This window comes from Desulfatiglans anilini DSM 4660, assembly GCF_000422285.1.
Taxonomy (GTDB): domain Bacteria; phylum Desulfobacterota; class DSM-4660; order Desulfatiglandales; family Desulfatiglandaceae; genus Desulfatiglans; species Desulfatiglans anilini.
Genome location: NZ_AULM01000001.1, coordinates 57,672 through 288,357 on the forward strand (window position 1 = coordinate 57,672; position 230,686 = coordinate 288,357).

The 230,686-nt window shown below is 60.6% G+C and carries 200 protein-coding genes, 1 tRNA gene and 1 pseudogene (2 of these 202 only partly in view); 123 read left to right on the plus strand and 79 right to left on the minus strand.

Annotated features, from left to right (window positions below; all coding sequences use genetic code 11):
- A protein-coding gene (locus H567_RS0100240) for a ParB/RepB/Spo0J family partition protein (protein ID WP_028319842.1) crosses the window boundary here: on the plus strand, positions 1-371 show its end. 466 nt of this gene lie to the left of the window's left edge; the window shows 371 of its 837 coding nt (coding positions 467-837); the start codon falls outside the window, past its left edge; it ends in the stop codon at positions 369-371.
- On the opposite strand, the gene plsY is transcribed toward H567_RS0100240, so the two are convergent.
- Complete coding sequence (gene plsY, locus H567_RS0100245) at positions 354-971, minus strand: glycerol-3-phosphate 1-O-acyltransferase PlsY (protein ID WP_028319843.1); 618 nt, start codon at positions 969-971, stop codon at positions 354-356. The two genes, H567_RS0100240 and plsY, sit on opposite strands and share 18 nt — an antisense overlap.
- Positions 972-1,148: 177 nt before the next feature.
- Here plsY and H567_RS0100250 point away from each other — a divergent pair, with 177 nt between their 5' ends.
- Positions 1,149-1,565, plus strand: coding sequence for a DUF3842 family protein (locus H567_RS0100250; protein WP_028319844.1), 417 nt, complete (start codon positions 1,149-1,151; stop codon positions 1,563-1,565).
- Positions 1,558-1,749, plus strand: a complete 192-nt coding sequence (locus H567_RS0100255) for a CooT family nickel-binding protein (RefSeq protein WP_028319845.1) — start codon at positions 1,558-1,560, stop codon at positions 1,747-1,749. The genes H567_RS0100250 and H567_RS0100255 overlap by 8 nt, the downstream gene beginning before the upstream one ends.
- A 114-nt stretch (positions 1,750-1,863) precedes the next feature.
- Here H567_RS0100255 and H567_RS0100260 read toward each other — a convergent pair whose 3' ends face one another.
- The 5 genes from H567_RS0100260 to H567_RS0100280 all read right to left on the minus strand — a co-directional run bounded on the left by H567_RS0100260 (position 1,864) and on the right by H567_RS0100280 (position 8,540).
- A complete protein-coding gene (locus H567_RS0100260; RefSeq protein ID WP_028319846.1) occupies positions 1,864-2,712 on the minus strand; it encodes a glycosyltransferase family 2 protein in 849 nt (282 codons plus the stop codon).
- Positions 2,709-4,445 carry a 4-hydroxy-3-methylbut-2-enyl diphosphate reductase gene (gene ispH / locus H567_RS0100265; protein ID WP_028319847.1) on the minus strand — a complete coding sequence of 579 codons (1,737 nt, stop codon included), beginning with the start codon at positions 4,443-4,445 and terminating at the stop codon, positions 2,709-2,711. Before ispH ends, H567_RS0100260 begins: the two co-directional genes overlap by 4 nt.
- Complete coding sequence (gene dusB, locus H567_RS0100270) at positions 4,442-5,431, minus strand: tRNA dihydrouridine synthase DusB (RefSeq protein ID WP_353743092.1); 990 nt, start codon at positions 5,429-5,431, stop codon at positions 4,442-4,444. Before dusB ends, ispH begins: the two co-directional genes overlap by 4 nt.
- Positions 5,432-5,513: 82 nt before the next feature.
- Positions 5,514-6,482: a dipeptidase gene (locus H567_RS22235; RefSeq protein ID WP_051184334.1), complete on the minus strand. Its 969-nt coding sequence runs from the start codon at positions 6,480-6,482 to the stop codon at positions 5,514-5,516.
- Positions 6,483-6,641: 159 nt separating this feature from the next.
- Positions 6,642-8,540, minus strand: a complete 1,899-nt coding sequence (locus H567_RS0100280; RefSeq protein ID WP_028319849.1) for an ASKHA domain-containing protein — start codon at positions 8,538-8,540, stop codon at positions 6,642-6,644.
- A gap of 396 nt (positions 8,541-8,936) precedes the next feature.
- On the opposite strand from H567_RS0100280, the gene H567_RS0100285 reads away from it, so the two are divergent.
- Positions 8,937-10,214, plus strand: coding sequence for an MFS transporter (locus H567_RS0100285; protein ID WP_028319850.1), 1,278 nt, complete (start codon positions 8,937-8,939; stop codon positions 10,212-10,214).
- Positions 10,215-10,264: 50 nt separating this feature from the next.
- Here H567_RS0100285 and H567_RS0100290 read toward each other — a convergent pair whose 3' ends face one another.
- Positions 10,265-13,183, minus strand: a complete 2,919-nt coding sequence (locus H567_RS0100290) for an insulinase family protein (protein WP_028319851.1) — start codon at positions 13,181-13,183, stop codon at positions 10,265-10,267.
- A gap of 425 nt (positions 13,184-13,608) precedes the next feature.
- On the opposite strand from H567_RS0100290, the gene H567_RS0100295 reads away from it, so the two are divergent.
- A complete protein-coding gene (locus tag H567_RS0100295; protein WP_028319852.1) occupies positions 13,609-14,784 on the plus strand; it encodes a homocysteine biosynthesis protein in 1,176 nt (391 codons plus the stop codon).
- 48 nt (positions 14,785-14,832) lie between these two features.
- Positions 14,833-16,149 carry an ATP-dependent 6-phosphofructokinase gene (locus H567_RS0100300; RefSeq protein ID WP_051184335.1) on the plus strand — a complete coding sequence of 439 codons (1,317 nt, stop codon included), beginning with the start codon at positions 14,833-14,835 and terminating at the stop codon, positions 16,147-16,149.
- A gap of 20 nt (positions 16,150-16,169) precedes the next feature.
- Here the strand turns inward: H567_RS0100300 and H567_RS22240 are convergent, their stop codons facing one another.
- Positions 16,170-16,919: a WbqC family protein gene (locus tag H567_RS22240; RefSeq protein ID WP_153305996.1), complete on the minus strand. Its 750-nt coding sequence runs from the start codon at positions 16,917-16,919 to the stop codon at positions 16,170-16,172.
- Between the two features lie 56 nt (positions 16,920-16,975).
- Positions 16,976-17,578 (minus strand): DUF3786 domain-containing protein, encoded by a 603-nt coding sequence (locus H567_RS0100310; protein WP_028319854.1) that lies wholly within the window; start codon positions 17,576-17,578, stop codon positions 16,976-16,978.
- A 295-nt stretch (positions 17,579-17,873) separates the two neighbouring features.
- Here H567_RS0100310 and H567_RS0100315 point away from each other — a divergent pair, with 295 nt between their 5' ends.
- On the plus strand, positions 17,874-19,295 hold the full coding sequence (locus H567_RS0100315) for a putative porin (RefSeq protein WP_161626533.1): 1,422 nt from the start codon (positions 17,874-17,876) through the stop codon (positions 19,293-19,295).
- A gap of 191 nt (positions 19,296-19,486) precedes the next feature.
- On the opposite strand, the gene asnS is transcribed toward H567_RS0100315, so the two are convergent.
- The 3 genes from asnS to H567_RS0100330 all read right to left on the minus strand — a co-directional run bounded on the left by asnS (position 19,487) and on the right by H567_RS0100330 (position 22,961).
- Complete coding sequence (gene asnS, locus H567_RS0100320; RefSeq protein ID WP_051184338.1) at positions 19,487-20,878, minus strand: asparagine--tRNA ligase; 1,392 nt, start codon at positions 20,876-20,878, stop codon at positions 19,487-19,489.
- Positions 20,879-20,982: 104 nt separating this feature from the next.
- Positions 20,983-22,065, minus strand: coding sequence for a 3-phosphoserine/phosphohydroxythreonine transaminase (gene serC / locus H567_RS0100325; protein ID WP_028319857.1), 1,083 nt, complete (start codon positions 22,063-22,065; stop codon positions 20,983-20,985).
- Between the two features lie 131 nt (positions 22,066-22,196).
- Positions 22,197-22,961 (minus strand): ATP-binding protein, encoded by a 765-nt coding sequence (locus tag H567_RS0100330; RefSeq protein WP_028319858.1) that lies wholly within the window; start codon positions 22,959-22,961, stop codon positions 22,197-22,199.
- Between the two features lie 427 nt (positions 22,962-23,388).
- On the opposite strand from H567_RS0100330, the gene H567_RS0100335 reads away from it, so the two are divergent.
- From H567_RS0100335 to gltA, 3 genes are all read left to right on the plus strand, one after another.
- A complete protein-coding gene (locus H567_RS0100335) occupies positions 23,389-24,213 on the plus strand; it encodes a nitroreductase family protein (protein ID WP_028319859.1) in 825 nt (274 codons plus the stop codon).
- A gap of 249 nt (positions 24,214-24,462) precedes the next feature.
- Positions 24,463-25,299 carry a sulfide/dihydroorotate dehydrogenase-like FAD/NAD-binding protein gene (locus H567_RS0100340; RefSeq protein WP_028319860.1) on the plus strand — a complete coding sequence of 279 codons (837 nt, stop codon included), beginning with the start codon at positions 24,463-24,465 and terminating at the stop codon, positions 25,297-25,299.
- A gap of 63 nt (positions 25,300-25,362) precedes the next feature.
- Positions 25,363-26,778 (plus strand): NADPH-dependent glutamate synthase, encoded by a 1,416-nt coding sequence (gene gltA, locus H567_RS0100345; RefSeq protein ID WP_315861772.1) that lies wholly within the window; start codon positions 25,363-25,365, stop codon positions 26,776-26,778.
- Between the two features lie 310 nt (positions 26,779-27,088).
- Here the strand turns inward: gltA and H567_RS0100350 are convergent, their stop codons facing one another.
- Together H567_RS0100350 and H567_RS0100355 are read right to left on the minus strand one after the other, a co-directional pair.
- Positions 27,089-27,430, minus strand: a complete 342-nt coding sequence (locus H567_RS0100350) for a hypothetical protein (protein WP_028319862.1) — start codon at positions 27,428-27,430, stop codon at positions 27,089-27,091.
- Between the two features lie 302 nt (positions 27,431-27,732).
- Positions 27,733-28,311 (minus strand): annotated as a pseudogene (locus H567_RS0100355) (IMP cyclohydrolase); the annotation flags it as partial.
- 388 nt (positions 28,312-28,699) lie between these two features.
- Between H567_RS0100355 and H567_RS0100360 the strand changes: the two are divergent.
- Together H567_RS0100360 and H567_RS29750 are read left to right on the plus strand one after the other, a co-directional pair.
- Entirely contained in the window at positions 28,700-29,164 is a 465-nt protein-coding gene (locus H567_RS0100360; protein ID WP_028319864.1) for a flavodoxin family protein, read from the plus strand.
- A gap of 26 nt (positions 29,165-29,190) precedes the next feature.
- Positions 29,191-29,313: a hypothetical protein gene (locus H567_RS29750; RefSeq protein ID WP_279614958.1), complete on the plus strand. Its 123-nt coding sequence runs from the start codon at positions 29,191-29,193 to the stop codon at positions 29,311-29,313.
- A 197-nt stretch (positions 29,314-29,510) separates the two neighbouring features.
- On the opposite strand, the gene H567_RS0100370 is transcribed toward H567_RS29750, so the two are convergent.
- The 8 genes from H567_RS0100370 to H567_RS0100405 all read right to left on the minus strand — a co-directional run bounded on the left by H567_RS0100370 (position 29,511) and on the right by H567_RS0100405 (position 35,217).
- Positions 29,511-29,939 (minus strand): DUF1178 family protein, encoded by a 429-nt coding sequence (locus tag H567_RS0100370; protein WP_028319865.1) that lies wholly within the window; start codon positions 29,937-29,939, stop codon positions 29,511-29,513.
- A 10-nt stretch (positions 29,940-29,949) separates the two neighbouring features.
- Positions 29,950-30,654: a helix-turn-helix domain-containing protein gene (locus H567_RS22250; RefSeq protein WP_161626534.1), complete on the minus strand. Its 705-nt coding sequence runs from the start codon at positions 30,652-30,654 to the stop codon at positions 29,950-29,952.
- 44 nt (positions 30,655-30,698) lie between these two features.
- Positions 30,699-31,253 carry a 2-oxoacid:ferredoxin oxidoreductase subunit gamma family protein gene (locus tag H567_RS0100380; protein WP_028319866.1) on the minus strand — a complete coding sequence of 185 codons (555 nt, stop codon included), beginning with the start codon at positions 31,251-31,253 and terminating at the stop codon, positions 30,699-30,701.
- Complete coding sequence (locus H567_RS28935) at positions 31,253-31,993, minus strand: thiamine pyrophosphate-dependent enzyme (RefSeq protein WP_028319867.1); 741 nt, start codon at positions 31,991-31,993, stop codon at positions 31,253-31,255. The genes H567_RS0100380 and H567_RS28935 overlap by 1 nt, the downstream gene beginning before the upstream one ends.
- Positions 31,994-33,052, minus strand: a complete 1,059-nt coding sequence (locus H567_RS28940) for a 3-methyl-2-oxobutanoate dehydrogenase subunit VorB (protein ID WP_035252932.1) — start codon at positions 33,050-33,052, stop codon at positions 31,994-31,996.
- A 469-nt stretch (positions 33,053-33,521) separates the two neighbouring features.
- Positions 33,522-33,725 (minus strand): 4Fe-4S binding protein, encoded by a 204-nt coding sequence (locus tag H567_RS22255; RefSeq protein WP_035252933.1) that lies wholly within the window; start codon positions 33,723-33,725, stop codon positions 33,522-33,524.
- A 91-nt stretch (positions 33,726-33,816) separates the two neighbouring features.
- A complete protein-coding gene (locus H567_RS0100400) occupies positions 33,817-34,023 on the minus strand; it encodes a dodecin family protein (protein ID WP_028319870.1) in 207 nt (68 codons plus the stop codon).
- Positions 34,024-34,065: 42 nt separating this feature from the next.
- The gene (locus H567_RS0100405) at positions 34,066-35,217 is read right to left on the minus strand and encodes an aminotransferase class IV (protein WP_084516686.1); all 1,152 of its coding nucleotides are present in this window, start codon (positions 35,215-35,217) and stop codon (positions 34,066-34,068) included.
- A 195-nt stretch (positions 35,218-35,412) separates the two neighbouring features.
- Here H567_RS0100405 and H567_RS0100410 point away from each other — a divergent pair, with 195 nt between their 5' ends.
- Complete coding sequence (locus H567_RS0100410) at positions 35,413-36,066, plus strand: LOG family protein (RefSeq protein WP_028319872.1); 654 nt, start codon at positions 35,413-35,415, stop codon at positions 36,064-36,066.
- Complete coding sequence (gene rsmG, locus H567_RS26790) at positions 36,059-36,754, plus strand: 16S rRNA (guanine(527)-N(7))-methyltransferase RsmG (RefSeq protein WP_208598299.1); 696 nt, start codon at positions 36,059-36,061, stop codon at positions 36,752-36,754. Before H567_RS0100410 ends, rsmG begins: the two co-directional genes overlap by 8 nt.
- A gap of 111 nt (positions 36,755-36,865) precedes the next feature.
- Here rsmG and H567_RS0100420 read toward each other — a convergent pair whose 3' ends face one another.
- The 3 genes from H567_RS0100420 to H567_RS22265 form a co-directional block, all read right to left on the minus strand.
- Positions 36,866-37,489, minus strand: a complete 624-nt coding sequence (locus H567_RS0100420) for a TetR/AcrR family transcriptional regulator (protein ID WP_028319873.1) — start codon at positions 37,487-37,489, stop codon at positions 36,866-36,868.
- 252 nt (positions 37,490-37,741) lie between these two features.
- Positions 37,742-37,954 (minus strand): dodecin family protein, encoded by a 213-nt coding sequence (locus H567_RS0100425; protein ID WP_028319874.1) that lies wholly within the window; start codon positions 37,952-37,954, stop codon positions 37,742-37,744.
- A 510-nt stretch (positions 37,955-38,464) separates the two neighbouring features.
- Positions 38,465-38,920 carry a Mut7-C RNAse domain-containing protein gene (locus H567_RS22265; protein WP_051184342.1) on the minus strand — a complete coding sequence of 152 codons (456 nt, stop codon included), beginning with the start codon at positions 38,918-38,920 and terminating at the stop codon, positions 38,465-38,467.
- A gap of 536 nt (positions 38,921-39,456) precedes the next feature.
- On the opposite strand from H567_RS22265, the gene murA reads away from it, so the two are divergent.
- From murA to radA, 3 genes are all read left to right on the plus strand, one after another.
- Positions 39,457-40,713, plus strand: a complete 1,257-nt coding sequence (murA, locus tag H567_RS0100435) for a UDP-N-acetylglucosamine 1-carboxyvinyltransferase (RefSeq protein WP_028319875.1) — start codon at positions 39,457-39,459, stop codon at positions 40,711-40,713.
- 4 nt (positions 40,714-40,717) lie between these two features.
- Positions 40,718-43,183: a DNA internalization-related competence protein ComEC/Rec2 gene (locus H567_RS0100440; RefSeq protein WP_028319876.1), complete on the plus strand. Its 2,466-nt coding sequence runs from the start codon at positions 40,718-40,720 to the stop codon at positions 43,181-43,183.
- Between the two features lie 225 nt (positions 43,184-43,408).
- On the plus strand, positions 43,409-44,776 hold the full coding sequence (radA, locus tag H567_RS0100445) for a DNA repair protein RadA (protein ID WP_028319877.1): 1,368 nt from the start codon (positions 43,409-43,411) through the stop codon (positions 44,774-44,776).
- A gap of 201 nt (positions 44,777-44,977) precedes the next feature.
- On the opposite strand, the gene H567_RS0100450 is transcribed toward radA, so the two are convergent.
- The gene (locus tag H567_RS0100450) at positions 44,978-45,754 is read right to left on the minus strand and encodes a DUF6125 family protein (protein WP_028319878.1); all 777 of its coding nucleotides are present in this window, start codon (positions 45,752-45,754) and stop codon (positions 44,978-44,980) included.
- A 339-nt stretch (positions 45,755-46,093) separates the two neighbouring features.
- Between H567_RS0100450 and smc the strand changes: the two genes are divergently transcribed.
- Together smc and ftsY are read left to right on the plus strand one after the other, a co-directional pair.
- Positions 46,094-49,666, plus strand: coding sequence for a chromosome segregation protein SMC (smc, locus tag H567_RS0100460; RefSeq protein ID WP_028319879.1), 3,573 nt, complete (start codon positions 46,094-46,096; stop codon positions 49,664-49,666).
- 357 nt (positions 49,667-50,023) lie between these two features.
- Positions 50,024-51,043, plus strand: coding sequence for a signal recognition particle-docking protein FtsY (ftsY, locus tag H567_RS0100465; protein WP_028319880.1), 1,020 nt, complete (start codon positions 50,024-50,026; stop codon positions 51,041-51,043).
- A 148-nt stretch (positions 51,044-51,191) separates the two neighbouring features.
- Here ftsY and H567_RS0100470 read toward each other — a convergent pair whose 3' ends face one another.
- Both H567_RS0100470 and H567_RS0100475 read right to left on the minus strand, forming a co-directional pair.
- The gene (locus H567_RS0100470; protein WP_028319881.1) at positions 51,192-52,061 is read right to left on the minus strand and encodes a radical SAM protein; all 870 of its coding nucleotides are present in this window, start codon (positions 52,059-52,061) and stop codon (positions 51,192-51,194) included.
- A gap of 316 nt (positions 52,062-52,377) precedes the next feature.
- A complete protein-coding gene (locus H567_RS0100475; protein WP_028319882.1) occupies positions 52,378-52,797 on the minus strand; it encodes a hypothetical protein in 420 nt (139 codons plus the stop codon).
- Between the two features lie 285 nt (positions 52,798-53,082).
- On the opposite strand from H567_RS0100475, the gene H567_RS0100485 reads away from it, so the two are divergent.
- Both H567_RS0100485 and H567_RS0100490 read left to right on the plus strand, forming a co-directional pair.
- Positions 53,083-53,676, plus strand: coding sequence for a cyclase family protein (locus tag H567_RS0100485; RefSeq protein ID WP_028319883.1), 594 nt, complete (start codon positions 53,083-53,085; stop codon positions 53,674-53,676).
- Positions 53,677-53,947: 271 nt separating this feature from the next.
- The gene (locus tag H567_RS0100490) at positions 53,948-54,235 is read left to right on the plus strand and encodes a DUF3467 domain-containing protein (protein ID WP_028319884.1); all 288 of its coding nucleotides are present in this window, start codon (positions 53,948-53,950) and stop codon (positions 54,233-54,235) included.
- Between the two features lie 77 nt (positions 54,236-54,312).
- On the opposite strand, the gene H567_RS0100495 is transcribed toward H567_RS0100490, so the two are convergent.
- Positions 54,313-54,627: a hypothetical protein gene (locus tag H567_RS0100495; protein WP_028319885.1), complete on the minus strand. Its 315-nt coding sequence runs from the start codon at positions 54,625-54,627 to the stop codon at positions 54,313-54,315.
- A gap of 112 nt (positions 54,628-54,739) precedes the next feature.
- On the minus strand, positions 54,740-56,062 hold the full coding sequence (locus tag H567_RS0100500) for a PAS domain-containing protein (RefSeq protein WP_028319886.1): 1,323 nt from the start codon (positions 56,060-56,062) through the stop codon (positions 54,740-54,742).
- Between the two features lie 795 nt (positions 56,063-56,857).
- Here H567_RS0100500 and H567_RS22270 point away from each other — a divergent pair.
- On the plus strand, positions 56,858-58,225 hold the full coding sequence (locus H567_RS22270) for a pyridoxal phosphate-dependent aminotransferase (protein WP_051184344.1): 1,368 nt from the start codon (positions 56,858-56,860) through the stop codon (positions 58,223-58,225).
- Between the two features lie 213 nt (positions 58,226-58,438).
- Here H567_RS22270 and H567_RS0100515 read toward each other — a convergent pair whose 3' ends face one another.
- The 10 genes from H567_RS0100515 to H567_RS0100575 all read right to left on the minus strand — a co-directional run bounded on the left by H567_RS0100515 (position 58,439) and on the right by H567_RS0100575 (position 70,413).
- On the minus strand, positions 58,439-59,644 hold the full coding sequence (locus H567_RS0100515; protein WP_028319887.1) for an MFS transporter: 1,206 nt from the start codon (positions 59,642-59,644) through the stop codon (positions 58,439-58,441).
- Between the two features lie 634 nt (positions 59,645-60,278).
- Entirely contained in the window at positions 60,279-61,046 is a 768-nt protein-coding gene (locus H567_RS0100525) for a tetratricopeptide repeat protein (RefSeq protein WP_028319889.1), read from the minus strand.
- Positions 61,043-62,803, minus strand: coding sequence for a BatD family protein (locus H567_RS0100530; protein ID WP_035252934.1), 1,761 nt, complete (start codon positions 62,801-62,803; stop codon positions 61,043-61,045). Before H567_RS0100530 ends, H567_RS0100525 begins: the two co-directional genes overlap by 4 nt.
- 2 nt (positions 62,804-62,805) lie before the next feature.
- Complete coding sequence (locus tag H567_RS26795) at positions 62,806-63,831, minus strand: tetratricopeptide repeat protein (RefSeq protein WP_051184345.1); 1,026 nt, start codon at positions 63,829-63,831, stop codon at positions 62,806-62,808.
- On the minus strand, positions 63,831-64,826 hold the full coding sequence (locus H567_RS0100545; protein WP_028319892.1) for a VWA domain-containing protein: 996 nt from the start codon (positions 64,824-64,826) through the stop codon (positions 63,831-63,833). Before H567_RS0100545 ends, H567_RS26795 begins: the two co-directional genes overlap by 1 nt.
- Entirely contained in the window at positions 64,823-65,818 is a 996-nt protein-coding gene (locus H567_RS0100550; RefSeq protein WP_028319893.1) for a vWA domain-containing protein, read from the minus strand. The genes H567_RS0100545 and H567_RS0100550 overlap by 4 nt, the downstream gene beginning before the upstream one ends.
- The gene (locus tag H567_RS0100555) at positions 65,815-66,807 is read right to left on the minus strand and encodes a hypothetical protein (RefSeq protein WP_028319894.1); all 993 of its coding nucleotides are present in this window, start codon (positions 66,805-66,807) and stop codon (positions 65,815-65,817) included. Before H567_RS0100555 ends, H567_RS0100550 begins: the two co-directional genes overlap by 4 nt.
- Entirely contained in the window at positions 66,804-67,679 is an 876-nt protein-coding gene (locus H567_RS0100560; protein ID WP_028319895.1) for a DUF58 domain-containing protein, read from the minus strand. The genes H567_RS0100555 and H567_RS0100560 overlap by 4 nt, the downstream gene beginning before the upstream one ends.
- 1 nt (position 67,680) lies before the next feature.
- Positions 67,681-68,664, minus strand: coding sequence for an AAA family ATPase (locus tag H567_RS0100565; RefSeq protein WP_035252940.1), 984 nt, complete (start codon positions 68,662-68,664; stop codon positions 67,681-67,683).
- A gap of 645 nt (positions 68,665-69,309) precedes the next feature.
- Positions 69,310-70,413 carry a M55 family metallopeptidase gene (locus tag H567_RS0100575; RefSeq protein ID WP_028319897.1) on the minus strand — a complete coding sequence of 368 codons (1,104 nt, stop codon included), beginning with the start codon at positions 70,411-70,413 and terminating at the stop codon, positions 69,310-69,312.
- A 426-nt stretch (positions 70,414-70,839) separates the two neighbouring features.
- Between H567_RS0100575 and H567_RS0100585 the strand changes: the two genes are divergently transcribed.
- Complete coding sequence (locus H567_RS0100585; protein ID WP_035252944.1) at positions 70,840-71,232, plus strand: NFACT RNA binding domain-containing protein; 393 nt, start codon at positions 70,840-70,842, stop codon at positions 71,230-71,232.
- A gap of 161 nt (positions 71,233-71,393) precedes the next feature.
- On the opposite strand, the gene H567_RS0100590 is transcribed toward H567_RS0100585, so the two are convergent.
- Entirely contained in the window at positions 71,394-71,861 is a 468-nt protein-coding gene (locus H567_RS0100590) for a PaaI family thioesterase (protein ID WP_028319899.1), read from the minus strand.
- A 692-nt stretch (positions 71,862-72,553) separates the two neighbouring features.
- Here H567_RS0100590 and H567_RS0100595 point away from each other — a divergent pair.
- Both H567_RS0100595 and H567_RS0100600 read left to right on the plus strand, forming a co-directional pair.
- A complete protein-coding gene (locus tag H567_RS0100595; RefSeq protein ID WP_028319900.1) occupies positions 72,554-74,575 on the plus strand; it encodes a B12-binding domain-containing radical SAM protein in 2,022 nt (673 codons plus the stop codon).
- A gap of 500 nt (positions 74,576-75,075) precedes the next feature.
- Positions 75,076-76,026: a class I SAM-dependent methyltransferase gene (locus H567_RS0100600; RefSeq protein ID WP_028319901.1), complete on the plus strand. Its 951-nt coding sequence runs from the start codon at positions 75,076-75,078 to the stop codon at positions 76,024-76,026.
- 81 nt (positions 76,027-76,107) lie between these two features.
- Here the strand turns inward: H567_RS0100600 and H567_RS0100605 are convergent, their stop codons facing one another.
- The gene (locus H567_RS0100605) at positions 76,108-77,433 is read right to left on the minus strand and encodes a BPG-independent phosphoglycerate mutase family protein (protein WP_028319902.1); all 1,326 of its coding nucleotides are present in this window, start codon (positions 77,431-77,433) and stop codon (positions 76,108-76,110) included.
- A 461-nt stretch (positions 77,434-77,894) separates the two neighbouring features.
- Here H567_RS0100605 and H567_RS0100615 point away from each other — a divergent pair, with 461 nt between their 5' ends.
- From H567_RS0100615 to H567_RS0100625, 3 genes are read left to right on the plus strand one after another with little or no spacing between them, the layout of a single operon-like run.
- Positions 77,895-79,034 (plus strand): glycoside hydrolase 5 family protein, encoded by a 1,140-nt coding sequence (locus H567_RS0100615; RefSeq protein ID WP_028319904.1) that lies wholly within the window; start codon positions 77,895-77,897, stop codon positions 79,032-79,034.
- A complete protein-coding gene (locus H567_RS22285; RefSeq protein WP_035252952.1) occupies positions 79,006-79,680 on the plus strand; it encodes an ABC transporter ATP-binding protein in 675 nt (224 codons plus the stop codon). The genes H567_RS0100615 and H567_RS22285 overlap by 29 nt, the downstream gene beginning before the upstream one ends.
- Positions 79,677-80,471: an ABC transporter permease gene (locus H567_RS0100625; protein ID WP_028319905.1), complete on the plus strand. Its 795-nt coding sequence runs from the start codon at positions 79,677-79,679 to the stop codon at positions 80,469-80,471. Before H567_RS22285 ends, H567_RS0100625 begins: the two co-directional genes overlap by 4 nt.
- A 260-nt stretch (positions 80,472-80,731) precedes the next feature.
- On the opposite strand, the gene H567_RS0100630 is transcribed toward H567_RS0100625, so the two are convergent.
- The 13 genes from H567_RS0100630 to H567_RS22310 all read right to left on the minus strand — a co-directional run bounded on the left by H567_RS0100630 (position 80,732) and on the right by H567_RS22310 (position 91,845).
- Positions 80,732-81,562: a 2-amino-3,7-dideoxy-D-threo-hept-6-ulosonate synthase gene (locus H567_RS0100630; protein ID WP_028319906.1), complete on the minus strand. Its 831-nt coding sequence runs from the start codon at positions 81,560-81,562 to the stop codon at positions 80,732-80,734.
- Between the two features lie 441 nt (positions 81,563-82,003).
- Complete coding sequence (aroA, locus tag H567_RS0100635; RefSeq protein WP_028319907.1) at positions 82,004-83,269, minus strand: 3-phosphoshikimate 1-carboxyvinyltransferase; 1,266 nt, start codon at positions 83,267-83,269, stop codon at positions 82,004-82,006.
- Positions 83,266-84,081: a shikimate dehydrogenase gene (locus H567_RS0100640; RefSeq protein ID WP_028319908.1), complete on the minus strand. Its 816-nt coding sequence runs from the start codon at positions 84,079-84,081 to the stop codon at positions 83,266-83,268. Before H567_RS0100640 ends, aroA begins: the two co-directional genes overlap by 4 nt.
- Complete coding sequence (gene aroD, locus H567_RS26800; protein ID WP_051184346.1) at positions 84,072-84,746, minus strand: type I 3-dehydroquinate dehydratase; 675 nt, start codon at positions 84,744-84,746, stop codon at positions 84,072-84,074. Before aroD ends, H567_RS0100640 begins: the two co-directional genes overlap by 10 nt.
- A 252-nt stretch (positions 84,747-84,998) precedes the next feature.
- A complete protein-coding gene (locus tag H567_RS0100650; protein ID WP_028319909.1) occupies positions 84,999-85,994 on the minus strand; it encodes a 3-dehydroquinate synthase II in 996 nt (331 codons plus the stop codon).
- On the minus strand, positions 85,991-86,797 hold the full coding sequence (locus H567_RS22295) for a prephenate dehydrogenase/arogenate dehydrogenase family protein (protein ID WP_051184347.1): 807 nt from the start codon (positions 86,795-86,797) through the stop codon (positions 85,991-85,993). The genes H567_RS0100650 and H567_RS22295 overlap by 4 nt, the downstream gene beginning before the upstream one ends.
- Positions 86,788-87,888, minus strand: a complete 1,101-nt coding sequence (pheA, locus tag H567_RS0100660; RefSeq protein ID WP_051184348.1) for a prephenate dehydratase — start codon at positions 87,886-87,888, stop codon at positions 86,788-86,790. The genes H567_RS22295 and pheA overlap by 10 nt, the downstream gene beginning before the upstream one ends.
- Positions 87,851-88,705 carry a 2-amino-3,7-dideoxy-D-threo-hept-6-ulosonate synthase gene (locus H567_RS22300; protein WP_084516694.1) on the minus strand — a complete coding sequence of 285 codons (855 nt, stop codon included), beginning with the start codon at positions 88,703-88,705 and terminating at the stop codon, positions 87,851-87,853. Before H567_RS22300 ends, pheA begins: the two co-directional genes overlap by 38 nt.
- A 155-nt stretch (positions 88,706-88,860) precedes the next feature.
- A complete protein-coding gene (locus H567_RS0100670) occupies positions 88,861-89,418 on the minus strand; it encodes a hypothetical protein (RefSeq protein WP_028319911.1) in 558 nt (185 codons plus the stop codon).
- A complete protein-coding gene (locus H567_RS0100675) occupies positions 89,415-89,852 on the minus strand; it encodes a response regulator (protein WP_153305997.1) in 438 nt (145 codons plus the stop codon). Before H567_RS0100675 ends, H567_RS0100670 begins: the two co-directional genes overlap by 4 nt.
- 123 nt (positions 89,853-89,975) lie before the next feature.
- Positions 89,976-90,158 (minus strand): hypothetical protein, encoded by a 183-nt coding sequence (locus H567_RS22305; RefSeq protein WP_035252958.1) that lies wholly within the window; start codon positions 90,156-90,158, stop codon positions 89,976-89,978.
- 3 nt (positions 90,159-90,161) lie between these two features.
- The gene (aroC, locus tag H567_RS0100685) at positions 90,162-91,262 is read right to left on the minus strand and encodes a chorismate synthase (protein ID WP_028319913.1); all 1,101 of its coding nucleotides are present in this window, start codon (positions 91,260-91,262) and stop codon (positions 90,162-90,164) included.
- Entirely contained in the window at positions 91,252-91,845 is a 594-nt protein-coding gene (locus H567_RS22310) for a shikimate kinase (RefSeq protein ID WP_051184350.1), read from the minus strand. The genes aroC and H567_RS22310 overlap by 11 nt, the downstream gene beginning before the upstream one ends.
- A 640-nt stretch (positions 91,846-92,485) precedes the next feature.
- On the opposite strand from H567_RS22310, the gene H567_RS0100695 reads away from it, so the two are divergent.
- From H567_RS0100695 to trpA, 7 genes are read left to right on the plus strand one after another with little or no spacing between them, the layout of a single operon-like run.
- Positions 92,486-94,003 (plus strand): anthranilate synthase component I family protein, encoded by a 1,518-nt coding sequence (locus H567_RS0100695; protein ID WP_028319914.1) that lies wholly within the window; start codon positions 92,486-92,488, stop codon positions 94,001-94,003.
- Positions 93,984-94,568 carry an anthranilate synthase component II gene (locus H567_RS0100700; protein WP_028319915.1) on the plus strand — a complete coding sequence of 195 codons (585 nt, stop codon included), beginning with the start codon at positions 93,984-93,986 and terminating at the stop codon, positions 94,566-94,568. Before H567_RS0100695 ends, H567_RS0100700 begins: the two co-directional genes overlap by 20 nt.
- On the plus strand, positions 94,561-95,640 hold the full coding sequence (trpD, locus tag H567_RS0100705) for an anthranilate phosphoribosyltransferase (RefSeq protein ID WP_028319916.1): 1,080 nt from the start codon (positions 94,561-94,563) through the stop codon (positions 95,638-95,640). Before H567_RS0100700 ends, trpD begins: the two co-directional genes overlap by 8 nt.
- Before the next feature lie 4 nt (positions 95,641-95,644).
- The gene (gene trpC / locus H567_RS0100710) at positions 95,645-96,454 is read left to right on the plus strand and encodes an indole-3-glycerol phosphate synthase TrpC (RefSeq protein WP_028319917.1); all 810 of its coding nucleotides are present in this window, start codon (positions 95,645-95,647) and stop codon (positions 96,452-96,454) included.
- Positions 96,439-97,080: a phosphoribosylanthranilate isomerase gene (locus tag H567_RS0100715; protein ID WP_028319918.1), complete on the plus strand. Its 642-nt coding sequence runs from the start codon at positions 96,439-96,441 to the stop codon at positions 97,078-97,080. The genes trpC and H567_RS0100715 overlap by 16 nt, the downstream gene beginning before the upstream one ends.
- Positions 97,077-98,300 (plus strand): tryptophan synthase subunit beta, encoded by a 1,224-nt coding sequence (gene trpB, locus H567_RS0100720; protein WP_028319919.1) that lies wholly within the window; start codon positions 97,077-97,079, stop codon positions 98,298-98,300. Before H567_RS0100715 ends, trpB begins: the two co-directional genes overlap by 4 nt.
- Positions 98,293-99,054 carry a tryptophan synthase subunit alpha gene (gene trpA, locus H567_RS0100725; RefSeq protein ID WP_028319920.1) on the plus strand — a complete coding sequence of 254 codons (762 nt, stop codon included), beginning with the start codon at positions 98,293-98,295 and terminating at the stop codon, positions 99,052-99,054. The genes trpB and trpA overlap by 8 nt, the downstream gene beginning before the upstream one ends.
- A 27-nt stretch (positions 99,055-99,081) precedes the next feature.
- Here the strand turns inward: trpA and ald are convergent, their stop codons facing one another.
- Together ald and H567_RS0100735 are read right to left on the minus strand one after the other, a co-directional pair.
- A complete protein-coding gene (gene ald, locus H567_RS0100730) occupies positions 99,082-100,191 on the minus strand; it encodes an alanine dehydrogenase (RefSeq protein WP_028319921.1) in 1,110 nt (369 codons plus the stop codon).
- A 150-nt stretch (positions 100,192-100,341) separates the two neighbouring features.
- Positions 100,342-101,166: an alpha/beta fold hydrolase gene (locus H567_RS0100735; protein WP_028319922.1), complete on the minus strand. Its 825-nt coding sequence runs from the start codon at positions 101,164-101,166 to the stop codon at positions 100,342-100,344.
- A gap of 594 nt (positions 101,167-101,760) precedes the next feature.
- Between H567_RS0100735 and H567_RS0100745 the strand changes: the two genes are divergently transcribed.
- From H567_RS0100745 to H567_RS22330, 16 genes are all read left to right on the plus strand, one after another.
- Entirely contained in the window at positions 101,761-102,180 is a 420-nt protein-coding gene (locus tag H567_RS0100745; RefSeq protein ID WP_028319924.1) for a hypothetical protein, read from the plus strand.
- A gap of 48 nt (positions 102,181-102,228) precedes the next feature.
- Positions 102,229-103,335: an endolytic transglycosylase MltG gene (gene mltG, locus H567_RS22320; RefSeq protein WP_051184351.1), complete on the plus strand. Its 1,107-nt coding sequence runs from the start codon at positions 102,229-102,231 to the stop codon at positions 103,333-103,335.
- Between the two features lie 179 nt (positions 103,336-103,514).
- Positions 103,515-104,705, plus strand: a complete 1,191-nt coding sequence (locus H567_RS0100755) for a CaiB/BaiF CoA transferase family protein (RefSeq protein ID WP_028319925.1) — start codon at positions 103,515-103,517, stop codon at positions 104,703-104,705.
- 81 nt (positions 104,706-104,786) lie between these two features.
- The gene (locus tag H567_RS0100760) at positions 104,787-105,578 is read left to right on the plus strand and encodes an electron transfer flavoprotein subunit beta/FixA family protein (RefSeq protein ID WP_028319926.1); all 792 of its coding nucleotides are present in this window, start codon (positions 104,787-104,789) and stop codon (positions 105,576-105,578) included.
- Positions 105,579-105,627: 49 nt separating this feature from the next.
- On the plus strand, positions 105,628-106,818 hold the full coding sequence (locus H567_RS0100765) for an electron transfer flavoprotein subunit alpha (RefSeq protein ID WP_028319927.1): 1,191 nt from the start codon (positions 105,628-105,630) through the stop codon (positions 106,816-106,818).
- Between the two features lie 151 nt (positions 106,819-106,969).
- Entirely contained in the window at positions 106,970-108,103 is a 1,134-nt protein-coding gene (locus H567_RS0100770; RefSeq protein WP_028319928.1) for an acyl-CoA dehydrogenase family protein, read from the plus strand.
- 28 nt (positions 108,104-108,131) lie between these two features.
- Positions 108,132-108,872, plus strand: a complete 741-nt coding sequence (locus tag H567_RS22325; RefSeq protein ID WP_084516696.1) for a GntR family transcriptional regulator — start codon at positions 108,132-108,134, stop codon at positions 108,870-108,872.
- Positions 108,873-109,077: 205 nt separating this feature from the next.
- Positions 109,078-109,476 carry a cobalamin B12-binding domain-containing protein gene (locus H567_RS0100780; RefSeq protein ID WP_028319929.1) on the plus strand — a complete coding sequence of 133 codons (399 nt, stop codon included), beginning with the start codon at positions 109,078-109,080 and terminating at the stop codon, positions 109,474-109,476.
- Between the two features lie 272 nt (positions 109,477-109,748).
- Positions 109,749-111,377 carry an acyl-CoA mutase large subunit family protein gene (locus H567_RS0100790; protein ID WP_028319930.1) on the plus strand — a complete coding sequence of 543 codons (1,629 nt, stop codon included), beginning with the start codon at positions 109,749-109,751 and terminating at the stop codon, positions 111,375-111,377.
- 332 nt (positions 111,378-111,709) lie between these two features.
- Positions 111,710-112,732 (plus strand): TRAP transporter substrate-binding protein, encoded by a 1,023-nt coding sequence (locus tag H567_RS0100800; RefSeq protein WP_028319931.1) that lies wholly within the window; start codon positions 111,710-111,712, stop codon positions 112,730-112,732.
- 183 nt (positions 112,733-112,915) lie between these two features.
- The gene (locus H567_RS0100805; protein ID WP_028319932.1) at positions 112,916-113,407 is read left to right on the plus strand and encodes a TRAP transporter small permease; all 492 of its coding nucleotides are present in this window, start codon (positions 112,916-112,918) and stop codon (positions 113,405-113,407) included.
- Positions 113,404-114,708 carry a TRAP transporter large permease gene (locus H567_RS0100810; protein ID WP_028319933.1) on the plus strand — a complete coding sequence of 435 codons (1,305 nt, stop codon included), beginning with the start codon at positions 113,404-113,406 and terminating at the stop codon, positions 114,706-114,708. Before H567_RS0100805 ends, H567_RS0100810 begins: the two co-directional genes overlap by 4 nt.
- A 202-nt stretch (positions 114,709-114,910) precedes the next feature.
- Positions 114,911-116,203, plus strand: coding sequence for a phenylacetate--CoA ligase family protein (locus tag H567_RS0100815; RefSeq protein WP_051184352.1), 1,293 nt, complete (start codon positions 114,911-114,913; stop codon positions 116,201-116,203).
- Between the two features lie 233 nt (positions 116,204-116,436).
- Positions 116,437-117,300, plus strand: coding sequence for an FAD binding domain-containing protein (locus tag H567_RS0100825; RefSeq protein ID WP_028319936.1), 864 nt, complete (start codon positions 116,437-116,439; stop codon positions 117,298-117,300).
- 144 nt (positions 117,301-117,444) lie between these two features.
- Complete coding sequence (locus H567_RS0100830; RefSeq protein WP_167330925.1) at positions 117,445-117,921, plus strand: (2Fe-2S)-binding protein; 477 nt, start codon at positions 117,445-117,447, stop codon at positions 117,919-117,921.
- 89 nt (positions 117,922-118,010) lie between these two features.
- The gene (locus tag H567_RS22330) at positions 118,011-120,410 is read left to right on the plus strand and encodes a xanthine dehydrogenase family protein molybdopterin-binding subunit (protein ID WP_035252965.1); all 2,400 of its coding nucleotides are present in this window, start codon (positions 118,011-118,013) and stop codon (positions 120,408-120,410) included.
- Between the two features lie 195 nt (positions 120,411-120,605).
- Here the strand turns inward: H567_RS22330 and H567_RS0100840 are convergent, their stop codons facing one another.
- Positions 120,606-122,630: a 3-hydroxyacyl-CoA dehydrogenase/enoyl-CoA hydratase family protein gene (locus H567_RS0100840; RefSeq protein ID WP_028319938.1), complete on the minus strand. Its 2,025-nt coding sequence runs from the start codon at positions 122,628-122,630 to the stop codon at positions 120,606-120,608.
- Between the two features lie 233 nt (positions 122,631-122,863).
- On the opposite strand from H567_RS0100840, the gene H567_RS0100845 reads away from it, so the two are divergent.
- Positions 122,864-124,954, plus strand: coding sequence for a hydantoinase/oxoprolinase family protein (locus tag H567_RS0100845; RefSeq protein WP_028319939.1), 2,091 nt, complete (start codon positions 122,864-122,866; stop codon positions 124,952-124,954).
- Between the two features lie 2 nt (positions 124,955-124,956).
- Entirely contained in the window at positions 124,957-126,696 is a 1,740-nt protein-coding gene (locus tag H567_RS0100850; protein ID WP_028319940.1) for a hydantoinase B/oxoprolinase family protein, read from the plus strand.
- An 83-nt stretch (positions 126,697-126,779) separates the two neighbouring features.
- On the opposite strand, the gene H567_RS0100855 is transcribed toward H567_RS0100850, so the two are convergent.
- Positions 126,780-127,238 carry a MarR family winged helix-turn-helix transcriptional regulator gene (locus H567_RS0100855; protein WP_028319941.1) on the minus strand — a complete coding sequence of 153 codons (459 nt, stop codon included), beginning with the start codon at positions 127,236-127,238 and terminating at the stop codon, positions 126,780-126,782.
- A 693-nt stretch (positions 127,239-127,931) separates the two neighbouring features.
- On the opposite strand from H567_RS0100855, the gene H567_RS0100860 reads away from it, so the two are divergent.
- The 12 genes from H567_RS0100860 (at position 127,932) to H567_RS0100920 (ending at position 143,264) form a co-directional block, all read left to right on the plus strand.
- The gene (locus H567_RS0100860; RefSeq protein WP_028319942.1) at positions 127,932-129,389 is read left to right on the plus strand and encodes an FAD-binding oxidoreductase; all 1,458 of its coding nucleotides are present in this window, start codon (positions 127,932-127,934) and stop codon (positions 129,387-129,389) included.
- Positions 129,390-129,402: 13 nt separating this feature from the next.
- Positions 129,403-130,731, plus strand: a complete 1,329-nt coding sequence (locus tag H567_RS0100865) for a (Fe-S)-binding protein (protein WP_028319943.1) — start codon at positions 129,403-129,405, stop codon at positions 130,729-130,731.
- 184 nt (positions 130,732-130,915) lie between these two features.
- On the plus strand, positions 130,916-132,538 hold the full coding sequence (locus tag H567_RS0100870) for an FAD-binding oxidoreductase (protein WP_028319944.1): 1,623 nt from the start codon (positions 130,916-130,918) through the stop codon (positions 132,536-132,538).
- A gap of 344 nt (positions 132,539-132,882) precedes the next feature.
- The gene (locus H567_RS0100875; protein ID WP_028319945.1) at positions 132,883-133,908 is read left to right on the plus strand and encodes a TRAP transporter substrate-binding protein; all 1,026 of its coding nucleotides are present in this window, start codon (positions 132,883-132,885) and stop codon (positions 133,906-133,908) included.
- 178 nt (positions 133,909-134,086) lie between these two features.
- Positions 134,087-134,578 (plus strand): TRAP transporter small permease, encoded by a 492-nt coding sequence (locus H567_RS0100880; protein ID WP_028319946.1) that lies wholly within the window; start codon positions 134,087-134,089, stop codon positions 134,576-134,578.
- Between the two features lie 3 nt (positions 134,579-134,581).
- On the plus strand, positions 134,582-135,865 hold the full coding sequence (locus tag H567_RS0100885) for a TRAP transporter large permease (RefSeq protein ID WP_028319947.1): 1,284 nt from the start codon (positions 134,582-134,584) through the stop codon (positions 135,863-135,865).
- 395 nt (positions 135,866-136,260) lie between these two features.
- Positions 136,261-136,752 carry a response regulator gene (locus tag H567_RS0100890; RefSeq protein WP_028319948.1) on the plus strand — a complete coding sequence of 164 codons (492 nt, stop codon included), beginning with the start codon at positions 136,261-136,263 and terminating at the stop codon, positions 136,750-136,752.
- A 113-nt stretch (positions 136,753-136,865) separates the two neighbouring features.
- On the plus strand, positions 136,866-138,422 hold the full coding sequence (locus H567_RS0100895; RefSeq protein WP_028319949.1) for a long-chain-fatty-acid--CoA ligase: 1,557 nt from the start codon (positions 136,866-136,868) through the stop codon (positions 138,420-138,422).
- Between the two features lie 48 nt (positions 138,423-138,470).
- Positions 138,471-138,968, plus strand: a complete 498-nt coding sequence (locus tag H567_RS0100900) for a (2Fe-2S)-binding protein (RefSeq protein WP_028319950.1) — start codon at positions 138,471-138,473, stop codon at positions 138,966-138,968.
- A complete protein-coding gene (locus tag H567_RS0100905; RefSeq protein WP_028319951.1) occupies positions 138,965-139,840 on the plus strand; it encodes an FAD binding domain-containing protein in 876 nt (291 codons plus the stop codon). The genes H567_RS0100900 and H567_RS0100905 overlap by 4 nt, the downstream gene beginning before the upstream one ends.
- A 23-nt stretch (positions 139,841-139,863) precedes the next feature.
- Positions 139,864-142,134: a xanthine dehydrogenase family protein molybdopterin-binding subunit gene (locus tag H567_RS0100910; protein WP_028319952.1), complete on the plus strand. Its 2,271-nt coding sequence runs from the start codon at positions 139,864-139,866 to the stop codon at positions 142,132-142,134.
- Between the two features lie 356 nt (positions 142,135-142,490).
- Positions 142,491-143,264, plus strand: a complete 774-nt coding sequence (locus tag H567_RS0100920) for a DUF262 domain-containing protein (protein WP_028319953.1) — start codon at positions 142,491-142,493, stop codon at positions 143,262-143,264.
- Positions 143,265-143,295: 31 nt separating this feature from the next.
- On the opposite strand, the gene H567_RS0100925 is transcribed toward H567_RS0100920, so the two are convergent.
- The 4 genes from H567_RS0100925 to H567_RS0100940 form a co-directional block, all read right to left on the minus strand.
- Positions 143,296-144,252, minus strand: coding sequence for an MBL fold metallo-hydrolase (locus tag H567_RS0100925; protein ID WP_028319954.1), 957 nt, complete (start codon positions 144,250-144,252; stop codon positions 143,296-143,298).
- A 14-nt stretch (positions 144,253-144,266) separates the two neighbouring features.
- Positions 144,267-145,697 carry a dephospho-CoA kinase gene (coaE, locus tag H567_RS26805; protein WP_028319955.1) on the minus strand — a complete coding sequence of 477 codons (1,431 nt, stop codon included), beginning with the start codon at positions 145,695-145,697 and terminating at the stop codon, positions 144,267-144,269.
- 12 nt (positions 145,698-145,709) lie between these two features.
- Positions 145,710-146,894, minus strand: a complete 1,185-nt coding sequence (locus H567_RS0100935; RefSeq protein ID WP_028319956.1) for a PHP-associated domain-containing protein — start codon at positions 146,892-146,894, stop codon at positions 145,710-145,712.
- Between the two features lie 64 nt (positions 146,895-146,958).
- Complete coding sequence (locus H567_RS0100940; protein ID WP_028319957.1) at positions 146,959-147,480, minus strand: hypothetical protein; 522 nt, start codon at positions 147,478-147,480, stop codon at positions 146,959-146,961.
- 216 nt (positions 147,481-147,696) lie between these two features.
- Between H567_RS0100940 and H567_RS0100945 the strand changes: the two genes are divergently transcribed.
- From H567_RS0100945 to prmC, 29 genes are all read left to right on the plus strand, one after another.
- The gene (locus H567_RS0100945) at positions 147,697-148,095 is read left to right on the plus strand and encodes a response regulator (RefSeq protein ID WP_244155397.1); all 399 of its coding nucleotides are present in this window, start codon (positions 147,697-147,699) and stop codon (positions 148,093-148,095) included.
- Positions 148,096-148,110: 15 nt separating this feature from the next.
- Positions 148,111-148,863 (plus strand): DVU0298 family protein, encoded by a 753-nt coding sequence (locus H567_RS22340; protein ID WP_051184353.1) that lies wholly within the window; start codon positions 148,111-148,113, stop codon positions 148,861-148,863.
- Between the two features lie 15 nt (positions 148,864-148,878).
- Complete coding sequence (locus H567_RS22345; RefSeq protein ID WP_051184354.1) at positions 148,879-149,496, plus strand: poly-gamma-glutamate hydrolase family protein; 618 nt, start codon at positions 148,879-148,881, stop codon at positions 149,494-149,496.
- 138 nt (positions 149,497-149,634) lie between these two features.
- Positions 149,635-150,591 (plus strand): ABC transporter ATP-binding protein, encoded by a 957-nt coding sequence (locus H567_RS0100960; protein WP_028319959.1) that lies wholly within the window; start codon positions 149,635-149,637, stop codon positions 150,589-150,591.
- A complete protein-coding gene (locus H567_RS0100965; protein ID WP_035252978.1) occupies positions 150,588-151,334 on the plus strand; it encodes an ABC transporter permease subunit in 747 nt (248 codons plus the stop codon). Before H567_RS0100960 ends, H567_RS0100965 begins: the two co-directional genes overlap by 4 nt.
- Positions 151,335-151,589: 255 nt before the next feature.
- Positions 151,590-153,146 carry a GldG family protein gene (locus H567_RS0100970; RefSeq protein ID WP_028319961.1) on the plus strand — a complete coding sequence of 519 codons (1,557 nt, stop codon included), beginning with the start codon at positions 151,590-151,592 and terminating at the stop codon, positions 153,144-153,146.
- 65 nt (positions 153,147-153,211) lie between these two features.
- A protein-coding gene (locus H567_RS27665; protein ID WP_435051117.1) for an IS5 family transposase occupies positions 153,212-154,049 on the plus strand; the annotation gives its coding sequence in 2 pieces (ribosomal slippage) (positions 153,212-153,616 and positions 153,618-154,049; 837 coding nt in all).
- Positions 154,050-154,143: 94 nt separating this feature from the next.
- Positions 154,144-154,404 (plus strand): hypothetical protein, encoded by a 261-nt coding sequence (locus H567_RS0100985; RefSeq protein WP_028319964.1) that lies wholly within the window; start codon positions 154,144-154,146, stop codon positions 154,402-154,404.
- Positions 154,401-155,561, plus strand: a complete 1,161-nt coding sequence (locus tag H567_RS0100990; RefSeq protein WP_028319965.1) for a DUF4340 domain-containing protein — start codon at positions 154,401-154,403, stop codon at positions 155,559-155,561. Before H567_RS0100985 ends, H567_RS0100990 begins: the two co-directional genes overlap by 4 nt.
- Complete coding sequence (larE, locus tag H567_RS0100995) at positions 155,515-156,354, plus strand: ATP-dependent sacrificial sulfur transferase LarE (RefSeq protein WP_084516701.1); 840 nt, start codon at positions 155,515-155,517, stop codon at positions 156,352-156,354. Before H567_RS0100990 ends, larE begins: the two co-directional genes overlap by 47 nt.
- A gap of 243 nt (positions 156,355-156,597) precedes the next feature.
- On the plus strand, positions 156,598-158,367 hold the full coding sequence (locus H567_RS22350) for a YcaO-like family protein (protein WP_051184355.1): 1,770 nt from the start codon (positions 156,598-156,600) through the stop codon (positions 158,365-158,367).
- Between the two features lie 121 nt (positions 158,368-158,488).
- Positions 158,489-159,595 carry an inositol-3-phosphate synthase gene (locus H567_RS0101005; RefSeq protein WP_028319967.1) on the plus strand — a complete coding sequence of 369 codons (1,107 nt, stop codon included), beginning with the start codon at positions 158,489-158,491 and terminating at the stop codon, positions 159,593-159,595.
- A gap of 102 nt (positions 159,596-159,697) precedes the next feature.
- Positions 159,698-161,389 (plus strand): FG-GAP-like repeat-containing protein, encoded by a 1,692-nt coding sequence (locus H567_RS0101010; RefSeq protein ID WP_028319968.1) that lies wholly within the window; start codon positions 159,698-159,700, stop codon positions 161,387-161,389.
- Positions 161,390-161,604: 215 nt separating this feature from the next.
- A complete protein-coding gene (locus tag H567_RS0101015) occupies positions 161,605-162,948 on the plus strand; it encodes a hypothetical protein (protein ID WP_028319969.1) in 1,344 nt (447 codons plus the stop codon).
- Between the two features lie 53 nt (positions 162,949-163,001).
- Positions 163,002-166,049 carry a fused MFS/spermidine synthase gene (locus H567_RS0101020; RefSeq protein ID WP_028319970.1) on the plus strand — a complete coding sequence of 1,016 codons (3,048 nt, stop codon included), beginning with the start codon at positions 163,002-163,004 and terminating at the stop codon, positions 166,047-166,049.
- A gap of 140 nt (positions 166,050-166,189) precedes the next feature.
- On the plus strand, positions 166,190-167,770 hold the full coding sequence (gene serA, locus H567_RS0101025; protein ID WP_028319971.1) for a phosphoglycerate dehydrogenase: 1,581 nt from the start codon (positions 166,190-166,192) through the stop codon (positions 167,768-167,770).
- Between the two features lie 23 nt (positions 167,771-167,793).
- Positions 167,794-168,213 (plus strand): DUF1844 domain-containing protein, encoded by a 420-nt coding sequence (locus tag H567_RS22355; protein ID WP_028319972.1) that lies wholly within the window; start codon positions 167,794-167,796, stop codon positions 168,211-168,213.
- 91 nt (positions 168,214-168,304) lie between these two features.
- Positions 168,305-169,204, plus strand: coding sequence for a 4-(cytidine 5'-diphospho)-2-C-methyl-D-erythritol kinase (gene ispE, locus H567_RS0101035; RefSeq protein WP_208598301.1), 900 nt, complete (start codon positions 168,305-168,307; stop codon positions 169,202-169,204).
- A 9-nt stretch (positions 169,205-169,213) separates the two neighbouring features.
- Positions 169,214-169,288, plus strand: a tRNA-Gln gene (locus H567_RS0101040).
- A 27-nt stretch (positions 169,289-169,315) separates the two neighbouring features.
- A complete protein-coding gene (locus H567_RS0101045; RefSeq protein WP_244155398.1) occupies positions 169,316-170,245 on the plus strand; it encodes a ribose-phosphate pyrophosphokinase in 930 nt (309 codons plus the stop codon).
- Between the two features lie 74 nt (positions 170,246-170,319).
- Complete coding sequence (locus H567_RS0101050; RefSeq protein WP_028319975.1) at positions 170,320-170,964, plus strand: 50S ribosomal protein L25; 645 nt, start codon at positions 170,320-170,322, stop codon at positions 170,962-170,964.
- Between the two features lie 7 nt (positions 170,965-170,971).
- Positions 170,972-171,595 (plus strand): aminoacyl-tRNA hydrolase, encoded by a 624-nt coding sequence (gene pth, locus H567_RS22360; protein ID WP_051184357.1) that lies wholly within the window; start codon positions 170,972-170,974, stop codon positions 171,593-171,595.
- A complete protein-coding gene (locus H567_RS0101060) occupies positions 171,595-173,649 on the plus strand; it encodes a sodium-translocating pyrophosphatase (protein WP_028319976.1) in 2,055 nt (684 codons plus the stop codon). Before pth ends, H567_RS0101060 begins: the two co-directional genes overlap by 1 nt.
- Before the next feature lie 185 nt (positions 173,650-173,834).
- Positions 173,835-174,314 carry a CarD family transcriptional regulator gene (locus H567_RS0101065; protein WP_028319977.1) on the plus strand — a complete coding sequence of 160 codons (480 nt, stop codon included), beginning with the start codon at positions 173,835-173,837 and terminating at the stop codon, positions 174,312-174,314.
- An 18-nt stretch (positions 174,315-174,332) separates the two neighbouring features.
- Complete coding sequence (locus tag H567_RS0101070) at positions 174,333-175,316, plus strand: RluA family pseudouridine synthase (protein ID WP_028319978.1); 984 nt, start codon at positions 174,333-174,335, stop codon at positions 175,314-175,316.
- Between the two features lie 389 nt (positions 175,317-175,705).
- Entirely contained in the window at positions 175,706-176,953 is a 1,248-nt protein-coding gene (rho, locus tag H567_RS0101075; RefSeq protein ID WP_028319979.1) for a transcription termination factor Rho, read from the plus strand.
- Between the two features lie 17 nt (positions 176,954-176,970).
- Positions 176,971-177,189: a 50S ribosomal protein L31 gene (rpmE, locus tag H567_RS0101080; protein ID WP_028319980.1), complete on the plus strand. Its 219-nt coding sequence runs from the start codon at positions 176,971-176,973 to the stop codon at positions 177,187-177,189.
- Positions 177,190-177,813: 624 nt separating this feature from the next.
- Positions 177,814-178,887 carry a peptide chain release factor 1 gene (gene prfA / locus H567_RS0101090; RefSeq protein WP_028319981.1) on the plus strand — a complete coding sequence of 358 codons (1,074 nt, stop codon included), beginning with the start codon at positions 177,814-177,816 and terminating at the stop codon, positions 178,885-178,887.
- A 13-nt stretch (positions 178,888-178,900) separates the two neighbouring features.
- Positions 178,901-179,785, plus strand: a complete 885-nt coding sequence (gene prmC, locus H567_RS0101095) for a peptide chain release factor N(5)-glutamine methyltransferase (protein ID WP_028319982.1) — start codon at positions 178,901-178,903, stop codon at positions 179,783-179,785.
- Positions 179,786-179,962: 177 nt separating this feature from the next.
- On the opposite strand, the gene H567_RS0101100 is transcribed toward prmC, so the two are convergent.
- Both H567_RS0101100 and H567_RS0101105 read right to left on the minus strand, forming a co-directional pair.
- Positions 179,963-182,413 (minus strand): heavy metal translocating P-type ATPase, encoded by a 2,451-nt coding sequence (locus tag H567_RS0101100; RefSeq protein WP_028319983.1) that lies wholly within the window; start codon positions 182,411-182,413, stop codon positions 179,963-179,965.
- A 9-nt stretch (positions 182,414-182,422) separates the two neighbouring features.
- Entirely contained in the window at positions 182,423-182,629 is a 207-nt protein-coding gene (locus H567_RS0101105; protein ID WP_028319984.1) for a heavy-metal-associated domain-containing protein, read from the minus strand.
- Between the two features lie 738 nt (positions 182,630-183,367).
- On the opposite strand from H567_RS0101105, the gene H567_RS0101110 reads away from it, so the two are divergent.
- On the plus strand, positions 183,368-183,838 hold the full coding sequence (locus H567_RS0101110) for a universal stress protein (protein WP_028319985.1): 471 nt from the start codon (positions 183,368-183,370) through the stop codon (positions 183,836-183,838).
- A gap of 213 nt (positions 183,839-184,051) precedes the next feature.
- On the opposite strand, the gene H567_RS0101115 is transcribed toward H567_RS0101110, so the two are convergent.
- From H567_RS0101115 to H567_RS0101135, 3 genes are all read right to left on the minus strand, one after another.
- Positions 184,052-184,522, minus strand: a complete 471-nt coding sequence (locus H567_RS0101115) for a Spy/CpxP family protein refolding chaperone (RefSeq protein WP_028319986.1) — start codon at positions 184,520-184,522, stop codon at positions 184,052-184,054.
- 614 nt (positions 184,523-185,136) lie between these two features.
- The gene (locus tag H567_RS22365) at positions 185,137-185,589 is read right to left on the minus strand and encodes a hypothetical protein (RefSeq protein ID WP_051184359.1); all 453 of its coding nucleotides are present in this window, start codon (positions 185,587-185,589) and stop codon (positions 185,137-185,139) included.
- Between the two features lie 369 nt (positions 185,590-185,958).
- Positions 185,959-186,318: a hypothetical protein gene (locus H567_RS0101135; RefSeq protein WP_028319988.1), complete on the minus strand. Its 360-nt coding sequence runs from the start codon at positions 186,316-186,318 to the stop codon at positions 185,959-185,961.
- Positions 186,319-186,696: 378 nt separating this feature from the next.
- On the opposite strand from H567_RS0101135, the gene trmB reads away from it, so the two are divergent.
- The 3 genes from trmB (at position 186,697) to H567_RS28315 (ending at position 188,661) form a co-directional block, all read left to right on the plus strand.
- Positions 186,697-187,611 (plus strand): tRNA (guanine(46)-N(7))-methyltransferase TrmB, encoded by a 915-nt coding sequence (gene trmB / locus H567_RS26810; protein ID WP_051184360.1) that lies wholly within the window; start codon positions 186,697-186,699, stop codon positions 187,609-187,611.
- Positions 187,612-187,808: 197 nt separating this feature from the next.
- The gene (locus tag H567_RS0101145) at positions 187,809-188,396 is read left to right on the plus strand and encodes a rhodanese-like domain-containing protein (protein WP_028319989.1); all 588 of its coding nucleotides are present in this window, start codon (positions 187,809-187,811) and stop codon (positions 188,394-188,396) included.
- Between the two features lie 115 nt (positions 188,397-188,511).
- On the plus strand, positions 188,512-188,661 hold the full coding sequence (locus H567_RS28315) for a hypothetical protein (protein WP_153306000.1): 150 nt from the start codon (positions 188,512-188,514) through the stop codon (positions 188,659-188,661).
- Positions 188,662-189,205: 544 nt separating this feature from the next.
- Here the strand turns inward: H567_RS28315 and H567_RS27670 are convergent.
- Complete coding sequence (locus H567_RS27670; RefSeq protein ID WP_244155399.1) at positions 189,206-190,123, minus strand: MauE/DoxX family redox-associated membrane protein; 918 nt, start codon at positions 190,121-190,123, stop codon at positions 189,206-189,208.
- Between the two features lie 58 nt (positions 190,124-190,181).
- Positions 190,182-190,565, minus strand: coding sequence for an ArsR/SmtB family transcription factor (locus H567_RS22390; protein WP_051184361.1), 384 nt, complete (start codon positions 190,563-190,565; stop codon positions 190,182-190,184).
- 541 nt (positions 190,566-191,106) lie between these two features.
- On the opposite strand from H567_RS22390, the gene H567_RS0101175 reads away from it, so the two are divergent.
- From H567_RS0101175 to H567_RS0101230, 11 genes are all read left to right on the plus strand, one after another.
- Positions 191,107-192,273 (plus strand): thiolase C-terminal domain-containing protein, encoded by a 1,167-nt coding sequence (locus H567_RS0101175; protein ID WP_028319991.1) that lies wholly within the window; start codon positions 191,107-191,109, stop codon positions 192,271-192,273.
- Positions 192,274-192,278: 5 nt separating this feature from the next.
- Entirely contained in the window at positions 192,279-192,716 is a 438-nt protein-coding gene (locus tag H567_RS0101180) for a Zn-ribbon domain-containing OB-fold protein (RefSeq protein ID WP_028319992.1), read from the plus strand.
- Positions 192,717-192,776: 60 nt separating this feature from the next.
- Complete coding sequence (gene prmA / locus H567_RS22395; protein ID WP_051184362.1) at positions 192,777-193,676, plus strand: 50S ribosomal protein L11 methyltransferase; 900 nt, start codon at positions 192,777-192,779, stop codon at positions 193,674-193,676.
- Positions 193,677-193,713: 37 nt separating this feature from the next.
- Positions 193,714-194,529 (plus strand): RsmE family RNA methyltransferase, encoded by an 816-nt coding sequence (locus H567_RS22400; protein ID WP_051184363.1) that lies wholly within the window; start codon positions 193,714-193,716, stop codon positions 194,527-194,529.
- A gap of 31 nt (positions 194,530-194,560) precedes the next feature.
- On the plus strand, positions 194,561-195,310 hold the full coding sequence (locus H567_RS0101200; protein ID WP_051184364.1) for a DUF2760 domain-containing protein: 750 nt from the start codon (positions 194,561-194,563) through the stop codon (positions 195,308-195,310).
- A gap of 111 nt (positions 195,311-195,421) precedes the next feature.
- A complete protein-coding gene (locus tag H567_RS0101205; protein ID WP_028319994.1) occupies positions 195,422-197,248 on the plus strand; it encodes an Hsp70 family protein in 1,827 nt (608 codons plus the stop codon).
- Positions 197,238-200,030, plus strand: coding sequence for an Hsp70 family protein (locus tag H567_RS0101210; RefSeq protein WP_028319995.1), 2,793 nt, complete (start codon positions 197,238-197,240; stop codon positions 200,028-200,030). The genes H567_RS0101205 and H567_RS0101210 overlap by 11 nt, the downstream gene beginning before the upstream one ends.
- Before the next feature lie 51 nt (positions 200,031-200,081).
- Complete coding sequence (locus H567_RS0101215) at positions 200,082-201,371, plus strand: citrate synthase (protein WP_028319996.1); 1,290 nt, start codon at positions 200,082-200,084, stop codon at positions 201,369-201,371.
- Between the two features lie 26 nt (positions 201,372-201,397).
- Complete coding sequence (locus H567_RS26815) at positions 201,398-201,841, plus strand: Hsp20/alpha crystallin family protein (protein WP_051184365.1); 444 nt, start codon at positions 201,398-201,400, stop codon at positions 201,839-201,841.
- A 52-nt stretch (positions 201,842-201,893) separates the two neighbouring features.
- The gene (lon, locus tag H567_RS0101225) at positions 201,894-204,290 is read left to right on the plus strand and encodes an endopeptidase La (protein WP_244155400.1); all 2,397 of its coding nucleotides are present in this window, start codon (positions 201,894-201,896) and stop codon (positions 204,288-204,290) included.
- Positions 204,287-204,577, plus strand: a complete 291-nt coding sequence (locus H567_RS0101230; RefSeq protein ID WP_028319998.1) for a hypothetical protein — start codon at positions 204,287-204,289, stop codon at positions 204,575-204,577. Before lon ends, H567_RS0101230 begins: the two co-directional genes overlap by 4 nt.
- 95 nt (positions 204,578-204,672) lie before the next feature.
- Here the strand turns inward: H567_RS0101230 and H567_RS0101235 are convergent, their stop codons facing one another.
- The 3 genes from H567_RS0101235 to H567_RS0101245 all read right to left on the minus strand — a co-directional run bounded on the left by H567_RS0101235 (position 204,673) and on the right by H567_RS0101245 (position 208,050).
- Positions 204,673-205,416 (minus strand): fumarate reductase iron-sulfur subunit, encoded by a 744-nt coding sequence (locus tag H567_RS0101235; protein WP_028319999.1) that lies wholly within the window; start codon positions 205,414-205,416, stop codon positions 204,673-204,675.
- 4 nt (positions 205,417-205,420) lie between these two features.
- On the minus strand, positions 205,421-207,259 hold the full coding sequence (locus H567_RS0101240) for a fumarate reductase flavoprotein subunit (RefSeq protein ID WP_028320000.1): 1,839 nt from the start codon (positions 207,257-207,259) through the stop codon (positions 205,421-205,423).
- A gap of 140 nt (positions 207,260-207,399) precedes the next feature.
- Entirely contained in the window at positions 207,400-208,050 is a 651-nt protein-coding gene (locus H567_RS0101245) for a succinate dehydrogenase/fumarate reductase transmembrane subunit (protein WP_028320001.1), read from the minus strand.
- Between the two features lie 577 nt (positions 208,051-208,627).
- Between H567_RS0101245 and H567_RS22410 the strand changes: the two genes are divergently transcribed.
- From H567_RS22410 to H567_RS0101295, 7 genes are all read left to right on the plus strand, one after another.
- Positions 208,628-209,167 carry an RsbRD N-terminal domain-containing protein gene (locus tag H567_RS22410; protein ID WP_161626535.1) on the plus strand — a complete coding sequence of 180 codons (540 nt, stop codon included), beginning with the start codon at positions 208,628-208,630 and terminating at the stop codon, positions 209,165-209,167.
- Between the two features lie 48 nt (positions 209,168-209,215).
- The gene (dsrM, locus tag H567_RS0101265; RefSeq protein WP_028320003.1) at positions 209,216-210,250 is read left to right on the plus strand and encodes a sulfate reduction electron transfer complex DsrMKJOP subunit DsrM; all 1,035 of its coding nucleotides are present in this window, start codon (positions 209,216-209,218) and stop codon (positions 210,248-210,250) included.
- A 29-nt stretch (positions 210,251-210,279) separates the two neighbouring features.
- Complete coding sequence (dsrK, locus tag H567_RS0101270; RefSeq protein ID WP_028320004.1) at positions 210,280-211,908, plus strand: sulfate reduction electron transfer complex DsrMKJOP subunit DsrK; 1,629 nt, start codon at positions 210,280-210,282, stop codon at positions 211,906-211,908.
- On the plus strand, positions 211,901-212,287 hold the full coding sequence (gene dsrJ, locus H567_RS0101275) for a sulfate reduction electron transfer complex DsrMKJOP subunit DsrJ (RefSeq protein WP_028320005.1): 387 nt from the start codon (positions 211,901-211,903) through the stop codon (positions 212,285-212,287). Before dsrK ends, dsrJ begins: the two co-directional genes overlap by 8 nt.
- A complete protein-coding gene (gene dsrO, locus H567_RS0101280; protein WP_028320006.1) occupies positions 212,284-213,099 on the plus strand; it encodes a sulfate reduction electron transfer complex DsrMKJOP subunit DsrO in 816 nt (271 codons plus the stop codon). Before dsrJ ends, dsrO begins: the two co-directional genes overlap by 4 nt.
- Before the next feature lie 7 nt (positions 213,100-213,106).
- Positions 213,107-214,264 (plus strand): sulfate reduction electron transfer complex DsrMKJOP subunit DsrP, encoded by a 1,158-nt coding sequence (dsrP, locus tag H567_RS0101285; RefSeq protein WP_028320007.1) that lies wholly within the window; start codon positions 213,107-213,109, stop codon positions 214,262-214,264.
- Positions 214,265-214,587: 323 nt separating this feature from the next.
- Positions 214,588-214,776: a ferredoxin gene (locus H567_RS0101295; protein WP_028320009.1), complete on the plus strand. Its 189-nt coding sequence runs from the start codon at positions 214,588-214,590 to the stop codon at positions 214,774-214,776.
- 255 nt (positions 214,777-215,031) lie between these two features.
- On the opposite strand, the gene H567_RS22415 is transcribed toward H567_RS0101295, so the two are convergent.
- The 5 genes from H567_RS22415 to H567_RS0101330 all read right to left on the minus strand — a co-directional run bounded on the left by H567_RS22415 (position 215,032) and on the right by H567_RS0101330 (position 219,855).
- Positions 215,032-215,439, minus strand: a complete 408-nt coding sequence (locus tag H567_RS22415) for a cytochrome c3 family protein (protein ID WP_051184367.1) — start codon at positions 215,437-215,439, stop codon at positions 215,032-215,034.
- 368 nt (positions 215,440-215,807) lie between these two features.
- Complete coding sequence (locus tag H567_RS0101310) at positions 215,808-216,044, minus strand: HypC/HybG/HupF family hydrogenase formation chaperone (protein ID WP_315861775.1); 237 nt, start codon at positions 216,042-216,044, stop codon at positions 215,808-215,810.
- A complete protein-coding gene (locus H567_RS0101315; RefSeq protein WP_028320011.1) occupies positions 216,041-216,538 on the minus strand; it encodes a HyaD/HybD family hydrogenase maturation endopeptidase in 498 nt (165 codons plus the stop codon). The genes H567_RS0101310 and H567_RS0101315 overlap by 4 nt, the downstream gene beginning before the upstream one ends.
- A 246-nt stretch (positions 216,539-216,784) precedes the next feature.
- Positions 216,785-218,425 carry a nickel-dependent hydrogenase large subunit gene (locus H567_RS0101320; RefSeq protein WP_028320012.1) on the minus strand — a complete coding sequence of 547 codons (1,641 nt, stop codon included), beginning with the start codon at positions 218,423-218,425 and terminating at the stop codon, positions 216,785-216,787.
- A gap of 482 nt (positions 218,426-218,907) precedes the next feature.
- Positions 218,908-219,855: a hydrogenase small subunit gene (locus H567_RS0101330; RefSeq protein ID WP_028320014.1), complete on the minus strand. Its 948-nt coding sequence runs from the start codon at positions 219,853-219,855 to the stop codon at positions 218,908-218,910.
- Between the two features lie 956 nt (positions 219,856-220,811).
- Between H567_RS0101330 and H567_RS22420 the strand changes: the two genes are divergently transcribed.
- The 7 genes from H567_RS22420 to H567_RS0101370 all read left to right on the plus strand — a co-directional run bounded on the left by H567_RS22420 (position 220,812) and on the right by H567_RS0101370 (position 230,163).
- A complete protein-coding gene (locus H567_RS22420; protein WP_051184368.1) occupies positions 220,812-222,071 on the plus strand; it encodes an ABC transporter substrate-binding protein in 1,260 nt (419 codons plus the stop codon).
- Positions 222,068-224,086 (plus strand): ATP-binding protein, encoded by a 2,019-nt coding sequence (locus H567_RS0101345; protein ID WP_208598304.1) that lies wholly within the window; start codon positions 222,068-222,070, stop codon positions 224,084-224,086. Before H567_RS22420 ends, H567_RS0101345 begins: the two co-directional genes overlap by 4 nt.
- A 10-nt stretch (positions 224,087-224,096) precedes the next feature.
- On the plus strand, positions 224,097-224,228 hold the full coding sequence (locus H567_RS29755) for a hypothetical protein (RefSeq protein ID WP_279614959.1): 132 nt from the start codon (positions 224,097-224,099) through the stop codon (positions 224,226-224,228).
- Entirely contained in the window at positions 224,228-227,212 is a 2,985-nt protein-coding gene (locus H567_RS0101355; protein ID WP_051184369.1) for an MMPL family transporter, read from the plus strand. Before H567_RS29755 ends, H567_RS0101355 begins: the two co-directional genes overlap by 1 nt.
- A 4-nt stretch (positions 227,213-227,216) precedes the next feature.
- Entirely contained in the window at positions 227,217-227,957 is a 741-nt protein-coding gene (locus H567_RS0101360; RefSeq protein ID WP_028320018.1) for a response regulator, read from the plus strand.
- Positions 227,958-228,115: 158 nt separating this feature from the next.
- Positions 228,116-228,922, plus strand: coding sequence for a glycosyltransferase family 2 protein (locus tag H567_RS22425; protein WP_051184370.1), 807 nt, complete (start codon positions 228,116-228,118; stop codon positions 228,920-228,922).
- A gap of 80 nt (positions 228,923-229,002) precedes the next feature.
- Complete coding sequence (locus H567_RS0101370) at positions 229,003-230,163, plus strand: glycosyltransferase family 4 protein (protein WP_153306002.1); 1,161 nt, start codon at positions 229,003-229,005, stop codon at positions 230,161-230,163.
- On the opposite strand, the gene H567_RS0101375 is transcribed toward H567_RS0101370, so the two are convergent.
- Positions 230,096-230,686, minus strand: the 3' end of a protein-coding gene (locus H567_RS0101375; protein ID WP_028320020.1) for a glycosyltransferase family 39 protein. The gene runs 1,038 nt beyond the window's last position; the window shows 591 of its 1,629 coding nt (coding positions 1,039-1,629); its start codon lies off the right edge, out of view; its stop codon occupies positions 230,096-230,098. The genes H567_RS0101370 and H567_RS0101375 overlap by 68 nt on opposite strands.

A 230,686-nucleotide genomic window follows, 5' to 3' on the forward strand; every position in this document is an offset into this window, starting at 1 on the left:
CCTCGATCACGAACCTGCTGCGGCTTCTCAACCTGCCGCAGTCCATTCAGAGGAACGTCATCGATGGCTCACTTTCGATGGGGCATGCCCGGGTCCTGGCCGGGATCAAAGACCCCGCACGCCAGCTTGCGCTGAGAGATCGGGTGATCCAGAAGGGTCTTTCCGTCCGGCAGCTCGAAGACATGGCGAAGACGGGAAAGAAGCGCCCGGCCTTGGGCATTCGCGATCCTTACCTGAGTGCCTTGTCGGAGGATCTGAGGCGCTCCCTCGGAACGCAGGTCGAGATCAGAAGGCGGGGGAAAAAGGGGCGGATCGTGATCCATTTCCACTCCGATGAGGAACTCGACCGTTTGCTACAGCAGTTCGCCTGAGATCTTTTGCCCCCATTTCGGCTCACGGCCGCGGATCAGCCTCAGGATGTTCTGGCGATGTCGAAAGAAGATCAAAGCCGCGCCAATGACGGCTCCGAGCACGACCGAGAGGTGAAAATCCTGCAGATGGAGGGTGATAGGTACGGAAGCGGCGGCAGCCAGAGAGCCGAGCGAGATGTATCTCCATTTCAGGACCAGAACCACGAAGATTCCGAGGCCTGTCAAGCAGGCAACCGGAGAGAGGGCCAGAAAGACCCCAAGGGCGGTTGCTACGCCTTTACCCCCGGCGAACCGTTGAAATACGGAAAACTGATGCCCCAGAAGGGCTGCCAGGCCAACGGTGATGCCGGCATACACCGCCGCGTCCCCCGAAACCAGCCGCTGTGCCGCGGCCACGGGAAGAAACCCTTTGAGCATATCGAGGACAAGCGTCAAGAGCCCCCATCCAATTCCCAATTGACGGGCGACGTTGGTTGCGCCGATGTTCCCGCTGCCTGCATTCCGCACATCGATATGGCCGGCGAAGTAACCGACTAGACGGCCGAATGGAATGGAACCGAGAAGAAAAGCGCCGATACCGAGGAACAACAGGGTGCCCATGAATTCTGATCCCCTCCGAGGTTGAAGGGCGGGTTCGGGTGTTTGCCGCAGTACAGACGGAAAAAACCGCATTCAGATCAAGCCTTCCCCCTTGTAAATCACGCCAGATTGTAATACAGGGTAACTCAGGTTATTGTCAATGCGTCCCACGCCATTTTCCTCAGGAAAGGTTGCGCCATGAAGATCATGGTCATCGATGGGCAAGGAGGCGGAATCGGTGCCGCCATCATCAAGGGCATACGGGAGAATTTGGGGGATGCGCTGGAGATTCTCGCCCTGGGCACCAATTCGATCGCTACATCCAGAATGATGAAAGCGGGTGCCAATCGGGGAGGAACGGGCGAAAACGCGATTGTCTCAAGCAGCCGAAAGGCCGACATCATTGCAGGACCGCTGGGCATTCTGATTACAGACGCCATGATGGGTGAGGTGACTGCCGCCATTGCGGCGGCTGTCGGTTCATGCAGCGCCAGAAAGATACTGATTCCTTTGACCCAGGAACCCGTCAAGGTGGTGGGCGTATCCGGAGATCCTCTCCCTCATCTGGTCCTGAAGGTCGTGGAGATGATACGGGAGGTGCAGTCAGATGTGTGAATCCAAGGCATACCTGTTCGAATCAGGCCGGGAGAACCTGGTGCTCGAAAGCGTCGATTTGTTGGAAGAGAAGCCGGAGGGGGTGCGGATCGTCAATCTCTTTGGCGAGGAGCGCCTCCTGAAGGCGCGTGTCAAGACCCTTTCGCTCGTCGATCACAAGATCATTCTCGAGCCCCTTTCATGACGCGTTGAATGAAGCAGCTGCAGGCCCGGGCCTGCGCAAGACCGGGCGTTTCGTGCGCGGGGAGGCGCTGGGTCCGCGCCGCCGATAGACAGGTATGGGGCTACGGGCAGCCCCCTATCGGGCAATGCCCGCTGCATCGGCCATAGCCTTTGGCAGGTTCAAATAGAAGATCCCCTCGACCCGCTTTCCGCGGCGGAGGCATCCGTTCCCGTAGATCGTGCATTTTCTGGCCATTTCCGTCCATGCCTCCGCCTTCCGGCCGGGGTCGAGGACCCCGCTTCGCAGGATCTTGGCAAGGGCCACGATGCGGAAGCGGTCCATGCCGCGAAAGCGGGCGGAGAGCTGGTCGGGATGGCCGCCGTAACGCACGGTCAACTTCTGCGGTATGAAATGAACCGGCCAGCGAGCACTGATCCGGAGCCAGAGATCATAGTCCTCGCAGGCCGGCAATCCTTCATCGAAAAATCCCACCTGTTCGAACAATGTCCGTTTTACCATAACAGCAGATGGACTTACCAGGCAGCGCTCGAGGGAAGGCTTGAAGATATCCCCGTCCGGCTTCAAATGCTTTTTTTTCGGATTGACGCGGCGTCCGTTTCTGATCCAGATCTCATCCGTCTGGCTGATGAGCTCAGAAGGTCTTTGCAGCATGAAGGCCGCTTGGACGGCCAGTTTTTGCGGGAGCCAGCAGTCATCGGAATCGAGGAATGCGATGTAGGATCCTCTGGCATACCGGATGCCCGTGTTGCGTGCCGCTGAAACGCCGCGGTTCCGATGGTGGGTGAGGAGCGTCAGGCGATGCCTGAAAGACGCGAGAAGTTTCGGGGTTTCGTCCGATGAGCCGTCGTCCACAACGAGCAGTTCAACGGGGTGATCGGTTTTCTGGCCGAGCACCGATGCAACAGCCCGCTCCAGGACCGCCGCCCGGTTGTAGGTAGGGATGATGACACTCAGGACCATCATCGGAAGAGATAGGCGCAGAAGGCGATGATCCCGGCAAGAAAGAAGTTGCTTTCGACCAGGGCCTCCATGATCAGAGCCGAGCGGATCCAGCGTTTTTCGAAAGCTGCGAGGCACAAAATCATTCCGCCGACGGGGATCAGCATCCAGAAGGCGAAGGCACCCGCCCAGCCAGCGATGGCACTGACCACAAGAAAAACACCCAGAAAGCCGAGCACGACCCGCAGCAGGAGGGTCGCCTGCTTTTGACCGATGGTCAGGGGCAGGGTTTCCTTCCCGACGATCAGGTCTCCCTGCAGATGAAGCAGATCGAAGAGCCCGGACCTGCCGTAGCTCAGCAGCAGGACGAAGACCATGGACACTGCAACCGCCGAGTATGGGCCCGGATCGGTCGAAAAAAGCGGCAGGATGTTGATCACTGCCACCCGTGCGAAGGCGTCGGCTAGGCTGCGCGAACCGGGGATATCCTTGATCCGGAAATAGGTCCGCCTGCTCCGAAGCCGGTCGGGAAAGATCGGTAGGCTGTAGATGAGGCCGATGACGATAAACGCCGCCAGGGCCAGAAACGTCGGGAGGCCCCGTGTGAGGGCCAGCAGGAGCGCGGCGGCAGCGGCGGCGACCCCGCTGCCGAGGAGCACCCCTCGGTGTGTGGTCAAAAACTCGGCCCCCTCTGGATCGTTGTAGACGCCGGCGCCCTTGTCGACGATGCGATTCAGTCCGTGCACGGCATAGAGATACAGCATGGCGATGAATGGGAAAACGATCTCCGGGGGTGGACCCGCCAGGAAACCTGCCGCGTAGGCGAAGCAAAACGCCCCGCCGGCAACGAGGCCGCTGGCGAGGACGAGGGATTCGAAGACCTTGCGGCACCCATTCAGGAGGCTGGACTCGCCTTGCCCGCGCACCCTCTCGATGGTCCGCACGACATTCTGTATCATCCAGTTAGGGGTTGAAGCGCCTGCGGTGACGCCGATGCAGCTCATCGGTTCGAGCGCCTTGAGATCGAGGTCTTTTTCGGTTTCCACATGAAAGGTCTTCAGGCCTGATTCACGGGCCACCTCGGCTAGCCGCTGGGTGTTCCCGCTGTGATACCCCCCGACGACGACCATGGCATCCACCTGGTCTTTGAAGGAGCGCACCTCCTTCTGGCGGAGGTGGGTCGCGTTGCAGATCGTGTCGAAGACGAGCAGATTCGGAAACCTCGCTTTCAGGGCGGCCACCACATCACCGAAAACCGCGTCGTTCTGAGTGGTCTGCGCGACGACGAAAGGTTTTTGGAGGTCGGGAAGCTCGGCAACCTGGGAGGCCACCTGGATGACCCAAGGAGGCGTGACGCTGTAGCCCATCAAGCCGATGACTTCGGCGTGGTCCGAATCACCGACGATGATGCATTCATGCCCCTTGCGGGTATGCAGGCGTATAAGACTTTGAACCCGCGCCACCTTCGGGCAGGTGGCGTCCAGGATCTCCATCCCGGTCTCTTTGAGCCTTGCCCTTTCTGCGGGCGGGATCCCGTGGGCCCGGATGACGATCCGTCCGCCGCTGAGACCCTCGAGATCTTTTAAAACGGTGACGGACTTGGTTTTCAAGAGATCGAGAACCTGGGTGTTGTGGATCAGGGGTCCGTAGGTGTAAAGCGGCCGGTCGTCCTTCTGATTGGCTGCGGTCAGGACGAGCTCCATGGCGCGCCTGACGCCCATGCAGAAACCCGCTGTTCTCGCAAGCTTGACCTTCAATGCGCCGCTCCTGCCGCCGTCAGCTTGTCCAGGAAGAGGTCCAGGGCGTCCATCAGGCTCGAGGTATCCGTGATGGAGGTGATGGCGCCCCGGAAGCGGCTGCTGAACGGCAGGCTTTTTGTATACCAGAGAAGCAGCCCCCGCATGCGGCGGGCCGCGCGGGTGCCCCCTTCAAGTTTGCTGAGGAGTTCAAAGTGCGTCAAAATCGCCTCCCGGCGCTCATCGAGGCCCGGAGCGGTCGCGGCGAGCCCGGCGCCGAGTGCGCGCACCTGTCCGAAAATCCATGGGTTTCCAATGGCCGCGCGTCCGATCATGACCCCATCGCAGCCGGTTTTTTCCATCATGGCGATGGCGTGAATCGGCTCCGTGATGTCTCCGTTGCCGATGACCGGGATGTGAAGGCGGGCCTTGACTTCTCCGATGACATCCCAATCCGCATTCCCGCAAAAGCCTTGCGAAACCGATCGACCGTGCACCGTCACGGCGTCGACGCCGCATCCCTCGGCGATGCGGGCAAGGTCGAGCACCTCACGGGAGCGGTGCGACCAACCTGTACGCATCTTCACCGTGAGCGGCACCGGGCAGCACCGCCGAACACGCGCAAGAATCCGTTCGAAGAGCGCAGGTTCCTTCAACAGCGCTCCCCCCGCTCCGGTTTTGACGACCTTCCGGACCGGGCAGCCGGCGTTGATATCCAGGACGGCCGCTCCTGACCCGACCGCGATCCGGGCGGCTTCTTCCATAACGGCAGGGTCGGCCCCGAAGATCTGAACGGCCAAAGGAGCTTCTTCATCGAGGGTTCTCATGTAGGAGAAGGTCTTTTTCTGCCCCTGGATCAGCCCATGGGCGCTTACCATCTCTGAAGTCACCATCGCCGCGCCGTGGCGCCGGGCGAGGATACGGAAGGCGAGGTCGCTGATGCCGGCGAGGGGGGCCATGACAACGCAAGACTCAAGCAAAAGGGACCCGAGTCGGAACCCTTTCACGATGCCTGTCCGCTGCAGTCCCTGTGCCTGCTGCAAATGGGTTTGTAGCACTGGCGTCATATTCGTTTAACCAAGATGTCCTTCAGGCGCAGGCCTCTGGCCGGGTGAGGAGTTCCCGCAGGAAACGCACCCAATTTCCGCCCATGATCTGTTCAACCTCCGTGGCAGTGTAGCCATGGGAGGCCATTATCCGGGCCAGGCGCTCCAAGTGCCCGATATGTTCCATTCCTTGACAGAAATTGTCGAAACCAAAAAAATCGGATCCCAGGGCGACTCCGTCGGGCCCGAAGGTCTGCACCAGCAGGTCCACATGCCTGAAGATGTCTTCCAATCCACAGGGTCGTGAAGCGGTGAGCATTTCCGGGTTGAAGGTCACGCCGACCACACCGCCCCGGATCATGATCTCCCGGGCCTGGTCCAGGTCGAGATTTCTTCTGAGAGGGCAGAGGTCCCTGATGCCGGTATGGGAGTCGACCAACGGTCCATCGAAAGACCCGACGAGCTCCCAGAAGCAACGCGGATGCAAATGCGCGACATCTACGGCGAGGCCCAGGCGTTTGATCTCGTCGAGAACCCCGTGTCCGACACCCGTCAACCCCGAAGCGGTTTCGATGCCGTTTCCCTGGGCCAGGCGGTTCGATCCGGCATGCGTCAATCCGACCAGAAGCACGCCATTGTACCGGAGACGAGTCAGGCGGGCCGGATCATCGGCAAGGGCGTCCGCGTTTTCCAGAATAAGAAACGTTCCCAGCACGCCTTCGGCCGTTTGCAGGGCCTCGAGATCTTTGCGGGCTTTGAGGATGCTTAATCCCTGCAGCCTTTCGAGCGTCAAGGCGAGGAGATGGTCCAGATGCACCCCGGCTGAGCCTGGGCCGTTGAATGCATCCTCGCAATAAAGCGCGGTGCCGAAGAGGCGGACACCCCCTTCGGCGGCCCGCTGGACTGTGAAAGGGCCTTCGGAGAGACAGGCGAACGGAAGGCCGCAGCCTTCCCGCATCATGTAATAGGGCCAGTCAGTGTGGCCGTCGACCCGGAGGCCTTTTTGAATCAAGAATCAGACCCTCCCTGCGCCGTCCCGAGGTGACGGATATGACCAGTCGTCTTAAATGAAGAAAATTCTTCGTTTCGGGATGGGTGACCGGTCCGGCAGAGGACAGGTATTCCGTAAGGAAACGAAGGAAAGGTTGATGATCCGTCCACGGCGGTGATTTCAATAGTCGACACTCGGAAAAAGCCTCCGGTCCGTGTGCGGCAGAAAGAGAGAGGCAATGTACTCGTCCATGAACGGCTGATAGTTCGAAAGCTCGATATTGGTCATGGACCGGGAGATGGTCATGGATTTTTCCATCGCGGCTTCGGACAACAAACACATCCGGGCGCCGGTCAGGGAGCTGTTTCCGATGAACTGGATCTTCTCCCGGTCGATATCCGGCAGGAGACCGATCGCGACCGCCTTGGGGATGTTCAAGAAGCTCCCGAACCCCCCTGCGACGTAGAGGCTCTCGAGCTGGTCGAAGGGCATCCCGATATAGTCCATGAGCGCCTTGATCGCGGCGAAGACCGCGCCTTTCGATTTCATCAGATTGTCGATGTCCGATTCGGTGATCACGAGGATGTCCCCGGTCTCGGTTTCATCCCGCTCGGCGATGGTGTACTGCGGGATGTCGTCGACGAATGTCAGCCGTGGGTCGGACAGCTTCCGATGAAACTTCCCATCCGGGGTGATAATCCGGTTCTTCACCAGCTCGTAGATGATGTCGATCAACCCCGAGCCGCAGATTCCGCGGGGGGCGAAGTTTCCGATCGTTTGATATTGAACCGCGCCATTTAGTATCTGGACCTTTTCGATGGCGCCTTTGGTGGCGCGCATGCCGCAACGGGTGCCGCCCCCCTCGAAGGCGGGGCCGGCCGATGCCGAGCAGCAAACCAGCCAATCTTTGTTCCCGATGGCGATCTCTCCGTTGGTTCCGATGTCGATCAAACCGCGGACCGCCTCGCTCTCCGCTATGCCGGAGGCCAGCACACCTGCGACGATATCCCCGCCGACGTAGGAAGCCACACTCGGAATGGTCTCGAGGATGGCGTTTTCATGGGTGTTGAGGCCGACCTCCCGGGCCGAGATCTGAGGATAGATATAGGCCGTGGGGACGTAGGGTTCCAGCCGGATGGAGCAGGGGCTCAGTCCGAGCAGAAAGTGGCTCATTGTCGTGTTTCCAGCGGCGACGATGGCCCGGATGGCTTCGGGCGCGATCCCGTTGCGGCTGGTCAGGTTGCGGATCAACTGGTTGATATTGCGGATGACGGCGGCGTGCAGGGGATCCAGCCCGCCTTTTCCGCAGGCGAAGATCATGCGCGAGATCACGTCCTCGCCGTAGGATGCCTGCATGTTGTGGGTGCCGTCCACATCGAGGACCTGCTGCTTGCCGAGATCGAGCAACTGTGCGACCACAGTGGTGGTGCCGACATCCACCGCCAGGCCGTAGCAGGGCTCCATGCTGGTATCTCCGTGCTCGATGTCGATGATGCGGTAGCGTTCGATCTCCCGCGCCAGGCTCACGGTCACCTTCCAGTCATTCTGACGCAGTTTTTCAGACAATTTTCGGAGACACGGAAGCGTGATTTCGTATTGATGCCAGCCGAGGATCTTGCGTATCCCGCGGAAAAGCCGTTCGACATCGGCCATGTTGTCTTCCAGGGTGGGCTCCGGAAGCTCCACGTAGACCTTGCGGACCAACGGCCCCGAAGGCTGCTCTTCGGATGCCGCAGCGCCCGTGGCAGAAGACCGGTCGCTTTCTCCGGTCATGATCTGCGCACCCTCGATCCGGGATTCGGGAGGGATCAGCACGTCGAGGTCATCGTGCACTTTCGTCTGACAGGCGAGGGTGTACCCCTTGGCGAGTTCTTCCTCTGAAAAAAAGGCCCTGCTTTGATCATCCCTATCGATCTTGCCGCCGGTGATCTGGACGCGGCATTGCCCGCAGACCCCCTCACCGCCGCACAGATTGTTGATAAAGACCCCGGCGTCCTGCGCCGCTTTCGCGATCAGCGTACCTTCTTCCACCTTGATGGAGATATTGTCGGGCTGAAATGTTATGGTAAAGTCAGTCATGATCTATGACCCCCTTATGTTGTCGGTATGACCCGGATGCATGATGGCAGGCTTTGGGAAATTCATCTCCCCATATGGGTCAAAATAAGATATAGTTATGCGGTATACAGCATTTACCTGGTATTAGAAAGGGGTTTTTGCTGCAACGGTTCCAAGGTGATCCTGTGCGTCGATCCTCCGTCGAGAACCACTCCCCTGGAGAAAAACTGCAGCTGAGGCAGGTGCTTCTGGATGGACACCCATCTCGAGCGATATTATGCCAGTAAACGGTTCAGTGAAGCAACCCGCATCCGCAAGATAAGCCGGCCCTGGGCTTGAAGCCGTTGATTCCGGACGTTTCGTACCCGGGTAGGACTCGTATCGTAAACCCCAAATCGTTTCCAAGGAGGAGATGGGATGGTGTCGGACGCATTGGGAAGGGCTCTGAGGTACCGTTGGTTGATCTTCTGGATTCTGGCATTCGGCTATGTACTGGTCTATTTTCATCGGCTCTGCCCGGCTGTCGTGGCAGTGGACATGATGCGCGACCTGAATGCCGGCGGAGCCCTGACAGGACTTCTGGGCGCCGCCTATTTCTATCCCTATGCACTGATGCAGCTGCCTGCGGGGCTCCTTTCCGATTCATGGGGACCGCGAAACACGATTACGCTTTTTTTCCTGGTCGCCATCGCAGGCTCGTTCATCCTGGGTTTCGCTCCCTCTGTCTTTCTTGCGATTATAGGGCGCACACTGGTCGGGCTCGGCATAGCCATGCTGTTCGTCCCGACCATGAAAGTGCTGGCCGAATGGTTCGAGACGAAGGAATTCGCCACAATGACCGGGATCCTGATGGCGATGGGAGGGTTGGGCTCCCTGATCGCGGCCGCCCCTCTGGCCTGGGTCAGCAACCTCATCGGTTGGCGGATGTCCTTTGTGGCCGTCGGTGTCCTGACTCTCATTTTGGCGGTTCTGGTCTGGTTCTTCGTCCGCGACAAGCCGCAGGACATGGGCTTCGAGCCTCCGATGGGGGCCCCGAAAGTGAAACCGGAGGCGATCGGTCTGATGCAGGGGGTCGCGAAGGTCGTCAAGGAACCCTTTTTCTGGCCGGTGGCGGTCTGGTTCTTTTTCGATTGCGCGGTCTTTTTTTCCTTCGGCGGGCTCTGGGGCGGGCCGTACCTCATTCAGGTCTATGGGATGAGCAAGGGAGAGGCCGGCCGCATCCTCTCGATGCTCGCCATCGGCATGATCTTGGGCAGTCCACTGTTGAGCTACGCATCCAATCGGGTCTTCAAGGGCCGCAAGCCGGTGCTCATCCTGTCGAGCACCATCCTGGTGGCACTGACCGCCGTGCTCGCCTTCGCCACCGCCTCGATCCCGACTGTCGGCCTTTATGCCGTCTGCCTCGGGCTCGGCGTTTTTTCGAGCGCCGTCGTGGTGATCGGTTTCATCACGACAAAAGAGCTTTTTCCTGTCCAGATGGCCGGAACGGCTACAGGCCTGGTGAATCTGTTTCCCTTTGCCGGCGGAGCGGTGTTTCAGCCGCTCCTTGGATACGTCCTCGAAAAAGGGGGCCAGGGGGTAGGAGGGGCTTTCACCCTTGCCGCCTACCGTCAGGCATTCCTGGTGCTTTTTGTCTGCGGCGTGATCGCCTTTTTGGCAAGCCTGTTCACCAGGGAAACCTTGGCGCGGCAGTGATCCGGCAAAAAAGCGCTGCGCCCACGAGCGACCGCCTCCTGCGCGCGGGTTTAGAGGATCTGGACGATATCGAGGTTCGGGGGGAGTTCGGAACGGACCTTGTCGACGGCCTCCCGAGCCCCCAGGACCTTGATGTAAGCCGAGTCCCGAAGAGCCTCCAGGATGTCACCGAATTCCCGGAAGTGCCGCTGCTCGGTCCCCAGGATTTCCTCCCGCATCTGTTGACGCGACGCGTCGGTATCTCCGGTCAGAGTCCGGAGCAGAGATACGAATCCCTTCGCGTCGGGGAGCAGATGGCTGTCCAGCTCCCCGATGGTCCCGATGATCGCCTTCTCGCGTTCGTCATCGGCAAGCGCTCTGTTTTTCAGGAAATCGGCACTTGCGTCGAAGGCCTTCAGCGTCGGGACGATATTCGGGTCCCTGTAGGACACAAAGGTCAGCGCGCCTGAAAAGCGCTCGAGGCTGCAAAACGCCCCATACGCACCCCCGAGGACCCTCACCTGGTTCCAGAGCCAGGCATTGCGCAGGTAGCGGGCGATGACCAGCGCGGAGCCGTGGAAGCGGTAGCCTGTTTGGAACAGATCCGTGCCCTTGCCGACGTAGTTGACCTGAGAGGGCACGGTCATTCCTTCAGCCGACGGAAGGCGTTCCCAGTTCCATGGGGCTTCCTCCACCGCCCTGTCGGGGATGTCCGCCGTCAATGCTCCGAGAGAGGCCTTCGCCTGCTCCAGCAACCCTTCCTCGGCCGTCAGATTGAGCTGAAGCAGCCGGCGGCTGATCAGCGTCTGCCGGATTCTTTCCAGTTGTACGAGGACCTTCGGCCAGTCAGTCTGGACATCGCGCGCCAGGGCACGCAGAAACAGGATATATCCGATGCCGCCCATGCTTTCAGCCGCTCGATGAGCCTCGCTGAAATGGGCCTTGAGGCGCAGGGCGACCGCCTGGTGGCCTGCGGGGATCAGGTGATGCTCGGCCCGGGCCTTTTCCTCTAAGGTCATCTGACGGAACCGTTCCTGGTTTTCGAGCGCCGGTTCCAACAGGATGTCTTTGAGGATGGCGACGAGTTCCGGGATCTGGTGCGGAAGGGCCTTGGCGCGCAGAAAGAGGCGGGCTGCAGCCTCCCGGCGGTCTTTCTTCGCGGAGAGGAAGCGCTCCGGCCGGATGCCCCCGGTCCGTGCGCTGATCCGGCGTGAGAGGGCGGCGAAGTCTTCCTTGCTGGTTCCCATTTCAAGCAGCGCACGGCTGAAAAGCGGGACCAAAGGAAGCGAATCGGGCGGTAGCGCGTGAAGGTCGAAACCGAGATCGAGGTAAATGATGCCGTTCGTAGGCAGTTCGTGGCAGAGCAACGGGACGCCGTCGAGGTCCTGGGATGTGGCGGGGATGAGCTTGTTCTGCGTATCGAGGTCCTGGAGGCGCAGCCGGGGAATGGCGGCCAGATGCTCTGGAGGGTCCGGCCGGGTCTGCTCGGTCTTGAGGCTCTTCGATTGGTCGGCCAGTTCCTGAAGTTGGCGTTGATCCAGTCCTTGCTGAAACCGTTCGAGCTCGGCTGCTTCGGCTTTTTCCCTTCGCTCTCCCAGCTCCGGGTCGGGTTTGAGGGTCAAGGTCACCCGGTGCGGATTGTCGATAAAATGCTCGGTGAGCAGGTCCTCGAAATAACCCTTTTCTCCCTTGGCCAGCGATTTGACGGTCTCCAAAGGCTCCTCGAAGGCCAGAAGCGAGAAGGGATCCCCGTCATACAGCCAGGTGGTCAGGGACCGCAGCATGAGCAGCAGGCCGCGGGGATAGTGGCCGCTGTTGTTTTCACGGAGACGGAATTCGATCGTATTGAGGGCCGCTTCCGTCATCGACGGGTCGATCCCTCCTCGGGCCAAACTCTTCAATGTGTCCAGCACCAGGGCTTCCAGACGGCTGGTGTGATCCGGGTCGATTCCCTTCAGGCCTGTCGCGAAATAGATCTGGCGGAGTTCGGTTCCAAGGCCCTCCCCCGCAAGGTCTTCGCCGAGAGACGATTCGATCAAAGCCCTTCGCAGCGGGGACCCGGGCATCCCGAGCAAAATGTACTCGAGGATGTGCAGGGCGAAGTTAAGCTCTTTTTGGGTGGTTTCACCGAGAAGCCAATTGATCGTTACCATGCCTTTGGAGGCGGAGTCCGGCTCCTTTCCCGCCACGATCGGGCGGACGACCTGCCTCGGCCCTGAAAAGGGCTGTTGCAGCGGGATGGCCGACTCGACCGGAAGACGGTCGAAGTCTTCCAGGTACCCTTGCAGCACGGGCATCATCTCTTCGGGGGCCATGTCTCCGTAAACGAAGATGCGGGCGTTGGAAGGATGGTAATAACGGTGGTGAAAGGCCAGAAAATGCTCGTAGGTCAGGCGGGGAATCACCCGCGGGTCCCCGCCGGCATCGAAGGCGTAAGGGTTGCCGGGGAAGAGTTCCTGCAGGGTGTAGGTTCCCAGCAGATTGTCCGGAGAGCTGTAGGCGCCCTTCATCTCGTTGAAGACAACACCCTTGAACTGCAGGGGTGCACCCGGTTCCTCGAGCTCGAAATGCCAACCTTCCTGCTTGAGAGTCGTTTCGGTGAGCCTCGGATGGAGTACGGCATCGAGGTAGACATCGATCAAGTTGAGAAAATCCTGCCGATTCTGGCTGGCAACGGGGTAGCAGGTCCTGTCGGGATAGGTGAAGGCGTTTAGAAAGGTCTGCAGGGAACCCTTCAGGAGTTCCACGAATGGCTCTTTCAGCGGATACTTCCGAGAGCCGCAGAGGACCGAATGCTCCAGGATGTGGGGCAGGCCTGTGCTGTCGGCAGGGGGGGTGCGGAAGGTGATGCCGAAGACCTTGTTCTCGTCCTCGTTCAGGAGGTAGAGAAGCTTGGCTCCGGTCCGGGTATGTTCATACATCCGCCCATGGGTTTTAATCTCGTGGATATCACGTTCATGGATGAGTTCGAAGCCGTATTCAGGGGACATGAGAACCTCCGGAAATGATGTCGGCGCCCGTCGAAGGCCGATGCGCGCCCACATACAGAATGCTCGGACCGGAGGTCCCGCGTCAAGAGAAACATCCTGCGCATCGACCTGGATACAACTTTTGCTTGAACGGACAAAAGATACCTCCTATGATACCGGCTTCACCAGTTTGAGCGGTGTCCATCCGGAGACGGGCGTTGGGCGCCTTGGCGTTTTGAGACCTGAGCGGCCGGTTTCGGCTTTCGCTCCCTCCAGTCTCGGGTCGCTTCCCTGTGGGATTGGTGCGGCTCGGCGCCACGGCCGGGGCGGCCCCGTGCAAGCAGGCGGCGGTTCGGCCGAAGCGCAAGGATAGGGTTTGTCCGTTCGGCGTCTGGGTGAGTGAAGAGTCTTATTTCCGGGACGGAGACCAGGGGAGGTTGACGGGTATGGCGGCCAAAGGGTTTACGAGAAGCATTCAGGAGATCAACGAAAAGATCAGGAAAGGCCAGGTTGTCGTCGTCACGGCCGACGAGATGACCGAGATTGTGAAAAGCGAAGGGGTGCAGAAGGCAGCGCGTGAAGTGGACGTGGTGACGACCGGGACCTTTTCGACCATGTGTTCTTCAGGCGCCCTGATCAATTTCGGCCATACCAAGCCGGCCACCAAGGCATCGCAGGTTTGGCTGAACGACGTGCCGGCCTATGCAGGACTGGCGGCGGTCGACATCTTCATCGGGGCCACGGAGCCGGTCCGGGACGACCCGCTGAACCGTGTGCATCCAGGGCAATTCAAGTACGGGGGCGGTCATGTGATCCAGGACCTCATCGCGGGCAGGAAGGTGAACCTGGTTGTAACGGCCTATGGGACCGACTGCTATCCCAATCGGGAGGTCAAAAAACGGGTGAGCCTGGAGGATTTGCCTTATGCCGTTCTGCTGAACCCGAGAAACGCCTATCAGAACTACAACTGCGCCGTCAATCTGAGCGGAAAGACCATTTACACCTACATGGGGGTCCTCAAGCCCAACGCCGGCAATGCAAACTACGCCACGGCGGGACAGCTGAGCCCCCTCTTCAACGACCCTCTGTACCAGACGATGGGGCTGGGGACGCGCATTTTTCTGGGCGGGGCCCAGGGCTATATCGTCGGGCCGGGAACCCAGCACAATCCGAACGCGAAGAGGCATTCGAACGGAACCCCCTTGACCCCTGCAGGGACCTTGATGGTCATGGGAGACATGAAGGCGATGAATCCCCGCTGGATGGTCGGGGTGAGCATCCTCGGCTATGGATGCTCGCTGGCGGTCGGACTGGGCGTTCCCATCCCGATCCTGAACGAGGAGATCGCACGGCACTGCGGCGTTTCGGATGACGATATTTTCACCCAGATCATCGATTATGGGGTCGATTACCCGAAAGGCGAATCGAAGAGCCTCGGGCAGGTCAGCTACGCCGAGTTGAAGAGCGGCTCCATCCGTTTCAACGGCATCGATATCCACACGGTTCCGCTATCGTCCTATATCCGCGCGCGCGAAGTGGCTCAGAGCCTGAAGGGTTGGATCGAGAGCGGCGAGTTCCTGCTCACGGAGCCGGTGACCGGCCTGCCCGGTCCTTCTCTTTGACGAAGGGCGGCACGGGCCCGTTTCGAACGAGCAGAACAGGTCCCGAAGATGACAACGAAAGACAAGGCGACGGTGGAAGTCCCGGATAGCCTGGATCTGGGCATAGAAACGCTCGGACCCTGCCGCATCCCCTCTCCTATGAAGGAGATCCAGTTCGTACAAGACAACGAACGGATCCTGTTTCATTCCAACCTGAAGGCGTACGACTGCCGCTCCGGCATGCTGAACGATCCCCCCTGTTTTGAAATGGCGGGACCGCGCCGGGAGATCTATTTCGATCCTTCGAAACTCAAGTGCGGCATCGTGACCTGCGGCGGCATTTGCCCAGGACTGAACGACGTCATCCGCGCTACGGTCCTGAGCCTGTCCCATCACTACGGTGTGCAGGGTGTCTTCGGCTTCCGCTACGGTTTCGAAGGCCTGATCCCTCGATACCGCCACACACCGATGGAGTTGACGCCGCGAACGGTCGCCGAGATCCAGCAGAGCGGCGGCACGATCCTCGGGACCTCGCGCGGGCCGCAAGACATCTCCGAGATGGTGGACACGCTTGAGCGGATGAACATCGGAATCCTCTTCACCATCGGCGGGGACGGCACCCTCAGGGCGGCGAGGGGCTTTTCGGAAGAGATCGCCCGCCGTCGTCTGAAGATCAGCATCGTCGCTATCCCGAAGACCATCGACAATGACATTGCCTATGTGGACCAATCCTTCGGCTTCGAGACCGCTGTCGCCGAATCGCGACGCGCCATCTACGCGGCCCATGTCGAGGCGCTCGGCGCCCGGAACGGGATCGGTTTGGTCCGCCTGATGGGCCGGGATGCCGGGTTCATCGCCGCCAACGCGACCCTCGCGAACAGTGAGGTGAACTTTTGCCTGGTTCCGGAAGCGCCGTTCAGTCTGGACGCTTTTCTGAAGGCGTTGCAAGAGCGCCTGATCCGGCGGCAGCACGCCGTTATCGTGGTTGCGGAAGGCGCGGGACAGGACCTTGTGGGTGGGACCGGTGAGAGGGATGCCTCCGGCAACCGGCGGCTCGGCGATGTCGGTCTTTTCCTCAAGGAAAAGATCCTTGCCTATTTTGCGGGAGCAGGGATGGAAGTCACCCTGAAATACATCGATCCAAGCTACACCATCCGGAGCACGCCCGCCAATGCGCATGACTCCGTCTTCTGCCTGCTCTTGGGGCACAATGCCGTCCACGCCGGCATGACGGGCCGCACCAACATGGTCGTCGGCTACTGGAACGGGGAATATACCCACGTGCCCATCCCTCTGGCCGTTTCCCGGACCAAACAGATCGATCCCAGGGGTCGCTTCTGGAGCAGCGTGCTCGAATCGACCGGCCAGCGCATCGGAAGGGTGTGACGTGATCCTTCTCCCTGCGGTTATGCGTTTCCAGACGGCTGTAAGCCCGTGCGAGCCGATTGCCGGCCGGCGCGCCCGCCTCCGGCGGGCATTCGGATGATCCGCGCCGCTGCAGGTCCGCAGTTGAAAAGCAAATCAAGGACGGAGAGGTTGGACAGGAAAGGCCCCCAGAGCTGCGGGTACACGGGAGGCCTGATGCGGATCGGCGCCAGTCCGATGCCTGCTTCCTCGAAGAGCGAACGATCGAGATATTTGAGAGCGCCTTTCTGGGCAAGGAAGGTGGTGGCGCCCAGGGCCTGGGCAACGGCTACCGAAAGATGCGGTTCTACGGCATCGATGTTCAGCTCCGAGAGCAGGGGCATGCGGGTGTCGATTCCCAGGCATTGCGCAAGATAGCGTAGCAGTTCGAGATTCATGTCCAAAAGGAATTCATGGTTTTTTCCGTATAATCTCTCCAGAAACGCTTTGTGCTCCTCGAAATAAGGCGCCCGGCCGTAAGCCGCCCGCAAAGTGGTCAGGTGTTTGCGGCGCCACCGCCCCTCGTTGCACAGACGCACCTCGCGGATCTTCTGCAGACCCAGCCCCTTTTTCCACACCGGCACCGAGAGCCAGACCACGCCCTGATCGTTCTTGAAGCGGTTGCGCGTGAGCCAGGTGCTTCGCTGCGGGAATTGAACGTCATCCATGAATACCATGACGTCGGAACGGACGGCCTTGGCGAAGAAGGCCGCGTGAGGGGCGAAGTAGGGTTGGACTGTCGAGACGATCATGGCCTGATCCACGTTTCTAGATGGTTTTCTCCTGATGTTTCGATGCGTTATCGATTTCACGCCCGCAGGAGGTCCAGGATTCCCCTCGATGTGTATTCCGCCACATCCGCCAACCCGTCCAGCGGCATGAAATCTGTCGCGTTGGATGAAAAAAGACAGGTGGCAGACGCCGGGAAGTCCTCGTCCTGGAGGTAAAAGATATAGCCGAGCAAGATCTTGGGCAGCGGCTGCAGCAGGAAGGCGAAATCGCCTCCCGTTCCCGTGCAGGTCTCTCCGTGGAAACGGGCGGTGATTTCCGCTTGACGTTTTTGGATGGCGGAAACAAAAGGCAAAAGGATCATTTCGGTGTGGGTCCGGAAGGCCTGCTGATAAGGCATGCTGCCCGGAAGATCCTTGAAGGCGCGCAGCGGGTGGATCGATGGCGCCCCATTTGTGGCGTGGAGCGCGTAAAGGGAGATGAGGAGATCCCTGGGGTCTTCAGGTTCCCGTCCGCCGAGGGTGATGCCCTGCCGCGTCACCCGGCAGGGTTCCCCGAACGCCTCGAAAGAAAGCGACCCGTCGTTTTCCATCCGTGCAGCCATAGAGGCGGCAAGATCCGCAGCCGGCCGCAGGAACGCCTGTTTCAGGTTTTCTCGCATCATCGATTTATAAGAACTCATCGGACACGCTCCCGTTTTACACCCTGTAAAAAAGGTCAACATCAGCAGTGCAGTCGCGGCCTGTCCCCTGCCTCCTCTATACACCGCTTTCGATTTGGATTCAAACCCCTTAGACCTCTTTTCATCCCCGGCACAGAGATGGCACCTCCTTTGCTTTGGAGGAAAAGGTTGACAAAAGGGTCTTCGTCCGTTTTAGGTGTGCGGAACATTTGACAGGGCGAGCCCGCGTGGCCGCGTTTCCGCAGGGGAACCCTTTCATGGGGACGGAAAAAATGCAAGAGGGAGGATGGTATCGATGGCAAGACGATGGAGTTGTTTCGTGGTATGGACCGCGCTGATCTTCGTCGGATGGATGGGGACGCATGCGGGCGCGGCCGGTGAGGTGGGCCAGGAGGAGCTGCTCGAGCGCCTCGACGCCTTGACCAAGTTGATAGAACAGCAGCAGCAGGAAATCGAGCGGCTGCGGCGGGAGGTCGAAAATCAGCGCGGGGCGATTACGCGCGTCGAAGAGACGCAGACCCGGGTCGAAGAGACCCGCAAGGCGGAGGTTCAAGAGGCCGTGGCGACCGAGGTCGACAAGCAGGAGAGCAGCTGGAAAGACTCTATCCCGCGATGGATCAGGACCATGAAGGTTTCCGGGGATCTGCGTCTCCGCTACGAAGGCATCTACGGCCGGGGCGAGACCCAACCGGACGGCTCCGTGAAGGATCTGCCGAATCGCGACCGGTTTCGACTGAGGGCGCGCCTGTTTTTCGATGGGGATATCACCGAAGAGGTTTCCACGCACTTCATGATCTGCACCAACCAGGACGCAAACCGGGAGGCGACGACGACCAATCAGAGTTTCACCGACGACTTCAACGACAAGGGGATCTACCTTCATCGAGCCTACGCCACTTACGAGCCCAAATGGCTGCCGGGCCTCGAGCTGACAGGCGGAAAATTCAAGAACACCTTTCTGCACACCGACATCATGTGGGACCCGGATGTGAACCCGGAGGGATTCTATGAACGTTATCGGTATGCGGGCCTCAAGCATTTCACCCCGTTCGTTCAGTTCGGGCAGATGGTGGTGAACGAGGTCAAGAACGAGAGCGACGACGCGATGCTCTACATCTACCAGGCCGGCTATGTGTGGGAGGCGGGCGCCGTGAAATGGACCATGGCGGGCAGCTATTACGACTGGTCCAACCTCCAGAATTCCAAATACCTGCACACCGCGGATTATGCGGGCGGCGGCGGTAATACCTTCGTGCTGGACGACAAGGGAATGCTCCAGTATGCCTATGACTTCAACCTGTGGGAGGCCTATACGACCGTCGATTTCACGGTGAAATCCCTGCCGGTTCAGCTCCTGGGGGACTACATCGTCAATGTGGCCGACCGGGTTCCCAGTGATGAGGATTCCGCCTACTATGCGGGTTTCCAGGTGGGCAAGGCCAAGAAGAAGGGAGAGTGGGCGGTCACTTACAAATATGCGCGGATCGAGCGGAACGCGCTGATAGGCTCCATGAACGATCAGGATTTTTATGGGGCGAACCGAAAAGGGCACAAGGTCAAAGTGATGTTCCGCCCCTTGAATCATGTCCGCTTCGATATGGCGTATTTTTACACCGACCCGGTCAAGGACTGGGACCCGAGCGACATCACGTTCAACAAGAACAAGGAGCGTATGCACGAAGACAGAGTGCAGGTGGACTTGATCTTCGACTTCTAGCGGGTTTCCGACCGGAAAGGGTCTTTCTGCCCAATCTCTGCGTCAATCTGCGCGGTTGCTCGTGCGGCGCACGATTCGTGCGCCTTCGCGCAAGTGCTTGATTTCCGTGATCCTGGCCAAGCCGGGACCCGCCCGGTGGCGCTGGGGCTAGGCGTCCCGAGGCTCAGGTGGCGGGGCGGGCCGGCCATGACTCAGAAGTTGAGGTTTCCCGGAGTCCTCGGGAAGGGGATGACGTCGCGGATGTTGCCCATCCCGGTGATGAACTGGACCAGCCTCTCCAGACCGAGACCGAAGCCGGCGTGGGGGGTGCTGCCGAAGCGGCGCAGATCCAGGTACCACCAGTAGTCATCGACGTGGAGACCGCTCTCTTCGATTCGCTGAAGGAGGGTATCGTAGTCGTCCTCGCGCTGACTGCCGCCGATGATCTCGCCGATCTTGGGAACGAGGACATCCATGGCCCGGACGGTTTTTCCGTCCGGGTTCAGTTTCATGTAGAACGGTTTGATCGTTTTCGGATAATCGGTGAGGATGACCGGTTTCTTGAAGGTTTTCTCGCAAAGGTAGCGCTCGTGTTCCGATTGGAGGTCCGTCCCCCACGCGACGGGAAATTCAAATTCCTCACCGCTCTTCGACAGGATCTCGATCGCCTCGGTGTAGGACAGCCGCTCGAAATCCTGGGTGGCGAGGGTTTCGAGGGTGCCGATGACGCTCTGATCGATGAAGCGGTTGAAAAACTCGAGATCGCCCCGGCAATGATCCAAAACGTGGCGAAAGAGATACTGGAGGAACTCGACGGCAAGGTCCATGTCGCCTTCGAGTTCACAAAAGGCCATCTCGGGCTCGACCATCCAGAATTCGGCCAGGTGGCGGGAGGTGTTCGAGTTTTCCGCGCGAAAGGTGGGGCCGAAGGTGTAGACGTCTCCCAGGGCCAGGGCATAGATCTCCGCTTCCAGTTGGCCGGATACCGTCAGGTTGGCAGGCTGACCGAAAAAGTCCTCCGAAAAATCCACCCGGCCCTCCTCGATGGGGACGGCGCCGAGGTCGAAGGTGGTGATGTGAAAAAGATCACCGGCCCCTTCGCAGTCGCTGCCGGTGATGATGGGGGTGTGGACATACAGGAAGCCCCGCTCCTGAAAAAAGGTGTGGATGGCGTGGCTGACGGCGTTGCGGACCCGCGCCACGGCCCCGAAGGTGTTGGTACGCGGCCGCAGGTGGGCGATGGTTCGCAGGAATTCGAAGGAATGGCGCTTTTTCTGCAGGGGATAGTGTTCCGGGTCGGCCCAGCCGAAGACGCGCAGGGCCTCGACCTTCAGTTCGACCCGCTGCCCTTTCCCCGGAGAGGCCTGGAGCAGACCCTCGACTTCGAGAGAGCAGCCGGGCTGGAGCCTCAGCACCGTGCCTTCGTAATCGGCCGTCTGCGCATCGGCGATGAGCTGGAGATTTTCCATGCAGGATCCGTCATTGAGCTCGATGAACGAGAAACCGCCCTTCGAATCCCTCCTGGTCCGGACCCATCCGCAAACCTTATAGCGGGCCCCGGTCGTTCCGCCGGACAATATGTCTTTGATCCGTGTCCTTGCCAATGGTTCCCCCTGAGTGCAGCGTGTTCGGTCCATATCACTCCCGGCGGGAAGGGCCTTTCAGCGGCGTCCCTTCCCGTACCGGAGGTCGAAGCAGGTGCGAACGGCTATGCCTTGCGCTCGAATTCCCGCATGAATTCCACCAGGGCCTTGACGGCATCCAGACCGGTGGCATTGTAAATGGAGGCGCGGCAGCCGCCAACGGAGCGGTGCCCCTTGAGCCCTCCCAGGCCGGCCGTCTGCGCATCGGCGATGAAGCGCTTTTCGAGCTCTTCGCTGGGCAGGCGGAACGTGACGTTCATGAGGGAACGGCTGTCCTTGTCGGCCGTGCCGCGGTAGAAATCGGACCGATCGAGCAGATCGTAGATCGTCTTACCCTTTTCACGGTTGAGGAGTTCCATGTTGGCAAGCCCCCCGACGGTGTCTTCCAGCCATTTGAGAACGAGGTCGATGACATAGATCACGACGCAGGCCGGCGTGTTGTACATGGAGTTCTTCTCCGTGAACGTCGTGTATTTCAGCATCGCCGGGAGATCGGCGGGGACGCGCTCGAGCATGTCTTTGCGGATGATCGCCAGCGCCGTCCCGGCCGGGCCGATATTCTTCTGGGCGCCGGCATAGATGAGGCCGAACGGTTGGGGGTCGAACGGACGGCTCATGAAATCCGAAGACATGTCGCATACGAGGGGTACGGTGCGAGGGTTCGGGAATTGCGCCCACTGCGTCCCTTTGATGGTGTTGTTGGAGGTGAAATGCAGGTAGGCGGCTCCCTCGTCTATGTCGAAGGCCTTCGGGATGTAGCAGAAATCTCTGTCCTCCGAAGAGGCGATCACATGGACCTGTTTCTTCAGCGTCTTGGCTTCCTTGATGGCCTTGGTGGACCAGGTCCCGGTGTTGATGTAGTCGACCGGCTGGCCGTCCACGGCCAGGTTCATGGGGATCATGCAGAACTGAAGGCTCGCGCCCCCCTGGATGAAAACGACCTCGAAATCATCCCCGAGATTGAGAAGCCGCCTTGTTCTCGCCACGGCGTCGTTGATGACCTCGTCGAACCACTTGCTGCGGTGGCTGACCTCCAGGATCGACATGCCTGATCCTTTGAAGTCCAACAGTTCCTGCTGCATTTCCTCGAGGACCGGCAGGGGAAGGGCCGCCGGGCCGGCGTTGAAATTGTGGATGCGTTTCGTCATGATTTTTCTCCTTGTAAAAGAATATGGTCCATCCGGAAATGGTCTTTTCTTCACCCTTCACCGATCCGAATCGGTTCCGCGCACCTTTCTCGAGGGCCCCTGCCTTTACCGGCAGGGGCCCCGGGATCCACTCAGTTCTTCTGCAGCTTTTTCAGCATGTCCTTGACGAGGGTCATGGTTTCGCTGTCCTTTTCGTAAGGCGGTCTTCCTTCGAGATCCGCCTCGATGATTCCTTTTCCGTAAGGGATGAAGCCAAGAAAGTCGAAATCGGGCATCTGCGTCAGCAGGAATTCCCGATCCTCGGGGGAGCGGATCTTGTTGCCGACGAAGCTCAGTTTCTTGATCCCGACATCCGCTGCAAGGGCGCGTATCTGGTGGGCCGTTTCGATGCTGCGCCGGCCCGGCTCAACGACGACGATCAGCCGGTCGACCGACATGGCGGTACCCCGTCCCAGGTGCTCCAGGCCAGCCTCCATGTCGAGAACGACGGCCTCGTCGCGCGAGAGAACGATGTGGCGCACCAGGTTCTTCAAGAGCGTGCTCTCTGGGCAGATGCAGCCCGCGCCGCCCTTTTTGACCCCGCCCATGACCATGACCTTGACCCCGTCGACCTCTACGGAGAGCCTTTCCGGAAGGTCGTCCACTTTGGGGTTCAGCTTGAAAAAGGAGCCCATCGTGCCGACCTTGGCCTCGGTCCGCTCTTCGATCAATTCTTTCATGTTGGATATGGGGACGATGTCTTCGCTGTTCTTGACACCCAGCGCCTGGGCGAGGTTCGCGTCCGGGTCTGCATCGATGGCCAGGACCCGTTTGCCTTGATCGGCGAGGGCACGGATCAGAAACGCGGCGAATGTGGTTTTTCCCACCCCGCCTTTTCCACTGACGGCCAGTTTCATGGTTGCCTCCTTGGGCTGTTTTTACGTCCAGACGGGCAAGGTCGGATCGACCCCCGCATGCTTCGCGCCTCGTGTTGACACGGGCCTTGGCTGCGGGCCGAACCGGGGGTCCTGCTCGACAGATGCCGTCAAGCCTTTCTTTCCGCCGGTTCGATGCAGGGGCCACAGGGTCGGCGGCGCCTGAGTGAGCGTCTCTGGACAGTTACCGAATAAATTACCAGAATAAGAGATAAGCTTAGAGAATTTCAAGCATAAAATAGCCGTCGTTTCCTTGACACCTGGGCGCGCTTGCCGTATGGTTGCGCCGGGTTCGGAGAAGTTGGACGCACCGCCGGGGAAGTGGCTCGTGAGCTCCCGGCCTCGGCCGGCCCACCATGACGGAACGGATTTCTGCGAGACGCAAGCCAACAGGTAGGAGCAAATCCGTATGACCCTTTTTTCAGTGGATTCTCAGACGTGCAGGAGGGACGGCAGCTGTGCTGCGGTATGCCCTATGAAGATCATCCATTTCGCGGAGGACGGTTCCCCGCCTTGGCTGGGGCCGGATGCCGAAGAGCTCTGCATCGCCTGCGGGCATTGCGTCGCGGTCTGCCCCCATGGGGCCCTTTCCCATCGAAAGGTGCCCCCGGATGTCTGTCCGCCAATGGGGAAGGACTGGCCGCTTTCTCGGAATGCCGTCTCGGCCCTTCTGCGGGGTCGACGTTCCATCCGGGTCTTCAGGGAGCGCCCGGTCGAGCCAGGGCTGGTCGAGGAACTGATCGCGCTTGCAGCGCATGCCCCGTCCGCACACAATATGCAGCCCGTCAGGTGGCTGGTGGTTTCCGGGCAGGAACGGATCCAGCCGATTGCAGGCTTGGTCGTCGCTTGGATGAGGTCATTGATCGCGGCCGCATCGCCCCTGGCTGAAACGTTCCATATGGCGCGGACCGTTTTGCAGTGGGAATCCGGCAAGGATCCGATCGCCCGGCAAGCCCCCTGCCTGGTGGTGGCGCATGCGGCGAAGGACGCGCGGCTTGCGGCCACCGCCTGCACCATCGCACTGACCTATCTCGAACTGGCAGCCCCTTCCCACGGGCTCGGGGCGTGTTGGGCCGGTTACATCAATACGGCCGCCAACCTATCGCCGCCGCTGTTGCAGGCGCTCGATCTGCCGGAGGAACACCTTTCCTACGGGGTCATGATGCTCGGGTATCCCAAATACACGTACCATAGGATCCCGAAGCGCAAAGCCCCCTCGATCATCTGGCGCTGAATAAGAGAAGGCGGGCATTCATCTCTGGCTTGCAGGGTGCGCCCGTGTCAACAGATCACGGCCAGGAAGACCTGCAGGCGTCGATTCCGGCTCCGCGGGCGTGAGGCGGCATGTGCGGGCGCTTTGCGGAGAATTTTTTCAGCGCAAGACGGAGGGTCGCCGCTTGTGAATGTTTTCTTTTGACAGGTCAGGGGCAGTATGCTAAACCGCATTCGGTGAATTTCACTCTAAATTCTATGGAGGTGCAAGATGTTCGAAATCTTGAAACGGCAGGAAATGGCCGGCGGGACAGTCGTTCTGAACGAGATCAGTGCGCCCGCGATCGCCAGGAAGGCCAAGCCGGGACAATTTGTCATTCTGAAGGCCAATGAGACCGGAGAGCGTATCCCTCTGACCATGGCCGATACGGACCCGAAAAAGGGCACCATCACGATCATTTATCAGGTGGTGGGCAAATCCACCACGCTGTTCAAGTCGCTGCAGGTGGGCGAGCGTTTTCAGGATGTCATCGGGCCGCTCGGGCAAGCGACCCATCTCGAAAAACTCGGGACGGTGGTGTGCGTGGGCGGTGGAACCGGCGTGGCCGTCCTGCACCCCATTACACGCGGATTGAAGGAAATAGGCAACCGTGTCATCGCGATCATCGGCGCGCGCACGAAAGACCTGCTGATCCTGGAAGACAAGATGAAGGCGGCTTCGAACGAGCTGCACGTGTGTACGGATGACGGCAGCTACGGCCATCATGGGTTTGTGACGGATGTCCTGAAGGAGATCCTCGAAAAGGAAGACGTCAAGATGGTGGTCGGTATCGGCCCGGTTCCCATGATGAAGTTCGTCTGCAAGGTGACGGAGCAGTACAAGGTCAAGACCCTCGTCAGTCTGAACGCCATTATGGTCGACGGCACGGGGATGTGCGGCTGCTGCCGGGTGACCATCGGGGGCGAGACCCGATTCGCTTGTGTCGACGGTCCTGAGTTCGACGGCCACAAGGTCGATTTCGACGAGTTGTCGCAGCGCCTGAATGCCTACAAGGAAGACGAGGCTGTGGCGATGCAGCAGTATGCCTGCAAGTGCCAGGCGGGTTGAAAAGCCTCTCCGGTGAACGACGAAGCGTAAGTCCCTGATAGGGTTTCAGATAGAATGGAGGATATGATGGCGGAAACGACGGAAAAGAAGGAAAAAGTGCCCAGACAGCCCATGCCGGAGCAGTCCGCAGAGGTGAGGCGGAGGAACTTCGAAGAGGTTCCGAGAGGATACACGGCGGAGATGGCGATGAAGGAGGCCGAGCGATGCCTGCAGTGCAAGAATCCGGCCTGCATGAACGGCTGTCCCGTGTCGATCGAGATCCCGGCCTTCATCAAACATGTCAAGGAGGGCGATTTTACCAAAGCCGTCCGTAAGATCTGGGAGCGGAACGCCCTGCCGGCGGTCTGCGGCCGGGTGTGCCCCCAGGAGATCCAGTGCGAAGGCCTGTGCATCCTCGGGAAAAAAGGCGAGCCTGTGGCGATCGGCAACCTGGAGCGCTTCGTGGCCGATTGGGAAAGGGCGAACGGAAAGGGCGACCTGCCGCCCAAGGCCGAGCCGACCGGGAAGCGTGTGGCTGTCGTAGGGTCCGGACCTTCAGGTCTGACCGTCGCCGGCGACCTGATCCTGAAGGGCCACGACGTGACGATCTTCGAGGCCTTCCACAAACCGGGCGGCGTGCTTGTCTACGGGATCCCCGAATTCCGGCTCCCCAAAGAGATCGTGTACTCGGAAGTCAATTTTCTCGAGCGGCTCGGCGCAAAGCTGCAGTGCAACTCGGTAGTCGGGCGTACGGTCTCCGTTGACGAACTGTTCGAAGAGGGGTTCGATGCCGTCTATATCGGGGTCGGGGCAGGGCTGCCGAGTTTCCTCAACATCCCGGGCGAAAACCTGATCGGCATCTATTCGGCCAACGAGTACCTCACACGGGCCAACCTGATGAAGGCCTATCTCTTCCCCGAGTACGATACACCGATCGTGCGCGGGAAGGATGTGGCCGTGCTGGGCGCCGGTAACGTGGCTATGGACTCGGCCAGAACGGCGATGCGGCTCGGGGCGGACCGGGTGAGGATCGTATACCGGCGTTCACGGGACGAGATGCCTGCCAGAAAGGCCGAGATCCATCATGCCGAGGAGGAAGGGATCGAATTCCACCTGCTGACGGCGCCGACGCGCTTTATCGGGGATGAAAACGGACGCGTCAAGGCCATGGAATGCCTCAAGATGGAACTGGGTGAACCGGATGCCTCGGGCCGCCGCCGCCCGGTGCCGGTCGAGGGCTCCAAGTTCACCCTGGACTGCGACCTGGCGGTCATTTCGGTCGGAGCCGGTGCGAACCCGCTGCTGACGCGGAGCACGGAAGGACTGCAACTGACGAAGTGGGGCTACATCATCGCTGATCCCGAAACGGGAAAGACGACCAAGAAGGGCGTGTGGGCCGGAGGCGATATCGTCACCGGGCAGGCCACCGTTATCCTGGCGATGGGCGCCGGGCGTATGGCCTCCGATTCGATCCACAAATATCTGACCTGGGGCTGGTAGCGCACCTCTTCATCCGGGGATGGCGCTGCACTGTTTTATCGGCATGCGGGGGGGTGCGGCCGGGCATGGCTCTTCCAATCCACTCCCGAGGCCGGTCCGCAGGCTTTGCAGGGGTGGTGTCCGGTCTGCGGATGACGGGGAAAAGAGCCCTCCGGAGTTGAAAATGCGCGTGTGCAGAGGATCGTTCTGCACAGACAAAACTCATCGGCTTGAGCCCACTGAGATCGGCGAGCTGGCGGGGTACCGCAGCACATCCGGTGTCCCGCCGGCTTCCGTTTTGTGAAGAGCTGCGGTGTGGGGACCCTGCGAGTTACAGCTGGCTTTCGAGATCTTCAAAGGCGTCTTCCAGTTGATAGAGTAGTCGATCGAGTGCATCCAACTCCCGCTGGAGGAGCGTTTCCCGGGCCTTATTGCGCAGGTCGAGCATAACGGGGAGAAGACGTTTCAGGGCAGGCTTCATCTGCTCCGGGACATGCGGGTCCCGCGCAAGCATCTCCAGGCGGTCGACCAGAGCGTAGAAAGACGGCTCGGCTTCGAGGACCTCACCGTAGCCGGCAAGCCTCAGAAAATCTGCGATGCGGGGAAAATCTGAAGCGAAGCCGGCCTCATAAACCGGTTGGATACGGATCTCGATCTGCATGAATCGGCTCATGGCGAACCCCTTGTCTCTGCGTCAGGGGCCTCGGGGGGGTTGGAACGACCCCGAGACTTGGGTAAAAAAACACGGTTGAGCCTGTCTTGAACATGTTTTTCTGTGACCTTCAATGCATCTATGCCTGTTGGCCGAAAGAGGCAGGGCTGGACGGGTCCGGGAGTTGCCAAACCTTCCAGGCGGTCTACTGCGAAAAAAAGGGGAGGCATGTCCACAAGAACATGCCCTGCCGGGAAAAGACTCCACGCGCTGCAAGCCCCGGCTCCGATGATCGCGCCAATCCCCTATAACGCGACGCCGCTCAGATATTGCGAGATCGCGCCGTCATAGCGGTGGGTCAGCGCGAAAACCTTTTTGGCCAGTTCAAAACGTGTTTTCAGGGTGGTCTCTCCACCCGACGACGCCATTTCATCCAGGACCCGGGGGTAATCCGCTGGATCGACGATCACCGTGACATCCCGGAAATTTTTCGCTGCAGAGCGCAGCATGGCCGGTCCGCCGATGTCGATATTTTCTATGGCCTGCTCCAAGGTGACTTGAGGGTCGGCGACCGTTTTTTCGAACTGGTAAAGATTGACCACGAGCATGTCGATGGTCTGAATGCCGTGGCGCGACATCATGTCCCTGTGTTCGTGGTTGTCTCTCAACCCGAGCAGTCCGCCGTGGACCTTGGGATGCAGGGTCTTGACCCTTCCGTCCAGCATTTCCGGAAATCCGGTGTACTGCGAGATGTCGGTGACGGTGAGGCCCCCGTCCCGCAGGGTTCGGGCTGTTCCGCCGGTGGACAGGATCTGGACCCCGAAAGGGGCTAGAGCCGATGCAAAATGGACGATACCGGTTTTGTCTGTCACGCTGATGATGGCACGCTCGATCTTAGCCATGGTCTGCCTCCTGATGTGGATATGATCCAGGCGCGGTGAGGATCTTCAATGGCTGCTGCGGCGTGAGGGGTATCCGCCGTTTCGGCCGGCCGGTTCGAAGCGCAGCCGTAGAGGGCCGCCCTGGAAAGGCGCGGGTTCTTGTTGAAATAAGCCCGCCCTCGATGATCGTTTCGCCTCGGGGCCTGGGGCGCATCCAGGGCGAGCACCCTGTATAATCCAAAACGGGATTTTTGGCAACCGCCTGATCGGTTCAGTGCCGGCGAAGAAAAGGGGCCTCCGCTTCCAGGCGAAGAGACGGAGGCGATGCCCCGCAAGGAACGGTGACCGTGGGCTGCTCTGGAGACCGGGCGTGGGCGATCCGCGGGCGGGTGCAAGGGGGAGCGTCTTTATGGCCTGTTCAATCCTGGTGGTTTATCACTCCCAGGGAGGCAACACGCGCAAGATGGCGGAAGCCGTTGCGGCTGGTGCAGGAGAGGTGGAGGGTGTCCGCGTGGTTCTGAAAGAGGCCTTCCAGGCTACGCTTGCGGATCTGGTTGACTGCGACGGACTGGTCCTCGGCTCGCCCGAGTATTTCGGGTACATGGCGGGGGCGGTCAAAGATTTCTTTGATCGAACCTACGAATCCGCCAGAGTCGAAAGAAAGGTTTTCAAGAAACCCTATGCGGTCTTTGTCAGCGCCGGGAACGACGGGCGAGGCGCTCTTGCGGCGATCGAGCGGATCTGCATCGGTTATCCACTCAAGAAGGTCTGTGAGGCGGTCATCGCCCGCGGAGAATTGACGGAACAGAACCTGGCGCAGTGCCGCGAGTTGGGGCAAACGGTGGCGGCCGGCTGTGATGCAGGCATCTACTAGCCAGTTTCCACCCGGAAATGGTCTTTTTGGCCAATCTCGTCGTCAATCTGCCCGTTTGTTTGTGCGGCGAATTACAATTCGACTCAGCGCAACCGATTGATTTTATTGGTATTGACGAGCAAAGGGCTGCTGCGAAGCGTTGGGGCTGAGCACCTGCAGGGTGTGAAGAAAAAATCCTCATTCCCGGATGGAAACTGGGTTCTACCGAGAAACCATTTCCGGATGGCTGCTAGCCAGCCTGCAGCCATTCAGGTTCCAGGCGATCAGGGCGCGCCGAGAAGAAACCGGTTCCGATGGCATTCATCGGGGTCGAACCTGGTCTCAAAGGCCCGCTGCATGAAGAAAATCAATTGGTCTTCTTGTCTTCGGGGAATCTGGGGACAGGGAATTTGAAGAATTCGACGCCCTCCTCTTTGAGCATCTTTTCCTCTTCGTCCGTAGCTGAACCGCGGATGTTCCTTTTTTCCGAAACGCCATAGTGAATCTTGAGGGCCTCTCCGGCAAACTGCGTCCCTACGTCGTCAAAGGTAGCGTGAATGGATCGCAAGACCGCCATGGCGAGTGCATGGTAGTCGACCGGTTGGGATGCATCGTGGGAGGGTGCGGGAGAGGCCTTCTTGATGGACACAGGAGACATGATTCTTCGGATGTTGGAATCCTCGCAATACGGGCAGGTGATCAAACGCCTGGCGTTCTGATCTTCGAAGGCCTCGATGCTGTCGAACCAGCCTTCGAAGACATGGTCTCTAGAGCACTTGAGATCGAAAGCGATCACAGCGGCCGCCTCAGCGTTCTGTGTAGAGAACGGCGAGAATCTTCGCCGGTTTGTCACCGTGACACTTCACCAGGTGGGGAACGGTCGAATCATAGTAGATGGCATCGCCGGTTTCGAGCACGTATCGTTCGTCCTCCAAGTAAACCGCCATGGCGCCTTCAAGGACGTAGATGAATTCCTGACCGTCGTGGCTCGAACGTTCCTCTTCGGTCTCGGCGGGTGCCAGCACTACGATGAAGGGCTCCATGTGGCGGTCGACCTTGTGCGGGGCGAGCGAGATGTATTCATACCCGTACCGTTTGCCCTTGGTGGAATCGTAGCGGGACACGATCTTCCGGTCCTGATGGTGCACGATGGTAAAAGGGCGGTTTTCCTGGCCGGATATGAAATAGCCCATCTTCATTTCGAGGGCCTTGGCCAGCTTGATCACCGTGCCCAGGGGCGGGGCTACGGCACCGTCTTCAATGGAGGCAAGCAGACCCACGTCCAGATCGGTTCGCCTGGAGACATCCTCGAGCGTGAGCCCCCGCTTCTGCCTTACGGCGCGCACGCGCTGACCGACGTCGACTTCGTAGTCCGCACCTTCACCAGGCTCGCCGGGGATGCTGTCCATGAAATCCTTTTCCTGGCTTTGCCTGGCGAACTGCTCGTTGATATCGCTCAGAAAGTCCTGGTAGGTATCCCGTGCCTCATCGCGGTTCCGATCCTCGTCCATAACGCCGACCTTCCTTTCCTTGTGGTTGGGGGAAGAGGGCTTCATTACGGATGCCCATTGTCTGCAGCGAAACGGGCGCCCAGCTCCAAGGCCTTGCTATTCGACTCTATCATGCTGTGGTAACGCCGGTCAAGCGCACCATAAAGGGCCTTCTTGAGCGAGCGGACCCGGACGACGCCAGTGCGGCGAACAGCCGCGCCAAGCACGACCATGTTGGCCAGCCGTTCGTTCCCGAGCTGCAGGGCCAGCTCGCGGCTGGGGACCATAAGGCAATCCACCCCCCGGAACTGCGCCGCTTCTTCAGGGATCAGAGAGGCATTGACGACCAGCGTTCCGCCTTTGCGAACACGGGGTCCGAATTTGTCAAGGGAAGGACGGTTCATGACAATGGCTGAAACCGGCCGCTGGATGATGGGCGAACCGATTTCCTGGTCGGAGACGACGACGGTGCAGTTGGCTGTCCCTCCACGCATCTCGACGCCGTAGACCGGCATGTAGGTCACCCTCTTCTTTTCACCCATCGCGGCATAGGCTAGGATGTTGCCCATGAGCAGAACGCCCTGGCCCCCGAAACCCGCTATGATCGTGTCAAAATACATTAGGCGTCACCCCCCTTGAAGATGCCCAGCGGGAAATAGGGGATCATCTCTTCCTTGACCCGCTTGTTGGCGCGCTCCGGCGACATTTTCCAGTTCGTCGGACAGGCGGAAAGGATCTCCACGAAACCGAACCCCTCGCCGGTGGTCTGAACCTCAAAGGCGCGCTGCATGTACTTGCGGGTCTTCACGAGGTTCTTAGGGGTGTCGACCGCCCCGCGGGCGACAAAGGTCGTGCCGGTCAGTCCGCCCAAAAGTTCCGCCATCCGGATGGGGAAACCGTTTACGGCTGGATCTCTTCCAAACGGTGTCGTCGTGGTTTCCTGACCGGGCATCGTCGTCGGGGCCATTTGGCCGCCGGTCATTCCGAAGACCGTATTGTTGACGAAGATGACCGTGATGCGGTCTCCGCGGTTGGCGGCGTGGATGATTTCGGCGGTCCCGATGGCTGCGAGATCCCCGTCCCCCTGATAGGTGAAGACGAAGCGGTCGGGCCGGGCCCGCTTGACACCGGTCGCGACTGCTGCTGCGCGTCCGTGCGGGGCCTCGAGCACATCGACATCCAGATAATCATAAAGAAACACCGAGCAGCCGACGGAGGCCACCGCGATGGACGTTTCCTGCAAGGCATACCGATCGATGCATTCGGCCGTCAGGCGGTGGATGATGCCATGGTGACAGCCCGGGCAGAAGTGGAACGGCACGTCAATGAGGCTTTGGGGTCTTGAAAAAACCTGCTCCATTTATGCGATCCTCTTTTTGTAGACTTTGGCGATTTCATGAAAGATTTCGTCCGGCGACGGGATGGAGCCGGGCGGTCTGCCATAGAAATCCACCTGGTTCTTCTTGTGTCCGACGGCCAGTTTGACGTCTTCGACCATTTGGCCCGTACTCAGTTCCACCGCCATGAAATTTCTGATCTTCCGGGAGATCTTTTCCAGCGCAGCATAGGGAAAGGGGTAAAGGGTGATCGGTCGCAGGAGGCCGATCAGCATGCCTTTTTCACGGGCCATACCCACAGCGCTCTTCACGATGCGTGCCAGTGAGCCGAATGCGACGACGAGCAGCTTCGCATCATCCAAATTCTGGGTTTCAAAGCGGATCTCGCGCTTCATCTGCTGATACTTGCGGTAAAGGAACCAGTTGTGGTCCGTGAGTTCGCCTTCCGAGAGGTAGAGGGATTTGAGGATCCGGCGGGGCCGCCCGGAGGCGCCCGTAAGAATCCAATCCTTTTCGGGGGGGGTTCCTCTGTATGGGCGTGTTTTCAAGGGTTCTTTGATCTGCCCCAGCAATGCGTCGCCCAGGATTAGAACCGGATTCCGGTATTTGTCGGCGAGGTCGAAGGCCCGCATCGTGAGGTCATAGGCCTCCTGGACGGATGAGGGGGCCAGAACGATCGTCCGGTAGTCCCCGTGCCCGCCGCCCCTGGTGGCCTGAAAATAGTCGCCCTGCGATGGCGAGATCCCCCCGAGGCCGGGTCCACTGCGGCTCATGTTGACAATGACACCCGGTATCTGGCTGCCGCACAGGTAAGAAATCCCCTCCTGCTTCAGGGAAATGCCCGGGCTCGAAGAGGAGGTCATGGCCCGTGCTCCGGTGGCGCTTGCGCCCAGGAGCATGTTGATGGACGCTATCTCGCTTTCGGCCTGTATGAAAGTGCCCCCGACGGCCGGCAGATGCTTGGACATATACTCCGGGATGTCGTTCTGGGGAGTGATGGGATAGCCGAAATAAAAACGGCATCCGGCTTCGATGGCGCCCATGGCGATGGCTTCGTTGCCTTTTACGAACAAAGTCTCCAAACCGTTTTTCTCCTCAATGCCATCGCTTCCACAAAGGGAAGGGAGCGATGGGAATCTCGAACTGCTTCATCTTCCGCCTGAAGACGACGGTTTTTGCCCCTGCGCCAATGATCGAGGGCTGTGCAATGCTCTCGGGCTCGAGGTTGTCCTGTTTTGTCTTCAGGCCTCGTTTGGTGGTGCGGATAGTTCCACTGGCCTCCAGGGAGGGCAACGTTCCCTATCGATAGTTCTTCACCGGTGTCTGCCGCCTGAATCTTCAGGATTTCCCGAGCAGGGTTGGCATGGCAAGCCGCGCAGCGGGGCGAATAGGTACCCCGTTCTCGAAGATGACAACCCCTTAAGATTCAATCCATGTTCCCGAGGTGTACCGGCTGCCTGAGATGCTTCGCAGAACACGGGTTTCCGACGTCTGAAAACCGATTCAGCGCCGGACAGGGGACACCATTCTAAGCGTTTTTACGAGGGGATATCATTTGTACACCGTGATCACCACATCGGGGCACATCTCAGCGCACAGTTTACAACCGGTGCATGCCTCCATATCGCTGATGTGAGCGGTGGGATAACCCGACAGATTGATGGAGGAGCTGATACTGAGGAGCCCTTTGGGACAGGCCAGTACGCAGAGTCCACACCCCTTGCAGCGTTCTTCTCTAAATTTGATCAAGGCCATGATTCAGCATGTCTTTCTACGCAGTTTCCGAGCCTTCTTTTCCGGATCGGGGACAGTCGGTTCGACAGGGTTGGTTCCGGATCTAAACCTATTACGTTTCGAGGACGAAAATGACCTCCAGGCGCACGCGGAACTCTTTGATTTGTCCTTCTTCTACGGAGACACGCTGCTCGATGACACGCAACCCGGTGATTCCCCGCAGAGTGCGGTTCGCCCTTTCGAAACCGACCCGGATGGCTTCATCGAAACTGTGGGGTGACGCTGCGATAATCTCCGTTACCCTTGCAACACGTTCCATGTCTACCTCTCCTGTTTCCAAATCGAATCCTCTTCGTAGCTTTTATTGGGCGTCTTCCCAGATGACGGGCGTGAGCAGCCGTTCGTTGTTCCGCATATCCTGTCGAAGAAGTCTATGCAATCGGGCATAGCCTGGACCGGGGGTGCCGTCTCCGATGGTGCGGCCGTCGAAGCGAACAACCGGCAGGATGTCGAGAGACGTTCCCGTGAGGAAAACCTCCCGGGCCTGATAGGCCTCCTCGGGGGGTATTTCGCCGAAGACGGCGTCTTTGAGGTGTCCCTCCTGCACCAGCTGCCGGGCCAGCTCGAAAACCCGCTGCTCGGTGATGCCCGAAAGCGTCGTGTCCAGTCCGGGGAATTTCAGAATGCCCTCTGCCGTGACGATACCGAGGTTTTCCGTCGAACCCTCGGCAAGAAATCCCTTTTCATCCAACCCGACGGAATACCCGCAGCCCGCCTCGACCGCCTCCATCTTCATCAGAACATTGGGCAGATAGTCACAGGATTTGATGGTGGCAAAAAACGATTTTTTGATGGGGATGCGGCTTGTAATGATGGAAATGCCCTCCCGGTAGTGGGCTTCTGGCAGGCCTTTGAACCGGATCACGTTGACGTACAACTGGCTTTCAGGACAATCGAACGGGTTGGCGGTGAAACTTCCCGGACCACGCGACACCATTAGGCGGATCAGGCAGTCCCTTTGGCCGCCTTTCCGTACGAGAAACCGGATCAGATCTCTAATATCGGCATAGACTTCGGGCGGGGAGAGGGAAATGGCGCGGGCCGAACGGTTCAGCCGCTTGAGATGCTCCTCCATCTGGTAGATCTTGCCGTCGACGCAGCGCATGACGTCGAAGACCCCGTCGCCCCGGTGGACAAGGTGGTCGTCGACAGGGATCAACATCAGGTCGGGATCCGTCGTGAATCCTCCCCACTGGGTCGAGTACATCGTCAGGTAATTATGCTGCCAGGGTTTTTCCCGGGCGCTGATACGGTCGAAAAAATCGGTTCTGGTGATCTCTGGAAGTTTCATCATCGATGACGGGAAGACCCCATGATCCACGGTGTACAGATCCCTGCCACCGGAGCGTTGAATAAGGTTCGATGCCTGCCACTCGAAAGGCCGATAAGGAAACGGTTTGATGCGTATCAACCGTGACAAGTGCTTGACACCATTATAACCAAAAACTACCATACTAGCCGATCCGGTCAGAAAGCTAAACAATTAAATTCTAAAAATCAATCAATTTTTGTGTTCCTGTCTTGAAAGGAAGCTGGAGCGTGCGGGTCGGCCCCCGGGACCCGGTTGTGGAAAGCCGGAGGTGCCGCTGATCGTCCACGGTTGAGCCGGGGCCCCGAAGCTCGACCATGCCAGAAAGGAAGCCTTCCCATGAGTGAAAGACAATTCTTGGTGGATGATATCACCATCAAGGACACATGGCGCATGTTCAACATCATTGCCGAATTTGTCGACGGCTTCGATGTCCTGCCGGACGTGCATCCGGCGGTCACCATCTTCGGCTCCGCGCGCGCCAAACCCCAGAGCCAGGCTTATAAGATGACCGTCAAGACCTCCCGGCTGCTGGTTGAAAACGGGTTCAACGTCATCTCCGGCGGAGGCCCGGGGATCATGGAGGCGGCCAACAAGGGCGCGGCCGATGCGGGTGGCAAATCCGTCGGCCTGCACATCGAACTCCCGAACGAGCAGCAGGCGAACCCTTATTCGAATATCAGATTGAATTTCAAATACTTCTTCATTCGTAAGGTTATGTTCGTCAAATACGCCGTCGCTTACATTATCATGCCGGGAGGTTTCGGGACCCTCGACGAACTTTTCGAGGCCCTGACGCTGATCCAGACGGAACGGATCCGTTCCTTCCCCGTGATCATGATCGGCTCGAAATTCTGGGGAGGTCTGGTGGACTGGATCAGAGACACCATGCTCAAGGGGAAGACCATTTCGCCCTCAGACCTCGACATTTTCCGGGTCGTGGACACGCCCGAGGAGGCCGTGGGGATCATCAAAAGGCGTGTCATTGTCTGAGCTGACCTCCGAAGAGAGACGAATGGTCACGGAGTGGGCCGAGGGCCTGCGCTGTCCCCTGGGCGATCGGGCCCTTGGCCTGTTGGGGGCCTATCTCGCCGAGCTTTGGGAGTGGAATCGACGGATGAATCTGACCGGCCTGCGCTCCCGCGAGGAAGTGGTCCGTGAATTGCTCCTGGATTCCCTGATGGCCGGATCGATTCTCCCCGCAGGAGGAAGCCTGCTCGATATCGGTTCGGGTGCGGGATTTCCGGCTATTCCCATCAAGATCTGTCAGCCGGCCGTGATGGTCCATCTGCTGGAAGCCAATGCGCGGCGGGTCTCGTTTCTGCGGCATGTCATCCGGGTGATGCGGCTCGAGGGGATCGAAGTGTTCAGGGGCAGGGCAGGGGAAGACTGGTCAAAACGCAGCGCCGGCGGCTACTCGTGCGTTACGGCACGGGCTGTAGCGCCTCCCCCGCAGGCTTTGCGGCTGGGGGCACCCTATCTCGCTCCCAGCGGCCGAATGCTGCTTTTTGCAGGAGAAGACCTGACGGCTGTGGTGAACAGCATTGATCCGCAATTGCAAATCTTTTCAATCCGTTTGGAGCAGGTGCTTCCGTACCGGCTGCCTCGAAAACCGACGCTTCGCCACCTCCTGGTCTTGGCGAAACGCGACGCCGACGACCCTGTAAGAGAAGGCCATTAGATTTCAACCTGGCGCACACCACCCGTTGCTTCACCGCGCAGAGGCCAGCCGCCCGGCGCTTTCGGGGGTGCAGCGTTTGGTCTTCCGGATAGGCTCTGGGTGAAAAAGGCCTCAGTGCGACGATTCCAGTGCATGGAAAACCGTTGCAACCTGGTTGTCGATGTACTGATCGAGGGTCAAGCGGTTTTTGAAATGCCAGTGTTTCAAAACCCACATGTGGGCCATGATGATGATGTTGTAGGCCATCAAATCAACGTCGACCTTTCTGAAAAGGCCTTGTTCTATGCCATCCTCCAGAATGCCCGCGAAAATCCGGCTGATATCCACCTCCATTTGCATGATGCGCGTTTTCGATGCCCGATCCAGTGAGGCGGATTTCTGGTAAAAAAGAAGCACTTTTTCCTTTTCGCGGTCCAGAATTCGATGGTAAATGACCAAGGCAATCGCCAGCTTTTCTTCCGGGTCCTGGATGTCTTCAAGCTCGCGGGTCAAATTTTCACGGAAGGCTCCGAGCAGGTCTTCCATGATGAGGCGCATGATCTCCGACTTGTTTTTGACGTAATGGTAGGTGACAGGCAGGCTTACTCCGGCCGCCTCGGAGATTTCCTGTATCGATGTGGAAGCGAACCCTTTCCTGGCATAAAGATTTGCCGCCGTGTCGACAATCTGACGACGCACTTTGTCTGATGAAGCAATTTGATCGAGGACCGTCAGCTTTTTAAATGTTCTATACATGGAAGCTCTCTCATGAAGGGTGAAATGGATCGGCAAACAGGTGATGCGGAGATTTCCCCATGTCGAACCAGGTCTGCCCGGTTCCGGTCCAGAAACGAGTTGTCCAGCCTTTTTCTCCGGTCGGAGAGGGAGGAGCCCTCTGCGGTGACGGATAAGATCACCCCTTCGGCCGATCGCTTCGATTTTGACCAGGTCATCGTTTCTGGACTGAACCGCGCCGGTATTCCATATGCATTCTCAAACAGAAGCCGCCTAATCCTTGGTGTACTTGAAGGAAACGTTCAGTCTTGCCCGATAGGATGTGATTTTTCCGTTTTCCACCGTAACGTCCAGTCTGGTTATTTCAGCGACCCGAAGATCCCGCAGTGATGTACCGGCGGTGTCAATCGCGGTCTTGGCCGCTTCTTCCCAGGACACATCACTCGTCCCCACCAATTGGATGATCTTGTAAGTGCTTCCAGCCATTTCGTTTCTCCTTTCCTCTGATGTGAAGGTTAGCGCCGATCAGAAGACCTTGGAAAGAGACCACCTCCTTTCCCATTGAGGATGGTTCCAATGCGGGCTCGGCCTGGTGCACCGGCCGCGCAGACGAAACAACGGCAAAAAGAACCGTATTCAGTTTAGCACAAAAACCGCTCTTTTCAAGGGAATCTTTCCGCCGGGACCCTTGTGTCCGGAGGAATCATGCCGCTCGCAGCCACCGGGAAACCATCGAAATCCAGTTCAGGCTCCACACCGGTAAAGAAGGGTTTTTCTTCACACGCTGCGCGTGCGCAGTTCCACCCCTTCGCGGCGGGTCCCGGTTTCTTCACACCTTTCGGGTGCTCAGTCCCACTCCTTCGGGGCGGGTTCCGGCTTGTCCCCTATCAAGGAAAGCGAGCGTTTGTGCGTAAGCGCCAGATGAGCCGTCGCACAAGCAGATCTGCCCGTTGGCGTCGAAAGGGGAAAAAAGATCATGGCAGGATGGAGTCCGGCTCAGCCGGCGGGAAATCCCCAGTCCGCAAGTTGCGCCAGCATCCGTTCCCGGTGGGTTCCCGGCCAGAAACAGCGGCGGCAGACGGGGCAAAAGCGGATGGCCCCATGGTGAATCGCCTGGACATAGTCGGGCACCGTTTCTGAGAGATTGTCCGGAGCGGGTTCCAGAGGGGCGTTGCACCGGATGCACCGGCTGAGCCACTGGGATGACGGGGGATCGATTCCGAGGCTTTCACGCAGCTCCATCAGCTGGGGTCCGGTACGTTCGGCCCGGATGAGCACGGCCCCGGGATGAGAGGCGACGCGTGCCTGCTGCCTCGAGAGCAGGATCCGATCGTCCATGGGGAAGTCGGCGGGAAATCCAGGGCCGTAGCTTCTTTGATAGATCGTATCGAAACCGAGCACCCTCAGCCACTTGGCCAGGCTGCCGAGCATACAGTCGGCGACGAATCTCATCTCTCACCTCCACGTCAGTCTATCTTTGTTGACCGGGAAAAACAATTGTTATAAACCGTAGATCGGCCGCACCTGGTCGAGGAAGTGACCCGGGCGGGCCGGCTGGTTGGGGGTGTAGGAGTTCGCCCCCGACGGGCAGGAGGACTTGGGCAAGAAGAGGACATGAACGGGGTCCGGAATAGCGGAGAGTCCGAGCTTCAGACGCTCGGGTGCAGACCGTCCGGAGACCCTGCTGAAAGGCCAGGCGCCTGGCTCTGGGCCGAAGGCTGCTCTCCAAGACCCGGGCGGGGGTGGAAGGCCGCGTGCGGGTCGGTTTGAGGCGCCAAGCGGCTGTGATGAACTTTCCATCCGGGAATGGTCTTTATTAGCCAATCTCGGCGTCAATCTGCACGTTTGCTTGTGAGGCGACCTGCAGGTCGCCTCAGCGCAAACGCTTAATTTCCTTGATATTGGCTAAAAATCCTCATTCCCGGATTGGAAACTGAGTCCCACCGCGAAATCATTTCCGGATGGATACGAACTATGAGGAAACCAAAATGGAAAAGATGGTAATAGAAGGCGGCCGCCCCCTCCGAGGGGCGGTTTCCGTGAGTGGAGCGAAAAACGCCGCCCTTCCGATTATGGCGGGCTGTCTTCTGGGGGGTGGGCGGCATGTGCTGCGAAATGTCCCCCGGCTGCGGGATATTTCCACGATCGTCAGGATCATGGAGCAGTTGGGGGTGCGCTTCGATGAGGGCGAGGATTTCCTGGGGGTGGACGCCTCGGATTTGAGCGGCTATGAGGCCCCCTACGACCTGGTCAGGACGATGCGCGCCTCGATCCTGCTGCTCGGCCCGCTTCTGGCCAGGCAGGGAAAGGCAAGGATTTCTCTGCCCGGAGGCTGCGCGATCGGAGCCCGGCCGGTCAATCTGCATCTGCGGGCGCTGGTGGCCATGGGTGCGGATATGCATCTCGATCAAGGATATATCCACGCCACGGCCGGCCGGCTGAAAGGGGCCGATATCTTTTTCGACATCCCCACCGTGACCGGCACCGAAAACATCATGATGGCTGCTGTACTGGCGGAAGGCCGGACGGTCCTGCGGAATGCCGCCAACGAGCCCGAGGTGAAAGATTTGGCGGATCTGCTGCGTGCGATGGGGGCGCAGATCGAGGGCGACGGCGGGGACATCATCACGATCGAAGGGGTCGAGAGCCTGAAGGGCGTCGAGCATACCATCATTCCGGACCGGATCGAGACCGGGACCTTCATGATTGCCGCGGCGATGACGGGAGGGGATGTGTCGATCAGCGGCTGCCGGCCGGAACACGTGGGCGCCCTGATGGAGAAGCTCAAGTCCGCGGGGGTCGGCGTGGAGGTCGTGCCGGGTTGCATCCGCGTACAGGGCTCCGAAGAGATCCGCGGGGTGGATATCAAGACCATGCCTTTCCCGGGTTTTCCGACGGATCTGCAGGCGCAGTTCATGGCTCTGATGTGCGTCGCCCGCGGGTCGAGCCTCATTCGCGAGACGATTTTCGAAAACCGGTTTATCCATGTGAGCGAGCTCAAGCGGATGGGCGCCGACATCGAAATCAACGGCAACCAGGCGCTGGTCAGAGGGAGGGAGCGTCTTTCAGCGGCCCCGGTCATGGCAACCGACCTGCGTGCGAGCGCCTGCCTGGTGCTGGCGGGCCTGGCCGCCGAGGGCGGCCGGACCGAGGTCAGCCGGATCTATCACCTCGACCGGGGCTACGAGGCGCTGGATGTGAAGTTTCAGGGCCTCGGCGCTGCGATCTGGCGCGAGAAAGAATGAAACAATGCACCGGCCGCTTGTTCCCGTTCTTTGTGCATGGGTGGCCGGGATTCTGCTGGGGCACCGGTTCCACTTCGCCGGGGGTTATTTTGTCGCGGCCCTGGGCGCCGCCGCAGCTGTTTTCGTGCTTTTGACCCTTCTTTTCCCCAGGGGCCGCCGTGTGATGTTTCTGCTCCCTGGAATCGTAGCGGCTGCGGCCCTCGTCGAGAGCATCCACCATCCTTTGCCGATCCTCGATGTCCTGGCTCCCCAGGAGCCGCAGCTCGGGCTGGTGGGGACGGTTCTGAATCCTGTCCGTGCCGAAAATGGGCGCGGGCGATTCGCGCTGGCCGTAGAGCGAGTGATCATCGGTCGGACCGCTCTGAGCGCCGACGAGAAGGTTCTCGTCTCTGTTTACGGCAAGGGGGTTCCCCTGCGCGCAGGAGAACGCGTTCAGTTGCCAGCACGGCTTCGCGTTTTCCGCAATTTTGCGAATCCCGGCGCCTATGACTACGAAGGCCAAATGGCCTGCCAAGGGTTCAGCTGCCGGGCGGTGGTTTCGGACGGCCGTCTGGTGGTGCCTCTTGGGTATGGGGAACGGCTCCCTGTCAAAGCGTTTTTCGAAGAAGGACGCGAGCGTTTTCGGGGGCTCTTGATCGAACGGCTCGATGAGCGGAGGGCGGCGTTTTCTCAGGCGATTCTGCTGGGGGATCGGAGCGCTGTCGATCAAACAACGCAGGACCGTTTCAATGTCAGCGGCCTGGCGCACATCCTCGCCGTCTCCGGGCTGCACATGGGTTTGCTGGCTGGGTTGACCTTTTTCGGCTTGCGCCGTTTGCTGCTTTATTCCCCGCATCTGGCGCTGTGCGTGCCGGTGGGTGTCCCGGCTGCATCGGTCACGGCTCTCACCGTCCTGGTCTACCTCGGGATGGCCGGGTTTCAGGTGTCGGCCCAACGGGCCGTCCTCATGGTCTTGATTTTCCTGGGGGCCGGGCTCTGGGGCCGATCGCGGGACAGGTGGTCCACCCTGGCGTTGGCTGCGCTGTTGATCCTCGCGGTGGACCCCCAAGCCATCTTTTCCATCTCCTTTCAACTCTCTTTCGGGGCGGTCGCGGGTCTGCTGTGGTTCATGCCCGTTTTCACGGACAGGCTGGGTCTCAACGCGCCTCGAAAGGGTTCGGAAGGGCGGGGTTCGCGACGCGTATTCGGATATTTTGCCGGGCTCGCGGCGGTTTCTTTGTGCGCCACCCTCTTCCTGCTGCCTTTGACGGTTTATTACTTCCACCGCTTCCCGTTGGTGGTGGTTCCCGCCAATCTCTCGGCTGTTCCCATCTTGGGGTGCTGGGTATTGCCGCTGGGGTTGTTCGGCGCCTTTTTACTCCCGTTTTCGGAGGAGGCGGCCGGGGTTCTGGTCGAAATGTCCGGCTGGGGCCAGTCCGTTGTCCTGTGGCTCGTCCGTTTCTGGGCGGATCTGCCCTGGGCAGGCGTGTGGCTGCCTACTCCGAACGGCTTCGAGATCGCCCTTTTTTACCTGGGACTGCTCTCGCTTTACTTTTTTCGACGAAGTCTCTGGGCGAAGCGGCTGGCGATGTCGGTCGCCTTGCTGGTCCTGTTCGATTCCGTCTATTGGGTCAAACGGGTCTACCTCAACGAGGATATGCGCGTTACCTTTCTGGATGTGGGGCAGGGCAACGCGGCCCTGGTCGAATTTCCCGGGGGAAAGAAAATGCTTGTCGACGGGGGCGGTTTCAGCGGGGGAACCTTCGATGTCGGGCGTATGGTGGTGGCGCCCTTCTTGTGGCAGGCGAAGATTCGACAATTGGATTACCTGGTCCTGAGCCACCCGGAGGCGGATCACATGGGGGGCCTCCCCTTTATCGCGGCATCATTCTCACCGTCGGAATTCTGGTACAACGGGGATACCGCAGACAATGACCTCTACCGGCGCCTCGCGCTGACCCTCGAGGAGGAGCGCATCTTCCCGCGGCTGCCGCCCGCCGGACCGGACGCGACGATGATCAACGGGGTGAGGGTTGAGGTCCTGCAGCCCGGAAAGGACGGGATGGAGCCGGAAGCGGAGGGACTTGGTTTCAACAATCGTTCTCTGGTCTTGAAATTGTCCTATCAGGGCTTCGCCTTTCTGTTTCCGGGAGACATCGAAAGACCGGCTGAAGCGCTGCTGGCCAACCGCTGCGGGGAGGCCCTCAAGAGCGATGTCCTGCTCTCCCCGCACCATGGAAGCGCCACCTCGAGCTCCGATGTTTTTCTCGCTCGGGTGCGCCCGCGGATATGTGTCATTTCGTGCGGGGCCGGCGGTGATTTTCCCGACGCACGCACCCTTGCGGGTTACTCTGCCAGAGGCTGCGAGGTGTTTCGAACCGATTGCGACGGGGCCGTGGTCTGCACCGTTCGGGAGGGGAGGCTGTCGATGCGCACCTATAACGGGAGAAAGTTGGAGTTGAGAGGGGCTCCCGGGGAGGGCCTGCTGTAAGAAAACCCTTGTTGGGTGATGGAGGCGGCCCCGCGCTGGATGTTCATTTCAAGGTGAGCAAAAGAGGGTTGTGGCGCGGTCCAGGACGGGCCGGTCGGGTTTCGGAAAGCTGAAAACCTCTCGGGAAGGCCCTTTCTTTGCCGTCGATCCGGCCCCGGCCGCCCCCACTCGACGCCGTCGGCGGAAAGGGGCAGGTGCGAACCATTTCAGGGTGGATGTTGCTTTATGGGATCAGGAAAAACGAGGCATCTGTTTGTCTGTGGGAGCTGCGGCTACCAGGCGCCCAAGTGGCTCGGGCGGTGTCCGGATTGCGGATCCTGGAACAGCTTCATGGAGGAAACCGAGGTCCAAGCCGAGGGCCGTCGGGGCGGGCGCCGTTCGTCCATCGGGCGGCCGGAGCCGATCACATCCATATCCCTCGAGAGCGAAATGCGCTACGTTGCGGGGATCCCGGAGTTCGACCGGACGCTCGGAGGAGGGGTGGTGCCGGGTTCGGTGACCCTGATCGGCGGCGAGCCCGGGATCGGCAAGTCGACGCTGATCCTGCAGATTCTTGCAAAGCTGACGGAGGGCGGGAGGTCCGCCCTCTATTTTTCAGGGGAGGAATCGGCCCAGCAGATCGGGCTGAGGGCCGAGCGTATCGGGATCCGGGCCGATCGGCTTTTCGTCTTGACCGGGACGTGCATAGACGAACTGCTGAAGCAGGTGGGGGAGCTGAAACCCTCGCTTCTCGCCGTCGATTCGATCCAGACCGTTTATTCACAGGACATGGGGGCGGCGCCCGGGAGCGTCGGGCAGGTGCGGGAGGCGGCCCTGCGGCTGATGGACCTGGCGAAGGGGTCGGGCATCCCGGTCTTCCTGATCGGGCACGTCACAAAAGAAGGGGCCATCGCCGGGCCTAAGGTCCTGGAGCACCTTGTGGACACGGTCCTCTATTTCGAAGGGGACCGCGGGCATCTTTACCGTATCCTGCGGGCCGTGAAGAACCGTTACGGACCCTGCAACGAGATCGGCGTCTTCGAGATGAAGGACGCCGGCCTTTGCGAAGTGGGAAACCCGTCGCGCATCTTTTTGGAGGAGCGGCCGGAAAACACCTCCGGCTCCGTTGTGTTCCCGTGTCTGGAGGGCACGCGTCCGCTGCTGGTCGAGATTCAGGCGCTCGTGGGGCCGAGTTCGTTCGGGACGGCGCGGCGGACGGCCTCGGGAATGGATCAGCACCGCATCGCGCTGCTCGTGGCGGTCCTCGAAAAGCGTCTGGGAATGCAGCTGGCGGAGCAGGATATCTTCGTCAACATCGCCGGCGGCCTGCGGGTCGATGAGCCGGCGGCCGATCTTGGACTCGTTTCCGCCTTGATGTCCAGTTTTCTGGACCGGCCGGTGCCGCAGGACTGGGTGTTTTTCGGGGAGGTGGGCCTCGCCGGAGAGGTGCGCGGCGTCAATCACCCCGATCTGCGCATCCGTGAAGCACGGAAGCTCGGTTTCAGCCGCTGCTGCCTGTCCCGCAGCCGTCTCGAGGGGCTTCAGGCGGTGGAAGGCATGCAGTTGACCGGCGTAAGGTCGATCCAGGAACTCTTCGATGTACTGTTCGGGTAGGTCGGGGCGGTCGGCCTTCTCCGCCCCCTTCCCTAAGGGATTCCGCTGACGAAGACGGACTTGCGACCGGAGTGGAAGACGGGCCCGCAGGCTTGGTGGAGGAGCGCGGGAGAAGCCCCTGTGTTGTGCCTCGAAAGGCCCCGGGTTTCCATCCGGGTTGCCGCGTGCGGTCTTCACGCTCCGCCCGGACGCCCTGACAGGCTACGGATGGCCAGCCGCGCGGGACTCGCCTGGCGCTTTCAGGCGGAAGCGCCAGGCGCAATACCACTCCTCGGGATGGGGGCCCGGCGGACAGCCGATGCACTCGGTCTCGATGCGGGGATCGATGGCTTCCGCGAAATAGGTGTATTCGACCAGACCGACCGAGGTGCACGGGTAGTCGTCCAGCCCTTTGCGTTTGCGTGCCGACTGGACGCGGCAGTCATTCATCTGGAAGACGAAGCTTTCCGCCCCTTCGTCGATGATGGTCTGCACGTTCACGCGGGCGTAAGTGCGAAAACGCAAGGCTGTTTTCAATCCTTCGAGGCCCGGTCGCTCGGGCAGGTGGAGCAGCCTGCGGATGGACCAGGCCTCGAAGGGCGAGTACCGCGTCCAGCAGGAATCGTTGCAGCGCTTGGCATCGTTCATGCCATGGGCGAATTCGACGGCCTGGAACCAGATGCCGTCATTGGCAAGCCAGTTCTTGGAGACCTCGTCCGCCGCCTCGAGCAGCTCTTCCCGGGAGCGTTCCAGGAGGGGCTTGGGTATGCCCTCGACCAGCTCGAAGTTGAACAGTTTGGCCATCCGCTTCATTTGCACTGCGTAGGTTTCCTGGTAGGCCGTTCCCAGGACACCGAGGGCCTTGGGCATGCCCATCTGGTGCTCCACTTCCCTGAGCCAGAGCGTGTGGTGCACCGCGATGCGGTGGAAGATGTCCAGCACGAACCGGGCCAGGTCTTCCTTGCCCATATCTTCGGGTCTCGTGATGTCCTCTGCCATGGTCTCGTCTCCTGGTGTAAATGGAATCGGCCGCTCCGGCCGCCTTCTCGATGCAGAGCGCCGGCTGGTCTCGTGGCGGGTGGAACCGGTGAAGCGGTGGTGTTTCATGTGAAACATCACCGCTTCATAGCATGAATCCGCGCTCTTTGGCAAATCGATTCATTCAGCGAATAGGGTATCGAAATACAACATATTGACTTTTATGGGGCCATCTGCCACAGGATATAGTATTTCTTCTTTACAAAAGGCCTCAGATAGGCTATAAAATCCGAGCGATAGCCTTTTTCTGCCGATGTGTTGCTCCGTCTGAAGGAAGGATCGGCCTTACAGGAGGCGCACATGCGTATCAACAAGCTCTCCATCCGCGGGTTCAAATCCTTTATGGACCGGGTCGACATCGCTTTCCCGAAGGGGATCAGCGGGGTGGTGGGGCCGAACGGCTGCGGAAAGAGCAACATCATAGACGCCATCCGCTGGTGCATGGGGGAGCAGAGCCCCAAACAGCTGCGGGGCCTGCGCATGGAGGACGTGATTTTCAACGGCGCCGGGGATTACAAGGCCTTCGGGATGGCCGAGGTGTCCCTGCTCTTCGATAACGAGGACGGCGCGGTGACCCATCCCGCCTTCCGGCATGATCCGGAGATCGCGGTCACCAGACGGCTCTATCGATCCGGAGAGAGCGAGTATCTCATCAACGGCGCCGCCTGCCGGTTGAAGGACATTCAGGAGCTGTTCATGGACACGGGCCTTGGCAACAAGGCCTATTCCATTATCGGTCAGGGCCGGATCGGCAACATCCTGGAGCAGCGGCCGGAGGAGACCCGGGTGATGCTCGAAGAGGCCGCCGGGATTACCAAATTCCGCCGGCAGGCGGAAGTGACGGGGAAGAAGATCGAACTCACCGAGGAGAATTTGCGGCGTGTCGAGGATGTCCTTGGGGAGGTGGAACGGCAGATGCGCTCCCTCCAGCGACAGGCGGCCAAGGCAAGGCGCTACAAGGAGATCTCGGAGGAGATCGCCCGGTTCGAACTGACCCTGGCAAGCAACGCTTATCAGCAGATGCTCGGCCAATTGAAAGATCGGCTTCAGGCCTCCGAGGGGCTCGTCGAGCAGGAGATCGAGCGGACTGCCGCGCTTGCCCAGGCCGATGCGAATCTGTCGGCGCTCGATGGGATGAGGCAGACGGCCGAGAGCGATCTCAGGGATCGCAGACGACGCTATGAAGTCTTGAAGGAAGCGGTCCACCGTCAGGAATCGCTCCAGGAAACCCTCGGATCCGAGATCCGGATGCAGCATGAGATGGGCGAGCGTCTTCTGCAGGAAAAGGAAGACATCGTGCGGCGCTGCCGGGAATTGGCCCTCGAGCGCCAGGCCCTCGAACGTGGAGCGGAGGAAAAACGCCTCGCTATAAGGGAGATGGAGCAGGAACTCGGCCGTCGACGCGAGCACGTGAAGTCGCGCCGGGAGGCCTTCCAGACGCTCAAGGACGAGTTCGAGGCGGTCCGGGAGGACATCCTGTCGCGGGACAAGCGGCGGGCGGGCCTCAGCCAGGAGTCCGGCTACCTGGAGAAGACGATCGAGCAGATCGTCGATCGTCGTTCGCGGCTGGAGACGGAAAAAGGCGAACTGAGCCAGAAGATGGAAAAGGTCATGACAGCCTCCGAGACGCGGGCGCTTGCCCGTGAGGCTGTTGCGGAGCGGCTGCGGGAGCTCGAGGATGCCATCGCCGGGGAGACCGATCTGCTGGATGAGCTCAAGCAGGTTGGAAGGCGGGTGGAGACGGAGTTCAAAACGGCCGAAAAGGAGTGGACGGTTTTCCAGACCCGGCTTGGGAGCCTTCAGACGCTTCTCGACAATTACGAAGGGTACCAGAAAGGCGTCCGCAACATCATGAGGGCGCAGGATCTCGCTCCGCACAAGGAGGGCCGGATCCTCGGCCTGGTCGCTGACATGATCGACGTGCAGCCGCACTATGAGCAGGCGGTGGAGGCGGTGTTGGCGGAGAACCTCCAGTCCGTGATCGTCGCGACGCAGGAGGACGGACGTCAGGCGGTCGAATATCTCAAGCAGGAGGACCGGGGGCGAAGCAGCTTCGTGCCGATCGAGGACCTGAACGGGGAGAACGGCAACGGCCGCAAGATGTATCCCGGCGCCCACCCCCTTGTGAGCTTCATTTCCTGCCCCGACAAATATGTACCGCTCTTTGGCACCCTGCTGGGACGGACGCTGGTGGTGGACGACCTCGAAACCGCCCTCAAGGCCTGGAAGGCAAACGGGAAGGATTGCTGTTTCGTGACGGTCGACGGGGACATGGTGGATGAGCGGGGCGTTATCAGCGGGGGGCGCTTTTCGCGGGTTACCCAGGGGCTGCTCGCACGCAAACGGGAAATGACGGAATTGAAGGCCCAGGTCGATGCGGGGCGCACCCGTGCGGAGAGCTTGAAAGAACGCCTTGAACAGATCGAAACGGAGGTCGAGGACCGGCGCATGGCGGTCGAGGCCCTCGACAAACGCAGGTGGGATCTGCGGGATGAGCGCAACGAACTCGACAAGGCCGTCTTCCGCCTGAGCCAGGAAGTCGATCAGCTGCAAAGGATGTCCGAAAGAGTGAGCGAGGACCTCGAACGCAAGGACAAAGAATTGATCAGGCACCGGGCTGAACTTGAAAAGGTCAGGGCCGCCCTGGATCTGTGCGCCGCCCGTCAGGCCAGGGAGGAGGCGGCTTTCGAGGAGAAAAAGGCGGAGGTCGAGGCGGCTGCGGAGGAGATCGATCGGCTGAAGGAGGCCTTCGCGCAGGCGGAAAGCGATGATCGGCTCCTGCGGGAAGAGCGCAGGGGGATCCTGCGTGATATCGAGAGGCTGGATGCCTATGCGCAAGAGGCTGCCGGCCGCCTGGCGCGCATCGACGAGGATCTGGCCGAAGGCCTGGAAAAGAAGGCCGGAGCCGAAGAAAGACGTGCGGCGGTGGCCAGGGAACTCGGATTGGCTTACGCGGATCTGCGCGAGATGCAGGGCTGGATGGAGGAGAAGGAGCGCGCCTTTCAGGGGTTCGTAGAGGAAATCAAGACCGGCGAGGCCGCCGCCGGGCGGATCAGGGGGGAGATACAGGATCTCAGGGAACGGATCAATCGCCTCCAGATGGCCCATTCCGAGATCCGACTGCAGATGCAGGCCCTCGTGGAAAAGGTGCAGGAGAACTTCAATCTGGATCTGGCCGCCGTTTTCAGGGAGCATCTCCAGGAGGCGGCTTCGAAGGTCGACCTGGAGAACGAAATCAAGGAAAAAAAGGCGCGGCGCCTGGCCCTTGGCGAGGTGAATCTCGTGGCCATCAGAGAGTATGAGGCCTTGAAGGAGCGGTACGATTTCATCCAGGGACAGCGGCAGGATCTGATCCAGTCCATCGATTCCCTCCGGGCGGCCATCCGGAAGATCAACCGGACCTCTCTCGAGCGGTTCCGTGAGACGTTCGACCAGGTCGATGCCAAGCTGAAGGAGATTTTTCCCATCCTCTTCAACGGCGGCGAGGCCGGGTTGAAGCTCACCGACGAGGAGCGTCCGCTCGATAGCGGCGTCCTGGTGGAGGTGAAGCCGCCCGGGAAGCGGCTGAGCCACATGGGGCTCCTCTCAGGTGGAGAGAAGGCCCTGGTGGCGATGGCCCTTCTCTTCGCCATCTACATGATCAAACCCAGCCCCTTCTGTCTGCTCGACGAAGTGGATGCACCGCTGGACGAGGAGAATGTAGACCGTTTCAACCACCTGCTGCTCGAGATCAAGCGCGCTTCGCAGATCATCATGGTGACGCACAGCCGGAAAAGCATGTCCATCAGCGACCGCCTGTTCGGTGTTACGATGGAGCAGGCCGGGATATCGAAGCTCGTGTCCGTGGATCTGGAAAGGGTGAGGCGGCACTGAACCGAGGGGTCACCGCCGGCCCGCTCCAGTGGCGCCGGCAATCTCCAAGGCTGCTCGGCCGGCTGGCCGCGGGCATTCTCTTGCCGGGTTCCTGCCAGCGAAAGGCTGGGACTGAGCACCCGAAGGGTGTAAAGAAACCGGGACCCGCCGCGAAGCGGTGGGACTGAGCACCCGAAGGGTGTAAAGAAACTTCCCTGTTGTTGGATTGGAAACATTCGCGTATATGATAAGCCTTTACGGGTGGCATCCAGGCCGTCCGGAATGTCCAACCGGAGCGAGGCGAAAGCGCGGCTGCCGTCCGACAGCCGATTGGAGGATAGGAAGCGATCGAGGATCAAGCCAGGGGTTTAAACGACCATGTTTAAATTTTTTACGAAGAAACAAGACGATAAAGAGCAACCCGTAGACCGGGGGGAGGTTGTTCCGGCCAGTTCCCTCCACCCGTCTCCGCCGTCCGATCAAGAGGGTTTTTTTTCTAGGCTCAGGGCGGGGCTCTCAAAGACCCGGAACGGATTTACCGGGAGACTCGACCGCCTGTTCCTCGGGAAGAAAGAGATCACCCAAGACCTTCTGGAGGAATTGGAGGAGATCCTGTTTACCTCCGATATCGGGGTGGCGACGACCCAGGAACTGATCGCAGAGGTGCAGGCGAAGGTTGCCCGCAAGGAGCTCAAGGATCCCCAAAAGCTGAAAGAGGCCCTCAAGGGGATGATCTCGGCCTTCCTGGAGGTTCCGCCCCGGCCGCACACTGCTCCTCTGCCCGGCGAACCGCTGGTGATCATGGTGGTGGGTGTCAATGGGGTGGGGAAGACGACGACGATCGCCAAGGCGGCGCATCGTTTCCGGAGCGAAGGGAAGAGCGTGATACTGGTGGCGGCCGATACGTTTCGGGCCGCTGCTGTCGAGCAGTTGTCGATATGGGGGGAGCGTGCCGGGGTTCCTGTGATCAAGCAGCAGACAGGGGCCGATCCCTCGGCGGTCGCCTTTGACGGTGTGGCGGCGGCCCTCGGCCGGAAGGCGGATGTGGTGTTGATCGATACGGCGGGCCGGCTGCACACGCGGACGAACCTGATGGAAGAACTTCAGAAGATCAACCGCGTCATCGGCAAGAAACTACCCGGTGCCCCTCACGAGGTCTGGCTGGTTTTGGACGCCACGACGGGGCAGAACGCCATCTCGCAGGCGCAGCTTTTCAATGAGGCTGTAAGAGTGACCCACATCGTCCTCACCAAACTCGACGGCACCGCGAAAGGCGGGATTGTCGTGGGTATATCGAAACAGCTTGCCATACCCATCAAATTGATCGGCATAGGGGAGAGGATGGATGATCTCAGGCCTTTTGTCCCCCGGGACTTCGTGCAGGCCATCTTCGAATAGCCTCTTCATGAAACGTCCTCCGCATTCGAGCTCGTTTCGGATGCGGAGGACGATAAGGTGCCGGAACACAATGAAGCGCGCGGCCGGGATCGGCCGATTGACGGTTTTTACTCCAAAAAACGATCTGTTTTCGAATCCGTGAAGAGGATCACAAGGCGCGCATCCACTCCGGCCGCAAGCCTACTTCTCCTTTCAACGCCGCATCGATAATGTCGAGGGCTTCCTGTTTGCCGCGGGGCAGCCGTGCACGGACCGGCAGGTAGTTGGAGGCGTGGTTCGAGAAGAAAAGCCCCCGGGTCAGATTCGTCTCGGCGATCATTTCACGCAGCTCCATGAGGGTTTCACTTTCCTCCAGGAGTTCAAAGCGCCCTTGCTGGTATTCCTCGTACAAAACGGTGCCGGGGATGAGCATGACGGTGAGGGCGCCGATATAATCGGGATCCATGGCGCTCAGCAATCTGCCCGTAGCGCGGGCGTGTTCCAGGGATTTCTCCCGGCCGGCGATGCCCAGCAGGACCGTGACGGAAAGCTTCATCCCGGCCGCTTTGACCTTCCTGCCCATGTCGATCAGGTTCTGTGCCGTCGTTCCCTTGCAGATCTTCTCGAGGATTTCCTCATGGCCGCTTTCCACCCCGAGATAGATGATCCCGAGGCCGTTTTCGCGCAAAGCGATCAGCTCCTCCGGGGATTTCATCTTGATGCTTTTGGCGTTTCCGTACGCCCCGACCCGTTTTACCCAGGGTAGATGCTCCCGGATACGGTCCAAAATCCACATGAGGCGTTTCTGGGGAATGATCAAGGCGTCGCCATCCATCAGGAAGACCTTGTCCTGCCGCTTCATGTACTTGGAGGCGAACAGGATGTCGCTCAGGATGATGTCGTCGTCCTTGATCTTGAAACGTTTGTCCTTATAGGTGCCGCAAAAGGTGCACTTGTTGTGGGAGCAGCCGGTCGTCACCTGCAGCAGAATGCTGTAGGCCTCGCTGGGGGGTCGGATACAGCTGCCTTCATAGTGCATCCCGTCTTGTTCGGTTGTGCAATCCATCGTATGGTCCTCCTCAAAATCCAGTCCGCCGGCCGGAAGTCTATGACGGAACGGCCTTGGCTTTCAGTCTGTGCCGCCGCACGGACAGGCTGCAACCACCTGCCGGGCTGAGTGATCCTCCGGTTCCTATCTTGCAGGTGCGGAATCGAACGATCCAAATATATTCAATATAAACGTTTATATCGGGAAGTCAAACCATCCGGGCTCTGTGCCCGCCCGGAGGGAGGTTGCGTCCCTGCACCCGCGAGTCGAGAGCGAAGGCTGCCTCCGCCGGGCGGGACCGATGATTTTACCCTCGATCGAAGGCCAGCCGCTTCGGTCCTTCCCGGAAGAGGACCTCCATCTTGCCTGGTTCGACGATGCGGGTGACGAAGCCGATGCCGAAGACGGGGTGTTCCAACACGTCCCCGGAGGAAAAGACGGACTGGATGGAATAGGGCTTGGGAACGGCGTCGGGATGCGCGGCCCATTGCTCCTGCCACTTGACCGATTCGGGATCCGGCCGTTTTCGGACCGGTGTCCTCGGCTTTTTCACCCGTGATTCCGGGGTTGCACCTTCGTGCGGGCGGTGGTAAGCATGTTCCTTGCGGCACGTCAGACAGATGACCCTTACGATCCTCTGCCTGTCGAGGGCGACGATGACGTGCATGAGATCCATCTTGCAACTGGGGCAATGGGCAACAACTTCCTGTGCGACCTGATATGACATGGATACCTTTCCTGACAAGGCTTTGGCGACGAGACGCAGTGGCGCTTGAAAAAACAGCTGTCCCTCGCCGCTCAGGCTGGACGTCGATGGGCCTGTTTGATGGAGATAAATCCGGCAGGCGGTGCGAGGCGCATATGAACGCAGAATGCTCTTTCTTTATAAACGCAGCAGGACGCGAGGTCAAGTTCAGTCCTCCTTTTGAGGCTTTTTGTTCCAGGAGACGGCATTCCAGCAGAGGGCTGGGCAGGGTCAGGCGGCCGGTTGGCTGCGACAGGAGAAGATCAGGTGACGACGCTTATCGATTTGTCGCTCGAGATTGAAGAAGGCATGCCGGTTTACCCTGGGGATCCGGCGACCCGAATAGACGTTCTGGAGGCGCCGGAATCGACGGGAGAAGGCTGGACGGTTCACTTCATCCGTATGAGTCTTCATGCCGGGACCCATATCGAGGCCCCTTCGCACAGCATACCCGGTGGGAAGACCCTCGACGACTACCCCCTCGAGGTCTTCCGAGGTCGGGCTGCGGCGATCCGGCGGGAGGAGATAGGATGGAGGGAGATCGATGCGCCGATCCTGCTGGTGCATACAGGGGAGGATCCTAGGGCGGATATTCAGGACCGGGGAACGGCGGCGCCCTTTACCCCAGACGAGATGCGGTGGATCGCGGATCGGGGTGTCCGTCTTGTGGGATTCGACGTCATGAGTGTGGGGGATATCCATGTCCACCGCGCCCTCCAGGAGAGGGACATCCTGATTGTGGAATCGATGCGGGGGCTTGATGCTGTCTTGCACCGGTCCATGAATGTGTATCTTTTTCCGCTCCGGATCGTGCGTGCGGAGGCATCGCCCGTCAGGGCGGTGGCCGAAATCGTTTCGTGAGGGCGATGAACCGGAGACTAGGCAGAAAAGGGTTCGTTTCCTGATGGAATTTCAACCGAAGGGGCAGGCTTGAGGCGACTCTGTCCGTGCGGTTCCGCTTCCGCCTGTGATGCCGGAGCGTTCGGTCGTCACGGACCCGGGCAACCCCGCCTCGGCGTTTCACAGGGCGCTGCACAGCCGGGGGGTGGATCGACCGAGCGTGTTTCTCGACAACGTTTTTCCGAGTGGAAAAGCGATAACGTTATCCATGAATCAGTGAGCGAGGAGGGCTATGATGGCGACGCAGCCACCGAAAGAAGTCAAGATCAATTTTCCACAGGGTCTTTATGGAGGGGTCTATTCCAACAACATGGCCGTCGGGCACAGCCGCGAAGAATTCATTATGGATTTCCTGATGGTTGCGCCCCCAGCCGGCGCCGTTACCGCGCGCATCATCGTCAGTCCGGGGCATATGAAGCGGATTGCAGCCGCCCTCCAGGACAACCTGCGCAAATACGAAGAAAAATACGGTGAGATCCAGCAGGCCGAGGAACCGAAGCCCGACATCCAATTCAACTGAAGACCCGGGTGACGGGGCGAGGAGCCGTGCCCGCGGCGCTTCTGACGGCAGGCGCCCGCCGCCGCTGGTTTCGGCGGTTAGAGGTAGAGGTAAACAATCAGGATGGAGGTTGCCAGCGAAACGATAGCCGTTGTGATGGCCTCGGTACGGGCCTCGGGCGAACGCCCGAAGATGGCGATGGCCCCACCCAGCAAAGACAAGGCGAAGGCGATAAGACAGGCCCCTTGTAGGATGAGGACGGCCTCTTTCCCTATGTGTATGAAAAAGGAGATCAGGAAGGCAAAGCCCACCAGCGCGGCGAGTGTTTGACGGTCGCGCGGTCTGCCGAGCATGGCGGCGAGGCCGCCGATGACGGCCATGGCAAATGAAAGAACGGCCATCAGGTTCTGCATGCAGCCACTCCCTGAGGTTTGGCGGTTGTGGACCCGGCTGCTCGTTCGATTGGTCGATGCAGTGGGACGGAGTTTCCAGGCCGAAAATGGCGTCTTTTTTTGCTGCGGAGGATCAAAGCTCGGAGCCGTCCGCCTCAGGGCGGGATGAAGGCATTGTATTCACAGAGGGAAGCGTGAGGATAAACGTCGAACCGCCCGACTGAAAGCAGGACACCCTGTCGGCGATATGAGGGCAGCGGTCCACAGCGCCCGGGCAGAGATCTCTTTCATCGGGGATATAGCGGCAGCGGGTGCTTTGGCACTCGATCAGGAACCCGAACATTTCTCCGTATATCTTGGTTCGCAGGAGGTCGAGCCCTTTGCCTCCGGCGCCGAACAGGTAGGGGCTCCTGGTGGAATAGAGTTCGGTTTCCCTGGCGTGATAAAAACCGCCGAAGATCTGTTTCAGGCTTTCGGCCGTAATGCCTGTCCCTGTATCGGTGACGCTGATGCGGGCTGCATCGGGGATGATCTCCACCAGCACACGGATCCTTCCCCCGTCCGGCGTGTTTTCGACGGCGTTGCGCAGGATTCCTGTCAGGACCTTCTCGATCACGAGAGGGTCGATGGTGACGAGGGCGTCGCCCGGGATTTCTTCTTCAATCTCCACGTCGCGTGCAGCAGCCTTTTCACGCGTGATGCGGACGGTCTTATGGAGGATGTCCGAGATCGGCACAGGACCCGCCGCCGGGGTCCGGAACCGGAAATCCTGCTCGATACGTTCCCGGATCAGATCCAGGGCACGGCGTTGCTCAGGGTTTTCCTCGGCGACAAGTTCTATCAGGTCGAGGGCCTGATCGACCCATGGCGACAAACTGCAGGACTGCGCCAGTGGACGGCCTTTGACGATGTCTTCGACCTCCATCTGAATGGACAGCAGTCGATCGAGATTGCGTTGGACCCTGTCTGCCGCTTTTTCATCCCCCGGTCGGACGAGGCGTTTGAAGGAGGCCAGGACAATCGACAAAGGGGTCTTCAACTCATGGGAGAGGTGCGCCAGGACCCGTTTACGGGCACGATCCAGGGATTTCAGTTCGGTGATGTCCTTGAACACGACCACGATGCACCGTTCCTCAGGCGAGTCGTCGGAAACACCGAGGAAAGAGGTAGTCACCGCAAGATCGAGCAGCCGTCCGTCCCTGCGGCGAAAGAGGACCTCCTGATAGCGGCGGGTCTCCCGCTTCTGGATGCCTTCGAACAGGATGTCGTTGAAGGCGTCGTTTTCCTGCTCCTCCATGAAGAGCTCCAGGTACGTCTTGCTGAACAGCTCTTCCGGTTGAATGTTCAGCGTTTCGAGCGCAGCCGGGTTGGAGTGAACGATGTACCCCCGGGCATTCAACACCAGAAGTCCGTCGCTCATGCTTTCGATGATGGGAGCAGAGAGATCTTCTTTCATGGAAGGCATTTCTTTTAGGTTTAATTGCGTCAAAAATAAGTGCAACCATAATCAACAAAAACGAGCATGTCAAGATGGCTCGTTCAGCTATCCGGAAGGTGTGAAGAAACCGGGACCCGCCACGCAGGGGTGGGACTGAGCACCCGAAGGGTGTGAAGAAAAATCCCCATTTCCGGATTGGAGACCGGGTTCTACCGGGAAATCATTTCCGAATGAATGGTAAGGTTGATGACCTCTTGAAAAAACCCGCCGGCAGGCTGCGGAAAAATCGTTTCGAGAGGCCAAAATTTTGTCTTGACAGGCATTCAGCATTGTCTTACGCTTTCTGACTCAAGTAGTGAAAATTTTAGTGTGAGCACGAAGAACCGATGGAACGAACGGATCTTTTATCCCCAACGATCATGATGGCGGAGCTGGCTAGCCGGGCCGCCGCGGCTATGACTGCCGGGTGGCCTTCGGTCCTGGGGGGTGAAGATCCGCTTTGATTGGCAGGGTAGATCGTTTCAGGGCTGTAGGCAGATGCGCCGCAGCCCTTTTTTTGTGCGCCCGGCAGGGCGCACCGATTTGGAGTCGGTATCATGAATGCGCGCCGACTCCATTCGACGGCCCCGTTTTCGGGGGCAAAATGAGCACTTTGCCAGGCTGACCGCCTGATCGCCTTCTGTCACAAACCGGTAGCAGTCATCGGGTTGCAGGCGGTGAGCTGCCCCGTTTTTGGTGGATCCTTGAATCAACCTTGCAGGCATCTCCGATTGAAGGGCCTGTCATTCCTGGAAAGGAAAAAGGTATTACGGTATGCGAACCCATATTATCCATATCGGCGCCGGTGAACTCAACTACGAGATCCGGAACATCATCCGTGTGGCGGAGCGGCTTCAGGCGCTGGGCGTGAAAATCAACCTGGAGAATATCGGTGATCCGGTTGCCAAGGGGGAGAAAATCCCGGAGTGGATGAAACGGATCGTGGCGCGTTTGGCCATGGAGGACTGCTCCTATGGTTACTGTCCGACCCAGGGCATTCTCGAGACGCGCCAGTTTCTGGCCGAGCAGAACAATCGCCACGGCGGGGTCCGGATAGCTCCTGAGGACATTATTTTCTTCAACGGGCTGGGCGATGCCATTACGAAGGTCTACGGGTTCCTGGCCCGGACCGCACGTATCATCACGCCTTCTCCGACCTACACGACTCATTCGGCCTCGGAGGCGGCCCATGCCGGTCTGCCGGCCATCACCTACGGGCTCGATCCGCACCGCGACTGGCGCCCCAACCTGAGGGAGCTTCGCCAGAAGGTCAGGTACAACCCCACCATAGCCGGCATCCTGGTGATCAACCCGGACAATCCGACCGGGGCGGTTTACACGGATGAAGACCTGATGGAAATCGTGCACATCGCCAAAGAGTTCGATCTGTTCATCATTGCGGATGAGATTTACCAGAATCTGGTCTTTGAAGGGCATCGGACGCTGCCGCTTGTCGAGGTGATCGGAGATGTCCCGGGTCTCGCCATGAAAGGCGTTTCCAAGGAACTCCCCTGGCCGGGCTCCCGCTGCGGCTGGATCGAGGTTTACAATGGAGGCCGGGACCGCGATTTCGCCGCCTACACGCGGAGTATCCTGAACGCCAAGATGGTCGAGGTCTGCTCCACGACCCTGCCGCAGAAGGCCATCCCCGACATCTATCGCCACCCGGAATATCCGGTGTACCTGGAAAGCCGCCGCCGGCGCTATCAGCGGTTTTCCGATCTGGCCTACGAGCGGTTGAGCGCGATTCCGGGCGTGGTGGTGAATCGGACCAAGGGCGCGTTCTATATGTCCGTCGTTTTCGAGCCCGGTTTACTGAATGGCCGGCAGTCTTTGCCTTTACAGAATGAAGACATCCGGGAACTCATCGATGAACTGGTCGAGGCCCCCGGCGTTGCCCTCGACAAACGCTTCGTCTACTATCTGCTGGCCGCAACCGGCCTGTGTGTCGTGCCTTTGACCTCTTTCAATTCCGAGCTGAATGGTTTCCGGTTCACCCTTCTGGACCCTGACGAGGAGCGTTTTCAGAACACTGTCGAGACGCTGGCATGGGGGGTCCGGCAGTATTTGTCTTCGTCCGGTGAAACGGCGAAAATCCCCGGGGAGGCGCTGGTCATGAAGGCGCATGCCGCGGCCCGATGATGGAATTCCCTGAAGCCTCGGACCGGGCGGGTACGACCTGCAGGTGCGGCGGCTTGCTTCGCGTCCGCTCTTGAACCAGAGAGGGGGTGCGGCACCCTTTCCCGCAGGGGCGGGACGGAGCACCGGCAGGGGGTGAAGAAACGGGGACCCGCCCCTGAGGCCCTCCGTGTGGAACGCTCCGCAGGACAAGATCGCTTTGCCCCGCCGTCTTTTTCACCCCGCCTTTCCTTCCCCCTGGATCTTCAAAAGGCCTGCCAACAAGGTCCCGGTCAGGACCAGTGCCCCCGTGATCATCATACCGGCGGGAAAACGCCCGCTGTCCCCCAGCATGCCGATCAGAAGAGGGATGCAGCCTCCGCCCATGATGAATGCGGCGGGAATGGTCAGTGAAACAGCGATATTGCGCGTGCTGGGGGGACCGATGGCGGACAGGGTCGCAAAGGCCGGCGGAAAGAAGCAAACCGCCACAAGGGGCTGCACGAAGATCACGACGATGAGCCAACGGCCCGGGGCGAGGCCGAGCAGAAGGGTCGTCAGGCCGGTCAGAATGAAGACCGTTCTCAGGGTGCGTTTGGCCCCCAGCCGGTCGCAGGCCCACCCGGCGACGAAGGCCATGCCGATGCTCAGGATGCGCGAAAGGCCGATCAGGCTGTTTGCCACACTGCGATCCATGCCGTGTTCCGCCACCAGATAGAGGGGAAGCATGGTATAGACTCCCATGGTGGCGCCCAGCCCAAGCGTGAAAAGAAGGATCATCACCCAGAAATCGGAGAGGACGAGGAGGTCCTTGAAGGCCGAGAAGCTCGGGGCCTTGCCGGGGAAATCTCCCCCCCTTCCGAAGCGGGAAAAGGCCGCCGCCGACAGGAGCGTGGCGGCCCCCAAGGCGATGACCACATTCCGCCAGGAAAGCCACTGAAGCAGGAGTTCGGCAAGGAGGGGCGCCAGCACGAAGCTCCCGTTGGGCGCCAGTTCATGGATTGCGAGGGCCTTTCCCCAATGCCTCGGGCTTACGAGGGCGGTAATGGACGCGATCCCGGATGGCAGGTACAGACCGGCGGCCATTCCTACGACGAAAAGCCCGAGGCGGATGCCCCAAAGGCCCTGGCTCGAAGCGATGGAGAAAAGCGCGGCGCTCAGGCATACGGCGGAGAGAATGATCGTCCGTCTGTGAAGGATGCGGGCGGATATGAACCCCGAGGCGAGCAGCGTGGTGAAATAGCCGAGGGAGACCAAGAGAAAAAGCGATCCCGCGTCCGCGTGCCCGATGCCCAAATCCTGTTCGATCGTGGGCAGCAGCGGCGCGAAGATGATGCGGGACAGGAAATTGATGAAGAACATGCCCGTCAGAAAGAGGACCGGGCCCAGATAGGCGGTGAAACGGCTGGCGCCTTCGTTTGCCGAGGAAGCAGGTGATTGCATGCGCGTCCTTTTTAGTTATTTTTAGATCCGGAACCGGGCCTCTCGGCCGCCGTGCGGACCGGCAGCGGCACCGCCGTCCGGGCGGTCTTTCTGCAGGCAGCTTCTTGCGTGAAGGATTGCTTGCTTTTCCTGTTCCGCTTTCCTTCAACCGATCTATGCCAACACGTCGAGGCTGCGCGGCGCAGACAGCCGTCCTGAAGATTTCGACGCCTTTTCGGGTATGACCGTGATCTTTCAGGCCCGCGAAGGCCTCGACAGCGGCCTGAGACGCACGAATCCAACCTCGAAACCAGGCGGATGCGCCAGGCTGCGGCTGGATGGGGTGAGCAGGGTCTGGGATCGAGGGAGGCGGAACGACCCCCCCCCTTCGGAGGATAGCCAAATCGGCCGCAGGGGTCAATCCGGAACTGGTTTCAATCCGGATCCGGCCGAAGGAAAGGCCTGCTCTGTAAGGCCGCTTCCGGAAAGGACCTCGGTTGCGGCGAAATCTTGACGGTCTTGGACAGGGGAAGAATCCGTATGCGGGGCCTGCCTCCGGAGAGGGGCGGCAACCGCCGGAATATGCCTTGTCCAAGGCCGGCCGCTGGACCAGGAACAGCAGGCCGTCTGCTTCCCGGAGGTCGATCCGAACGGATCACGGGCGGATGGCCTCGATCTGCTCCAGCGGGATCCAGCCCCGCTTCTTGTCGGAAAGGTGGACGAGAGCCCAGCCGCCTTCGCATCGCTCCATTTCCAGGATCGCTCCTTCACGCAGAGGGAAAAGCACGGTGTCCCCCTCTGCCGGCCCGGCCAGGACGCCGGCCTCCGGCACCAGGACCACCGCCCGGCGGTCGGTTGCGGCCGCATGCCATTTCAGCGCGAGGGACAGGCCGACAACGAGCCAGAGGACCCCGAAGGCCATGAAAAGGTAATAGAGCCATTCCCGCGAGACCCAGAAGCGCAGCAGAACGATGCCCCAGAAGAGGGCGTTGATGACGGCGAATCCCCAGAAAACCTCTCCCAGAGAGAAGGCGCCCAGCCAGAAAAAAACCGCCTGCAGGGAACCCTTTGGTTCGCTGGGAGGATCGACCAGCCGATCACGGGCGAACTCCAGATTGTGCACCAGATCGGGGTCGCGGGGGATCAGATCGCGCGCCCGTTCGTAATGGAGAATCGCGCGGCCTGGCTTGTCCATCTTCAGGTACGCGTTGCCGAGGTTGAAATAGATGTCGCCGGTCCGCCATCCTTCGTGGATCAGCGCTTCGTATCCTCGGGCCGCCTCGGCGAAGCGGGCTTCGCGATAGGCCTGATTCGCGGCGTAAAAGCGCTCATCCGGGCTCTGTTGGATCGTGTCGGCTGCGGTCGAAAAACCGGCCGGCAGGAGCAGCGCAAAGATCAGGGCGCAAGCTGTCGAACGTCTCACGGCAACTCCTTTTCGATCTGCCTGATCAGGTCCGGAATGTCTTCCCGGGTGCCCGTGGCGGTCTGTCGCTTTCCGGTGTAAAGGGCCCCATCGACTTCGGCCGCGAGGGCGCTGAACCGCGCGGCAAGATCTTTTCGGACCCCGCGGCCTTCGAGGATCGCAGCCGCTTCATGGGGCGTCAGGACCCCCAGAGCGAGCTGAAATCGGTCGTTCAGATAATCCCGCAAGGCGGCCGCGAGCTCTTCGGCGGAGAGGCCGCCGTTCCCGAAGCGTGCAAAAAACCGGCGGGCGGCCTTGCGAGCCCGCAGGCGGGATGCCGCCCGGCTGGTCCGCTGACGGAGGCGGACCACGATGCCCGCTACCCCGACGGCCAGGGCGGGGCCGAGGAGGACCAGGCCCGCGTGCAGGGGGTTCGGCGGTAGCCGGTCTCCACTGGACAGGGTGATGGGGGCGGTGTGCACAGGCAGGATGTCCTGCCCCAGCGCAGCGGGCCCCGTTCCGTCTTCGGGCGGCGGGGACGTTCGGATAGCCGTAATCTGCGATCCCGCTTCCGCTTGATTGCCGGGCGAAACCTCCAGCGCCAGAGGCGGGGCTTCGATCGTGCGGTACCGGCCGGCGGACGGATCGAAAAAGTCGAGCGCGAGCGGCGGGATGGCATAGCGGCCGGGCCTTTCCGGGACCAGGGCCCATTTCATGGTTTTCACAGCCTCCGGGACCTCGCCCCCGTCGCGATATTCCAGCGAAGGCTGGTCGCCGTAGGTCTTTACATGTTCGATCGCCGGCAGACTCAGATTGGGGATTCGTTGAGCGTTGCCGCGCCCCTCGATCGTGACCGTCAAGGTTGCGGACTCCCCCGCCCTCAGGGAGGCGGGATCGAGCCGGGCCTGCATCCGGAAATCCCCGACCAGGCCGCTGAACCGGCCGGGCCGCCCATCCTCCGGAAGCGGGGAGACCTGGAGTTCGACGGGGCCGGAGCGAACCGTCACAGGCCTTCCTCGGCTAGAGGAAAAGAGGGGGTCATCGAAAAAGCCGCGCCGCGGGTTCCGGCCTGCTTCATAGAGGGTCATCCGGATCCGGGACGGGGGGATTGCGTAGCGGCCAGGGGCCGATGGGGTCACCGCGTAACGGACCTCGACGGCCTGCCAGGGTTCACCTTCGATCGTCGTGCGGTATTCCGATGGTTTCCCGAGCTGCTGGAACGAGAGATGGTCCGACTCCGGCAGGACGAGGGACAGGTCTCCGGCCCTGGCCTTGAGATAGAGCCGGAGGACGTAGACTGCGCTCTGTTCAACGTATACGTGCGGCCGGTCGAGTTCGGCCGTGAGAAAAACAGGCCCCGAAGAGGTTTGGTCATTGCCTGAAGGAGATTCGATGGTCAGCGTCAGAATGTTGCTCGTATGCTGGATGCCGTCGATCGTGAGGCTGGCCGGCCCGATGGTGAAACGGCCGGTCTTTTTTGGTTGAATAAAGTAAACATGTTCTGAGCTCTTGAGGACGCCCGTGTGATCCATCCGGATCTGGCTCGAGGTTCCCCCGCTGGTCACGACGAAGTCTTCGAGGCCCGGGATCTCTGCCGGGCGCGGGGTATCCTCGGCACCGGCGATGTGGACCGTCAGTTTGAGGGTGTCGTTGAGGGTCGCTTCACGGCGATCCAGATGGATGGAAAGTGCAGACTCCTCGGCGAATCCGGTTGCAGGAGCGCCGGACACCCATAGACAGGCGACAAGCATGACCGCGATTCTGAAAAGATGCGTCATTCCTACCAGTCCTTTCCCGATGCCGCCCCGCTTCCCCTGCGGGACGGGATCTGGAAGCGGAGCGCTCTGCCGGGGTTTTCCCTGACGTTGTCCAGAAGGGCCCGGGCCTTCTCACGGTCCATAGCGGCAGCCGACCGGGGCGCCGTGTCCCGTGGGGTAGGAGGCTCCTGAAGGTCCTCCCGAAGGCAGAGGTCCCCTTCAGGAGTCGGCTGCCGGTTTTCCGCTGGTTGAGCCTCGCCTGCATCGTGAGGCTTCCGATCAGGATCCTCCGACTGTCGAGTTTCTTCAGGCGGCGCCTGCTGAGGAGGACTTTCCCCGGCCTTGTCCGCCGGCCCGTCTTCGGCGCTGCCGGGGGCCTCACCCGGATCCTCTTTCGAATTCGATCCTTTCGTTTCTGTAGGCTTATCGGTCGATTCATCGGGCGGCCCCTGATCGGAGTTTCCTTCTCCTTGAGACGGGTTTTGGCCTTCCGTCCCCCCCTGCGGCCGCTCGTCCTCCGGGTTTCCCGATTCCTTTTGTTTTCGGAGCGAGCGCAGAGCGAGTTCGAGATTGTGGGGGGCGTCTTCATGATCCGGGTCGAGCCGCAGCACATCCCGGTAATATCCGGCGGCGGAGGCGAAGTCCCCGTTTTTCAGGGCGACGTTGCCAAGGTTGTAGGCCGCACGGGCGCGCAGCGAGGGATCCTCGGTGCGTCGCAGGACGCTTTGGAAGGCAGCAGCCGCCGCTTCCAGGTCGCCGGCCTGGAACGCGGCGCAGCCCCGGTTGTAGCGGTAGTGCAGGGACTTCGGATGGTCCATGTCGAGGGCGGCATAGCGCTCTTGCGCCTCCTCGAAGCGTCCGGTGCGGTAGAGTTCGTCCGCGTCCTGGGCATGGGAGACAGCTCCTGAACCGAAGAGGAAGAGGATCGCCAGGACGTTGACCAGGGCCAAACGGCAGAGCGGCCTCGAATGACCGGAATGCTTCACCCGGCGCTTGCTCGAGCCAGAAAATGACCCAGGTTTCTTCTGCAAGACAAGGGTCGATTCCATCAGGGGGTCCTCCGCTCCGGGATCAGCCCCTCCACGATCAGAAGTAAGGCGGCGAAGCCCAGGAAGATCGCGAATTGTTCATCCTGGACCTTGATTTTTCCGCTTTTCAGGGTGCGGGCTTCGGTGCGGTGCTTGATGCCTTCGAAGTAGAGAAGGTCCAGGTCGAGATCCCCGGCCACCGAGCGGACATAGGCCCCCCCGGCCGCCTCCGCCATGCGGCGCAGGCCGTCTTCATCGAGTTTCGATAGGACGAGGTTTCCGTCCTGGTCTTTCAGAAAGCCTCCCCCCTCGTCAGCGGGAATCGGGCCCCCCGTGGGATCCCCTATCCCGTACACAAAAAGTCTGATGCCGTTTTGCGCCGCCGCCTTCGCGCTTTCGAGCCCACGGCTCTCATGGTCTTCCCCGTCAGTGATGAGGATGATCACCTTGTCGGTGTGATCCCGCCCGTCGAAGGCCGATGCGGCGGTTTCGATCGCGGCCCCGAGGTCGGTGCCCGGGACCGGCAGGAGGTCGGGCCCGAGGGCGTGCAGGAACATCCTGAGGGCCTCGTAATCGAGGGTCAGCGGGCATTGCGTGAAGGCGGCGCCGGCAAAGGCCGTGAGGCCGACGCGGTCTCCGGTCGCCACGTCGATGAAGTCGAGGATCTCTCTGCGCGCCCGTTCGAGCCGGTTCGGCTGGATGTCCTCCACCAGCATGCTGCGGGAGACGTCCACCGCGAACATCAGGTCGACGCCTTTGCGCTCGACCTCCTCGTAGCGGCTTCCCCAGCGCGGGCCGGCGAGGCCCAGGAGCATCAGGGCGATGGCGGCGAGGAGCAGGAAGGCCTTGAACCCTCTTCGGCCGGGGAGGGCGGTCCCGGCTATCCTGGCCAGCAGAGGCGGGTCGGCGATCTGTTCGAGGGCCCTTGCCGTACGGCGGTGTCTGACGGCGATCAGGAAGGCCGCAAGAGGCACCAGCCAAAATAAGTAAAGGGCTGACAGGTGGGCGAAGCTCATGGGAGGACCCTCCAGACCGTGGCGGTCAGAATGAGCTCGACCAGGATCAGCAGGATGGCCGGGATCAACAGGTAGGGATAGAGGTCTCTGAAGTGAAAAAATTCCTTCACGGTCGCCTCCGTCTTTTCTTCCTGATCGATCACATCGTAGATCTCGGCAAGCCCCTGGCTGTCGGCGGCACGAAAATACCTCCCGCCTCCGATTCGGGCCACCTTTTCCAAGGTCTCTTCATCGAGATCCACGTTCTCATGGACAATGCGGGGGCCGAACGGGGTGTTGACCCGAAAGGGGGCTGGACCCAGGCCGCCGACGCCGATGGTGTGGATTTTGATCCCCAAAGCCCGAACGGCCTCGGCCGCTGTTTCCGGGGGGATCTCCCCGGCGTTGCTCCGCCCGTCGGTGAGGAGGATCAGGAGGCGGGTCTTGGCCTCGAGGTCGCGCAGCCGTTTGCCGCCCACCGCTATGGCGGATCCGACCGCCGTCGTATCCCCGGCCATCCCGACGGCCATCCGGTCGACCAGTTTGAGCAGGAGGCCCTTGTCCATGGTGAGGGGGGATTGGGTGAAGGCCTCGGCGCCGAAGACCACGAGGCCGATCCTGTCGGATTCCCGCCTCTCGATGAAATCGGCGACCACGCTTTTGACGGCTTCGAGGCGCGTGACCGGTTCGTCGCCGATGGTGAAATCGAGGGCCTGCATGGACCCCGAGGTGTCCAGGCACAGCACGATATCGACCCCCGGGGAGCGGACCTCGCGGGAGACATTGTAGAACTGGGGCCGGGCGGCGGCAAAGACCAGAAGGATCAGGGCGGCGGCCCGAAGGAGGCGCGGAACATGGACCCTCACCTTGGCGCCTCCGCCGGCCAGGCGGGCCAGATCCGAGGTCATGGAATAGGTGACGCGGGGCGGTGTGCGCCGGCCGGCCGCGGCCAGCCAGAGGGCCACGCCCAGGAGGAGGCTCAGGAGAAGCGGGGCCGCGAAGCGAAACATCATGGCGTGGCCTCCGGCGCCGGCGAGGTCTGGTGAATGTAGCCCTGGACCGCTTCGAGGGCGGCCTCTTTCGCTGCGGGCGTCGGCCGGTGACCGGCGAACTTGGCCAGATCGGCCTGACGGAGGAGCGGGAGGAGGTCCCGCTCCAAGGTGGACAGGGGCTGGCGTGCGATCTCCTCCGTCGTCATCTCCGCCGCCGGAAAGCCCCGGATGTCCTCCACGTAGCGCCTGACGACTTCGGAGAGACGAAAATAGAAGGCCTTGACGGCACCCGATTCGTAGAGGCCTGAGGCAGCCAAGGCCTGCAGGTCCGCCAGGGCCCGGACGTGCGGAGGCGGAAGGACATCGGCCGCGATGTCCCTGTAACGCCGTTTTCTGAGCCACCAGACGAGCCCGGCCCCTAGCGCGGCCAGGGCCAGCGCGGCGCCGGCCCACGGCAGGGCCTTCATCCAGGCCGCGCGCCCGGGGATGATGCCTGCGATCGGCCGGGGCTGCGCCTCCTCGGGTTTGCCGCCGAGGACCGAGAGCACCTCGGCGGAGGCCGGCGGGGCCGAAAGGGTCCGGAGGGTGCCGTCCGCATCTTCGTAATCGAGACGGAGCGGTCCGGTCCGCCAGGTATCCAGCTGGTCCACCAGGAAGGTCAGGGTGATCCGGTCGGCCTCGATGCGGCGGGAGCATTCTGTCAGGCCTTCCAGGCCGCTGATCCGGGGTGGAGTCGGAAGTCTCGCCCCTGCGGGCAGACGGGTGTGGAGGGTCAAGGTGATGCGTGTGCCGAAGGCGGCCGGGGAGCGGTCGAGGGAGGCTTCCAGCGCCGGCTCCGGGGGGACTGCGGCGGCATGCCCCTGGGCAGAGGCTGCGGACGGCGCGGGCCGCTGCAGGAGGATGGCCGCGAGCACGAGCAGCGGCAGGAGCCGTAAGGCCGCGGACCGCAGGATCAGCCTTCGCCGGGAAGGCGATCGGCGGCAGGGACCGCTCCGGCAGGTGCGGATCATGATCTCAGCCTCCGCCTGTCGAAGAGGCGCGCCAAGGGTTCGACCACGGGACCGTCGGTCGAGAGCACGACCTCGTCGACGCCGGTCCGCTGGAAGAGCGAGCGGAGGGCGGCGAGCCGTTCCCGGCGGGCGGCCTCCCAGCGTTTTCGGAGGGTGCGGTTGCGGGTGTTGATCAGCACGGTTTCGCCGGTTTCCGGGTCGCGCAGATGGATGCGTCCGACATCGGGGAGCTTTTCTTCGGCCGGATCGGAGACGCGGAGCACCGTCAGATCGTGTTTGCGGGCGGTGAGGCGCAGGGGCCTTTCGAAGCCGGAATCCCAGCAGTCCGAGATCAGGAAGACGATGGCGTGGCGCTTGACGACGCGGTTCAGGTAGGAGAGGGCCGCTTCGAGGCTCGTGGTCGGCTCCTGGGGTTCATAGGTGAAGATCTCTTTGATCAGGCGCCAGACATGAGCCGCGCCCTTTTTGGGCGGGATGAACTTTTCGACACGGGAGCTGAAAAGGAGCGCCCCGACCTTGTCGTTGGTCCGGATGGCCAGGAAGGCCAGCATGCCGGCGGTCTCCGCGAGGAGCTCCCGCTTGAACTTCCTCCGTGTCCCGAAAAGGTGGGAGCCCGAGAGGTCCAGAAGCAGGAGGACGGTGAGTTCCCGCTCCTCGTGGAAGACCTTCACGTAGGGGCGGCCGAAGCGGGCCGAGACATTCCAGTCGATCGCGCGGATGTCGTCGCCGGGCTGATACTCCCGGACCTCCGCGAATTCCATCCCCTGGCCCTTGAAGGCGCTCTCGTATTGCCCGGCGAACAGGTCGTTCGCCAGGCGGCTCGTGCGAAAATGAAACCGCTGGATCTTCTGGAAGACGTCCTCGGGCAGCATCTCAAGGGACCTCGATGCGTTCAAGCAGGACCTGGATCAGGTCGTCGGTGGTCCTCCCTTCGGCCTCCGCTTCGTAGCTGAGAAGGATGCGGTGCCTGAAGACATCCGGAGCGAGGGCCTTCACGTCCTGGGGTGTGACGTAGCCGCGCCCCTGCAGAAAAGCGTGGGCGCGGGCCGCCTGCGCGAGCCAGATCGAGGCCCTCGGCGATGCCCCGTAGTGGATCATGGAGGCGAAGTCCAGGCCGAAGTCCGCCGGCCTGCGCGTCGCCCGCGTGAGGCGTACGATGTAGTCCACGATTTTCTCTTCCATGTGGATGGCGGCCATCACCTCACGGGCCTTGTCCAGCCGCAGGGTGTCCAGAACGCCCTCGACGGCCTCTTCGGGGCTGTGGAAGGCCCGGAGAAGGATCTCCTTTTCTTCCTCGGCCGTCGGATAGTCCACCCGTATCTTGAGCATGAACCGGTCTATCTGCGCCTCCGGCAGGGGATAGGTGCCTTCCTGCTCGATCGGGTTCTGGGTGGCGAGGACCAGAAAAGGCCGCCCCAGGACGAAGGTCGTTTCGCCGATCGTGACCTGCCTCTCCTGCATGGCCTCGAGAAGCGCGCTTTGCACCTTCGCCGGCGCCCGGTTGATCTCGTCCGCCAGGATGATGTTGTGAAAGAGGGGGCCCTTCCGGATTTCGAAGGAGGCGCTGTCCGGCCGGTAGATCTGAGTCCCCAGGATGTCCGCCGGGAGCAGATCGGGCGTGAACTGGATCCGCTGGAAACTCGTGCGGATCGTCGCGGCCAGGGTCTTGACCGCCGTGGTTTTCGCAAGCCCGGGAAGGCCTTCGAGGAGGAGGTGCCCCTCGCACAGCAGCCCGATCAGCATCCGTTCCATCAGCGATTTCTGTCCCACCACCACCTTTTCGGCCTCGGCGAGGATCCGGCGCAGCAGGATGCTTTCCTTTTCGACGTGCTCGGTGATCGCTTGAATGTCCGTCAATGTCTGGCCCTCCAGAGAAATACCCCGGGCGTTCGGGGTCTTACCGTTTTTGAACCCGCCGGACTCTTCAGGCGGGTGTTTGGCGCTGTTTCCAGGTCGTGTCTAACCGGAAAGGATTTCCCGGCAGAACAGAGTCTCCGATCATGAAATGAAGATTTTTCCTCACACGTCTCGCGTGCGCAGTCCCACCCCTCCGGGGTTGGACCCGGTTTTTTCACCCACTTCGCGTGCAAAGCCCCACTGCTTCGCGGCGGGTTCCGGCTTGTCAACATGAAGGAAATCAAGCGTTTGCTTGTGAGGCGATCGGCAGGTCGTCTCACAAGCAAACGTGCAGACTGACACTGAGATCAGCCAATAAGACCCTATCCGGATGGAACCCTCACCAAGGCACCGGTCCTTCTCGTGGCACTCGGCCGGAAGGACGATGCGCCGCACGCACTCGACCCGCTATTTTGCATGCGGACGCCGGGGCTTGTCAAAGGGGTTTTGTCGACCGGAAAGCTGTTCCGTTCCCAGCGGTGCGACCGAACTTTGCGCCGGAGCCGCCGTAGTGCAGGCTCCTCAGGCTGCAGAGGCAGTCCGCGGGCAGCCGCTCACCGGGCCTTTTCCGGTTGGGAGCGGCGGCAGGCGGCGCCCCGGGCTTCATCAGGGCGGCGCTTCCGACCGCGTGCTGACCCGCCTCGCCCACAGGCATCCGAGGCGCCCCCAGAGATTGTAGGCAGGGAGCGCCCACGGGAGGATCTTCTCGATGGCCGGTGTCAGGTAACACAGGCGGATGAGTTGGAGGTAGAGCTGGTTCATTTCCTGAGCCCGGAGTAGGATCCGGCCGCCTTCGAAATGGAAACCCCACCGAAGAGCTGCTTTGCGCGCCGCATCCGGGCCGTCCCGCAGAGTGACTGCAGCGTGGACGGGGCCGGGCGGCTGGAACGGGGAGGTGCAAAGATTCGAAAGGGCGGCGACTGCGGCCTCCGCAAGCCCCTTGCGCCAGGCACTTACATCCGGGGGCGGCGCACCCTTTGGGAAGGGGAATGTTTGGATTCCGCGGACGGCCTCCTCGGCGTTCCGGCAGGCCACCGGGCAGCCCGAAAAGAAAACGGGCCTCACACCGTAAGGGGCGAGGGAAGCCGCGAACAGCTCCACCTCGCTCAAAAGGCGGCCGTTCACCACAATCGAGGAAATCCTCGAGGTGAGCGTATGGGCTAGAAAGCCGTCCGTACCCGAGGCGGCATGCATTCCCAGGAACATCACGGCCTCCGCTCCGCCGGGGTCGCCGATCCCCGGCACCGGGCCCGGCCGATACCCCTGGATCACCCGGGCCTTCGCAGGAATTTCCCCTGGAAAAAGGTTCCAGGCGGTGCGATGGAAATCCTTCACCCGGATCTCCTCCACCCCGGCGCGAAAGAGGGCGTTTACGACGGCCGCGACGTCGAGGCTCATCCCCCGGCAGGCCAGCGCCCACTCGCGGGTCAGGAAAGCGGCCGCGTTCCGGTTGATGCAGCGTGAACTCCCCTCGATGTCGGCGATGATGAGGATGCGCCTCCAATGCGGGGTATCCGGGCAGTCAGGATCGGCCATCCGCTTTTCGCTGGTTTCCATGCTGCAAGGGTATTTTGCGCTCCCGCGCCCCTGCTCTGAACAAAGAGGTTCGAGCCCCTCGCTGGTTTTCATATCGACAGGGTGTTTTGCGCCGATCCCGGTGTCGATCGACTCCTTGACACGGTTAGGGATCTTCAGGTCGTCTCCACGCAATCGATTGATTTCCTTGTGTATTAGTGGTAAGATCCCTTCTGTGGATTGGACAAGTGGTCGTGATGGATGTTCCCCTCCGGATGGGCGCCCGGCCATACCCCGGCGAAAACGGCCGGTGCATCAACGCGCGTCCCTCAGAGGGTTGACGGTCTGCATCCTCGCGGCGTCTTGGATCGAGCCTCCTCGAGCCTGCAAAAGAGCTCGATGCGGGCATCATTATCCGGCAAAACGCAGAGGGACGCAACGGCTTCCGGACCGAAAGCAGAACAGAACCCCGGTCCGATGTCCGTCTTTCTACGCCCGCACCGGGATGGCCGACCCGTGCCCGGCCATCGAGACCCTCTTGTTTGGATCCATAAACTTTCCCATGGCGAAGACCGGCCTCGGGCAAGTGAGGGGAATGGGAGAAGAAGAGGCCTTTTCGTGATGAAACCCGATGAAGAAGCGCATCTCCACCGCTATGAACTGCCCGGCGGGTGGGTCGTCCTGGCCGGGCGCACCGACCGGGACAACGAGATCCTGAGCCTCAAAATCGCCGCGCCCAATGACTGGTGGTTCCACGTCCGCGGCGTGCCCGGCAGCCACGTGATCTTGAGAGCACGGGCGGGCGAGGATCCGGACCGGGGAACCCTCAAACAGGCGGCGGCGATCGCCGCCTATCACAGCAAGGCCCGCTATGCCGGAGATGTGGCGGTGTCCTGCACGCGGGCCCGCTACGTGGGAAAGCCGCCGGGGGCCAAACCGGGTACGGTCAGCATCCGCAAGGAAAGCATCATCAAGGTCCGCCCGTCCCTCCCGGAGGAAGGCTCCGTGAACTGAAGGAGCGAGGCGGGGGCTTTCTCGAAGCAAGAGCCCCGGCGGGCGGCTGTACCACCCGGGGGTGGACCCTTTTGGGAGTTCCGGGCCGGTTACTGCGGAGATCAAGTCGATCGGCGCAACGAGAGGCCCGGGAACGAACCCGTCTCCAGTCGCGGCGGACGTCACTCATCGATGAATTTGGGCGGCAGGGTTTCCTGTCCGGCCAGTTTCATGGAGGACAGGACCATCATGGTGGCGGTCCCATGTGCGATCAAGAGTCCCTCGGGGGTCTCGATGGCGGCGTCCGCGAGGCAGATGGTCCGGCCTGCCTTGATGCAGCGCCCCCGGCCGATCATCTTGCCCGCCGATATGGGGGCGAGATAGTTGACTTTGATGTCGACGGTGGTGAGGCCGACGCCCTCCTCCACGCAGGCATACACCGCCCAGAAGGCCGCTGCGTCGACGATCGCCGCTGTCACGCCGCCGTGGACGATGCCGTAGGGCTGGAGGTGTTTTTCCTTCAGGGCGATCTCCAGGCGCGATGCGCCCGCGTCGAAGGAGTCGAGCTGCATGGACATGAGCTCGAAAAACGGGCAGGTGTTGACCCGTTCTGCCAGGGTTTGAACATGATCGGGATTCAATCTTCGCATAGGCAAAGGCCTTTCTATGGCAGGTTGCAAGCGGATATTTCCGGCGGTCGATGACCGTTCCAGCCGCATCCTCTCCGTCGGCGGGCAAACAGGGATGATGCCGGTGAAACAGGCGTTGTCACGGTAAAGGATGCCTTCATCCAAAGGGCCGTGTGTGGGTCAGCCGGGGAAAAGTCTGCTTTGCGGGAGCAGCGTCCCGCATAGAACGGCAATCGTGTCCATCCGGAAATGATTTCCGGGTAGAACCCCTTTTCCCATCCGGCAATGAGGATTTTTCTTCACGCCCTTCGGGTGCTCAGTCCCACCCCTGCGGGGCGGGTCCCGGTTTCTTCACACGCTGCGCGTGCTCAGTCCCACCGGTTCGCGGCGGGTTCCGGCTTGGTCAATGTTAATTAAAATAATAGTTTGTACGGCCGCGACCTGCAGGTCACCGCACAAGCAAACGTGTAGATGGACGCCGAGATTGGCCCAAAAGCCCCTTTCCGGATGGAAACGAACCTAAATCATTTGCAGTGGGTTTGGCAAGGGTTCGCTGCAACGGTCCTATCCCGCCGCCCTTCTTGGGAGGGTTGAGGCGAGCGGCCGGTTTTGCCCGGTTGACGCAGGCGATGACTTGCAATAAGATGAAAACAGGGTGTTCTCCCGCCTGTTTTTTTGCGAAACCCCACGATCTCGACAGGAATGAGGAGCCGATGAGGATCAGCCTGGTCTTTCCCCCCTTTTATCTGGAGCCCATGTACAATCTCCCCCCGCTGGGGCTGGTCAATCTGGCGACCGCCTTGAAAGAAACGCCCCACGAGGTGAGTTGTCTCGATTTCGTTCTCGAAATTCGGACAGGCGGCCTGAGATTGGGGCCGCACATCTACGATGACTGCGCAGAGCGCATCCTGTCCGAATCGCCGGATCTCGTGGGGTTTTCGGCTCAGTGCACCACCTACCCGGCGGTGCTTCAGATCTGCCGGCGGCTCAAAGCTCGACGCCGGGATCTCAAGATCGTCCTTGGAGGGCACAATGCGGCCTTCGCCGACGAGTGGACGCTGGAGGGGTTTCCCGAGGTGGATGCGGTGGTCCGCGGCGAAGGCGAACGGACCTTTTGCGATCTGGTCGCGCAATATGCAGCCGGAGGGAGAGGTGAAGGAGTCGAAGGCGTGACCTGGCGCGACGGTGGCCGCTTTATGCGGAATCCGGACCGGGATCTGGTCGCACACTTGGATGAGCTGCCTTATCCGGACTACGGCTGTCTCCCGCCGCTCGAAATGTACCGGCGGGCCTGTAACCTGCCGCGCAGCATCGCCATCCTGGAGGCGGGACGGGGCTGCCCTCACCGCTGCGTGTATTGCTCCGAGGCGCGCATGTGGCGCGGACGTGTGCGGACCTATTCCGTCGAACGCCTGGTGGGGGAGATGGAGAAGGTCCATCGCCTTTACGGGGCGGAGTGTTTTCTCCTGGCCTATGATCAGTTCACAGCGAGCCGGTCCTTTGTGGAAGGATTCTGCCGGCTGGTATTGGAAAGGGGCCTGGAGCGCATCCCGTGGTACTGCATCTCGCGCTTGGACAGTGTCGACCGGGAGCTGCTGGCCCTCATGCGCGAGGCAGGCTGCGAAAGCATGTGCTACGGGATCGACTCGGGCTCCAAAAAGACTTTGGCCTTCATCCGCAAACGGATCGACCACGGCATCCTCTATCAGCGTGTCGTGGAAACGGCCGAGCAGGGCATCATCCCTACGCTCAGTTTCGTCATCGGTTTTCCGGAAGAGGAAAGGGAGGATGTCGACGCCACGCTGACGCTCGCACTGCGGGCGGGCATCGTCGGCAACAACAATCCGCTGATCCAGCTGCCGACGGTCCTGCCCGGGACTGAGCTGCACGCCCGTTATGCGGATCGGCTGGTGCGGGAGGTCGACACCTACTTCGCGCTCGGTCTCGAATTCGACGCGGGGCGGAGGCTCGAAGCGGACGAAGCGATGATCGATGCGCATCCGCTGCTCTTCAGCAGCTTTTACAACCTGCCCACCCGTGCGCGTCCGCTCGCGGAGTTGAATGCCGTCGCGAGCTACTTTCCCCTGATGGTGAGGCTTCTGCCGAAGACCTTCCTGCTCCTCGGTCTGGAACTGGAGATCTCCGTCTCCGATCTGTTCATGGACTGGCTGGAATGGCTGCGGCTTCGAACGGCCAGAGAGGCGTGGAGCCTGTCTCCCCAGGACTGTTATCGCCATTTCGAGCCGTTTGTCATCGAGAGGCTGGGGCCTCGCAAAACGGTCCGGATTCCTCACCTGAAGGACATCCTGAAATATGAGATGCTGTCGCTCGAGGCCGGCAAACACATTTCTAACAAAACCCATTTCGATATCGATTTGAACCGGTTGTCCGATCTGACACCGAAAAGGGATCAGGGAATCGTGATCGGCGGGTTTGATTTTGATCTCCCCGTGATTATAATGGATCTGAAATCCGGGATCTTTGACAAGGTCTACCAACCCCAGGAGACGCTGTTGGCCTTCAGGCAGGAAGACGATATGCTGGAAGTCAACGAGATCAATGCGTTTGGCAGGGATTTCCTGGCGCTTTGCGACGGCGGTTCACCCCTGAAAACGATCGCGCGGGAACTTTACGATCGTTATGGCCAGGGCATGACCCGTGAGGGATTTCTGAAATCCTGTGAAGAAGCGCTCGAAATGTTGGCTCGGAGCCACCTCGTTGAATTCAGGAGCTGACCGCCCCTGAATCCCCTGCCCGCCTCGATGGCTGAGGCGACGATGAAATGAGTCGGTCCAGAGGTTAACCCCCAGCTGTGTGTGAAAGGAGGTGAAGGCCTTGTTGAACCTCAAGAAAGTGGAGAAAAAGGTGTCGTATGCCGCTGGTTGTCATGCGCCCGCCTGCCACGCTCCGGCTTGTCATGCGCCCGCATGTCATGCGCCCGCCTGCCATTCCCCGGCATGTCACGCGCCGTCATGCCATGCCCCGGCATAAACCTTTTTGGATGATGTATCGAACAGGGGAAGATCGCAAAAGGTCTTCCCCTGTTCTTTTTGTGCGGCCCGGGTCGATGCGAACGCAGCTATCAGGCCCGCTTCGGTTTGATCGAGCGCTGAGGTTGAGCGCCCGAAGGGTGTGAAAAAAACGGGATCCGCCCCGCAGCGGCGGGACTGAGCACCCGGAGGGTGGTAAGAATCGCCCCCATTTTCGATGGGGTTCTTTCGATGAGGGAAGGCCGATGAAGACCCGGATGCTGGATATTCTGATTTGCCCGGGATGCCTGCCGGAGGAGAGGCCGCTTACCCTGGAGGCGCGGGAGCGGGGTCTGGAAGGCGAAGTGGTCGACGGGGACCTGTTTTGCCCTGGGTGCGGTGCGCGCTATGCCGTATTGGAGGGAATCGCCCTCCTGGTGCCGGATGGAGGCGCAGCGGTCGAGCGCTCGGTCCAGGCGGAGGCCCGCTACGAAAGCGCTGCGGCCGTGGCTGCCTACCTGTGGAGCCATTACCTGGACCTGCTCGAAGAGACGGCCGAGCCGACGGCCTATGCAGCGTGGGGGGGGATGCTGAGCGGCGCGGAGGGCCTTTTTCTGGATGCCGGATGCGCCGTGGGGAGGCTCGCCTTCGCCATGAGCGGTCGTTTCGATTTTTCGGTGGGGGTCGACCTGTCTTACAGGTTCGTCAAGACCGCTCGCCGGCTGATGCACACCCGGTCGATCACCTTCGACCTTCCCCTGGAGGGGCGATTGTGTGAGCAGAGGGCATTCCATCTGCCGGCGGAGTGGAAGCCGGAGCGGGTGGAGTTCCTGGTGGCCGATGCCGCGCGCCTTCCCTTTCGTTCTGATGTCTTTGCGGGGCTCGCGTCCCTCAACCTGGTCGACAAGATGCCGAAGCCGCTGGACCACCTTCGCGAGATGGATCGGGTGGCCAGGGCCGCGCAGGCGGAGTGGCTCTTTTCCGATCCCTTCTCCTGGTCGACCGACGTCGCAAAGGAAAGCGACTGGCTGGGCGGGACGGAAAGCGGCCGTTTCGCCGGAAGGGGTCTGGAAAACGTATGCGCCCTTCTGCGTGGGGACGGACAGGAACTGAGGCCCTGGCGGATCGAGCGGCCGGCGGATGTCTGGTGGCGCATCCGCAACCACGAGAATCACTTCGAAACGATCCGGAGCAGGACCGTCAAGGCGAAGCGATAGAAGGTCCCCATCGGCGGCCGACCCGCCGGCGGCTTGACCCCGATGTCATCCGGAAAAGGATGGGTGCGGGAGAGGCCCCGGTCAGTCTGCAGCCGGAGGATTCCCGATGTCGAACGGGGCGTAGTCCGTCGGGAAAAAGGGCCGCCTGGCCGGCCCGAGGCAGTGGCTCACGAGGGCCGATCGGTCGGCGTAGTTGAGAAGGGTGAGCAGGAGTTCGCCGCCGCGCAGAAAACCGAGGCAGCCGGCTGCGGCGCTGATTTCATCGAAGCGGACCACCGCGTCCCGGCGCACCCCTTGTCCGGCAAGGGCCACAGGCACCGGTTCCCCGGAATGGATGAGACGGGATTCGCAGGGCGTCGAATGATCCGCCGTCACGGCTAGCAGGAGATCGCCACGGGTGGTGACGGCGTCGAGGGCCTCGGAGAGGGCCCCGTCGAGGTCTTGAATGATCCGCTTCTTTGCGAGGGGGTCCCCCCTGTGGGCGGCCTCGTCGGGGGCCTTCGTGTGCACGTGGATGAAATCATGAAAGCCGTCGTCGAGGGCCATGCGGACCCGCCTCCGCAGATCCTCGCCGGGGGCGGCGGTGTCCTTCTCGGGGGTGAAATCGAGGCCGAGTTCGTGGGCCAGGCCCGCAAAAACCGCGCCCGAGCCGATCAGGCGGGCGGTCATCCCCCACTTTTGGGGAAAAGGCTCCTGCCGGATGCGCCGGCCGGAACGCTGCGTGGCCAGAAAATTGGCAGGGGCGCGGCCGCTGGCGAGGCGGCCGCGGTTGATCGGATGCCGGGATAACACGGCGTGGCAGTGACGGAGGTAGTCGTTCAGGGCCCGCGCCGTGCGCTCGGCGCGTTCGGGCTCCGGGTTGTCCGCGAGCGGGTGGATGCGGGCCATGCTGCAGCCCCGCAGCATCGGGTCCGAATCCGACACGAAGGGGGACACGGGGCCCTTGAGGACCAGGATGCCGTTGTTCCCGTACGTCCGGTGCAGCTCGATCCGGATGGGGCCGGATTCGTATGGCGACAGGGCCGCGTACAGGGCATTCCGCTCCTCCGGGTCCAGGTCGATGGTTTTGTGCGAAACCGTGAGGATCGGGATCCCATCTACGAGGCGGACATGGGAGAGATGGGCGAGACAAAGCACGTCCTGGTCCTGGAAAGGCACCGACGCCCCCACCCCTTCGAGAAGCCCCCGGCCGGGAAAGGCCTCTCTTGCATAACCGAAGATCAGGTGGTGCGCGATCTCGCTGGGGAGGCATTCCCCCGGGCAGGAGGCGTGGAAGAGTCCATTGCTCCCGAGGGCGGCGAGCCGGTCGAGATTCGGTGTCTGGGCGGCCTGAAGCGGCGTCCTGTCCTGAAGGGACGGGTAGGACCGATCCCCGAGGCCGTCCAGCAGGACGAGTACGATTTTCATGGTGTCACCTCGTTTCCATCCGGAAATGATGATTTGGCACGACCAGGTTGCTTATCCGGAAAGGGGCTTGTTTGCCGATCCCGATGCTAAACGGCCGCTTTGCCTTCGCGGCGAAGTGCAGGCCGTGTTTGTCCGGAACTACGGATTTCCACTGAATTAAAAGAAAATCTTGTTTCCGGACGGGGGCGGCGTCCCAGGGATTCCACGGAAGATGCGCGGCCGAACGCATCGGGAAAGGGCTTGCGGATAGCCGGCCGAAAGCCGGATGCGGTGCCGGAGTATAACGGACAAGGGCCGGCTGCACAAGATTTTCGTTGCCGGGAAAAGGGGACGGAAGGGTGCGCACTCTTGGCGAGCGGAGAACTGCGCCGGGCGCCTGGGGCTGGCGCAGCACCGAGAACCGCGGCTGAGCGTGCCTCGGGAGCGCGGGCGCCTGAGGCCGGTCACAACGGGAGGAAAGAATGGAGTTGACGGCAACCTACATCTGCCCGGTGCGGGGCCTGGACGGCCTCGAGGCGCCTGAGCCGTCGCGGATTGAGACGGCGTCGGGAATCGCTGCGGACCTCGGGCTCGAAAGGCTGTACCTGCCTGTGCTGGAAGAGGCGCTCTTACGGGCCCCGCGGGCGGTCACGGCCTATCTCGACGGCCTGGTGGCGGCCCTCGATCGGATGGAGAAAAAGGGGCTCGGAGCCATGCTGACGGCTCCGGCCGGTCGCCTGCTGGGGCTTGCGTGGGGGGCGCCCTATCTTGTCTCGGGCTGGAAGGCCGCAGGAGCGCCCCCGATATTTGTGGATGGCAAGGTGCGGCATCTCCGGCCCTATGACTGGTGGGCGGACCCGGCGGTCCTGGAAAAGCGCATCCGGGTCTTCCGTGAGTGCGTGGGCGCTTTGAGCGGTCATCCGGCGCTCGGCGGGTGGCTTTTGATGGATCGGGCCCTCGAGTGGAATAGACCGAGCGCGCAGGTCGCCGATTGGATGCTGCGGTCCTATCTGGGGGAGATCCGTGAAAAAGGTTCAGGCGCGGTGGTCTATCTGGGCGTAGGGTGGAGCGAGTTGATCGATCCGCAGATCGTCCGTGGGCTCGCGAAGGAAGTGGATGGACTACGGCTGGGGGGCATGGAGCACCCTCCGGAGGCCGTGGGCCCCGTTCAGGATTTCTTTACCGAAAACCTGGCCGCAGGATATCTCGGCATCATGGCACGCTGGCTTTTCGACCGGCCCGTCGAAATCGAGATCGGCTATCGGGTCCCCGCCCGCTCTCCAGGTGCCGAGGAAGGCGCGGAGGCGGCACAGACCCTGGCCACGAGCGGCGTCGCCGCTGTCAGCCGCGCCAGCCTGGCGGACCCCGAACCCGTCCTGCGGCAAAGGCCGCCCTGGGTTCTCAGTCCGGGGCTCGACCGGGTGGGACTCCTCGATGCGGGCATGGAGCCGAAGGCCTGGGTCCCCGCCTGGCTCGACACGGTGAAGCGTGGGGGCGAGGCGGGCGAGCCCTTCAGCTTCATCGACCTGTCCCGGAAGGAGTACCTGACCGATCCAACGAAGCATTTACAGCGGCTGTGGGGGCATTTTCGAGATGACCGGGTCCGTCGTCATCCGCTTTGAAGACGTGTCGTTCTCCTTTTTACGGGAGCGTCCCCTCTTCGAAGGGCTTTCTCTTTCCCTTCTCCAGGGGGCGTTCTATCTGATCGGAGGACCTTCCGGGTCCGGGAAATCGACGTTCCTGCGCCTCATCAACCGGCTCGAGGAGCCTTCCGCGGGAACGATCCGCTTCAAGGGGCGTCCTTTGAAGGATTTCCCCCCACCCGTCCTGCGACGGTCCGTCCTCTTCATTCAGCAGACGCCGGCCGTTGTCGTGGGCAGTGTACAGGAAAACCTCCTGCTCCCCTTTTCCTTCCGGCACAACCAGGGCCTGGTCCGACCTTCCGACCAGGAGCTGCGGGCTCGTCTGGACCGGTTTCTCCCGGAAGGGGTGCAGCTGGAGGCGCCTGCCGAGGCCCTGTCCGTGGGCCAGCTCCAGCGTTTGTGCTTCGTGCGGGGCCTCCTGCTCGCGCCCGAGGTGCTTCTGTTGGATGAGCCGACGAGCGCCTTGGACGAACGAAGCGCGCGGATTGTGGAAGATGAGACGGAGCGGCTCTGCCGGGAGGCGGGGATGACCGTCGTCATGGTGAGCCATCGCCGGTTCGAGCCGCGGATCGTCGAACCGGTCCGGGTGACCCTGTTGAACGGACAATGGAGGGAGGGCGCATGACCGCAGCCGTTCCTGACATATCGCTGTTTCAGTTGGCCCTGGGATGTGTCTTTATCCTGGGGGCGGGTGCGGTGTCCTTTCTGCACGGACTCGGGCTCGAGCGCGATCTGCTGCTGGGAGCGGTCAGGACCTTCGCGCAGCTTTTCCTGCTGGGGTATGTCCTCAAGTTCGTCTTCAATGCGCAGGACATTTGGCTGGTGACGGCGGTCTTCGTTTTCATGATCCTTTTTGCGGCCTGGACCATCCGGGCGCGGGCCCGTGAAAAACAGATCGCGCTCTTCTGGCCGACCTTCCTCTCCATGCTGTTCAGCTACTGGATCATTTCCTATCTGGTGAGCGGCGTGGTCGTCGGCGCCACGCCCTGGTGGCGGGCGCAGGTCTTCATCCCGCTCGGGGGCATGGTGATCGGGAACTCCATGAACGCGGTTGCCGTGTCGCTCGAGCGTCTCCTGAGCGATCTTCGCGGGCGGAGACGGGAGGTGGAGATGATGCTCTGCCTCGGGGCCGACTACCGCGAGGCCAGCCGGGAGATCCTCAGAAACGCGATAAAGGCCGGGATGATCCCTTCCATCAACTCCATGATGGCGGCCGGCGTGGTCTTCATCCCGGGGATGATGACGGGCCAGATCCTGGCCGGGGCCGATCCCCTGACAGCCATCCGCTATCAGATCGTGGTGATGCTGATGATCGTCGGATCCACGGCCATCGGGGCGTTCCTCGTGCTGATGCTGGTGCGCAGACTCTGCTTCGGGGCGGCGCAGCAGCTGCTGCTGCGCCCGAAGGGCGGGTGATTCGCCCTCCCATTCCGGTCGGGTTTCCAAAAGGGAGGCCGTAGGTGGCGGCCGGATGTTTCACGTGGCACGTGACCCGTGCCGTCGCTCCGCCGTCACGCCGGCGGAATGCCGATGCAGCGCTTGGTCGGCGGCATGAGCAGTCGAGGGCGGAAAAGCCCCTGGAAAAGAAGCGGCCGGGCGCAGGGGATGGGACAGGTCGTTTTTGATAAAGAATCAGCAAAAACAGGTGGTTGGTTGTCGAGACCCCCGGGGAATCTTCACGGGACGCGACCCCGCTTCGGTGTGAGTTCGAGCGGGGTCTCGAGGCGTCTGAGGGCCTCTTCGACGGAGCGGTTCTGGTGCACGAGCATGGCGATGGCGGCGACCATCCGCTCGGGCTGTGCGTGCTGAAAGACGTTCCGCCCCAATGCGGTCCCGGCTGCGCCGGCGTCCATCGCCTCCGCGACCATGCTGAGCACCGCACCGGACGACCCCATCTTGGGCCCCCCGGCCACGACGACAGGCACCCCGCACCCCCCGGTGACCTGGCGGAAGGATTCGGGATCCCCGGTGTACGGTATTTTGACCAGGTCCGCCCCCAGCTCGGCCCCCAGACGCGCGGCGTGGGCGATCAGCTGCGCACGGTCGACGGCGCCGCTCAGCGAGCTTTCCGGATACAGCATGGCAAGAAGGGGCATGCCCCACCGTCGGGCCTCTGCGGATATATAGGCGAAATCGTGCAGCATATCGGCTTCGTGAGCGCCGCCGATGTTGACGTGCACCGAGACGGCGTCCGCCCCGAGGCTGACGGCCTCTTCAACGGAGCAGACGAGGATCTTTCTCTGCGGATCGACGCCGCAATGGGTACTCCCGGAAAGATGAACGATAAGGCTGATTTGGGGAGGAAGATTCGCGGCGCATCGGCCAGCGGACCCTTTGTGGAGGATGACGGCCGATGCGCCGCCTTGGGCGGCGGCCAACGCGGCCTTTTCAATCTCGGCGATCCCGGTGATGGGCCCCATGGTATATCCATGATCGAGCGGAACGATGACGGTTCTTCGGGAGCCTGGATGGAGGATTCTTCTGAGCCTGGTTTGTTTTCCGTTCATGACGTCTTCACCGCCGGCAAAATGCTCATCGTGGGAGGCAGGCCGCAAGCGCTTGAAACAAGACCGTTTCGCCCTGCCGATTTTGACAGGACCTGATTATAATCACCTCCTGCGAGGATGACAAGCACCGCCTTTCGGTTCGTGCGGTGAGTGGCGGGATCTTGAAGCGAGATTCGGGAAAGACGCTCCTTCAAGGGTGAAGCCAAGCGCGACAGCCCGAGCCCGCTGACAACGAATCGGTTGACGAACCCCGGCCCGCGGTTCCGCCGCTTACTCCATCCAGAATGACCCGGTGAGCACCGGGGAAACCTCTTTCCGCTATGATTGCGACAGTTTCCTGTTCTACCGGGACGAGGGAGGCGCTATGACCCGGTAAGATTAGGCGAGCCGCTGCGGGCCCCTGACGGGCGGCCGCCTGTTCGGGAGGCTGCCCGGGACCATCTAAAGAGCGTCAAAGAGGGTCCAGAAGCCCGGAAAGGATTTTTGGACGCAGTCCTCGTTCAGGATGCGCACGCCAGGGGTGCGAAGACCGATGACCGCGAGGCTCATCGCGAGCCGATGGTCGTTTTCGGGGTCTACGACGGCGCCGGTGAGCGATTTTCCTCCGTCGATTTCGAGGCCGTCGGGCAGCTCCCGGACCTGGGCGCCTAGGCGACGCCATGCCCGGGTGACGGATCGAAGGCGGTCGCTCTCCTTGAAGCGGAGGTGGGGGACATTGCGGATCGTTGTTCTTCCCTCTGCAAAGGGGGCGACCGCCGCCAGGGTCGGCACCATGTCCGGCATGCCGTTCATATCCGCTTCGATCCCCTCGAGCGGCCCGCCCTGGACGGTCACGGCATCCGGCTCCTTCAGGACGGCGCATCCCATGGCCTCGAGCAGATCCAGAAAGCCGACATCCCCCTGGCAGGTCTCGAAGGGCCGGACGTTGCGGATGGTCACGGACCCCCCGGTGACGGCGGCGGCGGCCCAGAAATAGGAGGCGCTCGACAGGTCCGCCTCGATTCTGAAACGCCGGCCGTGATAACGCCTCTCTTTCGGGACGAGAAAGGACTGCGGGCCGGAAGACTCGACCCGGACGCCGAACGCCTCCATGACGAAGCGGGTCATGTCCACGTAGGGCCGGGACAGAAGCGGCCCGACCGCTTCGATTTCGACGGTGTCGCGGGCATACGGGGCGGCGAGGAGCAGCGAGGAAAGGTACTGGCTGCTTTCGGCGGCGGGGATCTTCACTGTTCCGCCGTCGAGGCCGCGGGCCTCGAGCCGGACGGGGGGGCAGCCGGGCCTCCCGGCGTAAGAGATGGCGGCTCCAAGCGCCCGGAGCGCTTCTACGAGGGGGGCGAGAGGGCGCTCCCGCATGCGCTCGGAGCCGTCGAGGGTGAGACGTCCATGGCCGAGCGCGGCCACGGAAAGCAGCAGGCGCATGGATGTCCCGGAATTGCCGAGGAAGAGGGTCGCCTCCGGTGAGGGAAGCGCGACGCCGCCGTTGATTCCGGCGACGGCCAGGTCGTCCCCGCTGGGTTGAACCGAGGCGCCCATGAATCGGAGGGCGTCGAGGGTGTAGCGGGTATCTTCGGAGAAAAGCGGCGCCTCGATCAGGCTCGGCCCTTCGGCGAGGGCGGCCGTGATCAGGGCCCGATGGGTCATGCTCTTGGAGCCCGGGAGGTCCAGGGCGGCGTTGACGGTCCGCTTGGGTTCGATCGTTTTCATGGGTGCTCCAGGGCCTGCAGGACGGCTGCTTCCATCGCCTCGAGGGGGGGTTCTTTGCCGGTCCACAGCCGGAATTGCGCGGCGCCCTGATGGATGAACATCCGCAGGCCGGGGATGACCGCGGCGCCTTTTCGACGGGCGACTCCGAGCAGACGCGTTTCCCTCGGGTTGTAGATCATATCCATGACCACCGGGGCCTGGATGAGCGCCTCGTCGAGGGGGCAACGGTCCTGGCGGGGGTGCATCCCGACCGGCGTGGCCTGGATCAGGAGGTCCACGGGGAGGCCCCGGAGGCCGTCGATCGGTGCGAAGGACGCGTTCAAGGCGCGCGCCAGTTCTTTACCTCTTTCGGGTGTCCGGTTGGCGATGGTGAGGGAGGCCCCGGCCTCCTTAAAGGCGAAGCCCGCTGCGCGTGCGGCTCCGCCTGCCCCGAGGATGACCACACGGCGTCCGGAGGGTTCCATGACCTCGCGCACGGCGGCCAGGGCTCCGGCCGCATCGGTGTTGTAGCCTGCGAGCCGGCCGCCCCGGTTCACGATGGTGTTCACTGCGCCGATCGCCCGGGCGAGGGGGTCGATGTCGTCGAGGAGGGGCATCACCGCTGTCTTGAAGGGAAGGGTGACGCTGCAGCCGCGGATCCCGAGGGCCCGCATGCCGTTGACGGCGTCCGCCAGGCGATCGGTTTCAAAGGCCATGTAAACGGCATTCTCCCCCGTCGCCTCGAAGGCCCGATTGTGCATGACGGGGCTCAGCGTGTGGCCGAGGGGGTGGCCGATCACGGCGTAAAGGACGGTATGCTGGTCTATTCGCATAGGGCCAGGGTCTCCTGGAGTGCCTTCGTCTCGGCGACGGTCATCTGTCCGTCGGCTGATTCCTCGCCCTTTTCGAACGCGGCGAAGGTCAGAAAGCCGCCCATCGGCACACAGGCGATCCGGCTCAGGCGTCCGACCGGCCCCATGCAGAAGGCGATGATGTCCACCCCGAGGTCGCGCGCTCGAGGGATCAGCCCGAGCACGGTGAGGTTGTCTTCCGGCCGGTTCGCCCGCGTTACGATCTTGATGATGTCGGCGCCGCTGTCCGCCATGTTCCGGAGGCGGCGTGAAAGCTCCGCCGGCTCCGGGGTCCCGTTCGGGTGATGGTGGGAGAGGATGATCCGCCCCGGCCGGCACCGATCGAAGAGTTCTTCCCTGACCTCCAGGGGGAGGCTGTATTCCACATCGATGTAGGATGCCCCTGCTTCGGCTGCGGTGATCAGGACCTCGGATCGCGCGCGGTTGTCCAGCGTGCCGAGCCCCCCCTGCCGGCGCGACCGGTAGGTGGCGATGACCGGCAGAGGGGCTGCAGCCAAAAGCCGCTCCATATCGATCTGTTCCATACCGTCGAGGCGGATTTCGAGGAGATCGGCCTCGTTCGATGCCTGCTGCATTTTGGCGACGGCCTCATCCGTGCCGCGCGCCGTAATGGGTACTCCGATCACTTCCGGCTCCTCCTGGGCGATGTGTCTGCACATCTGGAATCTGGATCTGAAATTCGAGCGATCGGGAAAGCGGTTTCCCGATCAGCGCGCCCCTGCGATCACGCCTTCCGATGACCGCCCTGGCCATCTTGATCCTGCAGGGGCGCATGAGGCCCTTCACGGTGCATCATCCCATCAGGCATAGTGTTCGACGGCTTGGCGGGACAAAACACTCTGGGCATCTCGCTCGGGGTGGACGGCCCCGTCCGCGCTTCAGCGTTCGGTGATGGTTTCTTCGATCCGGTGTCCGAAATGCCGTCCGCCGGTCTCCGTGAAGCCCAACACCTGGTCGCCGGGCTGCAGGTGCACCACCGAAACGGCCCCGCCTTCCGGTGTCACGAGCCGGATCGTCTCAGCGTTCTGCAGGATGATGCCGGCCGTATGCCCATCGGGGTCCTCCGCCTCCACCAGGAGGAGGGGGCGCTTTTCGACCTTGGCCCGCCCCACCACGAGGTTTTCGGTGCGTCCGTCGGCGTGGACTCCCAGCACCTCGTCGCCGGCCTTGAGCTCGGAAAGATAGCGGGTCCGGCCGCCGGGAACCCGGACGTAGGCGTGCACCGCCCCGGCGTTGACGCGAAAGGGGCGCGGCGCCACATAGGGGTTCTCGAGGCTTTCGGCATGCACCAGGAAGAGGGCGCGGTGGCTGTTGCCGACGAGGATCCCGTCGCCGGCCCCCATCATGGAGCACGTGTCGACGCACACCCGGTCCCCCATGCCGAGGTGGCGAACCCCGGTGACGGTGAACCCGGACAGGGGCAAAGTCTGGCTCATCCCCTGGATCTCCTGAATGATGCTCCGCACCTCGGCCGTGTCCCGGCAGGTGATCAGCAGTCCGTCCATCCCTTTTTCGAGGATCCCGGCGGCCAGCCTGGCGCTCTCGATCCCGTCCACCTCGGCGAAGAGATTGGGGGTCCGGGCCACGAGGTTTTCGAGCGGAATGACATGCCAGTCCGATGTCCGCACGATCACGCGTTTTCCAGCCGCCGCGTCCACGATCCGTTCCTGGTCGTCCGCCGAGGTGATCTCCATGGTGACCACGTCTTCGCCCCAGCGGAGGTCCCCGTCCTCCGAGACGGTCTTGATGCGTCCGAGCTCTTTGACCCGGGGGGTGTACTCCTTCGGCACCACCACCGCCGCGGCCCCGCTCTCGAGGGCCGTGGTTACCAGGGTCTTGTCCCAGGGGTCCACCTTGACCCAGATCTCTTTCATCCGCTCTCTCCCTGTTTGGCCTGCGGATCGAAACAACCCCGCAGCATGTCGAATTGCCGGTTGAATGCCACTCTGTCAAGGCCTCGGATTTCTTCCCGCAGCTGCTCCGCCGCCTGGATGTAGGCATCCATGCAGGGCCCCGCATGGGGATTAGCCATCAAGAGTCCCTCGAACAGATCGGAAGGCTGCGCCAGCAGGCCCCTGATACGTCCCACAGCCTGTTGGAAGTTGGGGGTGGCGCAGGCCTCCAGCTCCTCTGCAGCAAACCCGGAGCCGGCGAGGCACCGGGCCAGGACCAGCGTCGTAAAATGCAGCAGCCCCTGGATCACCCCCATCCGCCGGTCGTGGTCTTCGGGAGGCATGAGGCACGGCTGGATGCCTCCCGCCCGCAGCACTGTCTGCAGCCAGCCCAGACCGTCCTCTCCCCGGCCGGGACAAAGGACCATCCGGAGGGCATCCGCGGGGCGGGCTTCCGGGCCGAAAAGCGGGTGGGCGCCGACCACCTGGCAGGCTCCCCAGGCAAGCATGGCATGGACCGGCTCAGCCTTGACCGATGTGAGATCCATCAGCAGCGCCTCCGTCCGCACCAGCGGCGCCAGTTCCCGGATGACGGGCAGCGTGGCCGCGATGGGGACCGAGAGGACCACGACGTCGCAGCGCCGCGCCAGATCCGCGGGAGAGGGGTCGTCTCCGGGTCCGGCGGTCAGAACCCTCAGGCCCTGCTGTTCGAAGAAGTGTTTGAACCAGGAGCCCATCCGCCCATTTCCGCCGACGATCCCCACGAGGGGCGCTGTCAGCTCCACGGCTCACCGCCTTTCGGATAGGAACCGAGGCGCTTCAGGAAGGCGCATCGCTCGTCCATCACCGGAAGCGCCTCCCTCAGGGGGGTCTCTCTTTCATGCCCTTCCAGGTCGGCGAAGAAGAGGTATTCCCAGGTTTTGGTCTTCATGGGCCGCGACTCGATGCGGGTCATGTTGATCCCGTTTCGTGCCAGGGGTTCGAGGACTTCGTACAGGGACCCCGGGCGATGGCGGAGGGAAAAAAGGACCGAGGTCTTGTCATGACCGCTCGGGCGGTTTTCCCGCTTGCCGATGGCGAGGAACCGCGTCACATTGTCGGCATAGTCCTGGATGTCCTGGACGAGCATCGAAAGGTCCAGATGCATCGCTGCGAATTGTCCGCCCACGGCCGCCGCCCCCGCTTCTTCGGACGCAAGCCGGGCCGCGGCGGCGGTGCTGGAAGTCTCGCGGCATGGCACGCCCGGCAGGTTGCTTCTGAGCCACCCTCGGCACTGTGCCAGGGCCATGGGGTGCGAGTAGACGCAGCGGACCTCCGAGAGCGTGCTGCACCGGCTGAGGAGGTGGTGCCGGATGCGCAGGAAGGTTTCGCCCTGGATTCGGAGCGGGGACCGGTAGAGGAGGTCCAGGGTGCGGCTGACGGCGCCTTCATAGGCGTTTTCGATCGGCACCACGCCATCCTGGCAGACGTCTTTTTCCACGGCGGCGAAGACGTCATCCAGGGTGTCCACGGGCTGGAAGGCGGGGGCCTGGCCGAAAAAGGCGATGGCCGCCTGGTGGGAGAAGGTGCCCGGCGGCCCCAGGTAGGCGATGGTCATATCCTCCTGCACGGAGCGGCAGGCGGAGATGATCTCCCGAAACACCCGGCGGATGGCGTCGGGGGCGATCTCCTCCCCGCCGATCTCCACCAGCCGCCTGAGCACATGCCCCTCGCGCCCCGGGTCCATAATGGGCAGCTCGAGCTCCTTCTTCGCGTTTCCGATGGCGCGCGAGACGGTCTGGCGCCTCGCGAGGAGCTTCAGGATCGCCTCGTCGATGCCGTCGATTTCGCTTCGCCGTTTATGAAACTCTTGCCAGTTTGAGTCCGAGTGGTTCATTTTCACTATCCGTCTTCTCTGGGTGATTCAGGAAATCGAGCGCCTTTTCCACGTCGGCGCCTTCATGGACGATCATGGAAAGGGCCCGCACGATGCGGGTGGGGTTCTGGTGCTGGAAGACGTTCCGGCCGATGGAGGTGCCTGCGGCCCCGGCATCGATGGCTCCCCTGACCATCTCGAGGATGGCCCGGTCCGAGCCCATCTTGGGCCCCCCTGCGATGATGACGGGGACGTGGCATCCTTCCACCACCTCCCGGAAGGTCTCCGGACTGCCGGTGTAGCTGACCTTGACCATGTCCGCGCCCAGTTCGGCCCCGAGGCGGGCGGCATGCTTGATGACCGCCGGGTCGTATTCGTCCTTCACCTTCTCCCCGCGCGGGTAGATCATGGCGAGGAGCGGCATGCCCCATTCCGCAGCGCTCAGGGCGACCTTGCCGAAGTCGGCCAGCATCTCCTTTTCGTACCCGTTGCCGATGTTGACGTGGATCGAGACGGCGTCGGCGCCGAGTTTTATGGCCTCTTCGACCGTACAGACCAGGGTCTTGGCATTGGGGTGCGGGGAAAGAGAGGTGCTTGCCGACAGGTGTACGATCAGTCCCATGTCCGGGCCGCTCCGGCGATGTCCGCGGGCCACCATGCCCTTATGCTCCACAACGGCGTTGGCGCCGCCGGCCGCCACCTGGCGCATGGCCTCCTTCATATTGGTGATGCCCAGGATGGGCCCGGCTGTGACGCCGTGGTCCATCGGGACGATGACGGTCTTGCCGGTCTGGCGGTCCATGATTCTTTCCATTCTGATTGCTTTGCCGATCATGATACGTTCCCTCCTTCGGATTTTAAGACAATCTTGTTTGGATTCAAAACGGTTATGTTGTTTTTCCCTAGGGGGGCGTCTTCAGCCGTCATCCAGAAACCGGGACCCGTCCCGCAGGGATGACATTGGGCAGACGCCGCCCGTGAACCGAAAACTCCTCATTTCCCGATTGAAAACCCGCCTGTGCCGTACGATGCATTTCCGTCGGAATGGGCGGTCCTTTGAGGGGCTATTTGCGCGGCGTACTCCCCTGTGAAGCGCAGATTCAGCGACCGCGTGTTCAGGTCGCTCAGATGGCGCAGAAAAAGTTCCCTCCCGATGGGGTCGACATGCCCGAGGCAGGTTGTATGGATGAAAATCTGCTGCGAACCGCAGCCGAGGCTCTGAAGGGTATGAAGCAATTCGCAGGCGGAGCCCTTGTCGAAATCCCCCTCCAGCCTGAGATGCAGATTTTCGCTGTTTCGATGAATCATGATGTGAAAACGGTTGCCCATAAATGGTTCCCTCCCGATTGCGGATAGGGTGGATATCCCGACCATGCGGCGCGCCGACTCGTTATTCCGGTTCCCCTGGAGGGCTTTCCCCTCGGTTCCGCCGCCGGTCTCGGGGGCCTTTGGGCAGCCTGCCGCCGGCTTGCTGCCACCGCTTTCCTGCAGGCTCCTGTGAAAGCGCGCCTCCGTGGCCGGTTCGAAGAGTTGAGCGTCCCTGGAAATCATTTTGAAAAAGCCCCCGTATGCTTAGATGCGAGCGCATCGGAAGCCGATAAGGCCGTGCATGGAAGCCGCCCTTCCCGCCCCCGGTTGCAAAGGACGCGCTTGACAGTGCGTTTGAGTTTCCCGAGGTTCAGGCTTCCCACCAGGTAATTGTGGGCCGAGACCCACCGGGGCGGGAGGTCCAGCCACGGCTGGTCCGTGAAGAGGATCGCCGGCAGCCGGGGGTGGTTCCCTCTGATGCGCTGCAGCCAGTAGAGCCCTTCGGCATAACGGGGGCTGATATGCCAGACAAGGAGGTCCGGCCCGTTCTGTTCGATCAACCGGTCGAGGCCTGCCGGCTCCTGACACCCCAAGACATCGTACCCCTCTTCGATCAGGAGGTCCTTCAGAAGAATGCGGACTGGTCGTTCATCTCCTACCAGAAGAATCCTGTTCATAAACTGCCTCCCTTTGTGTGCGATGGTTTGCCTGCGGGCCGGGGCCCCGGCAACGGACTCCCGTTGGTGCAAAAAAAAGCCGTGGGGGATCTTTCCACCCACGGCCTCCTTGCGGTTCAAAGCTCAAAGGCGCATGGGCGGACCGGTCCACCAGTAGTAAAAATAAAAGCCGTCCTGAGCCCCGCGGTTGACAAAAGGCGCCATGCCGGAAGGGGCCAAGACCGGTCCGATTCTCTCTTCCGTTTCACGGCGGCGGGGCATGCCTTTCAAAGCCGTGTGCTGTCCCGTGTGCGTTGAAGACGTCATGCTCTAGCCTTTCTCGAAGAAACCGCGTTGGAGATTGTTCTGAAAAGGACCCGTCATCTGTGCCCGCGCCCGCAGGTAATGGTCGGCCAGGACGAGCAGGACCATCGCCTCGAGGACCGGGACGATCCGGGAAACGGCGGTGGTGTCGTGCCTCCCCGACAGCTTCAGGCGGAAGGGTTTTCCGTTACGGTCGATGGTCTGCTGCTCCATCCCGATGGACGGGATCGGTTTGACGGCCGCCCGAAGGACGATATCCGCTCCCGTCGACACCCCGCCGAGGATCCCGCCGGCGTGATTCGAGGCGAAGGCTTCCGGCATGATCGGATCGTTGTTCTCGGACCCCCTCAAGCGGGCGGACTCGAACCCCGCGCCGATCTCCACCCCCTTGACCGCGCCGACGGACATCACAGCCTTGGCGAGGTCGGCGTCCAGTTTGTCGAAAACGGGCTCTCCCAGGCCCGGCGGGCAGCCCGTGATCAAAACCTCGATGATGCCCCCCGCTGAATCCCCGGTTGCCCGAATGGCCTCGAGGGCCTCGGCCATTCGAGCCGCGGCCTCGGGGTCGGCACAGCGGAAAGGATTCCCGGCGGCGTTTTGGATGTCGCCTTTCCCCGCTTGGACCCCGGCAAGTTCAACGGTGTAGCCCTGTACGGAGACCCCGGCAGGGTGCAGGATTTTTCCGGCGATCACGCCCGCGGCGACCCGGGCCGCCGTTTCGCGGGCCGATGCCCGGCCGCCGCCCCGGTGATCCCTGTGGCCGTACTTCATGTGATAGGAGATGTCGGCGTGCCCGGGGCGGAAAATGTGACGGAGCTGCTCGTAGGGCCGGCTGTCGGCGTCCTGGTTGTGGATCAGGAGCGTGATCGGTGTGCCGGTTGTTCGATCTTCGAAGACTCCGGAGAGGAGGATGACCTGATCTTTTTCGCTGCGGGGGCTGTCAAAGGGCCGTGTTCCCGGGCGCCGCCTCGCCATGGCCTCCAGAAAATCCGTTTCCGAAAGCGCGAGACCCGGAGGGCAGCCGTCGACCACGGCCCCCACGGCCGGGCCGTGGGACTCTCCGAAGGTGGTTATTCTCAGCGCTTGTCCGAAGGTGTTACCTGGCATGGCGGCTACCTTTTTCCACAGGTTCCGGGAGGTCCGACCGCCCCGGAAGAGTTTCCCCGGCCTGTCGGTTCCAGGGCAGGAGGGCAAGGATTTCATCGGCAATGGCCTGCGGGCTCCTGGAGGTCGCATCGAGGGCACAGTCGCAGGCGCTTTCATAGAGTGCCGTCCTCGCCTCCAGGACCCGCTCGATCTCGCTGCAGGCATCGCCGCCGGCCAGCGGGGGCCGGCAGATGGCTGCATCAGGGTCCTGCTGCATCCGGCGGCGGATGGCGGCTGCGTCCGCCTTGAGCCAGACCACCCAACCATTCGCCCTCAGATCGGAGATGTTTTGGGGGTCGAGGACAACGCCTCCGCCCGTGGCGATCACCAGATCGTCCATCCCGGCCAGGCCCTGGATCGTCCGTCTTTCAGCGTTTCTGAAGGAAGCCCAGCCGGCCATCGCGATGAAATCCTGGATGGATCGTTCCATGCGGTCTTCGATCGCGCGGTCCGTATCGAAGAAAGGCCTATTCAGCCTTTCGGCCAGAAGAGAGCCGATGGTCGATTTTCCGCTGCAGCGATAGCCGATCAGGACGATGTTCATCACGTTCGTGCGGCCGATTGGCGGGCCACGCCTCCTTGGGATGACGAAGCGGCCTCGATGGTCTCGGGCTGCCTCGAAGGTTCTATCCGGTTGACTGCAAAAAAAAACCGCGGGTCCTGAGAGGTGCCCACGGTTTGAGATGCCTGGTCGAGAACATTTCAGCCCATGGGCGGACTCCAACCCCAAAAATAGAGATAGGCGCCGACGTAATAGCGGGCTGAAACGGTCTGAATGTCGATAGCGGTCAAGGTCATCGTTCAATCCACAGAATGATTTTCCTTCTTTGTAGGAGATGGCGGCGGCGCTTGTCAAGCAAAATGTTGAGGTGTCGAAGGGAAGTTTGATTAGGCGGGGTGATTCGACCTTCCGGTGCGATTTTTTTCTTGACAAGCCGCCGGGCTTGTCCGTACGCTAGGACATCATGAAACGAATGGACGATCATAGATCGCTCGCTATGAGCGCACGGAACTGGTGGTGGCTCACCTGACAGGGAGGTGAGCTGCGCCGGCTGATATGATCTAAAAGAGCAACGACCGCAGGCCCCTCCCAGGGGACCTGCGGTTTTTTTGTGTACTGTCCGAAAAGAAAAGGCCGCGGGTCGAACCCGCGGCCTTTTCTTTTCGGAGGAAACGACGGAACGATGAGCATGCCCCTTGAAGCATCCTTTTCACAGAAGCGAAGAGTCAGACTTGTCCCCCTGCAGGTGGATCTTCCATCCGAAGGCAGGGATCCCGTGGCGGTTTACGCAAGGATCCGCGAACGCTTTCCGGGTCATTCCTATCTGCTCGAAAGCGCTGACACCAACCCGGCAGAGGGCACAGGGGCATCGCCCTGGGGGCGTTACAGCTACATCGGCTTCAGGCCTTTGGTCACCTGCCGGGCGTTCGGAGACCGCATGGAAGTAACGACCAGCGGCGACGGGCGATCAACGGTGCTGTGCGGCAGCCCGATCGAGGGACTGCGTGAAATCGTGGCGGGGTACGAGACCGGCCTGCAGTCCTCCGCCTTCGGCCCGCTGGCCGCCGGGGGGATGGTGGGCACCTGCAGTTATGACCTGGTCAGGACCTGGGAGCGCCTGCCCGCGCACGGGGCGTTCGACCCCTCAGTCCCTGAGGGGGTCTTCATCGCCGCCGGCGGCATGGTCGTCTTCGATCATTTCGAGCGCAGGATGCGTGCGCTGGCCTTCGTGCAAGAGGAGTCCGGCGGTCCGGTCTTGCACAGTCTGGAAGAGGCCCGCGCAGTCCTGCGAAGCATTCTCGATCTGCTGCAGGGCGGACCGGATGCCGGCGCGACCCCTGCCGGCCTCAGGGTGGGGAAATTTTCGCCCCATGTGGGGCGGGAGGGATTCATGCAGCGCGTTCGCCTCGCCCAGGAGAAGATCTGCGCCGGCGATGCGATCCAGATCGTCCTTTCGCAGCGGTTTTCGGCGGGCATCGAGGGCGACCCGTTTCCGCTCTACCGGGCCTTGAGGCGGATCAACCCCTCGCCCTACATGTTCTACCTGGACTTCGGTGCGCTGCAGATGATCGGTGCTTCGCCGGAGATGCTCGTCCGGATCCAGGACGGGCGGCTCGAGGTCTGCCCGATTGCCGGGACGCGCCCACGGGGCGCCGATGCGGAGGAGGACGGGCGGCTCGAGCGGGAACTCCTGGAGGACCCGAAGGAACGGGCCGAGCACGTGATGCTCGTCGATCTGGGCCGCAACGATGTCGGGCGCGTCGCCGCGGCGCGTTCGGTGACGGTGCCCATGTTCATGAAGGTGGAGCGCTACTCCCACGTGATGCACCTCGTCTCGCGCGTCGAAGGCCGTCTGAAATCCGGGAGGGACTGCTTCGACGCCTTCATGTCGGCCTTTCCGGCGGGCACGGTGAGCGGGGCGCCGAAGATCCGGGCGATGGAGATCATTCAGGAGCTGGAGGGCACCCCGCGCGGGCCCTACGCCGGGGCGGTGGGTTGGTTCGGTTTCGGCGGGGAGGCGGATTTCTGCATTACGATCCGGACGCTGGTTGCAGCCCGAGGAAGGTTGTCCATTCAGGCAGGGGCCGGGATCGTAGCCGATTCGAACCCCGCGGCCGAATATGAAGAAACACTCAAGAAGGCCGCAGCCCTCTTCCGCGCGGTCGAGGAGGCGATGAAGGATGCTGGTGCTGATCGATAACTACGATTCGTTTACGTACAACCTGGTTCAGATGATCGAAGGGATGGGCCGGGAGGTGGCGGTCTACCGCAATGATGCGGTGACTCCGGAGGCGGTCGAAGGGCTTGCGCCGGAGGCGGTGCTGATTTCCCCCGGGCCGGGGAGCCCCGAAGGGGCGGGGATCTGCGTGGAGCTCATCCGGGGGCTTGGCCCCCGGGTGCCCGTCCTCGGCATCTGCCTCGGCCATCAGGCGATCGCGGCGGCCTTCGGAGGGGAGGTCGTGCGGGCCGGCCGCATGATGCACGGGAAGACCTCCCCGGTGTTTCACGACGGTCGCTCGTTGTATCGAGGCCTCCCCGCGCCTTTTCCCGCAGCGCGTTATCATTCGCTGCTGGTGAGGAGGGAAAGCCTGCCGGAGACCTTGGAGGTCAGTGCGTGGACCGAGGAAGGGGAGATCATGGGGCTCAGACACCGCGAGTACCGATGCGAAGGGATTCAGTTTCACCCGGAGTCCATTATGACGGCGGCCGGGTGCAGGATTATCGACAATTTTTTGCGCAACAACGGAGGACGGAACGATGATTAAGGAAGCGATTGCCAAAGTGGTCAAGGGTGAAAACCTGTCCATCGACGAGATGGAGCAGGCGATGGATGAAGTGATGAGCGGGGAGGCGACTCCCGCGCAGATCGGCGCATTTGCCGTTGCGCTGCGGCTGAAAGGAGAGACCGTGGAGGAGATTACAGGCGCCGCCGTGGCTATGCGCAAACGCGCGTTGAAAGTGCGCCTCAACAACCACCTGGTCAATATCGACCGGGACGAGATCAACATCGAGGACGAGACCATTTTGGATACCTGCGGCACGGGCGGCGACGGCACCCGGACCTTCAACGTTTCCACCGCCACCGCCTTCGTCGCGGCCGGTGCCGGTGTGAGGGTCGCCAAGCACGGGAACCGAGCCGTTTCAAGCCTTTGCGGGAGCGCCGATGTCCTCGAAAACCTCGGCGTGAAACTGGATCTGACCAGCACGGACGTGGAGCGCTGTATCGAGACGGTGGGAATCGGGTTTCTCTATGCGCCCCTCTACCACGGGGCGATGAAATACGCCGCGGGCCCGCGCCGGGAAATCGGGATCCGGACCATCTTCAACCTGCTCGGCCCTCTCACCAATCCGGCCGGGGCATCCGTCCAGGTGCTCGGGGTGTACGATCCCTCCCTGACGACGAAGATCGCTCAGGTGCTCGACAACCTGCAGAGCCGGGAGGCCTTCGTAGTCTGTGGTGAGGGCACCTACGACGAGATCAGCATCTGCGGGGTGACCCACGTGGCGCACCTGAAGGGCGGGAAGATCCGTGCCTTCGACATGACGCCGGAGGATTTCGGTTTGCAGCGCTCGATCCCGGAGGCCATCATGGGCGGCACGGCCCGGGAAAACGCGGAGATCGTCCGCGCGATCCTCGAAGGGGAAAAAGGGCCCAGGAGGGACATGGTTCTCCTGAACGCCGCCGCCGCCTTTATGGCCGCCTCGCTCGACGAAGATTTCAGAACGGGCATCGAGCGGGCGCAGGCGTCGATCGATTCGGGCAAGGCCCGGGAGAAGCTCGATCAGCTGGTGAGCTTCACCCAGGGGTGCCATCCATTCGTACGCAAGGAACTGTAGGACGATGAACCGCTCTTTCCTGGACACCATTCTGGAGGAGAAGCGCCGGGAGGTTGGGCAGCTGAAGCTGAAGGGCCTGCCCCGGATATCAGGAGGCGCTGCGCCCATCCGGGATTTCACCGGCGCGTTGAAGCGGAAGACAGGCATCGCCTTGATCGGCGAGATCAAATTCGGATCGCCGTCGTCCGGTTCCATCCGCGCCCCCGGCGACCCCGTGCCCATCGCATCGGGGTATGCCAGGGCCGGGGCCGCGGCCCTCTCGGTGTTGACCGACCGGCGTTTTTTCCAGGGGGATATCGACTTCTTGCCGAAGGTCAAGGCCGCCGTTCCATTGCCCCTGCTGCGGAAAGATTTCATCATCGATCCGCTGCAGGTGGAGGAATCGGCCCGCTGCGGCGCCGATGCCTTTCTGCTGATCGCGCGGGCCCTCAGCCGTGAGCGGTTGACCGATCTTATCGCGGAGGCGGACCGTTTCCACCTGGCCGCCCTCGTGGAGGTCCACAGCCGCGAGGATGCCGAAAAGGCGGTGCAATGCGGGGCCAAGGTGATCGGGATCAACAACCGCGATCTCCGGACGTTCCGGGTGGACCTCGACCGGACCCTCGAGATCAGGCCGCTGCTGCCGCCGGAGTGCACCGTCGTGAGCGCCAGCGGCATCAGGGGGCCTGACGACGTCCGCCGGCTTGCGGCGGCCGGGGTCGACGCCGTCCTGGTCGGCACCGCTCTCATGGCGGGGGGGGACCCGGCCGGCAAGGCGCGGGCCCTGGTGGAGGCCGGGCGGGCGGAGGGGCAGATGGCATGCGCGTCAGAGTGAAGCTCTGCGGGGTGACAAATCTCGACGATGCCCTGATGGCCTCGGAAGCCGGGGTCGACGCCTTGGGTTTCATCTTCGCGGCGAGCCCGAGGCGGATCAGCCCCGAGGCGGCCCGGCGGATCATCCGCGCCCTCCCGCCGTTCGTCAAGACCACCGGGGTGTTCGTGGATGAGGCCGTGGACGAGGTGGAGCGGATCATGCGTTTGTGCGGCCTCGATATGGTCCAGCTTCATGGAGACGAACCCCCGGATCTGTGCGGGCGCCTGATGCCGCATTCACTCAAGGCCTTTCAGGTGCAGGGCCGGGCCAGCCTCGGTCCCCTGGAGCGCTACCGGGGACGGGTGCGGGGGGTCGTCTTGGACGCCTGGTCCGCGGGCCATCGGGGTGGGATCGGAAGGCCGTTCGACTGGCGGGTCCTGCAAGGGGTTTCCCTGCCGGGGCCCCTGATCCTGGCGGGCGGTCTCGGGCCGGAAAATGTCCGGGACGCCGTCTTGGCGGTTCGCCCCTACGGCATCGACATCAACAGCGGAGTGGAATCGCAGCCCGGCCGGAAGGATCCGGCCAGGCTGGCGGCGGTGATGCGCGCGATCGCGGCTTTGCCGCCGACGGACGGAGAGATGGCATGAGAGCGGGATACTATGGGGACTACGGCGGCCGGTTTGTACCGGAGATCCTTCACGCGACCTTCGAGGAGTTGACCGGCGCCTTCGAAGCGGCCCGGGTCGACCCGGGTTTTTGGGCCGAATACCGGGCTGTTATGGGGGAGTATTCAGGCCGGCCGACGCCGCTGACCTATGCCGGCAACCTGACGCGGCACCTGGGTGGAGCGCGAATCTACGTGAAGCGCGAAGACCTCAACCACACCGGTGCGCACAAGGCCAACAACGTCATGGGGCAGGGTCTTCTGGCGCGGCGCATGGGAAAGTCGCGCGTCATCGCGGAGACCGGGGCCGGGCAGCACGGGGTCGCGACCGCGACCATGGCGGCCCGATTCGGCTTCCGCTGCACCATTTACATGGGGGAGAAGGACGTTCAGCGCCAGCGTCCCAATGTCTTCTGGATGGAGCAGCTCGGGGCCGAGGTCGTGCCGGTCCAAAGCGGCGGCCGGATCCTGAAAGACGCCATCAACGAGGCTTTCCGGGATTGGGTAAGCCACATGGAGGACACCCACTATGTATTGGGGACGGCCTGCGGGCCCCATCCCTTTCCAGCGATGGTGGTCTGGTTCCAGTCGATCATCGGCGAGGAGGCTCGGCTGCAGATCCTCGAGCGCGAGGGGCGTCCGCCGGACCGCGTCTACGCCTGCGTTGGCGGCGGATCGAATGCCCTGGGGATTTTCAGTGGATTCCTCGACGATCCGGTGGAGCTCGTAGGCGCCGAGGCGGGCGGACGGGGCCTCGAAACAGGCCTTCATGCGGCCAGGCTGGCATCCGCCAGGGGCGTGCCGGGTGTCGCGCAGGGATACAAAACGTATTTCCTGCAGGACCCTGACGGTCAGATGCTCGAGACGCACAGCGTGGCGGCCGGCCTCGACTACATCGGCGTGTCTCCGATCCTTGCCGATCTCTATGAGCGGGGGCGTGTGCGGTTCGACGCCGTTACGGACGATGAGGTGGTCGAGGCGCTTTCCTTGACGGTCAGGACCGAGGGGTTGATCCCGGCCCTCGAATCGGCGCACGCTTTCGCGCTGGCCTTCAGGGAGATCCCCCGTTTTCCGGAGGATGCGGTGGTGATCATCAACCAATCGGGCCGGGGGGACAAGGACATCTTCACAGTGGCGGATGCCCTCGGCGATCTCAAATGGCGTGATTTCATCCGCCGGAAAGCGGAGGGTTACCGTGCTTGAAACACTGCTGAGGCAGCGGCTGGAGGAAAAGGACCTGCTCGTCATGGCCCATCTGGTTGCGGGGTACCCCTCCTTCCCGGAGGGTCTGCGTCTGATCGAGGCGATGGTGGCGGCCGGCGTCGATATGGTGGAGATCCAGATCCCCTTTTCAGAGCCGCTGGCGGATGGTCCGGTGATCGCGCGGGCGAACCAGAAGGCCCTCGAACGGGGTGCCACGGTCGGACAGTGCCTGGATTTCGCTGCAGAGGCGGCGCAGGCGTTCGATATCCCCTTTCTGGTCATGACCTACTACAACATCCCCTACCGCTACGGGCTGGAGGCCTTTGCGGAGGCGCTCCGCGCGAGGGGGCTCAAAGGGGCCATCCTTCCCGATCTGCCGGTGGAGGAAGGCTCGGCCTGTTTCGGAGCGCTGCGGCGGCGGGGCCTGTCTCCGATCGTCCTCTTTTCGCCGCTCACGAGCCCTGAGAGGATGCGCACCCTTGCCGGGGCCGCCGACGGGTTTGTGTATTGCGTCGCCCGGAAAGGCGTGACCGGAGCCGTCACCTGCTTCGACAACGGGCTGGCTGCCTATCTCACTCGCTGTCGCGAGGCGACGCGCCTCCCGCTGGCTGTCGGCTTCGGATTGAAGGATCGGGAGGACATCGGCTTTCTCAGAGGGCGGGCCGAGATCGCCGTTGTCGGAAGCGAGCTGATGCGATGCATGGAAAGGGGCGGCCCGGAGGACGCCCGCCGCTTTCTCGAAGAGCTCCGTTAGGCCGGTGTTTCAGCCCCCCCCAGGCTGTCATAACAGGTCCTCGATCGGCGTACAGGATGAGCCCAGGGCCTCGGATACGGCCCGGTAGGTCAGCTTGCCGGCGCAGGTGTTGAAGCCTCTGGCGAGGGCGGGGGTACACCGGGCGGCCTCGAGTACGCCCTGGGAGGCGATCTTCACGATATAAGGGAGGGTGGCGTTCGACAGGGCATAGGTGCTGGTTCGCGGAACGGCCCCCGGCATATTGGTGACGCCGTAATGGAGGACGCCTTCCACGACATGGATGGGGTCCGAATGGGTCGCCGGGCGGGTGGTCTCGACGCACCCCCCCTGATCGACCGATACGTCTACGACGACGCTTCCCGGCTTCATGTTGCCGATCATCTGCCGGGTGACGAGACGGGGCGCCCGGGCGCCTTTGATCAGGACGGCGCCGATCAGGAGGTCCGCACGGGAAACGGCCTCGGCGATGTTCAAGGCGTTCGCGCTGAGGGTAGTGAACCGGCCGTGGAGGATCTGTTCGAGGTGCCGCAGGCGCGCCGTGTCGATGTCGAGGAGGATCACGTTCGCGCCCATCCCGAGGGCCATCTGAGCCGCGTTGCTCCCCACGACCCCTCCCCCGATGATCGCCACCTCGGCGGGCCGCACCCCGGGGACGCCGCCGAGTAGTTTGCCGCGGCCGCCGCAGGTCTTTTCCAGATACCGGGATCCTACCTGCACCGCCATGCGGCCGGCCACTTCGCTCATCGGGATGAGCAGCGGGAGGGAGCCGTCGGTTTCCTCGACGGTTTCGTAGGCGATCGCCGTGACGGAGCGGCGCTGCAGTTCCAGGGTCAGGTCGGGTTCGGCCGCCAGGTGGAGAAACGTGAAAAGGACCAGCCCCGGCCTCAGATACCGGTATTCGGCGGGCTGGGGTTCCTTGACTTTGACGACCATTTCCGCTTCCCAGACGGATTCCGGGGCGGAAAGGATCTTTGCGCCGGCCCCGCGATACAGGTCATCACTGAAGCCGCTCTCTTCGCCTGCTCCGGCTTGAATCCTGACTTCATGGCCGGCCGCGGTGAGCTGCCATGCGCCTCCGGGGGTCATCGCCACCCGGTATTCTTTGTCTTTCACTTCTTTCGGCACACCGATGATCATGGCGGAGTTCCCTTCATAGAGGACGCCGGCCGTTCAGGCATGGGCTGAGGAGGGTCGTCGAGCGCACCGCCGGACCCGCCCCTCACGCTCCAGCCAGACGCAGGCCTGAGAAGGTCGTTACCAAACGTGCGGGCGGAAGATCACGGTGTTTCACGTGGCACAACAGGTCGCCGAGATGCCCGGGTCCTTTTCCTGGTATTTTCGGGAGACCGCCCGCTGGAGGAAGTCCAACGAGATGCGGACATATTCTTCGGGCTTGTATTCATAGGTGTTGTGCCCGCAGTAGGGCAGGACCGCGAGTTCGCCGCGGGGGAGATGCCGGTAGAACGCGACCCCCTGTTCCACGTCGAAAAGCGCACTCCTGTCCGGGTAAAGCACGAGCGCGGGGCAGACGACCCGCGGAAGGATCCCGCGCAGATCGAACATCCCGGTGCCATAGGCCCCGCCGTTCGTACGGAACATTTCATAGAGGCGTTCGGCGCGGTCCGGTCCATGCCAATCGTTGAATTTCGCCTGCATCTCGGGCGGCGATTCCTTGAAGGACTTGGTGAATTTTTCGACGTTCCACTCGGGCATGGGTTTGGGGCTGAAACACTGCGTGCTCGAGATCACGACGCTTTTCACATGCACCGGGTAGCGGGAGGCGTAATCCACCGCTACGACACCGCCTTCGCACTGGCCGATCAGGTGGAATCCCGTGATCCCGAGGCCCCCCATCAGGGCGGCCAGGTCCTCCCTGTTCTCGGGCCTGAACCGGTCGCTGACGAAAAAATCAGGAAAACCCCGGCCTTCGTCCGAGCGGCCATAACCCCGGCGGTCGTAAAGGATGACCCGGTAGCCCTTTTCTGCTAACGCCGGATAAAGGTCCTGCCACATTTTGCTGCATCCGAAACCGTGGTGAAGCAGGACCAGCGGTTCACCTTTTCCGTGAATCTCGTAGTAAATCCTGCGGCCTTCCAACTCAAACCATGACATAGACTGTTTCCCTTCGAGGATGGTCCAAAAGAGGATTCAGGGAGGATCCCGGCGAAAAACCGCGCCTCGCTGTGGCCTATCGTCCTTCGGACGGGGCGGCCTGGCATGCCTGCACAAACGAAATCACCGGAAACCTCGGAGACTGCCTTATTTCAGCTCAGCCGTCCGATGGATGCAAACTTTCTCTGAACTGCATTTACAAAACCAGCAAAATATGGTTTTGTCAATACGTCTCTGTGTACGCGGCAGTAATCCGATCCGCCCGATCACGCGCGCCGCGGATGGACCTCCGTGCCCCTCCGGAGATGCTTTTGCGACGGCAGGGCGGGGCGCGCAGGGATATCCTCTATTGCGATGGCAGAGGTTTCTTGAGGGGAGATATCTTGTTCGTCCCCGGATAACCCGCTTCTTGAAAAGGCCGGAGGTGCATCTTCCGGGTTCCCGGAGGAAGGGGGGTCGGACCGCTTCGGGCCTTCAGTTCTCTTGCCGGGAGTGCCGCCCGGTGTGATTTTTTTGAGCAAACCGACTTGCGCGGCATGGCCGGCGCGATCGGCCCGCCGTGAAGGTGTCAGCGTCCAGATGAAGGAGCAGATCATGGGCACATTTGCAGGGCGGCTGAGCCTGGCATTCGGCGCCGGATGCCTCGGGGGCCTGGTGAACAGCATAGTGGTGTGGTTTTTGGGAGATGCAGGCCTCCCCGCCCGGTTTGGCGTTCAACTGGCCCCGGATTTTACCCTGGCTTGGCTCTACCCGCGCATCGTCTGGGGAGGGCTGTGGGGAGGGCTGATGCTCTTGCCGATCGCCTCCAGATCCCATCTGCTGCGGGGGCTGATCGCGAGTCTGGCACCGTCCGCCGTTATGCTTCTGTGGTTGCTGCCTTCGGCCGGAAAGGGGCTTTTCGGGACAGGAATGGGGTGGCTGACCCCGGCCTTCGTACTGCTCTACAATGCAATCTGGGGGATCGCCGCCGGCTTCTGGTTCGCCTTGGCGAGCGGGCAGACGCGTCGCCTTTGATGGAGAGGCGGAGGCAGCCGGGAGGTTTACCCCGGAGATGGAGATGACGTGGCTCCCGAAGAAAAAAACATCTCGGATAAGGAAGAACCACCGGTTATCGTCCCTGACGACGATGCTGCTCAACGCTCGAAAGGGGCCTTCCGCCGGCGCTTGAGGCTCTGTCTCGTCCTGGCGCTTCTGGGGCTCGCGGGGATGGCCATCGCGGTGTGTGTGTGCATCAACCACTACGTCTACACGCCGATGGATGAGGGGGGAGCAGCGGAAGTCTATGTCATCAGGCCGGGGTCTGGACTGGCCGCTGTGGCCCGGGACCTGGAGACAAGCGGGTTGATCCGCCGCGCCTTACCGGTGCGGGTCTGGGCGTCGGTGAAAGGATACGGGGGGAGGATCCGGGCGGGGGAGTATCTTCTGAGCCGTCGCTGGTCGCCGGCCCGCATCTTGGAGGCCTTCGTCCAGGGCTCCGTCATTCAGCATTCCGTGACGATCCCGGAAGGATACACAGTGGATCAGATCGCTGCGTTGCTGCAGGAGCGTGATATCACCGAAAAGCGCGCATTTCTGGCTCTGGCTCAAGACCCTGAGTTTATTCGCGGATACGGTCTGCAGGAAGAGACCCTGGAAGGGTATCTCTTCCCGGATACCTATCTCTTCAACCGGGATACCCCCCCGCGCATGGTCCTGGATAGGCTGGTGGGGCGTTTCAAGGAGGTCGCCGGTCCGCTGCAGGAGGCGATCGATGCACGCGGGATGTCTCTTCACGAGGTGGTCACCCTGGCCTCCATGGTCGAAAAGGAGACCGGCGCGGCGCAGGAACGTCCTCTGATAGCCGGTGTTTTCTTGAACCGGCTCGAAAGAAACATGCGTCTCGAAAGTGACCCTACGGTCATTTACGGCTTAAAGGACTTCGACGGAAACCTCACCCGGGCTCACCTCGGAGAGCCCCACGCCTTCAATACCTATGTCATTCCCGGCCTTCCTCCGGGGCCGATAGCCAATCCGGGCGGTGCTTCCATCCGGGCGGTGCTGTATCCAGCCCAAACCTCCTTTCTCTATTTCGTCTCCAGGAATGACGGAACCCATCATTTTTCGAAGACCTATTCGGAGCACGTGCGTGCTGTCGCACGCTATCAGAGGGCGGGCCGGCGCGCTTCCTGAAAATTGTCTTGACAGGGGAGGTTGTATACAGTATACGCTCAATAGCGTTCAAATCCTCGGTGGATGCACGACGCCCTGTGTCGCAAGCAGCCCCATCGCGTGTCGCCGATGTCCCGTGTCGGGGATGCTCCGTGTCGATAAGCACGATTTGAAGTTCTAACCCTTGAGCGAGGATTCCCATGGACCTATTCAAGGAGTTGACGGTTCTATCCCTGGAACAGGCGACGGTGCTGCCTTATCTCACCTACCGCCTGGCGCAGGACGGGATGCGGGTCATCCGCCTCGAACACCCGGTATATGGAGATCCGAACCGTCTCATCGGGGACGATGTCCTCGGTGAAGAACGGGTGAACAGCTACTTCTTGTGCATCAATGCGGGCAAAAAGGCCTTGACACTGGACCTGTCGGCGCCTGAGGGGCAGGAGATTTTCAAGCGGCTCGTCCGGGAGATGAAGGTGGATATCTTCGCCACCAATCAGCTGCCGCGCAATTACCGGAAACTCGGCATCGACTACGAGAGCCTGAAGGCTCTCAAGCCGGACATCATCTGGCTGGGGGTCAGCGGCTTCGGCCCTGAATGCGACGAGGCGGCGTACGATCCCATCCTTCAGGCCCGCTCGGGGCTGATGGCCCTGACGGGTGAAAAGGGCGGTGACCCGCAGGTCCTGGGGGTTCCGCTGCCGGATCTGGGTACGAGCGAGCATTCCTACGGACTTCTGATGAAGGCCCTCTACCAGCGGCAGGCGACCGGCGAGGGGGCCTGTCTTCACGTGTCCATGTTCGAGTCCTCGGTTTCCTGGCTGTCCGTTCCCATTACGTTGACCCGGAGTTTCGGCAAGACCATCCAGCGCCGGGGAAACACCCATGAATTCTTCGCTCCGGTATCCGTTTACCCCACCAGCGACGGTTACATCTATCTGGCTGTTGGCAATGATCGTCAGTGGCGCTCTATTGTGACCCTCGAGATGTTCAAGGAACTCGACAAACCCGAATACGCCAAGAACGCAGGCCGGATCAGCGATGTCGAAAGGCTCAACCAGGCCATACAGGCTGTCACCCGCCGATACTCGGCCGAGGAACTGATCGCGGTTTTCAAGTCCATCACCGTCCCTGTCGGGAAGATTCAGTCCATTCCAGAGGTGATCGAAGATCCGCTGGTCCAAAATGTCCTGCTTTCCGCCAGGGATCCGCGCACAGGCAGGGAGATCACACTCGCGCCGCCCCCCTGGATGACGCCGTTTTTGAAGGAAAGCGGACGGCGGATGACCTTTCCCCCGCGTTTTGGTGAGCACAACGAAGAAGTCTATGGCGGGTTTCTGAATCTCGGCCGGGAGACGCTAAAGGCGCTGTCCGAGAAAAAGATCATCTAAGCGGCGAGGCGTCGGCTGCTGGAAAAACCCGTCTCCGGTTTGAAATCGGGGAAACCCATGACCCTGACAGGAGTGTCGTGCATGAAGATCATCGTGCTGGTCAAGCAGGTCCCGGATACGACGGAGGTGCAGCTCGATCCCAAGACCGGGAACCTGATCCGGGAGGGCATCGAGAGCATCATGAATCCTGACGATCGTCATGCGGTCGAGGCGGCGGTAGGGTTGAAGGAAACGCTGCAGGCCCGCGTCACCGCCGTTTCGATGGGACCGCCCCAGGCCGTGGATGTCCTCTCGGAAGCCATCGGGATGGGGGTCGATGAAGGCATCCTGCTGTCCGACCGAGCCTTCGCAGGCGCCGACACCTGGGCGACCTCGACGACTCTGGGCCGGGCCGTCGAGGTGATCGGGGACTATGGTCTGGTGATTTGCGGACGTCAGGCGATCGACGGGGACACGGCCCAGATCGGGCCACAGGTGGCGGACTATCTGCAGATCCCTCATGTGAGTTATGTCAGCGGGATCGAGAAGGTCGAGGCGGATGCCGTCTTCGTCCGGCGACGGCTCGAGGACGGTTTCGAGCGGATCCGCTGCCGCATGCCGGCGCTTCTAACCGTCATCGGTGAGCTGAACGTTCCGAGGTATCCGCACGTGGGCCGATTGATCGATGCCTGCAGGGAAAAGGCCCCGATCAAGGTCTGGAACGTCGCCGATCTCGGCCTCAAGACGGCGGAAGTGGGTCTCGAAGGGTCTCTGACGCACGTCATCAAGACCTTTGCGCCCAAATTTCAAAGGCGGAGTGAAATCCTCCAAGGTGACGCCCGGACGGTCGTGAGTGGGCTGCTCGACAGGCTGAAGGAAATCAGGGTGATTTAGAAACGTCCCGAGCCAGGTCTCCCATGTCCATGTGAAAGGGGAAGCGTCCATGACGGTTTGGATCGAAAGAGAGTTGTGCAACGGCTGCAAGCGCTGCATCCAGGCATGCCCCTACGGGGCGATCGAACTGGAAGACGGCAAGGCCCGTATCCTCGAGCGCTGCACGGGCTGCGGCGCTTGTTTGGCGGTGTGCAAACAGGAGGCCGTCAAGAGCGACCTCAGACCGCGGGAGATACCGGATTTCAGCGATCGATCGGGCGTGTGGGTCTTTGCGGAGCAGCGGGGCGGGGTGCTGCACCCCGTGTCCCTGGAGCTTCTGGGCAAGGCCCGCGAGCTTGCCGAGGCACTCGGTCAGGAGGTGGCGGCCCTGCTTCTGGGCGACGGGGTCGGCGCTCTCGCCGAAACGCTCGTGCGGCATGGCGCGGAGAAGGTCTTTCTGGGAGAGGACCCCGTCCTGAAGAATTACCGCAGTCTCCCTTACACGGATGTCATCGAAAACCTGATCGAAAAGCACAAGCCGAATGTTCTCCTGATGGGAGCGACCCATGTGGGCCGGGACCTTGCACCCCGGGTTTCCCGGCGGGTGGGGGTCGGGCTGACGGCCGATTGCACCGAACTTGAGATCGATCCCGGTGAGCGGATTCTGCTCCAGACCCGGCCGGCCTTCGGGGGAAACGTCATGGCCACTATTGCAAATCGGTTTTCACGTCCCCAGATGGCGACCGTGAGACCCGGCGTGATGGAGGCCCGCGAAATTCCGAGGAACCAGGGGGAGGTCATCCCCTTTCCGGTGGATCTTTCGGAGAACGAAGCTGGAACGGTCGTGCTGGAGGTGGTCAAAGAGGAGCGGCAACGCGTCGACCTGTCGCAGGCCCGGGTGATTGTCGCCGGTGGACGAGGGGTCGGTGATCGGGCCGGATTCGAGGTGCTCGAAGAGTTGGCGGGCCTGCTGGGGGGGGTGACAGCGGGGACGCGCGTGGCGGTCGAGGAGGGGTGGATTGGCGCTGATCGCCAGGTAGGACAGACGGGGCAGTCCGTGAGGCCCGAACTCTACATCGCCTGCGGGATTTCAGGGGCGATACAGCACCGGGCCGGCATGATGAATGCGCGCTATATCGTCGCTGTCAATAAAGATCCGCGTGCGCCCATATTCCAGGTGGCGGACTGGGGGATCGTCGGCGATCTGCGGGATGTCGTTCCGCAGATGATCGAACAGTTGAAGAGCAGACAGCCTTCCTGATGGGATCTCGATCCAAGAAAGAACATCAGCGGTCCGGGGTGCTGAACGTTAAATGAGGACGATTATCCCTTTTCTTGAGGGAAGCCGGCCCAAGGCTGGGACAGGCCGCTGAAACGGGTTGCCAGGATATCCTGCTGCAGTGGAGGATTGCATGATAAGGTCGAACGCAGAGACGCTGATCCGAAAAAGCATGGCCCGCTTTGTGGACCATGAGTTGATTCCCCAGGCCCAGGAACTGGATGAAAAGGGCGACTTCCCGAGGGAGATGTTCCGGCGGGTCGGGGAGTTGGGGGTCTTCGGGCTGCGCTACCCGAAAAAGGACGGAGGGTCCGGCGGTAACACGACGCTCTTCTGCGTCAGCTGTGAAGAATTGGCGCGGGGGCTGATGAGTGTCGCCGCCATTACGGCTATGCAATGCCTCATGGGAACGAATTTTCTGTTCCACTATGGCACGGAGGAGATGCGGGAAAGGTATTGGCGGCCGGCCATGCGGGGAGATCTCGTGGCCTGTTTCTGCCTGACCGAGCCGGAGGCCGGTTCCGATCTGGGGAACGTCAGCACCCTGGCGGAGGAGACCGACGACGGCTACGTGCTGAACGGCATGAAGACCTGGGTCACCAACGGACCGGTGGCGGATTTTTATACGGTTTTGTGCCAGACGGATCCGGCTAAAAAGCTCAAGGGCCTCAATTTCTTCTTTATCCCGGCGGGCACCCCCGGTTTTTCACACAGCAAGGCCTTTGATCTGCTGGGCACCCGGACGACGAAGATCTCAGAGATCGCGTTCAACCAGTGCCGGATCCCGAAGACGCACCGCCTCGGGGGAGAAGGGCGCGGGCTCAGCAACCTGATGAATATCCTGGCCGAGATCCGGGTTATGACGGCGGCTCTCGCCATCGGGCTGCAGCGGGCATGCCTGACGGACTCCATCCGCTATGCCAGGGAGCGGGCGCAATTCGGCCGGGTCATCGGAAAGTATCAGCTGATCCAGGCCAAAATAGCGAACATGGCCACCGACCTGGAGGCCTCCAACCTGTTGACCTATAAGACGACCCATTTGATCGACGATCGGGTCGCCTGCCTCAAGGAGGCTTCGATGGCGAAATATTTCGCCACCGAGGCGGCATGCCGCGCCGCGGACGAAGCCACGCGCGTTTTCGGCGCTTATGCTTACAGCATGGAGTACACCCCTCAGCGATACTATCGAGACAGCCGGTTTCTGCTCTACGGCGGGGGCACCCATGAGATCCTGCAGACCAATCTGGCCCGATGGGCCGGGCTCTGAGAGCCATTCCAACGGAATCTCCCGATCGATGCGAAAATCGACCAAAGGCGAAGAACCCCTGTTCAAGGCGCTGGCCTCCGTGCCGGCCAGAAAGTCCCTCGGTCAATACGTCTATGAAAACCTGAAAAAGGCGATCGTCAAAGGACAGTTGCCTGCAGGAAGCCGGATCGTCGAGAGCCGAGTCGCCTCCGCCTTGGGAATCAGCCGGACCCCGGTGCGGGAGGCGATCCACAAGCTCGAGAAAGAGGGCCTCCTGAGCCAGAACCCGGGCGGCGGTTTTTTTGTCATGGGGCTCAGTCGAAGCGAGATCGAGGAGACCTTCGGCATCCGCTCCGTCCTCGAGAGCTATGCTGCGCGGCTGGCGGCGTTGAAGCACACGGAGGCGGACCTCGTGCCGCTGGAGGAGAAGATCAGAGAGTACGAAAGGGCCTTGGAAAAGGGGGATACGGAGGCCCTGGCGAAGATCAACACCGCCTTCCACGACCTCTTGTACGGGTTGAGCCGCAGTCCGCGGTTGATCCGGATGATCAGCGGCTTGAGGGACCAGATCTTTCGCTACCGCCAGGTGATTCTGAAGATCGAAGACATGGCGAAGACCAGCAATCAGGATCATCGGCTGATGCTCGAACGAATCCGCCAACGGGATGCCGAGGGGGTCGAAAGGATTGTGCGGGAGCATATCCTGCGCGGTCAGGATGTGGTGCTGGGCACGCTCGAAAGCCAAGATGGGGAAGACAAAGGGGGCGCTGCCCGCCCCCGCAAGGGGTAGGGTTTCGCAAGCCTCGCCCTCCCCGTGAGTTTATATTAGGGTATCCGGATTTTGTGATGGTGATGAGGTCGAAGCTTCCCAGGGGGATTGCATCGATTTCGGTGCTTTTTCAGAAGGCGGGCAGATCGAAGCCGGGAGCATCAGGGAAGCCCCATTTCGGATGAAAAACAGTTGTGACCCGTAAGCGGAGATAAGGGAGAAGGCGATGGCAGGAAGGAAAGTACGCGTTCTTTTGGCCAAACCTGGATTGGACGGGCATGATCGAGGAGCCAAGGTCGTTGCCCACGCCCTCCGGGAGGCCGGTATGGAGGTGATCTACACCGGCCTCCACCAGACCGTGGCGAGTATCGTCAATCAGGCCATGCAGGAAGATGTGGATGTGATCGGCCTGTCCATCATGTCCGGAGCGCATATCCCGATCTGCCAGAAGCTGACGGCACTCATCAAAGAAGAAAAAATGGATGATAAGCTGCTGTTGGTGGGTGGGGTCATTCCAAACCAGGACATGCCGCGCCTGCAGGAGATGGGAATCAAGGGCGTTTTTCCGGGTGGCGCTAAATTTGACGAAATCGTTCAGTTCATTCGCGAGCATTCGCCGAGATGATTGGTTTTCCGCCGGTAAGGAAAAACCCCGCGGGATCCGGCTCCTGCTCATAAAGCGTTCCTGGGGGCACGCTACCCGGTGATCGCTGGAATGAACGGCAGAGCGAAAGGAGGCCTACCCCGCATGATTCTGCCGCCTGACGACGTTTCGCTTTTACGCATGAGCATGTGCTGCAACGGGATCATCTTCCGGACATGTAACAATGCGATCATTTTTATGCCTTCGAATGAGCGGATCACTCTCTGAGTGGTTGGAATGAAAGAGAGGAAAGCATGGGAGTCGCCACATACATCAAAGACGATAAGGATGCGATTAAAGAGGTTGTCCTCCAATCCGGCATTAAAGTGAAGCCGGTCTATACTCCGGAAGATCTCGAGCGTATCGGTTTCGACTATCATAAGGATCTGGGTGATGCCGGCGAATTCCCCTTTACCCGAAGTCTGCATCCCATGGGGTATCGAAGCCGCAATTGGACGACGCGCCAGTACACGGGCTTCGGTACGCCGGAAGAGACGAACGAGCGATTCAAATTGATGATTTCGCATGGGCAGACAGGATTGAATGTTGCTTTTGATCTGCCGACACAGATGGGATACGATTCCGACCACCCCATGGCGGAGGGCGAAGTCGGCCGTGTGGGGATGGCCGTCGATTCCCTGAGGGATTTCGAAATGGCCTTCAAGGACATCGCTCTGGACCGGATCGGCTCGGGACTGACCATCAATGCCGTCGCCTCGGTCATGTTGGCCATGTATCAGGCCGTGGCCGAAAAATTCGGCTATGACCGGTCGAAGATATCGGCCACCCCCCAGAATGACATCCTGAAGGAGATCGTCGGCCGTGGAGCCTGGATCTACCCGGTCGAACCGGCGGTGCGCCTCATTGGAGACACCATCGAATATGCGATGAAGGTCCTGCCGAGATGCAACCCGGTCTCGATCTGCGGCTATCACATCCGTGAATCCGGATGCACGCCGGCGCAGGAGATTTCCTACGCCTTCATGATCGCCTTCGCCTATATCGACAATGTCATCGCAAGGGGATACCGTGCTGAGGATTTTGTGGGGCGCTTCTCCTTCAACCTCAACATCTATGGAAATTTGTGGGAGACGGTGGCGAAATTCAGGGCGGCGCGCAAGTTGTGGGCGAGGCTCTTGCGGGAGCGATACGGGGTTCAGGACAAGAAGGCCCTGTTCCTGAGGGGTATCTTCGGGGGCGGCGGGTCGGGTATGACCAAACAGCAACCGGAGAACAACATTATGCGAGGGGCTTACTACGCTTTGGCGGCAGCGCTTTCCGGGGCGCAGACCACGGCGCTCTGCTCCTTTGACGAGGCCTACACGATCCCCACTGAGCGGGCGGCGCTGCTTTCGCTGCGGACCTTCCAGATCCTGATGGACGAGATCGGGCTGAGAGACACAGTCGATCCGCTCGCGGGCTCCTATTTCATCGAGACCCTGACGAAGGAAATGGAGGAGAAGATCCTCGAAGAGATGGAAAAGGTCGAAAAGGTGGGCGGTATGGTGGAGGCGGTCTCTTCGGGATTCGTTCAGCGCGAGGTGGCGCGTCAGGCCTTTGAGTATGAGAAGAAGCTTCAGAAAGGCGAGGTGATCAAGGTCGGGGTCAACCAGTATACCGAGGGGGTCGACATGGAGGTCGAACTCCACGCCTACAACGAAGCGTGGGCCAGGCTCCAGATCGATCGGTTGAAGGAGCTCAAACGATCGCGTAGCGAAGCTGCGGTGGGCAGGACGTTGAAAGACCTTGAAAAGGCTGCGCAGAAAAAGGAAAATGTGATGCCTTTCCTCGTGGAATGCTGCAATGCGTATGCCACTGTGGGGGAAATGGCGGACATGTTTCGTGCGGTGTTCGGGGAGTATGTCGAGCCGAATATCTTTTGATCCTCGGCGAAGGGCCTTTCAGGCCGATTTCCGCACCGGTTCCCGGCACCGGAGCCGGAGGCTGATGATCATGTGGCTCTTCAACCTCCGTTTTGACGGGAGCGGGATCGTGATGGTCACGGACTTCGTCGTTTTACAAAAGGGGTTTTCTGATTTTCTTCAATCGATCTGTATGGAAAGGAGGTGAAGCGCTGTTTCTCGGGGCCACGGGAGCAATCTGTCATCCACTCTTTTAGAACGTGCCCCCGCTCGAATCTTTAAGGGGCACCGGCAGCATTCAGGACCGGAAACGATTTCAGCTGTTCCGGGTTGAAGCTGAGGAGGTTTGAAAGATGTTGAAAAGGGTATCTTTTTTGCTGGCCGCCGTCATTTTTGCCACCTTCGCCTTAACCACCTTCCTTTCAGTGCCTGCAGTCGCTGAGCCGATCAAACTGAACTATGCCAATTTCCCCCCGGCTCCCACCTTCCCGTGCGTGCAAATGGAAAGATGGAAAGAAGAGGTGGAGAAAAGGACCAGCGGAAAGGTCGCCATCAAGACCTTTCCCGGCGGAACGCTATTGGACGCCAAAGCGATGATGGACGGGGTCATCGGGGGGCAGGCCGACATCGGGTGTCTGTGCATGGCCTATCAGCCCGGCCGCTTTATCGTCACGAACGCCACCAGCCTGCCTCTGGATCTCCCCAATGCGAAAGTCGCCAGTCTGACTCTCTGGGATCTCTACAACCAATACAAGCCCGACGAATTCTCGCAAGTCAAGGTTCTCACGATGTTTGCCACGGCGCCTTCCAACCTGATGACGAAAAAGCCCGTCCGGACCCTGGCGGACATCAAGGGCATGGATATCCGCGCCTCGGGCGGTGCGGGCGAGATCCTCAAGGCCTGGGGGGCCAACATGGTCGGCATGCCCATGTCCGCGACCCCGGAGGCTCTGCAGAAAGGGGTGGTGCAGGGTCTCTTCTCATCCCTGGAGGTCATGAAGGATTTCAAATACGCGGAGCTTTGCCGCTTCGTCACCATGACCGACACAGTCATCTATCCGTTCGCCGTTGTGATGAACATGGATTCGTGGAACCGCCTCCCCGATGATGTCAAGAAGGTGATGGACGATCTGGGGGCCGAGCAGGCCCTTTGGACAGGCGAGTACATGGATGCGCATGTGAAAGAATCCATGGATTGGTCCAAGGAAACCTATAACGTCGAAGTCATCCAGTTCTCCGATGATGAAAAGGCCGAGTGGAACAAGCTGCTCGAGCCGATGGTCGACAAGTGGATCGCGGATGCCACGGCAAAAGGCCTTCCTGGTGAGAAGATCATCCAGGATATCAAGACGATATCCAAAAAGCACGCCGAGTAGGCGGCCCTTGATTCCCCGCAGGTGCCTGCGGGGAATCACGCTTGAACCTTTTGCGTGGTGGCTGATGTCCGTGATCCTGCAGTGGGGTTGGGCACAGCCGATGCTCCAGCCGGGTTTTCGGGATGCCCAAGGCTTCCAGGTCCGGGCGGAGTAAGAGAACCAGACAGGGAGGGGAGGCGTTACATGGATTTTCTGGACAAGATGAGCCGGGTTCTCAACCGCGGCCTCATTTGGATCGGCGGCCTTTTTCTGGCGGCGATGATCCTCCTGACCTGCGCCAACATTTTCCTTCGCATCGTCTGGGTGCCCGTGCAGGGTGCCTACGAACTGATGGGATATTTCGGCGCGATCGCCGGCGCGTTTGCATTGGGAAGCACGCAGATACGGCGCGGACACATCTCCGTCGACGTGCTTTACAATTCCTTTCCGGCCGGGGTTCGCAGAGGGCTCACCTTCCTGAACAGTCTCCTTTGCCTGGTGTTCTTCTGTATGGCCGCCTGGCAGATCACCCGTTATGGAAACACCCTGTGGCGGACCGGCGAGGTTACGGAGACGCTGCGGATACCCTACTTCCCTTTCATCTATGGGATGGCTTTGGGGTGCGGCGCTCTCGCCCTGGTGTTCCTGGTGGATCTGCTGCGGACACTCTTTCCCCGTGAGGAGGGCCAAAAGTGAGTCTAGCGATGATCGGCATTACAGGGATCCTGGTCCTCCTGGCGGCCCTGTTTTTCCTGGGCATCCCGGTCGGTTTCGCCATGGCGATCGTCGGGTTCTGCGGTTACGTGTATGTCATCAACTTCAAGGCCGGCCTGGGGATGCTGGGAACGGACCTTTGGGGTACCTTCTCCAGCTACGGCCTTACTGTCATTCCGCTCTTCATCTTCATGGGGCAGGTGGCCTTCTACTCGGGCGTCAATTCGAGGCTTTACAATGCCGCCTACAAGTGGGTCGGGCAGATCCGGGGCGGCATCGCCATGGCGACGGTGATGGCGTGCGCGGCGTTTGCAGCCATCTGCGGGTCCAACGCGGCGACGGCGGCTACGATGACGACCGTCGCCCTCCCCGAAATGAAGAAGTATAAATACGATCCGATGCTTAGCACAGGGGCGATTGCCTGTGGTTCGACGCTCGGCGTCGTCATTCCGCCGAGTGTCGTGCTGATCATCATCGGACTTTCGACGGAGCAATCGATCGCGCGGCTGTTTTACGGCGGCGTGGGGGCCGGCATCCTGCTGGCCGTGCTGCTGACCCTTACCGTATACCTCTGCTGCCGCATCTACCCGACGTGGGGGCCGGCAGGCCCCAGGACGACCCTGGGGGAGAAGTTCAGGGCCCTGCCGGGCGCCTTCGAGATGCTGCTCCTCTTTCTTCTCGTTATGCTGGGTCTTTACTTCGGGTATTTTACGCCCGCGGAGGCCGGGGCCGCGGGTTCCTTTTTTGCCGTGATAATAGCGCTCGCGCAGCGCAGCCTCAGTTGGAAGGGGTTTATCGCCTCCTTTACCGACACCCTGCGAATCTCGTGCATGGTGATCATGATCGTCGCGGGGGCCATGCTGTTCGGCAAGTTCCTCGCCGTGACCCGGATCCCCTATAACATCGCCACCTGGGTGGCGGACCTGCCTGTGCCCGATGTCGTCATCATCAGCATTATCTTCGCCATCTATGTGGTCGGCGGTGCGGTGATGGATGCCCTGGCGCTTTTGCTGATCACGATTCCGATCTTTTTCCCGGTTGCGACCGAACTCGGACATGATCCCATCTGGTTCGGTGTTACTATCACCGTCATTACGACCCTCGGTGCTGTGACACCCCCCGTGGGAGCTACGACGTATGTCGTCGGAGGGATGGCGAAGGACGTGCCGCTCGAAGATGTCTTCAAGGGAGTAGCCTATTTTCTGCCTGCTTATATCCTTTGTGTCGTTCTGCTGATGATTTTTCCGCAAATCATAACCTTCCTGCCGAATCTGATGCATTAGGGGCCCGCCAAATGTGTTCTCAGCGGCTTCGATATGATGAGAAGCCACGCTCTCGACACAGAGGCATGCCGCCGACAGGACTGATCGGTCAAAACGTCATCCGGATGCTGGACCCAACGTGTTCCAGACCGGAGAGCAACGTGGCTTGGACAATGAGGGGATGTCAAACATCCGGTCTGCGAAAAAGGGGTACAGGAAAGAAATGACGAAAACGTTTATGCCTACCGTCAAAACGCAAGAGGAGCTGAAGGCACTGCAGCTGGAAGGTCTGAAGTGGACCGTCAACCACGCCTACCATGGTTCTCCGGTGTACCGCGCCAAACTGGAGCAGGCCGGGGTTAGGCCGGATCAAATCCGGTCTCTGGCCGACATCGAGCGGCTCCCGTTTACGACGGCGGAGGACTTGAAGGAGGGGTACCCATTCCCTCTGCTCTCGGTGCCGTTCGAGAAGGTGGTCCGGATCCACGCCTCGTCCGGGACCACCGGCAAGAGGAAAGTGCTTTCTTACAGCCAAAAGGATGTCCAGGATTGGGCCCACTTCTTTGCACGGTGCTACGAGATGGCCAGGCTTACGGTAGAAGACAGGATCCAGATCGCGGTCGGATACGGGGTGTGGACTGCCGGGATCGGCTTCCAGCTAGGGTGCGAGACCTTCGGCGCCATGGCGATTCCGGCGGGCCCGGGCAACCTGGACATGCAGTGCCAGTTCCTCGTGGATTTTCAGACCACGGTCGTTTGCTGCACCGCCTCGATGGGGCTTCTTCTGGCGGAGGAGGTCAGAAGGCGGGGGATCCTCGATCAGATCAACGTGAAGAAGATGATCTTCGGCTCCGAACGCTGCAGCCAGGCCATGCGTGACCGGATACGGGATCTCCTGGGGGTGGAGCACATGTTCGATATCCCGGGCATGACGGAACTGTATGGGCCCGGGACCGGTCTCGACTGCCTTCATCACACGGGGATCCACTATTGGGCGGATTACTATATCCTCGAGATCCTTGATCCTGAGACGCTCCAGCCGGTTCCGGAGGGGGAAACGGGTGAGATGGTCGTCACCACTCTCGCGAAGGAGGCGGTGCCTCTCATCCGCTACCGCACCAGGGATCTGACCCGCCTGATCCCCGGGGTCTGCCCATGCGGTTCCATCCTGCCTCGGCACGACCGGCTGCTGGGCCGATCGGATGACATGATCATCTTTCGCGCCGTGAATGTCTACCCCGGGCAGATCGACCATGTGCTTTCCGGCGTGAGCGGGATCGGCAGCGAGTACCAGATCATTCTGGACCATGGCTCCGACGGCCGGGATTACATGCTCCTGAAAGTCGAACGGGAGCCGGAGGGCGATCCTTCCCGGGATGATGCCGTGGCTCGGGCGATCGCCGGTGACATCAAAAAACAGATCATGGTGAGCGCCAACATCGAGATGGTCGCTTACGGCTCTCTGCCGCGTTCGGAGCGGAAGAGCAAACGGGTCTTCGACAACCGCGATCTTTAAGGGTTTTCCACTCGGGAATCATTCGGCGGGCTCGAGCGGGGAATGTCTCTTGGGGATCAAAGGCGGGTCGGCGGATGGCGGGAAGAGCCTCTTCAGAGACCGGTTCGCCGATCGGGGTTCAGGGGTGGCACGGTCCGAAAGCTGCCTTGCGGTGTGCCGGACGGCCTGCGCGTGGACGAGCAACCGAGGATTTTCGGCCGTCGGATTCATGTTCAAGAAAGGGCGTCCATATCATGCGAAGATTTGACTATCATCAGCCGCACTCCCTGAGGGATGCGCTGAAGATCATGGAAGAACAGACCGGTGAAGCCAGGTATATTGCTGGAGGCACGGACCTCATCGTGCGGTTGAAGCAGGGTGCGATGGCCGTGGACGCGCTGGTTTCACTGAGGGGGATCCCGGAGCTGCGGGGGATTGCCAAGAACGGCGAATGGCGCTTCGGGGGCATGTGCCTCTTCAGGGAGATCGAAAGATCGGCCTCCGTCGAGCGGGCCCTCCCTGCGCTGTTTCAGGCGGTGAAGGTGCTGGCCAATCCACAGCTCCGTAACGTGGCTACGATCGGGGGAAACCTTTGCAACGCCGCGCCTTCAGCCGATTGCGCCCCTCCGTTGCTCGTTCTGGATGCGCGCATCGCGTTGGAAGGCCCGGGCGGGGTCCGTGAGGTTGCGATCGAGGATTTCTTCATCGGCCCGGGACAGACCTGCAAGAGGCCTGAAGAGGTCATGACCGGCATCCGGGTGCCGCAGCCGGGCGGGCAAACCGGCAGCGCTTTCCTCAAGATCGGGCGCGTGAGCCAGGATATCGCTGTGGTGAATATGGCCGTCCTGGTGGAGATGGAGGGCGGCGTCTGCCGCAGATGTCGGCTGGCGGCCGGCGCCGTCGCGCCGGTGCCGCTCAGGCTGCGCAGGACGGAAAAACGGATCGAGGGCCGCAGGATCGACCCCGATCTGCTGGAGGCGGCTGCTGCGGAGGCCGCAGAAGAGGTCCGGCCGATCAGCGATGTCCGCGCTACGGCGGAGTACCGCTGCACCGTGGCGGGTGTCCTGGTGAAGAGGGGCTTGCAGCAGGCGCTCGAGACGGTCGGCCGCTCCGACTGAGGGTACGGGTCGACGCTGGGGCCCTCCGGAAACGCTGATCATGGATCGAGACGAAAAGGCCGTCGGGGGGAAGCGTCCGGGAGGGAGCCGATTCGGGGCGGTCTGAAAAGTCGTGTCTGGATAGGGTGTTTTTCCAGGGGAGGAATGATGAAGAAGGAGATCCGGTTTCGTTTGAACGGTTACGAGGTTTCTTCGGAGGTGGAGGCGCATAGGGTGCTCCTGGAGGTTTTGCGGGAGGATTTCGAGCTGACCGGCGTGAAGGCCGGGTGCGGCCAGGGAGAGTGCGGAGCCTGTACGGTTCTGGTCGACGGGGTGCCGGTGGATTCCTGCCTCTATCCTGCCTTCGAGATCGCAGGCAAAAGCGTCACGACGATCGAAGGTCTGGTAGGTGAGGGAAACCGCCTCCACCCGATCCAGGCCGCCTTCGTGGAGCACGGAGCGGTCCAGTGCGGGTTCTGCACGCCGGGGATGATCCTGTCGGCCAAGGCGCTGCTGGACGAGACGCCGCATCCGAACGAGGCCGAGATCCGGCGGGCGATTTCCGGAAACCTTTGCCGCTGCACGGGATATCTCCAGATCGTTGAGGCTGTCCGGCGGGCGGCGGAGGAAGGGGCGGCCTGACAAGGCTTTGTGAAAGAAAGGCATGCACCCCGCTGGGGCGCTTGTCCGCGCGGGAATTTCCAGCGGGTGTATAAGGAAGAGGGGAAAACATGACGCAATTCGACTTCATCGGCACCGAGCTTCCAAGGCCGGACGCCCCCGATAAAGCGGCCGGCAAGGCCGTCTACATTCATGACTTCGTTCGGCCGGGCATGCTGTACGGCAAGATCAAATACAGCCGATACGCCCATGCCAGGATCAAGGCCATCGACACCTCCAAGGCCGAGCGTCTGGCGGGGGTCCGCGCGGTGATTACAGGCTGCAACACGCCGCAGATCCGGATCGGATTCATCAAGGACAATGTGGCGCTCAAGCGGGACAAGGTGCGCCAGTTCCGGGACGAGGTGGCGGCGGTGGCCGCGATCGACCCGGAGATCGCTGCGGAGGCGGTGGATCTCATCGAGGTCGAATACGAGGAACTCCCCGGCGTCTTCGACCCGGAAGAGGCCCTGCAGGAAGGCGCGCCTCTGGTCCACGAAACGGATGCCCGGGGCCGGCCCAAAGTGGACAACCGGGTGCCCGTTCCCTGGAAGTTTGTTGCAGGAGACGTGGAAAAGGCGAAGCAGGAGGCCGCTTTTGTGGCCGAGGGCCGTTTTTCCACGCCGCTCATCCAGCAGTCCTGCATGGGTACGGCGGGATGCGTCGCGGAGTTCGATCTTCAAGGCAATCTGATCATCCACACGAAGACCCAGATCCCCTTCCTGGCCCAGAACGACTTCAACGCCGCCCTGTCGGCCATGGGGCTGAAGGGAAAGAACAGCCGGGTGATCGTGCCGGCGCTGGGGGGCTCCTTCGGGACGGGCCTGGACACCCATGGCTACGAGTACATCGCCATCCTTCTCGCCTACAAGACGGGAAGGCCGGTGAAGATCGTCCTCAACCGGGAGGAGGAGTTCGCCTACCTCTCACCCCGGCAGCCCACGCGGACGCACATCATCCAGGGCTGCAGCCGCGAGGGGAAGCTGACCTTCCGCGAGATCCGCATGCTGCTCGACAACGGCGCCTACACCTCCTGGGGGGCGACGACGCCGAGTGTGATGATGCTGCCGATCTCGTCCCTGTATCGTGTGCCCAACGTCTTTTACGAGACCACCATCGTCTACACCAACAACACCTACTGCCAGGCCATGCGCGGATACGGGAATCCGCAGGCGGCATGGGCGCTCGAGAGCAATCTGGACGAACTTGCAGAGGCGGCCGGGATCGACCCCTATGAATTCCGGCTCCTGAACTGCAACATCCCGAACGACATCACGCCGATGGGGCTCAACATCACCTCCTGCGGCCACGAGGAGTGTTTGAGGACCGTCGCCGAAAAGCTCGACTGGAAGGCCAAGCGGGGTCAACAGCGGGGAAAGGCGCGCGGGGTCGGTATGGCCTCCCTGTTCCACGTGGGCGGCTCGGGCCGGGTTTACCGCTCCGACGGCACCGGAATCATCATGAAGCTGGACGATTTCGGCCATGTGTCGGTGATCACGGGCGGGGTCGAGATGGGGCAGGGGTTCCACAGCGCGCTGGCGGTGGCGACCGCCGAGGCGCTCGGTGTGACCCCGGACCGGGTCATGGTGGTGTCGGGCGATACGGCCACCTGTCCGTGGGATGTGGGGACGCATGCGAGCCGGGGCGCGTTCACCTCATGCAACGCGGCCATCCAGGCGGCTCAGAAGGCGAGAAAAAGGATCTTCGAACTGGCGGCCGAGCATTTCATGCCGAGGGTCCATTTCCGGATGAAGCTGCGGAAGAAGAAGGAGCCTGATTTCGAGATCCCGGACCTCGACTACGAGCGCTACTGCGACCCCTCGGAATTCGATCTCAAGAAAAACATCGTCTTCCTCCGCGAGGAGCCGGACAACCCCTTCCTGCAATTGAGCATCGAGGAGATTTTGCGCGAGGCGCATTTCAAGGAGCAGGGGACCATGATCGTCACGGAGGCCTTCTATGACCCCTGCAACCAGATGATCGACATGAAGACCTGCCGCGGCAACATGTCGGCGGCCTACATCACGGGGGCCCAGGGCGCCGAGGTCGAGGTGGACACCGAGACGGGACGGGTCAAGATCCTCCGGTTCGCGGCGGCGCACGACGTCGGCCAGGTGATCAATCAGCAGACCATCAAGGGGCAGATCTACGGAGGGATCGTCCAGGGCCTCGGCTATGCCCTCTGCGAGGAGTTCAAGACGGAGAAGGGGCGCAACCTGAATCCCAACTTCCTGGATTACAAGATCCTCTCGGCGCCCGATGTGGATTTTCCGATCGACATCACCTGCGTCGAAACGCACGACCCGGAGGGTCCTTTCGGGGCGAAGGGCGTGGGTGAGCCCGGATTGGTGCCGACGGCCCCGGCGATCGCGAACGCGGTCTACGACGCGATCGGTCTCAGGATCACGGATCTGCCCATCACCCCGCAGAAGGTCCTGGCGGCCCTGAAAGCACGGAAAAAGGCGGCGTAAACCCGAGGCGGCCCGCCCTGCCTGGATGGGATTGCCGGGCGGGCGACTGCAGGACCCCGGACGGATCATCACCGGATACGTTGGTGTCGTTCAAAGCAGAAAGGCCACCTGCTTCCATGGACTGAAGGGCGACCCCTTTGCGTATGGCTCCGGTCTCGGGGTGCACCTGCCGGAGCCACTGCTACCAGCGGGTGCCTATTTTTGGTAGACGGGTTTCCGCTTTTCCAGGAACGCTGCGATCCCCTCCCTGGCTGCATCCAGGCAAACGATTCTCGCAAACCCGCGGTAGCCTGCTTCGAGGGCTGCTTCAAGGGTCGCTGCGGCCGCCCCGGCTTCGATGGTCTCCATCATCACGGAGAGGGCTTCCCGGCTCAAGCGCAGCGAGCCGGACCTGGGCTCGGCGGGAAGATTGAAGGGGGGCAGGTCGACCTTTCCGTCGGGGATGCGCGGGATTCGGCCCTGGAGGGCCCGGGCAGCTGCTGCGGCATCCTGGATCAAGGCGGCGTAGTCGGCGGAGAGGTCCGTTACGATCCCCGCCGCGAAGGCCTCTTCGGCCCCGAGGGGGGCGGCGAGGCACAGCATGTCATGGAAGCGGGCGGCGCTTTGCGGCCATTTTCGGTAGGGCACGATGCAGCCGCCGATCCCCGGCAGGATGCCGAGGGTGATTTCGGGGAATTGGAAAAGGGCGTTGCGGGTCGCCACCATCGCATGGCAGCGGATGGCGAGTTCCAGTCCACCCCCGAGGGCCATGCCGTTTACAGCCGCCACCACGGGCTTGTCCATCCGGTCGAGGAAGCGTTGGACCTTTGCCCATTCGCGGGCATCAGCGATCGATGCGTCGAAACGGCCGAGGACCTCCCGGAAACGGCCGATATCGGCGCCTGCGGAAAAGGCGCTCGGTCCATAGCCGGTCAACACGAATCCTTTGACGGCCGGATCCGGGGTGTGTCGCTCCAGCACAGACAGGACTTCCTGCACGATGTTCAGGTTGAGGGCGTTCCTGGCCTGCGGCCGCCGGATGGTGATCACCTTGATCCCGTCCAGGTCGTCGATCAGGAGGGTGCGATAGAAATCCTGGTAGAAGGAAAGGGGTCCCTTAGCCCGGGGGAATCCAGGACGCTCCGCCTCGAATCTTTTCATGATCCGTCCAGCCTCCGCCTCACCCAGGTCCGCCAGAAAATCGAAGGGCCCTTTTTTGAAATCCAGGGCGATCTGGCACCCGAAATGGAGATCCTCCCGTGTGCCGATGCCGCGGTCGACGATGTCGAAAGCCTGCGAAAAAAGGATCCCGAGGAGCCGGTCACGCACGGACTGGCTGACATCGGCGGGGACCTTCAGCCCTGTTCCCGGCTTCGCGGTGTTCCACCGGTCGACCGATTGAAGGATGAGGGCCGGCCGATAAGAGGATCCTTCTTCCATTTGGAGGGTGTTGGCCTCGACGATAATGGGGTTGCCGTTTGCCAGATTGAGGACGAAAAAGGGCCCCGCAGAGGCGAATTCCTCGGCGACGGCGTCGATCTCGGCGGCGGTCGCCCGGTCGAGGAGCCTGGCGGCTTCGTTGCACCAGTTGTCGAAGACGCGATCCAGCATGAAGCAGATGACATTGTCCGTGACGACGGGCGCCTTGCCGGTCATGGCGAAGAGCCAGCACAGGTAGGCCACGATGCCGGGGTCGGCCTTCTCCCAGCGGATCACCTCCACCGCCGGGTTGCGCCAGGCCGGTGCGAAGAAGTGGGTGACGGTGGCGCGCTCCGGATGCCGCAGCCCGGAGAAGATGCGGTCCGCAGGGATCGAACTGGTGTTGGAGGCGATGACGGCCTCAGGAGCGACGATCGCCTCGACCCGGGCGAAGATCTCCCGTTTGAGAGGGATGCGCTCCGTGGCGGCCTCGATGATGAGTTGACAGCCTTCCAGACGTCGGTAATCAGTTGTGTAATGGATGTTTTCCAGGATTCGGGCCGCTTTTTCGCGGGTCATCCTGCCGCGCTGAACAGCCTTTTCGGCGTAGCCCGAGAGGCGTTTTTCGGCCGCGAGCAGAGGGGGTTCGGCCACGTCGACCAGCGTGAGCGCGGTTTCTGGAAGGGCGCTCTTGAAGTAATAACCGATGTCCGGCCCGATGGTCCCGGCACCGACGATGCCGATGACCTCCGGCAGGGGCCGGACGGGCTGCTGAAAAAGGGGATTGAAGGCAGACGGGTAGAGTCTTTTTTCGTGATCCATCGCCGATCTCCTGAGAAAAGGGGCCCCTCGACGTGTCTGGCCGGGGGCGGGATTTTCCGCCATTTTTTGCTTTACTATAATCTGTATACTGTGTACAAGAACAGTGTCAAGCGAAAAGCCGGGGATGGCAAACAGAAGAGGATGGGGCGGCGACGGAGGCTGGCCGGGGTCGCACGAATTTCCGGCCCGAGCCGTATGGCCTCGAGTCAGGATATGGAAAGGGAGGAATGGGCATGTCCCAAAAGCGTTTTCGATTGGGTTGCGACATTGGGGGAACGTTCACCGACTTCGTTCTACTCGACGACCAGACCGGCGAACTGACGATCAACAAATGCCTGACGACGCCGAAGGACCCTTCGGATGCCGTGGTGCAGGGCATCCAGGAACTGGAGGGGCGGGTCCCTGGTTTTGTCGGGGGGTTGGATGAGGTCATCCACGGAACGACCCTGGTCATCAACGCCATCATCGAGCGCAAAGGGGCCAGGACCGGCCTGATCACCACGAAAGGGTTCCGCGACGTCCTGGAGTTGGGGCGTGAGATCCGGTACGCGCCCTATGACACCTTCGCCGAATTCCCCACGCCGCTCATCCCCAGGCGATACCGTCTCGAAGTGGACGAACGGGTCCGCAGCGACGGCACGGTTCTGAGGCCGCTCGATGCGGAGGAGGGCCGGACGGTCATCCGCCGGCTGCTGGATGCGGGGGTGGAGTCGATCGCGATTTGCCTTCTGAACTCGTTCGAGAACCCCCGGCACGAACAGATGCTGAAGGCCCTGGTTCTCGAGGAGGCGCCCGGGCTACCCGTCTCCATCTCCTACGATGTCCTGCCGCAGATCCGGGAATACGAACGAACGAGCACCACGGTCACCAATGCCTATGTCAAACCCTTGACCGGCCGTTACCTCTCCCGTCTTTCCGGGCGATTGAAGGACATCGGCTTCGATGGAAAGCTCTTCATCATGCTGTCGAGCGGGGGGATCACGTCGGTGGAGACCGCCGCCGAGTTCCCGGTCCGGATCATCGAGTCGGGCCCGACCGCGGCGGTGATTTCCGGTCAGTATTACGGCCGGCTGTTCAATCTGCCCGAGATGTTCTGCTTCGACATGGGGGGTACCACCGCCAAGTCCTGCCTCATTCAGGGAGGCGTTGCCGGCGTGGTGCCGACCTTCGAGGTGGGGCGGGTGCAGCGGTTCATGAAGGGGAGCGGCCTCACGATCCAGGTGCCGGTGGTGGACCTGATGGAGATCGGCGCGGGCGGCGGCAGCATCGCCAAGGTGAGCCGCATGGGGACGCTCCAGGTCGGTCCGGAGAGTTCGAGCGCGGACCCCGGTCCCATCTGCTACGGGCGGGGGGGGACGGATCCGTGCGTGACGGATGCCGACCTGCTGCTGGGGTATCTGGACGCGGACTACTTTCTGGGCGGCGAGATGAAGCTCGACCTGGAGGCTGCGCGCCGAGGGGTGGAGGAAAAGATCGCCGGACCGCTGGGTGTCAGCTTTCTGCAGGCCGTCTGGGGGATCCATGATCTGATCAACGAGACCATGGCCGCAGCGGCCAAGACCCACATCGCCGAAAAGGGCGGCAACCCGAACGTGGTGACGGTGGCGGCCTTCGGGGGCGCCGGTCCGGTGCACGCCTATGGCCTGGCCAAGAAGCTCGGTGCCCCGCGATTGATTGTGCCGCCGAACGCCGGGGTGGGTTCGGCCCTTGGGTTTTTCACGGCCCCCAGGGCCTTCGACCTTGTGCGGAGCCACAAGGTGGCGCTGGAGCAGGCGGATTTCGCCTCGCTGGAGGCCATCTTCCGGGAGATGGAGACGGAAGGGGCGCGGACGCTCCAGAAGGCGGGCGGAGAGACGATCAGCTTCCAGCGCTCTGTGGATGTGCGCTTCGTCGGACAGGGTTCGGAGACCAATGTCCTCGTGCCCGGCGGCGATTTTGCCGAAGTCGAAAAGGAGTTTATCCGGGCGGCCTTCGACGAGATCTATGAACGGCTCTACGGCCGGACCTACAAGGATTCGCCGGTCGAGTTCATCAATTTCAAGGTGCGCGCGAGCCTGCCCGAGCGGCTGCTGCAACTCCCGAAATGCCCGCGGACCGGCGGAAGCCTCGCGGACGCCGTGAAGGGGAAGCGCCCGGCCTTCTCGGGAATCACCCGGGACTTCATTCCCTATACCGTCTATGACCGCTACCGCCTCTTCGCCGGGGCGGAATTCGAGGGCCCCGCGATCATCGAGGAGCGCGAGTCCACCTTGATCGTCGGCGAAGATGCCCGGGTGAAGATCGACGAATATGGTTTTCTCTGGATCGATATGGAGGAGGTGTAATCATGGGCCGGACCTTTGATCCCGTCACGCTGGAAATTCTTTGGCGGCGCTTGATCTCGATCGTGGACGAGGCCGACAGCTCCGTTTCGCGCACGGCCTTCTCGAGCCTCCTGCGGGATGCGCATGACTACACCTGCATGTTCACCGACAGCCGCGGGCGTGAACTGGCCCAGGGAACCTTCGCCACGCCCGGGCAGTCCGGCGCAATGGCCCTTGGCATCAAGCGGCTGGTAGAGCGCATTCCGCTCCAGAGCCACAGGGACGGCGACGTCTACATCACCAACGACCCCTGGGCGCTGGCCGGGCACTTGAACGACGTCTGCGTGATGAGTCCGATCTTTTTCGAGGGGCGGCTGGCGGCCTTCACCGCCTGCGTCTTCCACCATTCGGATATCGGCGGCCGGGTCTCTTCCGACAACCACGATGTCTTCGAGGACGGCCTGTTCATTCCGCTGGTGAAGCTTTACGACGGCGGGGTGGTCAACGAGGCGGTCCTCGAGATGATCCGCTGGAATGTCCGCACCCCCGACGAGGTCATCGGGGACATCCGCTCGCAAATCGCCGCCAACCACGTTTGCTCCCGGAAGATATGCCAGATGCTGGCGGAATACGAGATGGACAACCTGGACGACCTGGCCGACGAGATCATCGGCCGTACGGAAAAGTCCATACGGTCGGCGATCGCCAAGGTCCCGGACGGGGTTTATCGAGCCGAGGGGATCGTGGAGCAGATGGAAGGGAAGGGGGACGTGGTCATCAAGGCCGCGGTGGAGGTGCGGGGAAGCGACATTCACGTGGATCTCGAAGGGTCTTCGCCCCAGGTGGACTGGGGCGGAAACGTCGTCTACAATTTCACGTACGCCTATGTCTTCATGGCCGTCAAGAGCATCTTCGATCCGGACATCCCCAACAACGACGGATGCGCGGCCCCGATTAACCTGGTGGCGCCCGAAGGGAGCGTCGTGAACTGCCGGTTCCCGGCGGCGGTGGCGGCCCGGATGCAGATCGGGCATTTTGTGACGGAGATCATTTACCGCGCCCTGGCCGGGGCGGTGCCGGCGCGTGTGATTGCCGGGAGTGGCGGCACCCCCGCCACGATGAATGTCTTCTACGGCCGGCGGAAGGACGGCAACCCCTGGCACTCGGTTATCATCCGTGGCGGCGGCATGGGGGCGAGCGCGGCCGACGACGGCAACTACGTCTACATCTTTCCGGCCAACGGCGCCAATACGCCGGTGGAGATCTTCGAGAGCGACACGCCGCTCATCGTGGAGCGAAGGGAGTTGCTGCCCGATTCAGGAGGGCCCGGACGCACGAAGGGGGGCCTCGGACGGCGCGTGGTCTTCCGGGTTCCGGACGATGCCTATGCGCCCCTTCCGCCGGTCAAACTCGGCATCCAATCGGGCCGCTATCGCTATCCGCCCGAGGGTCTCTTCGGCGGTCTTCCGGGCGGGAGGGCCCGTTTTCTGGTCAATGAGGAGCAAGGCAATCCATACGGGCTGACGCAGCTCAAACCCGGGGATGTCGTGACCATGGATGCGGCCGGCGGCGGCGGATACGGTCCCCCTCATGAGCGCGAGCCCGAGCGGGTCCTGGCGGATGTCGAGAACGGCTATGTGTCGATCGAGGTGGCGCGGGAAAAGTACGGCGTGGTGATCGACCCTCGGACACTCGCGCTGGACCTCGCGGCCACCGAGGCGCTGCGGGCACGCCTGGCGGGTGCAGGCAAGGTCGATCGGTAAGGCGGGAGTCGGCGTCTGCTGCGAAAGGCCGGGAGTCTCCCGGCTTCGCGTCGGCCGTCGCCGGGTGCCTTGGGGGCCTTGCGTCAGCGTTGCTTCTTGTGCGTCAGGATGCTGGAGAGCGTCTTGAGCAGAAGCTGTTTTTCTTCACCCGAATAGGATGCGAGGTATCGTTTCACGTTCCGCTCCTTGTCGGCTGCGATATCCTGCAATACTTGGCGGCCTTTGGGGGTGATCTGGAGGCGTTTGAGACGGTCGTCGTCCGGGTCGTTTTGCCGGACGATGAACCCCGCTTTCTCGAGGCGCTTGGCGATGCCGGTCATGTTGGCCCCCGAGACGAGCATGATGCGGTTGACGTCCCGCATCGTGTTTTGTCCGTTCCGCGAAGCATCCAGAACGCGTAGCACATTGTATTGAGGAAAGGTGAGCCCGTGGTGCTTGAAAAGGGCGGAGGCCTCCTTCTTGAAGCGCTCGGCTAGCCGGACGATCGCCATCATCACCTTTTCGTCGATGCTCATGTCGTTCTGGTAATCGTTGTCTACCATGTCTATTACGCCTTCCTTTTCATCTTGACGGCATTGTTAAGCTGTAAATAGATAAATTGTCAACAATGAAATGTGTTTTTTTTGCCTCACCCCACGGTGCGGGGGTGCTCTTCGCAGAAATTGACGGCTCCTTCCAAGGGCCTCGTCACCTTCTGCGTCCCGCGTGCGCTGTCTGGGGATCCTCTCATCTTTGACCCGCCCTCTGATCTGTTCGCAAAGGTCTTTTCCCGCCCACAGCCTTGACTGCCCGGTTTCATGCCAGCGGTTTCATCCCCGCCTTGCGGGATCGATCCCGATCCGCCCCATGACGGTTTCCATCTGTTCCTTTCCTGGGCAGAGAGCCTGCAGTTCTGGTGAACATATGGATTTAAAATGGTTTATCTAGATGTCCATCCGGAAATGTTTTTCCGGTGCAACCCCGTTTCCAACCCGGATTTAAGGAGCCGCATCTCCGGGTTGATAGCTGCGCCGCGGAAGGAAACCGCCTCCGAAAAAATAAAGATGAGACCCCGGAAAACTCTTGACACGGATTAATAGTTAAACTATTAACAATTAAAACGCAAATGATTCGTGCTTTGATTTTGTGGATTTCGTACCGGATGGTGTTCTCCTCGATGGAAACCGCATCAAGGAGGCCCTGCGGCACAGGATGAAATGGAAATGAGCTGATCACCAGAGAATAGGGAGGGAGCCGTGGATGTAAAAGAAAGATTGTCCGAAGTGGTCGGAGCGGAAAATTTCTTGGATGACCCGGCGAGGCTGCAGGAATACGCCAGCGATTACAGCTACATGCGGGCGGCTGCACCGAGCTGTGTGGTGAAACCGAAAAATTCGAGCGAGGTATCGGAGGTCATCAAGGTCTGCAATGACATGATGACGCCCGTGGTGCCCTGTAGTTCGAAGGTGCATTTCTTCGGTGCGACGATCCCGAAGGAAGGCGGCGTGCTGATGGACCTGAGCCGGATGGACCGCATCCTGGAGATCGATCCGGAGAACCGGCGGGTGCGTTTCGAGGCCGGCGTGAGCTGGGACAAGCTGACGCGGGAACTCAAGGCGGCGGGCTACCGGGTGATCATGCCCCTGACCCCGCCGGCGGAGCGCTCGGTCTTGACCGATTTCATGGAGCGCGAAGAGCCCACGAATCAGGTCTATGACTACGGCGAGCCGCTCGAGGCGATGGAGGTCGTCTGGCCGACGGGCGAGATCTTCCGCATGGGCTCGGCGAGCGTGAACGGCTACCCTGACAGCCCGTCGAAGGGGGCGAACCCCTCCGGCCCGGGCCTCGATTTTTACCGCTTCTTCCAGTGCGCGCAGGGGACGATGGGGGTCGTGACCTGGACCAACCTCAAGATGGAATCGATCCCGCGCAAAGACAAGGTGCTGTTCGCCCCCGTCAAGGACCTGAACTATGCCATGGAGTTCCTGCACCGCATCCTGCCCAGGCGCATCGGTCAAGAGGTGCTGCTGCTAAACCAGGTCGATCTGGCGGCGATCCTGGCGGAGAACTGGCCTGCGGACTATGGGCGAATGAAGGCCGCGCTGCCTCCCTGGACCCTGATTCTGGTGGTGAGCGGGCTTCTGCGCCGGCCGGAGGAAAAGATCGCCTACGAGATGAACTTCCTGGCCGAAGTGATCAAGAACGAGTTTTCGGAGATGCACCTGGGGGAGAATCTCCCCGGGTTCCCTGGCCTGCGGCACAGGGTTCTGTCGGTTTTGAGGAACCCCTGGCCTGCGGATGTCCCGCACTGGCGGAATCAGGTCAAGGGGGCCTCGCAGAGCCTGTTCTTCCATACACGGCCGCTCACGGCGAACCACTTTGTGGAGCGGATCCGGGAGATTGCAACCCGGCACGGGTATCCGGCGCAGGAGATCGGGATGTACATCCAGCCGATCGAACACAACCGGGCCTGCCGGCCGGAGTTCACCTTCTTCTATGATCCGGGGGACGATGCGGCCAAGGCCGCGGTGCGAAGCCTCTACCTCGATGCAGCGGCGGCCTTCCTGAAGGAAGGCGCGGTGTTTACGCGGCCCTACGGAGAACTCGCGCCGATCGTCTACGAGCGGGCCGCCTCCTATGCCGCGAACCTCAAGCGGCTGAAGAAGGTGTTCGACCCGAACAACATCATGAATCCCGGGAACCTGTGCTTCTAAGGAGGAGGGGACAATGAGCAAGGAATCAGCTGTCAGATATTACAAGCCGAGGGCGGAGTTCGCTCTGGACGTCACCGATATCCAGAACTTCGTCTACGATATGAGCCGTTGCATCAAGTGCAAGGGCTGCACGTGGGTGGACCACACCTATATGCCGGGGACGCGGTTCATGACGCGCTGCCCGAGCGCGACGAAATTCGAGTTCGATGCCTACGGCGCCTACGGCAAGATGCGCATCGGCCACGCCATGGCCGAAGGGGTGCTCGACTGGAACGAGAAGGCGCTCGAGATCATGTATGCGTGCACGCTTTGCGGGGCCTGCGATGTAGGATGCAAGCGCAACCTTGACCTCGAGATCGAGCTGAGCCTGGAGGCCCTCCGGGTGAAGGCGGTCAAGGACGGGGTGGGACCGATGCCGGCCCACAAGAAGATCGCCGCCAACATCGCCGAGACGCACAATTTTTTCAACGCGGCGCACGCGCAGCGCCGGGACTGGGTGGCGGCCTCCGGGGTGACGCCGGCCGAAAAGGCGGAATTGCTTTACTTTGTTGGGTGCAGCGCCTCCTACACCAACAAGGAGATCGCCCGGGCGACGGCGCGGATCCTGAAGGCGGCGGGGACGGACTTCATGCTGCTGCCGGACGAGTGGTGCTGCGGCAACACGCTGTTTTCGGTCGGGCTCTACGACGAGGCGAAGGCGCTGGCAGAGCGCAACGTGGAGGCTGTCCGCAGGACCGGGGCCAAGATCCTCCTGACGAGCTGCGCCGAGGGGTACCGCATGTGGAAGGTGGATTACCCGAAGCTCCTGGGAATCGCCACCGCGGACCTGGGCTTCGAGGTACTCCACCTCGTCGAATACGTGGACGAGAAGATCAAGGACGGGGCTTTGAACCTGGACAAGCCTTTCGAGACGCGCATGAGCTATCACGATGCGTGCAGCCTGAGCCGCCTGAGCGAGCCCTGGACCCCTTACGAGGGCAAGCGCGGCTGGATGGGATGCGTCGAACCGCGCCTGAAGCGCCGCCGCGGGACGAACGGCGTCTACGCGCAACCGCGGGAGATCCTGCAGGCGATCCCCGGAGTGCAACTGGTCGAGATGCCCCGGATGCGCGAAAACGCCTTCTGCTGCGGCGCGGGGAGGGGGACAGGCGAGGCCTTCCCGGACTTCGCCCGCTGGGCTGCAGCCGAGCGGCTGGAAGAGGTGAAATACGTCGGCGCCGAGACCCTGGTCTCCACCTGCCCGTGGTGCAAGAACAACTTCAGCCGGGTGGTGAAGGAAGACGGACTGCCGGTGCAGGTCATGGATATCTCTGAAGTGATCTTGGCATCCATCGAGGGATGATCGATGCCTCACCCCGGGAAGGCGGGGCTTTCATCCGAAGGGGCCGCGGTTCAGAGAGGATCGGAGGGTACGGTCAGGAACCGCCGCCGCGCAGGGTGCCCGCAACCGCCGGACGCCGGGGCGAAGCCTTTGCAGGAATACTCTTGTTTAGACCAATGGACATCCAGGCTGAAGGAGGTAAATCATGCCAGCCATAACGAAGGAAATCTACCAGGCGCTAAAAGCCGTCGTCGGGCCTGAATATATCTCGGACGATCCGGTGATCTGCGAAAGCTACCGGAGTGGACCGGGCGGATACGAAAACGGTCTTGGCTATGAGCGGGTCATGACCAAGATTCCGGGCTGCATCATCATGCCGCGGACAACCGAAGAAGTGCAGCGCATCGTGCGGATATGCTACCGCCACGACATCCCGTATGTCCCTTACAGCACCGGTTTCTATGGACCGCGCTCCCACCCGCATGTCGAGGATGCGCTCCTGATCGACCTCAAGCGCATGAACGACTTCGTGCTGGACGAGAAGCATTTCTATGTCGAGGTGGGCCCGGGCATGGTCTATTCCCCCATCCAGGAGGAGTGCATGCGCCACGGGGCCTATGTGGTGATCGGCGGGGGCGGGGCGCAGGCCTCGGCCATCGCGAACCTGATCGGGGACGGTTGGTCGCCGCTCAGCCACCGGATCGGACTGCCGCACCGCCGGATCCTAGGGACTGAGGTGGTGATGCCGGACGGCGAGATCCTGCGGATGGGCTCTCTGGCCACCGGGGACGACCCCTTCTGGGGCGAGGGTCCGGGCCCGGATCTGCGCGGGCTTCTGAGGGGCTACACGGGTCTGCGGGGCTGCCTTGGGATCGTGACGCGGATGGCGATCAAGACCCTTCCGTTCCAGCCCGAGCGGCTCGAGCCGACCGGAATTTCCCCCAACACCGCCCTGGCCCTTCCCGAGAAGCGCGTCAAGTGGATCAACTTCACCGTTCCCTCCAAGGATGCCCAGGTGACGGCCATGCGGAACATCGGGCATGCCGAGATCGCGGGTGCGGTCACGAAGGTGCCGCTTTTCTGGCGGGCCATCGCCAAGGCCGAGTGCAAGGAGGAGTTCTGGGACATCTGGGGCAAGGAGAACGAGGAGAGCATCGCGAACTTCTTTATCGTGCGCGTGCTCCTGATCGGCTTCACCTCCGAAGAGCAGATGGAATACGACGAACGGGTGCTGATGGACATCATGACGGAGGTCGGCGGGGTGGCCCGGCGGACCAAGCCCTCTGACGAGTCGTGGATCAAGAACGCCGACTCGGCCGGCATGTGGCTCATGTGCGGGGGGTATGTCTCGGTCGACTATGTCATCGAGTCCCTCACCCAGGCGCCCGACCACGGCCCGAGCTACGCGGAGCTGAAGAAGAAGTACACCCCGCCGTTGATGCCGGACTACGGCGACCCGGGCTGGTTCCAAAGCTTCGAACTCGGGCACCAGGGCTACTCGGAGTTCCTGATCTACTGGGATCAGGACGACGACACGGACCCGGTCGACCAGTTTTACGTCGACACCTCCAAGATGAACATCAAGAACCGGACCTATACGTCGCTTCTGGGCCCCCACCAGCCGCTGTACCTGACGGGTCCGAAGTATGGCCCCAATTACCATGAGTTCCTGCTGAAGGTCAAAAACGAGTTCGACCCGAAGTGGCGTTCGCACCCGCCGGTGCCCCTCGCCCATGACCTGTTCGTGGACCGCGCGCCCTGGATGCACGCCATGCGGGACTGGGATTCCCCCGGGGACATCCTGGGAGATTCGGGCGGCCGGGAGTAACAGAGAACTGCGCAACTGGATCCAGTATCCGGGCCTCGGGCGGAACCATCGCTTGCGGGAAGGGCCCTGCACGGTGCAGGGCCCCCTCCCGTTGAGTGAACCCCGAAGGTTTGGGCCGAACCCGAGATGGAAGGGTTGAGGCGCAAAGGTGAGGTTGCGGGTTTCATTGGGTCTTTAAGGAGATCTTGGTTTGCGGAGGGTCATCCAGGGCCGGATCGCACTGGGCGACCCGGTTGTCGGCTTCCGGGAGGGTTGGCGGAAAAGGATCCCAGCCTGCAGACGGGATGGCGAATGGCTCTCATGGTGCAATGGATCACTGAGTTGAGAAAGGGAGGTTTGAGGTCATGAGAAAAGGGTTTTGGATCTTGCTGGGGATCGTCGTCATGAGTATCGGGTTTATCGCCGCCAACGCAACGGCCGCTGAATACAAGATGCGCCTCGCCCACATGACGCCGCTCATCGAGTCGCATGCCAAGGCCGGGGTGTGGATCAAGGACGAGATCGAAAAACGCTCGAAGGGCCGGATGGAGGTGCAGTATTTCCACAGCTTCCAACTGGGCAACACGATCGAGATTACCAAGAAGTGCCAGATGGGGATGATCGAGGCCGCCTACACCAACGGGAATATCCTGCCCGATATGGCCCCGGAATTCGGGATCGGTTACTGCCCTTATGTCCTGGATTCCTATGAAAAATGGACCAAGTTCCTGGCGAATGACGAACTGCGGAACGAACTCTTCCAATATGGAGAAAAGCGCACCGGCCTCATGTTTGTCGACCAGATGTGGTTCGGCCGTTATGTCATCGCAAGCACCAAACCGATCAACACGTTCGAAGAAGTTGGAAAGCTGAAGTTCCGCTGTACGGAATCGCAGATCAATCTCGACTGGTGGAAGGCATGGGGGGTGAACGCCGACACCATGCCGTGGCCCGAGGTTTATCCGGCGTTGAACCAGAAGGTGATCGACGGGATCGAACAATCGAAAACGGCGATCCACTTTCTCAAGGTGGACGATCTGACCAAGTACATCCTGCACACCGACCATGTCGTCGGGACATGGTACATCGTCCTGAACAAAAAATGGTACGACAAGCTGCCGGACGATCTGAAGACCATGGTGGTGCAAGTCATCCGTGAGGCGTCAGCCCAGGCGCGTGTGGCCCAACTCTACGACGAATGCAGGGTGATCGCTCCGATGAAGGAGAAAGGGGTCACCTTTACACCGCTGAAACCGGAGGAGGACGCCAAGTTCAGGCAGGCGGTGAAGGAGAAGGTCTGGCCGAAGTGGCGTGAACAGATCGGCGCCGAGTGGTTCGATAAGGTGGTGGAATTTGTCAAGGATGTGGAGAAGAGCCCTCCGGTGGAATAAAGGGATCGGCTACCGGGGGGAGGCTGCGCGCCATCGATCCGCTTTCTTCCGCCCGAAGCCGCTCTCGAAGACGGGGTAGGAGCTCTCCATGTCGGAATGGGAGGGCACCTGCAGGAGCAGAGGGGGTCTGAATTTTTTTGGCGTAGCGGCCGTTTTTACAGCAAAGGGGAGGTGCTGAGTGACACGGCAGATCGATAAATTCCTGACTGTGCTCGAAGAGTATGGCATCGGCATGTGTATGCTCGTCTCGTTGGTCATACTTGTTGTCAATGTAATCCTTCGTTACCTCTTTCATGCATCCCTTTCCTGGCCGGCCGAGTTGTCCACCTATCTGATGATCCTTCTCGTATACCTCGGATCAAGCGCCGGCATCAAACACGACTCGGAGCTCAAGGTCGATTTCATCGTCGATATCTTCCCCCGCACCGGGAAATTCTTTGCCGTCTGGTTGAATATCGTCCGGCTGGCGGCCTGCGTTATCTTTTTCTGGGCGGGGATATCCGTGGTTCAGATGGAATACGCCTTCAGCAATGTCAGCCCTACCCTGCGCCTTCCGCTATGGATCCTCTTCGGCGTTTTGCCTTTCGCGGCGGTGCTTTTCGCTGTCAGAACGCTGTTGAGCTTTCGTGAAATCTTTGCGGACCGGCCTACCGGGAAACAAGAGGGCTAGACGATGCTGATGCTTGCTTTTGCCATTGGGTTATTGCTCATACTGATCTTTATGCGGATCCCCGTCTTCCTGTCCCTTTTTCTGTCGGGGTTCGTCTGTTTCATGCTCTTTGCGCCGGTGCCGATGGCGGTCATCGGGCAGATCCTGATCAAGAAACTCGATAATTACTCTCTGATCGCCATCCCCTTTTTCATCTTCCTTGGCAATATCATGGTGCGCGGGGAGAGTGCGAAGCGGCTGGTGGACCTCGTTTTTGCGATCGTTTCCCCGTTGCGCGCGGGGCTGCCGATCGCGGCGGTCAATTCCTGCGGGCTGTTCGGTGCAATTTCAGGGTCGAGTATCTCCACCCTTGTCACCATCGGCGGGATCATTATGCCGGCCCTCGACGAAAACCGATATGAAAGGCGGTTTTCGGTCGGTATTCTCACGGCTTCCTCGATCCTGGGCATCATCATCCCTCCAAGCGTTCCCATGATCATCTTTGCGATGATCGCCGGCACCTCCGTCAACCGGGTTTTCGTGGCGGGCATCCTTCCGGGTCTGCTCATCATGGTGTTGCTTTCGCTGTACGCCTACGGCTACGGCCGGTTGAAGAAGCAGTCTGCGACGCAGTTCATGGGGTTGATGCACATGGGGCGGACCTTCTGGAGAGCGGGGTGGTCACTGTTGCTGCCCCTGATCCTTTATGTCGGGATCTACACCGGTGTTTTTACGGTGACTGAGGCGTCCGTCGTGGCGGCAGCCTATGCGATCCTGATCGAAACGCTCCTTTACCGGCAGGTCTCCTTCAAAGAGATCTGGCGTCTAGCTGTCCAGTCCGGGATTCTGAGCGGCACGCTGGTCATTATCATCGCCGGGGCCATGACCCTCGGAGAGTTCATCGTGCTGCAGGATCTTCCGAACGTGCTGGTCGACACGGCGATGAGATATATTTCGCAGCCCTGGATCTTCGTGTTCATGACGGTCGTTCTGGTACTCGTCATCGGCACGTTTCTGGACATTATCGGGGCCCTGGCGATCCTGACGCCGGTGATGCTGCCGCTTTCCAGGGCCTACGGCATGGATCCGGTGCACTTCGGCATCATTCTCTGTCTCGGGTTCGGGATCGGTTACATTACGCCGCCCCTCGGTTTGCTCCTGTACACTTCGGTCGCTGTGATGAAGGAAAAATTCACGTTCATCTGCCGGTCCATCATGCCGCCCCTGATCGTGTATGTGGTGATCTTGTTTCTGGTCGCGTACATTCCACAGTTGTCATTGTGGCTGCCGCATGTTCTCTATGATTGAGGGATCGTTCGATATTCTTGGGAGGAGCGTTTAATCCTTCTGAATGGTTCAGAGCGATTAGAAAGCATGGTTTCCCATAGAGAGTGAAAGCTTAATTCGTCGCCAGCCGGAAATGGTCTTATGGGCCGATCTTGGCGTCCATCTGCACGTTTGCTCGAGATTGGACGAACCGGGACCCGCCCGCGAAGCGGTGGGATAGAGCGGTCGAAAGGTGTGAAGAAACCGGGACCCGCCCCGCAGTGGCGGGACTGAGCAGTCGAAGGGTGTGAAAATAAGTCCTCATTATCGGATGGGAAACGGGATTCTACCAGGAGATCATTTCCGGCTGGACCTTGATTCCCGTCTTCGAGTGAATGATTGTTCAATTTACGGAGAAGGAAGCCAACGGTATCCTCATGAAGCAGAAAAATCTTCTTGAAGGCAAGAAAATCCTTCTGGTTGACGACGAGCCGGATGTCTTGGATGCATTGTCAGAGTTGCTCACGATGTGTCATCTCGTGACCGCAACGAGTTTCGAAGAGGCGAGAAAAAGACTTGAAACCGAATATTTCGATATCGCTATCCTCGATATCATGGGTGTGGACGGGTATGCCCTCCTTGACATCGCCATCGAGCGGGAGGTGATGCCGGTCATGCTGACTGCGCATGCATTGACTCCTGAGGATGCCGCCCGCTCTTGGCGCGGCGGTGCCGCCTCGTATCTGCCGAAGGAAGAAATGGCGAACCTCGAGATCTTCCTGAATGATATCCTCGAGGCGAGAGAGAAGGGGCAAAGCCCCTGGTGGCGATGGTTCGAGAGATTAGGTTCCTACTATGACCGGAAGTTCGGGGTGGGCTGGACGGAGAAGGACAAGGACATCTGGAACAAGATCAAATACGGAGTGTAAGGAGGTCAGCCCTGAAGTCGTCCGCGTTGAACAGTGGTATCCGCTGATCCTTCTTGAGGCGGCTAGACATGACAACAGCTTGGTTCACCAGCCTGTAAATGGAGGAATGTTAGATGGGCCTAGGAGATATTCTGAGGAGGAGCGCTGCAAAGTTCCCAAATAAGGACGCCCTGGTATTCGGCGAGCACCGGTTGACCTACGGGGAATTGAATCGGCGGGTCAACCGCTTGACCGACAGTCTGCTGCGGACCGGTCTCCAGAAAGGCGACCGAGTCGCCCTGCTTTTGCACAACTGCCCCGAGTTCATCGAACTCTACTTCGCCTGTGCAAAGTCCGGCGGGATCCTCGTTCCGATCAACAACCTTCTTAAAGAGGGGGAACTGAACTATATTTTCGATTACATCAAGCCCCGGTTCGTCTTTTTTGACCCGGAGTTCATACCGTTGATCCAGGGCATCGGGCCCAGGGCGCCCTTTATGGAGCACCCCGTGGTTCTGAATGACACGGGCCCCGGATTCAATGTCTACGAAAATTTCCTCGGAAGGGGTTCTGCTGGTGAACCTGACATGCCGATCTCCCGCGATGACATCTTCAGCATCTTCCTCACATCCGGAACGACGGGCCGTCCGAAGGGGGCGATGCGGACCCACCATCACAATTTGACGAATATCATGAGTTGTGCTATTGAACTTGGGTTAACCTACGATGACCGGGTCCTGCTTCTGTCTCCGTTCTATCACGTCTCCTTCGAGGATCAGATCCGGCATGTGTTGATGTCCAATACGATCGTGATCAAGAAGGAGGGCAGCTTCGATCCCCGGGAGGTCCTGGAGATCCTGGCTACGGAGCGCATCACCACCGCGCAGTTTGTCCCGACCATGATCAACGCCATGCTCCAGGCCAAGGACATCGAGACTTACGATCTGGGGCATTTCAGGCTGATGCCCTATGCCGCCTCGCCCATGCCGGTCGAGCTGCTGAAGCGGGCCATGCAGCGCTTCAACTGCGGCTTTGTGCAGCTTTACGGTCAGACTGAAACGGGTCCGGCCACGACCGCGCTGAGACCGGAGGACCATGTGCTCGAAGGCAGCGAGGAGCAGATGGCCCGCCTGGCATCAGCCGGCCGCCCGATCGTCGACTGCGAGGTCCGGATCGTCGATGATGAGGGAGACGATGTCCCGGTCGGCGAGATCGGGGAGATCATCGTGCGGACGGAGGCCATGACGGTCGGCTATTGGGAACTGCCCGAAGAAACCGCCAAGACCATCCGGAACGGCTGGTTGTACACCGGTGATTACGGCCGGCGCGACGCGGAGGGCTATGTCTTCATCGTCGACCGGAAAAACGACATGATCATCAGCGGGGGCAAAAACATATACCCCCGGGAGGTGGAGGAGGTCATCTACGGCCACGAGGCGGTGCTCGAGGTGGCGGTGGTGGGGATCCCCGACGACTACTGGGGGGAATCGGTCAAGGCCCTGGTGGTGCTGAAGGAAGGGATGCATGCCACGGAGCGTGAGATCATCGACCTGTGCAAGCAGAAATTGGCCAGTTACAAGAAACCCAAGTCGGTGGAGTTCAGGTCCGATCTGCCGCGCAACCCGACAGGCAAACTTCTGAAGCGCAAGATCCGCGACGAATTCTGGCAGGGGCGCGAAAGACGGGTCTGAACAAACCGGTTCATTGATATTTCGGACAAAGATGGAGGGTAAACATCTATGAAACAGCAGATCGAATTGATCGTCAACGGGGATCGCTATTCCCTTTCGGTGGAGCCGTGGCGGACTCTGAACGAAGTCCTGAGGGACGATTTGAATCTGACCGGAACCAAACTCGGATGCGGGTCCGGGGACTGTGGCGCCTGCACCGTCATCGTCGACGGCCGCAGCGTCAGTTCCTGCCTGACCTTGGCGGTTTCGGTGAGCGGAAGGGACATTCGCACCGTGGAGGGGCTTGCACGGTCGGGTGAGGAACTGCACGCGATCCAGGAGTCGTTCATCGAAAACGGAGCGATCCAGTGCGGTTTCTGCACGGCGGGGATGGAGATGTCGGCCTATTATCTCCTGAGCCACAACCCGGCGCCGAGCGAAGGCGAGATCCGCGCGGGCCTTTCGGGCAACCTGTGCCGCTGCACGGGCTACAACCAGATCGTGGAAGCCATCGGGGTGGCCGCCGAAAAGATGCGCAACCAATCCAAAGCGGGGGGCGAGCGATGAGAATGCCTAAATTCGAATACCATGCACCGGAAACCCTGGATGCCGCCCTGCAACTGCTGGCCGAAAAGGGCGCCGGCGCCCATCTCCTGGCGGGTGGGACGGACCTCGTGGTGAAGATGAACCACGGGATGTTGAAGCCGAAGGCCGTGATCGACCTGAAAGGGATCCCCGATTTGAACACGATCGAGGTCGATCCGCAAAAGGGCCTGACGATCGGGGCGACGGCGCTCCTCGCGGAGGTAGCGGCGCACCCGGACATCCTTCGCGACTACCCGGCTGTAGCCTATGCTGCCAACAAAACGGCCAACGTCCAGATCCGCAACATGGGCACGGTGGCCGGAAACCTCTGTAACGCCGCCCCGTCCGCCGACAATGCCCCGACCCTCGTGGCCATGGGTGGGGAGGCCGTCCTGGTGGGGCCGAAGGGTGAAAGAAGATTCCCCCTCGATCAGTTTTTCAAAGGCCCGGGGCAGACGGCGATGGAACCGGGCGAGATTATGACCGCCATTCATGTCCCGACCCCGCCGCCGGGAGCCGGTATATCCTACCAGCACATCTCCGCGCGCGGCAAGGTGGACATCTCGGCTGTTTGCGTCGGAGTGATGGTGACCATGGACGGGAACGTCTGCCGTGAGGCGGCCATTGTCCTCGGGGCGGTTGCCCCGATTCCCCTGCGGGCGCGGAAGGCGGAGGGAGTCCTTCGCGGGAAGGAATGGAGCGCCGAGCTGGCACGGGAAGCGGCTGCAGCGGCTGAGGCCGAGGCGCGTCCGATCACGGACGTCAGGGCGAGCGCCGAATACCGGAAACAGATGGTGGCGGTACTGACCCGCCGGGCCCTCGAAGAGGCCCGGGCGCGGGCTGCGAAACGGTAAGAAACGAGGAAGGGGATAATCCGATGAAACGATTCAATATGGTTGGCAAGGATGTGCCGCGTAACGACGCCCGCGCCAAGGCGACGGGCACCGCTACCTATACCGACGACATGAAACTGCCGGGCATGCTCTATGGAAAGATCCTGCGGAGCCCCCTGGCTCATGCCCGCATCGTCCGGATCGACACGAGCCGCGCGGCGGCGCTGCCGGGGGTCAAGTGCGTCATTACGGCCGAAGATACCCCCAAGATCAAATACGGCAACTGGCGGCTTTTTCCCGAAACCCAGGACGAGTATCCCCTGGCGGTGGACAAGGTCCGCTTTATCGGGGACGAGGTGGCGGCCGTGGCCGCTGTCGACAAGGACACGGCCGAAGAGGCGCTGGAACTGATCGAGGTGGAGTACGAGGAACTTCCGGCCGTCTTCGACGTCAACGAGGCCGCCGGGGAAGGGGCCCCCGTGCTGCACGACTATTGCACCAACAACATCAGCGTCAATCGCAAGATCCAGTACGGGGACGTGGAAAAGGCATTCGCCGAGGCGGACTACGTCCGGGAGGATACGTTCGATGTGCACGCGGTGAGCCACGCCTATCTCGAGCCTTGCTCAGCCCTGGCGCAGGTGGACCTGGACGGGCGGATCACGCTCTGGACCTCCACCCAGGTGCCTTATATCGTCCAGTGTTTGCTTGCCTCGACTCTCGGGATGCGTGAAAACGACATCCGGGTGATCAAGCCCTTCGTCGGCGGCGGCTTCGGGGGCAAGATGGAACTCAGGACCTGGGAGTTCTGCGCTGCGCTGATGGCCCGCAAGACCGGCCGCCCCGTGAAATTCACCCTGAGCCGGGAGGAGGAATTCCTGACCGGGCGGCGCCGCCACCCCATGCGGCTCCACTCGAAAGTGGCCTTCAAAAAAGACGGCACCCTGGTCGCGAAGGACCTGCGGATTCGGTTGGACGGCGGGGCCTACAACGCCATGGGGCCTACGGCCACCTTCCTGTGCGGCAACTTCGGGGCCATGCTTTACCGCTACCCGAACTACCGGTTCCACGGGGAGCATGTCTACACCAACAAGCCGCCCGCCAGCGCCATGCGAGGGTTCGGGGCGCCCCAATCGCTTTACGCGGCCGAGATCCAGATGAACCTGGCGGCCGAGGACCTGGGGATCGACCCGGTCGATATCCGCCTCAAGAACGCGCAGGTCAGCGGCGACAAGATCCCCGATGTGGCGACCATCTCGAGCTGCGGATTCATCGAGGCGATCGAGAAGGTCGCCGAGATGAGTGACTGGAGGAACAAACGCAAGAACCTCAAGCCGGGGCAGGGGATCGGGATCGGATGCTACAGCTTCATCTCGGGCGGTGTCTTCAACTGGTTCAACACCCAGTATCCGTTCTCGGCCGCCGAGGTCAGGGTCTTCTCGGACGGTACGGCCCACCTGTTGACCATGGCCTCGGACATCGGCCAGGGGTGCGACACGGCCCTCAAGCAGATCCTGGCGGAGGAGCTGGGCCTGAAGATGGAGGACATCCGCATCACCTCCGCCGATACGTCCATGACCCCGCAGGCCGATCTGGGGGCCTGGGGCAGCCGGGTGACCCTGATGGCGGGCAACGCGGTGATCGACGCGGCCCGCAAGATCAAGGCGGAGCTCTTCGGTGCGGTCTCGGCGAGGTTCAACCTGAACGTCATCCATGAGATCGTGTGCCGGGACGGCAAGGTTTTCCCGCAGGGGCGGCCCGACCGCTTCATGACCTTCGGCGACGCGGTGGCGATGGTGCAGAAGGCGCGCCGCGGCGAACCTCTGGTGGCGCGGGGCTCCTACACGCCGCGCGGCAAGGGCTTGGTCACGCCGGCCTTCGGTTTCGGGGCTCAGATCGCGCAGGTGGAGGTCGATCAGGAGACGGGCCTGGTCGAGGTCAAGCAGATGTGGACCGCCCACGACTCCGGCACGGTCATCAATCCCCGTGCGGTCGAAGGGCAGTTGGCCGGATCGATCCAGATGGGGCTGGGCTATTCGCTCTCGGAGCAGTTCGTCATGAAGGACGGCAAGACCCTCAATCCCAACTTCCTGGACTACAAGATGCCCTCGGCCCTCGATATGCCGCCCAGTGCCCTGGCCCATATCGACACCTACGAGCCGGAGGGGCCCATGGGGGCCAAGGAATGCGGCGAGGGACTCGCCTCGCCCACCGCCCCTGCGATTTCGGACGCCGTGTATCACGCCGTAGGTTATCGCTGCAAGGACCTGCCGATTACACCGGAAAAGATCCTGGCGGCCATCGGCAAAAAGTAGAAACCCTTCCGGGGTCCGGAGTCCCGGGCCTGCAAGGGGGTTCCTATCCCGAAAAGGTCTTTTTCGCCACTCTCGATGTCCAATAGCACATCTGCCCGGAGGCGGCCATCAAGCCGCCTCCGGGCAGATGTTTGATCCCCTTGATATCGTTTGAAAATTATCTTTTCCGGTTCGGAGCTCCGGTCATGCCGGATCCCCTTTTCCGACGGGGCAAGAAGGAAGCCTTCCAACCTTCTGCCTCAGGGTTGGGATGAAGTGTGTTCGACCGGAGCAATCGGCGCCGGGCGTGCGATTTCAAGGTAATCCTCGTCTCCCGCACGCTTTGGATTCCGGGGGGTGCTCGCAGGAGGATTGGAATGCATCAGGATCGCGATATCCATACCAAAGAGGTCGGCCTCGCTGAGCTGATCGGGATGCTTTCAAAAAACGAGCTTCTGATCCCTTCGTTTCAACGGGAGTTCGTGTGGGAGCCGCAGGAGATCATCCAACTCTGGGACAGTCTCTACCGGTTCTACCCGATCGGGAGCCTGCTCTGCTGGGAGACGCACATCTCCCTGCGCGTCCACCGAAAGATCGGCGGATACCTGCTGCCGGAGAACGGCGCCACCGGGCAGGGGGGGCCCAGGCACTACATCCTCGACGGTCAGCAGCGCGCCACGGCGATCATGATCGCCGTGCTCGGCGGGGAGGGGAGGTTGCGCGGAAGACGGGAGCAGCCGTGCCTTGCACATGCCCTTTATTTCGACGCGGTCGGGGGCACCTTCTTTTTCGGTTACGAACTGAAGCGCAGGAGGCGGAAGCGCGACCCGGCCTTTCTGGTCCTGTTGAAGGAGATCATGACGGACGCTGCGAGGGTGCGGCGTGCCATATCAGAGGCGGAGGGCTGCGATGAAACGGTCCTTTCGAATTTGGACCGGCTGGCACGGGTGTTCAGCGCCTACCGGATCCCCGTCATCTGGATCAGAGGCTTCGACATCCCGGCCGTACGGGACATCTTCATGCGCATCAACCAGGAGGGGCAGGACCTCAAACCGATGGACATCATGATCGCGAAGACCTTCCAGGACTACGAGTACCTGGTGGAGGATGACCTCTGGACGCCCTCCGAGGCTCCGCCCGACGCCCACTGACTGCTTCTGAGGGGCGCCGGCACGCCGGCCGCTATGTGATCGTGATGCGGGACCCGACGCTGTTCAGGACGAAGGCCTCAGGAAAGGCCTTCTCGAAGGCCCCGATCGCCTTCCAGCCCGTGCAGTGCATGGGGGCAATCAAGGCGCAGTCCATGGATTGCAGCGCCTCGATCGTCGGGGGAATCACCTGCTCGAAATAGGGGCCGGTCAAGTGAAACCCGCCGAGGACGGCATGGATCCTCTCCATGCCCGTCACGGTGCGGGCGTAGAGGATGGTATTGACGATCCCTGCATGGCTGCACCCGGCAATGACCACCAGGCCGCGGTCTTTCAGATGCATCACCAGGGCCTGGTCATCCCGGATGGGATCGGGCTCGACGGCGCCGTTCCTTTCGACCATCGCTCCGGGAAGCCCGTTCTCGAAGGCGGTGACGCGCTCCACTTCGCCGGTGACGAGCAGGTGATCATCGCAGAGAAGAGATGGCTCCTTCGTCTCACGAAGGTCGACCCCGCGCCTCGCCAGTTCGGCCCGATCGATCCTTTGCGGGAAAAGCAGTCGGCGTCCATCCGGGAGTTGCAGATAGCGCCGTTCGAGGAAGGCGTCGGGGTGAACCACCAGCGGGACCCTGTTCGGCAGGGTGGCCAGAAGCGGGTAGAGGCCGCCCGTGTGGTCCATGTGGCCGTGGCTCAGGACCACCGCTTCCACCGCTTCCAGCGTGAGGCCCAGGATCGACAGATTGTGGAGAACGGAAATCCTCGTATAACCTGCATCCATGAGGAGGGTGTGGGTCGAGCCGTTCGCTTCGAGCGTGATCAGGAGCGACAGGCCGTGCTCGGCCAGCAGCGTGTCGGAGGGGATCGAACCGTTTCGGGCGAGCGGCGGCCGCTGCACCCTCGCGTCGCTTTGCAGGAGGAGATCGACATAGTTGTCGGCGAGCGTCAAGACCTCGATGCGGTCCACGCTCCGGATGGAACGGTGCATGGTCATCCCATTGCCCTTCTTCAGCACCCGCCCTTGGAGGCGAGTCTTTCCGCCTGGAGCGTCTGCAGGGTCTTCCAGAGGTCTTCCACCTGCCGGCGCGTGTCCTCGATCGATGTGTCGTTGCGGATGACATAGTCGGCATAGGCGACCTTTTCATCGATGGGGAGCTGGGATTTCAGGATGTTAACGGCCTCCTCGAGGCTGATGTTGTCCCGCGCGGCCAGCCGTTCGACCTGGATGTTGTCCGGGACATAGACCACCAGCAGCTTGTGGAACCGGTGCTGCAGGTTGAGCTCTATCAGAAGCGGGATGACCACCTGGATAACGGCGCCGGGGTTTTCGCCGGCCAGCCGTTCAACCTCGCGGTGGTAGGCCTCGAAGATTCGAGGATGGGTAAAGGACTCGAGGCGTTTGCGCTTTTCGAAGTCCCGGAAGACAATCTTGGACAGGGCCTTGCGATCCAGTTGGCCATCAGGCTGCAGGACCTGTCGTCCGAAGAATTCCACGATTTCGTCATAGGCCGGTTTCCCCGGCTCGACGACTTCGCGGGCGAGGACATCGAAGTCGATGATCGGCGCCCCGAGTTCCTCCAGCATGGCGGCCACCGTGCTTTTTCCGCTGCCGATGCCGCCTGTCACTCCCAGAAGAAGGCGGTTGTCGTCGCCCCGGATTTCCAGGATCTGGTCAAGGCTCCCGTAAGCGCCCGGGAAGCCGCTCGTCACGTCCAGTTCGGCGCCGGCATAGCTGATGGGGTAGCGAATGCCCTTGCGGTAAAGCGTCTCGAGATTCCGCTGGGCCTTTTCAAGGCTCTCGGGCGGCAGCGCGATGACCAGTTCGTCGTCCTGGGCGTGGCCGTAGCGCCTTTCACCGTAGCAGGGGATGGTCAGGGAAGGCTTGCCGGTCAGGTAGCACCGGGCGATGGCATCTGAACAGGAAGACTCACCGACGCAGTGGAAGGTCATGACCTCGTAGTCGTCGAACTGCAGGGCGTTGATGAGAAGCATCATCTGCGCCGGATTGGCGTACAGGAGAACCATGTCGGGTTCGAAGGGGTTGTAGACCTGCGGCGCCAGGGCGACGGCCTCGAATTTCCCCAGGGGGATGCGCGGAACCGAGGCCTCGTAGCGCTTTCCGTCCTCCCGCGTCCTCACCCAGACGATGCTCCGGAATGTTCCGTCTTTGTATAGTTGGGGGATATCGGTGAAGCCCAGAATGGAGGGGCAGGAGATATAGATGAAGTCCTCCCGGGAGGCACCGACCGTCCAGTCGAAGTTGCGCACCAGATTGGTCATCTGGCAGAAGGTCACTTTGTGATCCATACGGCGCAAAAATGGAATGGTGTCCAACTCCTCTTTCTTCTCGAGCAGTTTCATCCCTACAGGAAAGGATTTGAGGCGCAGGAGCAGTTCGAGGCGCCGAATTATTTTTTTCCAGTCACGTTGCGGTTTCATGCAGGGCACTCCTTATGCGGGTGAGGGGTTGACACGAAAAACGACGGGCTGAAAACGGCCGCTTCGAAGGGCTGCCAGAAGCTCCGCCTCGTTCTGGATCGCTGCTTCGAAATGCGTCGCGTAAAGACCCACCTCGGAGACCTCATGGGCGTCGCTGCCCCCGGTTGCGGGCAGGTGCAGGGCATCGGCGACTTTGCGTGAGAAGGCGTTTTCCTTTTCCGTCACCTTGCCGTTCAGGACCTCGACGGCATCGACATATCGAAACAGGGTCCGCTGCATGGCCTTTTCGGGCGTCAGGCCCAAGCGGCCGATCCCGAAGGTCAAGAACCCGCGGAACGGGTGGGCCGCAATCAGGAAGGCTTCGGGACCTGCCTGCTCCCTCAGTTCCTGGATAGTGACGATGCCGGGGAAGTCCTTCTCAGCGCCGAAGACGAGGATGTCTCCCTGATCGGTGGTGACCTCATTGCCGCCGAGGACCAGAAAGTCGTGGGTTTTGGAGAGGCGAGCGAGGGAATCCCGATCCCAGCGGTGATGGTGATCGGTCAGGCAAATGCCGTCGAGGCCGATCCGCTTGGCTTCCCGGATCAGGTCATCGACCGAGGCCGAACTGCAGGGCGATGCCGGATAACTGTGCAAGTGGAGATCGAGGATGCACCCGCCGGCCTCCCGCAAAGTAGCGGGGGCGTTTTGGGTCTTCGGCGGCCGGCTGTGTTCGGGTGCGGGAGTGGACGCGACAGAGGCTTCAACCGTTTCAGGGTTGAGCCGCCGGTCGGGCTGCGGCGCGGCGGCATGGGCTGCCGGGCTTTCCGCCGATGCTGGGGCGGCGGTTTTTTCGAGAGGTTTGATCGGCAGTTCTGCCGCCTCCCGTGCGCTGTCGCAGCACTCGAGGAGCAGATTGGCGAAGTGGCGGCACGAAAGGCGTCCCACGGTCTTTTTGATTTTCTGGCTGAAATCGCTGTCGAGTATGCACGCCCCCACGGCTCGATGCAGTTCTTCGATCGCCCGATGGCATTCCGGCGTTGTCCAGCGGTTCCACTGCCCTTCGAGGGCATGGATCGTCATGCCGGTGGTGTCGATGTAGACCTTGATCTCGAGACCGTAAATATCGTCGGCAAGCAGCCCGCGGGCGAGGAGGGTCTTTTCGTTGTGTACTTCGACGGTCACGATCTTGTTGCGGATGAAGGTAACATCAGGCATGTTGAATAACCTTAATCAATAGTGAGACGCGACACGGATCCGCCTGCAGACAGGATCTTCCGGCTCATGAGTTCTCGGCCCCGTTGCCTTCAATGTCGATGCCTTCCACCAGAGGACTTCCCGGGGCGAAGGCTGCGCAGCGGTTGTACAGCCGGATGTTTTCCCTTACCATTTCGTTATAAAAGGCCCTGGAGGCGTCGGCGTCCGTCGGCCGGGGTGACTGCACAAGAACCTCCTTCGTGAAGGAAAGGATGATCGCCTGGCAGCATTCTTCGAGCATGAAGAAGAGCTCCCGAAATCTCTGTTGATTTCCCCCGAGCCCCTGGATGATCTTCAGCATACCCGGTCCTATCCGAACACCGATGGCGTGCTGCAGCATCTCTTCTGCCTCGGGTCCGACAGGGTGCTTCCATCGCCGGACTTGGTGATTCACTTGTGTGATTTCGAGGTCTGGAAGTTCGACCGTGACTTCAACGAGGGCATCGATGAAGGTGTCCCGCAGGACGCAGGATGATTTCATACACTCAGAAGAGATTCTTTCGACAACGGTGGAGCGGTTTCTTGAAAAGATCAACAGATGGCCCATCAGGATCGCCTCCAAGGTGGAAGATGAGCGGCCAGGCTGACTAAGAGACCCTACTCCCCGGTCCAATCGCTTGTCAAGGGTCCTTTGGCGGATTTCTCCGGATTGCCTCGGCAGGAGGGGCCGGGATGCTTTGAAAGGGCTTCCCCTCCCAATTCTGCTTGACCCGCCTCGGCGAGGTCGCTATCCTGAACCAGTTGAAATATGGATATCAAATAGGTGAGATCTCAGGAAAGCAACGAAGCCATGCCGCGCATTCTGATCATAGACGACGACGACCAGATCCGGTCCATGTTGAGACAGTTCCTGGAAATGAAGGGCTACGACGTGGATGATGCCGATGACGGGAACGTAGGGATCGCGCGGTACCGTCAAAATCCCGCCGATCTGGTGATTACGGATGTTCTCATGCCCGGGAAAGAAGGCATCGAAACGATTCGCGATCTGCGCCGGGACTTTCCCGCAGTCAAGATTATCGCCATATCCGGCGGAGGTCAACTGGGTCCCGAGACTTATCTTCACCTGGCCGAGGCGCTTGGCGCCCATAAGATATTTACGAAGCCCTTCGCCTTGAACGAGTTCCTCCAGGGTGTCGAAGATGTGTTGGAGGCCTGTTAACCCCAGAAACCACTCATGACCGACCAGGCTGGTCTCGATGTGAATCCCGAACCCATGCCAAAGCAGCCCGCCCGCTCCAGACAGATCAAGACCGAAATGGCGCGTGTATTCGGCGAGATGGATGCAAAGACCTGCCGGGCGTTCATCTCGTCTCTCGCGCCGCGCACAGCCGTGAACCCCCTTTTTTCGCTGCTTCTTCATCCCGTGCCGCTTGTGAAGTGGCGGGCGGTTCAGGGATTCGGTGTCGTTGCGGAGCGCCTCGCCGGGGAGGATATGGAAGGGGCAAGGACGATCCTTCGCCGGATGATGTGGCAGTTGAACGACGAATCGGGCGGTATCGGGTGGGGGTGTCCGGAAGGCATGGGTGAGATCGTTGCCGTCCACGCCGGTCTGGCCGTGGAATTCCACCAGGTTTTGATCTCTTATATCCGGGAAGATGGGAATTTCCTCGAATACGGGCCGCTGCGCAGGGGCGCGCTCTGGGGCGTAGGCCGGGCTGCGGAGACGAGGGCGGATTTGATGCAGAAGGCAACGGAGCCCCTTCTCGGTTTCTGCCAAAGCGACGATGCCGAAGAATGCGCGCTGGCGGCGAGGGCCCTCGGACAGTTGTCGGCCTCTTCTGCACTGTCCCTGCTCGAGTCGCTCCGGGCCGATGCCCGTGAAGTGGTCCTGTTTCTGGAGGGTACGCTGCGCCCCTGGCGTGTGGGGGATGTGGCGCAGGAGGCCGTCGAGCGCGTGCGCCGGGCGTCCGCCGAAAACCATGCATAAGGAGAGTTGGACCCTATGGTGGGATATGCGAGTTTTCAGGTGCTGCGGCTGGAGCAGGCCTTAGGCAGGGACTATGACATTCGGTTCAGACCTGCCGGACCGACCGGCATCCTTGTCATGGCACTGCATGGGGGCGGTATAGAGCCGGGTACCGGTACTCTGGCCGAGGCTATTGCGGGAGATCTGCACGGCTTTTACTGCTTCAGGGGGATAGGGGCCGCGGGGAATGCAGCTCTCCGCATCCCAAGCCATCTCTTCGACGAACCCTGCGCCGTGGAGCTCGCCTGCGCGGCTGAATCGGTTCTTTCCATTCATGGATGCCGCGGTCCCGATTGTTGCGTCTATCTTGGGGGCCGCGATGATGCGCTGAAGGAAGCCGCCCGGGAGGCGCTCAACGCCGCCTCTTTTACGGTCAGCGAGTCGGCCCGTTTCCCGGGTGTCAACCCGATGAACCTCTGCAACCGCGGGCGTTCCGGCAAAGGACTCCAGCTCGAACTGACAGCCGGGCTGCGACGCGCCCTTCTGGGGCGGAAGGATGAAGGCCGTTGCAGGAATGGGGGGTTCGGGCGTTTTGTCAAGGCCCTCCAGGATGTTTTGACTGTCTGCTCGGGGAAACCGGTCGGAGGGGACTGATACGGATTCTTTGAAGGGGCCCGGGGCCTGCAGCCAGACAGGGATTTTTCGGCCTGCCGGACGTGTTCCGCCGGGGGGCACAGGCCACGAGAGAGGAAGAGCGGAGGAAAAAGGCGCTTCAGCAGGGGTTTTTTAAAGATGATCGAAGTCGCGGCATTGACGAAATGGTTTGGGCAGAAGCGGGCCGTGGATGGGGTGTCCTTCCAGGTGGAGCGGGGGGAGGTCCTGGGTTTCCTGGGGCCGAACGGCGCCGGAAAGTCCACGACCATGCGCATGATCACCGGTTTTCTCCCCCCGTCTTCAGGGCGCGTGCGGATCGCCGGAGCGGATATTCTGGACGATCCGCTCATTGCGCGTCGCCGATTCGGATATCTGCCGGAGAACGCGCCGGTTTATCCGGAGATGACGGTGAACGGCTTTTTGAAGTTCATTGCGGAAATCAGGGGGTTTCGCGGACGCGAAACGGCCGGCAGGGTGGATGCCGTCATGGAAAGGTGCTATCTCGGGGAGGTCAGGAGCCAGCCGGTGCACACGCTTTCAAAGGGCTACAAACAGCGGGTCTGCCTGGCGCAGAGCATCCTCCACGACCCGGACTACCTGATCATGGACGAGCCCACCGACGGGCTGGACCCCAACCAGAAGCACGAGGTCCGGCAGATGATCCAGGAGATGGCCCGGGAGAAGGCGGTCATCCTGTCGACGCACATCCTGGAAGAGGTGGATGCGGTTTGCACACGCGCCATCATCATCGACCGGGGACGGATCGCCGCCGACGATACGCCGGGGGCCTTGCGGGCACGATCTCCGCACCACGGCAGTATCCGGATCACCGTTCAGGGGGACGGAGGGCGGAACCCGATGGAGATTCTGCAGGCCGGGGAGCGGGTGAGGGCGGTCGATGGTCTGGCGGAGGCCGGCGGGTGGAAGGTCATCAGGATCCGGCCGGTCGATCCTAGAGACGGGGCTGCCGAGATGGTTCTCGGTTTATGCCGTGAGTCGGGCTTGCGCGTAGGTTCCATCACCGTCGAAGAAGGACGTTTGGACGAGGTTTTTCGAATGATCACGACTTCCGGAACGCCGGAGGGGCATCCATGAGCGGGGCGTTGCAGAATACGTGGACGGTCGCCAGGCGGGAACTTGGCGGGTACTTCGGTGCCCCGGTGGCCTACGTCTTCATCATCATCTTTCTGTTGCTGACCGGATTTTTCACCTTTTCCGTCGGACGGTTCTACGAGATGGGGCAGGCCGATCTGGCGCCTTTTTTCCTTTGGCACCCCTGGATTTTCCTTTTTCTGGTGCCGGCTGTAGCGATGCGCCTTTGGGCGGAAGAGTGGCGGACCGGAACTATCGAGCTGCTGATGACGCTGCCGGTGAGCATCCCTCAGATCGTGCTCGGAAAATTCCTTGCGGCATGGCTATTCATCGCCATCGCGCTGTTCCTGACCTTTCCCCTTGTGTTGACGGTGGCCTATCTCGGAGATCCCGATCTGGGTGCCGTAGCCTGTGGTTATGCGGGCAGTCTCCTCATGGCGGGCGCCTATATCGGTATCGGCGGGATGACCTCTTCCCTGACCCGCAACCAGGTGATCAGTTTCATCGTGTCGCTGGTTATCTGCCTGTTTCTGGTCTTGGCCGGCTGGCCGCCGGTCACCGGCATGCTTGCGGGCTGGGCGCCGGCATGGTTGGTGGATACGGTCTCGGGGCTCAGCTTTATGCCCCATTTCATGGCCATGCAAAGGGGCATCCTGGATGTGAGGGATGTCATCTACTTTTTCTCGGTGATCTTTTTCATGTTGTCCGCAACAGGCGTGATTCTCCGCAACCGCCGGGCTTTCTAGGGTTCGGGCAGCCGTCTGCCCGCTCGAGGCCACCGACTGGGTTCCGTGGATCCCGGGAATCCGCTGAGGCCGCCGCTCGTGCCGGTTCTACCCTTTCGGGGCGGATCCTTGCGCGGGCAAGCGCGCCGATGGGCGCCGAGAGCGGCGGGGCGGGCCGTTTTCAGGGGAAATGGGGCGGGCTGGACACCCGGTCGGGTTCGTTGCGAATGGCTATGAAGGGCCGGATCGTATCGGATGGAACAGGAGAAGTCTTCTATGGAAAAAGGTTACGATTTCAGGAGGACGGTGATTTCGGCTGTGGGGCTGGCAGCCCTCTTCCTCATCGTGATGCTCGTCAATGTCCTGCTGTCTTTTGTCCCCGCGCGAATCGACGCCACCGAGGAAAAGCTCTACTCGCTCTCGGAGGGAACCCGCAACATCCTGGCTCGCCTGGATGAGCCGGTGACGATTCAGTTTTTTTTCAGCCGGGAGAGCGCCGACCTCGTCGGGCAGATGAAGCTCTACGCGCGCCGGGTTGAGGATTTCCTTTCGGAGTATGAACGTGCCGCCGGAGGAAAGATCGTGATCGAGCGGGTTGATCCCAAGCCGGACTCCGATGCGGAGGACTGGGCTTTGAGCTACGGGCTGAAATCGCTTCCAACCGGGGGCGGTGAGCCGTTTTACTGCGGCCTGGCTTTTCTGTGCCAGGACCGGGAGGAGGTCATCGAATTTCTAGATCCCGGCAGGGAGGACCTTCTCGAATACGATGTCACCCGTTCGATCCAGCGGGTGTCGGCCGGTGCCAGGGGTGTCGTGGGGGTGATCAGCCCGCTGCCGGTCCTCGGGGCAGACCCGGGGCAGCCCGGGGCGGGGTTTCAGCAGGCCGATTCCCGGCCCTGGTTTTTTGTCGAAGAGCTCAGAAAGACCTACGAGGTTCGGGAGGTCCCCCTTTCGGCGGACAGGATCGACCCGGATGTGGACCTGGTGCTCCTCGTACATCCGAAGGATCTGGAGCCGGGAATGGAATATGCCTTGGACCAGTATGTGCTGGGGGGCGGCAGGATGGCGGTTTTCGTCGATCCGTTCTGTGTATCCGATACCGGTCGACCAATGATGTCCGGTGCGGTGCCTTCGTCTTCTCTTCCGCGTTTGTTCGGTGCCTGGGGAATCGATGTGGAAAGCGGCCGCATGGTCGTCGATTTCGAGCATGCCACGACGGTTCGCGGCGCGACCGGCCAGACTGAAAACAACCCGCTTATCCTCTCGATCGGGAAGGATGGGCTCGATGCCGGAAACGTGGTCACCTCGCGCCTCGAGCAGATGCTCTTGCCGGTAGCCGGGGCGATTGCACGCAAGCCGGGCGCCTCTGTGGATTTCGAGCCGCTGGTTTCAACGGGCAGGGAGGCCGCGCTGGTGGAGACGGCCCGGCTGAGGGAGGATCCGGCCGGGCTCCGGAAAGGCTTTGCCCCCGGCGGGCCCTATCCCGTTGCGGTGCGGATCGGAGGACATTTCGAGAGCGCCTTTCCCGATGGACCTCCGGCCGATGAAAGCGGCGGCGAAGAGGCTTCTCCTTCGGGAGGGGCCTCCGCCCACCTCGATAAGGGGCTGAAGAGTGCGGCCGTCATTGTGGCGGCCGACGTCGATTTCCTGGCCGACCGCTTCAGCGTCCAGCGGGGCAGTGTCTTCGGATTCAATGTTGCGCAGACATTCAATGACAACCTCAATTTCCTGGCGAATGCGTGTGAAATCCTGATCGGAGGGGATGATTTGATCGGGATTCGAAGCAGGGGGACATTCGAGCGGCCCTTTGACAAAGTGCTTATCCGTAAATAAAATGTACTTTTCTCACGACTTTTGCTATCCTGGCAGCCATCTTGAACCTTTGCGATGGAGGCCCTATGACAAAAATTCAATCGTGGGAAGTATCCGATGCCTTTTGGGAGAGGGTTAAACCCCTTGTGCCGGCGCCCGAGCGGGATCCAGAAAAATCTTACAAGCGCAAAATCGGCGGCGGAAGAAAGCCGATGCCCCCCCGGCAGATTTTTGAAGCCATCATGTACGTGCTCAGAACCGGCTGTCAGTGGAAAGCGCTTCCCAAGGAACGTTTCGGAAGTCCCAGCGCGATCCACACCCACTTCATGCATTGGATGCGTGCAGGCTTTTTTGTCGCCTTGTGGAGAGCCGGGCTTGCCGAATACGATGAAATGGAGGGCATCGCCTGGAGTTGGCAAAGCATCGACGGGGCGATGGTCAAGGCTCCCCTGGCGCTGGAAGCGGTTGGTCGGAATCCGACCGACAGGGGAAAAAAATGGGACCAAACGCCATCTGCTGGTGGACGGCCGTGGTGTCCCGCTGTCGCTCGTCGTGACCGGAGCAAACCGGCATGATGTGACCCAATTGGAACTGGTGCTGGAAGAAATCGTCATCGACCGTCCCACCGATATCCAGCAGAATCTGTGTGCGGATAAAGCCTATGATGGCAAACCGGCATTGGAGACCATCGTTGCGCACGGTTATATTCCTCACGTGAAAACACGGGGGGACGAGCGCCAGGAAAAAAAGCGCAATCCCGCATGGAAAGCCAGAAGATGGGTCGTTGAAGTGAGTCATTCATGGTTCAATCGCTTCCGTAAACTCCTGGTTCGCTATGAGAAACTCAGCGATACCTATATGGCTTTGCTGCATATGGCTGCTGCTATCATCGCCTACCGAAAAGTAGGCGTTATTTACGGATAAGATCAAAGTCATTGCGCTTGAACGGGCGGCGCAGGCCAGGTGGCTCGACAAGGAAAACGAACTGCAGGAGAGGATCGAGGCGACCAACCGGAGGTTGCGTGAACTCCAGCAGCAGAAGGAAGAGACCCAGAAGCTCGTTCTGAGCCCGGAGCAGGAGGCGGAGATCGAACGTTTCCGGGAAGAAAGGCGGCGGATCAATCAGGAACTGAAGCGGGTGCGTAAGAACCTGAGGGCGGATATCGACAGACTCGGGGCGGTCCTCAAGGGGGTGAACATCTTTCTGATGCCTGCCCTGGTCGCTGTCTTCGGTTTGGGGTACGCGGTTCATCGGCGAAAGAGGATGAGGGGGAAATGAAGGCGAAACAGGCGATCATTCTGGTGCTGATCCTGGCTGTGCTGGCAGGGGCGACGGCGCTGACCCTGCGGTTGAAGCAGCCGTCCGGAGAGGGCCTCCTTGGCCGTACGCTGCTTGAGGATCTGCCCTGGCAGGATATCGCCGCCGTTTCGATTCGCGGGTTGGAAGGCTCAGTGGGCCTCGCGGAGCGGGACGGCCGCTGGGTGGTGTTGGAGCGGGAGGGTTACCCGGCCGATTTTTCACGCATTGCCGCCCTCGTGAAGGATGTCCGTGAGGCGAAGATCGGGCGGGTTTTCGAGCCCGATCAGGAGACCCTGGGGCGGTTGGGTCTGAAAGATCCGGAGGACCACGCGGTCCAGGCGGCGGAGGCGGCAACCCTGCTGACGCTGATGAACGCCGAGGGGGAAAGACTGGTGGAAATGGCTTTGGGCACGGACAAGCCTTCCAATCAGGGTGCCGCTGCCGGCCGGTATGTCAGGTTGAACCGGCTGCCGGGCGTTTACCGGGTGGATCGTTCCCTTGCCGTGAGCTGCCGGCCTGCCGATTGGCTGGATAAGCTGATTCTGAAAGTCGCGCCCGCCGACATCTCCGAAATCGTCTGCCGAGAGGCCGGCGTTGGCCGGGTCCGTTACCGTCTGAAACGGAATGCGCCGGAGCAATCTCTTACCCTGGAAAATCTTCCCGAACGTTACGTTTTGGACCCGGAGAAGCTGCGGCGTTTGAGCGACGCGGTTTCTTCCCTGCAGATGCTCGACCTCGAGGGCCCCCGCAGGAGCGAGGGATCCGATGGGGGCAGCTTCCCCGTGGTAATAGCCTACCGGCTGTTCAACGGGGTGGTGTATCGGATTTACCCGGGCGCCGCGTGTGTGGATGAGAAGGGCTGCCCTTTGCGGGTGGCGGTTGCCTGGGAGCCGCAGGAAAAGGATGCGCCGGACGACGAAGCCGCTGCGTCCGCAGCTGAAACCGCGTCCGAAGGGGACGCTCCGGGGGAGGACCCTTCCGCCAGGGCTGCCGCCGAGGCTGCCAGGCTGGAGGAGAGGACGTTTCTTGTACCGGAATGGCAGCATCAACATTTTGTCTTGCAGGTGGAAGATCTGCTGGTAGCTCTCGATGAAGAGCCGGACTACGGACATGGACAAGGTCCTGGCCGAAGATAAATTCTCGGCCCTGCTGGACGCCCTGAAAAGGCTGGATTCGCTCGTTGTCGCCTTTTCCGGGGGGGTCGACAGCACACTGCTCCTGGCTGGGGGTAAGGCCGCCCTCGGAAAGGACCGGGTGCTGGCTGTCACGGCTGCATCCGCCATCCGTTCAAGCGGAGAAACATCCTATGCGGTGGAGATGGCGGGCCACCTCGGGGTGCGGCAACGGGTTTTCGATCCTCGGGAAATGGATCTGAAGGCCTTCATGGCCAACGACCGGGACCGTTGTTATCACTGTAAACGTCTTCTTTTCAAACGGATTCGGGAGATCGCCGAAGAAGTTGGCCTTGCCCGCGTGGCCCACGGGGCGAACCGGGACGACCTGTTGGATTTCCGTCCCGGGTTTCGAGCTGCGGAGGAAGAGGGAATTCTTTCGCCCCTGATGACAGCAGGGCTCGGGAAGGCGGAAATCCGTGCGTTGGCGGGCCGTATGGGCCTTCCGAATTGGCGGAGACCTGCCATGGCCTGTTTGGCCACCCGGATTCCCTATGGGGAACCCCTGACGGAACGCGGCCTGAGACGGGTGGAGGAGGCGGAGGCCTATCTCGACGATCGGGGCTTTTCAGGGATCCGGGTCAGAAGCAGCCTGGGAGTCGCCCGGATCGAAGCGCCGGTGGAGGATCTGCACCGGTTCCTGGATCCGGGCTTTCGTGCAGGCCTAATGGAGCACTTCCGGTCGCTCGGTTTCAGCCACATCTCGATCGATCTCGAAGGGTACCTGCCCGGAAAGGTGAATCGGCCGGTCGACTGAAGCGGATCGCTCCCGAAGGTGGACAAGGCCGCCTTCCGGCATTATACTGCATCTCGTTCAGAAACAGACCCGCCCCGCTTTGGCGCCGCCCGAGGCATCCTGGAGGAACAGGAGCGTCCGACCGGCCACCGCCCTCCATTTCCACGGGGCCGCGCCGGTGATCCCTCAGCGCTGCAGGCGAACGATCGCGGCCGCGATCGGCTGTAAAGCCCATTTCAGACATGAAAGCAGAATAGGAGGCCGATGCCTTACACCATAACCTTAAAGGATGCCTACAAGCATTTCACGCTGGACCAGGATAAGGTCCTGACACCCGAGGAAACCGTAGGGCGTTTCAGGCGGAAACTTGCTTCACTGGATCTGGACATCCTGGCCGAGACGGTCCGGATCGATAACGGCCGCATCGGGATACCGGTCTATTTCAGTGTCTGCGGCAGGGATGCAGAGGCGGTCACCGGCACGCGCAAGCAGATGGGCAAGGGCGGAACACCGCAGCAGGCCGAGGCGAGCGCCGTGATGGAGCTGGCCGAGCGTTTCAGCTTCTTCAGTTTCTGCCGGGACGATGCCCATTTTACGCTGGATTGCTGGGACAATCTGAAGGAACGCGCCGTCCCGCTCGAAATGATCGCCCGCTCGGTGCACGATACCTCGGAGGATGTCGACAAGGCCCTGGAGATCTTCGCGCGGCTCCCACTCAGGTGGACGTGGGGGTACAATCTGACGCGGAAAGAAGCGGTGCTGATCCCCTTCGACTGGTTTTTCGCGATCAACGAGTTCAACGGCACTTCCGCGGGAAACTGCGTCGAAGAGGCCCTGCTCCAGGGGTTGTGCGAGGTGGTCGAGCGGCATGTCTCGAGCCTCGTGAGCAGAGGGCGGCTCAGGGTTCCGGCGATCGACCTCGACACGGCGCGGGATCCGCTGGTGAGGGAAATGCTTGCGAAATACCGTGCCGTTGGGATCGAACTGGTTGCGTCCGATTTTTCCCTGAATACGGGTATCCCGACGGTGGGGGTTCTGGCGTATGACCCGGCGACCTTCCCCCACAGGAGTGAAATCGTCTGGACGGCGGGAACCACCCCCGACCCGGAAAAGGCCCTCAGCCGGGCTTTGACGGAGGTGGCCCAGCTCGGTGGGGACTTCGACACCGGCTCGAACTATGTCGCGAGCGGGTTGCCGAAGTTCAGGACGCTCGATGAGGCAGCCTTCATCCGCAAGGCAGGGGGAACGGTCGGGCTGTGTGATTTGCCGAATCTTTCGGACGCCAATATCCGTGTGGAGGTCGAAAACTGCGTGGACGCCCTGGCCGGCAGGGGGATGGAGGTGCTCGTGATCGATGTCATCCATCCCCGGCTGGGCGTGCCCGCTTTCTATACGATCATCCCCGGCGCCCACTTCAGGGAGCGTGCGGCGGGGACCAGTGTAGGGATGTTTACGGCCAAAATCATGGCTGAAAAGGGAGATCCATTCCGGGCCCTGGGGGGGCTCGATCGAATGGAGAAGGCGCTTCCCGGCCGATATTACGTCCACTTTTACAAGGGCATGGCGTACCTCGAATCCGGCCGTCATCCCGAGGCCCTCGAGGCCTTCGAGCGGGCGTTGGGCCGCGATCCCAAGGAGGAGGATATCCCTACCATCCTTGTTTATGCGGCGGTATGCCTCAAGGAACTGGGGCGGTACAGCGAGTCGATCGCGGCCGCCCGGCGGGCGGAAGGGTATGATCCCGAAAGGACGGATGTGTTCAACCTGATGGGATTTTGCTATTTCAAACTGCGGGAACACGAAAAGGCTATTGCGTGTTTTGAGCGGTCTATCGAGTTGGATCCGTCCTCGGCGATCGACTATGCAAATATTGCCTCCAATTACCGCGATATGGGAGATCGGGAACGGGCCATCCATTATTATCGGCTTGCATTGGAGATCGATCCGGGAATAGGATTCGCTAGAGAGAATCTCGATCGGCTGACAATGGGAAAGACCGGCGGAGGCAGCGGTCCAAACGGCCATGGAGGATGAGTTACAGGCCTGACCGCGTGCGGATGGATTGAAGACCGGGGCCTGCGCCCCGAAGGCATGGCGAGTCTGCGGCGTGAGTACCTGCGTTGATCGGATGGAAACGAGGGAGGACTGAGCTGACATGGACAGGATCAGGATTGCCATTGCCGGTTTGGGGAATTGTGCAAGCTCTTTGATCCAGGGGATCGAATATTACCGTCGGAAGGAAGAGCATGAAGCCATCGGTTTCATGCACTGGAAGATCGGTGATTATCGGCCCGGAGACATCGAAGTAGCGGCGGCCTTCGACATCGATGCAAGAAAGGTCGGCAAGGATGTCTCATCCGCCATCTTCGAATTGCCCAACTGCACGCGCACGATAGAAGGGAATATTGCGCCCACGGGGGTCAAGGTCCGGATGGGGCGTGTGCTGGACGGCTGCGCCGCGCACCTGAGCCGCTATGATGAGCGGTTTCGCTTCGTACCCGCGAAGCAGAGAGAGCCTGACAAGGACGAGGTGGTCTCCGTCCTCGAGGAGTCCGGCGCCCACATGCTGCTTAATTACATGCCGGTCGGCTCCGAGCAGGCGGCAAGGTTCTATGCCGAGTGCGCGCTGGAGGCAGGGATCGGTTTCATCAACAATATGCCGGTGTTCATTGCCAGTGATCCGGTTTGGGGGGAGCGTTTCGCCGCCAAGGGTGTCCCGGTGATCGGGGATGACATCAAGTCCCAGCTGGGGGCGACGATTGTGCACCGCGTGCTGACCCATCTCTTCGCCAACCGGGGAGTCAAGCTCGAGCGCACCTATCAGTTGAATACGGGCGGGAACACGGACTTCCTCAACATGCTCGACCGCAGCCGCCTCGCCTCGAAGCGGGAGTCGAAGACCGAGGCGGTGCAATCGCAACTGGGGGCGAACCGTTTGGAGGACGAGCAGATTCATATCGGGCCTAGCGACTGGGTGGCCTGGCAGAAGGACAACAAGGTCTGTTTCATCCGGATGGAAGGAAAGCTTTTCGGCGATGTGCCGATGAATCTCGAGCTGCGGCTCTCGGTCGAAGATTCACCCAACTCCGGCGGGGTGGTCATCGATGCGATCCGCTGCTGCAAGCTGGCTCTTGAACGCGGAAAGGGCGGCATCCTTTATTCTCCTTCCGCTTATTTCATGAAGCATCCGGCGAGGCAATACACCGATGAGGAGGCCTGGCAGATGACCGAGGATTTCATCGCCGGGAAGAGGGAGGATTGAGACAGGGATTCCCCGGGCTCCCGATCTTTGAGGTTGACCCGCGGGTTGAGTGGGTGCTATTGACGAATTGATCTGAAACGCTTTCCAGGAGAGGCTGGTTCTATGAAGCGCGTTTTGTCGACATTCATTTTTTCGGCCGTTGCGGCGGCCGTATTCGCTCTGATGCCCGGACCCTCGGGCCCCTTGGCCGCCGAGCAGCCGGTGAAGATCGCTGTTCTCCCCTTCACGATCAATGCGGAACGGGATCTCGGATTCCTCCGGGAGGGCATTCAGGACATGCTCGCTTCACGCCTCTACTGGAAGGACCGCGTCGAGGTCATCGACAAAGGGGTGATCCGGGAGGCTGTCGCGGAGGAAAAAGGGCCCCTGAACGTCGAGACGGCCGGGGCCCTGGGGCGGAAACTGGGTGCCGATTATGTGCTTTTCGGCAGTCTGACGGTCTTCGGGGAAAGTGTGAGCATGGATGCCACGATGGCGAGCCTGACGAAACAGGAGACCCCCGTGACCGTTTACGTTCAGACCCAGGGGATGGAGACCGTCATCCCCGAGATCGACCGCTTTGCCCAGAAAGTCAACGGTCAAATCTTCGGGCGCGTGCCCGAGGTTCAGACCGCCTACGCGCCGCCGGCTGCCGGCACCGGTCCGGGGGTATCCCCTTTGAACCCGAATTTTCAGCAACTCCAGCAGGCGGATGCCATGCAGCAATCCTTCTGGAAAAGCAAGGTTCTCCATACGGAGCTGCGGGGGCTCGATATCGGAGACCTCGACGGGGACGGCAAGAATGAGTTCGTGCTGATCGAAGGGATCGATGTGGTGGCCTACCGCTGGGAAAACGGCGCCATGCGCCGGCTGGGTTCACACACCTCCGCCGACAAGAACCGGTTCGTCGCGGTGGACGTTGCGGACATCAATGGGAACGGCCGTGCCGAGATATTCGCCAGCAGAGTGAGCGGCCTGAATGTGACGTCCATGGTGCTCGAATTGGGTCCGGGCGGCCTGAAGCCGATCGTGGAAAATTCCCCCTGGCTGTTCAGGGTCATGTCTTGGCCCGGCAGGGGAAAAATTCTGGTTGGCCAGAAAAAGTCGATGGGTCCGACGGGCGGCTACACCGCCTTGATCCGGGACTATTTCGAGCCGGGCGTGTTTGCGCTCAGTTGGAAAGACGGCCTTTACGCCGCGTCTGAGGAAGCGCCCCTGATCGATCAAAAGGATATTTATATCTACAACTTTGCCGTCGGGGATCTGGACGGGGACCAGACGGCCGAAGTGGTGATGATCGACCGGGACTATCACCTTCACCTCAAGGATCTTTCGGGGGCCTTGCTGTACGAGTCCAGTGACCTGTACGGAGGGAGCCTCAATTACATCGTGACCAATCCAGAGCCCGATGCGACCCGGGAGACTGCGGCGAGCGCCATGAAGACCGCCTTCCTCTATATCCCCGCCCGGATCCTGATCGAAGACCTCGACGGCGATGGGCGGAACGAGGTCATCATCAATCGCAACAAATCGATGACCGGCGGCTGGACGGAGCGGCTGAAGGCCTTCAAGGACGGCCGGATCGCCGCCCTGCTCTGGAACGGCCTCGCGCTCGAACCTATCTGGGAATCGCGCAAACTGAGCGGCGCTGTGTCGGACTATCAGATCAAGGACCTCAACAACGACAACCGGCCGGATCTGGTCGTCGGACTGCTGGAGGACCGGAAGGTGTCTATGGTGACCAACGGCCGGAGCATGGTGGTCAGCTATGAACTACAGCTCCCTGCCGAGGGGGGCGCAACCGGATCCAGATAGATTCCATGAGTCAGCCAATTTATGCTTGACAAGCACGTGCCAAGATGTTAAAAAAACGCAACTATTATGTCTAGAGTTTTGTCAGGAAATATCGGGCCCTTAGCCGAAAGCGGGGCGATTCTGGAAAGGAGGTGGTGCTGAGTACAGCCTTTGAATGCTTCATTTTTGGGTGAGGATGAAGTAAGAATTCAACCATTCCTTAGGAGGAAAGAGTGATGAAAAAAGTGCTTTTGGGCGTGATGGCCCTGGCCATCGCCTTTGTACTGGCGGTGCCTGCCATGGCCGAAGTCAAGCTGACGACGACCGGCTACATGGATGTCAGGGGGATCATGGTCAAGGAAAACATCGTGAACGACCCCACCTTCGAGGCGGAGTCCACGAACGCCTACTACAAGCAGAAGATGGTGATCGATCCCGTTCTCCACATCAATGACAAGATCCGGATCCACGGCCGCGTGACCATCATGGAGAGGTTCTGGGAAGGCAGCATGGGCACGGGCCTCGGCGATGACATCACCAAGACGGATGACCGTGTCAATTACCGCGCCAAGAACAACAACTTCTGGTGGGAGAGGCTGTACCTGTCCTTCCCGCTGCTGGGTGGGCATCTTTACGTGGGCCGCCAGTCCGGTGGCGCCTGGGGTACCTGGTTCCAGGATTGGGACAGCAACCGTGACCGTGTCAAGTGGGTCGGCAAGCTTCCCAACTCCAACATCGTGCTGGCAGCCGGTCTCGAGAAGCTGAATGAAGGTGACGGCGGTTTTGTCGGCGCCAACTATCGGTCCTTGACCCTCAATCCGGTCCCGAACGATGTCTGGACCAAGAGCTACGATGACATCAACGCCTACTTTTTGGGTTCGGTAATCCCCTTCTCGAAGAGCTTTGTCTACAAACCCCTCCTCTATTACATCCAGTTCCAGTCCCTCGAGGGGTATGATTTCCTCTTCGCCAACCAACTCACCTACACCTCCGGCCCGTTCATGGTGGATGCCGAGATCAACTGGCGCAAGCGCGACTGGGATGTGACAGGCAGGGAAGGCAGTCAGATCTCCGGCTGGGTGGAAGGCACCTATGCGATGGGCCCCTTCACCATGGGCCTCGGTCTCTTCTATCTGCAGGGCGAGGATGCCGTCAGCGGCACCGACAACGACTCCATCTGGTCGGTCGGCCCCGAGTTCCAGCCCTATTTCCTGTTCTTCAGCGAAGATGTCGGCCTCCTGTGGGATACGCTGGGCGTGCCGAACGGCAGCGTGGGAGCGAGCGGATATGAATCCATCTACGTGAAGGGTTCTTACAAGATCAGCGAGACCATGAAGCTGACGGGCGTCCTCGGATATCTCCAGGCCTCCGAAATGGAGTGGGCCGGCGTGGACGATTACCTCGGCATGGAGTTCGACCTGAACTTCGAATGGAAGCTCATGGACAACCTGAAGTATGTGGTCGATCTCGCCTATCTGAAGGCGGGCGATTACTTCGAAGATGTGACCACGGGTGCCTTTGGCAGGGATCTGACCAACGATCCTTATGGTATGCGGCATATGCTGGTCATCCAGTGGTAACCATCTAGGACGGCTTTCAACCTCGAAGGGCTTCGGCCCTTCGAGGTTTTTTTATGATGAAGATCTCGATTCTCACGCTTGCCTGCTTTTTCTTTTCAGGCCTGGCCGGCCTGATCTACCAGGTGATCTGGGTGCGCCTGCTCGACAAGGTCATGGGGAGCGCCCCGTTTGCCGTGGCGACCGTCTTGACCGTATTTATGGGCGGGTTGGCCCTCGGAAGCTACTGGGCCGGCCGGTTGATCGACCGCGGGATGGACAGGCGCCGGCTTCTGCTGCTCTACGGGAAACTGGAGGGCCTGATCGGCCTTTACGGCCTCCTGATCCCCCTGCTTCTGGTAATGCTGAAGCCGCTGTACGCCGCGGCTTATCGGAATCTGTACGATTCGTTCTGGCCCTACACCGCGATCGCCTTCCTCGGATGCGCCCTTATCCTGATCATCCCGACCGCGTTCATGGGGGCGACCCTGCCGATCCTTTGCCGGTTTTATGTCGAAGCGCTGGACCATCTTGGGAAACGGACCGGATCGCTTTACGGTCTGAATACGGTGGGGGCGGCGGCCGGCGCCTTCTTGACCGGGTTTTACTTGATCGAAGCCTTTGGTCTTTGGGGATCGGTCGGTGTCGCGGCCGGGTTGAACGGCCTGGTGGCCGTGGCCTGTTTTGCTGCCGGGCGCAGGAACGGCCCGTTGGAGGAAAAGCGAGGCCGGGCTGTCAAGCGGGCGGAGGCGCGGGTGAAGCCTCCGGCCGCCCTGGAGGGGGCCCCGGTCTGGCCGCTGTGGATTTTCGGGGTGTCCGGATTTTGCGCGATGGCCTACGAGGTTTTCTGGACGCGGCTGCTAGGGTTGCTGCTTGGGCCGACACCGTATTCTTTCGCCCTGGTGGTCGGGACGTTCATCGTGGGACTGGCGGTCGGGGCGCTCGTCTTCGGCTGGGTTGCGGACCGCTCCGGCGGCGCCGGCTGGCTGTTGGGCACGCAGGCGGCTGCGGCCCTGTCGGCGTTGTTCGTCAGTCACCTGCTCGGAAATAGTCAGGTCTTCTTCGCGAAGCTGATTTATACCTTGAAGGACGATTTTGGTGCCATGGTATGGTCCCAATCCCTGCTGCTTTTTGCCCTGATGCTGGGACCGACGATCTTGTGGGGTGCCGCCTTTCCGCTCGTGAACCGGCTGACGGCGAGGTCGGTGGAGACCATCGGAGGGAGCGTCGGCAAGGCCTATGCCTTCAATACTGTGGGTGCCATCCTCGGATCGCTCTGTGCCGGATTCGTCCTCTTGCCTTTTCTCGGCAAGGCTGCGGCTATCCGGTCGATTGGCGGGCTGCAGCTCGCTGTGGCGCTGGTTTCGTGGATCGTATGGTCGATCACTGACGGCAGAAGCAGCAGAAGGTTCGCTTTGGGGGCCGGATTGGCTGGGGCAGGGCTGAGCGTTTTCATATCGTGGCATGTCCCGTCCTGGGAGAGGCAGCTCCTTTCCTACGGGAGGTATCATAACTTCAGGGCGGTCGCCGCCGATCTGGAGCGGAGCGGCTGGCTCGATGCGCTGCTCCGCGGTGGCCAGGTGCTTGCGAGGCACGAAGAAGGGCGAGAGGTTGTGTTCTTCGAGGACGGCCCGGGAGGGTTTACGACGGTCGAGCGGATGGTGGACAGCCTCGGGGTCGAGCGGTTTACACTTCTGAACAGCGGCAAGCCCGATGCTTCTTCTCATGGAGACCGGTCGACGCAGACCTTGCTGGCCCATGTGCCTCTTCTTTTCCACCCGGGGGCCCGCACGGTGATGGTGCTCGGGCTTGCGAGCGGTATGACGGCGGGAGAGGTGCTGCACTATCCGGTTGAGAGGGTGGATGTGCTGGAGATCAATTCTGCTGTGATCGAGGCGGCCCGGTTTTTCGAGCCATGGAACAACGGCTGCCTGGATGATCCGCGGTGTCGGCTGATCATGCAAGATGGACGAAACCACCTCGCCTTGAGTGACGAGCGTTACGACGTCATCATCTCTGAACCCTCCAACCCATGGATGGCTGGCCTCGCGAACCTTTACACCCGTGAATTCTTTTCTCTCGTCTCGGAATGTCTGCGGGACGATGGGATTTTCGTGCAGTGGATTCACTCCTACGAAATGGATTGGGACACCTTCGCGATGGTCGGGCGGACCTTCGCTGCGGTTTTTCCGGAGGGGGTCTTGTTTACGACCTTGACTGGAGGCGGGGATTACCTGCTCGTGGGAGCGAAAGGGAGGGCCGTCCTGGACTTCGAGACGGCCGGGGGGAATCTTCGCTATGCCGCCCTTTCAAAGAATATGGTGCTTCCGGATGCGAGGGTGCTTTCTAATCTGGTTGTGGCGGAGAACCTCCAAACCCTGTTTGGCACGGGGCCGCTGCATACGGACAATCGTCCGCTGCTGGAATTCGCCGCCCCGAGGGTCCTGCATGTGAGCGACACAGGTATCGAGGAGCGGATTGCGGCAAGGGGCACCATTTCGAGCAGGACCCGCGCCGTGGTGGCGGGTCGAGACCCCGCACGGGCGGTGCTCGATCTGATCGAGTTCGGCGCATCGGTGGGAAACCCCCTTTTCGGAGTCGTCGACCCCGGGGCGATGGCCGAATCCGACCGCGGGCGGTATACAGGGATCCTCGATGCCTATTGCGAGAGAGAGGCGGTCAGCGACTACAGCGAGCTTCCGGAGGGTTTGTTCAGGCAAAGGTGTGCTGAAACACAAGCCGCGTTGATCCGTGCGCATCTCCGGACCTATCCGGAGGATGCCGGGGCCTGGTACAGCCTCGGGCTGGCGCTTGGCGTGGCGGGTGATTCGAAGGGGGAGGTGGAGGCCTTCGAGGAGGCGGTGAGCCTGGATCCGTTGCACGCGAAGGCATGGAACAATCTCGGGATCGCGTATATGCGGAATGGTGTGATGGACGAGGCGGAAAACGCCTTTCTGAGGAGTGTGCGGGTCGCTCCGACGCATGCCAATGCCTATTTCAATCTGGCACAAGTACAACTCGAGAAGCAGGATTTCAAAGAAGCCGAACGGTACCTGGAAGAGGGTTTAAAGCAGGAAGAGCATCCAAGAGCCAGGGCGCTGCTGCAGGAGATTCGCGCACGCTGACGGGAAGGCCTGTTGGGCTGCTTCGAATTGCTTGACAAGCATCGATGACATGCATAGCATAAAAACTTTTCGTAAATGCGTTTGCAGCCTTTCCGGCGTTGCCGGGCCCATTTCAACCTCGTCAGAAGGAGATTTGAAACATGAAGGTTTTGATAAGTGATCCTATGTCGGAAATCGGCATCAAGGTCCTGGAGGAGACGCCGGGCATCGATGTAGACGTCAATACAGGGCTTACGCCGGAGGAGTTGAAAGGGATCATCGGGCAGTATCATGGGCTGGCCATCCGGAGCGCGACGAAGGTCACGGCCGATATCATCGCCGCCGCCACGCAGCTGAAGGTCATCGGCCGCGCCGGCATTGGGTTGGACAATGTCGATATCCCCGCCGCCAGTCAACGGGGGATCGTGGTGATGAACACGCCCGAAGGAAACACCATTACGACGGCGGAGCATACGATCGCCATGATGATGGCCCTCACGCGCAACATTCCTCAGGCGACGGGCTCGCTGAGGGAAGGCAAGTGGGAAAAGAAAAAGCTCAAGGGCCGGGAAGTCTTCAATAAGACTCTGGGGCTTATCGGAGCGGGGCACATCGGGAGGATCGTGGCTGACCGGGCCAAAGGCCTGAAGATGAAAGTGATCGTCTACGATCCGTACATCAAACCCGAGAGCATTGAAAAGATGGACCTGGAGCCGGTTTCGTTCGATGAATTGCTGCAGCGCTCCGACTATGTGACGATCCACACACCGAAGACCAACGAGACGGTGAACATGTTCAATGCGGACACGTTCGCGCGGATGAAAAAGGGCGCGATGTTGATCAACTGCGCCCGCGGCGGCATCGTGAACGAGGCGGATCTCTATGATGCGCTTGTGTCCGGGCAGCTCGGGGGCGCGGCCCTCGATGTCTTTGCGAGCGAACCCCCTGGGGCGAACAAACTGCTGGAACTCCCCACTTTTATCTGCACCCCGCATCTCGGGGCATCGACCACCGAGGCGCAGGATAATGTCGCCAAGGACGTGGCCGAGCAGATCGCCGCCTATCTTTTGCACGGTTCCGTGAAAAATGCGGTCAATGTGCCGAGCATCAGCAGTGAACTGATGAGCATCCTGCGCCCCTACGTCACGTTGGTCGAGCGGATGGGCGCCTTGCAGTCGCAGCTGGCCGAAAGTGCGGTCCTCGAGGTCAAGATCCATTATGCCGGAGCTGTCAGCCAGTACGACATGGCCCCCCTCACGACCGCGGTCCTGAAAGGTCTCCTCACGCCGATTCTGAAGGATGACGTCAATTTCGTGAACGCGCCTTACATCGCGTCCGAGCGCGGAATCAAGGTCGTGGAATCGAAGAGCCAGACCTCCGAGGATTTCGCGAGCCTCGTCGCACTGACGGTCAAGACGCTCGAGGGGGAGAATATCGTATCCGGGACGATCTTCGGCAAAGACCGGCCCAGAATTCTCAGAATCAACAACTTTTACATGGAAGCGATACCGGAAGGACACATCCTGTTGATTCAGAATCAGGACAGCCCGGGGGTTATCGGGCAGATCGGGATGACGCTCGGAAAATTCGGGCTCAATATCAGCCGTATGCATGTCGGCGAGGAGAAAGAGAAAAAGCAGAATGTCATCATCCTGACGACCAGCACGATCGTCAATGATGACGTGCTGGAAGCTCTGAGGGGGCTTCCGAATGTGTTTGCGGTGAAGCGGATCGAATTGTAATTTTTCTACGTTTGGGGAAGGCGATGGAAGAGGAAGAAAAGGGTTTTGTCATCAAGGATCGCCGTGCCTTCGACCAGCAGGGCGAACTGAAGGAGAAGGCGCCGGCCGAAGAGCCGAAAAGGGAGATGGCTCACGGCCCCGGGGCGGAGGATGCCGGGAGGGATTCGGGAAAAGCCAAAAAGGCGGAGATCCCGCCGCTGCCTCCCGTCACATTCTCGACACTGATTCTGAGCCTGAGTTCATCGGCGCTCTTCAATCTGGGGGAAATCCCGGATCCTCAGTCCGGTGAAAAGAGCAAAGATCTGCAATTGGCGAAACACGGCATCGACACAATCGGCATGCTGAAGGAGAAGACCGCGGGCAACCTGACCAAAGAGGAGCAGAACCTTCTGGAAAGCATCCTGACGGATCTGCGCTGGCGGTACGTCAAGGCCGTGCAATAGGGAGGATCGCGTCGGGGTGGATGGAGTCCCGATTCTCGTTGGATCCACTGCCGGGTGCGGGGTGTGAGTGGACAGGAGGCAGGCCGCTGCTTTGGGAGGCGACGAACGCGAAAGGGATAAAACGCCCCATGAGTGCGGAGGCAACGGGGTGCATCTCTTTGCACCGGCCAAACTCAATTTGCGGTTGAAGGTGATCGGGCAACGGCCCGACGGGTATCATGAGTTGGTTTCTATCATGGTGCCGGTCGGGCTTTTTGACGAATTGGATATCCGGTTGCAATCGGCGGAAGGGATTCGACTGGTCTGTAAAGGCAGGTTCGCCCTCTCGTCAGGGGAGGACAATCTGGTGTATCGGGCGGCGGTTGCTTTTCTGGATGCCGCCGGGCTCACTGCGGGGCTGGCGATCGAACTCATCAAACGCATCCCCGTGGCGGCGGGGCTTGGAGGGGGCAGCAGCGATGCGGCGGCGGTGCTCCTCGGGCTCAACCGATTGTTCCACCTTCCCTTCAGCCAGGGGCGCCTCCTGACGCTTGCAAGGTCGCTGGGTGCGGACGTCCCTTTTTTTATCGATCCAAAACCCTGTATCGCCAGAGGGATCGGCGATCTCATCGAGCCTTTGGATGCGTGGCCGCAGCTTTGGTATGTTCTGGTGAACCCGGGGATGGCGGTATCCACGGCCTGGGCCTTTCGCCGTCTGAAATTAGAGTTGACAACAGGGGAATATGCCTATATAGTAAAAACCTTGAAAAAAAGGCCTCTTGAGCTCTCTGAGCTCCTCGAAAACGACCTTGAAGCGGTCACCGCCGCCCATTATCCCGCCATCGGAAAATTGAAGGAGGCCCTCAGGGGGGCGGGGGCTTTGGGTGCGCTGATGTCTGGGAGCGGCCCTACGGTCTTCGGGGTGTTTGAATCCGAAAGACAGGCCTCTCTTGCTGCAGATCGACTACTTGACGAGGGTTGGCCGCACGTCTTTGTGGTGCGAGGCATGTAAATCATCCGTTGGGGTGTCGTCAAGCGGTAAGACACGGGCCTTTGGAGCCCGCATTCGGAGGTTCGAATCCTCCCACCCCAGCCATTTTTTATGATGTTTGGAAAAATAGATATGAAGCTTTTCGGCGGGACCTCCAACCCAACCTTGACCCTCGAAGTCTGCAACTACCTCGGTATCGAGCCCGGAAAGATTACCACCAGGACCTTCAGCGACGGCGAGACCCTTGTAGAGATCGGCGAAAATGTCAGGGGGCGGGATGTTTTCATCCTCCAATCAACCTGCACACCGGTCAACGACAATATTATGCAGCTTCTGATCATCATGGATGCGCTCCGGCGCGCCTCCGCCGAAAGGATCACGGCTGTCATCCCTTATTACGGTTATGGGCGTCAGGACCGCAAAGTCAAACCCCGCGTTCCCATCAGCGCCAAACTGGTCGCCGACCTGATCACGACGGCCGGTGCCCACCGGGTTGTGTCCATGGATCTGCATGCCGGGCAGATCCAGGGATATTTCAATATTCCCGTCGACAACATCTTTGCCGCTCCCATCCTGCTCAAGTATATCCGGCGGCACTTTCATAACGACCTGGTCATCGTTTCACCCGACGCGGGCGGCGTCGAGCGTGCGCGGGCGTTTGCGACGAGGTTGAACGCCTCTCTGGCCATTATCGACAAGCGCCGGGAAGCGCCGAACGTGGCGCAGGCCATGAACATCATCGGCGAGGTGCGGGGTAAGACGGCCATTGTCCTCGATGACATGGTGGATACCGCCGGGACGCTCACGCAGGCCGCACAGGCCCTGCGCGACCGCGGTTCGGTGTCCATCCATGCCTGCTGCACCCATCCGGTCCTTTCGGGGCCGGCCGTCGAGCGCATCGAGGCCTCGAGCATCGACAGCCTGGTTGTCACCAACACCATTCCCTTGAATGACAAGGCCAAGACCTCCAAACGCGTCGTCGTCCTTTCGGTGGCGGAGCTTTTGGGGGAGACCATCAAGCGAATCCACAATTCCCACTCAGTCAGCACGCTCTTTGTTTAGGGCGGGGCAGAAGTCCGCCCAAAGGGGAAGACTGCAGGGGTTTGTGAAAAAATTAATTAGTACCGGAGGAAACCATGTCAATGCCTACGCTCGCTGCCGCGCTGAGAGATGTCAAAGGAAAAGGGGCAGCCAGGAAACTCAGGAGACAGGACCATATCCCAGCCGTATTTTACGGACCTGTATCGAACCCGATGATGCTGCAAATAGACAGGCCCGCGTTGGAGCGGCTTCTGAGGGAGGCTGGCGGCGAGAATGTCATCCTGAGCCTCGAGATTACCGGTGCCGGGGGGACGTCCGACCGTCGCAGTGCGATGATCAAGGACCTGCAGATCGATCCGCTGAAGGGCGTCGTGCTGCACACCGATTTCTACGAGATATCGATGGACAAGGAAATCAGCGTCAACATCCCGATCGAGCTCACAGGGGACCCGGTCGGAGTGGAGAGCGGCGGCGTTCTGCAGCATGTGCGCCGGGAACTGGCGATCTCGTGCCTGCCCGGTGCGCTGGTGGAGAAGCTCGAACTCGACGTCTCCGGGCTGGGGGTTGGCGATGCCGTACATATCCGTGATATTCAGCTGCCTCAAGGGATCACGGCTCTGGATGATGAGCACCTGACCGTCGCGGTGGTCGCCGCGCCGACGGCGCCGGTCGGCGAGGTGGCCGAAGAGGAGCTCGAGGAGGCCGGAGGCGCTGAAGAAGCAACCGCTGAGGAATCCTGAAACCTTGATGGAGAAAGGGGGTGAGTTCCGATCCGAGGAGGCGTACCTGATTGTTGGGATTGGAAACCCCGGCGAGGCCTACCGGCAAACCCGGCACAACATGGGATTTCGGGTGCTGGAGAGCTGGCTCGAGGCGCTGGCTGGGCAATGGCTCGAGGGAGCATTCCATTCCAGGTATGCCCGGGCGGCTCTGAAAGGTGAAAGGTTCATTCTCCTTTGTCCCCAGACCTACATGAACCTGAGCGGGCGGGCCGTGAAGGCCGCCGCGGACTCGCTTCGAATCTCGACTGAAAAGATTCTGGTGATCCACGACGATATCGATCTCGACTTGGGGCGTGTGAAGGTTGTGAGAAACGGGGGACCGGGGGGGCACAAAGGTGTCCAATCCATCATTGCGTCTCTGGGTGTGAAGGATTTCACCAGGGTCAAGGTGGGGATCGGGCGGCCGCGTCATGGGGAAAGAGTGGAGGATTTTGTTCTCGGTCCCTTTTACGAGGATGAGCTTGTCACCGTGGATCAGGTCGTCCGCCTTGCCATTCGCGCCTGCGAGTGGTTTCTTTTGACGGGGGTTGAAGCGGCAATGAATTGGACCAATTGCCAAAATTTAGCAATTAAGGAGGAAAAAAGCTGATGCAGGGATTAACAGTCTACGCTCCCTTTTTGGGGATCCTGAGCTTGATCATCGCCTTCCTGATCTATGGCTATGTCAAGAAGCAGCCGAACGGCAGCAAGCTCATGCAGGAACTGGAAGCGATGATCCATGAGGGGGCCATGGCCTTCTTGAAGAGGGAGTATTCCGTTCTGGTCGTCTTTATCGCGATCGTCTTCATCCTGCTGGGGTGGGGCATCAACTGGCAGACCGGTATCGCCTTCCTGACCGGGGCGGCCTGCTCTATCATGGCCGGCTACGCTGGCATGACCGCCGCGACGCGCGGCAACAGCCGCACGGCGGAAGCCGCCAACAAGCACGGCCAGGCAAAGGCCCTGAACGTCTCTTATTTTTCTGGGTCGGTCATGGGGCTGGCTGTGGCGGGCCTCGGACTCCTCGGCCTCGGTTTCTGGTTCTACATTTACGGCGGCAGCCCGGACACCGCGCACTATATCAACGGATTCGCCATGGGCGCCAGCTCCATCGCGCTCTTTGCCCGTGTGGGCGGCGGCATTTACACCAAGGCCGCGGATGTCGGCGCCGACCTGGTCGGCAAGGTCGAGGCGGGCATCCCGGAAGACGACCCGCGCAACCCGGGCGTCATCGCGGACAACGTCGGCGACAACGTCGGCGACATCGCGGGTATGGGCGCCGACATCTTCGAATCATTCGTCGGTTCCGTGATCGCCACCATCGCCATCGGGGCTACCCTGGCGATTACACCGGAATGGCTCGCGAGCCGGCCCGAACTGGCCGGTCTCGACGAACTGGCCATTCGGCTCAAGTATATGTCGATGCCGCTCCTGGTCGTCATGGCCGGTCTGCTCTCCTCTTTTGTGGGCGTCTTTTCGATCAAGGTCTTCCAGAAGGGGAATCCCGCCGGGGCGCTGCGGTACACGACCTTTGTGGCCGCGATTATCTTCATCATCCTGACCGTCCTGCTGACCAAGGGGCTCGGGATGCCCATGGGGGCCTTCTGGGCAATCTTCTCCGGGCTTCTCTGCGGGATCGCGATCGGCCTCCTGGCGGAATATTACACCTCCGGGAAACCCGTCAAGGTGATTGCCGAGCAGTCCAAGACCGGCCCGGCGACGGTCATCATCTCCGGTCTGGCCATCGGTATGCAGTCCACCTATCTCCCCATGCTCGGCATCTGCGTCGCGACCTTCATCGGCTACAAGATGGCCGGGATTTACGGCATCGGCCTCTCGGCGGTCGGCATGCTGGCGACGGTTGGTGCGACCATGACGGTCGACGCTTACGGACCGATCGCTGACAACGCCGGCGGTATCTCCGAGATGTCGGGGCTTGGGCCCGAGACACGAAAGATCACCGACAGCCTGGACGCCCTCGGCAATACCACCGCCGCCATCGGAAAAGGTTTTGCCATCGGTTCGGCGGCTCTGACCGCCCTCGCCCTTTTCGTGGCCTACACCCAGGCCGCGGGCCTGAAGGTCATTGATATCACCAATCCGATGGTCGTGATCGGCGTTTTCCTGGGTGGCATCGTCCCCATGCTTGCCGCCGCCATGACGATGACCTCTGTGGGCAGGGCGGCCTTCAAAATCGTTGAAGAAATCCGGAGGCAGTTCCGGGAGATCCCCGGCCTGCTCGAAGGCAAGGAAGGGGCCAAGCCCGATCCGAAGACCTGCGTTTCCATCGCCACCGGCGCGGCCCTGAAGGAAATGGTCGCCCCAGGCCTCCTGGCGGTTCTGGCCCCCGTTGTGGTGGGCTTCCTGCTTGGGAAGGAAACCTTGGGCGGCATGCTGCTCGGTGCCACCACCATGGGCGCCTTCCTGGCCCTGTTCATGGCCAATGCGGGCGGCGCCTGGGACAATGCCAAGAAGTACATCGAAGAAGGGCACCACGGCGGCAAAGGTTCCCCCAACCACAAGGCTGCGGTTGTGGGTGACACGGTCGGCGATCCTTTTAAGGACACCTCCGGCCCTGCCATGAATATCCTGATCAAGCTGATGTCCGTGGTTTCTCTTGTTCTCGCCCCGATCCTGCCGATGCTCGGCTGGCTCGTCGGCTAGCAGGATTTGCTCGAAAGCCTTTAGGGCTATCTGTGATTCATCCTGGAGACAGGGGCAGTGTCCTTGTCTCCAGGAGAACGTCAACCGACTGAAAACCTTTTACCGAAGTACTCGCCCTTCTGGAAAATGCCCGTCTTTCAAACCAGGTAAACATCAGGTTTCCAGTGTTTTGCATGGGGGGTTTCATGTTCAGTGTAGGAGATTTGGCTGTGTATCCCGCCCACGGTGTGGGTGTGATCGAGAAAATCGAAACCCAGGAGATTTCCGGGTGTCAGATGGATTTTTATGTCATGCGGATCCTGGATAACAATATGATCATCATGATTCCCACGAAAAACGTCAATAATGTCGGACTGCGTGAAATCATCGACCAGGCCGAGGTTCTGAAGCTTTATTCGATACTCGAGAAGCGGGATGTCTGTATTGATAATCAGACCTGGAACAGGCGGTATCGGGAATACATGGAAAAGATCAAAACCGGATCGGTTTTCGAGGTCGCTGAGGTCTACCGTGACCTGTTGATGCTGAAGCTCGAAAAAGACTTGTCTTTCGGCGAACGCAAGATGCTGGACACGGCAAGGACCTTGCTGGTGAAAGAAATCTCCCTTGCGCGCAATGTCGAAGAAGACCAGATCGAAGACGATCTCGACCGCATCTTTTCATAGGTATGGCACCGGCCTGCAGTGGCTTCCGATGCTCGTCATCACTGCATTTGCAGCGCACCCGCCGGTCGTGGGGACATCCGGCTAGATGTCTTTCTTTCTTCCCGCTTTCCTGAATTATCCCGCTCGCGCATCCAAACCTTGATCAAGGGTGGAAAGGTCGATATCAACGGGGGTCCTGTTACTAAACCCAGCCAGACGGTCAGGCCTGGAGATCGTGTTTCCATTGTGATCCCCCCTCCCAAGCCCTTGGAACTGGAACCCGAGGCGATCGAGTTCGACATTCTTTACGAGGATGAATATCTGGTCGTGCTGGACAAACCGCCCGGCCTGGTGGTGCATCCTGCTCCGGGGCATGACACCGGAACGCTGGTCCATGGACTCCTGCACCGTTGCGATGGTCTGTCCGGGATTGGTGGAACCGCCCGCCCCGGGATCGTCCACCGGCTCGACAAGGATACCTCCGGGGTGATGATCGTTGCGAAAACGGATGCGGCTCATCAAATCCTTTCGTTGCAGTTCAAGAACGGTCAGATCGGCAAGGAATACCTCGCACTCGTGCACGGGATCGTGCAGTCGCCATCCGGTAAGATCGACGCAGCGATAGCACGCCATCAACTGAAACGCAAGGAGATGTGTGTGCGGGCTTCCGCGGGGCGCCACGCCCTGAGCCTTTGGGAGCGGCGGGAAGCTTTCGCTGTGGGATGTTCTTTGCTTTCAGTCAAGATCAAGACCGGACGAACCCACCAGATCCGCGTACACCTGGCGCACATCGGTCATCCTGTGGTGGGCGATTCGGTTTACGGGAGAGGTATCGCTGGTTGGAAACGGATCTGGGCCGGTCGCGAGGTGGATGCACCGGTTGTGCGGCGTCAGATGCTGCACGCCTTCCGGATCTCCTTCGACCATCCTTTAAGCAGAGAGAGACTGCTGTTCGAGGCCCCATTGCCCGAAGACATGTCGACCGTTTTGGATGCCCTGAGAACCTCGCAATTGAAGAATTGACAGAACAGAAAAGGATTGACAAGCAGGAAAAACTGCCTATATTGTGCGTACATGTTCCTCCTGCGTCCAGGAGGAATCCCTGAACACCACTTATCCCGTTAGCGCCGTGTGCGCGATCCCGCTGAATCCATTTCTCACCGTTTCTTGCAAGGACTCCTGATAGAGAGTGCCCAAGCGGAAATAGAATGAAGGCGCGGGCAAGTTTCCATATCCAACGTGGTCTGTTGATCGATGACAGTCTGCCTTTCCTGGGCACCCGGACACGTCAGGCCGTAGGGGCCCGATGGCCGTCCGGTTTGGAATGCCCGGTGATTCGACTGCAGAATGGCCTATGTGCAGAATCCCACCTGTTCGATGACGGCAATGATCCCTTGAAACGGAGATGACGCATGAATCTTGTTGAATTAAAGAAAATGAAGATCAACGAATTGACCAATATGGCCAGGGAGTTCCATATCGAAGGGGCTTCGGGTATGCCCAAGCAGAACCTCATTTTCTCGCTTCTGCAGGCGCATTCCGAGCAAAACGGGTTGATTTACGGGGAAGGGGTTCTCGAGATCCTGCCGGACGGGTTCGGCTTTCTCAGGGCGCCGGACGCCAACTATCTGCCCGGGCCGGATGATATCTACATCTCTCCTTCGCAGATCAGGCGCTTCAATCTGCGGACAGGGGATACGATCTCAGGACAAATAAGGCCTCCAAAGGCCTCCGAGCGATATTTCGCTTTGCTCAAGGTCGAAAAGGTCAACCATGAAGATCCGGAGGTGGCAAGGGAAAAGATCCTTTTCGATAACCTGACTCCACTGTATCCGCAGGAGAGGATTAACCTCGAGACTACACCGACGAATTATTCGGCGCGCATCATGGATCTGATGACCCCGATCGGCAAAGGGCAGAGAGGGTTGATCGTGGCGCCGCCCCGGACGGGCAAGACCATGCTCCTCCAAAACATCGCGAACAGCGTGACGGCCAATGACACGTCGATCCACAAAATCGTGCTGCTGATCGACGAGCGGCCGGAAGAGGTCACCGACATGCTCCGGTCAGTGGATGCCGAGGTGATCAGCTCGACCTTCGACGAGCCGCCCCAGAGGCACGTGCAGGTGGCCGAAATGGTGATCGAAAAGGCGAAGCGCCTCGTCGAGCACAAACGGGATGTGTTGATTCTGCTCGACAGCATTACCCGTTTGGCGCGGGCCTACAACACCGTCGTGCCTCCGAGCGGAAAGATCCTTTCCGGAGGGCTCGATTCCAATGCCCTGCACAAGCCGAAGCGCTTTTTCGGGGCCGCCAGGAATGTCGAAGAGGGAGGCAGCCTGACGATCATCGCGACCGCACTCGTCGATACGGGGAGCCGCATGGATGAGGTGATCTTCGAGGAGTTCAAGGGGACCGGCAATATGGAGATCCATCTGGACCGAAAACTGAGCGATCGCCGTGTCTTCCCTTCGATTGACATCAACCGGTCGGGGACTCGGAAGGAAGAGCTGTTGATCCCCGAGGCAGACCTGAACCGCATCTGGATCCTTCGAAAATTGCTTTCACCGCTGACCCCCGTGGACAGCATGGAATTTTTGCTTGATAAAATCAAAGGAACCAAGGATAATATAGAGTTTCTAGCTTCCATGAGTGAATAGGTACAGGAGATGAGAGAATGAAAGAAGGGATCCATCCGGAATATCATCGGGCAAAGGTTCGTTGCGCCTGCGGGAATGAGTTCGAAACGGGTTCTACGACAAAAGAGATCCGCGTGGAGATCTGCTCCAACTGCCACCCGTTTTTCACCGGCAAACAGAAGCTCGTCGATTCGGCCGGCCGTGTCGAGCGGTTCCGCAAGAAATACGCGAAGTTTCAGTCAGGCGACAAGCAGTAGTCCGATGCTGTGAAAGGTCCTCCCTGGTTGACCGTGTCTTGCGCCGGGCGGGTTTTGCAAGGTGCCGCCGGCAGTTTGCCAGGCGCCGAGGGGGTGCCTCAAGCCGCTCCGTTGGACTTGATGGATCGCAGCGCTCCGCGGATGGGGCCTTTTGATGGGCATGGCAAGACGGCCGTAGCATTGCCTGGAGAATACGTTGGTTTCCGTCTTCAGGCAGACGGCCTCGTATAGGGTGTTTGTCGATCAGGAGCGTGAACTGCCGTCCGGATCGACACCCGCTTCGATCCGACGAGACCGGCCGATGACCGGGTGCCGCCGAAGGCCCGGGCCGCTGCGCTTCCCGAGGGCTTTTCGGTCATCGGCCGCCAGGGCTTCTGCGCTGTTTGCCTCTCTCCTCAATAGAAGCGAATGGTTCCTCATAGGGGATGATTTGCCTGCTTCGCGCCGGGGGATGGCTGCATTCCGGCGCTGTATATTGCTGTAAGTATCTGCCCCCGCTTTCTTTCAGGCCGCAGCGGCCCTTCCCTCCATCGACCAATGGATATGCGCGTGAAGCCCAATGTGGCCCCCCGATGATGCCTTCTAATCAGGGTCGGGCCCCGTCAGGCAAGAGGAATACGTAAGATGTTTGCCAAAGTGAAGGATATCGAAACCCGTTTCGAGGCGCTCGAAGAGAAGCTGGCTCAACCCGATGTTCTGAAGGACCAGAAGGCCTATCAGAAATTCATGAAGGAGCATAGCCAGCTCAGCCCGATCATCGAGAATTTCCGGCGCTACGAGGCTATACAGGGAGAGATCGAGAACAGCCGCCCGTTGCTGGACGATCCCGATCCCGAGATGCGCAAGCTCGCCAGGGAGGAAATCGAGGCCCTGAAGGCGGAACTGGAGGATGCAGAGCGCCATTTGACCCTTTTGCTGCTGCCGAAGGATCCCAACGACGAGAAGAACATCCTCCTCGAGATCCGCGCCGGAACGGGTGGAGAGGAAGCCGCCCTCTTCGCTGCGGATCTGTTCAGGATGTACTGCCGCTACGCCGAACTGAAAGCGTGGCGGACCGAGATCCTGAGCCAGAGCCAGACCGGTATGGGGGGCTTCAAGGAAGTCGTAATCTTGATCACGGGAGAAAGGGTCTACAGCCGCCTGAAATATGAAAGCGGAGTTCACCGGGTCCAGAGGGTTCCCGAGACGGAGGCCCAGGGCCGCATCCACACTTCGGCCGTGACTGTTGCCGTGTTGCCGGAGGCCGAGGAGATCGATGTCCAGATCGAGCCGGAGGATCTGAGGATCGATGTCTACCGTTCGTCCGGGTGCGGCGGACAGCATGTCAACACAACCGACTCTGCGGTCAGGATCACCCATCTCCCGACCGGTCTGGTGGTGACCTGTCAGGACGAGAAATCCCAGCACAAGAACAAGGCCAAGGCCATGAAGGTGCTCCGTTCCAGACTCCTCGACATGGAACAGACGGAGCAACAGTCCAGGATTTCCGAGGAGCGCCGCCACATGGTCGGATCCGGCGATCGGAGCGAGCGCATCCGAACCTATAATTTCCCGCAGGGACGCATCACCGACCATCGCATCGGACTGACCCTCTACAAGATTGAAACGGTTCTTCAGGGTGAGTTGGATCTGGTGATCGAGCCCCTGATCAACCACTTCCAGACCGAAGCCTTGAAACAGGGCGCTTCGATCCATTGACGACCAGCCGTATATGACAGCCAGGCGTTGGACCATCGGGGAACTGTTGAACGTCAGCGCCCTGTATCTGAAGGATAAGGGGGTGGAAAGCCCGCGCCTGACGGCGGAGCTTCTCCTGGCGCTGCAATTGGGGCTCGAGCGTGTCGCGCTGTATCTCCGGTTCGATCAGCCCTTGCAGGGGGAGGAAGTCGCAGGGTTCAGGGAGTTGATCCGGCGTAGACTGCTTGCTGAGCCGGTGGCCTACATCCGCGGCGAGAAGGAATTCTGGTCGATGGTCTTCGACGTCGGGCCGGGGGTGCTCATCCCTAGGCCGGAAACGGAGCTGTTGGTAGAGCAGGTGCTGCAGATCGTCCGCCAAACGCGGGAGCACGCTGACGACCGCATCCGGATCCTCGAGTTGGGAACAGGATCGGGGGCCGTAGCCGTGGCCCTCGCCACCTCGCTTCCTTCTTCCGAGGTCTGGGCGACGGACATCTCCTCCGAGGCCCTGGCCTATGCGGGAAGGAACGTTGAGCGGCATGGGGTCTCGGAAAGGGTCCACCTCCTGCAAGGCGGTCTTTGGGAACCCGTGAGCCCTCTCGGCGTCCGCTTCGATTTCATCGTCAGCAACCCGCCCTATGTGGCTTCGGAGATTTACGATACGTTGCCTGCAGGGGTCCGCGATTATGAACCCCGAGTGGCCCTCGATGGGGGCGAAAAGGGGATGCAGGTCGTGTCGCAGATCATCGAGGGCGCCCCGGGGTTTTTGGTCCGGGGAGGGTGGCTCTTGATCGAGATGTCTCCGGAGCAGACGGAGGCGGCGCTGGGCGTCGTCGCCCAACAAGAGGTCTATGACTCGGCGCGGCGCGTGGAGGATTACACCCGTCGCTACCGGGTGGTCATGGCCCGGAGAACCTGAGCGTGTAGCAACCTGACGCTCCAGTTGCCGTGTGATGACCGGGATGGCGGTGCGATCGGGGGTGGGTCAGTCCAAGCGGTTTGTCCGTCCCTATCCCTGGCGCCTTCGGCGTCGCCTGGAATGCTGGGCGGCTGAACCGGACATGCCCGTTCGGATAGGCCGGCAGGGCTGGGTATGTCAAAGGGACTTCCCTCGGTAGAGCAGGAGGCTGTTACTGACGACCGTTACGCTGCTCGTTGCCATGGCGAGCGCCGCCAGGATGGGATGCAGGTGCCGCAGGAATTCCGGAAACGCCTCGAAAGGCGCGAGGATGCCGGCGGCGATAGGGATCAGGGCCACATTGTAGAAAAAGGCCCAGAAAAGATTTTGTTTGACGGTAGCCATGGTCAAGCGGCTCAGAGCGATCGCGTTGGGCACGCCCTTTAGACGCCCGCTTGCCAGGATGACATCCGCCGTCTCGATGGCGACATCCGTTCCTGTCCCGATAGCCAGTCCGACGTCGGCCTGGGCCAGGGCCGGCGCGTCGTTGATGCCGTCCCCCACCATTCCGACACGGTGCCCGCTGTCCTGCATGGCCTTGATCCGAGCAGATTTGTCTTCCGGCTTGACCTCAGCCACCACATCGTCGATCCCGACTTCCCCGGCTATAGCCTCCGCCGTCTCACGATTGTCGCCCGTGAGCATCACCACCCGCAGACCGGCCGCATGAAGCGCTTGAACGGCATCCGCGGCCTCCGGCTTGACGCGATCTGCCACAGCGATCAATCCGGCCGGGCGGTTTTCGACCACGACCAGCATCACCGTTTTCCCTTCGCCGCGAAGGGCCTGCAGGCTGTCCGCGACAGGGGCCAGATCGAGGCCCTGCTCTTCGAACCAGCCTGGTTTCCCAACCATGACCTTGCGTCCATCGACGCGGCCGCTCACCCCCATGCCACGGGCGGCGCTGAAGGCCTCGGGCTTTGAAAGTTCGATGCGTCTAACCTCGGCTTCCTGCACCATGGCGCGGCCCAAGGGGTGCTCGGAGCCTCGCTCGAGGGATGCGGCCACTTTCAAAAGGGCTTCACTGCCGAATGAGGACGGCTCTAAAGGGACGATATCGGCTACCAGAGGTTTCCCGATGGTTAGGGTTCCCGTTTTGTCGAATACGATGGTGTCGAGCTTGGTCGCGCTTTCCAGGGCCTCGCTTTTCTTGAAGAGTATGCCCTGTTCGGCGCCTTTACCCGTGCCGGCCATCATGGCGGTGGGGGTTGCCAGGCCCAGTGCACAGGGGCAGGCAATGACCAGGACCGCGACCAGCCGGATCATGGCGGGCACGAACGCTCCGCCGAACGCCCACCAGAGGAAAAAGGTCCCGAAAGCGATCAGGATGACGCCCGGAACGAAGATCGCCGCCACTCGATCCGCCAAGGCCTGGATGGGCGCTTTGCTGCCCTGCGCTTCCTGAACCAGCCGGATGATCCTGGCAAGCGCCGTATCCCGCCCGACCCGCGTCGCACGGAAAAGCAGCAGTCCCTCTCCGTTGATGGTGCCGCCGGCGACGGAATCCCCCTGGGATTTATCGACCGGCAGGGGTTCGCCCGTCAGCATGGACTCGTCGACCGCGGAGGCGCCCTCGAGGACGACCCCATCGACGGGGATGCTTTCTCCAGGCCTGACCACGAGCGTATCGCCGACCTGGACCATGGTGAGGGGAATCTGCTTCTCCTCCTCCCCGTCCGTTCGAATCGTAGCGGTCTTCGGGCGCAGGTCCATGAGCTTGCGGATGGCGCCGCCCGTCTTCCCTTTGGTCCGTGCCTCGAGCATCTTGCCGAGCTTGATCAGGGTGATGATGACCGCGGAAGTCTCGAAGTAGACATGTTCACCGAGCGGCGGATGGAAAAGAAGGGCAAGGGAATAAAAATAGGCGACTGACGAGCCCATCGCCACCAGCACGTCCATGTTGGCGCTCCGGTTGCGGAGGCTTTTCCAGCCGCCGGTGTAGTAGTCCCACCCGGTGAAAAACTGGACAGGTGTCGCCAGTGCGAAGAGCAGCCAGTTTACCCAGGCGGCATGGCTCCATGGACCGAAAAGACCGAAATCCCGTCCCATGCTGAGAAAAAACAAGGGCGCGGTGAAAACGGCGCCCACCATGAATTTTCGGGTTTGATCCGCAATTTCGGCCCTGCGTGCAGCCTGTTCGGCATCGTCGCCCTCAGCGGTATCCTCCGGCCGGAGCGCGCCGTATCCCGCCGCTTCGACAGCTGAAAGGATTTCATCGATGCCGGTCAACCCCGGGACATATTCGACATGGACGCGCTCGGCGGCGAAGTTCACGGTGGCGTTCAACACCCCGGGAACCTTTTTCTTCAATGCCCGCTCGATGTTCGCGGCGCAGTTGACACAGGTCATTCCTGTCACGGGAAACTCCGTGGACGCCTTGGCCACGCCGTATCCCGCCTGTTCGATCTGCTGGATGATCGCGTCGATCGAGAGGGCTTGGGGATCATAGGTGATGGTTGCCCGTTCCGAGGCGAAGTTGACCTGCGCCTTGTGAACGCCATCGAGCCGTCCAAGGGTCCGTTCGATGGTCATGGCACAGTTCGCACACGTCATGCCCGTGATTGGCAGATCGATGGTTTTCTCGGTCATGCTGAAGCCTTATTCGCTTGGGGGATAATGGATTTCCTCGAGCGTCGCCTTGATTTTATCGAGCGTGGCAGGCGCTTCCCAGTGGACGACGACGGACTTGAGACCCGGGTCTCCTTCTACGCCGGTCACGCCGGGGATCTCCATCAGTTCGCGTTGGATCGTCTTGACGCAGTGTCCGCAGCTGATGTTGGGGATCGAAAAGGTCTTTTTTTCCATCTCAAATGCCTCCATAGGGGTGTTTAGTCCTCTGACACAGGATAAAACCACGTTTCCAGCAACCCCGCCGCGGCGCGTCTGTCAGTCCCTGCGCCGAATCCCGGCAGTCCCCTGGCAAAAACACACATCCTCCCATCCCGGCAAAATGTCCGGTCATTATGCAGATACGGAACGCAAGCGCCGAAGTCTAAAAGGGTTCCCGAACTCTCCAGGAAAAACGGCACCGGGTTTCTTCCTCTTCCATTCGATGCTCTGCGGAGCGGCGGCCGGTTGATCTCTCCCCGACGGTCGGCCAGCCGCCTCCAGATGTGGATGGATGGCGTATCAGCGAAGTTCCGCTGATCGCATACGATACAAACTAAGACCAGACAGCAACGATTGCAACACCACCGGAAGGAAGTCAGCGCGAAAGACGGACCCGAATCCCGGGTGATGCCTGCAATCCACGAGGAACTGTCCCGGGGATAACCCTTGATTTCGGGGGCGACCTTCTTTAAGATTATATGATAAGGCCAAGGTGGAAAAGGCGCTTTAGCTTGTGCCGGCCTGTTTTCGTGACAGGGTGCCCGACACAGGGCCCCCTGTTGCATGGGAAGCAGGTGGCGGCAGCCGCGGCTTCAGAAGGGTGCTTATATTCGCGTCGAATGGAAATGAAATACCGGGCAAGAGCCGGCTGGCATCCAAGAAAGGTTGGCCGGCCCCTAATCCTGGACAGGGCTCTGCAGGAGGAGGTGTTCTATGGGCAAGAAGGTGCTGGTCGCGATGGATTATTCTGAAAACTCGATTAGGGCGGTTCAATTTCTTTCCGAAACCTTCAGTAAAGATCATGATGTCACCCTTTTCAGCGTTCTCCCGAATCTGGCGGCCGCATGCGAACTGGAGGGCGGCGGTGTGACGCCTTACTTCGCTGCGCAGAAGAATGCCTTTTGTGAGGTCGAAGAGCAAAAGCGTCAACTGGTCCAGACAGCCGTGACGAAGGCCAAGGATATGCTCGTGGAGTGCGGGTTTCAACCGGAGCATGTTCACATGAAAGTCGAACCGCAGAAGGACGGTGTCGCTCGTGACATCATCCATGAGGCCGAAGCGGGCTATGATGTGGTGGTGATGGGCCGCAAGGGCCTCTCGGCCTTCAAGGAATTTTTTCTGGGGAGTGTTTCACAAAAGGTGCTGCAGGGCATCAAGAACCTTCCAATAATGCTTGTCGGTTGAGATGAGGATCGGAGGCGCCTGCCCCCGATCCCCGTTTGGTTTTCGGCCCCGATCCATGCCGGGTGCCGGTTCAGTGTGTTGGAAAAAGTCTCTCAATCAGCTGGTCCCCAGTATTGGATCGCTCCTCAGAGGCCCATAGGGTGTCATCGTACCCTCCTTGGTACCGGGTCTTTCGGCTAAGGCCGGAAGCCCCGGTACTGGAAGAGAGCCCGATCAATTCCAACACCGGCCATATCCGCCCTTGCCGCCTCTCGAGCCTTTTCCGTACCCCTTTCCCGCCCTGAAGTTCCCCGCCTCAGGAGCGATCTTGCGGGCCTCTATGTCGTATTCGAGGCGTTTTTCAGCCATCTGCCCTTTGAGTCCGTTCAACTCGCGCTGGAGGCCCTTGGCTTTTTCGAGATCAGGTGCCTCGGCGTTCATGACGGTGTTCAGCTCACGCTGCTTGGTCCACATCTGGTTTCGGATTTCGCTCGTCTCGTTGTAGAATCTCTGGTGCAGTTCATCCAACTGGACCTGCTGATCGTCGGTCAGATTCGCCGCCGCGGTCCCTCCATCTCGGCAGGGTCCATACCCGTCGCCGAAGCCGGAACCGAAGCCGCCTCGTCCGGGGCCCCAGGCGAATACGGGGTAGGCCAAGGCTCCGACCAGCAAGAGAACTCCCAAAACCATTCCTGTCTTTTTCATGACAAAACCTCCTTATGATTGGGTTTGATGTTGTCGAACTGGAATTGCAAGCTGCGTGCCAAATCCTAGGCAAAGAATTCTCTTGTGGCGGACGCGCCCTCGTCCGTCGGGCCGCCTGCTGGATCGAGCGGTGCCTGCCGGGCGCCATCGGATCCATGCTCGGGTCCCCTGATACGGGCCTGACAGCGTCGGTCGCTCTGCGTTGGCAGGGACGTAGAGCTCGAAGGCCGCCAAGAAAAAGCGTCATTTCTTGCGGGAAGGAACTTCAGAAAAAGGGAATGCTCAGGAAGGGCAATAGCGAGCGCGGCTGGTTCAGGAGGACCGGATCTGACAGGGTGGATGAAAATATGGATCATTTTTATCCAACAGAAACGGGAGAGCGGATAAAAATGATCCACCTGATCCATTAAAGGCGTGGAGAAGCGCGCTTCGAGAAGAATGGCGCGGGCGTCCTATCCTGTGCGATTCACAGGATGACTGCGGGTCAAGAGGTCCAGGGCCGCCCCTCAGAGGGGCTCAGCGGATGCCTCAGCGAGCGAGCGGAGGCCGTGTGTTCAATGGATGGATGGCCGGTTTTACCCCGGATGCCCGGCAACCCGCAACGCCTGAGCGGCCTATTTTTTCGCGGGTTCCGGAGACCGCGAAGAGGGGCGGATCTCCGCGCGCATTTCCACCACGACATGCCCCCAGCCGCCGCAGGCAGGGCCGACGTCAAAGCAGCCCGTCCGGTTGAACATGACCTCGTTCGGGTCGCGGCCGTTCATCAGATTTTCGAAAAAGGCGTTGATCAGGGTGGTCAGGTTCGGCATCAGGAAGGCGCAGATGCGCTCCGGCGATTCCCGGGTGAGAAGGTTTCCGGATGAATCGAAGACCAGGCGCTGTCCGACGACATGGCCCGAGTGGCATCCTTCCGATTGAACGACCTCGGCGATCAGCTGATACGAACTGGCTTTCATGGCATTGGCGAAAAGGTGCTGATACTTAGGATTCGCAGCAATCTGTTCGAAGTCTTCCGGGGGCAGTGCAAGACGCCGCCGGATGATGTCGATCAGACCGTTTGTGTCCATTTCCTCTCTCCTTTCCTGTGCAAGGCCCCGTAGGGATCGGGCGGGATCTCCAGGGGAATCAAGTCCGCGGGCAGGGATTCCTCTTTTCGATGATCCCCTGCCCAAGCCCGCCGCCTGAGGGGCATCTCCGTCTCTTGCTCTGCACCGGCTGCCGGGACCCGGCGCTTCATTACGTCATCCGTTTCTCTCGGCAAGGGCATCCGCAGGACAGTCCCCGCTTCCGGGCGGACTCCAAGGCGGGAGGGATGGAGAGAAGCGCCTCCATACAAGTAATCGGCCTGAAGAGCCGAATGCCCGGGAGGCGTGTCCATCGAAACTCCAGCCAATGGCCTTCTCCGGATGGACACGAGAGGCGATTCTAAGAAGGGGCTAGGCTGACGGTTGAGCCTTGCCTTCCTTTTTCTTCTGCTTCTTCTGCTGCCTTTTGCTGACGGCCTGCTCTTCCTCTTCCTGCTTCCTTCTTTTCTTTTCGCCCTTGTCCTCTTTGGGCTGGGCGAGTTTTTCAGCCTTCACGCGGGCCATTTCCTCTTTCTTCCGCTCCAAGCCGTCGATCACATCCAGGCGGTTCTGGGTGGCTCTGAGCGCAGCTCTCAACTTCCGGACCGCTGCGTCCTTGGCGATGCCGGCCTGATCGAGTCCTGCTTCCACCAGTTCGGCAATCCGCTGATTCAATTTGGTCTCCCAGTGGATCTTCTGCTGGGCTCTGGCTTCTAAACTCTTGGATGGCATGGGTCTGAACTCCTTTCCTTGTTCACACCTGGCGGCTGATCCCATCCTCGGATCGGCACGCGATTCTTCTGAACGGGTACTCACCGGCCGAGAGGCTTGAGAAGCGACCGGTATTGACCTATAATCGGCTTCCGCGCAAACGAACGGGGCCGGTAGCCCTGGATCGGGTGCCGCCCCAGGGATCTTCGCCGGCGGAACGAGCCTTTGTGCCTTCTGCCTGTGTCCTGTCGAAGGCTCATGGCCAACGTGTCGTTGAGTCGCACCCCGGGAAAATGCTCAAAGAGCGGATCTGCAGGGATAGGCGCTCCAGTCTTTGAGACGAAACTAATTTTAAACTTTCACTACTATCATAAAAAGATCGGAATAATAAACAGAAAAATGGGCCGAAACTATCTTTCCCTCGAACCGGTCTTGCCATGGATGGAGATGGATAGACCGCTCCGCTGGTCGCACATATTCGGCGAATGCGGGCCAACCGTGGTGGAGATCGGATTCGGCCTCGGAGACTACCTGGTTTCCCAGGCCCGAACCTGCCCGGGCAAACATTTTGTCGGCATTGAAACCGGATGGCTTCCAGTCAAGCGTACGCTGCGAAAAATTTCCTTTGCGGGGATCTCCAACGTTCGCATCTTGAAGGTAGACGCGGTCCTGGCTTTTGAGAGGCTCTTTCGGGAGCGCGCCGTGGAATCAGTATGCTGCCTTTTTCCCTGTCCGTGGCCCAAGCAGCGGCATGCCAAAAACCGGCTGTTTTCACAAAATTTCCTGCGTCTTCTGAACAGTCGCCTGATGGAAGAGGGCGAGCTGGTCATCGTGACCGATGACCCGGCTTATTTTGCCTGGCTCCAGGAGCAGGTGCCGGATACCGGCTTCCGGATGGATCCGCGGCGTGTTGGCCCGCAGTTTTCCACCAAGTATGAGAAAAAGTGGCTTTCGGCCGGTCAGGAGGTGTTTTACGAACTGAGTTTGAAGAAACACAGCCATTGGGCCTGGCCTCTGAAGGAGGACATCGGTTTGATCACCTATCGCGTGGAGCATTTCGATCCGTCACGGTTCAAGCCGCAGCGCTGCTACGGGAACCCGGCGGTTGCGTTCAAGGAAAGCCTGTACGACCCGGTGCGGAAAAAGGCCATGATCCGATGCATCGTCGGAGAGGAAGGGTTTATGCAGAACTTCTGGGTTGAAATCGTCCGGGAGGAAGGTCTGTGGCACATCAGGCCGGCGAAGGGCTGCAGTCTGTTGCCGACCTGCGGGGTTCAGAGGGCTCTGGACATCGTCTATGCATCGATCCGATAGAGGTCCCGGCGATCCTTCGTCCGAGGCACCTTGAAGACTGGGAGGGAGTGCCGCTCTGCAACGGGCGAACGGTCTTGACCCCCGAAAACGGAAGACGTATAGTTTCCGCAATTCTTTGGAGATATCCGGCCCGGAAAGGAGGTGTTTCGCAGGCGAAGGGCTTCATGGATCCGTTCAATTCAAATGGAGGAAGGCATATGAAAAAGCTGGCTGTTTCTGTTATCGCGTTTCTGTTCTTGTTTTCTGCTGCAGCCGTGGCATCGGCGGCTGACAACCCGCTGGCGGACCAGGAAAAGGCGGTTCACAAGGAATTTTCCGCCGCCATCCCGGCGGACAGGCTCGTCGATGTCTTCAAGCTTCACGAGGCCTGGACCAAGGCCATGGCCGATCCGGAATACCGGAAAAAGGTCTATTTTCTGGATGTCCGCACCCATCCGGAATTTTACGCGTTCCATATCCGCGGGACCGATCATGTACACGCCGGGCACATGTACACCTTGCCGAAAAAGATCACGGACCCGAATGCCGAAATTTACGTATTCTGCCGCACCGCACACAGGGCCCAGTACGTTGCCGGGTTTCTTTACAAGTACGGTTACAAGAACGTTTATTGTATCGTGGATGGGACCAAAGACGGCAAGAAATACGAGGGTGGCGTGGTCGGTTGGGCCATGGCCGGATTCCCCTTTGTCAACCAGTTCACGGGCGAGTTTGTCATCACGGGATACTCCAAGGAGCTCAAGGAAACGGGCGAGTACAACCTCCGCGAGTTCCATCCCTATTAAATCGTATCCATCCGGAAAGGATTTCCTAGTAGAACCCGGTTTCCAATCCGGAAATGGGGATTTTTCTTTACACGCTGCGCGTGCGCAGTCCCACCCCTGCGGGGCGGGTCCCGGTTTGGCCAATATCAAGGCAATCGAGCGTTTGCGCGGAGGCGACCTGGTGGTCGCCACGCAAGCAATCGGGCAGATTGACGCCGAGATTGGCCAAAAAGACCATTTCCGGATGGAAACTGAATCGTTTTATCGGGTCATCCTTGAGGGGTGAACCCGGTGCCTTTTCGCGATGTTGCGTGTGCGTGCTGCACGGAGTATATCGCACACGCAACATCTCCTGCTCCTGATCCCCGCTTGTGAGCATCTTTTCCCGGACAACGGCCTTTCCTCCACCACGTTTTTTCTGCGAGGTGTCCGTCCTTGTGAGGCCCGCTATCAACCGGTTGTGTCCGGAAAAGAGGATTTTTTGTGGGCAACCCTCGGGTGCTCGGTCCCAGCCCTTCGGAGCGGGTCCCGGTTTGTCCGTATTAAGGAAATTAAGCATGGGTGCGCTGGCGACCTGCAGGTCGCCGCACAAGGAAACGTGCGAAAAGACGCCGCCCGGTTTTCATCGCCGGACTGGAAATCAGCGCACGCCCCCGCGCATGCCGACACAGCCGCCATTGAACAACGTGTTGAAGAACCCGTTGCACGCAGGCTGTTGAAAAACGGCCGGACAAGGCTTGCGGAATCCCGTGGAATGAGGCGCACCGATAAATGCGCCTCAGTGATACGGGATGGGGGTAAGCAGCAGACGGTCGATTTTCGACCGCCTGTCAAGGCTCCGTCGGGAGATGTTGCGCGACCCAGAGAGACCAGCCGTTAATGAGAACCCGTACGTTTTCGTATCCCTGTCCCCGCAATGCACGGGCCAGTTCGATCCCGAGACCACAGGTCTCGCCGTCGCAGTAGGTGATGATCAGTGCGTCGAGAGGAATGGGGCCCATGACCGGTTCGAAAAGGATATCGAATTGATCCCATGGAAGATTCACGGCTCCAAGGATATGCCCGGCAAGATACGCCTCGGTCGACCTCGCATCCGCGAAAAATGCCGCCCCGTTCGCAAAGGCTTCCTCAGCTTCCTCCAAGGATATCGTCAGGATCTCACCGTTTTCGAGCTCCAGTCTGGACGCCGGCGACCAGTTCTCCGTCAACGGGAGAGGCTCGGGGCGAAGGGCGTTGACACACCAGGCGAAGGCCGCCGAAAGGATAAGAATGAACGCCGCCTGCAACAGGGCCCGGCGCCGGAAAGAGCCTGCCGCGTTTGTGCGGCCGGGAAGGGTGCCGTCTGTCTGCCTTAAGCGGTAAAGGAGATAAAAGGCTGGAACCAGAAAAAGGGCGTCGCGTACGACGTACCAGATCATCTCGGCCTGACTGGCGGACGCGCTGGACGACGTGAAGCACCCGCAATCGACGTTGAGGCCGCGCGCAAGATTGAAGGCTACGGACAGGAAGAACACACTCAGGACGGAACTCGAGAGCAGCACGCCGCCGGCCAGCCAATGTCCCAGAAGGAGCAGGACGCCAAGGACCAGTTCGAACGGCGGAAGGAGGATGGCCGTCAGGTTGATCAGATCGTCGGGCAGGATGCGGTAATTGAAAACGACTTCGGCAAAAGCGGCGGGGTTCAGGATCTTGTCGATAGACGCGTAGACCAGAAGACCCCCCAGGAAGAAACGCGCCAGCCGCGTCACCGCGGGCCCCTTTTCATTCGAGGGATCGGGACGCAGCGCCCCTGCGGAGGATGAACGGTTATGAACATTTCTTGCATGTTGCATTGGTGGCAGGGCCCCCGTGTTGACAGATATCTTCCCTCCGGATGTGGGGCAGGCGGGTGATGATCTCGGCGATTTCCTTTTCTTCGTTCAGCCAGTGCGCCAGGTTGCCCCGCATGATTTCGGCGAAGGGATTGGCGTTGTCTCCGGCCAGGAAGTAATTGACCCAGAGGCCGTCTTTGCGACAGTCCACCAGATCGGCCTCTGCAAGGATCTTCAAGTGTTTGGAAACCGTCGGCTGGCTGATGCCCAAGGCAGCCTGTATTTCGCACACACACATTTGACGATGTTGGAGGATCTTGAGGATTTTGACCCTGTTCGCGTCTGACAGGGCCTTCATGACCCTGATGAACCTTTTCATGGCGGAATCTCCTAAGGGTTATTGTCCAAAAATGTAGTCAGAGCTGCCTTGGGAGTCAACATCAAAGGGCATGGACATGGCCGCGATCAGGTCACCTGTCGCGGACTACCCGCGGTCACGAGAACGAGGAAAGCTGTACCCGGATCGAGGCCGGACTCGAGGGTGTTCGGCAGCGTGATCAGTATTTTCCTTGACCCTCATAACACCGTTTCCTATACTACAACATTTCAGTAAAAAGGAATAATCGGCACAGACAGAAAGCGGTTTCAGGGTCGCGGCCGGCGGCGATCGATTCCTCGGAATACGGAGGTGATTTTCCGGTGCAGCCCAGTTTCCCATTCTGAAATGAAGATTTCTTGCCCCTATCAAGGAAATCAAATGCTGGTGCGGAGGCGACCTGTTGGGCAGCACCGCACAGGCAAATGTCCAGATGGATGCCGGGATGGGCAAGAAGGACCATTTCTGGATGGAAACCAGTTCGCAGCGCCGATCGATCCTTTCATGACGGCCGGCAGGCCGACGATCTTAAGGGAGGTCATTTATGGGAAAAGTAGCGATTATCGGAGTGGGACAGAGCGCCTTCGTCAGAGGTTATCCGGGTTCCATCAGGGAACTGGCGTTTGAAGGCTTCAAGGATGCCATGCGGGATGCGCAGATCAGTACGAAGGACATCGATGCATCCGTCGTCTGCTCGGCGCCGGAGTACGACAAGCAGCGTTCACCGGCGGGGGTTTTGGCCGAATATTTCGGCCTGACCCCGCAGCCGACCTTTTACCTCGAGAGTCTGTGTTCGTCGAGCAGTATGGGCCTGAAGGTCGCCTATGCCCTGGTGGAATCCGGACTTCATGATGTGGTGGCGGTCGTCGGCTTTCAGAAGATGTCGGAGATCTCTTCGGCCGAGTCCCAGGAACGGATGGGGCGCGGCGCCGACATCCAGTGGGAAAGCCCCTTCGGAACGATGATGCCTGCTTATTACGCCATGTATGCCCGCGCGCACATGGCCAAGTACGGGACCACATCCGAGGACCTGGCGCTGATCCGCGTGAAGGCGGCCACATACGGACAGATCAACGAAAAGGCGGTTTATCGCAAGCCGGTGACCTTCGAGATGTTTTCGGATCCCAAGAGCCCGATGGCCTCACCGGTCGCGAGCCCCCTGCGCGTCGGAGACTGCTGTGCCAATGCGGACGGCAGTTCGTGCGTGATTGTCGCGAACGAGGAAAAGGCGAAGGCCTTCTGCAAGAAGCCGGTCTGGATCCTGGGCGTCGGCAGCGCCTCCACGGCTGTGAATCTGGCCGGGCGTGAGTTGTTTACGGGCCTGACGGTGGCCCAGCAGGCGGGGGAGCAGGCCTACAAGATGGCCGGTGTGGGCCCCAAGGACATCAATGTGGCGGAGGTCCACGACTGCTTCACCATCGCGGAGATGATGGCCTACGAGAACCTCGGTTTTGCCAAACCCGGCGAGGGGAAGGACCTGATCCGCGGCAAGGAGACCTACAAGGAAGGCAGCATTCCGGTCAATGTCGACGGCGGGCTCCTTTCCAAGGGGCATCCGATCGGTGCCACAGGAGGTTCGCAGATCCGGACCATCGTATTGCAGTTGAGGGGCGAGGCGGGCCCGATGCAGGTCAAGGATCCTGCAATCGGCCTCGTCCACAATATCGGCGGTGTCGGCCTTTACGGCAATGTCACCATCTTGGGGAGGTAAAGAACATGGCGGGACAGAAGAAAGAGATAGACGATCGATTCAAAAAGTTCGGGACGGTAAGCTTTACCTCCATTACGAAGGTCAACGATTTCATCGACCACCTGGAACAGGGCAAGGTCATGGGCACGCGGTGCAAGGGTTGCGGGCTCACGTTTTTTCCGCCCCGTGCGGACTGCTACAAGTGCCTTGGCGGGGAGATGGAGTGGTTCCAGGTCTCCGGAACCGGCAAACTCGTGAGCTACAGCAAGCTCGAGTATGCCCCGGTAGGTTTCGGGGATGATCTGCCCTACGCTATTGCACTGCTGGATTACGGTGATTACAAGGTCTTTGGACGAATCGCCTCCAACGTCCCCGACGAAGAGATCCAGGTCGGCATGGACATGCGGACCGAAGTGAACCATCTGCCGAACGGTCAGTTGAACTACGTATTTCACAAGGCCTGATCGGCCTCAGGGAGGCCCACGCCTCCGCGTGGGCCTCCCTGAGAGAAGCGAAGAGGGCCTGTGAGCGAGGAAGTGACGCATCGTAAGAAATGGATAGAACTGTCCTTTCGCATCGATCCGGTTGCCCGCGAGGCCCTGAGCGCCTTTCTCTTCGATCTGGGTTCCACCGGGATTGTATCGGAGGATTTTGGAGACCCCGCTTTGCGGGCCTACTTCCCGTCAGATTGCGACCCGGAGGCCGTCGCTTCCAGGACGCAGGTTTTTTTGGAGGAGCTGGGCCGCGTCTTCACTGAAATGGAACGGCCTGTCTGGGCTTGGCAGCGAATGGAGGACGAGGATTGGTCCCTTGCCTGGCGCCGCTTTTTCCATCCCACCCGCATCACGCCAAACCTGCTGATCCTGCCGGCCTGGGAAACGCCGGCGGCTGAGGAGACCGGTCACATCATCCGGATCGATCCAGGCCTTGCCTTCGGGACCGGCCAGCACCCCACGACCCAGATGTGCTTGAAGGCCCTGGAGAGGGCTTCTTCCACACGGGAAGCCTGGTCCATGCTCGATCTCGGAACGGGGAGCGGGCTTCTGGCCATTTACGGCGTTCTGCTCGGCGCCGAGCCCGTCCTGGCCCTGGATGTGGACGAGGATGCCCTTGCCTGGGCCGCCAGGAACCTGGAACTCAATTTCGTGCAGCAACAGGTAACGCTTTCAAAGACGCCGGTGGAGGATTGCCGGGAAAACTTCGATGTAGTAGCCGCGAATCTGATTTTTGGCGAGATTATGCGCCTGTTGCCGCACCTCCCGAGGCTTCTCGCTCCTGAGGGGCTCCTGATCCTCTCGGGACTGCTCGATTCGCAGTTGAACGAGGTTGCCCGCGCCTCGACCGTTCATGGCCTCGCCGTGCAGGATACGCTCCTTCAGGATGAATGGGGGTGCCTCCTGTGCAGTCCTGTTGAAAAGGGGTGAGCGGTTCTGCAGGGACGGGGCGCCGGAGAGGTTGCGGATGCCTGAACGGAGTCTCAGGCGTTTTTTCGTGGAGCGGATCGATCCGGATGCCACGGTGTGCCGCGTCGCGGGGCAGGAGGCGAAGCACATCCGCAAGGTGCTTCGGATGGGCGTAGGACAGCCCCTGCTGCTGGTCGACGAGGTCGGCCGAAGGGTCATCGGCCGGATCGCTTCGGTTTCGCCGCAGGAAGTCCAGGTCCTTGTGGAGACGTTGCTTTCCCCTGCCGCCGCCCCTTTGGTCGAGACGGTCCTCTGCCAGGCGGTGTTGAAGTCGCAGCGGATGGACTGGCTGATCCAGAAAACCACGGAGCTGGGGGTCCGCAGGATCGTACCCTTCTTCTCGGAGAGGACAGTGGTCGACCTGTACGGGGAGAAGACGGAGAGCAAGATCCGCAGGTGGCGTGAGATCGCCCGGATGGCAACGACCCAGTGCGACGGGGATCGACCCCCTGTGATCGAGCCCCCGCTCACCTTCGCTGAACTTCTGGCGCGGTACAGGGATGAAGCCGCCCTGAAGGGCATTTTGTGGGAGAAGACGATCGGGTTGGCGAACCTCAAGGATATCCTGCGGCCCAACGCGGCGTCGCCCCGGCGGTTCATCGGCATGGTCGGGCCCGAGGGTGGTTTTTCCGAGCGCGAGATCGAGGAGGCTGCTGCGTGCGGCTTCGTCCCGCTTGGACTGGGAAGACGCATTCTGAGGGCGGAGACGGCGGGGATGATGCTAGTCGGCATTGTCCAGTACGAGTGGGGCGATCTCGGGGAGGCAGCCGATCGGCAGCGGCAGACGGCCGGGACGGATGCAACGGATGGATAGTCCGGCTGGGTGGACACATGAAGGAGATGACATGAGCGAAGAGATGACCCGACGTTTGTCGCGATCCATCACCGGGTGGGTCGCGCTCTGGTTTTTGGTTTTGGCGGCAGGATTGGTTGCCGGAGGGTGGTGGTATCTCGAAAGCCTGAGGGCAGGAGCTGTGATGGACGAGCAGCCGGTGCTGAAAACCCTTTGGGATGCCAGGATGGTTCTCGGCGCGATTTTGGCAGGCAGCGTCATGGTGACCGGAATCCTTCTTCGCCTCTGCATCGGCGGCACGGTGGGTCGGCAGATGGCCGAATGGCGCCCTGCAGCCCCGGCCGGCGGGAAACGCGTTCGTGCCGAGCGTCCACCGGAGGCGCCGGCCCGGCCCGAAGCGGCTGCCGAATCGCGGGAAACGGCGGAGCGTCGCGCGCTGCAGGTCGTGGCCCTCCTGCAGCGGGAGGGCCGTCTGGTCGATTTTCTGAGCGAAGATCTGGCTGCATATGAGGATGCGCAGATCGGTGCGGCGGTCAGGAGCATCCAGGAGAGCTGCCGGAAGGTTTTGCAGAAGCACCTGGCGCTCGCTCCGGTGATGGACCGGGAGGAAGGGGAGCAGGTGACGGTGCAGGCGGGTTTTGACGCCGGATCGATCAAGCTGACCGGGAATGTCACCGGGGATCCTCCGTTTTCCGGGGTCCTGCAGCATCGGGGCTGGCGGGCGACGCGTGTGGACCTGCCGACGCTTTCAGGCACGCAGGACCCGAAGCTGATAGCACCGGCGGAGGTCGAGGTGCAATAGCACCTGCCCGCGGACGGTGGATGACACCAACGGAATGTAACGCACACACCGCGCGAAGCCGGTTGAGGGCGGCTGCCCCATACGGTTGGAAAGCTGAAAGGGAATCTGGATTTGGACAAGCCGAGCTACATCGTCGGTATCGATCTTGGGACAACCAACAGCGTCGTTGCTTATACAGAAGCGGAGGTCGAGGAAACCGGTTTTCCGGAGATCCATGTCTTCAAAATCCCCCAGCTGGTCGGGCCTGGATCCATTGCCGAACGGCCTGTCCTGCCGTCCTTCGTGCTCGTCCCCGGGCTGCACGATCTGCCCCCGGGGGCGCTGGCACTGCCTTGGGATCCTGATGGCGATCTGGCCGTCGGTGAATTTGCCCGCGACCGCGGCGCTGAACTTCCGCACCGGCTGATTGCATCTTCCAAGTCCTGGCTCTGCAATACAGGGGTGGATCGGCGCGCGCCCATTCTGCCGTGGGAAGGTCCGGAGGACGTCCGTAAGCTGTCGCCGGTCGCGGCGTCGGCCGCTATTCTTTCGCATATCCGGGAGGCCTGGAACCACGGGTTGGCCAAAAAGGATGCGAACCTTTTTCTGGAAAATCAGGAGGTTTTCCTGACGGTGCCGGCCTCCTTCGACGCGGTGGCACGGGACCTGACCGTGGAGGCCGCCGGCCTCGCCGGCCTGCCGCAGATCGTCCTGCTCGAAGAGCCGCAGGCCGCGTTCTATGCCTGGATCGAGGCGTCACGGGACGGTTGGCGCAAGCGGGTGCGGAAGGGCGATCTGGTGCTGGTGGTGGACGTGGGCGGCGGGACGACGGATTTCAGCCTCATCCGGGTGTCGGATGACAGGGGCGAACTCGAGCTTGACCGGATCGCAGTCGGTGAGCACCTGCTGGTGGGCGGCGACAACATGGACCTGACCCTCGCTCACGCTGTGTCACGGTCTCTGGCGGCGCAGGGCCGTAAGTTGAACGTCTACCAGCTGCGCGGCCTCTGGTCGGCCTGCAGGTCTGCGAAGGAAAAGCTCCTCGCCGGAGGCGGGGAGGATAAGGTTCCGGTCACGGTCCTCGGCCGCGGGTCGAGTTTGATCGGCGGGACGCTCACGACCCAACTCGAGCGCGAACAGGTGAACCGAATCCTGATGGAAGGCTTCTTCGGCCTCTGCGGGCGCGAGGCCGAGCCGCAAAGCACGGTCCGCACCGGGATGCGGGAACTCGGGCTTGCCTATGCCGCCGATCCGGCCGTCACCCATCACCTGGCCGCATTTTTGCGCCGCGCCGGACGCGCGAAGGAAGGCGTGGACGGCGAAGGGCTTCTGCCGACGGCCGTTCTGTTCAACGGTGGAGTCATGAAGGCGACAGGACTGCGCCGCCGGATCCTGGAGGTGCTTCGATCCTGGGGGCCGCCACCCGATGGGGTGCGGGAACTCTCGAGCCAGGATCTCGACCTGGCCGTGGCAAAGGGAGCGGCCTATTACGGTTTGGCGCGGCGCGGTAAGGGAATTCGGATCAGGGGCGGCCTGGGTCGGAGCTATTATATCGGTGTCGAGGCTGCGCTGCCTGCTGTTCCGGGCATGCCCACTCCGCAGAAGGCCCTCTGCCTGGCCCCTTTCGGCATGGAGGAAGGCACGGAGGTGACCCTCGAAGGAAAGACCTTCGGGCTGTTGGTCGGGGAACCTGTTCGATTCGACTTCCTGGGCTCGCTGACGCGACGTCAGGACACCCCCGGAACCATTGTGGAAGACTGGGAAGGCGAGATCGAAACTTTGACGACCCTGGAGACCGTCCTGGAGGGTGAACCGGGAACGGTCGTTCCGGTCGTCTTGCAGGTCAAGGTCACCGAGGTGGGTGCACTCGAGGTCTGGTGCCTGGCCCAGGAGGGGGGCGGCCGGTTCAGGCTCGCATTCAACGTCAGGGAGCACACAGATCGCGAAAATGGTCGGTAAGCGCTTCATCGTCGGAATTGATCTAGGGACCACCAATTCGGCGGCTTCCTATGTGGACCTGGAAAGCGGGGAACGCCTGCCGGCGGGCATACACCTGTTCGCCATCCCGCAGCTGAATGCCCCGGGAGAGGTGTTGGCGCAGGATATCCTCCCCTCTTTCCTGTATCTGCCGGGTGGGCACGAGATCGATCCGGAGGCTGTGCGGCTGCCTTGGCACACGCCCGCAGCTGAGGGCCTGGTCGGGGTTTTTGCGCGCGAACAGGGTGCCAGGGTGCCGAAACGGCTGGTTTCATCGGCCAAGAGCTGGCTTTGCCACGGCAGGGTGGACCGCAGGGCGGCCGTCCTCCCGTGGGGCGTTGACGAGGGCCTGCCGCGCGTCTCGCCGGTCGCCGCCACAGCCGCCTATCTGCGGCACGTCCGCGAGGCATGGAATCACCGCTGGGGCTATGACGAAGCCCTGTTTCTGGAAGACCAGAACGTGGTGGTGACGGTGCCGGCCTCCTTCGACGAAGTGGCGCGGGATTTGACGGTGGAGGCGGCGGAGAGCGCCGGCATCCCGAAATTTCTGCTGCTCGAAGAACCCCTCGCCGTATTTTACAGCTGGCTCGTCCGTCACGAGAATGATTGGCACGAAAGGGTACGGCCGGGCGAGCTCGTGCTGGTGTGCGACGTGGGGGGGGGCACCACCGATTTTACGCTCATCACCCTTCGGGAAAAGGAGGGTGTCCCGGAGTTCGAAAGGATTGCGGTGGGGGACCATCTCATCCTCGGCGGGGACAACATGGACCTCGCCCTGGCCCGTATCGCCGAAGGCCGCATGCAGCGCGGGGGTGGGGCCGCGCCGCTCCAGCTGCATCGCTGGCAGGCCCTCTGCCATCAGTGCCGCTCGGCCAAGGAAGAGATTTTGAGCGGGTATGCGCCTTCCCGCAGCATCACCCTGGTCGGCGAGGGCCGGCGCGTCATCGGCGGCACACTCAGCACGTCTTTGGATCGGGAGGAGGTCGAGCGGGTGATCCTGGATGGGTTCTTCCCGCTGGTCGGCCCCGATGAGGATCTCTCAGAGCCGCAGCGCAGGGGCATGACGGAACTCGGCCTCCCGTATGCCCAGGATCCGGCGATTACACGGCACCTGATCCGCTTTCTCGAACGGCATCGGGAAGACATCGTCCGGGCTTCAGGGCGCGAAACGCCCTATCCGGACCTGATCCTCTTCAACGGCGGGGCCCTGAAACCCGCGATCATCCGGGACCGGATCCGGCAGGCGGTCCGCTCCCGGTTTTCTCTGACCGATGAAGGGGCGCCCCGGGTGCTCGAAAACCCGCATCTCGATCTCGCCGTGGCTATCGGGGCGTCCTATTACGGACTGGTCAAGGTGGGGCGAGGCGTCCGCGTCGGCAGCGGGAGTCCGCGTGCCTACTATCTGGGGCTCGGAACCGCCGGGCGCGCGGAGAAGGACACGGAGGGCGGAAAGGCGATCTGTCTGATCGAGAGGGGCATGCACGAGGGGGCCGATATCCGGGTGCCGGACCGTAGATTCGAGGTTCTGGCCAACCAGCCGGTGCATTTTCAGCTCTTCAGCTCGAGTTTCCGCTCGGGCGATCACATCGGGGATGTCATCGAGGTGGATGAAACCCTGACGGCGCTTCCACCGATCCGCACGGTCATCCAGTTCGGGAAAAAGGCCCGTGAAACGGCCATCCCCGTTCAGGTGGAGGCGTCTTATACGGAGATGGGAACCCTTGCCATCTGGTGCCGGTCTCTTTTGACGGAACACCGGTGGCGCCTCCAGTTTCAGCTGCGTGACGCAGATGCCGCGGTTCCTGTCGCGGACCATGCCTTTCTCGAAGAGTCCGTTGTGGAAGGGGCCCTGAGTGTCATTATGGAGACCTTTACGGGCACGGGGCAGGGCCCGGCGCCGGAACGCCTGGTGAAGACGCTGGAAGAGCAGATCGGCCAATCGAAGGATCGCTGGCCTCTCAGCGTCATCCGCCGTTTTGCCGACGCCTTGATGGAGTGCCCTGATGCCAGGGAAAGGAGTTCGGAATATGAGTCCCGGTGGCTCAATCTCCTGGGGTTCTGCCTGCGGCCGGGCTTTGGTGATGCCCTGGACGAGCACCGGCTCCAAAAGATCTGGCGGCTATACAACCGCGGGCCTCTGCATGCGAATCACCCCCAGGTGCGCTCGGAGTGGTGGTGCTTCTGGCGGCGCGTGGCCGGGGGATTGAGCGTTGCACAGCAGCGGCAGGTGGGGATCGATTTTGCGGCGCTTGTCCGTCCGAAGAAGAAAAAAAACCAGAAGAAGCTTCCGCCCCAGGAGCATCTGGAGCTGTGGATGGCCCTGGCGAATATGGAGCGGCTGCCGGCCCCGGATAAAGAACTGTGGGCGCGTACCCTGCTCGAAGGATTCAACCCGAAAAGCGTCAAGCCGCAGTACTGGTGGGCGCTGGCGCGGATCACGGCCCGGGAGCCCCTTTACGGCCAGGTGGACCGCGTGGCCCCGCCCAGGGCTGTGGCCGCGATGGTCGACACGATCCTTGCTACGGACTGGCGCAACCTGAAACCGGTCGGCGCGGCCCTGGCCCAGATGGGTCGATTGACCGGGGACCGGACGCGGGACCTGGATCCGGAGGTGATCGCGCGCATGATCGCATGGCTGGAGCCTCACGAGTGGGCCCATGCATGGATCCGATGCCTGCGGGAGGTGGTTCCGGTGGCGGAGCAGGAGGAGGAGGCCCTTTTCGGCGAGGCGCTGCCTGCCGGGATTCGGCTGCACCAGGGGTGATGAAGAGGAGAAGAGGATTGATTCATGAATGAAGACGACGAGGTGAACAACATGCAGGAAACGGCCAAACTCATTGTGGACGGCAGGACCTTCGAACTGCCCATCGTCCGTGGGACGGAAGGGGAAAAGGCCCTGGACATCTCACGTCTCAGGAATGAAACCGGTCTGATCAGCCTCGATCCCGGGTATGCCAATACCGGCAGCTGCGAGAGCAGCATCACCTTCATGGACGGCGAAAAAGGCATTCTGCGCTATCGCGGGATACCGGTCGAACAGTTGGCCGAGCGGTCGAGCTTCGTCGAGGCGGCCTATCTGCTGATCAACGGGGAACTGCCTACGCGTCAGGAATTGAACCGCTTTTCGGTCATGTTGAATGACCACTCCCTCGTGCATGAGGATATGCGGGCGTTCTTCGAGAACTTTCCCCGCCGGGCGCACCCGATGGGCATCCTTTCCTCGATGGTGAACGCCCTGAGGGCCTTTTATCCGGAACTCCCGGAGCGAGGTGAAGAGGAGGAGATCAATATCACCTTCACGCGGCTGCTGTCGAAGGTCCGGACGATGGCAGCCGCCTCTTACAAGATCTCGCGGGGCCACAGAGTCGTCTATCCGCGGCATGATCTCAGCTACTGCGCGAATTTTCTGAACATGATGTTCGACTCACCGGTCAAACCCTATGTCATTGACGACGATATTGTACAGGCGTTGAATGTTTTCTGGATTCTGCATGCCGATCACGAACAGAACTGTTCGACGGCGGCGGTCCGGCTGGTGGGAAGCGCACGGGTCAATCTCTATGCGGCCATCTCCGCGGGGATTTGCGCTCTTTGGGGACCATTGCACGGCGGGGCCAACCAGGCGGTGATCGAGATGTTGAATCGGATCTATACGGAGGGAGGAGACCCCGGCCCGTTCATTTTGCGCGCCAAAGACCGCAAGGACCCCTTCCGGTTGATGGGTTTCGGGCATCGGGTTTACAAAACCTACGATCCGCGGGCGAAGATCATGAAGGCCATGTGCGACCGGATCCTGGAAAAGCTCAATCTGGACGACCCGCTTCTGGACATTGCCAAGACGCTCGAAGAGGTGGCTCTCAACGACCCCTATTTCATCGATCACAACTTGTACCCGAATGTGGACTTCTACAGCGGGATCGTCCTGAGAGCCCTCGGGATCCCATTGAACATGTTCACGGTCATGTTTGCCATCGGGCGATTGCCGGGTTGGATCAGCCAGTGGAAAGAGAGCGTGGACGACCCGAAGTGGAAATTGCACCGGCCGCGGCAGATTTATGTGGGCCCCCGGGAAAGGGACTACGCTCCTATCGGGGAGCGGAAATAGGGCAAATCAGCAGGGAGGGGATCTCCATGTATCTTTTGAAGGTTCGCTTGGACCGCAACCCCGGCAAGTTCCACGACAAGGTGAATCGACTGATGGACGAGGTCATGAACCTGCGGGGTCCGGTCCTGAACGCCACGAGCGCTGATTGGGTGCCTGAGGCGGACCTGTACGAAACAGCGGAAGAAATCGTTCTGTTGGTGAATCTGGCCGGGGTCCGCAAAGAGGATATCGAAGTGACCTTTTTCGAAAATTACCTGCGGGTAGCCGGAACCAGGGCACTTTGCGGGAGCGATTCTCCTGCGCGCTACCACCGTCTCGAAATGGGACACGGCAGTTTCGAACGGGTCTTCCGGGTGCCCGCCTGGGTTGATGGGGATCGGATCGAAGCCGCCTTTTCGGAGGGCCTCCTGACCGTCCGGATGAAAAAGGGCCCGATGCCGCAGCCGCGGTTCATCGAAGTGGATCAGTAATTACCGGGCAGTGTTCGAAGCTGGGGTGATAGACCTCTTTGAGGAGATGTGGATGGATTTTTCTGATAAAAAGATCCCGGACGCTTTACCGGTGCTTCCTTTGAAGGATGCCGTGATCTTCCCCAGGATGGTGATCCCTCTGGCTATCCGGGAGGAGGCGCATCGCCGGTTGGTGGATGACGCCCTCCACGGGGACAAGATGGTCCTGACCGTCATGATGAAGGACGGGGCGGAGGGAGAAACGACCGGTATGCCGGAGGTGCACCGGATCGGGACGGCGTGCCATATCATGAAGCTATCGAAGATGGACGAGGGCACCGTCGTTGTCGTGCAGGGCATAGCGCGGGTAGAGATCAAGGGCGTCAAGCAGGGGGAGCATTACAGTCTGGCCGAGGTGGAGCGTCTGGAAGACATCGGCCACAGCGGGAAAAAGATCGATGCGATGACCTTGAGCATCATGAATCTATTCAAAGAGATCGTGGATCTGTCCCCCCACCTGCCGGACGAGCTGATCGATCTGGCCAAGAACATCGAGGAGCCGGGGCCTCTGGCGGATATGATCGTTTCCACCCTCAATCTCGATCGCCACAAGAAGCAGGAAATCCTCGAGTGCCTGGATGTCAAGACCCGGCTGGAGCGGATTACGCGCTTTCTGAGCGAAGACCTCGAACTGCAGAAAATGGGGCGTCAGATCCAGGATCAGGTGAAAAAGGGGATCGATCAACACCAGAAGGAGTTCTACCTGAAGGAGCAGCTCAAGGCGATCCAGAAAGAGCTCGGAATGGGGGAAGACGAAGGCTCCGAGATCGACGAACTGCTGGAGCGGCTCGAGGAAAAGGATCTGCCGGAACCGGTCAAGGCGGTGGCGGAAAAAGAGCTTCGCAGGCTTTCCGGGATGAACCCCGCATCATCCGAATACACGGTTTCCCGGACCTACCTGGATTGGATCCTCGACCTGCCCTGGAACGAGGGGACGGAGGAGACCCTGGATATCCGCCGCGCGGAGCGGATACTGAACAGGCATCACTACAATCTCGAAAAGGTCAAGAAGCGGATTCTCGAATACCTGGCGGTGCGGAAGTTGAATCCGGCCCACAAGGGCCCGATCCTCTGCCTGGTGGGGCCGCCTGGGACGGGCAAGACGAGCCTGGGCCGGTCGATCGCCGAGGCTATGGGCCGCAAGTTCGTCCGCACCTCCCTCGGCGGGGTGCGGGACGAGGCCGAGATCCGTGGGCATCGCCGCACCTATGTGGGTGCCCTGCCTGGTCGGATCATCCAGGGGATCAAACGGGCGGGTTCCAACAACCCGGTCTACATCCTCGACGAGATCGACAAGGTGGGAACCGACTTTCGGGGAGATCCGTCCTCGGCGCTTCTCGAAGTCCTCGATCCCGAGCAGAACTTCTCGTTTTCCGATCACTACCTGGAGGTGGAATTCGATCTGTCGAAGGTCATGTTCATTGCCACGGCCAATCAGCTGGATCCGGTGCCGCCTCCCCTCCGGGACCGGATGGAGGTGCTCGAGCTGGCCGGCTACACGGAGGACGAGAAACTCAACATCGCCCGGAAATTCCTGATCCCAAGACAGGTCAAGGAGCACGGGCTCAGCCGGGAGACGATCATCATCCGGACGCCGGCCGTCCGGAAGATCATTCGGGAATACACCCGGGAGGCCGGGGTGCGGAACCTCGAGCGCGAGATCGGCGCGATCTGCCGTGCGGTCGCCCGCGGGGTGGCCGAGGGGAGCGAAGACCTTTTCGACGTCTCGGCTGCTGCGGTGCAGGAGTACCTCGGGAACCCGCGTTTTACCTTCGATCTGGCCAAGAGGACATCGGTTCCCGGGGTGGCCATCGGACTGGCCTGGACCCCCGCAGGAGGGGACATCCTCTTTGTCGAGGCGACGATGATGCCGGGGAAGAAATCACTGAACCTCACCGGTCAACTCGGGGATGTGATGAAGGAGTCCGCCCACACGGCGATGAGCTATCTGCGGTCGAAGGCCATTCAGTTCGGGATCAGGGAGGACTTTTTTGCGGAACGGGATTTTCACATCCACGTCCCTGCCGGCGCCATTCCCAAGGACGGTCCGTCCGCCGGCGTCACCATGCTGACGGCATTGGCCTCTTTGTTGATCGGGAGACCCGTGCGGCACCGCGTCGCCATGACGGGCGAGGTCACGCTGCGGGGCATGGTCCTGCCGGTCGGCGGGATCAAGGAGAAGGTTCTCGCTGCGAGCCGGAGCGGGATCAAAGAGATCATCCTCCCGGAGGGAAATCGCCATGATCTGGATGATATCCCCGAAAAGATCCGCAAGCAGCTGATCTTCCATCTCGTCAACCGCATGGAAGACGTCCTCGTGCTGGCGCTCGAGGAAAAAAAGGACGAGACGGAGAAGCGTTCCCATGAGGCTTCTACAGCGAAGCAGGCATCGGAGGAGGAAGGAAAATGACGGAGTGGGACGAGGCATTGAGCCGTTGGGTGTGGGTGATCGTGCAAAGTGACGGGGGCGGGGAGCAGTTTCTAGGGCAGGTTGATGCGGATCTGAACATCTCCTTCATCCCGGCCTTTCCGGAAAAAGACGCCGCGCTGATGGGGCTCGGCCGGCTGGCGAGGGAAAAGGGCATGACCTACGAAGCCCAGGCCATCCGCCTTGACGATTTGAGGGCCCGGGCTGGGCAAAACGGTTTTGCCGTGTTCGTCTTGGATGGCGAAGGACGCATCGTCGAAAGGCACTGATCGGCTCCGGAACACTGTCCATGAAGGCCGCCGCGCAGGCGACGATATAGATCGATGTCGGGAGCGGCAAAGAAAAGCCATTTCCGGATGGCGATTTATTTTACAAAGCGAAAGAGCTTCTTGACGGCGGTCCAGCCCATCTTGCGCCGCAGGATGCCGAGTTGATCCTGGAGCGGCAGGTTCTTCGGGCAGACGTCCTCGCACCCCAGCAGACCCATGCATCCGAAGATGCCTTCGTCGGTTCCGATGACGTCGAAATACTCCTTATCCCCTCTCTGATCCCGGGGATCCAGCATGAACCGCGCAATGCGGTTCAACGCCACCGCTCCCATGAAATCCGCCCGCATATTGGCGGTGCCGCAGGCCGCGACACAGCACCCGCACTCGACGCAGCGCTCGAGTTCATAGATCTCTTCGGCGACGGCGTTGTCCATCCGCTCTTCCTCGCCATTCGGGTCGAAGGACTTGCTGGTGTGGATCCATGAGCCGACACGCTCGTTCATGGCCCTGAACCACGTGCCCGTATCCACCGAAAGATCCCCGATCAGCTTGAAGACCGGCAGGGGCATGAGGGTGATATCCTCGGGCAGGTCTTTGGTGAGCGTCTTGCAGGCGAGGCCCGGCCGGCCGTTGATGACCATGGCGCAGGAGCCGCAGATTCCGGCGCGGCAGCAGAAGTCGAATTGCAGCGAAGGGTCCTGCTCTTCGCGGATGCGCGAGAGGGCGATAAAGAGCGTCATACTGTCGGTCTCCTCCAGGCGGAAGAGATCCGTGTGGGGCGAGGATGCAGGGTCCTGCGGATTGTAGCGGAAGATATGGAAGGTGAGCCGTCTCGCCATGATGTCAATCTCCTATGATTTCCCCGTCGCAGCTGATGATCTTGCAGACGCCGTAGCCCCGTTCGCCGGGGGCAAGGTCGAGGACCTTCGAGGCCGGTTCGTAATCCAGGGTGGGGAGGTCATGGCCTTTTTGCCATGTGGCCAAGGTCCGGGTCAGCCAGTCGCGGTCGTTCCGGGCCGGAAAATCCTCCCTGGCGTGGCAGCCGCGGCTTTCGGTGCGCTGCAGGGCTGCGTATGCGACGCAGATGGCCAACTGCAGCATCCCTTCGATCTTGAGGGCCAGACCCAGCTCGGGATTGGCCCCGATGCCGTTGGAGCGGAGTCCGACCCTCTGCGCCCGGGCATAGATTTCCTGCAGCGTGTCGACCGCTTTTTGGAGATCCGTCCCGTTGCGGAAAATCCCGACGTGTTCCATGAGCTCGATCTGCATGGCGTCGCGCACCTGGAAGGCGTTTTCCTTTCCGGCGCTTCGGGCGCGCAGGCGCTGGATCCGGTCCTCCTCATGCGCCAGGCGGTCCCGCACCGTGTTCGTTTTGAACTGGGTTTCATACCCTTTCAGGAATTCGGCGATTCTCTCTCCGACGATCTTGCCGGCGACGATGGTTTCCGCCAGGGAATTGCCGCCCAGGCGGTTGAAGCCGTGCATGTCCCAACAGGCAGCCTCGCCGGCGGCGAAGAGGCCCTTCAGACCGTAAGCGGCACCGTCCTTGTTCGTTCGAACCCCTCCCATGCTGTAATGCTGTGCCGGACGCACCGGGATGAGCTGGGTGACAGGGTCCACGCCGAGGAAGTTGTTGCAGATCTCGTCCACCTCCCGGAGCTTGGTCTTGATGTGTTGGGCGCCGAGGTGGCGTATGTCCAGCCAGAGGTGGTCGCCATAAGGGCTTTTGATACCGAACCCCTGGCGGATGTGGTGGGTCATCCAGCGTGAAACCACGTCCCGAGAGGCGAGTTCGGCCTTCTGGGGCTCGTACTGCGGCATGAAGCGCTCCTGGTTGACGTCCAGGAGGGTTCCCCCGTCCCCCCGGCAGCCTTCCGTCACCAGGATGTTGGTCGGGACGATGCCTGTCGGGTGAAACTGAACCGCCTCAGGATTGCCTATCGGGACGACTTCCGTGTCGAGGGCCAGAATGGCCCCGGAGCCGTCATTGATGACCGCATTCGTCGTTTCACGATAAATCCTGCCGTAGCCTCCGGTAGCGATCAGCGTGGCTTTGGCCAGGTAGACCCGGAGCTGCCCTGTCTTCAGGCAGCGGGCTACAGCGCCGGTGCAGGTCTCCCCGTCGTGGATCAGGGCAATGGCCTCGAACCGGTCATGAACGGTAACCCCGAGCTCCACCACTTTGTTGTCCATGGTGTATAAAAGCGTGTGGCCGGTTCCGTCCGAGGTGTAGCATGTGCGCCACTTGGCGGTTCCACCGAAATCCCGGGCGGTGATCAGCCCCTTCCGCTCGCCGGGTTCGACCTTTTCGTATTTCTGGCCGCCCTTGAAGTAAGAGGATTTCCCCGGCACCACACGATTCCAGGGGATGCCCCAGAAGGCCATCTCGCGCACGGCGATCGGCGCGGTGTCCACGAACATCCGCGCAACCTCCTGGTCACAGCCCCAATCCGAGCCTCTCACAGTGTCCAGAAAATGGACGTCAGGGCAGTCCCCGGCTCCCATGGTACAGTGGCCGAGCGCGGCCTGCATGCCTCCTTGTGCGGCGGAGGAGTGTGACCGTCTCGGGGGAACGATGCTCAAGCAGATGGTGCTGAAACCGTTGGAGGCCACCTCCACGGCAACCCGTTCGCCGGCGAGGCCGGCACCGATACACAGGAGATCGGTCAAAATTGTTTCCACAGGCAGGACTCCTTTGCGACCATTAAACGGCATCACCCCTGGCATTGAACAGGCCGTTCGCCGGTCGGGCCCCGCTCGGGGCCGGACGCACGCGCTCGGCCTTCCTTCGTGCGATCGGGAAAGGGGCCGGCGTAGGGAGGTCAGACCGAAAGGGTCAAAAAGCGAACAATGGTGATCAATCCGATCAATACGAAAATACCGGTCAAAATATTCTCAAATTTTTTCAAGCCCTTGCGGTTTCTGCGCTGGATGAAGCCCCACTTGACGCCGATGCGGTAAAAGCCGATGCCTACGTGCAGTTCGACCATCGGCAGGAGAATCAGGTAGAACACGAGCCAGTACCCCCCCTGGATGCGGGCGGCGCTCTTGGCGGCGGTGATGGGAAGATCGGTCAGGACGGTCCACATGTGAATGGAGCCCATGATCAGGATGATCATAGCGGTGATGACTTGCACGAGCCAGAGCCAGGTGTCCAGATGATGAAGCGAACGGCTGTGCTTCCAGACGGCGGATTGCTGCTCGACCCTGAACGGGATCTTGCGGGCCGCCAGGATGAAGTGCATCAGGAAGGTGGCGCCTATCAGCGGACCCCCGACCTGGGCCATGTAGGAGTCCTCGAAAAACCGGGCGATCGCGTTCATGACGCCGGGGCCGAAGTTGACGCTTGCGACCAGGACCATGTGGCTCCACATGAAGAGAATGAGACCGGCACCGGTCAACATCTGAAGCAGGTCGAGATAGGCGGGGATCCTCCCTGGGGAGTGGACGAAGATCGTGGTGTCGATGGCCATGGCGCCTCCTGGTCTCAGCCTGTCCCCGTCGCTGGGCGGGGCCTGGGGAAATGGGGCAAGGTACGGCACGGGGGGAATGAAACGCGCTTTTCTGACTTTTTAGGTGAAGAAGGGTCGGTCTGTCAACAATTAGTTTCCATCCGGAAATGGTCTTTTTGGCCAATCTCGGCGTGAATCTTCACGGTTGCTTGTGCGGCGACCTGTAGGTCGCCTCCGCGCAAACGCTTGATTTCATTAATGTTGACCAAAAATCCTCATTTCCGGATTGGAAACTGGGTTTTACGGGGAAATCATTTCCGGATGGAAACCAATTGGGAATGGATACCCGTAGAAAGGAACGCGAAGCAGTCTCCATCTCTCCAGAGCAAGCCTCCTGCGCATTCCGGTCACGGTAAAATAGGTCGTAATCATTTGCGATATTTGAATAAAATCGCTCCCGAGACCCGAATTTTTTTCTTGACAGGGCACGGCAAGTTGGCTATAGACGTCCATCATTATGGATCATCCGGAAGGCCCTCTGGACGAACGGATTTGGGGGGGCCGATTTTTTTGTTTGCTTTACTCAGGTAATTCTGTCATGCACTTGACCGCTTTTTTAATCGAAAGAAGGTCGGCCATCGTAAAGCGGTGGCGCGATGTCCTTTTCGAAAGCTATGAACCGGAGGGACGGGATTTTCTGCGTCGGCAGAAGGATCCGTTTTCCAACCCTGTCGGGGCGACTCTGAGCGGGGAACTGGAAGCGGTGTATGACCATCTCGTTTCCGGGGGTTCTGCGGAGGACATAGCGGCCTGCCTGGATCGGATCATACGAATCCGCGCTGTGCAGGATTTCAGCCCCTCCAAGGCCCTGGCTTTTCTCATCCAGCTCAAACCGGTCATCCGCAAGGAGCTGCAGGGCGCAAAGTCCTCCGGCGCCGCGGCTTCGGCGGAGCTGCTGGAATTGGAGGACCGGATCGATGCGCTGGCTCTGCAGGGCTTTGACGTTTATACGGCCTGCCGGCAGCATCTCAACGAGCTGCGTGTAAGGGAGATTCGGAACGAGGTGGGGAAGTTACTGGAAAGAGCCAATGCCAGGTATGCCGCTTCGGATCGGCAGGTATCGGACACAACGGCCTAATCATCGGGATTGTCATTGGAGGTGAGGTAGCAGCCTATGAATTTCATATTGAGCATTGTCGTTTCGTCATTGGCAGTGGTGCTGATCGTTTTGATCCCCTGGGTGGGGGTGGGGGCGTTCAATCTCCAGTACCTTTTCGGTGTCGTGGTTCCCTACGCGGCCTTGGCCACCTTCATCATCGGGATCGTCGTTCGGGTCATCGACTGGGCCCGCTCCCCCGTGCCTTTCAGGATTCCCACCACGGCCGGGCAGCAATGGTCTCTCCCATGGGTCAAGTACAGCAAGATCGACAATCCAAAAGGCACCGGCGGGGTGATCGTGAGGATGCTCTTCGAGATCCTCACCTTTCGATCCCTTTTCCGGAACACCCGTTTGGAGTACCGGCTGAAGGGTGACGGTGCGCCAAAGATCGATTACGAGTGGGAAAAGTGGCTCTGGCTGGCGGCGCTGCTTTTCCATTATTCCTTCCTGGTGATCTTTCTCAGGCATTTCCGGTTTTTTGTCGAACCCATTCCGGGGTTTGTCCACCTGCTGGAGAGCCTCGACGGCTTCATGCAGATGGGTGTGCTGCCGTTGAACGGACTCGGCCTTCCGGGGGTGTACCTGACGGATATGCTCCTTATGCTGGCGGTAACCTATCTCTTCGTCCGGCGGATTTACGTTCATCAGACCCGTTACATCTCGCTGCCGGCGGATTATTTTCCACTGTTTCTCATTCTGGCTCTGGGCACGACCGGGATTTTGATGCGTTACTTCATCCGGGTCGACATCACAGCCGTCAAGGAGCTGGCGGTGGGTCTCTTCAAATTTCACCCAACGATTCCGGGCGATATCGGGGTGATCTTCTACATTCATCTGTTCGTCATCAGCGTGTTGATCGCGTATTTCCCCTTCAGCAAGCTGATGCACATGGCCGGGATATTCCTGTCGCCGACGAGAAACCTGTCGAACAACAGCCGTATGAAGAGGCATATCAACCCGTGGAATTATCCTGTGCATTACCATACGTATCAGGCGTACGAAGACGAATTCCGTGAGGCGATGGTCGAGGCCGGCCTCCCGGTTGAAAAAGAGCCTGAATAACCAGCAGGGTAAAGAAATAAGGAGTAGACATGGCTAAGGATCCAAAGGCAGGCGAGACCGCCAAGATCAACCACACCCCGCCGCTGATGGAAGGGTGGATGGATACGCCGGTTGACATTCGCGAAGGCATTTACTGTTACGGCGCTAAAGAAAAGAACCTCGAAGCTGTCGATATGCCGAATGCGCGGGATTGGAATCCCGCAGAAGAAGACTGGCAGCTGCCGGACGATTGGGAAAAAGTCATCGACGACGGCTTTCGGCTTCGGCTGGATCGTTTCAGATCGTTCAAGCTCTTCATGGATATCTGTGTGCGATGCGGGGCCTGTGCTGACAAGTGCCACTTTTTCATCGGCTCGGGCGATCCGAAGAACATGCCGGTGCTTAGAGCGGAATTGATCCGCTCCGTCTACCGGAAGAAGTATACGGCTGGAGGGAAGCTTTTCGGCAAACTGGCAGGCGCGAGGGATCTTACCTTAGATGTCCTGAAAGAGTGGTGGTATTACCTTTATCAATGCACGGAGTGCCGCCGTTGCTCCCTTTTCTGCCCCTACGGCATCGATACGGCCGAAGTGACGATCATCGGCCGCGAGTTGACGAACCTGATCGGCCTCAACACCGACTGGATCTCGGCGCCGGTGGCGAACTGCAACCGCACCGGCAATCACCTCGGAATCCAGCCTCATGCCTACAAGGACATGATGGACTTCTTCGTCGACGAGATCGAGGATATCACAGGGATCCGGGTTGAGCCGAGCTTCAACCGCAAAGGGGCGGAAATCCTGTTCATCACGCCCTCGGGGGACGTCTTTGCCGATCCCGGTACGTATACGTGCATGGGCTATCTCATGCTCTTCCACTATCTGCAGAGCCAGGGCCTCGACATCACCTGGAGCACCTATGCCTCCGAAGGGGGCAATTTCGGATACTTTACGTCCCATGAGATGGCCAAGCGGTTGAACGCCAAGATGTACGCGGAAGCGAAGCGGCTCGGGGTGAAATGGATTCTGGGCGGGGAGTGCGGCCACATGTGGCGCGTCCTGAACCAGTACATGGACACCTTCAACGGCCCCGCGGATTTTCTTGAAGAACCGGTTTCGCCCATTACGGGGACGAAGTTCGAGAACGCCAAAGGGACCAAGATGGTTCACCTGGTGGAATTTACGGCAGACCTGATCAAGCATAACAAGCTCAAGCTGGATCCGAGCCGGAACGATCACCTCAAGGTCACCTTTCACGATTCGTGCAACCCGTCGCGGGGTATGGGTTTCTTCGAGGAGCCGCGCTACGTGATCAACGCCGTGTGCAACAATTTTTACGAAATGCCCCCGCAGACCATTCGTGAGCAGACCTTCTGCTGTGGAAGCGGCGCCGGGCTGAACGCCGGGGAGAACATGGAACTGAGGATGCGCGGCGGCCTGCCGAGGGCCAACGCCGTCCGCTATGTCAAAGAAAAGTATGGCGTCAACATGCTCTCCTGCATCTGCGCCATTGACCGGGCGGTGTTTCCCACCCTGATGGATTTCTGGGTTCGAGATGTGGGGGTCACCGGGGTGCATGAAATGGTAGCCAACGCCCTCGTCTTCGAAGGGGAAAATGAACGGACCACCGACCTGCGTGGCGAACCCCTCGCTGGAATGGAGGATGATGACAATGTATGATGGAGGAAAAATCATCACCGGCCTGGTCATCGGTCTTGGGCTGCTGCTCTTTCCGTTTTTCTACAATGCGGGGAAGGCCGCCAAGGCGCCCGATCCCGAGTTGACCCCCAAGGCGCAGGAAGCCAAGGTGTGTGTGATGGATAAGGCATATATGCAGAGTTCTCATATGACTCTGCTGGACGATTGGCGCCACACGGTCGTGCGCGATGGGGAACGCTATTTCAAGGCCAAGAGTGGCACCGTGTACTACAAAAGCCTTCAGGTGACCTGCCTGGACTGTCATTCCAACAAGACGAAGTTCTGCGACCAGTGCCACGACTACATGGGTGTTGCGCCGTACTGTTGGGACTGCCATCTTGAGCCGGAGGAGAAAAAATGAAGGGCATTGACAGAAGGGAGTTTCTGAAGATAGGTGGTATGGCAGCCATAGCGGGGCTGGGAGGGAAGGCTGCGTTCGAGATCCTGGCACCCGGAAAGCTCGAGGCCGCGCAGCAGATCCCTTTGACGAAGGGCAAGCATTGGGCGATGGTCGTGGACACGACCAAGATGGACGACGCCTTGATGGATGTCTGCATCGAGGCGTGCCACAAAGAGCATAATGTTCCGAATCTCGGGAATCCGAAGGAAGAGATCAAATGGATCTGGAAAGAAACCTATGAGCATGCGTTTCCGGGGCAGGAGCACGAGTATATCGGTGAGCGTTTTCATGGAATGAATTTTCTGCTGATGTGCAATCACTGCACCAATCCGCCCTGTGTCCGAGTCTGTCCGACACAATCGACTTGGAAGCGGGAAGACGGCGTTGTCATGATGGACATGCACCGGTGCATCGGTTGCCGGTTTTGCATGGCGGCCTGTCCGTATGGAGCGCGCAGCTTCAATTGGGGGGATCCGCAGCGGGTCCGCACCGATGAAAAGCTGATGCCGATGAATCCAGGTTTCCCCCGCAATAAGGATTACCCGACGCGCAGCAAAGGTGTGGTTGAGAAATGCAACTTCTGCGCGGAGAGACTGGCCAAAGGGGATCAACCCGCCTGCGTCGAGGCCGCTGCCAAGGTGCGAAAAGGCGCACTGGTCTTTGGGGATCTGGCGGATCCGCATTCGGAAGTCAGGAAGGTCCTGAAGGAGAATTACACGATCCGGCGCAAGCCCGAACTGGGTACGGGGCCCAACTTATTTTTCATTGTATGAGGTGGTTATGCTTGATACGGCGCTGAAGGGAACACAACGATACTGGGGATGGTTGATCTTCCTGCTGGTCTTGATGGGCATCGGATTGGGCTGCTATCTCTACCAGTTTCAGGAAGGCCTGAGGGTCACGGGGATGAGCCGGGATGTCTCCTGGGGCTTTTATATCGCCCAATTCACTTACCTGGTCGGTGTGGCGGCCGGAGGGGTGATGGTGGTTCTTCCCTATTACCTCCACGATTATAAGGCGTTTGGCCGGATCACCATTCTGGGCGAGTTTCTGGCTATCGCTGCGGTGGTTATGTGCCTGCTGTTCATTTTCGTCGATCTCGGGAACCCGGTGCGGATCATGAACGTGATCATGTATCCGACGCCGAATTCGATCCTTTTTTGGGATATGATCGTGCTGAACGGGTATCTGCTTCTGAATGTCCTGATCGGATGGAACGTGTTGAGTGCTGAGAGGAAGGGGATTCATTATCCTGGATGGGTGAAGACGCTGATCTACATCTCCATCCCGTGGGCCTTCAGCATTCATACCGTGACGGCATTCTTGTACGCCGGTCTGCCCGGCCGACATTTCTGGCTGACCGCCATCATGGCGGCGCGCTTTCTTGCTTCGGCTTTCGCCGCCGGGCCTGCACTGCTGCTGCTGTTGTGCCTGATCGTGCGGCGGGTGAGTCGCTTCGACCCTGGAGAAAAGGCGGTCAGGACTCTCGGAGGAATTGTCACTTACGCCTTCATCCTGAACATCTTCTTCCTGCTGCTCGAGGTCTTCACGGCTTTTTACAGCCAGATCCCCGGGCACATGCACAGTTTTGTGTACCTGTTCGCCGGGTATGAGGGCTTTGGGAAACTCGTGCCATGGATGTGGACTTCGGTGGGTTTTGCGATCCTTGCTTTGATCCTATTGATTGTTCCCGGCACGCGGCGGAAGGATGACACCCTTGCCGTCGGTTGCGCTGCTGTCATCATATCCAGTTGGATCGACAAAGGCATGGGGCTTGTCATCGGCGGCTTCGTGCCGAACACCTTTGACCGGGTGTTCGAGTACTGGCCGACAACCCCTGAAATTTTAATTACCATCGGTGTGTGGGCGACTGGTTTCTTTGTTCTGACGGTGCTGTATAAGATCGCTGTCTCGGTCAAGGAGGAGGTTGGGGCCTAATAAGTCCTGCGGGGGCCCCATGCCCCTGTTTTGGGCTTTCATTTGTGGGTATGCGATGGCCTTGTTCCTGCTCGAACAAGGCCATCTTACTTTTGACTGGCGATCTCCTGTCGGTCGACCGTTGGTTTGTTTGCTGAGCGCGGGCGAGCGGGACGAGCAGGAGGTTTTGTGGTGGTTAAGGGGGATAAAAAGCTTGACAGGGTCTGGTTACTCTGTTACATAACGCGCTGACGTTCAGGGGCATGCCAGTTCCGGAGCCAAAATCAGCGGTCATTTCAAGAGATTGGGTATCTCGTATTCAAAAACTTAGGAGGGTTTGACAGATGGGTTATGAAGTAGTGGTTGACCACGACAAGTGCGAGGGATGTGAGGAGTGCGTCGAGGTTTGTCCAGTCGACGTGTACGAGATGGAAGACGGGAAGTCTGTTCCGGTCAATGCGGAAGAGTGCCTCGGTTGCGAAAGCTGCGTGGAGGTTTGTGATCAGGAAGCCATCACGGTTACCGAAGTATAAATAGAATCGCACAACACAGAAAGTCGGCCGCCTTGGGTTTGGCATGAGCAAGCCCAGGCGGCTTTTTTCGTGGGGACGAACGGGGGTGGTTGGTTTTGGGGCTATACCTGCCATCATTTGCCGGGGACATGAAAGAAGGGTGCAGGACAGGCCTCCTGTTCACAAAGAAAAAAACCGCACCGTCTTTCGGCGGTGCGGTTCAAAACAAGTGGATGCAAAAGGCATCCCTGGCGAAGCTGGCTTTACAAAAGAGGATCAACCCTTCTTTTCGTGGCAGCCGTTGCACTTCTTGAAGGGAGCCTTGGCATCGTCGTTCTGCTCTTTGTGGCAATCCTTGCAGTTCTTATGGAACGCATTCTGCAGCTTCAGTGCTTCCTTGTCCGGTGGATCGGCTGGATGGCACTCGCTGCATTTCTGGACAGCATCACCTTCCTTCCAGACGTTTTTGCCATCCTGAATAACATGGTGGCAATCGTCACAGGTGGCGCCGTAGTCCTCGGCATGCTTCTTGTGGCTGAATTTTACCGGTCCTTGCTTATCTGCGGGGTATTCATTCTGAAGGACGATTTCTTCCGCGACATCGGCGGCTGTGATGGCCCCCACTGCGCAGAGCATAAGGCCGCAAAAGACAACCGTCAGAAGGCTTAGGAATTTCTTGTTCATTTTGCTGTTTCACCTCCTTTCACCGTAGGTTAATAAAACGCCAAGTCTGTGGCAGAGCCGGCGTGGAACCCGCACCATACAGCCTAAAATTATAATCTCAGCGCCGAAAAGGTGTCAAGAAAATACCTGTTTTCCGGTGCAAGAGGAGGACTACGGCTGCTTCCTCCGGTTAGTGGAGGTGCTGAAAACAGCCGGTTACGGATTTGAGAAAAAGGTCCAAACGAAAGGCCTGTAAATTCCGAGCAATGTGAGAAGGAGGGTGCATACAGCAAGTTCCCCCCTGTATTGGAAATGAGCAGGTGCCCCACATGGGTGTCCGCAGCAGGTGTCAGCCATGGCTCACAGCCGAAGGCGAGGGCCTGCGATGTTCAAGGGAGGTCGGTGAGATCCGCCATCTCTCGAAGGAGGGTCAGGGCCGCCATGGCCTCCTTCTCGTCGATCCGATGGATGGCAAATCCGGCGTGGACGATCACGTAATCTCCCACCTGAGCGTCATCGAGCAGAAGGAGGCTTGTCTGTCGTTGGGTTCCATCCAGATCGATGACGGCCGTTCGATCGTGGATCTGAATGATCTTTGCTGGGATGGCCAGGCACATGTCCGTCATTCTCCTCTCGCTTGGGGGACGCAGCCCAGCAGCTTGAGTTCAGCGAGGACCGCATCGACGAGTTCAGGGATTCGTTCTCGTACGGGTAGGGTGGGTTCGAGGCCGATCGACGCGATGTCGAGCGGTTCCACTCCCAGGATGACGGTCGAGGGAGGATCGCCGAGGACGCTCGCCAAAGCGAGCGCCTCGAGCAACCCCACTTGGTGAAGGGAGTTCTTTTGAAGGACCCGCCTGGGGATTTGTCCTCCCGCAAGGCGATAGAGAGTTCCCGGGGCACCCCCATTGCGAACGGCATCGATGACGATCAGATGCTTCGCTTCAGCGATGAAGCCCAGAAGATTCAGCCCCTGTACGCCCCCGTCCATGATTTCTACAGGAGGGTTGAAGGAATAGGCCTTTTCCAATGCAGCAATGGCGTGAATGCCGACCCCATCATCCGTGAGAAGGGGATTACCGACGCCAAGAACAAGGATAGGACTCTTTTGATCCATCATTCAGTGAGGTCTCTCCCGGTGCCGAAAGGCTCAGTGGATCCTGTTTTACGCACGGGCGAAGCCGCGGAAGGCGCGCCCTTCGGAATCTGAACGCGGCGCCGGCTGGTCAGGGTTGGCGCAGGTTTGCACCCCAAGCCGGGGAAAGGCATACACCCTGCAGCCGGGCTCCGCGGTTGACTGCCAGCTTCCAATGGCGGAAACCGGCAGTCAAGAGGGTATTGTAGCGACCGTCGGAAGCCGAAGCAATCACAGCACATGGATTTTGTAGACTTCGTTTGATCGGGGGTCGATCATGTGCACAGCGCAGGCGATGCAGGGATCGAACGAATGCACGGTTCTCAAAACCTCCACGGGCCGTTTGGGATCGGCGACCGGTGTCCCGATCAACGCTTGTTCGACCGGTCCGAGCTTTCCATTGCTGCAGCGGGGCCCGAGATTCCAGGTGGATGGGACGACATATTGATAATTCTTTATTTTTTTGTCCTCGATTTCTATCCAGTGTCCCAGGGAGCCGCGCGGAACATCGTTGAGGCCGCAACCCGTCGCCTTGTCGGGCATGGTCCACGCCTGGTAGATGGTGTCCTGGCCCGCTTTCAGATTTTCCACCAGTTTCATGACCCAGCCCTCCATGGCGTCGCCTACCAGCACGGTTTCGAGGGCCCGCGCCGCAGTCCTGCCAAGAGTGGAAAAAAGGGCTGTGACGGGGACCCCCAATCGGGCAAGGGTGTCGTCAACTAGCTTCCGGGCGCTGTCCTTTCCCCTGGCGTATGCCACGAGCATCCTCGCCAGAGGGCCGACCTCGCATGGCTCGCCTTCATAACGCGGTGCCTTGATCCACGAGTAGCGGTTGTCGGGGTCGTAGTCGCCATGCTGGGGGGCGGTCTGTCCTTTATATGGATGCTGATCGGTATTCCCCTCGTACCAGGAGTGGGAGATGTGTTCCGTGACCTTTTCCTGCTCCGCCGGTCTGACGGCGGCGATATCACGGTTCATGATGACGCCCCGAGGCATGAATAGGCTCTCGGGTTCTTTTTCGCCTTCGGGAAAGTCGCCCCAGGCGAGGAAGTTGGAAGTGCCTCCCAGCGCAGCCCAATCTTTGTAAAAGGACCCGATCGCGAGGATGTCGGAAAGATAAACATTCCTGACGAAGGTTTGCGTCTCCTTCCAGAGATAGAGGAATTCGGCAATCCGATCTGGAGTGAGGTCCATGGCGCAGGTGATTCCACCGACCACCAGGGACTGCAGATGCGGGTTCTTGGCACCGAAGATCGCGTGCATTTGGGCGGCCTTGGCTTGCAGGCGCAAGGCCTCGAGGTAATGAGAGACCGCCATCAGGTTGGCTTCCGGTGGGAGGGCGTAGGCCGAATGCCCCCAATAGGCATTGTTGAATGGCCCCAACTGGCCGCTCTCCACAAAGGTCTTGATGCGCTCCTGGACTTGTTTGAAATAGGCAGTCCCCCCCCATCGTGCCTGGCTCACGTTTTCAGCGAGGGCAGCGGTTTTTTGCGGGTCGGCTTTCAATGCACTCAGTATGTCGACCCAATCCAGGGCATGGAGATGATAGAAGTGAATGATGTGGTCGTGCTGGTACTGGGTTCCATGGAGAAGATTCCGGAGGATGCGTGCGTTTTCAGGGACCTCGACACCTACGGCCGCTTCGATCGCCCGGATGGAGGCGAGATAGTGCACATAGGTGCAGACGCCGCAGGATCGCTGTGTAAAAAGAGGGGCATCCCGCGGGTCCCTTCCCTTGAGGATCATCTCGATGCCTCTAAACATCTGCCCGGAACTCCAGGCATTGACGACCTTCCCGTCAGCGATTTCCACTTCGATCCGCAGGTGGCCTTCAATCCGGGTGACAGGATCGATGGTGATTCGTTTGGCCATGGCGACTCCTTTCAAGATAAGGGCGGTTGAACGCGGGAGATATTCCGTGAACTTCGAGTGTTCAAGCGGCAGCCGGCCCCGCTCGAGTATCTGCTTCTAAACAGTTTCCGTCCGGAAATGGTCTTTTTGTCCAATCTCGGCGTCAATCTGCACGTTTGCTCGTGCGGCGACCTCCAGGTCGCCTCCGCGCAAAGGCTGGATTTGCTCAACTTTGGCCAAACCGGGACCCGCCGCGAAGCGGTGGGACGGAGCACCCGAAGGGTGTGAAGAAACCGGGCCTCCCCGAAGGGGCGGGACTAGGCACGCGTAACGTGTGAAGAAAAACCCTCATTTCCGGCCTGGAAACGACCTCGTTTTCAAAGGTTGATTTCCGGATGATCTAAATGACCGCTTCTGTGGTCATGACGATTTTCACGCCTGAACCAAAGTCTCTGGTTATTTCACCCATTCCTGAGGCGTGTCCGGAAACCCCGCGCGAGACATTAAAGCGGTTCGAAGAAGGGGCCCTTTTCGTCCCAGAATCCGGGCTCGCTGCAACCGATACAGGGATGGCCGGCCTCCACCGGCCAGCTGGTGCCGGCATTGAACTTTGCAGTCGGGCAGTTGTTGTACGTATCCGGCCCTTTGCAGCCCATCTTGTAGAGGCAGTAACCCATCTTGGCTTCCGGGGATCCGAATGATTCCACGTACTCGTCGTTTTCGTAATGAGAGCGCCTGGGACACTGATCATGGATGGTGCGACCGTAGGCGAAAAGCGGACGCCCCTTTTCGTCCAGGTCCGGAAGCTGGCCGAGCAGGAGGTAGTTGACTACGGTTCCGACGAAATTGACAGGGTTCGGCGGGCAGCCAGGGATGTTGAGGGTCTTGATGCCCAAGGCGTCGCCGACACCCTTGTATCCGCCGGGATTCGGGGCGGCCGCCTGGATGCCGCCGAAGCTGGAGCAGGTCCCGATGCAAATAACGGAGGCGGCTTTGCGGCAGACATCGTTTGCGATTTCGAGGAAGGTCCTGCCAGCGATCTTTCCGTAGGCCCCATTGTGGGCGGTGGCCACAGCGCCTTCCACCACGCAGAGAAATTGCCCCTCATACTTTTTGACGGCGGCCTGCAGGTTGTCTTCGGCCTGATGACCGGCTGCAGCCATGATCGTTTCATGGTACTCCATGGAAAGGATCTCCATGAGCAGATCGTCGATCCAAGGATATTGTGATCTCAGAACCGCCTCCGAGCATCCCGTGCACTCGGCCAAGTGGAGCCATACGACGGGTGGCCTCTGCTTCGGGGCGGCGAAGACCTCTGCCACCTTCGGCACGAAAGAGGCTGAAAGCCCCATGGTTGCGGTCAGCATCCCGCAGTAGCGCATGAAATCGCGCCGGGAGATCGATCTCGCAGCCAGTCTGTCGTAGAAATCCCGTTTAAGCTGTTGATCCATGATCAGTCACCTCCTGATGAGTAGAATGTTGCATGTCGCGGGGAACTGCATCCGAATCGCGAGACTCCGTAAAAAGCACACAGGGGGGCTGTTTAGAAGGGGGCATTCGAAGATCATTGCCCGGGACGACCAAGACGCCAATCCCCTGGGAAGGGTCTTTTTCCCGGTATCAAAGGGATCAATCCCTTGTGCCGACGGGGCTTGCAGCCTGCTGGACAAGGAACCGCCTGTGGATTGACACCGAGACAGGCAAAATGGCCACTTCTGCACACAAATTCGCTCTGCACGGAGAAGGGGAGGGGCATCGCCTCAGATTTCTCCTCAAAGGGCTTTTTTAGATCTATCAGCAAAATTGGAATCGCTGTGCATGGCTCCTTTGTTCCGTGTAAAAAACCCGATTCAGGAGAATGCTACAGGTAAGACTCAAACCGCCTGGGAGGGCCTGCTGGGGGGGGCTGAAAACGGCCCAGGATGGGAGTCGTTTATGGCGGTTCAATCACTGGATAACACTGTTATCCGAGGCCGAAAAAAAAGTCAAGAGTATCCATCGAAATTTTATTATAATTTGATGCTATGCGCTTTTTATCCCATCGATTCCGCAAATGGCAGATGCCCCGGCCGGGCAGAGAGGACCCCTTCCCACCCCCGGCCTGGAGAAAGGCTTCCGGATGGGCGTGCCCGTTTCGGCAGGTCTGACACGAACGGCTCCAGGGTTGCGAAGAATGCCTGAACGAGGCGCAGCATGAACGGCAGGGGTTGTCTTGGAAACCGGCTCGCGCCGGGCATTTCCCGATGGACATCCAGAGGGGACAGAACCTGGTTTCGGGTGAAGCCCGGGCCGGGTTTGCATGCTCCGGTCAAACGGCAGCGCCCGGACGGCTCCGGGGAGTCTCCGCGCGGCGGATTGCGCCCAGGATTGAAACGCAGTGGGCGTGAGAGGCATTGGAGGGGGCATCATGGCACGGTCGATCAGGTTTTGTCTCAGATGGGCCCTTTTTATGGGGATCTTCATGTTTGCGGCCGGTTGCGATGCACCGTTAGGGGTGGCCGATCGGCCGCCGGCGTCTTACCAGGTCGATGAGACGAGGATCCTCCTGGGTTCTTCGCTGGCCCTGGGAGGTCATGCGGGTTACCTGGGCACCCAGACCCTGCATGGCGCGCTCGCGTATCTCCATCATGTCAACGAGCGTGGCGGTGTGCATGGCCGCCGGATCGAACTGATCGCTTATGACGATGGCTACGATCCGCCGCGCTGCGTCGCCAACACCCAGAAGCTGATTATCGAGGACCGGGTTTTCGCGCTTTTCTGTTATGTCGGTACGCCTACGACGGTCAAAATCGTGCCTCTGGTTGAAAAGGCGCGGATCCCTCTTGTGGGCATGTTTACGGGGGCTTATGCGCTGCGTGAACCGGTGAACCGTTACCTCTTCAATGTGAGGGCTTCCTACTACCAGGAGACGGCCGCCGCCGTGAAGCATCTGGTCGGCGATCTGGGCATTCGGCGTATCGCCGTGTTCTATCAGTACGACGCCTATGGTTTCGACGGCCTCAAAGGAACGGAACTGGCCCTGCGGGCATACGGGTTGACGCCCGTTGCCCGGGGATCCTATATCCGGGGGACTCTCGACGTGGAAGAGGGGCTTGCAAGGATCAAGGAGAGCGCCGCCGAGGCGGTCGTGATGATCGGCACCTACGAGCCCTGCGCCCGGTTCGTCCGGGAGGCGAGAGCAGATGAATTCAACCCCCTCTTCTACAACGTCTCGTTTGTCGGCGCCGATGAACTTGCCCGGCGGCTTGGCCCGGATGGGGACGGGGTGATAGTCAGCCAGGTCGTTCCGCCGCCTGAATCGGTCGAGATGCAGGCCCTTCTTCCGGGTGTCGCAGAATATGTGCGGTGTCTCGCCCGATTTTTCCCGGAAGACAAGCCGAATTTCGTCAGTTTGGAGGGTTACATCAACGCGAGGGTCCTGGTCGAGGGCCTGGAGCGGGCGGGCAGGGATGTCGACCGGGAGTCTTTCATCGATGCGGTCGAGACGATCAGGGATTGGGATATTGGGATCGCGAACACCATATCTTTCAGCCCGACGGACCACCAAGCGCTCGAAGAGGTCTACTTCACCCGTATCGAGGACGAGTCCTTTCACCTGATTTCGGACTGGCAGGTTGCCGGGTCGGCGAACCCCCCTTCCGTGAAGAGGCATTCAGCGGAAGAATGATGGAGCGATTCGAAAATATCAGCCTCAAGAACAAGATCCTCTATTCGATTCTTGCCATCATCTTGATGATGAGTTTTGGCAGCGCCCTGGTGACGCGGACGGTCCTGGTATCGAGCATGACCGAAGAACTCCGGCAGAGAGGCGTCGCTATTGCACGGGGTGTCGCCGATACGGGCCGGAGCTTTATTCTGACGGAAGATTATCCCAACCTCATCAGCCTTCTTTTCGATGCGGCCAGGCTCGAAGAGCGCAGGCAGTTGATCGCCTACATCTTCATCCTCGATGACGGGCATAACGTCATCGCCCACAATTTCATCCGTCCCTTTCCGGAAGGTCTTGCCGGTGCGAATGTCGTGAAGGCCGGCGAGAATTACAGCATACGCCTCCTGAATCTGGAGGGGATGAGCGCCTATGACATCGGAGTCCCGATCCTCGAGGGCATCTACGAGATCGGTGCAGTTCATGTGGGTCTGGACAAAAATTACATAGATGGTGTCATCGCCAATCTGCGGATGACCTATCTCGGGATTCTTTCTTCCATCGTGGTGATTTTTTTCCTGGTCAGCCGGTGGCTCTCCAAGTACATCACACGCCCGATCTGGGAGTTGACACAACTGGCGGACGAAATCAGCCGGGGAAATCTCGATGTCAAGTCGCACCTGGGAAGCCGTCCGCGATGCTGGGAGCAACTTCGATGCCGGGAATACAGCTGTCCGGCCCATCACAATATCGAGGTCCCCTGCTGGTATGTCGACGGGACCGAATTCATGGAGAAGGCGGCCTCCAAATTCCCCGAAAAGCTTCAGGTGTGTTATGACTGTGTCGTCTACAAGCGGCGGGCTCGCGACGAGGTCAAGCAGTTGGCCGATTCGCTGATGAACATGACCTTCCGGCTCAAGGCCTCGCAGGAGCGGCTGCAGGAATCCGAGGAGAAATACCGCTCCCTTTTCACGAGCGGCCCCAACCCGATCTTCGTGCTCGACCGGGAAACCCTGGATATACTGGACGCCAACCCCAGCGCCGAGGAAGTCTATGGATACGGGCGCCATGAACTGATCGGGCGCTCGTTTGCCGCCCTGGCCTGCCGCAGGGATGGACAGCCGGAAATCGAACATTTCCGGCCCGATGCCGAGGGTCATGTGAAACGGTCCTACTCGAAGGTCTGCCATTTCAGAAAGGGCGGAGATCCTTTTTTTGTCAATATTCATGCCGTACCATCCAAGGTCCAGGATCGGGACGTGATGATTGCCGCTGTCACCGATATTACGGAGATGCTCGAAAAGGATGCGCAGCTCATTCAGGCCAGCAAGATGAGCACGCTGGGGGAAATGTCCGCCGGCATCGCGCACGAATTGAACCAGCCGCTGAACGCGATCAAGATGGGAAGCGAATTCCTCCAGATGATGCTCGAGAAAGGGGAAACCGTTCCGAAGCAGGATCTCGACTGCGTTGCGAAGGAGGTGAGTGAGCAGGTCGATCGTGCGACGGGCATCATCAAGCGCCTCAGAGAATTCGGCCGCAAGGCGGATTTCGCCCGCGAAATGATCGATATCAACCTGCCGATCCGTAATGTCTACGAAATGATCGAAAGGCAGCTGAGCATCCAGAACATCGAGATGGAGCTGGATCTGGCGGAAACCCTTCCGCTGATCTACGGCCACGTCAATCGGTTGGAGCAGGTCATCTTTAACCTGATCGCCAATGCACGGGATGCCATCAATCAGAAGCGGGAGTCGACCGGCTTTTCCGGGGAGAGGAAGATCCGGGTCCGCTCATTTCTGGATCAGGGGCAGGCCGCCGTAAGCATTTCCGATACCGGGAGCGGCATTCCGGAGGCGCTGCGCCGGCGGATTTTCGACGCCTTCTTCACGACCAAGCGAATGGGCCAGGGGATGGGGCTCGGCCTCTCTATTTCTCAGGGGATCGTCAATGACTACGGCGGGGAGATTTCCTTCGAGAGTGAGGAAGGCGTCGGAACGACCTTTACCTTGACCTTTCCTCCCGCCAAGGATTGACCTGGCCCCCATGAGCATTGATATGCGGGAAACCATGTGGAAGGCGCTCGCTGACGCAATGCTGGTGCATCAGTCGGAGCGCGGAGGCGCGGCGGGGGTCTTCCGCCCGCCCGGCTGCCGGAAAGGGGATTCGATCCGGTGATGATCGCCTCCTATTACAAATCCGCATTGAAGCAGCAGTGGATCCGGCTGATTCTAGACCATCCCCGCTGGACGATCGGCTTCCTCCTGATGCTGACCCTCTTCTTCATCTGGCATATTCCCCATCTTCGGTTCCAGTCCTCCCTGTATGATCTGGCGGTCGAAGACCTGCCGGAGACCCGCCGGTATGAGACATTCAAGAAGATCTTCGGGACGGAAGAGGTGATTCTCGTCGTGGCCCGGACGAAAGGGGTGTTCGAGACCGGTGCCTTCAAAGCAATCGAAAAACTGGCGGATCGCCTGGGGGAGATCGAGGGGGTTCGCAGGGTGATCAGTCTGCCCGGCATCAAACGGGATGTGGAGCTTTTCGGCATCAAGAGCCTGAGGGAGTTCGAGCAGATCCTTCAACCGGTCGAACTGATCTGGAAGAGCCTCCTTTCCGAAAACCGAAAAAACACCTCCGTCATGCTGCTGCTCGACGACTCCGAAGACCGGCGGGCGGTCGTGAACGCAGTGCAGAAGGAAATAGAGCGGGTACGGGAAGGGATCGATCTGTATCAGATTGGAATGCCGGTTGTTTCGGAGGCCCTTTCCCGTTTTACGGAAAGAGATTTTCTGCATCTGCCTCCCTTGACATTCGGTGTGATTGCGGTGTTGCTGTTTCTGTTTTTCAGAGACCTTCGGGGGATGTTGATCCCGCTCGGCATGGTGTTGATGGTGCTGATCTGGGTGTTCGGCCTGATGGGCATGACGGGCGAACCCCTGACCATGCTGACCATGATCGTGCCCGTTTTTCTGATTGCCGTCGGAACGGCCTACTGTATGCATGTCTGGTCCATGTACCTCGAGGAACTCGAGGACGCGGTCTCGAACAGACAGGCGGTGATCCAATCCTTTTCGCGCAGCGCGCTGCCGATGGTCCTGGTGGTGGCCACCACCATCATCGGCCTGGGTTCGCTTTTCGTCAGCCGGATCGAGGGGATCCGGTCCTTCGCGCTTTTCTCATGCCTGGGAATGGTTTGCCTCCTGGTCGTGATCTTGACCTTTCTCCCCGCGCTCCTGACGGCGCTGCCGACACCGCGGAGCCGTCTATCATCGATCTCACGACCCCACGCATGCGTTGCCCGATTCCTCGAGGCGATTGTCCGGATCGATGTCGCGCATCAGAGGATGACCCTCCCCCTCCTGGCGGTGGTCATCCTCCTGGCGTTCTGGGGGATGACGCGCATCCGCGTCGAGACGAACCCTGTCGCCTATTTCAGGGAGCAAAGTGAAATCAGCCGGCATTTCCATGACGCGCACCGGGATATGACCGGCTCCTTCCCTGTGAATGTAGTGGTGGAGGGAGAGGGGGAGGGCTATTTCGAAGACCCGGCCCATTTGAGAAAGGTCGAAGAGATCCAGGACTATCTGCAAACGCTCGAGGGTGTCGACAAGACCCTGTCCTTCCTGGACTATCTCAAACTGGTCCGCTATGCCCTCAATCGGTTCGATCCGAATCACTATGCCCTGCCGGAAGAGGCCTTCGAGGTCCGGATGCTGGTGAACAGCTACCAGACGATCCTCGGGACCGACATGCTGCGCACCTATATGGACGAGGATCTTTCCAGAACCGGCATTCTCCTGCTGACCCGCCTTTCCAGTTCTGCGGAGTTCCTGCGGATGAAATCTAGGATTGAAGCACACTGCAATTCGGTTCTGGGAGGGTCCCCCCGCGTCGATGCCACGGGCTTCGGCATGGTCATATCCGCCAGCAGCGAATGGGTGACGCGGGGGCAGGTGAGCAGCCTCTGGATCACCGTCGCTGCGGTGTTTGCATTAATGCTGGTGTTGTTCGTTTCGCTCAGAGTAGGCGTCGTCGCGATTCTGGCCAATTTTTTCCCGATCATCGTGAATTTCGGTCTAATGGGATGGCTGGGGATCAAGTTGTCCATGGTGACGAGCCTGATAGCCGGGATAGCCATCGGGCTGGCGGTGGATGACACCATTCATTACCTCGTCGGGTTCAGCCGCGAGCTCAAAAAGGACCTGAACAAGCAGCGCGCCTTGACCGATACCCTCTTGCGTGTCGGCCGCCCGATGGTTTATACCACACTCACGATCGGCTCGGGCTTTGCAGTCCTGCTGTTTTCCCATTTCGAACCGACGGCCGTCTTCGGCCTGATGATGGCCGTCACCCTGCTCGCGGCCCTGGTGGGGGATCTCGTTTTGCTGCCATCCTTGATGCTGCATGTCGATCTGGTGACGGTGTGGGATTTATTGAAGCTGATGCGGCCGCTCGGGGGGGTGGCGGGCGGAGTGGCTCACGAATTGAACCAGCCGTTGAATGCCATCAAGATGGGCAGCGAATATCTCAAGATGACGCTCGATCGCGGGGAGGAGATTTCCCGGGAGCAGCTCAGGCAGATTGTTCAGGAGATCGACGAACAGGTCGACCGGGCAAGCGGGACGATCAAGCGCCTATGCAGGTTCGACCAGAAGGCGGATGTCGACTGCGAGGAGGTGGACCTGAATGCCGCTGCTCAGGAGGTGCTGGCGATCCTCGGGCATCAGCTGGCGCTCGAAAACATCCGGCTCGAGCTGAATTTCGAGCCGGATCTGCCCCCTGTCCTCGCCAACGTGAACCGGATCGGGCAGGTCGTCTTCAATCTTCTGAACAACGCCCGGGAAGCGATCCTGCGCAAACGGAGGGCCGGAGGCGAGACGGCGGAAGACCATATCGGTGTGCGCACCTTCAGGGCGGGCAAGCGGGCGGTGGGGTTGGAGATATCGGACACCGGCCCGGGTATTCCCGAGGAACGCCTGAGCAGAGTCTTCGAACCTTTCTATACAACGAAAAAGGGTGGCGAGGGATTGGGGCTAGGGCTTTCCATCGTCTATGGTATAGTCAAGGCCTATGGGGGCCGTGTCCGAATACGGAGCGAGGAAGGCCGGGGAAGCGCTTTCAGGATTCTGTTCCCGGTGCCGGGGGAGGAAAGGGGATAAACCGATGGACCGTAAACCGAAGATCCTTGTCATCGACGACGAGAACGCGAATCTGACCATGTTTCGCCTCTTTCTCTCGGCATACGGCTATGAGGTCCTCCTGGCCGAAAACGGCACCGGGGGGTTGGCGCTTTTCGAGAAAGAAAGGCCCCGGATCGTTTTTACCGACATCAAGATGCCCGGTATCGACGGATTCGAGGTCCTGCAGCGGATCAAGGCGGCCGACCCGGGGACCCAGGTGATCGTGATTACAGGCCACGGTGACATGGATCTGGCGCTCCAGGCGCTCGATCTCGATGCCACGGATTTCATCAACAAACCGATCAGCCGCTCAGCCCTCGATTCGGCTCTGGACAGGGCGGAAAAGCGGCTGAAGCGTGTGGAGGAGCCTTCCGGTTCTGTATCTTCGTTTCGAAAAGAGGGGGGGGTCACTATCTTCGAGATTGTCGGACGGCTGGATGGAAAAACGGGGGCCGAGCTCCTGCAGGACTGGCGGGTAGCCAAAGAGGAGGCGGGCGGGGTGCTCATCCATTTTGCGGCTACGGCCGGTATGAACAGCGCAGGAATCGCCGTCCTGATTCAACTGCTTTCAGATGCTGCAAAAAGCGGCCGGAAAGCGGTCTTGACAGGGGTAACCGAAAATCTCCGGGAGATCCTGACGATGGTGGGGATTACCCGCCTCGCGCCTGTTTTTGAACAAGAGCAAGAAGGGCTGCTGCATCTGAAGAAATCTGTTTGCAGGTGATTGCGCCCCTGAGAGCTGGATGAGGTCCGGGGACCAGCTCCCGTCATCCGGCGCAGATGAAGCGAGGAGAAAGGTATTTCCAGGGCGGATGCGTGCGTCATCGGCATCCGCCGGCATCGGTCATGTGGATGACCTGACGCGATGGAAGGAGTTTTTTGATGGGGCTTTCCGCCTGTGTGATCTGCTACAACGAAGAAGAGAATATCGGCCGCTGCCTGGAAAGCGTCTCTTGGGTGGATGAACTGGTGGTGGTGGATTCTTTGAGCCGGGATGACACCGTGCGGATTGCGCGCTCCTTTACGGGGAAGGTTTACGAAAGGCCTTGGGAGGGCTATGTCAGGCAGAAGAATTTCGCCGTGTCGCAGGCCACGCAGAACTGGATTCTGAGCCTCGATGCAGACGAGCAGGTTTCGAAGGCTTTGCGCGAAGAGATCCTCGCCGTGATGGCGCACCCGGAGGCGAAGAACGGCTACAGGATGCCCCGCTGCTCTTTTTATCAAGGTCGTTGGATCAGGCACAGCGGCTTTTATCCCGATCACCAGACACGGCTCTTCCGCTGCGGCAAGGGCCGGTTCGTCGGCGGCCGAGTGCATGAGCGGCTGGAGATCGAGGGGCCGGTCGGACGGTTGACGCAAGACCTTCTGCACTACCCGTATCATGGGGGACTGACGGGGCAGATCGACACGGTCAACCGGTTTTCTTCCCTTCTGGCAGCGGATCTCTATGGCCAAGGCAAGCGCTATGGAGGGCATTTGCTCCTGCTGAGGCCCGTGTTCAAGTTTCTCGAGGTCTTCGCCCTCAAACGGGGATTCCTGGACGGCACGGCGGGGCTCATCATCGCGGCGACATCGGCCTACGCCCTTTTTGCCCGTTATGTCAAACTGCGCGAGATGGAATCCGCTTCCTCCTGGAAGGCGGGGGTTGCCGGAAAAGAGGCCCCCAAGGGGTCGGGAGACGGGCGGTGAGGGCGCAGGAGATATCCCCCTCAGAAGCTCCCATCCATCGGCCTTCCGGTTGCCGCCCCAACGCCCCGATCAGGGTCGCGATGGTGATTCCCAAATACGGCCTGCTCGGCGGGGCCGAGGCCTTTGCTTTCGAACTCGGGGAAAGGCTTGCGAGCGAGGAGGGGATCGAAATTCACGTCCTGGCCAATCAATGGCGCGCAGGCAGGGGGCGGGTGACGTTTCACAAGATCCCGGTATTCCGGTTCCCCCGGCTTCTGAGACAGCCGACTTTCGCCTTCTTCGTCAACCGCGCCGCCCTGCCGGGAAGATTCGATTTGATCCACTCCCATGATCGGATTTGGCGGATGGATCTTTTCAGCATGCACGGCATTCCGCATAGCCAATGGGTTGCGCGGGTGCGCCGGAAGCGGAGCAGCCTCTTCGACCGCAGTACGGCGTGGGTCGAGGCAAGGGGCATCGAGAACCCCCTCAGGCCTCTTGTGATGCCGGTCTCGCACCTTGTCAGGGAGCACCTTCTCGAATGCTATGCTTTGCCGCCCGATCAGATTCAGGTGATCCATCCCGGGGTGGCGCTCGATCGCTTCGAGAGCCTGAACCGGGAGGATTGCCGCGAGGAGATCCGGCGGCGGGTCGGCCTCAACCTGGAGGACGTGGTCGCCCTCTTTGTGGGGATGAACTTCGATGTCAAGGGCCTTGATCTTGTTTTGAAGGGCATGTCGGATTTGGTCCATGGAAAGGAGACGATGCCGCCCCTCAAATTGCTGGTGGTCGGGAAAGGCGATCGTGAAGGATACACGCGCCTTGCACGGGAGCTTGGCCTCGACCGGCGGGTGGTGTTTGCAGGGCCGACCCGGGAGGTGGAAAAATTCTATCTGGCTTCAGATCTATTTGTAATGCCCTCGAGATTCGACACCTTCGGCATGGTCGTGCTCGAAGCCATGGCGGCCGGGCTCCCGGTGGTGATCAGTTCGAACGTGGGGGCGCGCGACCTGGTCAGGGACGGTGAAGAAGGATTTGTCGTCCACCGTGACAGGAATGTCGAATCCGTCGGCGCCGCTCTGAAATCGCTGCTGGATCCGGAAAACCGCAGGCGGATGGGATTGCACGCGCGGCTGACGGCTTCCCGGCACGACTGGCGCCTTGTGGCCGCCAGGATCGGCGGGATCTACCGGGCTAGGGCCGCACTTCGAATAGAATCATCTGTCCCGTGTCCCGGTGTTCCCAGCGACCGAGCACCTTGAGATCCCGCCGGTGCATGCTTTTTTCCAGGGTATAGCCGCAATCGGGCCAACGCTTTTCTTCCCACAGGAGATAGGGAATGTGCTGTGCCCTCAGATTCTGCAGGAGTCTTTTATAAGAAGATCCCGCAAGGGCCTCGATGCGGAGGTGGTTTCCGTTGATCGGTGTCGGGCCGTTGTAGCGGGGATTCGCGTAAAAGGTGATCCAGCGCTGGATCGGGTCTGATGCGGCGACGGGAGCCAGCCTGTCCGGATCTTCCCGGGAAGCGATCAGGGCACCGATCGCTTTGAAAACGCCTTTGTCTGCCTCTCTTTCCTTGAGATTTTTCGGCAGAGTCAGGGCCATTACAACGGCGGCGGCGATGAAAAGCGCCGTTGCCCCCTGGAGTTGAAAGCGGCGAGACAAGAAGGAGAGGCACCTGTCCAGTCCCAGTCCCATGATGACGGATGCAGGCAGAAGGGCGAACACGAAGAAACGCGCCTCGCTGATCCACTGGTCGAGAAGATGCACATAGAGGATCCCTAA

Bases quoted from the DNA above. Each gene is read 5' to 3' on its own strand.
- H567_RS0100340 (WP_028319860.1), top strand. From the start codon at position 24,463: ATGTTCGAAATCTTGAAACGGCAGGAAATGGCCGGCGGGACAGTCGTT.
- H567_RS0101065 (WP_028319977.1), top strand. From the start codon at position 173,835: ATGTTCAGTGTAGGAGATTTGGCTGTGTATCCCGCCCACGGTGTGGGT.
- H567_RS0100990 (WP_028319965.1), top strand. From the start codon at position 154,401: ATGAAGGCGAAACAGGCGATCATTCTGGTGCTGATCCTGGCTGTGCTG.
- H567_RS0100425 (WP_028319874.1), bottom strand. From the start codon at position 37,954: ATGGCTGGAAGCACTTACAAGATCATCCAATTGGTGGGGACGAGTGAT.
- H567_RS0100530 (WP_035252934.1), bottom strand. From the start codon at position 62,803: ATGACGCATCTTTTCAGAATCGCGGTCATGCTTGTCGCCTGTCTATGG.
- H567_RS0100440 (WP_028319876.1), top strand. From the start codon at position 40,718: ATGCACCGGCCGCTTGTTCCCGTTCTTTGTGCATGGGTGGCCGGGATT.
- H567_RS0101370 (WP_153306002.1), top strand. From the start codon at position 229,003: ATGGTGATTCCCAAATACGGCCTGCTCGGCGGGGCCGAGGCCTTTGCT.
- H567_RS0100550 (WP_028319893.1), bottom strand. From the start codon at position 65,818: ATGATGTTTCGCTTCGCGGCCCCGCTTCTCCTGAGCCTCCTCCTGGGC.
- coaE (WP_028319955.1), bottom strand. From the start codon at position 145,697: ATGAAACCGCAACGTGACTGGAAAAAAATAATTCGGCGCCTCGAACTG.
- H567_RS0101200 (WP_051184364.1), top strand. From the start codon at position 194,561: ATGAGCGAAGAGATGACCCGACGTTTGTCGCGATCCATCACCGGGTGG.
- H567_RS0100745 (WP_028319924.1), top strand. From the start codon at position 101,761: ATGGGCACATTTGCAGGGCGGCTGAGCCTGGCATTCGGCGCCGGATGC.
- H567_RS0100350 (WP_028319862.1), bottom strand. From the start codon at position 27,430: ATGAGCCGATTCATGCAGATCGAGATCCGTATCCAACCGGTTTATGAG.
- trpB (WP_028319919.1), top strand. From the start codon at position 97,077: ATGAGAGCGGGATACTATGGGGACTACGGCGGCCGGTTTGTACCGGAG.
- H567_RS0100545 (WP_028319892.1), bottom strand. From the start codon at position 64,826: ATGAGCTTCGCCCACCTGTCAGCCCTTTACTTATTTTGGCTGGTGCCT.
- H567_RS0100310 (WP_028319854.1), bottom strand. From the start codon at position 17,578: ATGAGTTCTTATAAATCGATGATGCGAGAAAACCTGAAACAGGCGTTC.
- H567_RS0100770 (WP_028319928.1), top strand. From the start codon at position 106,970: ATGATAAGGTCGAACGCAGAGACGCTGATCCGAAAAAGCATGGCCCGC.
- H567_RS0100830 (WP_167330925.1), top strand. From the start codon at position 117,445: ATGATGAAGAAGGAGATCCGGTTTCGTTTGAACGGTTACGAGGTTTCT.
- dsrK (WP_028320004.1), top strand. From the start codon at position 210,280: ATGGCTAAGGATCCAAAGGCAGGCGAGACCGCCAAGATCAACCACACC.
- aroA (WP_028319907.1), bottom strand. From the start codon at position 83,269: ATGAAAACGATCGAACCCAAGCGGACCGTCAACGCCGCCCTGGACCTC.
- H567_RS0101295 (WP_028320009.1), top strand. From the start codon at position 214,588: ATGGGTTATGAAGTAGTGGTTGACCACGACAAGTGCGAGGGATGTGAG.
- H567_RS22355 (WP_028319972.1), top strand. From the start codon at position 167,794: ATGGAAGAGGAAGAAAAGGGTTTTGTCATCAAGGATCGCCGTGCCTTC.
- H567_RS22410 (WP_161626535.1), top strand. From the start codon at position 208,628: ATGCACTTGACCGCTTTTTTAATCGAAAGAAGGTCGGCCATCGTAAAG.
- H567_RS0100850 (WP_028319940.1), top strand. From the start codon at position 124,957: ATGGGCCGGACCTTTGATCCCGTCACGCTGGAAATTCTTTGGCGGCGC.
- H567_RS0101360 (WP_028320018.1), top strand. From the start codon at position 227,217: ATGGACCGTAAACCGAAGATCCTTGTCATCGACGACGAGAACGCGAAT.
- H567_RS0100630 (WP_028319906.1), bottom strand. From the start codon at position 81,562: ATGAACGGAAAACAAACCAGGCTCAGAAGAATCCTCCATCCAGGCTCC.
- H567_RS0100765 (WP_028319927.1), top strand. From the start codon at position 105,628: ATGACGGTTTGGATCGAAAGAGAGTTGTGCAACGGCTGCAAGCGCTGC.
- H567_RS0100250 (WP_028319844.1), top strand. From the start codon at position 1,149: ATGAAGATCATGGTCATCGATGGGCAAGGAGGCGGAATCGGTGCCGCC.
- H567_RS0100875 (WP_028319945.1), top strand. From the start codon at position 132,883: ATGAGAAAAGGGTTTTGGATCTTGCTGGGGATCGTCGTCATGAGTATC.
- H567_RS22345 (WP_051184354.1), top strand. From the start codon at position 148,879: ATGGTGGGATATGCGAGTTTTCAGGTGCTGCGGCTGGAGCAGGCCTTA.
- H567_RS0100560 (WP_028319895.1), bottom strand. From the start codon at position 67,679: ATGCTGCCCGAGGACGTCTTCCAGAAGATCCAGCGGTTTCATTTTCGC.
- prmC (WP_028319982.1), top strand. From the start codon at position 178,901: ATGACAGCCAGGCGTTGGACCATCGGGGAACTGTTGAACGTCAGCGCC.
- H567_RS0100360 (WP_028319864.1), top strand. From the start codon at position 28,700: ATGGCCTGTTCAATCCTGGTGGTTTATCACTCCCAGGGAGGCAACACG.
- H567_RS0101315 (WP_028320011.1), bottom strand. From the start codon at position 216,538: ATGATGGATCAAAAGAGTCCTATCCTTGTTCTTGGCGTCGGTAATCCC.
- H567_RS0100965 (WP_035252978.1), top strand. From the start codon at position 150,588: ATGAGCGGGGCGTTGCAGAATACGTGGACGGTCGCCAGGCGGGAACTT.
- H567_RS0100840 (WP_028319938.1), bottom strand. From the start codon at position 122,630: ATGGATCACGAAAAAAGACTCTACCCGTCTGCCTTCAATCCCCTTTTT.
- H567_RS0100780 (WP_028319929.1), top strand. From the start codon at position 109,078: ATGGCAGGAAGGAAAGTACGCGTTCTTTTGGCCAAACCTGGATTGGAC.
- H567_RS22265 (WP_051184342.1), bottom strand. From the start codon at position 38,920: ATGAGATTCGTCGCCGACTGTATGCTCGGCAGCCTGGCCAAGTGGCTG.
- H567_RS0100450 (WP_028319878.1), bottom strand. From the start codon at position 45,754: ATGGCAGAGGACATCACGAGACCCGAAGATATGGGCAAGGAAGACCTG.
- H567_RS26815 (WP_051184365.1), top strand. From the start codon at position 201,398: ATGTATCTTTTGAAGGTTCGCTTGGACCGCAACCCCGGCAAGTTCCAC.
- H567_RS22415 (WP_051184367.1), bottom strand. From the start codon at position 215,439: ATGAACAAGAAATTCCTAAGCCTTCTGACGGTTGTCTTTTGCGGCCTT.
- H567_RS26795 (WP_051184345.1), bottom strand. From the start codon at position 63,831: ATGGAATCGACCCTTGTCTTGCAGAAGAAACCTGGGTCATTTTCTGGC.
- H567_RS22305 (WP_035252958.1), bottom strand. From the start codon at position 90,158: ATGACGTCTTCAACGCACACGGGACAGCACACGGCTTTGAAAGGCATG.
- H567_RS0101020 (WP_028319970.1), top strand. From the start codon at position 163,002: ATGATGAAGATCTCGATTCTCACGCTTGCCTGCTTTTTCTTTTCAGGC.
- H567_RS0101320 (WP_028320012.1), bottom strand. From the start codon at position 218,425: ATGGCCAAACGAATCACCATCGATCCTGTCACCCGGATTGAAGGCCAC.
- H567_RS0100890 (WP_028319948.1), top strand. From the start codon at position 136,261: ATGAAGCAGAAAAATCTTCTTGAAGGCAAGAAAATCCTTCTGGTTGAC.
- H567_RS0100585 (WP_035252944.1), top strand. From the start codon at position 70,840: ATGAAACCCGATGAAGAAGCGCATCTCCACCGCTATGAACTGCCCGGC.
- H567_RS0101050 (WP_028319975.1), top strand. From the start codon at position 170,320: ATGTCAATGCCTACGCTCGCTGCCGCGCTGAGAGATGTCAAAGGAAAA.
- H567_RS0100755 (WP_028319925.1), top strand. From the start codon at position 103,515: ATGGACCTATTCAAGGAGTTGACGGTTCTATCCCTGGAACAGGCGACG.
- H567_RS0100895 (WP_028319949.1), top strand. From the start codon at position 136,866: ATGGGCCTAGGAGATATTCTGAGGAGGAGCGCTGCAAAGTTCCCAAAT.
- H567_RS0100640 (WP_028319908.1), bottom strand. From the start codon at position 84,081: ATGCGAATAGACCAGCATACCGTCCTTTACGCCGTGATCGGCCACCCC.
- H567_RS0101115 (WP_028319986.1), bottom strand. From the start codon at position 184,522: ATGAAAAAGACAGGAATGGTTTTGGGAGTTCTCTTGCTGGTCGGAGCC.
- H567_RS22255 (WP_035252933.1), bottom strand. From the start codon at position 33,725: ATGGCCTTGATCAAATTTAGAGAAGAACGCTGCAAGGGGTGTGGACTC.
- H567_RS22270 (WP_051184344.1), top strand. From the start codon at position 56,858: ATGCGAACCCATATTATCCATATCGGCGCCGGTGAACTCAACTACGAG.
- H567_RS22420 (WP_051184368.1), top strand. From the start codon at position 220,812: ATGGCACGGTCGATCAGGTTTTGTCTCAGATGGGCCCTTTTTATGGGG.
- gltA (WP_315861772.1), top strand. From the start codon at position 25,363: ATGATGGCGGAAACGACGGAAAAGAAGGAAAAAGTGCCCAGACAGCCC.
- H567_RS28935 (WP_028319867.1), bottom strand. From the start codon at position 31,993: ATGGAGCAGGTTTTTTCAAGACCCCAAAGCCTCATTGACGTGCCGTTC.
- trmB (WP_051184360.1), top strand. From the start codon at position 186,697: ATGGGCCGAAACTATCTTTCCCTCGAACCGGTCTTGCCATGGATGGAG.
- H567_RS0100590 (WP_028319899.1), bottom strand. From the start codon at position 71,861: ATGCGAAGATTGAATCCCGATCATGTTCAAACCCTGGCAGAACGGGTC.
- H567_RS0101045 (WP_244155398.1), top strand. From the start codon at position 169,316: ATGAAGCTTTTCGGCGGGACCTCCAACCCAACCTTGACCCTCGAAGTC.
- H567_RS0100515 (WP_028319887.1), bottom strand. From the start codon at position 59,644: ATGCAATCACCTGCTTCCTCGGCAAACGAAGGCGCCAGCCGTTTCACC.
- H567_RS0100625 (WP_028319905.1), top strand. From the start codon at position 79,677: ATGACCGCAGCCGTTCCTGACATATCGCTGTTTCAGTTGGCCCTGGGA.
- H567_RS0100405 (WP_084516686.1), bottom strand. From the start codon at position 35,217: ATGGTAGTTTTTGGTTATAATGGTGTCAAGCACTTGTCACGGTTGATA.
- H567_RS0100615 (WP_028319904.1), top strand. From the start codon at position 77,895: ATGGAGTTGACGGCAACCTACATCTGCCCGGTGCGGGGCCTGGACGGC.
- H567_RS0101110 (WP_028319985.1), top strand. From the start codon at position 183,368: ATGGGCAAGAAGGTGCTGGTCGCGATGGATTATTCTGAAAACTCGATT.
- H567_RS0101100 (WP_028319983.1), bottom strand. From the start codon at position 182,413: ATGACCGAGAAAACCATCGATCTGCCAATCACGGGCATGACGTGTGCG.
- H567_RS0100870 (WP_028319944.1), top strand. From the start codon at position 130,916: ATGCCAGCCATAACGAAGGAAATCTACCAGGCGCTAAAAGCCGTCGTC.
- H567_RS0101215 (WP_028319996.1), top strand. From the start codon at position 200,082: ATGCAGGAAACGGCCAAACTCATTGTGGACGGCAGGACCTTCGAACTG.
- H567_RS0100855 (WP_028319941.1), bottom strand. From the start codon at position 127,238: ATGGTAGACAACGATTACCAGAACGACATGAGCATCGACGAAAAGGTG.
- prfA (WP_028319981.1), top strand. From the start codon at position 177,814: ATGTTTGCCAAAGTGAAGGATATCGAAACCCGTTTCGAGGCGCTCGAA.
- radA (WP_028319877.1), top strand. From the start codon at position 43,409: ATGGGATCAGGAAAAACGAGGCATCTGTTTGTCTGTGGGAGCTGCGGC.
- H567_RS0100940 (WP_028319957.1), bottom strand. From the start codon at position 147,480: ATGGGCCATCTGTTGATCTTTTCAAGAAACCGCTCCACCGTTGTCGAA.
- H567_RS0101180 (WP_028319992.1), top strand. From the start codon at position 192,279: ATGGCGGGACAGAAGAAAGAGATAGACGATCGATTCAAAAAGTTCGGG.
- smc (WP_028319879.1), top strand. From the start codon at position 46,094: ATGCGTATCAACAAGCTCTCCATCCGCGGGTTCAAATCCTTTATGGAC.
- serA (WP_028319971.1), top strand. From the start codon at position 166,190: ATGAAGGTTTTGATAAGTGATCCTATGTCGGAAATCGGCATCAAGGTC.
- H567_RS0100400 (WP_028319870.1), bottom strand. From the start codon at position 34,023: ATGGAACGTGTTGCAAGGGTAACGGAGATTATCGCAGCGTCACCCCAC.
- H567_RS0100420 (WP_028319873.1), bottom strand. From the start codon at position 37,489: ATGTATAGAACATTTAAAAAGCTGACGGTCCTCGATCAAATTGCTTCA.
- H567_RS0100885 (WP_028319947.1), top strand. From the start codon at position 134,582: ATGCTGATGCTTGCTTTTGCCATTGGGTTATTGCTCATACTGATCTTT.
- lon (WP_244155400.1), top strand. From the start codon at position 201,894: ATGGATTTTTCTGATAAAAAGATCCCGGACGCTTTACCGGTGCTTCCT.
- H567_RS22425 (WP_051184370.1), top strand. From the start codon at position 228,116: ATGGGGCTTTCCGCCTGTGTGATCTGCTACAACGAAGAAGAGAATATC.
- plsY (WP_028319843.1), bottom strand. From the start codon at position 971: ATGGGCACCCTGTTGTTCCTCGGTATCGGCGCTTTTCTTCTCGGTTCC.
- H567_RS0100595 (WP_028319900.1), top strand. From the start codon at position 72,554: ATGAGGATCAGCCTGGTCTTTCCCCCCTTTTATCTGGAGCCCATGTAC.
- H567_RS0101230 (WP_028319998.1), top strand. From the start codon at position 204,287: ATGACGGAGTGGGACGAGGCATTGAGCCGTTGGGTGTGGGTGATCGTG.
- H567_RS22310 (WP_051184350.1), bottom strand. From the start codon at position 91,845: ATGAACATCGTCCTGATCGGCTATCGCTGCAGCGGAAAATCGACCATC.
- H567_RS22285 (WP_035252952.1), top strand. From the start codon at position 79,006: ATGACCGGGTCCGTCGTCATCCGCTTTGAAGACGTGTCGTTCTCCTTT.
- H567_RS0100935 (WP_028319956.1), bottom strand. From the start codon at position 146,894: ATGCCTGATGTTACCTTCATCCGCAACAAGATCGTGACCGTCGAAGTA.
- H567_RS0100260 (WP_028319846.1), bottom strand. From the start codon at position 2,712: ATGATGGTCCTGAGTGTCATCATCCCTACCTACAACCGGGCGGCGGTC.
- H567_RS0100800 (WP_028319931.1), top strand. From the start codon at position 111,710: ATGTTGAAAAGGGTATCTTTTTTGCTGGCCGCCGTCATTTTTGCCACC.
- H567_RS0101105 (WP_028319984.1), bottom strand. From the start codon at position 182,629: ATGGAAAAAAAGACCTTTTCGATCCCCAACATCAGCTGCGGACACTGC.
- H567_RS0100285 (WP_028319850.1), top strand. From the start codon at position 8,937: ATGGTGTCGGACGCATTGGGAAGGGCTCTGAGGTACCGTTGGTTGATC.
- H567_RS0100715 (WP_028319918.1), top strand. From the start codon at position 96,439: ATGCGCGTCAGAGTGAAGCTCTGCGGGGTGACAAATCTCGACGATGCC.
- H567_RS0100675 (WP_153305997.1), bottom strand. From the start codon at position 89,852: ATGAACAGGATTCTTCTGGTAGGAGATGAACGACCAGTCCGCATTCTT.
- H567_RS0100905 (WP_028319951.1), top strand. From the start codon at position 138,965: ATGAGAATGCCTAAATTCGAATACCATGCACCGGAAACCCTGGATGCC.
- H567_RS0101175 (WP_028319991.1), top strand. From the start codon at position 191,107: ATGGGAAAAGTAGCGATTATCGGAGTGGGACAGAGCGCCTTCGTCAGA.
- H567_RS0100555 (WP_028319894.1), bottom strand. From the start codon at position 66,807: ATGATCCGCACCTGCCGGAGCGGTCCCTGCCGCCGATCGCCTTCCCGG.
- H567_RS0100700 (WP_028319915.1), top strand. From the start codon at position 93,984: ATGCTGGTGCTGATCGATAACTACGATTCGTTTACGTACAACCTGGTT.
- H567_RS22340 (WP_051184353.1), top strand. From the start codon at position 148,111: ATGACCGACCAGGCTGGTCTCGATGTGAATCCCGAACCCATGCCAAAG.
- H567_RS0100920 (WP_028319953.1), top strand. From the start codon at position 142,491: ATGCATCAGGATCGCGATATCCATACCAAAGAGGTCGGCCTCGCTGAG.
- dsrP (WP_028320007.1), top strand. From the start codon at position 213,107: ATGCTTGATACGGCGCTGAAGGGAACACAACGATACTGGGGATGGTTG.
- H567_RS22250 (WP_161626534.1), bottom strand. From the start codon at position 30,654: ATGGACGAGGATCGGAACCGCGATGAGGCACGGGATACCTACCAGGAC.
- H567_RS0100805 (WP_028319932.1), top strand. From the start codon at position 112,916: ATGGATTTTCTGGACAAGATGAGCCGGGTTCTCAACCGCGGCCTCATT.
- H567_RS0100290 (WP_028319851.1), bottom strand. From the start codon at position 13,183: ATGTCCCCTGAATACGGCTTCGAACTCATCCATGAACGTGATATCCAC.
- H567_RS0100695 (WP_028319914.1), top strand. From the start codon at position 92,486: ATGAGCATGCCCCTTGAAGCATCCTTTTCACAGAAGCGAAGAGTCAGA.
- ald (WP_028319921.1), bottom strand. From the start codon at position 100,191: ATGATCATCGGTGTGCCGAAAGAAGTGAAAGACAAAGAATACCGGGTG.
- H567_RS0100960 (WP_028319959.1), top strand. From the start codon at position 149,635: ATGATCGAAGTCGCGGCATTGACGAAATGGTTTGGGCAGAAGCGGGCC.
- dsrO (WP_028320006.1), top strand. From the start codon at position 212,284: ATGAAGGGCATTGACAGAAGGGAGTTTCTGAAGATAGGTGGTATGGCA.
- H567_RS0101145 (WP_028319989.1), top strand. From the start codon at position 187,809: ATGAAAAAGCTGGCTGTTTCTGTTATCGCGTTTCTGTTCTTGTTTTCT.
- ftsY (WP_028319880.1), top strand. From the start codon at position 50,024: ATGTTTAAATTTTTTACGAAGAAACAAGACGATAAAGAGCAACCCGTA.
- dsrJ (WP_028320005.1), top strand. From the start codon at position 211,901: ATGTATGATGGAGGAAAAATCATCACCGGCCTGGTCATCGGTCTTGGG.
- rpmE (WP_028319980.1), top strand. From the start codon at position 176,971: ATGAAAGAAGGGATCCATCCGGAATATCATCGGGCAAAGGTTCGTTGC.
- H567_RS0100845 (WP_028319939.1), top strand. From the start codon at position 122,864: ATGTCCCAAAAGCGTTTTCGATTGGGTTGCGACATTGGGGGAACGTTC.
- H567_RS0101345 (WP_208598304.1), top strand. From the start codon at position 222,068: ATGATGGAGCGATTCGAAAATATCAGCCTCAAGAACAAGATCCTCTAT.
- H567_RS29755 (WP_279614959.1), top strand. From the start codon at position 224,097: ATGAGCATTGATATGCGGGAAACCATGTGGAAGGCGCTCGCTGACGCA.
- H567_RS0101005 (WP_028319967.1), top strand. From the start codon at position 158,489: ATGGACAGGATCAGGATTGCCATTGCCGGTTTGGGGAATTGTGCAAGC.
- H567_RS0100865 (WP_028319943.1), top strand. From the start codon at position 129,403: ATGAGCAAGGAATCAGCTGTCAGATATTACAAGCCGAGGGCGGAGTTC.
- H567_RS0101245 (WP_028320001.1), bottom strand. From the start codon at position 208,050: ATGGCCATCGACACCACGATCTTCGTCCACTCCCCAGGGAGGATCCCC.
- H567_RS0100670 (WP_028319911.1), bottom strand. From the start codon at position 89,418: ATGATTTCCAGGGACGCTCAACTCTTCGAACCGGCCACGGAGGCGCGC.
- H567_RS0100605 (WP_028319902.1), bottom strand. From the start codon at position 77,433: ATGAAAATCGTACTCGTCCTGCTGGACGGCCTCGGGGATCGGTCCTAC.
- H567_RS0101310 (WP_315861775.1), bottom strand. From the start codon at position 216,044: ATGACGGACATGTGCCTGGCCATCCCAGCAAAGATCATTCAGATCCAC.
- H567_RS0101235 (WP_028319999.1), bottom strand. From the start codon at position 205,416: ATGGCGAGACGGCTCACCTTCCATATCTTCCGCTACAATCCGCAGGAC.
- H567_RS0100500 (WP_028319886.1), bottom strand. From the start codon at position 56,062: ATGAAAGAAGATCTCTCTGCTCCCATCATCGAAAGCATGAGCGACGGA.
- H567_RS0100735 (WP_028319922.1), bottom strand. From the start codon at position 101,166: ATGTCATGGTTTGAGTTGGAAGGCCGCAGGATTTACTACGAGATTCAC.
- pth (WP_051184357.1), top strand. From the start codon at position 170,972: ATGGAGAAAGGGGGTGAGTTCCGATCCGAGGAGGCGTACCTGATTGTT.
- H567_RS0100970 (WP_028319961.1), top strand. From the start codon at position 151,590: ATGGAAAAAGGTTACGATTTCAGGAGGACGGTGATTTCGGCTGTGGGG.
- H567_RS0100910 (WP_028319952.1), top strand. From the start codon at position 139,864: ATGAAACGATTCAATATGGTTGGCAAGGATGTGCCGCGTAACGACGCC.
- H567_RS0100760 (WP_028319926.1), top strand. From the start codon at position 104,787: ATGAAGATCATCGTGCTGGTCAAGCAGGTCCCGGATACGACGGAGGTG.
- pheA (WP_051184348.1), bottom strand. From the start codon at position 87,888: ATGAACCACTCGGACTCAAACTGGCAAGAGTTTCATAAACGGCGAAGC.
- H567_RS0101330 (WP_028320014.1), bottom strand. From the start codon at position 219,855: ATGGATCAACAGCTTAAACGGGATTTCTACGACAGACTGGCTGCGAGA.
- trpC (WP_028319917.1), top strand. From the start codon at position 95,645: ATGAACCGCTCTTTCCTGGACACCATTCTGGAGGAGAAGCGCCGGGAG.
- H567_RS0100470 (WP_028319881.1), bottom strand. From the start codon at position 52,061: ATGCACTATGAAGGCAGCTGTATCCGACCCCCCAGCGAGGCCTACAGC.
- H567_RS0101060 (WP_028319976.1), top strand. From the start codon at position 171,595: ATGCAGGGATTAACAGTCTACGCTCCCTTTTTGGGGATCCTGAGCTTG.
- H567_RS0100335 (WP_028319859.1), top strand. From the start codon at position 23,389: ATGACCCTTTTTTCAGTGGATTCTCAGACGTGCAGGAGGGACGGCAGC.
- aroC (WP_028319913.1), bottom strand. From the start codon at position 91,262: ATGCCAGGTAACACCTTCGGACAAGCGCTGAGAATAACCACCTTCGGA.
- H567_RS0100790 (WP_028319930.1), top strand. From the start codon at position 109,749: ATGGGAGTCGCCACATACATCAAAGACGATAAGGATGCGATTAAAGAG.
- H567_RS22365 (WP_051184359.1), bottom strand. From the start codon at position 185,589: ATGGACACAAACGGTCTGATCGACATCATCCGGCGGCGTCTTGCACTG.
- H567_RS22325 (WP_084516696.1), top strand. From the start codon at position 108,132: ATGCGAAAATCGACCAAAGGCGAAGAACCCCTGTTCAAGGCGCTGGCC.
- murA (WP_028319875.1), top strand. From the start codon at position 39,457: ATGGAAAAGATGGTAATAGAAGGCGGCCGCCCCCTCCGAGGGGCGGTT.
- H567_RS0100410 (WP_028319872.1), top strand. From the start codon at position 35,413: ATGAGTGAAAGACAATTCTTGGTGGATGATATCACCATCAAGGACACA.
- H567_RS0100825 (WP_028319936.1), top strand. From the start codon at position 116,437: ATGCGAAGATTTGACTATCATCAGCCGCACTCCCTGAGGGATGCGCTG.
- H567_RS0100475 (WP_028319882.1), bottom strand. From the start codon at position 52,797: ATGTCATATCAGGTCGCACAGGAAGTTGTTGCCCATTGCCCCAGTTGC.
- H567_RS0100300 (WP_051184335.1), top strand. From the start codon at position 14,833: ATGACAACGAAAGACAAGGCGACGGTGGAAGTCCCGGATAGCCTGGAT.
- larE (WP_084516701.1), top strand. From the start codon at position 155,515: ATGAAGAGCCGGACTACGGACATGGACAAGGTCCTGGCCGAAGATAAA.
- H567_RS0100490 (WP_028319884.1), top strand. From the start codon at position 53,948: ATGATGGCGACGCAGCCACCGAAAGAAGTCAAGATCAATTTTCCACAG.
- H567_RS0100380 (WP_028319866.1), bottom strand. From the start codon at position 31,253: ATGTATTTTGACACGATCATAGCGGGTTTCGGGGGCCAGGGCGTTCTG.
- H567_RS0100330 (WP_028319858.1), bottom strand. From the start codon at position 22,961: ATGAAACTGGCCGTCAGTGGAAAAGGCGGGGTGGGAAAAACCACATTC.
- H567_RS0100255 (WP_028319845.1), top strand. From the start codon at position 1,558: ATGTGTGAATCCAAGGCATACCTGTTCGAATCAGGCCGGGAGAACCTG.
- trpD (WP_028319916.1), top strand. From the start codon at position 94,561: ATGATTAAGGAAGCGATTGCCAAAGTGGTCAAGGGTGAAAACCTGTCC.
- H567_RS0101010 (WP_028319968.1), top strand. From the start codon at position 159,698: ATGAAGCGCGTTTTGTCGACATTCATTTTTTCGGCCGTTGCGGCGGCC.
- H567_RS22400 (WP_051184363.1), top strand. From the start codon at position 193,714: ATGCCTGAACGGAGTCTCAGGCGTTTTTTCGTGGAGCGGATCGATCCG.
- H567_RS0100900 (WP_028319950.1), top strand. From the start codon at position 138,471: ATGAAACAGCAGATCGAATTGATCGTCAACGGGGATCGCTATTCCCTT.
- H567_RS0100315 (WP_161626533.1), top strand. From the start codon at position 17,874: ATGGCAAGACGATGGAGTTGTTTCGTGGTATGGACCGCGCTGATCTTC.
- H567_RS0100925 (WP_028319954.1), bottom strand. From the start codon at position 144,252: ATGACCATGCACCGTTCCATCCGGAGCGTGGACCGCATCGAGGTCTTG.
- H567_RS22350 (WP_051184355.1), top strand. From the start codon at position 156,598: ATGCCTTACACCATAACCTTAAAGGATGCCTACAAGCATTTCACGCTG.
- H567_RS0100815 (WP_051184352.1), top strand. From the start codon at position 114,911: ATGACGAAAACGTTTATGCCTACCGTCAAAACGCAAGAGGAGCTGAAG.
- H567_RS0100495 (WP_028319885.1), bottom strand. From the start codon at position 54,627: ATGCAGAACCTGATGGCCGTTCTTTCATTTGCCATGGCCGTCATCGGC.
- H567_RS0101015 (WP_028319969.1), top strand. From the start codon at position 161,605: ATGAAAAAAGTGCTTTTGGGCGTGATGGCCCTGGCCATCGCCTTTGTA.
- H567_RS0100600 (WP_028319901.1), top strand. From the start codon at position 75,076: ATGAAGACCCGGATGCTGGATATTCTGATTTGCCCGGGATGCCTGCCG.
- H567_RS0101210 (WP_028319995.1), top strand. From the start codon at position 197,238: ATGGTCGGTAAGCGCTTCATCGTCGGAATTGATCTAGGGACCACCAAT.
- H567_RS22240 (WP_153305996.1), bottom strand. From the start codon at position 16,919: ATGATCGTCTCGACAGTCCAACCCTACTTCGCCCCTCACGCGGCCTTC.
- H567_RS0100295 (WP_028319852.1), top strand. From the start codon at position 13,609: ATGGCGGCCAAAGGGTTTACGAGAAGCATTCAGGAGATCAACGAAAAG.
- rho (WP_028319979.1), top strand. From the start codon at position 175,706: ATGAATCTTGTTGAATTAAAGAAAATGAAGATCAACGAATTGACCAAT.
- H567_RS0100280 (WP_028319849.1), bottom strand. From the start codon at position 8,540: ATGACTGACTTTACCATAACATTTCAGCCCGACAATATCTCCATCAAG.
- H567_RS0100650 (WP_028319909.1), bottom strand. From the start codon at position 85,994: ATGAAAGAGATCTGGGTCAAGGTGGACCCCTGGGACAAGACCCTGGTA.
- serC (WP_028319857.1), bottom strand. From the start codon at position 22,065: ATGACGAAACGCATCCACAATTTCAACGCCGGCCCGGCGGCCCTTCCC.
- H567_RS0101135 (WP_028319988.1), bottom strand. From the start codon at position 186,318: ATGCCATCCAAGAGTTTAGAAGCCAGAGCCCAGCAGAAGATCCACTGG.
- H567_RS22390 (WP_051184361.1), bottom strand. From the start codon at position 190,565: ATGAAAAGGTTCATCAGGGTCATGAAGGCCCTGTCAGACGCGAACAGG.
- H567_RS22330 (WP_035252965.1), top strand. From the start codon at position 118,011: ATGACGCAATTCGACTTCATCGGCACCGAGCTTCCAAGGCCGGACGCC.
- H567_RS0101355 (WP_051184369.1), top strand. From the start codon at position 224,228: ATGATCGCCTCCTATTACAAATCCGCATTGAAGCAGCAGTGGATCCGG.